The organism is Acinetobacter sp. CE-15 (assembly GCF_051059255.1).
In the GTDB taxonomy this organism is placed as follows: Bacteria; Pseudomonadota; Gammaproteobacteria; order Pseudomonadales; family Moraxellaceae; genus Acinetobacter; species Acinetobacter guillouiae.
In genome coordinates, this window is the sequence record NZ_CP192737.1 from 3,228,985 (window position 1) to 3,459,670 (window position 230,686).

General features: G+C 38.2%; 207 protein-coding genes, 3 tRNA genes, 1 other RNA gene and 4 pseudogenes (2 of these 215 running past the window's edge). 63 read left to right on the forward strand and 152 right to left on the reverse strand.

Going from position 1 to position 230,686, the window contains the following annotated elements; genetic code table 11:
- Positions 1-484 carry the 5' portion of a hypothetical protein gene (locus tag ACQ7EO_RS14810; protein WP_004721894.1) on the reverse strand. Its footprint begins 149 nt before the window's first position, so the window shows 484 of its 633 coding nt (coding positions 1-484); its start codon is at positions 482-484; the stop codon falls past the left edge of the window.
- 88 nt (positions 485-572) lie between these two features.
- Between ACQ7EO_RS14810 and ACQ7EO_RS14815 the strand changes: the two genes are divergently transcribed.
- The 3 genes from ACQ7EO_RS14815 (at position 573) to ACQ7EO_RS14825 (ending at position 2,682) form a co-directional block, all read left to right on the forward strand.
- On the forward strand, positions 573-944 hold the full coding sequence (locus ACQ7EO_RS14815) for a DUF3144 domain-containing protein (protein WP_004820143.1): 372 nt from the start codon (positions 573-575) through the stop codon (positions 942-944).
- Positions 945-997: 53 nt separating this feature from the next.
- Complete coding sequence (locus tag ACQ7EO_RS14820; RefSeq protein WP_004820141.1) at positions 998-1,402, forward strand: DUF3144 domain-containing protein; 405 nt, start codon at positions 998-1,000, stop codon at positions 1,400-1,402.
- A gap of 215 nt (positions 1,403-1,617) precedes the next feature.
- A complete protein-coding gene (locus tag ACQ7EO_RS14825; RefSeq protein ID WP_434277843.1) occupies positions 1,618-2,682 on the forward strand; it encodes an amidohydrolase family protein in 1,065 nt (354 codons plus the stop codon).
- Between the two features lie 91 nt (positions 2,683-2,773).
- On the opposite strand, the gene ACQ7EO_RS14830 is transcribed toward ACQ7EO_RS14825, so the two are convergent.
- The 4 genes from ACQ7EO_RS14830 to ACQ7EO_RS14845 all read right to left on the reverse strand — a co-directional run bounded on the left by ACQ7EO_RS14830 (position 2,774) and on the right by ACQ7EO_RS14845 (position 5,830).
- Positions 2,774-3,190, reverse strand: coding sequence for a GlcG/HbpS family heme-binding protein (locus ACQ7EO_RS14830; RefSeq protein WP_034612206.1), 417 nt, complete (start codon positions 3,188-3,190; stop codon positions 2,774-2,776).
- Positions 3,191-3,336: 146 nt separating this feature from the next.
- Positions 3,337-4,632, reverse strand: a complete 1,296-nt coding sequence (hemL, locus tag ACQ7EO_RS14835; RefSeq protein WP_004721899.1) for a glutamate-1-semialdehyde 2,1-aminomutase — start codon at positions 4,630-4,632, stop codon at positions 3,337-3,339.
- A 62-nt stretch (positions 4,633-4,694) separates the two neighbouring features.
- Positions 4,695-5,321, reverse strand: coding sequence for a thiamine phosphate synthase (gene thiE, locus ACQ7EO_RS14840; protein ID WP_239046077.1), 627 nt, complete (start codon positions 5,319-5,321; stop codon positions 4,695-4,697).
- A gap of 125 nt (positions 5,322-5,446) precedes the next feature.
- A complete protein-coding gene (locus ACQ7EO_RS14845) occupies positions 5,447-5,830 on the reverse strand; it encodes an Mpo1-like protein (protein ID WP_434277844.1) in 384 nt (127 codons plus the stop codon).
- Positions 5,831-6,140: 310 nt separating this feature from the next.
- On the opposite strand from ACQ7EO_RS14845, the gene ACQ7EO_RS14850 reads away from it, so the two are divergent.
- Both ACQ7EO_RS14850 and ACQ7EO_RS14855 read left to right on the forward strand, forming a co-directional pair.
- The gene (locus tag ACQ7EO_RS14850; protein ID WP_336954492.1) at positions 6,141-7,601 is read left to right on the forward strand and encodes a CYTH domain-containing protein; all 1,461 of its coding nucleotides are present in this window, start codon (positions 6,141-6,143) and stop codon (positions 7,599-7,601) included.
- Positions 7,602-7,790: 189 nt separating this feature from the next.
- The gene (locus ACQ7EO_RS14855) at positions 7,791-9,260 is read left to right on the forward strand and encodes a CHAD domain-containing protein (protein WP_434277845.1); all 1,470 of its coding nucleotides are present in this window, start codon (positions 7,791-7,793) and stop codon (positions 9,258-9,260) included.
- A 92-nt stretch (positions 9,261-9,352) separates the two neighbouring features.
- On the opposite strand, the gene tsaA is transcribed toward ACQ7EO_RS14855, so the two are convergent.
- The gene (gene tsaA / locus ACQ7EO_RS14860; RefSeq protein WP_244015523.1) at positions 9,353-10,081 is read right to left on the reverse strand and encodes a tRNA (N6-threonylcarbamoyladenosine(37)-N6)-methyltransferase TrmO; all 729 of its coding nucleotides are present in this window, start codon (positions 10,079-10,081) and stop codon (positions 9,353-9,355) included.
- Between the two features lie 99 nt (positions 10,082-10,180).
- Here tsaA and ACQ7EO_RS14865 point away from each other — a divergent pair, with 99 nt between their 5' ends.
- Entirely contained in the window at positions 10,181-10,960 is a 780-nt protein-coding gene (locus ACQ7EO_RS14865; protein WP_004721908.1) for a ferredoxin--NADP reductase, read from the forward strand.
- A 177-nt stretch (positions 10,961-11,137) separates the two neighbouring features.
- On the opposite strand, the gene ACQ7EO_RS14870 is transcribed toward ACQ7EO_RS14865, so the two are convergent.
- The gene (locus ACQ7EO_RS14870; protein ID WP_419258397.1) at positions 11,138-13,912 is read right to left on the reverse strand and encodes a M16 family metallopeptidase; all 2,775 of its coding nucleotides are present in this window, start codon (positions 13,910-13,912) and stop codon (positions 11,138-11,140) included.
- Between the two features lie 150 nt (positions 13,913-14,062).
- The gene (locus tag ACQ7EO_RS14875) at positions 14,063-14,893 is read right to left on the reverse strand and encodes a PhzF family phenazine biosynthesis protein (protein ID WP_434277846.1); all 831 of its coding nucleotides are present in this window, start codon (positions 14,891-14,893) and stop codon (positions 14,063-14,065) included.
- 187 nt (positions 14,894-15,080) lie between these two features.
- Here ACQ7EO_RS14875 and ACQ7EO_RS14880 point away from each other — a divergent pair, with 187 nt between their 5' ends.
- The gene (locus ACQ7EO_RS14880) at positions 15,081-15,410 is read left to right on the forward strand and encodes a hypothetical protein (RefSeq protein ID WP_004820122.1); all 330 of its coding nucleotides are present in this window, start codon (positions 15,081-15,083) and stop codon (positions 15,408-15,410) included.
- Between the two features lie 204 nt (positions 15,411-15,614).
- Here the strand turns inward: ACQ7EO_RS14880 and ACQ7EO_RS14885 are convergent, their stop codons facing one another.
- Positions 15,615-17,006 carry an L-cystine transporter gene (locus ACQ7EO_RS14885; protein ID WP_434277847.1) on the reverse strand — a complete coding sequence of 464 codons (1,392 nt, stop codon included), beginning with the start codon at positions 17,004-17,006 and terminating at the stop codon, positions 15,615-15,617.
- 196 nt (positions 17,007-17,202) lie between these two features.
- Between ACQ7EO_RS14885 and ACQ7EO_RS14890 the strand changes: the two genes are divergently transcribed.
- The 3 genes from ACQ7EO_RS14890 to ACQ7EO_RS14900 all read left to right on the forward strand — a co-directional run bounded on the left by ACQ7EO_RS14890 (position 17,203) and on the right by ACQ7EO_RS14900 (position 20,919).
- The gene (locus ACQ7EO_RS14890; RefSeq protein ID WP_434277848.1) at positions 17,203-17,778 is read left to right on the forward strand and encodes a flavin reductase family protein; all 576 of its coding nucleotides are present in this window, start codon (positions 17,203-17,205) and stop codon (positions 17,776-17,778) included.
- A gap of 262 nt (positions 17,779-18,040) precedes the next feature.
- Positions 18,041-19,225, forward strand: coding sequence for a YbfB/YjiJ family MFS transporter (locus ACQ7EO_RS14895; RefSeq protein WP_434277849.1), 1,185 nt, complete (start codon positions 18,041-18,043; stop codon positions 19,223-19,225).
- A gap of 335 nt (positions 19,226-19,560) precedes the next feature.
- Positions 19,561-20,919, forward strand: a complete 1,359-nt coding sequence (locus tag ACQ7EO_RS14900) for a nucleobase:cation symporter-2 family protein (RefSeq protein ID WP_434277851.1) — start codon at positions 19,561-19,563, stop codon at positions 20,917-20,919.
- 94 nt (positions 20,920-21,013) lie between these two features.
- Here the strand turns inward: ACQ7EO_RS14900 and ACQ7EO_RS14905 are convergent, their stop codons facing one another.
- The 4 genes from ACQ7EO_RS14905 to ACQ7EO_RS14920 form a co-directional block, all read right to left on the reverse strand.
- Positions 21,014-22,258, reverse strand: a complete 1,245-nt coding sequence (locus ACQ7EO_RS14905) for an alpha/beta hydrolase family protein (RefSeq protein ID WP_434277853.1) — start codon at positions 22,256-22,258, stop codon at positions 21,014-21,016.
- A 463-nt stretch (positions 22,259-22,721) separates the two neighbouring features.
- Positions 22,722-23,963 (reverse strand): alpha/beta hydrolase family protein, encoded by a 1,242-nt coding sequence (locus ACQ7EO_RS14910; protein ID WP_434277854.1) that lies wholly within the window; start codon positions 23,961-23,963, stop codon positions 22,722-22,724.
- A gap of 219 nt (positions 23,964-24,182) precedes the next feature.
- The gene (gene ubiA / locus ACQ7EO_RS14915) at positions 24,183-25,061 is read right to left on the reverse strand and encodes a 4-hydroxybenzoate octaprenyltransferase (protein WP_434277855.1); all 879 of its coding nucleotides are present in this window, start codon (positions 25,059-25,061) and stop codon (positions 24,183-24,185) included.
- Between the two features lie 17 nt (positions 25,062-25,078).
- Entirely contained in the window at positions 25,079-25,576 is a 498-nt protein-coding gene (locus ACQ7EO_RS14920; protein ID WP_004820096.1) for a chorismate--pyruvate lyase family protein, read from the reverse strand.
- Positions 25,577-25,842: 266 nt separating this feature from the next.
- On the opposite strand from ACQ7EO_RS14920, the gene ACQ7EO_RS14925 reads away from it, so the two are divergent.
- A complete protein-coding gene (locus ACQ7EO_RS14925) occupies positions 25,843-27,384 on the forward strand; it encodes a DUF4139 domain-containing protein (protein ID WP_096733608.1) in 1,542 nt (513 codons plus the stop codon).
- An 83-nt stretch (positions 27,385-27,467) separates the two neighbouring features.
- Here the strand turns inward: ACQ7EO_RS14925 and rnk are convergent, their stop codons facing one another.
- From rnk to ACQ7EO_RS14985, 12 genes are all read right to left on the reverse strand, one after another.
- Complete coding sequence (gene rnk, locus ACQ7EO_RS14930; RefSeq protein ID WP_004820092.1) at positions 27,468-27,875, reverse strand: nucleoside diphosphate kinase regulator; 408 nt, start codon at positions 27,873-27,875, stop codon at positions 27,468-27,470.
- Between the two features lie 265 nt (positions 27,876-28,140).
- Complete coding sequence (gene glyA / locus ACQ7EO_RS14935) at positions 28,141-29,394, reverse strand: serine hydroxymethyltransferase (RefSeq protein WP_004820090.1); 1,254 nt, start codon at positions 29,392-29,394, stop codon at positions 28,141-28,143.
- A 160-nt stretch (positions 29,395-29,554) separates the two neighbouring features.
- Positions 29,555-30,781: an alpha/beta hydrolase gene (locus ACQ7EO_RS14940; protein WP_434277857.1), complete on the reverse strand. Its 1,227-nt coding sequence runs from the start codon at positions 30,779-30,781 to the stop codon at positions 29,555-29,557.
- A 404-nt stretch (positions 30,782-31,185) separates the two neighbouring features.
- On the reverse strand, positions 31,186-31,392 hold the full coding sequence (locus ACQ7EO_RS14945) for a hypothetical protein (protein ID WP_434277858.1): 207 nt from the start codon (positions 31,390-31,392) through the stop codon (positions 31,186-31,188).
- 144 nt (positions 31,393-31,536) lie between these two features.
- Entirely contained in the window at positions 31,537-31,866 is a 330-nt protein-coding gene (locus tag ACQ7EO_RS14950) for a hypothetical protein (RefSeq protein WP_434277860.1), read from the reverse strand.
- Positions 31,867-32,488: 622 nt separating this feature from the next.
- Positions 32,489-33,778: an alpha/beta fold hydrolase gene (locus tag ACQ7EO_RS14955; RefSeq protein ID WP_434277861.1), complete on the reverse strand. Its 1,290-nt coding sequence runs from the start codon at positions 33,776-33,778 to the stop codon at positions 32,489-32,491.
- Between the two features lie 668 nt (positions 33,779-34,446).
- The gene (locus ACQ7EO_RS14960; RefSeq protein ID WP_434277862.1) at positions 34,447-35,769 is read right to left on the reverse strand and encodes an alpha/beta hydrolase family protein; all 1,323 of its coding nucleotides are present in this window, start codon (positions 35,767-35,769) and stop codon (positions 34,447-34,449) included.
- 681 nt (positions 35,770-36,450) lie between these two features.
- Positions 36,451-37,890, reverse strand: a complete 1,440-nt coding sequence (locus ACQ7EO_RS14965) for a serine aminopeptidase domain-containing protein (RefSeq protein WP_434277863.1) — start codon at positions 37,888-37,890, stop codon at positions 36,451-36,453.
- A gap of 771 nt (positions 37,891-38,661) precedes the next feature.
- Positions 38,662-39,942 carry an alpha/beta hydrolase family protein gene (locus tag ACQ7EO_RS14970; RefSeq protein ID WP_434277864.1) on the reverse strand — a complete coding sequence of 427 codons (1,281 nt, stop codon included), beginning with the start codon at positions 39,940-39,942 and terminating at the stop codon, positions 38,662-38,664.
- Between the two features lie 779 nt (positions 39,943-40,721).
- On the reverse strand, positions 40,722-41,987 hold the full coding sequence (locus ACQ7EO_RS14975; RefSeq protein WP_434277866.1) for an alpha/beta hydrolase family protein: 1,266 nt from the start codon (positions 41,985-41,987) through the stop codon (positions 40,722-40,724).
- 774 nt (positions 41,988-42,761) lie between these two features.
- A complete protein-coding gene (locus tag ACQ7EO_RS14980; protein ID WP_434277868.1) occupies positions 42,762-44,069 on the reverse strand; it encodes a serine aminopeptidase domain-containing protein in 1,308 nt (435 codons plus the stop codon).
- A gap of 811 nt (positions 44,070-44,880) precedes the next feature.
- The gene (locus tag ACQ7EO_RS14985) at positions 44,881-46,134 is read right to left on the reverse strand and encodes a serine aminopeptidase domain-containing protein (RefSeq protein WP_434277869.1); all 1,254 of its coding nucleotides are present in this window, start codon (positions 46,132-46,134) and stop codon (positions 44,881-44,883) included.
- A gap of 562 nt (positions 46,135-46,696) precedes the next feature.
- On the opposite strand from ACQ7EO_RS14985, the gene ACQ7EO_RS14990 reads away from it, so the two are divergent.
- From ACQ7EO_RS14990 to ACQ7EO_RS15000, 3 genes are all read left to right on the forward strand, one after another.
- A complete protein-coding gene (locus ACQ7EO_RS14990; protein WP_270387524.1) occupies positions 46,697-47,398 on the forward strand; it encodes an exonuclease domain-containing protein in 702 nt (233 codons plus the stop codon).
- An 85-nt stretch (positions 47,399-47,483) separates the two neighbouring features.
- Complete coding sequence (locus ACQ7EO_RS14995; protein WP_434277870.1) at positions 47,484-48,179, forward strand: hypothetical protein; 696 nt, start codon at positions 47,484-47,486, stop codon at positions 48,177-48,179.
- A gap of 353 nt (positions 48,180-48,532) precedes the next feature.
- Complete coding sequence (locus ACQ7EO_RS15000) at positions 48,533-48,823, forward strand: hypothetical protein (protein ID WP_004721964.1); 291 nt, start codon at positions 48,533-48,535, stop codon at positions 48,821-48,823.
- Positions 48,824-48,903: 80 nt separating this feature from the next.
- On the opposite strand, the gene ACQ7EO_RS15005 is transcribed toward ACQ7EO_RS15000, so the two are convergent.
- The 4 genes from ACQ7EO_RS15005 to ACQ7EO_RS15020 form a co-directional block, all read right to left on the reverse strand.
- Entirely contained in the window at positions 48,904-49,131 is a 228-nt protein-coding gene (locus tag ACQ7EO_RS15005) for a hypothetical protein (protein WP_004721965.1), read from the reverse strand.
- Between the two features lie 1,315 nt (positions 49,132-50,446).
- Positions 50,447-50,629, reverse strand: coding sequence for a ribbon-helix-helix protein, CopG family (locus ACQ7EO_RS15010; RefSeq protein WP_096733597.1), 183 nt, complete (start codon positions 50,627-50,629; stop codon positions 50,447-50,449).
- 241 nt (positions 50,630-50,870) lie between these two features.
- Positions 50,871-51,227, reverse strand: coding sequence for a hypothetical protein (locus ACQ7EO_RS15015; protein ID WP_096733596.1), 357 nt, complete (start codon positions 51,225-51,227; stop codon positions 50,871-50,873).
- Between the two features lie 591 nt (positions 51,228-51,818).
- On the reverse strand, positions 51,819-52,013 hold the full coding sequence (locus ACQ7EO_RS15020; protein ID WP_004721972.1) for a hypothetical protein: 195 nt from the start codon (positions 52,011-52,013) through the stop codon (positions 51,819-51,821).
- A 398-nt stretch (positions 52,014-52,411) separates the two neighbouring features.
- Here ACQ7EO_RS15020 and ACQ7EO_RS15025 point away from each other — a divergent pair, with 398 nt between their 5' ends.
- Positions 52,412-52,849: an SRPBCC family protein gene (locus ACQ7EO_RS15025; RefSeq protein WP_434277872.1), complete on the forward strand. Its 438-nt coding sequence runs from the start codon at positions 52,412-52,414 to the stop codon at positions 52,847-52,849.
- 477 nt (positions 52,850-53,326) lie between these two features.
- Here ACQ7EO_RS15025 and ACQ7EO_RS15030 read toward each other — a convergent pair whose 3' ends face one another.
- The 3 genes from ACQ7EO_RS15030 to ACQ7EO_RS15040 all read right to left on the reverse strand — a co-directional run bounded on the left by ACQ7EO_RS15030 (position 53,327) and on the right by ACQ7EO_RS15040 (position 54,596).
- On the reverse strand, positions 53,327-53,593 hold the full coding sequence (locus ACQ7EO_RS15030; protein ID WP_004820051.1) for a DUF2164 domain-containing protein: 267 nt from the start codon (positions 53,591-53,593) through the stop codon (positions 53,327-53,329).
- A 512-nt stretch (positions 53,594-54,105) separates the two neighbouring features.
- Entirely contained in the window at positions 54,106-54,333 is a 228-nt protein-coding gene (locus ACQ7EO_RS15035; protein WP_434277873.1) for a hypothetical protein, read from the reverse strand.
- A 71-nt stretch (positions 54,334-54,404) separates the two neighbouring features.
- Positions 54,405-54,596, reverse strand: coding sequence for a hypothetical protein (locus tag ACQ7EO_RS15040; protein ID WP_434277874.1), 192 nt, complete (start codon positions 54,594-54,596; stop codon positions 54,405-54,407).
- Positions 54,597-55,102: 506 nt separating this feature from the next.
- Between ACQ7EO_RS15040 and ACQ7EO_RS15045 the strand changes: the two genes are divergently transcribed.
- Entirely contained in the window at positions 55,103-55,315 is a 213-nt protein-coding gene (locus ACQ7EO_RS15045) for a hypothetical protein (RefSeq protein ID WP_004820046.1), read from the forward strand.
- Between the two features lie 12 nt (positions 55,316-55,327).
- A complete protein-coding gene (locus ACQ7EO_RS15050) occupies positions 55,328-56,377 on the forward strand; it encodes a linear amide C-N hydrolase (protein ID WP_434277875.1) in 1,050 nt (349 codons plus the stop codon).
- Between the two features lie 273 nt (positions 56,378-56,650).
- Here ACQ7EO_RS15050 and ACQ7EO_RS15055 read toward each other — a convergent pair whose 3' ends face one another.
- The 13 genes from ACQ7EO_RS15055 to ACQ7EO_RS15115 all read right to left on the reverse strand — a co-directional run bounded on the left by ACQ7EO_RS15055 (position 56,651) and on the right by ACQ7EO_RS15115 (position 65,903).
- Positions 56,651-56,899 (reverse strand): helix-turn-helix transcriptional regulator, encoded by a 249-nt coding sequence (locus ACQ7EO_RS15055; protein ID WP_434277876.1) that lies wholly within the window; start codon positions 56,897-56,899, stop codon positions 56,651-56,653.
- Positions 56,896-57,273: a hypothetical protein gene (locus ACQ7EO_RS15060; RefSeq protein ID WP_434277878.1), complete on the reverse strand. Its 378-nt coding sequence runs from the start codon at positions 57,271-57,273 to the stop codon at positions 56,896-56,898. The genes ACQ7EO_RS15055 and ACQ7EO_RS15060 overlap by 4 nt, the downstream gene beginning before the upstream one ends.
- A 247-nt stretch (positions 57,274-57,520) precedes the next feature.
- A tRNA-Met gene (locus ACQ7EO_RS15065) sits at positions 57,521-57,597 on the reverse strand.
- 511 nt (positions 57,598-58,108) lie between these two features.
- Entirely contained in the window at positions 58,109-58,321 is a 213-nt protein-coding gene (locus ACQ7EO_RS15070) for a hypothetical protein (RefSeq protein ID WP_004721987.1), read from the reverse strand.
- Positions 58,322-58,502: 181 nt separating this feature from the next.
- Entirely contained in the window at positions 58,503-58,781 is a 279-nt protein-coding gene (locus ACQ7EO_RS15075) for a hypothetical protein (RefSeq protein ID WP_096733589.1), read from the reverse strand.
- A gap of 1,211 nt (positions 58,782-59,992) precedes the next feature.
- Positions 59,993-60,208 (reverse strand): cold-shock protein, encoded by a 216-nt coding sequence (locus ACQ7EO_RS15080; RefSeq protein WP_004721990.1) that lies wholly within the window; start codon positions 60,206-60,208, stop codon positions 59,993-59,995.
- A gap of 384 nt (positions 60,209-60,592) precedes the next feature.
- Entirely contained in the window at positions 60,593-61,432 is an 840-nt protein-coding gene (locus ACQ7EO_RS15085; RefSeq protein WP_434277881.1) for a sterol desaturase family protein, read from the reverse strand.
- A gap of 90 nt (positions 61,433-61,522) precedes the next feature.
- Entirely contained in the window at positions 61,523-62,326 is an 804-nt protein-coding gene (locus ACQ7EO_RS15090; protein ID WP_434277883.1) for a helix-turn-helix domain-containing protein, read from the reverse strand.
- Between the two features lie 208 nt (positions 62,327-62,534).
- Positions 62,535-62,611, reverse strand: a tRNA-Met gene (locus ACQ7EO_RS15095).
- Positions 62,612-63,349: 738 nt separating this feature from the next.
- The gene (locus tag ACQ7EO_RS15100; protein ID WP_244015488.1) at positions 63,350-63,571 is read right to left on the reverse strand and encodes a hypothetical protein; all 222 of its coding nucleotides are present in this window, start codon (positions 63,569-63,571) and stop codon (positions 63,350-63,352) included.
- 181 nt (positions 63,572-63,752) lie between these two features.
- The gene (locus ACQ7EO_RS15105) at positions 63,753-64,031 is read right to left on the reverse strand and encodes a hypothetical protein (protein ID WP_004820038.1); all 279 of its coding nucleotides are present in this window, start codon (positions 64,029-64,031) and stop codon (positions 63,753-63,755) included.
- A gap of 508 nt (positions 64,032-64,539) precedes the next feature.
- The gene (locus tag ACQ7EO_RS15110) at positions 64,540-64,785 is read right to left on the reverse strand and encodes a hypothetical protein (RefSeq protein WP_434277885.1); all 246 of its coding nucleotides are present in this window, start codon (positions 64,783-64,785) and stop codon (positions 64,540-64,542) included.
- A 422-nt stretch (positions 64,786-65,207) separates the two neighbouring features.
- Positions 65,208-65,903 carry a metallophosphoesterase gene (locus tag ACQ7EO_RS15115; RefSeq protein WP_434277886.1) on the reverse strand — a complete coding sequence of 232 codons (696 nt, stop codon included), beginning with the start codon at positions 65,901-65,903 and terminating at the stop codon, positions 65,208-65,210.
- Positions 65,904-66,559: 656 nt separating this feature from the next.
- On the opposite strand from ACQ7EO_RS15115, the gene ACQ7EO_RS15120 reads away from it, so the two are divergent.
- Entirely contained in the window at positions 66,560-67,696 is a 1,137-nt protein-coding gene (locus tag ACQ7EO_RS15120; protein ID WP_434277887.1) for an NAD(P)/FAD-dependent oxidoreductase, read from the forward strand.
- A 57-nt stretch (positions 67,697-67,753) separates the two neighbouring features.
- Here the strand turns inward: ACQ7EO_RS15120 and ACQ7EO_RS15125 are convergent.
- Positions 67,754-67,829 (reverse strand) — tRNA-Arg (locus ACQ7EO_RS15125).
- Between the two features lie 187 nt (positions 67,830-68,016).
- Between ACQ7EO_RS15125 and ACQ7EO_RS15130 the strand changes: the two genes are divergently transcribed.
- From ACQ7EO_RS15130 to ACQ7EO_RS15180, 11 genes and pseudogenes are all read left to right on the forward strand, one after another.
- A complete protein-coding gene (locus tag ACQ7EO_RS15130) occupies positions 68,017-68,952 on the forward strand; it encodes an ABC transporter ATP-binding protein (protein ID WP_004722000.1) in 936 nt (311 codons plus the stop codon).
- Complete coding sequence (locus ACQ7EO_RS15135) at positions 68,949-69,722, forward strand: ABC transporter permease (RefSeq protein WP_004820027.1); 774 nt, start codon at positions 68,949-68,951, stop codon at positions 69,720-69,722. Before ACQ7EO_RS15130 ends, ACQ7EO_RS15135 begins: the two co-directional genes overlap by 4 nt.
- Complete coding sequence (gene queF, locus ACQ7EO_RS15140; RefSeq protein ID WP_434277889.1) at positions 69,722-70,546, forward strand: NADPH-dependent 7-cyano-7-deazaguanine reductase QueF; 825 nt, start codon at positions 69,722-69,724, stop codon at positions 70,544-70,546. The genes ACQ7EO_RS15135 and queF overlap by 1 nt, the downstream gene beginning before the upstream one ends.
- A gap of 17 nt (positions 70,547-70,563) precedes the next feature.
- A complete protein-coding gene (locus ACQ7EO_RS15145; protein ID WP_004820022.1) occupies positions 70,564-71,214 on the forward strand; it encodes a hypothetical protein in 651 nt (216 codons plus the stop codon).
- Positions 71,215-71,558: 344 nt separating this feature from the next.
- A complete protein-coding gene (rodA, locus tag ACQ7EO_RS15150; RefSeq protein ID WP_004722007.1) occupies positions 71,559-72,701 on the forward strand; it encodes a rod shape-determining protein RodA in 1,143 nt (380 codons plus the stop codon).
- Positions 72,702-72,735: 34 nt separating this feature from the next.
- Complete coding sequence (mltB, locus tag ACQ7EO_RS15155; RefSeq protein ID WP_004820018.1) at positions 72,736-73,737, forward strand: lytic murein transglycosylase B; 1,002 nt, start codon at positions 72,736-72,738, stop codon at positions 73,735-73,737.
- Positions 73,738-74,022: 285 nt separating this feature from the next.
- Positions 74,023-74,634, forward strand: a complete 612-nt coding sequence (locus ACQ7EO_RS15160; protein WP_004722011.1) for a septal ring lytic transglycosylase RlpA family protein — start codon at positions 74,023-74,025, stop codon at positions 74,632-74,634.
- Positions 74,635-74,852: 218 nt separating this feature from the next.
- The gene (locus tag ACQ7EO_RS15165) at positions 74,853-76,016 is read left to right on the forward strand and encodes an MFS transporter (protein ID WP_434277890.1); all 1,164 of its coding nucleotides are present in this window, start codon (positions 74,853-74,855) and stop codon (positions 76,014-76,016) included.
- Between the two features lie 163 nt (positions 76,017-76,179).
- The gene (locus tag ACQ7EO_RS15170) at positions 76,180-77,967 is read left to right on the forward strand and encodes an amidohydrolase (protein ID WP_434277891.1); all 1,788 of its coding nucleotides are present in this window, start codon (positions 76,180-76,182) and stop codon (positions 77,965-77,967) included.
- A 29-nt stretch (positions 77,968-77,996) separates the two neighbouring features.
- A complete protein-coding gene (locus tag ACQ7EO_RS15175; protein WP_434277892.1) occupies positions 77,997-78,767 on the forward strand; it encodes a DUF4850 domain-containing protein in 771 nt (256 codons plus the stop codon).
- A gap of 117 nt (positions 78,768-78,884) precedes the next feature.
- Positions 78,885-79,330: pseudogene (locus ACQ7EO_RS15180) on the forward strand (DUF962 domain-containing protein).
- Positions 79,331-79,380: 50 nt separating this feature from the next.
- On the opposite strand, the gene ACQ7EO_RS15185 reads toward ACQ7EO_RS15180, so the two are convergent.
- From ACQ7EO_RS15185 to rpsB, 6 genes are all read right to left on the reverse strand, one after another.
- Positions 79,381-79,695 (reverse strand): AzlD domain-containing protein, encoded by a 315-nt coding sequence (locus ACQ7EO_RS15185; RefSeq protein ID WP_239046120.1) that lies wholly within the window; start codon positions 79,693-79,695, stop codon positions 79,381-79,383.
- Complete coding sequence (locus tag ACQ7EO_RS15190; protein ID WP_434277894.1) at positions 79,692-80,438, reverse strand: AzlC family ABC transporter permease; 747 nt, start codon at positions 80,436-80,438, stop codon at positions 79,692-79,694. The genes ACQ7EO_RS15185 and ACQ7EO_RS15190 overlap by 4 nt, the downstream gene beginning before the upstream one ends.
- Before the next feature lie 122 nt (positions 80,439-80,560).
- Complete coding sequence (locus tag ACQ7EO_RS15195; RefSeq protein WP_004722023.1) at positions 80,561-81,382, reverse strand: AraC family transcriptional regulator; 822 nt, start codon at positions 81,380-81,382, stop codon at positions 80,561-80,563.
- A gap of 136 nt (positions 81,383-81,518) precedes the next feature.
- On the reverse strand, positions 81,519-82,079 hold the full coding sequence (locus ACQ7EO_RS15200; RefSeq protein ID WP_244015431.1) for a DUF3465 domain-containing protein: 561 nt from the start codon (positions 82,077-82,079) through the stop codon (positions 81,519-81,521).
- Positions 82,080-82,236: 157 nt separating this feature from the next.
- Positions 82,237-83,112 (reverse strand): translation elongation factor Ts, encoded by an 876-nt coding sequence (gene tsf / locus ACQ7EO_RS15205; protein ID WP_004722025.1) that lies wholly within the window; start codon positions 83,110-83,112, stop codon positions 82,237-82,239.
- A 139-nt stretch (positions 83,113-83,251) separates the two neighbouring features.
- A complete protein-coding gene (gene rpsB / locus ACQ7EO_RS15210; RefSeq protein ID WP_004722027.1) occupies positions 83,252-84,004 on the reverse strand; it encodes a 30S ribosomal protein S2 in 753 nt (250 codons plus the stop codon).
- A 219-nt stretch (positions 84,005-84,223) separates the two neighbouring features.
- Between rpsB and map the strand changes: the two genes are divergently transcribed.
- The 3 genes from map to ACQ7EO_RS15225 all read left to right on the forward strand — a co-directional run bounded on the left by map (position 84,224) and on the right by ACQ7EO_RS15225 (position 87,873).
- Entirely contained in the window at positions 84,224-85,051 is an 828-nt protein-coding gene (gene map / locus ACQ7EO_RS15215; RefSeq protein WP_004722029.1) for a type I methionyl aminopeptidase, read from the forward strand.
- A gap of 329 nt (positions 85,052-85,380) precedes the next feature.
- On the forward strand, positions 85,381-86,517 hold the full coding sequence (locus tag ACQ7EO_RS15220; protein ID WP_004820002.1) for an OmpW family outer membrane protein: 1,137 nt from the start codon (positions 85,381-85,383) through the stop codon (positions 86,515-86,517).
- A 129-nt stretch (positions 86,518-86,646) separates the two neighbouring features.
- Positions 86,647-87,873 carry an MFS transporter gene (locus tag ACQ7EO_RS15225; protein WP_434277895.1) on the forward strand — a complete coding sequence of 409 codons (1,227 nt, stop codon included), beginning with the start codon at positions 86,647-86,649 and terminating at the stop codon, positions 87,871-87,873.
- Positions 87,874-88,206: 333 nt separating this feature from the next.
- Here the strand turns inward: ACQ7EO_RS15225 and ACQ7EO_RS15230 are convergent, their stop codons facing one another.
- The 6 genes from ACQ7EO_RS15230 to ACQ7EO_RS15255 form a co-directional block, all read right to left on the reverse strand.
- Positions 88,207-89,451: an NADH:flavin oxidoreductase/NADH oxidase family protein gene (locus ACQ7EO_RS15230; RefSeq protein WP_434277896.1), complete on the reverse strand. Its 1,245-nt coding sequence runs from the start codon at positions 89,449-89,451 to the stop codon at positions 88,207-88,209.
- A 132-nt stretch (positions 89,452-89,583) separates the two neighbouring features.
- Positions 89,584-91,179, reverse strand: a complete 1,596-nt coding sequence (locus ACQ7EO_RS15235; RefSeq protein ID WP_434277898.1) for a dipeptide ABC transporter ATP-binding protein — start codon at positions 91,177-91,179, stop codon at positions 89,584-89,586.
- Positions 91,151-92,167, reverse strand: coding sequence for an ABC transporter permease (locus ACQ7EO_RS15240; RefSeq protein WP_434277899.1), 1,017 nt, complete (start codon positions 92,165-92,167; stop codon positions 91,151-91,153). The genes ACQ7EO_RS15235 and ACQ7EO_RS15240 overlap by 29 nt, the downstream gene beginning before the upstream one ends.
- Positions 92,167-93,237, reverse strand: a complete 1,071-nt coding sequence (locus ACQ7EO_RS15245) for a microcin C ABC transporter permease YejB (RefSeq protein WP_105714539.1) — start codon at positions 93,235-93,237, stop codon at positions 92,167-92,169. The genes ACQ7EO_RS15240 and ACQ7EO_RS15245 overlap by 1 nt, the downstream gene beginning before the upstream one ends.
- Before the next feature lie 104 nt (positions 93,238-93,341).
- The gene (locus tag ACQ7EO_RS15250; RefSeq protein ID WP_239046128.1) at positions 93,342-95,192 is read right to left on the reverse strand and encodes an extracellular solute-binding protein; all 1,851 of its coding nucleotides are present in this window, start codon (positions 95,190-95,192) and stop codon (positions 93,342-93,344) included.
- Between the two features lie 72 nt (positions 95,193-95,264).
- Positions 95,265-98,543, reverse strand: coding sequence for a LysM peptidoglycan-binding domain-containing protein (locus tag ACQ7EO_RS15255; protein WP_419311603.1), 3,279 nt, complete (start codon positions 98,541-98,543; stop codon positions 95,265-95,267).
- Between the two features lie 215 nt (positions 98,544-98,758).
- Between ACQ7EO_RS15255 and dnaQ the strand changes: the two genes are divergently transcribed.
- The 3 genes from dnaQ (at position 98,759) to nudC (ending at position 102,709) form a co-directional block, all read left to right on the forward strand.
- Positions 98,759-100,180, forward strand: a complete 1,422-nt coding sequence (gene dnaQ, locus ACQ7EO_RS15260) for a DNA polymerase III subunit epsilon (RefSeq protein ID WP_434277900.1) — start codon at positions 98,759-98,761, stop codon at positions 100,178-100,180.
- Between the two features lie 127 nt (positions 100,181-100,307).
- Complete coding sequence (locus ACQ7EO_RS15265) at positions 100,308-101,951, forward strand: chemotaxis protein (protein WP_434277901.1); 1,644 nt, start codon at positions 100,308-100,310, stop codon at positions 101,949-101,951.
- On the forward strand, positions 101,951-102,709 hold the full coding sequence (gene nudC / locus ACQ7EO_RS15270; protein ID WP_434277902.1) for an NAD(+) diphosphatase: 759 nt from the start codon (positions 101,951-101,953) through the stop codon (positions 102,707-102,709). The genes ACQ7EO_RS15265 and nudC overlap by 1 nt, the downstream gene beginning before the upstream one ends.
- A gap of 42 nt (positions 102,710-102,751) precedes the next feature.
- Here the strand turns inward: nudC and ACQ7EO_RS15275 are convergent, their stop codons facing one another.
- The 4 genes from ACQ7EO_RS15275 to ACQ7EO_RS15290 all read right to left on the reverse strand — a co-directional run bounded on the left by ACQ7EO_RS15275 (position 102,752) and on the right by ACQ7EO_RS15290 (position 105,831).
- The gene (locus ACQ7EO_RS15275; RefSeq protein ID WP_034614258.1) at positions 102,752-103,654 is read right to left on the reverse strand and encodes an alpha/beta hydrolase; all 903 of its coding nucleotides are present in this window, start codon (positions 103,652-103,654) and stop codon (positions 102,752-102,754) included.
- Complete coding sequence (locus ACQ7EO_RS15280; protein WP_004819975.1) at positions 103,638-104,345, reverse strand: BON domain-containing protein; 708 nt, start codon at positions 104,343-104,345, stop codon at positions 103,638-103,640. Before ACQ7EO_RS15280 ends, ACQ7EO_RS15275 begins: the two co-directional genes overlap by 17 nt.
- 105 nt (positions 104,346-104,450) lie before the next feature.
- Positions 104,451-104,867: a YraN family protein gene (locus ACQ7EO_RS15285; RefSeq protein ID WP_034614252.1), complete on the reverse strand. Its 417-nt coding sequence runs from the start codon at positions 104,865-104,867 to the stop codon at positions 104,451-104,453.
- 13 nt (positions 104,868-104,880) lie between these two features.
- Positions 104,881-105,831, reverse strand: a complete 951-nt coding sequence (locus ACQ7EO_RS15290; RefSeq protein WP_096733564.1) for a penicillin-binding protein activator — start codon at positions 105,829-105,831, stop codon at positions 104,881-104,883.
- A gap of 10 nt (positions 105,832-105,841) precedes the next feature.
- Here ACQ7EO_RS15290 and rsmI point away from each other — a divergent pair, with 10 nt between their 5' ends.
- The gene (gene rsmI / locus ACQ7EO_RS15295; protein WP_004819970.1) at positions 105,842-106,687 is read left to right on the forward strand and encodes a 16S rRNA (cytidine(1402)-2'-O)-methyltransferase; all 846 of its coding nucleotides are present in this window, start codon (positions 105,842-105,844) and stop codon (positions 106,685-106,687) included.
- A gap of 380 nt (positions 106,688-107,067) precedes the next feature.
- Here rsmI and ACQ7EO_RS15300 read toward each other — a convergent pair whose 3' ends face one another.
- From ACQ7EO_RS15300 to ACQ7EO_RS15340, 9 genes are all read right to left on the reverse strand, one after another.
- On the reverse strand, positions 107,068-107,319 hold the full coding sequence (locus ACQ7EO_RS15300; RefSeq protein ID WP_004722066.1) for a hypothetical protein: 252 nt from the start codon (positions 107,317-107,319) through the stop codon (positions 107,068-107,070).
- A 175-nt stretch (positions 107,320-107,494) separates the two neighbouring features.
- On the reverse strand, positions 107,495-108,733 hold the full coding sequence (locus ACQ7EO_RS15305; protein WP_434277904.1) for an FAD-dependent monooxygenase: 1,239 nt from the start codon (positions 108,731-108,733) through the stop codon (positions 107,495-107,497).
- Entirely contained in the window at positions 108,730-109,941 is a 1,212-nt protein-coding gene (gene ubiH, locus ACQ7EO_RS15310) for a 2-octaprenyl-6-methoxyphenyl hydroxylase (protein WP_034614245.1), read from the reverse strand. Before ubiH ends, ACQ7EO_RS15305 begins: the two co-directional genes overlap by 4 nt.
- A 309-nt stretch (positions 109,942-110,250) precedes the next feature.
- Positions 110,251-110,595 (reverse strand): winged helix-turn-helix transcriptional regulator, encoded by a 345-nt coding sequence (locus ACQ7EO_RS15315; RefSeq protein ID WP_419311671.1) that lies wholly within the window; start codon positions 110,593-110,595, stop codon positions 110,251-110,253.
- A gap of 26 nt (positions 110,596-110,621) precedes the next feature.
- Complete coding sequence (locus ACQ7EO_RS15320; RefSeq protein WP_434277906.1) at positions 110,622-111,068, reverse strand: hypothetical protein; 447 nt, start codon at positions 111,066-111,068, stop codon at positions 110,622-110,624.
- Positions 111,032-111,472 (reverse strand): hypothetical protein, encoded by a 441-nt coding sequence (locus ACQ7EO_RS15325; RefSeq protein WP_434277907.1) that lies wholly within the window; start codon positions 111,470-111,472, stop codon positions 111,032-111,034. Before ACQ7EO_RS15325 ends, ACQ7EO_RS15320 begins: the two co-directional genes overlap by 37 nt.
- A 67-nt stretch (positions 111,473-111,539) precedes the next feature.
- The gene (locus ACQ7EO_RS15330; RefSeq protein ID WP_434277909.1) at positions 111,540-112,103 is read right to left on the reverse strand and encodes a GNAT family N-acetyltransferase; all 564 of its coding nucleotides are present in this window, start codon (positions 112,101-112,103) and stop codon (positions 111,540-111,542) included.
- Between the two features lie 26 nt (positions 112,104-112,129).
- Positions 112,130-113,452, reverse strand: a complete 1,323-nt coding sequence (gene pepP / locus ACQ7EO_RS15335; protein WP_434277910.1) for a Xaa-Pro aminopeptidase — start codon at positions 113,450-113,452, stop codon at positions 112,130-112,132.
- Positions 113,453-113,781: 329 nt separating this feature from the next.
- Positions 113,782-114,414: a UPF0149 family protein gene (locus ACQ7EO_RS15340; protein WP_004819950.1), complete on the reverse strand. Its 633-nt coding sequence runs from the start codon at positions 114,412-114,414 to the stop codon at positions 113,782-113,784.
- A 64-nt stretch (positions 114,415-114,478) separates the two neighbouring features.
- Between ACQ7EO_RS15340 and ACQ7EO_RS15345 the strand changes: the two genes are divergently transcribed.
- From ACQ7EO_RS15345 to ssrS, 3 genes are all read left to right on the forward strand, one after another.
- A complete protein-coding gene (locus ACQ7EO_RS15345; RefSeq protein WP_434277912.1) occupies positions 114,479-115,030 on the forward strand; it encodes a hypothetical protein in 552 nt (183 codons plus the stop codon).
- A 2-nt stretch (positions 115,031-115,032) separates the two neighbouring features.
- Positions 115,033-115,317: a cell division protein ZapA gene (locus tag ACQ7EO_RS15350; RefSeq protein WP_004819948.1), complete on the forward strand. Its 285-nt coding sequence runs from the start codon at positions 115,033-115,035 to the stop codon at positions 115,315-115,317.
- Between the two features lie 100 nt (positions 115,318-115,417).
- Positions 115,418-115,599: non-coding RNA, 6S RNA (gene ssrS / locus ACQ7EO_RS15355), on the forward strand.
- 138 nt (positions 115,600-115,737) lie between these two features.
- On the opposite strand, the gene ACQ7EO_RS15360 is transcribed toward ssrS, so the two are convergent.
- The 4 genes from ACQ7EO_RS15360 to ACQ7EO_RS15375 all read right to left on the reverse strand — a co-directional run bounded on the left by ACQ7EO_RS15360 (position 115,738) and on the right by ACQ7EO_RS15375 (position 119,161).
- Entirely contained in the window at positions 115,738-116,064 is a 327-nt protein-coding gene (locus ACQ7EO_RS15360; protein ID WP_434277913.1) for a hypothetical protein, read from the reverse strand.
- A gap of 539 nt (positions 116,065-116,603) precedes the next feature.
- Positions 116,604-117,068 (reverse strand): hypothetical protein, encoded by a 465-nt coding sequence (locus tag ACQ7EO_RS15365; protein WP_434277915.1) that lies wholly within the window; start codon positions 117,066-117,068, stop codon positions 116,604-116,606.
- A 230-nt stretch (positions 117,069-117,298) separates the two neighbouring features.
- Positions 117,299-117,514, reverse strand: a complete 216-nt coding sequence (locus ACQ7EO_RS15370; RefSeq protein WP_419308907.1) for a hypothetical protein — start codon at positions 117,512-117,514, stop codon at positions 117,299-117,301.
- 456 nt (positions 117,515-117,970) lie between these two features.
- Positions 117,971-119,161 carry an MFS transporter gene (locus tag ACQ7EO_RS15375; protein WP_434279622.1) on the reverse strand — a complete coding sequence of 397 codons (1,191 nt, stop codon included), beginning with the start codon at positions 119,159-119,161 and terminating at the stop codon, positions 117,971-117,973.
- A 138-nt stretch (positions 119,162-119,299) separates the two neighbouring features.
- On the opposite strand from ACQ7EO_RS15375, the gene ACQ7EO_RS15380 reads away from it, so the two are divergent.
- The gene (locus ACQ7EO_RS15380) at positions 119,300-120,070 is read left to right on the forward strand and encodes an AraC family transcriptional regulator (protein WP_413772484.1); all 771 of its coding nucleotides are present in this window, start codon (positions 119,300-119,302) and stop codon (positions 120,068-120,070) included.
- A gap of 59 nt (positions 120,071-120,129) precedes the next feature.
- On the opposite strand, the gene ACQ7EO_RS15385 is transcribed toward ACQ7EO_RS15380, so the two are convergent.
- Both ACQ7EO_RS15385 and ACQ7EO_RS15390 read right to left on the reverse strand, forming a co-directional pair.
- Positions 120,130-120,282, reverse strand: coding sequence for a hypothetical protein (locus ACQ7EO_RS15385; RefSeq protein WP_004819938.1), 153 nt, complete (start codon positions 120,280-120,282; stop codon positions 120,130-120,132).
- Between the two features lie 378 nt (positions 120,283-120,660).
- Complete coding sequence (locus tag ACQ7EO_RS15390) at positions 120,661-120,882, reverse strand: hypothetical protein (RefSeq protein WP_004722098.1); 222 nt, start codon at positions 120,880-120,882, stop codon at positions 120,661-120,663.
- A 505-nt stretch (positions 120,883-121,387) separates the two neighbouring features.
- On the opposite strand from ACQ7EO_RS15390, the gene ACQ7EO_RS15395 reads away from it, so the two are divergent.
- Positions 121,388-121,558 (forward strand): hypothetical protein, encoded by a 171-nt coding sequence (locus ACQ7EO_RS15395; protein WP_171077820.1) that lies wholly within the window; start codon positions 121,388-121,390, stop codon positions 121,556-121,558.
- A gap of 915 nt (positions 121,559-122,473) precedes the next feature.
- Here the strand turns inward: ACQ7EO_RS15395 and ACQ7EO_RS15400 are convergent.
- The 5 genes from ACQ7EO_RS15400 to kdpA all read right to left on the reverse strand — a co-directional run bounded on the left by ACQ7EO_RS15400 (position 122,474) and on the right by kdpA (position 130,490).
- Positions 122,474-123,181, reverse strand: a complete 708-nt coding sequence (locus ACQ7EO_RS15400; RefSeq protein WP_034618127.1) for a response regulator — start codon at positions 123,179-123,181, stop codon at positions 122,474-122,476.
- A gap of 27 nt (positions 123,182-123,208) precedes the next feature.
- Positions 123,209-125,863 carry an ATP-binding protein gene (locus ACQ7EO_RS15405; RefSeq protein WP_434277917.1) on the reverse strand — a complete coding sequence of 885 codons (2,655 nt, stop codon included), beginning with the start codon at positions 125,861-125,863 and terminating at the stop codon, positions 123,209-123,211.
- A gap of 235 nt (positions 125,864-126,098) precedes the next feature.
- The gene (gene kdpC, locus ACQ7EO_RS15410; protein ID WP_034618123.1) at positions 126,099-126,704 is read right to left on the reverse strand and encodes a potassium-transporting ATPase subunit KdpC; all 606 of its coding nucleotides are present in this window, start codon (positions 126,702-126,704) and stop codon (positions 126,099-126,101) included.
- Between the two features lie 20 nt (positions 126,705-126,724).
- On the reverse strand, positions 126,725-128,755 hold the full coding sequence (gene kdpB / locus ACQ7EO_RS15415; RefSeq protein ID WP_434277919.1) for a potassium-transporting ATPase subunit KdpB: 2,031 nt from the start codon (positions 128,753-128,755) through the stop codon (positions 126,725-126,727).
- 10 nt (positions 128,756-128,765) lie between these two features.
- Positions 128,766-130,490, reverse strand: a complete 1,725-nt coding sequence (gene kdpA / locus ACQ7EO_RS15420; RefSeq protein WP_434277920.1) for a potassium-transporting ATPase subunit KdpA — start codon at positions 130,488-130,490, stop codon at positions 128,766-128,768.
- Positions 130,491-130,796: 306 nt separating this feature from the next.
- Between kdpA and ACQ7EO_RS15425 the strand changes: the two genes are divergently transcribed.
- Positions 130,797-131,597, forward strand: coding sequence for an undecaprenyl-diphosphate phosphatase (locus tag ACQ7EO_RS15425; RefSeq protein ID WP_056516247.1), 801 nt, complete (start codon positions 130,797-130,799; stop codon positions 131,595-131,597).
- Between the two features lie 390 nt (positions 131,598-131,987).
- On the opposite strand, the gene hfq is transcribed toward ACQ7EO_RS15425, so the two are convergent.
- Both hfq and ACQ7EO_RS15435 read right to left on the reverse strand, forming a co-directional pair.
- Positions 131,988-132,365 (reverse strand): RNA chaperone Hfq, encoded by a 378-nt coding sequence (gene hfq, locus ACQ7EO_RS15430; RefSeq protein WP_004819926.1) that lies wholly within the window; start codon positions 132,363-132,365, stop codon positions 131,988-131,990.
- 161 nt (positions 132,366-132,526) lie between these two features.
- Positions 132,527-132,859, reverse strand: coding sequence for a hypothetical protein (locus tag ACQ7EO_RS15435; protein ID WP_434277921.1), 333 nt, complete (start codon positions 132,857-132,859; stop codon positions 132,527-132,529).
- Positions 132,860-133,010: 151 nt separating this feature from the next.
- Here ACQ7EO_RS15435 and ACQ7EO_RS15440 point away from each other — a divergent pair, with 151 nt between their 5' ends.
- The 6 genes from ACQ7EO_RS15440 (at position 133,011) to cueR (ending at position 140,115) form a co-directional block, all read left to right on the forward strand.
- On the forward strand, positions 133,011-133,694 hold the full coding sequence (locus tag ACQ7EO_RS15440) for a heavy metal response regulator transcription factor (RefSeq protein ID WP_004722117.1): 684 nt from the start codon (positions 133,011-133,013) through the stop codon (positions 133,692-133,694).
- Entirely contained in the window at positions 133,684-135,075 is a 1,392-nt protein-coding gene (locus ACQ7EO_RS15445) for a heavy metal sensor histidine kinase (protein ID WP_434277922.1), read from the forward strand. The genes ACQ7EO_RS15440 and ACQ7EO_RS15445 overlap by 11 nt, the downstream gene beginning before the upstream one ends.
- A 263-nt stretch (positions 135,076-135,338) precedes the next feature.
- A complete protein-coding gene (locus ACQ7EO_RS15450) occupies positions 135,339-135,710 on the forward strand; it encodes a copper resistance CopC family protein (RefSeq protein WP_004819923.1) in 372 nt (123 codons plus the stop codon).
- A gap of 137 nt (positions 135,711-135,847) precedes the next feature.
- The gene (locus ACQ7EO_RS15455) at positions 135,848-136,729 is read left to right on the forward strand and encodes a copper resistance D family protein (protein ID WP_239046782.1); all 882 of its coding nucleotides are present in this window, start codon (positions 135,848-135,850) and stop codon (positions 136,727-136,729) included.
- Between the two features lie 416 nt (positions 136,730-137,145).
- Positions 137,146-139,629, forward strand: coding sequence for a heavy metal translocating P-type ATPase (locus tag ACQ7EO_RS15460; protein ID WP_434277924.1), 2,484 nt, complete (start codon positions 137,146-137,148; stop codon positions 139,627-139,629).
- Between the two features lie 21 nt (positions 139,630-139,650).
- A complete protein-coding gene (gene cueR, locus ACQ7EO_RS15465) occupies positions 139,651-140,115 on the forward strand; it encodes a Cu(I)-responsive transcriptional regulator (RefSeq protein ID WP_034618209.1) in 465 nt (154 codons plus the stop codon).
- A gap of 866 nt (positions 140,116-140,981) precedes the next feature.
- On the opposite strand, the gene ACQ7EO_RS15470 is transcribed toward cueR, so the two are convergent.
- The 13 genes from ACQ7EO_RS15470 to ACQ7EO_RS15530 form a co-directional block, all read right to left on the reverse strand.
- Entirely contained in the window at positions 140,982-143,405 is a 2,424-nt protein-coding gene (locus tag ACQ7EO_RS15470; RefSeq protein WP_434277926.1) for a glucose/quinate/shikimate family membrane-bound PQQ-dependent dehydrogenase, read from the reverse strand.
- Positions 143,406-143,421: 16 nt separating this feature from the next.
- A complete protein-coding gene (locus ACQ7EO_RS15475) occupies positions 143,422-144,747 on the reverse strand; it encodes a carbohydrate porin (RefSeq protein WP_434277927.1) in 1,326 nt (441 codons plus the stop codon).
- Between the two features lie 19 nt (positions 144,748-144,766).
- On the reverse strand, positions 144,767-146,227 hold the full coding sequence (locus ACQ7EO_RS15480) for a right-handed parallel beta-helix repeat-containing protein (RefSeq protein WP_434277929.1): 1,461 nt from the start codon (positions 146,225-146,227) through the stop codon (positions 144,767-144,769).
- Between the two features lie 20 nt (positions 146,228-146,247).
- Complete coding sequence (gene aroD, locus ACQ7EO_RS15485; RefSeq protein ID WP_434277931.1) at positions 146,248-147,087, reverse strand: type I 3-dehydroquinate dehydratase; 840 nt, start codon at positions 147,085-147,087, stop codon at positions 146,248-146,250.
- 276 nt (positions 147,088-147,363) lie between these two features.
- A complete protein-coding gene (gene pcaG, locus ACQ7EO_RS15490) occupies positions 147,364-147,993 on the reverse strand; it encodes a protocatechuate 3,4-dioxygenase subunit alpha (RefSeq protein WP_034617756.1) in 630 nt (209 codons plus the stop codon).
- Between the two features lie 12 nt (positions 147,994-148,005).
- Positions 148,006-148,731, reverse strand: a complete 726-nt coding sequence (gene pcaH, locus ACQ7EO_RS15495; RefSeq protein WP_004722139.1) for a protocatechuate 3,4-dioxygenase subunit beta — start codon at positions 148,729-148,731, stop codon at positions 148,006-148,008.
- Positions 148,732-148,741: 10 nt separating this feature from the next.
- Positions 148,742-149,155: a 4-carboxymuconolactone decarboxylase gene (gene pcaC / locus ACQ7EO_RS15500; protein ID WP_004722141.1), complete on the reverse strand. Its 414-nt coding sequence runs from the start codon at positions 149,153-149,155 to the stop codon at positions 148,742-148,744.
- 44 nt (positions 149,156-149,199) lie between these two features.
- Positions 149,200-150,552, reverse strand: a complete 1,353-nt coding sequence (locus tag ACQ7EO_RS15505; RefSeq protein WP_004819915.1) for an MFS transporter — start codon at positions 150,550-150,552, stop codon at positions 149,200-149,202.
- Between the two features lie 42 nt (positions 150,553-150,594).
- A complete protein-coding gene (pcaD, locus tag ACQ7EO_RS15510; RefSeq protein ID WP_034617775.1) occupies positions 150,595-151,374 on the reverse strand; it encodes a 3-oxoadipate enol-lactonase in 780 nt (259 codons plus the stop codon).
- A gap of 8 nt (positions 151,375-151,382) precedes the next feature.
- Positions 151,383-152,741, reverse strand: coding sequence for a 3-carboxy-cis,cis-muconate cycloisomerase (gene pcaB, locus ACQ7EO_RS15515; protein ID WP_434277932.1), 1,359 nt, complete (start codon positions 152,739-152,741; stop codon positions 151,383-151,385).
- 8 nt (positions 152,742-152,749) lie between these two features.
- A complete protein-coding gene (gene pcaF, locus ACQ7EO_RS15520; protein WP_327858353.1) occupies positions 152,750-153,958 on the reverse strand; it encodes a 3-oxoadipyl-CoA thiolase in 1,209 nt (402 codons plus the stop codon).
- A gap of 132 nt (positions 153,959-154,090) precedes the next feature.
- The gene (locus tag ACQ7EO_RS15525; protein ID WP_154131082.1) at positions 154,091-154,744 is read right to left on the reverse strand and encodes a 3-oxoacid CoA-transferase subunit B; all 654 of its coding nucleotides are present in this window, start codon (positions 154,742-154,744) and stop codon (positions 154,091-154,093) included.
- A 2-nt stretch (positions 154,745-154,746) separates the two neighbouring features.
- Positions 154,747-155,430, reverse strand: coding sequence for a 3-oxoacid CoA-transferase subunit A (locus tag ACQ7EO_RS15530; RefSeq protein ID WP_434277934.1), 684 nt, complete (start codon positions 155,428-155,430; stop codon positions 154,747-154,749).
- 250 nt (positions 155,431-155,680) lie between these two features.
- On the opposite strand from ACQ7EO_RS15530, the gene pcaU reads away from it, so the two are divergent.
- A complete protein-coding gene (gene pcaU, locus ACQ7EO_RS15535; RefSeq protein ID WP_004819909.1) occupies positions 155,681-156,505 on the forward strand; it encodes an IclR family transcriptional regulator PcaU in 825 nt (274 codons plus the stop codon).
- A gap of 385 nt (positions 156,506-156,890) precedes the next feature.
- Here pcaU and ACQ7EO_RS15540 read toward each other — a convergent pair.
- The 9 genes and pseudogenes from ACQ7EO_RS15540 to ACQ7EO_RS15580 form a co-directional block, all read right to left on the reverse strand.
- Positions 156,891-157,344: pseudogene (locus ACQ7EO_RS15540) on the reverse strand (molybdenum cofactor biosynthesis protein MoaE); the annotation flags it as partial.
- 1 nt (position 157,345) lies between these two features.
- Positions 157,346-157,588, reverse strand: a complete 243-nt coding sequence (locus ACQ7EO_RS15545; protein WP_434279623.1) for a MoaD/ThiS family protein — start codon at positions 157,586-157,588, stop codon at positions 157,346-157,348.
- A 79-nt stretch (positions 157,589-157,667) separates the two neighbouring features.
- The gene (moaA, locus tag ACQ7EO_RS15550; RefSeq protein WP_434277935.1) at positions 157,668-158,777 is read right to left on the reverse strand and encodes a GTP 3',8-cyclase MoaA; all 1,110 of its coding nucleotides are present in this window, start codon (positions 158,775-158,777) and stop codon (positions 157,668-157,670) included.
- A gap of 184 nt (positions 158,778-158,961) precedes the next feature.
- Positions 158,962-159,456 (reverse strand): annotated as a pseudogene (gene mobA, locus ACQ7EO_RS15555) (molybdenum cofactor guanylyltransferase); the annotation flags it as partial.
- Positions 159,457-159,759: 303 nt separating this feature from the next.
- Positions 159,760-159,906, reverse strand: coding sequence for a hypothetical protein (locus ACQ7EO_RS15560; RefSeq protein WP_434277936.1), 147 nt, complete (start codon positions 159,904-159,906; stop codon positions 159,760-159,762).
- Positions 159,903-162,698, reverse strand: a complete 2,796-nt coding sequence (locus tag ACQ7EO_RS15565) for a molybdopterin-dependent oxidoreductase (RefSeq protein ID WP_434277938.1) — start codon at positions 162,696-162,698, stop codon at positions 159,903-159,905. The genes ACQ7EO_RS15560 and ACQ7EO_RS15565 overlap by 4 nt, the downstream gene beginning before the upstream one ends.
- Positions 162,699-162,795: 97 nt before the next feature.
- The gene (gene nirD / locus ACQ7EO_RS15570) at positions 162,796-164,421 is read right to left on the reverse strand and encodes a nitrite reductase small subunit NirD (RefSeq protein WP_434277940.1); all 1,626 of its coding nucleotides are present in this window, start codon (positions 164,419-164,421) and stop codon (positions 162,796-162,798) included.
- A gap of 92 nt (positions 164,422-164,513) precedes the next feature.
- On the reverse strand, positions 164,514-167,060 hold the full coding sequence (gene nirB, locus ACQ7EO_RS15575) for a nitrite reductase large subunit NirB (RefSeq protein WP_434277942.1): 2,547 nt from the start codon (positions 167,058-167,060) through the stop codon (positions 164,514-164,516).
- 38 nt (positions 167,061-167,098) lie between these two features.
- Positions 167,099-168,475 (reverse strand): MFS transporter, encoded by a 1,377-nt coding sequence (locus ACQ7EO_RS15580; protein ID WP_434277943.1) that lies wholly within the window; start codon positions 168,473-168,475, stop codon positions 167,099-167,101.
- A gap of 430 nt (positions 168,476-168,905) precedes the next feature.
- On the opposite strand from ACQ7EO_RS15580, the gene ACQ7EO_RS15585 reads away from it, so the two are divergent.
- Together ACQ7EO_RS15585 and ACQ7EO_RS15590 are read left to right on the forward strand one after the other, a co-directional pair.
- Positions 168,906-169,493 carry an ANTAR domain-containing response regulator gene (locus tag ACQ7EO_RS15585; RefSeq protein WP_151802799.1) on the forward strand — a complete coding sequence of 196 codons (588 nt, stop codon included), beginning with the start codon at positions 168,906-168,908 and terminating at the stop codon, positions 169,491-169,493.
- 3 nt (positions 169,494-169,496) lie between these two features.
- Entirely contained in the window at positions 169,497-170,489 is a 993-nt protein-coding gene (locus ACQ7EO_RS15590; protein ID WP_004819887.1) for an ABC transporter substrate-binding protein, read from the forward strand.
- Positions 170,490-170,601: 112 nt separating this feature from the next.
- On the opposite strand, the gene ACQ7EO_RS15595 is transcribed toward ACQ7EO_RS15590, so the two are convergent.
- The 22 genes from ACQ7EO_RS15595 to ACQ7EO_RS15700 all read right to left on the reverse strand — a co-directional run bounded on the left by ACQ7EO_RS15595 (position 170,602) and on the right by ACQ7EO_RS15700 (position 189,796).
- Positions 170,602-171,036, reverse strand: a complete 435-nt coding sequence (locus ACQ7EO_RS15595; RefSeq protein WP_004722173.1) for a hypothetical protein — start codon at positions 171,034-171,036, stop codon at positions 170,602-170,604.
- A gap of 15 nt (positions 171,037-171,051) precedes the next feature.
- Entirely contained in the window at positions 171,052-172,272 is a 1,221-nt protein-coding gene (locus ACQ7EO_RS15600; RefSeq protein WP_434277945.1) for a beta-ketoacyl-ACP synthase, read from the reverse strand.
- Positions 172,272-172,997, reverse strand: coding sequence for a 3-ketoacyl-ACP reductase FabG2 (locus tag ACQ7EO_RS15605; RefSeq protein WP_004722179.1), 726 nt, complete (start codon positions 172,995-172,997; stop codon positions 172,272-172,274). The genes ACQ7EO_RS15600 and ACQ7EO_RS15605 overlap by 1 nt, the downstream gene beginning before the upstream one ends.
- A 13-nt stretch (positions 172,998-173,010) precedes the next feature.
- Positions 173,011-173,436, reverse strand: a complete 426-nt coding sequence (locus ACQ7EO_RS15610) for an ApeP family dehydratase (RefSeq protein ID WP_034613969.1) — start codon at positions 173,434-173,436, stop codon at positions 173,011-173,013.
- On the reverse strand, positions 173,433-174,647 hold the full coding sequence (locus ACQ7EO_RS15615) for a beta-ketoacyl-[acyl-carrier-protein] synthase family protein (RefSeq protein WP_434277948.1): 1,215 nt from the start codon (positions 174,645-174,647) through the stop codon (positions 173,433-173,435). Before ACQ7EO_RS15615 ends, ACQ7EO_RS15610 begins: the two co-directional genes overlap by 4 nt.
- Positions 174,631-175,227 (reverse strand): DUF3261 domain-containing protein, encoded by a 597-nt coding sequence (locus ACQ7EO_RS15620; RefSeq protein ID WP_244015394.1) that lies wholly within the window; start codon positions 175,225-175,227, stop codon positions 174,631-174,633. Before ACQ7EO_RS15620 ends, ACQ7EO_RS15615 begins: the two co-directional genes overlap by 17 nt.
- Positions 175,227-176,531, reverse strand: a complete 1,305-nt coding sequence (locus ACQ7EO_RS15625; RefSeq protein ID WP_434277949.1) for an NAD(P)/FAD-dependent oxidoreductase — start codon at positions 176,529-176,531, stop codon at positions 175,227-175,229. The genes ACQ7EO_RS15620 and ACQ7EO_RS15625 overlap by 1 nt, the downstream gene beginning before the upstream one ends.
- 9 nt (positions 176,532-176,540) lie before the next feature.
- The gene (locus ACQ7EO_RS15630) at positions 176,541-178,871 is read right to left on the reverse strand and encodes an MMPL family transporter (protein WP_434277950.1); all 2,331 of its coding nucleotides are present in this window, start codon (positions 178,869-178,871) and stop codon (positions 176,541-176,543) included.
- Positions 178,846-179,448, reverse strand: coding sequence for a LolA family protein (locus ACQ7EO_RS15635; protein ID WP_434279624.1), 603 nt, complete (start codon positions 179,446-179,448; stop codon positions 178,846-178,848). The genes ACQ7EO_RS15630 and ACQ7EO_RS15635 overlap by 26 nt, the downstream gene beginning before the upstream one ends.
- Positions 179,449-179,503: 55 nt before the next feature.
- Positions 179,504-179,923 carry an acyl-CoA thioesterase gene (locus tag ACQ7EO_RS15640; RefSeq protein WP_434277952.1) on the reverse strand — a complete coding sequence of 140 codons (420 nt, stop codon included), beginning with the start codon at positions 179,921-179,923 and terminating at the stop codon, positions 179,504-179,506.
- Complete coding sequence (locus ACQ7EO_RS15645; protein ID WP_434277953.1) at positions 179,913-181,472, reverse strand: HAL/PAL/TAL family ammonia-lyase; 1,560 nt, start codon at positions 181,470-181,472, stop codon at positions 179,913-179,915. Before ACQ7EO_RS15645 ends, ACQ7EO_RS15640 begins: the two co-directional genes overlap by 11 nt.
- Positions 181,473-181,474: 2 nt before the next feature.
- The gene (locus ACQ7EO_RS15650; RefSeq protein WP_434277954.1) at positions 181,475-182,401 is read right to left on the reverse strand and encodes an acyltransferase; all 927 of its coding nucleotides are present in this window, start codon (positions 182,399-182,401) and stop codon (positions 181,475-181,477) included.
- Positions 182,394-183,149, reverse strand: a complete 756-nt coding sequence (locus tag ACQ7EO_RS15655) for a glycosyltransferase family 2 protein (RefSeq protein ID WP_434277955.1) — start codon at positions 183,147-183,149, stop codon at positions 182,394-182,396. Before ACQ7EO_RS15655 ends, ACQ7EO_RS15650 begins: the two co-directional genes overlap by 8 nt.
- 10 nt (positions 183,150-183,159) lie before the next feature.
- Complete coding sequence (locus tag ACQ7EO_RS15660; RefSeq protein ID WP_434277956.1) at positions 183,160-184,848, reverse strand: AMP-binding protein; 1,689 nt, start codon at positions 184,846-184,848, stop codon at positions 183,160-183,162.
- 11 nt (positions 184,849-184,859) lie between these two features.
- On the reverse strand, positions 184,860-185,411 hold the full coding sequence (locus tag ACQ7EO_RS15665; protein ID WP_434277957.1) for a septation protein IspZ: 552 nt from the start codon (positions 185,409-185,411) through the stop codon (positions 184,860-184,862).
- Entirely contained in the window at positions 185,408-185,656 is a 249-nt protein-coding gene (locus ACQ7EO_RS15670; protein ID WP_004819854.1) for an acyl carrier protein, read from the reverse strand. Before ACQ7EO_RS15670 ends, ACQ7EO_RS15665 begins: the two co-directional genes overlap by 4 nt.
- A gap of 9 nt (positions 185,657-185,665) precedes the next feature.
- Positions 185,666-185,926, reverse strand: a complete 261-nt coding sequence (locus tag ACQ7EO_RS15675) for a phosphopantetheine-binding protein (RefSeq protein ID WP_004819853.1) — start codon at positions 185,924-185,926, stop codon at positions 185,666-185,668.
- A complete protein-coding gene (locus tag ACQ7EO_RS15680) occupies positions 185,910-186,737 on the reverse strand; it encodes a lysophospholipid acyltransferase family protein (protein WP_056516375.1) in 828 nt (275 codons plus the stop codon). Before ACQ7EO_RS15680 ends, ACQ7EO_RS15675 begins: the two co-directional genes overlap by 17 nt.
- Positions 186,731-187,354 carry a beta-ketoacyl synthase chain length factor gene (locus ACQ7EO_RS15685; RefSeq protein WP_419311543.1) on the reverse strand — a complete coding sequence of 208 codons (624 nt, stop codon included), beginning with the start codon at positions 187,352-187,354 and terminating at the stop codon, positions 186,731-186,733. The genes ACQ7EO_RS15680 and ACQ7EO_RS15685 overlap by 7 nt, the downstream gene beginning before the upstream one ends.
- Before the next feature lie 687 nt (positions 187,355-188,041).
- Positions 188,042-188,575, reverse strand: a complete 534-nt coding sequence (locus ACQ7EO_RS15690) for a hypothetical protein (protein ID WP_004722210.1) — start codon at positions 188,573-188,575, stop codon at positions 188,042-188,044.
- A 60-nt stretch (positions 188,576-188,635) separates the two neighbouring features.
- Positions 188,636-189,088: a hypothetical protein gene (locus tag ACQ7EO_RS15695; protein ID WP_227515164.1), complete on the reverse strand. Its 453-nt coding sequence runs from the start codon at positions 189,086-189,088 to the stop codon at positions 188,636-188,638.
- A gap of 111 nt (positions 189,089-189,199) precedes the next feature.
- A complete protein-coding gene (locus ACQ7EO_RS15700; protein ID WP_004819845.1) occupies positions 189,200-189,796 on the reverse strand; it encodes a DUF4189 domain-containing protein in 597 nt (198 codons plus the stop codon).
- Positions 189,797-190,261: 465 nt separating this feature from the next.
- Here ACQ7EO_RS15700 and ACQ7EO_RS15705 point away from each other — a divergent pair, with 465 nt between their 5' ends.
- The 8 genes from ACQ7EO_RS15705 (at position 190,262) to ACQ7EO_RS15740 (ending at position 198,642) form a co-directional block, all read left to right on the forward strand.
- Complete coding sequence (locus ACQ7EO_RS15705) at positions 190,262-190,723, forward strand: hypothetical protein (RefSeq protein ID WP_004819843.1); 462 nt, start codon at positions 190,262-190,264, stop codon at positions 190,721-190,723.
- A 559-nt stretch (positions 190,724-191,282) separates the two neighbouring features.
- Positions 191,283-191,834: a type 1 fimbrial major subunit FimA gene (gene fimA / locus ACQ7EO_RS15710; RefSeq protein ID WP_016539504.1), complete on the forward strand. Its 552-nt coding sequence runs from the start codon at positions 191,283-191,285 to the stop codon at positions 191,832-191,834.
- A gap of 52 nt (positions 191,835-191,886) precedes the next feature.
- A complete protein-coding gene (locus tag ACQ7EO_RS15715; protein WP_004819841.1) occupies positions 191,887-192,372 on the forward strand; it encodes a hypothetical protein in 486 nt (161 codons plus the stop codon).
- 19 nt (positions 192,373-192,391) lie between these two features.
- Positions 192,392-193,093: a fimbria/pilus periplasmic chaperone gene (locus tag ACQ7EO_RS15720; RefSeq protein WP_434277959.1), complete on the forward strand. Its 702-nt coding sequence runs from the start codon at positions 192,392-192,394 to the stop codon at positions 193,091-193,093.
- Positions 193,094-193,098: 5 nt separating this feature from the next.
- Entirely contained in the window at positions 193,099-195,717 is a 2,619-nt protein-coding gene (gene fimD, locus ACQ7EO_RS15725; protein ID WP_004819839.1) for an outer membrane usher protein FimD, read from the forward strand.
- A gap of 11 nt (positions 195,718-195,728) precedes the next feature.
- Entirely contained in the window at positions 195,729-196,739 is a 1,011-nt protein-coding gene (locus ACQ7EO_RS15730) for a fimbrial protein (RefSeq protein ID WP_434277961.1), read from the forward strand.
- Positions 196,740-196,748: 9 nt separating this feature from the next.
- The gene (locus ACQ7EO_RS15735) at positions 196,749-197,297 is read left to right on the forward strand and encodes a fimbrial protein (RefSeq protein WP_419311539.1); all 549 of its coding nucleotides are present in this window, start codon (positions 196,749-196,751) and stop codon (positions 197,295-197,297) included.
- Between the two features lie 250 nt (positions 197,298-197,547).
- Entirely contained in the window at positions 197,548-198,642 is a 1,095-nt protein-coding gene (locus ACQ7EO_RS15740; protein WP_419311666.1) for a helix-turn-helix domain-containing protein, read from the forward strand.
- A 174-nt stretch (positions 198,643-198,816) separates the two neighbouring features.
- Here the strand turns inward: ACQ7EO_RS15740 and ACQ7EO_RS15745 are convergent, their stop codons facing one another.
- The 3 genes from ACQ7EO_RS15745 to ACQ7EO_RS15755 all read right to left on the reverse strand — a co-directional run bounded on the left by ACQ7EO_RS15745 (position 198,817) and on the right by ACQ7EO_RS15755 (position 203,310).
- A complete protein-coding gene (locus ACQ7EO_RS15745; protein ID WP_004819829.1) occupies positions 198,817-200,208 on the reverse strand; it encodes an amino acid permease in 1,392 nt (463 codons plus the stop codon).
- Positions 200,209-200,307: 99 nt separating this feature from the next.
- The gene (locus ACQ7EO_RS15750) at positions 200,308-201,873 is read right to left on the reverse strand and encodes a CoA-acylating methylmalonate-semialdehyde dehydrogenase (protein WP_434277963.1); all 1,566 of its coding nucleotides are present in this window, start codon (positions 201,871-201,873) and stop codon (positions 200,308-200,310) included.
- Between the two features lie 60 nt (positions 201,874-201,933).
- Entirely contained in the window at positions 201,934-203,310 is a 1,377-nt protein-coding gene (locus ACQ7EO_RS15755) for an aspartate aminotransferase family protein (RefSeq protein WP_434277965.1), read from the reverse strand.
- Positions 203,311-203,412: 102 nt separating this feature from the next.
- On the opposite strand from ACQ7EO_RS15755, the gene ACQ7EO_RS15760 reads away from it, so the two are divergent.
- Entirely contained in the window at positions 203,413-204,333 is a 921-nt protein-coding gene (locus tag ACQ7EO_RS15760) for a LysR family transcriptional regulator (RefSeq protein WP_034614012.1), read from the forward strand.
- 145 nt (positions 204,334-204,478) lie between these two features.
- Here ACQ7EO_RS15760 and ACQ7EO_RS15765 read toward each other — a convergent pair whose 3' ends face one another.
- The 15 genes and pseudogenes from ACQ7EO_RS15765 to ACQ7EO_RS15835 form a co-directional block, all read right to left on the reverse strand.
- Entirely contained in the window at positions 204,479-204,787 is a 309-nt protein-coding gene (locus ACQ7EO_RS15765) for a hypothetical protein (protein WP_434277966.1), read from the reverse strand.
- Positions 204,788-204,902: 115 nt separating this feature from the next.
- Positions 204,903-205,913 carry a fimbrial protein gene (locus tag ACQ7EO_RS15770; protein WP_035370891.1) on the reverse strand — a complete coding sequence of 337 codons (1,011 nt, stop codon included), beginning with the start codon at positions 205,911-205,913 and terminating at the stop codon, positions 204,903-204,905.
- Entirely contained in the window at positions 205,910-208,483 is a 2,574-nt protein-coding gene (locus tag ACQ7EO_RS15775; RefSeq protein WP_034614016.1) for a fimbria/pilus outer membrane usher protein, read from the reverse strand. The genes ACQ7EO_RS15770 and ACQ7EO_RS15775 overlap by 4 nt, the downstream gene beginning before the upstream one ends.
- 135 nt (positions 208,484-208,618) lie before the next feature.
- Positions 208,619-209,347 carry a fimbrial biogenesis chaperone gene (locus ACQ7EO_RS15780; protein ID WP_034614018.1) on the reverse strand — a complete coding sequence of 243 codons (729 nt, stop codon included), beginning with the start codon at positions 209,345-209,347 and terminating at the stop codon, positions 208,619-208,621.
- Positions 209,348-209,426: 79 nt separating this feature from the next.
- Positions 209,427-209,960: a fimbrial protein gene (locus tag ACQ7EO_RS15785; protein ID WP_004819818.1), complete on the reverse strand. Its 534-nt coding sequence runs from the start codon at positions 209,958-209,960 to the stop codon at positions 209,427-209,429.
- A 784-nt stretch (positions 209,961-210,744) separates the two neighbouring features.
- Positions 210,745-211,644 (reverse strand): type I-F CRISPR-associated endonuclease Cas1f, encoded by a 900-nt coding sequence (cas1f, locus tag ACQ7EO_RS15790; protein WP_434279625.1) that lies wholly within the window; start codon positions 211,642-211,644, stop codon positions 210,745-210,747.
- A 639-nt stretch (positions 211,645-212,283) separates the two neighbouring features.
- Entirely contained in the window at positions 212,284-212,544 is a 261-nt protein-coding gene (locus tag ACQ7EO_RS15795; protein ID WP_228128933.1) for a hypothetical protein, read from the reverse strand.
- 6 nt (positions 212,545-212,550) lie between these two features.
- Positions 212,551-213,135 carry a recombinase family protein gene (locus ACQ7EO_RS15800; RefSeq protein ID WP_004819814.1) on the reverse strand — a complete coding sequence of 195 codons (585 nt, stop codon included), beginning with the start codon at positions 213,133-213,135 and terminating at the stop codon, positions 212,551-212,553.
- Positions 213,136-213,609: 474 nt separating this feature from the next.
- On the reverse strand, positions 213,610-214,629 hold the full coding sequence (locus ACQ7EO_RS15805; RefSeq protein WP_434277968.1) for a Csu type fimbrial protein: 1,020 nt from the start codon (positions 214,627-214,629) through the stop codon (positions 213,610-213,612).
- Positions 214,626-217,124, reverse strand: a pseudogene (locus tag ACQ7EO_RS15810) (fimbria/pilus outer membrane usher protein). Before ACQ7EO_RS15810 ends, ACQ7EO_RS15805 begins: the two are co-directional and overlap by 4 nt.
- Positions 217,125-217,925 carry a fimbrial biogenesis chaperone gene (locus ACQ7EO_RS15815; RefSeq protein ID WP_434279626.1) on the reverse strand — a complete coding sequence of 267 codons (801 nt, stop codon included), beginning with the start codon at positions 217,923-217,925 and terminating at the stop codon, positions 217,125-217,127.
- 19 nt (positions 217,926-217,944) lie between these two features.
- On the reverse strand, positions 217,945-218,451 hold the full coding sequence (locus ACQ7EO_RS15820; protein ID WP_434277969.1) for a Csu type fimbrial protein: 507 nt from the start codon (positions 218,449-218,451) through the stop codon (positions 217,945-217,947).
- An 11-nt stretch (positions 218,452-218,462) separates the two neighbouring features.
- Complete coding sequence (locus ACQ7EO_RS15825; protein WP_434277971.1) at positions 218,463-219,017, reverse strand: spore coat protein U domain-containing protein; 555 nt, start codon at positions 219,015-219,017, stop codon at positions 218,463-218,465.
- A gap of 60 nt (positions 219,018-219,077) precedes the next feature.
- Positions 219,078-219,614, reverse strand: coding sequence for a Csu type fimbrial protein (locus ACQ7EO_RS15830; protein WP_434277973.1), 537 nt, complete (start codon positions 219,612-219,614; stop codon positions 219,078-219,080).
- 412 nt (positions 219,615-220,026) lie between these two features.
- Positions 220,027-220,347, reverse strand: a complete 321-nt coding sequence (locus ACQ7EO_RS15835) for a hypothetical protein (protein ID WP_434277974.1) — start codon at positions 220,345-220,347, stop codon at positions 220,027-220,029.
- 758 nt (positions 220,348-221,105) lie between these two features.
- Here ACQ7EO_RS15835 and ACQ7EO_RS15840 point away from each other — a divergent pair.
- Positions 221,106-221,414, forward strand: a complete 309-nt coding sequence (locus ACQ7EO_RS15840) for a hypothetical protein (RefSeq protein WP_434277975.1) — start codon at positions 221,106-221,108, stop codon at positions 221,412-221,414.
- A 502-nt stretch (positions 221,415-221,916) separates the two neighbouring features.
- Here the strand turns inward: ACQ7EO_RS15840 and ACQ7EO_RS15845 are convergent.
- The 5 genes from ACQ7EO_RS15845 to ACQ7EO_RS15865 all read right to left on the reverse strand — a co-directional run bounded on the left by ACQ7EO_RS15845 (position 221,917) and on the right by ACQ7EO_RS15865 (position 227,188).
- Positions 221,917-222,273 carry a DUF1304 domain-containing protein gene (locus ACQ7EO_RS15845; protein ID WP_434277977.1) on the reverse strand — a complete coding sequence of 119 codons (357 nt, stop codon included), beginning with the start codon at positions 222,271-222,273 and terminating at the stop codon, positions 221,917-221,919.
- Positions 222,274-222,338: 65 nt separating this feature from the next.
- Entirely contained in the window at positions 222,339-223,316 is a 978-nt protein-coding gene (locus tag ACQ7EO_RS15850) for a zinc-binding dehydrogenase (RefSeq protein ID WP_434277978.1), read from the reverse strand.
- Between the two features lie 9 nt (positions 223,317-223,325).
- Positions 223,326-223,928 carry a TetR/AcrR family transcriptional regulator gene (locus tag ACQ7EO_RS15855; protein WP_434277979.1) on the reverse strand — a complete coding sequence of 201 codons (603 nt, stop codon included), beginning with the start codon at positions 223,926-223,928 and terminating at the stop codon, positions 223,326-223,328.
- Between the two features lie 154 nt (positions 223,929-224,082).
- Positions 224,083-226,287 carry a TonB-dependent siderophore receptor gene (locus ACQ7EO_RS15860; RefSeq protein WP_434277980.1) on the reverse strand — a complete coding sequence of 735 codons (2,205 nt, stop codon included), beginning with the start codon at positions 226,285-226,287 and terminating at the stop codon, positions 224,083-224,085.
- 286 nt (positions 226,288-226,573) lie between these two features.
- Positions 226,574-227,188, reverse strand: a complete 615-nt coding sequence (locus ACQ7EO_RS15865) for a MarC family protein (RefSeq protein WP_434277981.1) — start codon at positions 227,186-227,188, stop codon at positions 226,574-226,576.
- A 207-nt stretch (positions 227,189-227,395) separates the two neighbouring features.
- On the opposite strand from ACQ7EO_RS15865, the gene ACQ7EO_RS15870 reads away from it, so the two are divergent.
- Together ACQ7EO_RS15870 and proP are read left to right on the forward strand one after the other, a co-directional pair.
- Positions 227,396-227,830: a hypothetical protein gene (locus tag ACQ7EO_RS15870; protein ID WP_244015363.1), complete on the forward strand. Its 435-nt coding sequence runs from the start codon at positions 227,396-227,398 to the stop codon at positions 227,828-227,830.
- Between the two features lie 462 nt (positions 227,831-228,292).
- Positions 228,293-229,774, forward strand: a complete 1,482-nt coding sequence (proP, locus tag ACQ7EO_RS15875; protein WP_056516445.1) for a glycine betaine/L-proline transporter ProP — start codon at positions 228,293-228,295, stop codon at positions 229,772-229,774.
- A gap of 211 nt (positions 229,775-229,985) precedes the next feature.
- Here the strand turns inward: proP and ACQ7EO_RS15880 are convergent, their stop codons facing one another.
- Positions 229,986-230,686, reverse strand: partial view of a hypothetical protein gene (locus ACQ7EO_RS15880; protein ID WP_034615966.1) — the 3' portion only. The gene runs 4 nt beyond the window's last position; only the last 701 of its 705 coding nucleotides appear in the window; its start codon lies beyond the right edge, outside the window; its stop codon occupies positions 229,986-229,988.

Genomic DNA, 230,686 nt, shown 5'->3' on the forward strand with positions numbered 1-230,686 from the left:
GTGTTCTTGTATATTCACTTTGTCCAAACTGAAAAATATAGGTTCGTAAATCAATAAATTCACGATGCGCAACCAAGGCTGCGGTATCATCACTGTTTAACCACTGCGACATATTTTTAATTTGGCTGGGTTCAAATTGCCCACATTTCTCAACCAGTGAAGCAATCCCACGAAAAGTTTTTGATTCTTTGGCACGGGTTTTATTAATTCGAATCCGATCTACATGAAAAAAGAACAAAGGTAAATTTAAATGGCTGGGTAATTGAGCCACATCTAAAGCCTCATCCTGCATAAAAGGTTGATACAAGGTTTGTGCCCTTTCAAGCAATCCAAGCCACTGTTTATAGTAGGCCTCTACTGCAGATTGGGTTCCATAATAAATTGGCAAACCTTCAACATTGCTCAAGTCTACAGGCGGCCAAATATTTTGGCGTAATAATGCAATATCACTTTTCAAGCTTTGTATGGCAATCGCATCTTGCATTATCTACTCCTTGAGTATTTATTAAGCTTAGGCTATTTGAGTATGCTATAGTTATATCAATGAAACAAGTCTATGAAAAGGAATGATAATGTCCGAAAATAATGATTTTTTTGAAGAAACTGAAGAAGTTGAATCTGACGAATACTTTTATGAGCGTGCTGATGAATTTATTGCTCTCGCCAATCAATTTGCAGATCAAAATCATCAAGTTTCGCATTTGACAGCACATCCTGGAAAGATCAGTGCTTCATTTATGTATGCCAATGCTCGTTATAGTATTTGGCATGCAGCTTGTGCCTACAATCAAGCACCAGATTTTAAAGCGGATCGCCAAGTCATCTTAGACTATTATGTAGAACAATTTAAACTCATGCTTGAAGATCATCTTGATGAATATCAAGAAAATTTTGACAGCTATTTTGCAAATTCAGATACAGAAGAAGTAAAGCGTTTCGTTTAACCCTTGGATTGCCTATAATAGCCCACCAATGAAATACGCTATGTGGAAAAGTCATGTCTCAAAAAATCGATGCTACTGATGTCACCGAAGAAGAAGCTTTAAATGCTGTTTTTTTTGAGCGTGCGGATGAGTTTATCAAACAAGCCAATGAGTTTTGCCGCCCAGCGAAAGGACAGCAACCTAAGCCAGAAGAACTTCGTGGACAAGTCAGCTCAGCAATGCTCTTCGCTACTGCACGTTTTAATACCTGGGTTGCTGCAAACACCTTTAAAGATGGTGATGAAATGCGTGACGCCAAAGAACAAGTCATGTCTTATATATTGCAACAATTCCAAATGATGCTAGAAGACAATTATGATGAGTATTGTGAGCAGTTTGAAAATTATCTCCGTTTCCGTAAAAACGAAGATTTTCATACCCACAAACATGATCATGATGGCCATGATCATCAACACTGATTGAATTAATTCATCTTAGATCAATCAAAGCATTGATAAAATAGCCTCTTCAATGAGGCTATTTTTTTATAACAATTTATGGCAGTCATCCCAAAATAATAAAATCAACTGATTCCTCCAATGGCTTTACCGCTTAAATTTTACCAAGTGACATATTCACCTTTTATAAAATTCATGTATTGTATTTTGATAATAAATAACAATTTGGACGTTATATGCAAGATTTGAATTTTCCAATCATTGACCCACATATTCACCAATGGGATCCCTATAACACCCCACATGCAGCAGCATTTGCGGTAAAGCTTTTGGGCAAGCGCCCATTTCTACTCGATAAAATGGTGCGTTTAGTCAAAGCTAAAGATTTGATTGAAACGGTTGGACTAACTGAGCACATCACCCGCCCCTATTTACCACAAGACTATAAACATGATCTTGGATCATATACAGTCGAACAAGTGGTGCATATTGAAGCCAGTTGGGCCAAACAGAAAGGCAAAGCTGTCGTGGGTGAAACAGAATTTATTGAATCCTTACCCTTTAATGAAAACACCGTAAAACTTGGTGGCATCGTGGCTACCGCCGACCCGTGCGATCCTAATTTCAAAAAGATTTTAAAGTTACATCAAAAAGCATCTAAACGTTTGCGCGGTATACGCCGCATGGCTGCCTTTCATGAAGATAAAGGCGTGCATAATTGGACAGATCTCCCGCACCTGTATACCGAGAAAAAGTTCTTAAAAGGCTTTGAACAACTCGCGCAACATAATCTGAGTTTTGATGCTTGGGTGTATTCTCATCAAATTCCCGATGTAATTGAGCTGGCAAAAAAGTTCCCAGAAACCTCAATTGTTTTAGACCACTTTGGTACACCAGCAGGCTTGTTTGGTAAAATTGGACAAAATACAGGCTTGTCTAAAACAGCACGTGAAAATATTTTTTATCAATGGCAAGATGCTATTGCTGAATTATCCGCTTATCCAAATGTATATACCAAAATGTCTGGTCTATTTATGCCAGTGCTTGGTCATCAATTTTATAAGAAAAAACAACTGGCCTCTAAACAGCAAATCATTGATCTAGTTGCACCACTGATTCTGCATGCTTTGGAAAGTTTTGGCACCTACCGGGTGATGTTTGCTTCTAATTTCCCAATGGATCGGGTCAATACCAGTCTGGTGAATATCATTGATGCGTTTAGTGATATCGTGATGCAATATGATGGAAATGCACTGGAAAACATCTTCCACCATAATGCCAAACAATTTTATCGTTTGTAATTTTACAAGATAAAAGAGGTGTTTACTTAAACACCTCTTCAAACTTATTTACTGACTTTACCTATACGCATAATTTTTTAAGTATAGACGTTTAATTAAACTGCGAAAGAAAGGCTTGAATTGCATGTCGTGCAATTTCAGCATCTTCAAATGATTTCACTCCTGAAATACCCACTGCACCAACCAACTGACCTTGATACAAAATAGGCTCACCACCTTCCAACATCCCTGAGCCGCTCTGCATGGTTAAAAATCCCATTTGACCATTTTTGATAAGGGTCTCATATGATCCTGACGGTCTACGACTTAATGCAGAGCATCTGGCTTTGTCCAAACAGAATTTCGACGTCAATGCAGAAGCGCCGTCCATACGCTTCATTGCCAATAAATTGCCCGTTTCATCAACGATGGCAATACTGACATTAAAAGCATGATCAATTGCATATTGATGTGCTTTATTCAATAAAAACTCTGCATCAGATAAGGTTAAATAGTGTTTGGTTTGCATATTTTCTTCCTGAATTATAATGTCTAAAATCACAAAAAAGCCTGTAGTCCTTTAGACTACAGGCTTTTATTCTAAATCAAACTTGATTCAAAAAGACTGTCCATTCTGCTCATTTATTCAAGCAATCGAAGCGGCCTTAAATCCCCTTAAGCTTGCATTTCAGCAAAGACTTGTTTAGCCATATCAATGGTAAACTGAATATCTTCATCACTGTGTGCAGCTGAAATAAAGCCTGCCTCAAATGCAGATGGAGCAAGGTTTACACCACGATTTAACATCCCGTGGAAGAATTTACGGAATGCTTCAATGTCGCATTTTAAAATATGGTCAAAACTACTAATTTCGGTTTGATCAGTAAAGTAAAGGCCGAACAAACCACCAGCTTGTTGAGTAAAGAATGGGATTCCAGCTTCATCCGCAGCCGCTTGTAGACCCTGTAATAATTGATCTAATTTTGCAGACAAATCAGTGTAGAAGTTAGGTTGGCGAAGGGTTTCAAACATTTTGATCCCTGCTCGCATAGCCAATGGATTACCCGACAAAGTTCCTGCTTGGTAAACCCCACCTAAAGGCGCGATACATTCCATGATTTCACGTTTTCCACCAAATGCACCGACTGGTAATCCAGCACCAATGATTTTACCCAAAGTCGTTAAATCAGGTTTTACATTATAATATGCTTGCGCACCACCGAGTGCTACACGGAAACCTGTCATCACTTCATCAATAATAAATACTGATTTGTATTGATCACATTGCTCACGAATCGTTTCTAAGAAACCTTTGATTGGCTTAACCAGATTCATATTTCCAGCAACAGGTTCAACAATCACCCCTGCAATCTCTTGACCATATTTCGCAAAACAAGCTTTAACAGCTTCAATATCATTATATGGCAAGGTCACCGTATGCTTGGCAAAATCAGCAGGTACACCCTTTGATGTTGGCTCACCCATGGTCAACATGCCTGAACCCGCTTTAACCAATAAAGAATCTGAATGTCCGTGATAGCAACCTTCAAATTTCACAATCATGTCACGACCTGTATAACCACGCGCCAAACGAATAGCCGTCATGGTTGCTTCAGTACCTGAGTTGGTCATACGGACCAATTCAATTGATGGCATGATTTCACAGATCAAATCAGCCAGTGTGGTTTCATGTACCGTCGGTGCACCAAAGCTTAAACCATCAACTGCTGCTTCTTGTACTGCTTGGATAATATCGGGATGCGCATGACCTAAAATCATCGGCCCCCAAGAACCCACATAGTCCACATAGCGCTTGCCGTCGACATCGTATAAATAAGCACCTTTGGCTTTTTCGATAAATACTGGCGTACCACCCACCCCATTAAACGCTCGTACTGGAGAATTCACTCCACCTGGAATATGTTTACTGGCTTGTTTAAACAATTGCTCTTGTTTTGGAGATAGGCTCATAAATCGACTCAATCCTGTAGAATACTAAAATTTCAAAATGATATAAAAAATCACGATACAAATTAAGATTTTGCAGTTTCTGCAAATAACTGTGCCCAAGCTGCGACACGGGCAGGAATATTTTCAACTGATAGAGCTAATATATCACTAATCACTGCGCAAAGGTCAGCACCAGCCTCAATCACAGCTTGAGAATTTTCAACCGTTAAGCCGCCAATGGCACAAATAGGTAAATCAAACTTTTTAGATGCCTGCTGTAATGCTGCTAGACCAATATTACCTGCTTCTGGTTTGGTCGATGTTGCATAAATTGCGCCAAAAGCCACATAGCTTGCTCCTTCAGCGATTGCTTTTTCAGCCAACTCAATTGAGTTTAAGCAAGTTCGCCCAATGATGACACCTTGTGGTAAACGTTGCACTGCATCTGAAATTTCACCATCAGACTGCCCAAGATGCACACCTAAACTAAATTGTTCAGCTAAATCTAAATCATCATTAATCAAAAATGGTGTCTGATACTTTTCACACAGTTGTTTGATCTGCTTCACTTCATTGGCTTGGTCAGATTGAGCGACTTTTTTACGGCGATACTGAAGAATAGCGACTTGCTTAGTGCTTAAAGCAGCTTCGAGTTTTTCTAATAATAATTGGATTGGATCGTCGTTGGTAATCAGGTAAAGACCGCGCATTCAATATTCTCAAACAATCAAATAAATGGATTATAAGCAAGTTTTCTCAGCGAAGACGTGACAAAAACAAAAAAGCTTAGAAATCTCTAAGCTTTTTTGTTGAATTTATTACGATACTGGCAAGATTAGCTCTCAATTTTATCTAGACTACGGTCTTTTAAACTTAAATTGCCACGTACAATATCGGAAAGCATACGCCAGTCAGAAATAAAACTATAAAGTGGTTGCTTAAAGCTTGCTGGCTTATTTTTCTCAAATACAAAATGCCCCACCCAAGCACATGCATAGCCAGAAAGTAGTCCATAGGCCACGTATTTTGCTTTACGTTGACGAATTGCTTTGCTAAAGAAATAAATACCGATACTACTTCCAGCTGCATGCAAACGGCGACTCATCATGCTACGGTGTTCAGTTAAATAAAAACGATAAAATTCTGAATAGTTTTTAATTGGTAATTCAAACTTCGGGTTTTGCTCTAATTCCGATTTAGGCTCAACATACGCGTTCATGATCAATCATCCTGTTTTATTTTTAATCAGCTTAGTTTATTTTATGCTGCAATAACAGCCAAATTCAATATCAAGTCTGTTGACAATTCATCTATATTTGCGACTTCAAGTATTGCCCAGACTATACAAGTCACGAAATAGGAAATTTTGCCATTCTAAATATTTAATTAGTAACGATATAGCGGTAAAAAATACTCAAATGGCATGCTATACAAGTCTTCTGATGACACATTTTAAGTTACAATGCCAGATTAAACATTCAAGAATGTTTAACTCTCTAATAACCATGATTAACACTTAGGACCCTCACATGCTTGAAGTTGAATTAAAGTTTCAAATTCCGGAAGCCCGCCGCAATGCACTCCTCAAAGCATTAGATCCTAAAAAATCCCAAATTATTCAATTACAAGCAAAATACTACGACACACCTGATCGTCAGATGTCCCAACACGGCGCTGCACTACGTCAACGCTTAGAAGGAACGCGTTGGGTACAAACACTAAAAGCCGCCACCAAAAGCCATTTACAACGCTTTGAAGACAATATTGATTTAGGTGAGCTTGCTGAAGCCCCACATTTAGATATTGATATTTACCAGAATAAACCCGAAGCACTTGCTGTGTTAAAAAATGCATTGGGGGATAAATTTGATGAACTCCAATTACAATTTGAAACTGACATCCAACGTACCATCCGTGTGATTCAGTTTGAAGATGCTGAAATTGAAATCAGCCTCGATATTGGTGAAGTCAGAACTGAAACCTCCAAACAAGAAATTCATGAAGTAGAATTTGAATTAAAAAGTGGCTCAATTCAATCACTTTTAGCCTTTAGTTTTGAATGGGTTAAAAAGTATCATTTGTGGCTCGATGTACGTAGCAAAGCTGAATTTGGACACTTATTGACTGTGGATCAAAAAGTCAGTCCAGCACAGCTCAGCAAAGAAACCATTTTAAATAAAAAAGATACTGCAGATAAAAACTTACGGGTGCTTATTGCCAGTCAATTACAGCATTTATTGCCCAATATTGCTGCGATTTCTGCACAGGTTGCCCAGCCTGAACATATTATTCAAGCACAGACTGCCCTACACCATTTACATTTAAGTCTTTCTCTATTTAAAGATTGGACAGATACCAAAACGGATAAATGGTCACATCAACTTTCAGCGTTTGAGAGTCACTTTAAAAACTTACAGCATTTTGAACATATGCAACGCACATTAGGTGCTTTACTGCAAAATCCGAAAACGGCGCAAAGTTTAGATCGGGATATTTTGTATGCCAATGAAAAACTTATCAATTTGGTCAAATCAACTCAAAATGTGCAGCACTATTTAGAATTACTCATGTTCAGTTTAGGACAGTCTGCGAAAGCGCCAACCCATGACTTAAAATGGTTTGCGCAAAATACATTGCAAAATCAGTATCGACAGTTACAAGAAAGTTTAAATGAAGCCGATCTATCTGACCTTGAAAGTCTAGAAGCGCTGGCTCAGCATTTAAATGAATTAAAATTTAGCTTTCCGATCCTAACCAATATCTATGATGTTAAAAACTTGCAGAAATATGCGAAATCTTTAAATGATGCTCAACAAGCATGTGAGCAATATCAAGTGCTTGCTTCATCATCATCTTACCTACAACAAACTGACTTAGAAGCCAGTGATTGGTTTGCCTTAGGCTGGCTTACCGCAAAACAAGAAGCTTATGCAGAAAAACTGCTTGAAGCGACGGAACAGTTCTTGGTTAGCCGTAAGTTTTTAAAATAAATCAGCAGCGAGAAGAGATGGTTTTATTGATTAAATTATTGAATAAAATCATCTCTTTAAATACTGCATAAAATTGAATATTTGTAGTCGCGTGAGTATTCACGTTGCGAATTTGTAATCATTCATTAAAAACTAAAAAAAAACAATTTATCGGATTAAAATCGAGAAAATAAGAATGGAACGATAAGCATGTTTGAAATTGAATTGAAATTCCAAATACCTGAAGAAAAGCAAGAAATGCTCATTAAAGCGTTTCAAAGAAAAGATACCAATATTCAGCACTTACAAGCCAAATACTATGATACGGCACAATTTATTTTGTCTGAACATTCCATTTCGCTTCGTCAACGCCTTGAAGATGATCAAGAAAAGCAGCAATGGGTACAAACCCTCAAACTTCCAACAGAACAAAGGCTTAAACGTGCTGAATTTGAGGAAAATATCGAAAGCGCGGAAACAGAATTAGATCTAAAAAATTATCTCAGCAATAAGCATATTGCTAAAAATATTAAACACTTATTAGAGCAACATAAAGACGGATTAGAAGTTCAGTTTCAAACAGACATCGAAAGAAAGCTCAGCTTATTTAAATTTCAAAATAGTGAAATTGAAGTCAGTTATGATCATGGTCATATCATCGCCCATCAACAGCGTCTCGCATTACGTGAATTAGAATTTGAACTGAAACAAGGCACTGTTCAAGATCTCATTTCTTTTATCTTACCTCGGATGAAACGCTATAACTTATGGCTTGATACCCGTAGCAAAGCACAGCAAGGTTTTCAGCTTGCACAAAACTCTCCAGACAATCCCGTACAGTTGCAAACGCCACTTGTTCTTGATTCAAAGGATCACCCTGAGAATGCATTAAAAAAGATCGTGAATAATTGCTTATCGCATCTACTCCCCAACACTACAGCAATTGCATCTGGAAACTTTAATTCCAAACATATTCATCAGGCACGTGTGGCAATTCGTCGCTTAAGAAGTGCTTTAAAAACCTTTTCAAATTGGTCTTTGCATATCGATCCCACTTGGCAAATACAGTTAACCGAATTGTTTAGGCAACTCGGTTCGGCTCGTGATTTAGATATGATTCGAGAGGAGTTATTACCTCAGCTTGAGGCTGCTGGTGCACCTAAGTTTAAACTTCCAGAACCACAAGATGTCGATTCGCAAAAATTAACCAAACTGTTTAGATCTTTTAATTTTAATTATTTGGTCCTATCCCTCATTCAATTTATTGCCCAAGAATCAAGTGAAAAATCTCAAATAGCTGTACATAAAGCAGCATTTAAAAAAGTTAGACAATTACATCGCAAAATTCAAATTGATGCAGAAAACTATTTAAATTTAGACATTGAAGCACGGCACCGTACTCGTAAAAACTTAAAGCGTTTGCGTTATAGTATAGAGTTTGTTGCATCATTATCAGATAAAAGCCAAATCAAAAAATATTTAAAAGCCATAAAGCCTGCTCAAGAAAGTTTAGGGCTCTACAATGACCTGATTGTTGCTGAAGAAGTGTTAAAAAAAATGGTCAAAGCAGAACCTCAGGTCTGGTTTGCTTTGGGCTGGATTGCCGCAGAACAGCAACGGCTTTTGTTGAAATCACAACAAGATTTGCTGCAGTTTGCCAAGACAGCCGTTTTAGACTAATTGTAGCTACTATCCTGCTCTTTAAACCGAGATGCTCCGATCACAGCGGACAAAAGCGCATAAGTTTTTAAGCAGGATATGGAATCACGTTTTCAATGACTGAACGACTCAATGCCCTGAATCAGGATCGCTTCTTCAGCACAGCTAAATTTAATATTAAATTGCCCAAAACGCATCCCATAAATACGTGCATCATCATGCTGATAAGCTGGTCGAGGATCTAAAGCCAGTACCGACTCAAGTTCAGCGATATATTTTGGGTCTATATCAGCTGTTTGAAGAAATTTACTTTTTAATTGCTGTGCATGCTCAGACCAAATAACCTGCTTACGAACAGGTTCATACTGGGCATAACCACTTTGCGCTGCATCCACAGCATCAGAATAATGAATATAAGGTTTAATATCGACAATCGGCGTACCATCTAAAAGGTCACTGCCTGTCACATATACACGAACAGCATTCCCCTCTTTTTTGACGGCTTTAAGTTGTACTACAGATAAACCAATCGGTGCTGGGCGATACATACTGCGTGTTGCAAATACACCGATTTTTTTATTCCCACCTAAACGTGGAGGTCTCACTTGAGGACGGAATTTATCTTTATCTTGTTGATTTTTATTGTCATGAAACTGCCAGATCAGCCATAAATGACTAAATTCCTCGATTCCCTCAAATGCTTCTAAGACATTGTAGGGTGCATGCATTTCGATAAAAGACTCCACCTGAACCAGATTTGGTTGTCGAGGAATACCAAATTTTTCAACATAAGGAGAACGCATAATCCCAATAATCGGGAGACTTAACTCAGTCATAATCATTTTTTCTGATAAGTTCAATTAAATATATTCAGTTTATCGAGAATGATTTTAGATTAGAATAGCAGGCTGTTCTAATTTGATAATTTATTGAGACCTTTAATGGCTGCTTTCAACGTCGAAAAGATTACTCACGTACACCACTGGAATGACACTCTATTCAGTTTTAAGACCACACGTGATACTGCATTACGTTTTAAAAATGGTCAATTTGTGATGATTGGTCTTGAAGTCAATGGTAAGCCTTTAATGCGAGCATATTCTATTGCAAGCGCTAACTACGAAGAAGAATTAGAATTTTTCTCAATTAAAGTGCCTGATGGTCCTTTAACTTCTATTTTGCAAAAAGTAAAAGTTGGTGATGAAATTCTAATTTCTAAAAAACCTACAGGTACTTTAGTGCTTGATGATTTGAATCCGGGTAAAAACTTATACCTTCTTTCATCGGGTACAGGGCTAGCACCATTCTTATCAACGATTCGTGATCCAGAAACCTATGAGCGTTTTGAGAAAGTCATCGTGGTACATGGTACACGCTTTATTTCTGAATTGGCTTACCAAGACCTGATTCTCAATGAACTTCCAAACAATGAGTTTTTTGAAGAGCTGGGTATTAAAGACAAATTGGTTTACTACCCTACTGTGACCCGTGAAGATTTCCATACCCAAGGTCGTGTAACCACTGCAATTGAATCTGGTGCCTTATTTGAAAAAATTGGCTTACCACGTTTTAATCCTGAAACTGACCGCGCAATGCTTTGTGGTAGCCCAGCATTCCTTGACGATGTTGTCGAGCTCCTTGACCAACACGGCCTGAAAGAATCCCCTAAAATGGGCGTTTTAGGCGACTACGTGATTGAACGCGCTTTTGTTGAAAAATAATTTATTTTTCAAGCAGTGTTAAATTGAAAGCCGAGGTTGAATACCTCGGTTTTTTTGAATTTAATCAATATAAATCAATACAGCTTGATGGCTCATTTTTATTGATCTTGTATCGTTATAAAACAAAAAGCCATACACATGTATGGCTTTCCTTGCGTCAATGAGTCATTTAAATCATCAATTTAGATTTTTCTGAGCTTGACCATATTGATCAGCCATTACTTCAACCAATTGATCAGGTTTAATATACTTCTTAATCACAGCATCCACATCTGCTTTGGTCAGTTGAGCAAACTCTTGATCTCTTAAAGCACGACTATCCATTTTCTTATTGCGTTCAAGCTGGCTATTTAACATACGATGAATCACACGTTCATCTTCTAAAGACGTCACACGTTGCTTCATGATATTGGCTTTAGCCGCTTCCAACTCCTGACTGGTTACTCCAGTCGCTAATAAATCATTCAGCACTTTACGCACCACTTGCGATACTTCAGCAGATTTCCCTGCTGTGTAATTGGCTTCGATCGACAATGCACCTGCTTCATTAAAAGAGTCCAAGTTTAATTGACTACCAAAACCATAGACCAACGCATTTTTTTCACGAAGCTCTTGTCCTAAACGTGAAGACAATTGCGAGTCACCCAAAATATAGCTAAAGACAATCAATGCTGCGGCATCTTTATTGTCTACACCTACAGGCAAGGTCTGCAAAGCTTGATAACTACCAAACTCACGTTGTTCTGAAAGGGCATGCACTTTCTGCGCTTTATAAGTGGTAAATTCTGTTGATAGGCGCTGATAAGGTTGTTTAGCTGACCAATTGCCAAATTGTTGCTCAAGTAATTTCTTGATCGGTTTTGCATCATACTGCCCAGTGATAGAAATAAAGGCATGGTCCATTGCAAAGTATGTTTTATATAAATCGACAACTTGTTGGTTGGTTGCTGCTTGAATCTGTTGTTTCGCCAGTTCTGGTTCAAAATGATAACGTAAATCACCCGGCTGATAGGTTTCAAGTAAGCGTGCAATGGTTAAAGAGGATACTGTTTCAGGCTCAGTATATGGTCGATCCAAACTAGATAAGCTTTGTAATTTAATTAAATCAAATTGTGATTGTTCAAATTTAGGGCTCTTCATCACCGACACGATATATTTAAAGAACTCTTCAAATTTTTCTTTTTTCGCTGAAATTTGAATAGTAATCCCGTTATCCGATGCCGTTGCCGTTGCTCCACCACTTGCTTCAATGGTTTTATCTGCAATGTTCTGTAAGCTATATTGCTCAGAAGCACGTAATAATAAATAAGCCGTAAAATCGAGGATTTGTGCCTTATTCATTAAAGATTCAGCTGTACCAAAGTTGACTTCAATGGTTGCATAGGTTTTATCATCACGTGTCGAGGTTGGGAATAAAGCATACTTCATCCCATTTTTTAAAGTGCCACGTTGAATCTTTTTCTCTGTTGCAGTTAAATATTGTTTCGATTTTTCAACATATTGAGCAACTTCGGCTTGATAAACACTGACATCTTTTAACGGTTCTACTGCAGCAGCTTGTTGATCTAAAGTTTTTGGTTTTTCAGCAGCTTGCTTTTGCTCCAAGGCCTTTTTCTGATCTTCAGGTGTCGGTTGAATATCACCATTAAAACGGTGCTGCTCAGTTAAAAATGCTTTTAAAGTTGCATTAGTTTCAGCTACGCTTAACTTTTGAATGGCTTGTTGATCTTTAAAATATTGTGCCCAATTGCCATGCGATGACACCACATAATCACTCAACATACCACCAACAGCAGCAGCACTGGTCAATAAACTTTCATTGGCATTCTGGATCAGATTTTTAACCCGTTTTAATTCAACATCATCAAAACTTTTATTTTTTTCTACACCCGCAATCAACGCACTGTCAATTTTTTGAGCATCATGGTTTGGTGCATATATTGCCCCCATAAATACCAAGTTAAAATCATCATCTAACCATGTTGTAGACTGGACATTGGTCGCGACACCAGTTTCTACCATGCTGGAATATAGATGACCACTCGGTTGTAAGGTATATAAATATGGCGCAAGTGCTAATACTGGCTGAATTTTTTCATTCTTACCATTCATATAAATATTGAATTTGGCAAGATCACTGCCCTTTTTCACCACAAAATTACGATTTTTTATGGTTGAAGAATCAAGTAAAGGTACTGTTGCTTGTTGAGGAATCTTACGTGCAGCTATCGCACTAAAGTTTTTATCAATGGCTTTTAAAACTTCTGCTTTATCAAATTTACCAGCAATCACCATCACCGCATTATTCGGTGCATACCAGTCTTTATAGAATTTGTTCAATTCATTCATTTTAATTGACTGTAGTTCAGCAAGATCACCAATCGGTAAACGACCTAATGACTTGTTGCCATAGGCTGCTTTCCACATTTGATCCATCAGCACAGCAAAAGGCTGATCCATACGCACTTCGCGTTCGCGCATCACAATATTGATTTCTGAAGGAACGAATTGTTCTTGAAGCACCAATTTGTCCATACGTTGTGACTCTAAATAAATCACTTCATTTAGGGTGTTTTGGTCTGGGCGTACAATATTGGTATATTTAGTCGAATAATAATCGGTACTGGCATTGGTCATTAACGTATATTGATCTAAACGGCGTTGAAATTCTTCACCTTTTACATCTTGTGTGCCTTTAAAGGCTAAATGTTCAAGTAAATGTGCAAGACCACCTTTGCCTTGTGGATCATTTAATGAACCGGTCAAATAAACCGTATTCATAAAGACTTTACTTTCTTTGTCATTCGGTGCAAGTAAAACTCTAAAGCCATTCTCTAGCTTATATTCTTCGATATTATGTTCAGATTTAACCAGGATGGCTTGAGCAAAACTAGACGCACTAAAACCAAGAATACAAAGCGACAAGGTGAGTTTTTTCAACTGCATGAGCATAGGAGAATCCAGAATTTTTTAAATTTTAAACAGTTATAAGCTAAACATCTTAAGAAATTCTGAACAAAATTTATAGTAAAGTTTTGAAAAAAGAGCCGTTTATTTCAACGTCTTTTGTAATGATTTGAACATCTTTATCTTAAAATCAATTTAAATAAAAATCTCAGCTTGCATAAATAACTGTGCATAGCCTGAAATTTCGATACGTTGACCATCCTGAATATCACAAAACAATTTTCCACCGCGCGCTGATGCCTGATAACCGATAAGTTGTTTTTTACCCAGCTTCTCAGCCCATAAAGGCGCTAAACCAGTATGCATAGAACCTGTTACAGGATCTTCATCTATCCCTTTATGCGGGGCAAAATAGCGAGCCACATAATCATAATCGTTTGAAGCTGCGGTAATGGTCACATCATAGCCTGCAGACTCCGCAGTTAATGCGGTACTCACATGATATTGTTCTGCAATTTTTCGGATATTGGCTAAGTTTGGCGTTGCATTTATCACGTCTTGTACAGATTCACAAACTAAAATATACGCTTGCGCATTGAGATAGACTTCTTTAAAAGGCTGATCAATGACATGATTCAATAATTCTGGATAATCGATTACTTTTTGTGGCTGGCGAATCGGGAAATTCATCTGGATCTTTCCATCCTCAGCTTGCTGGATGATAAAAATACCCAAATCTTTAACATGAAAATGAATCGTCTTCGCTTGGCTATAGTCTTTAAATAAAACAAAAGCTGAAGCTAAAGTTGCATGCCCACAAAAATCGACTTCAACTTGTGGTGTGAACCAGCGAATTTGATAATTTTCATCATCAATGCGTTTTACAAAAGCAGTTTCTGCCAAATTATTTTCTAAGGCAATATTTTGCATCAAAGCATCATCCAGCCAGTCATCTAAGACCAATACAGCAGCAGGGTTGCCCTTAAATAATTGTTGTGTAAAAGCATCAACTTGGTACATTTTCATTGTCAAAACTCCTCATTTTAATCTATTCTAAGTGATACTAAAAATGATTACAGATACAGTCTATGTTTTAAAATGGTTACAGTTAAAACTTGAGCTTGATCGTATAGACCATTTAAAATACAACTGTTTTATAGATTCATTTGAAGTTTATAACCTTTCCTAGATCAATAATTATGGAATAAGCACGATGAAAATAAGCATAAAACTCCAAAGCGTCGTTATAAGCAGCCTAATCCTATGTTCTCCACTGACTTTTGCAGCCGATACCATTTGGATTGCTGGAACCACACATAAAGGGACAGTGACCGTACCAATAGAGAATGGCCCTAATGTGGTTTGGAAATGCGACGGTACTGTATGTCGAATGTCTGGTCCTTGGGGCAATCAACTTTCAATAGACTCATGTCAAAGTTTGGTCTCCCGAATTGGGAAAATCACCTTCTATAAAAATTCTGCTGGAAAAATTTGGACAAAAAATTCCAAAGAATTGGCTGAGTGTAATCAAGCAGCAAAATAGAACCTTTTAGCGCCAGCAGGTCATGATATTTATCAGCAATATGATCGTGATAAACTGCTATTTATAGTCGAGAATACTTTGACTTGTTTTAATGAATCAGCGCTTAATGAATCAGAGTATGTTTGATAAACTTGAGTTGAAAAAAAACACCTAAATTTAATTTAGGTGTTTTTTTATGGCATTTAAATAATATAGAAAAATAAGTTAACTATGTTTTAACTCTTCTCTCTCATCTGAAAGTAAAATGCTTTGATCTGTCTGTCCCATCAATTGACTGGTCACAACACCTGCAGTCATCGAACCATCAACATTTAACGCGGTACGCCCCATATCAATCAAAGGCTCAATGGAAATCAGCAAAGCCACCAAAGTCACTGGTAAACCCATAATCGGTAAAACAATCAGTGCAGCAAAAGTTGCGCCACCACCGACACCTGCAACGCCAATTGAACTTAAAGTCACCACGCAAGCTAAAGTTAAAATCCAGATCGGATCAAGTGGATTAATCCCCACTGTTGGGGCAACCATCACCGCAAGCATTGCTGGATATAAACCCGCACAACCATTTTGCCCAATCGTTGTACCAAATGAAGCAGAAAAGCTGGCAATAGACTCAGGCACACCCAAACGGCGAGTTTGTGCTTCAATATTTAATGGAATACTTGCCGCACTCGAACGGCTGGTAAAAGCAAAGGTTAATACAGGTAAAACCTTTTTAAAGAATCGGATTGGGTTAACGCCTGTCAGCAGCAATACAATTGCATGTACTGCAAACATGATAGCTAGACCCAGATAAGAGGCAACCAAGAAACCACCAAGATTAACAATATCAGCGGCTTTAGAACTTGCCACGACTTTCGTAATCAAGGCAAATACACCATAAGGTGTAAGCGTCATCACCAATCGAACTAACTTCATCACCCATGCTTGTAAAGTATCAATTGCAGTGACGATACGTTGGCCTTTTTCAGCATCATCTCTGATCAGGTTAAGCCCGGCCAAACCAAGCATCGTAGCAAAGATCACCACACTAATGATTGAGGTTGGATGTGCCCCTGTGAGTTCAGCAAATGGATTTGTTGGCAAAAAAGATAAAATAAAATCAGGTACATTTAAGTCAGTGACTTTACCAATATATTCAGATTGAATTGCTTCAAGACGTGCTGTTTCCTGCGTCCCTTGTACAAGACCAGCCGCACTTAATCCAAATAGATTGACCACAAACACGCCAACCAAAGCGGCAATAAATGTGGTGATTAATAATGTACCAATACTAAAAATACTAATCATGCCTAATGAGGATGCATTATGTAACTTAATCACAGCACTCAGGATCGAAACCAGCACTAATGGCATCACCACCATTTGCAAAAGCTTAACATAACCATTTCCAACGATATTAAACCATTGAATAGATTCAGTTAAAATTTCAGAATTTGTACCATAAACCCAATGTAATCCTAGCCCAAATACCACACCTAAACATAAACCGGCAAACACTTTTTTAGCCAGACTCCAATCTGTCTTTCTGGTTTGCATCAGCAATATGATCAAGGCAATGAATATGACAATATTCAAAATGAGCGTATAGTTCATTCGAGTTCCAATAGTTTTGATCGTTTTATTATAAGCTTATTGTGAAATATCCAATAGTCTTTAGCATTTTTTGATATTTAAGTGTTGTTTTCTCAACATGCACTATTAATAATAAAAACATCACTTTAGCGCACTCATGAATTTTTTGTATAAGCTTATACAAATAAAGACTAACACCCAGAATATAGGCCATCTCATGAATTCACACATCCAAACTGTTGAACTTTCTAAGGCTTATCGCCTGTTAAATCACGGTCCAACCGTGCTTGTCTCAGCCCAGTATGAAAACCAAAAAAATGTTATGGCAGCAGCTTGGGCTTGTGCATTAGAACTTGTGCCTGCCAAAGTGAGTGTGGTTTTAGACAAAAGTACAAAAACTCGTGAATTAGTTGAAAAGTCAGGGCATTTCATCCTACAGGTACCGACACTCAAACAACTTAAACTGGTACAACAATTAGGCTCAATCAGTCAGTTTAATGACCCTGAAAAACTCTCACACTGCCATACGCCACTTTTCCAATTTGAGGGATTTCATCTCCCTGCGGTTGAAGGCTGCGCTGCATGGTTGATCTGTGAACTGATTCCTGAACCGCATAATCAACAAAGCCATGATTTATTTATAGGCAAAGTCGTCGCTGCTTATGCGGATGATCGCGTATTTCGCAATGGCCACTGGTATTACCATGAAGTTGGCGCTGAATGGAAAAGCCTACATCATGTTGCAGGTGGACATTACTATACGATCGGAGATCCTGTAGATGCCAATCTCTAATCTATAGGCTTAATCCTTACGAAATTTGCTTGTCGATGGGCCAACCTGTTTTAAATCATGTTTAATTCATAATTGTTCAATAATCTAAACAGACTGAGCCCTTGATATTAATCATACATATCCTGTAATAAGCTGCGATTTTACCAACTGGTTAAGTTGTGTGAATAAGCCCTGATTATTCCCAAACTAAATACTGATTATTTATTGTCATTTTTTTAAATTCACCTTAAGGTAAATTAACGGAAAATGGATAATCTGCACAATGACCAAGATCGGATCGAATAAAATTCAGCTGAGTATCTTTCTATGCTTGTGTATGTGTTTAGGTATTGGCATTCTCCGATTTTCCTATACTGCATTATTGCCCTCTACCCGTCTTGCTTATCATTGGGACTCCAGTTTTGCCAGCATATTAAGCAGTGCAAATTTGCTGGGGTATTTAATTGGTGCATTTTGGGCAATGAAACTGCCTCAAAACTTTACCATGCCTCGATATATCATTTTGGCGGCATTTTCTGGAACGGTGAGTCTACTCAGTTGTGCTTTTTCAGGTCTTCCCGAAAGCTGGTATGTCTTTTGGCGTGTCATTTCAGGCATCAGTGGTGGCTTATTGATGATTCTAGCACCGAGTATTGTTGCACATTGCAGCAAAGCTGAAGAACGTTTAACCATCAACTTTATTGGTTTTAGTGGTATTGGCATCGGAGTATTATTGGCAACCCTATTTTTGCCTTATCTCGACAGAATCAACACACAATCTGCATGGATGATTTTATTTGCATTCTCTGCTGTCATTTGTTTGATCATTGTTTATTTACTCAATCTGTTTAAAAATCATCTAGATCATATCAGCGTAGCAAACAATCAAACGGGGACAGTCAATGGTATGTATTTTAGTTTGCTGATTGTCTATGCATCTAGTGCTTTTGCCTATGTTCCCCACTCATTGTTTTGGATTGATTATCTTAAAAACACCCTGCATCTTAATCTATATCTAATTAACTTGAATTGGATTTTGTATGGTTCAGGCAGTGCCTTAGGTGCAATCAGTGCTTACTTACTGGCACGAAAATTTGGCAATTTTATCGCATTAAAAATATTATATAGCCTATATGTTTTAGCGATCTTTATTGCGATTTTTTCAACCCATCCAATCCTTACCTATACCTCATCCTTTTTTACAGGCTTGCTTAATCCTGCTGTGGTTTTCCTTACTTCATATACCATTTTACACCTTTATCATGTGGCCTATAAAAAACTATGGAGCATAGCAACATTAGCTTTTGCTGTGACTCAATTGGTTGGTGGAATCTGTTTTAGTAGCTTGCAACATTGGAGTGTTTCCTATCATCAGCAATTTATACTTGCCTCATGTGTACTCGCTGTAGGTACAGCACAATTTTTCATCTATTCTCTAACCCATCAAACACAACTGCATAAAAGCTAAAATAAATGATCATGTTCTGTGAATCATATTGCTATTAAAAGCTTCTCCTCCCCTTTGAAGAAGATGAGGATGAGGGTGCTTTATCTTAATCTATGCTTTAAAAAAGGACAGATGAAAGAAGCCTAGTGCTTCGTTTTAGAATCGCGCCAATCTAAACACGCTAAGCCTTATCCACCGTAAAATAATCGGCTTTGCACAAAGAAATAATTTAAATATCAATCTCAAACACATAAGTTTTAGCTTTCACTTAAAGCACTTTGCTCACAGTTATTGACCATTTGGCATATAAATTGCTCTTTGTAATGCAGGGACGGCAAAGTCATAAAGGTTTTAAGATGAATACTGAAATTAAAAAAATTCAACCTGAAGATGAAGTTTTAAGTGCGGGAAAGAACCTGACATTTGGTTTACAGCATGTACTCACCATGTATGGTGGTCTGATTGCAGCACCTTTGGTCGTAGGTACGGCGATTGGTCTAAATGCAGCTGAAATTGCCTTATTAATTACGGCATCTATTCTTGTGGGTGGTTTGGCAACATTACTACAAACGCTTGGAGTAAAGTGGTTTGGTGCAAAACTTCCAATTGTACAAGGCACTTCATTTGCTGCTGTCGCAAGCATGATCGCGATTGGTACAACTGGGGGAAATATTCAAACGATTTTCGGTGCTGTGATTGTCAGTTCTATTTTCGGGATATTGATTACCCCCTTTTTCTCAAAAATAGTGCGTTTCTTTCCACCGATTGTGACGGGTTCAATTATTACTATTATTGGGATTTCACTTTTACCTGTTGCAATACGCTGGATTATGGGTGGTACCCCTAAAGCACCCGAATGGGGCTCACTAGAAAATATAGGGATTGCAGCCTTTACCCTCGGTGTATTACTTGTGGTGAGTCGCTTTGGTTCAGCCACAATGGCGCGACTAGGCGTACTCATTTCAATTATTTTTGGTGCAATTTTTACCATCCTGCTTGGTGTTGCCGACTTTTCAAAAGTGGGCAATGGTGATTTATTTGCTTTCCCACATCTATTTGCTTTTGGTCTACCCAGCTTTGAAATGTCCGCGATCTTAACCATGTGTATCGTGACCATCGTGATCCTTACTGAAACAACAGCCAGCCTATTAGCGATTGGTGAAATTGTTGATACAAAAATGGATAGTCATCGTTTGGCAGATGGTTTAAGAGCTGACATGCTATCTTCTGCGATTGCGCCATTATTTGGTTCATTTATGCAATGTGCTTTTGTTCAAAACGTAGGACTGGTTGCCATTTCAGGTGTTAAAAGTCGTTTTGTGGTAGCAACAGGTGGAGCTATTTTAGTTGTACTGGGTTTATTACCGATTTTCGGACGTTTAATTGCTGCGATTCCGATGCCTGTTTTAGGTGGCGCGGGTATTGTTTTATTTGGTAGTGTTGCAGCAAGCGGTATTCGTACATTATCAAAAGTGGATTACCAAACCCAATCCAATCTTATCATTGTTGCTGTGTCGATCTGTGTTGGTTTAATTCCTTTAATCAGCCCTGCTTTCTTTCATGCCTTTCCCAAAGTATTCCAAACTTTATTTCATTCAGGAATAAGTGCGACGTGTATAGCAGCAGTATTACTCAATATTTTCTTTAATCACCTTTCATTTGGTAAAAAACCTGTTCGATCTTCAGTCAAAAATGTACAAACGGCCATACATTAAGATAAAAAAAGCAGAGTTTTAATAAAAACTCTGCTTTTTTCTTTCTATTTAACCGTTAAGAACAGCAAATGATTGGATGCTTTTCTTAAAACCATTATTTTGTGGTTGGCATATGCTTTTTAATAAAAGCAACCAATTCAGGATTCTTTTCAACAATCGCTTGAGTATGACTCGCATCTTTCACAGGTAAGAATGTTACATCAGTACCCATATCTTTTAAGCGTTGTTGTAATGCTTCTGTGACAGGATAAGGTACAGCCATATCAGCAGTTCCCTGAATAATCATCACAGGACTATTAATTTTCTTGGTTGCAGGTTGGTTCTCAGCTAAGAATTTTTTTACCGTCGGATTTTCTTGGAAATTATCGACTAATCCAGGATAGTCTAAAACAGTTTTTCCGCCATTCTTAACAATATAATCACGGATATCATCGGCAAATTTATTATGCAATTCATCTAGACATAAGCCATTTTCACCCGTTGAACCTTCCGCAAATTCTGCAATATTTTTTGAACGATCTTTGAAAACTTCTCGATAATTAAACTTAGGTTCATAGGCAGTCACACCAACTGTGGTATAAGCAGCATATGCCAATAATTCAGCATAAACTTCAACAGCAGTACCTACTGGGGCTGTTCCAGCTTGTTCTTTTTGAAGGATATCTCGAATTGCTTGTGGCGCAACGACAGAAATAATATAACCCAAACTTGAGGCAGGTGCGCCTGCGACAGCACCTTTGTAGTTGGAGTCGGTATTGGAAAATTCAGCAGTTCCTAAAGAACCATGCCCACCCTGCGATTGGCCAACAGACATCCATTGGCCATTGATCTGATTACCATAGCGCTCTTTATATGCTTTCACTGCATAAATCGCTGAATTTGCTTCACTCTTTAAATTTAAATACGGATGCATACCCGGTGTGCCCAAGCCTTCATAGTCTGGGGCAATAATCACATAACCCTCATTTAACAGGCTTTGCGCCATATTTTTAAATCGCGGATTAAATTTATTTCGACTTGGGGCACAACTATCACCCACACCCACTGTACCATGCTCCCAAACCACAACTTTCCAACCATCAGTAGGTCGTGTTGTTTTGGGAATGAAAACCATTGCTGTGGCTTTTTTGGTTTCACCGAGTACATTCGGCATATTATAAGTCATGACTTTGACTGATGTAGCCTCATTAATTACATCTGAATTATATGTATTTTCAGATACATAATTCTTATTTGAACCCCAGTTATTCCAGTTATTATCGTCATCATTACATGCAGTTAAAAATAATACTGAACCGCAAGTCATTGCCAATAATGTTCGTTTAAATAATGTTTTCATTCAAATTCCTCAGTTTTTATTGTTTGAACAACTCCGTGTTCAAGCTACTAATTAAACATAAAAAAATGTATCTTGCTAGGATACTTTTAACCAAAGAGTAAAATAATATATAGATACAAATGCTTATCTTTAATTTAAATTCGATTAAACCAAATTCATGCAATAGAAACACCAGCATCAGTCATTAAACCATCCCACGGATCACGCAGAAATACATCATTATGGATCATAGAAATAGCTTAAAAAAAATGTGCTCTCGAATGCCAGTTGAGAGAAATAGTGATCATGCTTCGTAAATAGCCTTGATCAAAAGCCAATCAAATCTTCTTTAAAAGCGTATAAATGAGCATATATAAATATAAAAAAAGCAGAGTTTCGATGGAAACCCTACTTTTTCTATAAATTGCTAATCCCTATTTAACTACCAAGAAAACCCAATAATTTGATAATTTTCTAAAAATAATTATTTCGTAGTCGGCATATGTTTTTTAATAAAATCAACCAGTTCAGCATTCTTCTCCATAATTGCTCCAGTATGTGTTGCATCTTTCACAGCTAAGAATGTGACATCTGTTCCCATTGCTTTTAGGCCCTGTTGTAATTTATCTGTAACCGTATAAGGCACAGATGTATCAGCAGTTCCCTGAATAATCATCACAGGTGTATTAATTCTTTTCGTTGCAGGTTGATTATCTACCAAGAATTTTTTCAAGGTCGGATTCTCTTGGAAATTATCAATTAAGCCTGGATAATCTAAAACGGTTTTACCTGCATTTTTAGCGGTATAGTCATTAATATCATCGACAAATTTTTTCTGCAAATCAACAAAACATAAACCGTTCTCCCCCGTTGAACCTTCTGCTAATGCGACAATACTTTTTGAACGCTCTTTAAACACATCTCGATAATTAAACTTAGGCTCATAAGCAGTCACGCCAACAACAGCAAAAGATGTATAGGTCAATAACGTAGCATAAACTCCAGCTGCAGTACCTACTGGTTTTTTCCCTGTTTGCTCATCTTGAAGAATACCTTGAATCGCTTTCGGTGCAACATCAGCAATAATTTCCCCCAAACTTGAGGCTGGTGCGCCTGCCACAGCACCTTTATAGTTGGCATCATTATTGGAAAACTCTGCTGTACCTAAAGACGCTTGTCCGCCCTGAGATTGCCCGACCGACATCCATTGACCATTGATTTTATTACCATAACGCTCTTTATATGCTTTCACTGCATAAATTGCTGAGTTTGCTTCGCTCTTTAAATTTAAATATGGATGCATACCTGGCGTGCCCAAGCCTTCATAATCAGGTGCGAGAATCACATAGCCTTCTTTTAATAAGCTCTGTGCCATCGGTATAAATCGATCATTAATTTCATTTCTACTCGGTGCGCAACCATCACCCACACCTACAGTACCATGCTCCCAAACCACTACCTTCCAACCATCAGTAGGTCTCTTGGTTTTTGGAACAAAAACCATAGCTGTAGCTTTCTTAGTTCCTCCAAGTACATAGGGCATATTATAGGTCATGACTTTGATTGATTCAGCTTCAGGCATGCGACCTAAATTATAAGTACTTTCAGACACATAATCTTTATTTGAACCCCAGTTATCCTTGTTATCATCATCATTACATGCAGTTAAGAATAATGCTGAACCGCAAGTTATTGCCAATAGGGTTTGTTTAAATATTGCTTTCATTACCAATTCCTCAATTTTTTTATTGTTTGAACAGCTCCGTGTTCACCCTTAATTAAGCATAAATAAATGCGTCTTGCTACAATATTTTTTAATAAAACAGAGGAATATCTCACATTTATAAATTATTATTTTTCTTTATCTCGTGAAATTTCATCAATATTTCGTATTATTATAAATACAGATGAAATTTCAAAAGTGGTTTATTTTAATAATTTAAAATCAAAATAATGCAATAAAAATACCAACAAAAATGATTAAACCAACCCAACGGTTATGTCTAAATGCCCAAAAGCATAGTTGTGGATCGCGCGCTTTGGTTTTTGTCCATTGATAAATAAAATCCGCAACAACCAATAACAATGCAATCAAGCCAAATGGAATCAATATATTTTCTAAATACAATGCTGTACCAACCAACAATACACTGGTCAATTGCAATAAAGAGATGATCTGAATATCGTATTTTCCAAAAAGAATGGCAGTTGATTTCACACCAATTTTTAAATCATATTCACGATCTGTAATTGCATACTGGGTATCATACGCCACGGTCCATGCTAAATTGCCAAAATAAAGCAACCAACAGGTCCAGTCTAAAGGTTTTCCCATTGCGGTAAACGACATAGGGATTCCCCAAGAAAATGCCATCCCTAAGACCACTTGTGGTAAATGGGTATAACGCTTCATAAAGGGATAAATAAAGGCGAGGACTAATCCTGCAAGCGCGCAATAAAAAGTTGCGATCGGTAAGAAAAACAAAGTACACGCACTGGCTGCTACCAAACCAATAAACACCCAAATCGCTTCTTTGGCTGAGATCACCCCAGTAGCCAGTGGACGATTTTTAGTTCGTTCCACATGTGCATCTACTTTACGATCAGCAAAATCATTGATCGCACAACCGGCTGCGCGCATAAAAATTGTCCCCAAGACCATTGCAACCAGTGTCACAATATCGGGGATACCTTCTGCAGCAATCCATAATGCCCACATGGTCGGCCATAAAACCAATTCTGTCCCAACTGGTTTATCAAAACGACACAGATAATAATAAGCTTCTAAGCGTTGTTGCCAAGTGGTGTGTTGCGCGATCGACATGACAGTCCTTCAATACTCTATTTTGAAATATGCTGTTGTTGCAAAAATTGCTCAAAAGCAGGTAAAAAAGTTTCTTGAACAATAAATTTACAACCATGCCAAGTATAACAACTTTGACGTGTCCAACCTTCTGCTAATTTTAAAACACGCCGTTCACACAACGGATTGGTACGTTGAAATAAAAATTTTCCGATCGGCTTGGTTCGAATATGCTTAAACAAACGTGCTTTGCCATGGATACTGAGAATGGGAAAAATACTTTTTGCTTTTACCCATGGCTGTGCATCGCAACCAAATAAGTAACTTTCACGTACCCATGAGGTATGTTGCTGTGGCATCAGCATCCATTGACTATCCAGCACACTCATTCTTTGATAATGCTCTTGAATCGGTTGAACTTTAAAAACACCACCCGCGACATCAGTCAACTGCTGAGTCAATGAACCTTGTGCATACAACCATGTTTTTAATTCAGGAGGAAACGTCTTATCCCGTATTGTGCATGATTGTTTCAATGTTCAGCCCTTCAAATTTTGGATGACTTAGTGTAACTGAAATTTTTTGTTTTGTTTAAATTGATCTGCTAAATACTAAATTTGCATGAATAATCCATCAAAAATAAAAACAGAGAAACGCGAGATTCAAGTGAAAATTAAGATAACTTTATTTCATCAACTTCGCACCAACTGGTTTTCTCTTTTAATCACTATTTTGATTTGTATCACTTTCTGCTACATTTTAAATATTAACACTGATCTCAGGTATTTTAGGGCCTCGCATAATGAATATAAAAACAGCACTACAACTCAGCATTTTATGCATTCCTTCAACATATAGCTTTGCACTTAACTTATCCAATTCACCGATTCAACAAGTCACACTGTATCCTACACTGGCAAAAATTGAACGAACCATTCCAGTACAAGCAGGAGAACAACTCGTTACCTTGAATGGTCTTGCGGCAAACTTCAATATCGATCAACTGCAATATCAAAGTAGCAATATTGAAGTCAATGCGGTTTCACATACAGATAGCGCACTGGATAAACCCGCTGGAAATGAGTCGTCTCAATTGCGCAATAATATAGAGGATATTAAAAAGAAAATTTCTGAACAAAACTCAATTATTCAAGCGGCTGAATTACAAAATAAGTTTTTAGAAAATGTCATTAAAGGCTCTGCGCCAAAAGTACGTAAACAAGCCTATGAGGCCTTTATTGCCATTGATCAAGCCAAGGCAGAAAAAGAAAAGTTACAACAACGCTTACAAGAACTTGAACAAGACTTAAATGCGATTGGCGACAGCGAGTTTAACCAGCGCACACTTAAGTTTTATGTCAATGCCCCGCAACGTGGTGAAATTAAAATTAGCTATATGGTGCCTTATGCACGTTGGCAACCGATATATAAAGCCGAATTAAATACCCAAACCAAGCAAATTAAACTCACCCGTATGGCAATGATTGCACAAAAAACTGGGGAAGACTGGAACAATGTTAAATTGGCATTGTCCACAGCAACACCGCAAAACTACGTTCAACAAGTGCAGCCACAACAATGGTGGGTCAACTATTATGAACCAGAACCTGTACGACCAATTTATCCCGTTGCACCAGCGCCTATGGCTTTAGCTGAAATGAGTTATGATGAAAAGTCGACAGCTAAGGCCAAAAAAGCCCCGCCTCAATTTCCACAATTTCAAGCGGCTGATTTAAATTTTAGCACTGAATTCCGTTCAGAAACCAAAGCCTCCATTCCCAGCAGCCAACAGCAAATCTTTTTACCTTTAAGTACTGAACAATATGCCGCAAAACTTTCAGTTTGGGCAATTCCTAAGCAAAGTACTCAAGCGACAATTAATGCTGAAATTTCAAAACTTGATCAAAATTGGCCTTCTGGAACAGTAAAACTTTATCGTGATGGCGACTATATTGGACAAAGAGCTTGGAGCAATAGCGCAGATGAAGCACTTCAAATGAGCTTTGGTACAGATGATCAAATTCAAGTTAAAGTGACTGATTTAACCGACAAGAAAAATCCAGTCAAAGGTACTCAATCTGAAACCATCCGAAAACAGCAATATTCAGTGCAAAACTTACATAGCTACCCAATTCAAGTCACAATTTTTGAAGCTGAACCACAAAGCCAGAACGGTAAACTCAGCACACAATCAACCTATAATATCCCACCGACCGCAACACAATGGAATGGGCAACCCAATATCAACCAATGGCAAATTGATTTAAATCCGAAGCAGATTTATAAATTAGATATTCAGCATCAATTTAAATATCCAAGCAAAGGAAGAACTTCAGGGTTTTAACTTGAAGTTTTTATACAAAATTTAGCCCAGTCATGACTGGGCTTTTATTTTAATCAACTAAATGCCGTTAATTTTGATAAGTATTAGAGATAATCGCCTTCTCTTTCAGGCTGATATAATATTTTTTCAATTTTAACTTTCATCAAGTGACCATCAGGCTGCGGCCATTCGATTTCCTGTCCTTCAGCCAAGCCAAGAATTGCGGTACCTACAGGTGCAACCACATTGACCTGCCCTGCCTCTCCACGAAAATCATGCGGATAGACCAAGGTAATTTCGGTTGCTTCCGTAGAAGGTGCAATGGTGATTAAAACCTTTGCATTCATCGTCACGACATTGGGAGGCATATCTTGAGGTGCAACCACATCTGCTCGTGCCAATTCCTCTTCTAAATGCTGCATTGTCACAGTCAACTTCGACTGATGTTCCAACATCGTTTCTAAGCGATGTAAATCTTGTTCTGAAATAATAATATTTGGTTTACTAGCCATGTGCCTAATTCCTTCGATCTTTCACATCATTTGGGTATAGCAGCGATGTTTATAATGGGTCTGTTGACATTTCATAAATGAATTAAGCCACAAGCCGTAAATTTCAGCATGCAACCTGTATGTCGGAAACGTGAAACGAAGTATCAATAAACTCCAATAATCTACTTCTTTTATAACAGATATTTTCTGCAATGTTTAAGCTTTTCAACTTATGGAACAACCATAAAAAAAGCCCCCTTGAGAGGAGGCCTTCTCAAGTTAATGCTTATTTAGCATAAACGGGGAATTTTGCACAGACTGTTTCAACTTTCGCTTTAACCGCATTGATAACAGCTTCATCACCTTTTGCATCAAGGATATCCGCAATCCAACCTGCCAAGTCACGAACTTCAGCTTCACCAAAACCACGTGTTGTGACTGCTGGCGTACCGATACGGATACCAGAAGTGACAAACGGAGAACGTGGATCATTTGGTACCGCATTTTTGTTGACCGTAATATGAGCAGCGCCTAACCAAGCATCAGCATCTTTACCTGTCACATCTTGCTTAATTAAAGACAACAAGAATAAATGGTTTTCTGTACCACCAGATACAACATCATAACCACGTGAAATCAATACTTCAGCCATTGCTTTAGCATTTACCACCACTTGTTTTTGATATTCTTTGTATTCAGGCATCATTGCTTCTTTAAAGCAAATTGCTTTTGCTGCGATCGCATGAACCAATGGACCACCTTGGTTACCCGGGAATACAGCAGATTGAAGTTTTTTCTCAATTTCTTCGTTTGCTTTTGCAAGGATTAAACCAGAACGTGGGCCACGCAAAGTTTTATGCGTAGTTGTGGTTGTTACATCAGCAATTTGCACTGGACTTGGGTATACACCAGCAGCAACTAAACCAGCAACGTGAGCCATATCTACAAATAAGTAAGCGCCAACTTTATCCGCAATTTCACGGAAACGTTGCCAATCTACAATTTGGCTATATGCAGAGAAACCCGCAACGATCATACGTGGTTTATGCTCTACTGCTAAACGCTCAACTTCTTCGTAATCAATTTCACCAGTTTCTACGTTTAAACCATATTGAACAGCATTATATGATTTACCAGAGAAGTTGACTTTAGCACCATGAGTCAAATGACCACCATGCGCCAAGCTCATGCCTAAAACAGTATCACCTGGGTTAAGTAAAGCAAGATAAACTGCTGAGTTTGCTTGAGAACCTGCATGTGGCTGAACATTTGCATAGTCAGCACCAAATAATGCTTTAGCACGATCGATCGCCAATTGTTCGATCACATCAACATATTCACAACCGCCATAATAGCGCTTGCCAGGGTAACCTTCCGCATATTTGTTAGTGAGTTTTGACCCTTGTGCTTCCATAACAGCTGGTGAGCAATAGTTTTCAGATGCGATTAACTCAATATGAGCTTCTTGACGGGCATCTTCTTGAGTGATTGCTTGAGCAATTTCTGGATCAAATTCAGAAATAGAGATATTGGCGAACATTAGCGAGGTCCTATGAATTAGGGCTTTTAAGCCGTGCTAAGATTGCGCGTATTGTAGCATGAAGTTTGTAATTAAACAGAATGAAGTTTGCTCCGTTTTAAATAAAAATGGCTCATGTTGAAAACATAAGCCATTTGCTCAAATCTACAATTTAAAATGTTTATTGTGCTGCAAACATTCCTTTTACATCAGCCACAATATTGTCGATATTCAAGGCATAAGCCGTACTATGATCCCAAGTAGGATTGGTAATGTAATTCACCTGCGTCGTCAGTGCTTTCGCCGTACCGTATAAAGTATCTGTTGCCACTTTCGGTACAGTGGTATCTGCGCCACCCTGATAGATAATCACTGGTGTTTTAACGAGCACTTGCAACGGTTGCGAATCTTTCTCTAAGAAAGTTTTAACGGCTGGCAAAGACATAAAGGTATCGGTTGTTCTTGGATAATTTTTCAATGAGCCATTCACAGCCGCATATTGCCCCATTGCCACGCCAAACTGTTGACCAAGTGTATCATAACAAACGGATTCAGCATTTTTTGCGATTGCATCAGTTGGTACTTTGAATACTTGGCTATAGTCTAAAGTTGGGTTTGAATTACGTAAACCCGCTGCAATCAACGCTGTAAATGTATCCAATGATGCATAGACTGGAATTTGTTGTGCTGCTGGTGCATCTGCAACTGATAATTGCCCCGCATTTAAAATTAAACTCAATTGTGAAGCAGGCGCGACTGCAACTGTACCTTTATAATCTAAATTGGCACGATCAGCATATTGTGCAGCACCTAAAGCTGCTTGACCGCCTTGAGAATGCCCAACAGTCACCCATTTTTTCGATACTTTATTGCCTAACCAGTTACGTGTTGCAACCACAGCATCTGTAATTGAGTAACCTTCACTTTTTACATTTAAGAATGGATGGAGTTCAGTTCCACTTGGCTCGCCTAAACCTTCATAATCGGGTGCAACAACCACATAGCCTTCTGCAAGGAATTTAGAAATCATTCCTTTAATATAAACATTCATTGCGTTACGGCTTGGTGCACATATGTCAGCGACACCAGTTGTACCATGTGCCCAAACTACGATAGGCCAACCTGAAGCTGGTGGTGCAGTTTTAGGAGTAAATACCAATGAGGTTGCTTGTACTTCAGTTCCCTTCACCCCTTTCATTTTATAGGTCATCACTACACTATCTGCCGCCACAGCAGAAAAATCTGTCTTGGTATATGCTACAGGTGTGCCAACAACAGGGTTTGCGATAGTGTTTAGATCCGTATTCGAAGGTGATTCATACGAATTTCCCCCACTACCACCGTTATTACACGCGGATAAAACCAAACCTGAACTTAGAATTAAAATTGATAATGCATTTTTTTTCATGTGACTTATTCCTTAAAGCACAATTTTTTTAAAGTTATATATACGGCTGAGCACGTATAATTCTTTCATAAATACGTCAAAAAAATCTGTTATACAAGTTTTTTTCTTATTATTTTTTAAACATTATTCAATAGATTAAAATGTGAGTCTTCCTTCAAAATAGAAAGCAAAGCAACAGCTTTTTTTAGCCTTTGATGCCAATATCAAAATTTAAATTTTTCAAAAAATTAAAGTTTTTTATATTTAAAATCAGTCATATAATAATTAATAAAATCTTTTTTCAGCCTATTTCTTATCTTTATTTTCGTCTTATTTCTAGCTTATACCTTATCGCAACGATAACGGTCATCCTCTATAGAAAACATTGAAGAATCATGCGAAGTATAAATAGTAAGATCAAATAATCATTTTTCTAGCAATTGCCTGTTAGTATCCACTCCCCCTTGATAAATAATAATCGGGGTTTTTACTTGCGTTTGTAGTGGTTGTGAATCCTTTGCCAGAAATTGCTTTACGATTGGATTATTTTTAAAGCCTTCTTGTTTACGCGAAGAATAACCTTTTAAGCTCAGTTCATTTGCAGCCGAATATTGTGATATCGATCCCAACATAAATTGAAAACCCAAATCAAAAAGACAAAGCTTTTCTGCTTACTCAGCAGTTTTATTTGTTGGTGACTTAAATATTGTACTGTTTACAGGCTCATTCGGATAACCGAAGTCGTAACTAACTCCTCTGTACTCGGCGCACAATCATCAACAATCTTCACGACACCATGCACCTAAACCTATCGGCCAATCTTCAGTTGACGGTGCACTTTCGGAGTTCAATAACATTATTGCTTGCCTTTCTTTTCTAGTGACGTCTTTCATTTTAGACGTTATTACTACTGTCTCAACTACATTCAGTGGAAAAGTATTATCTTTAATATCATATGGTATTGGTGTAATCACCACTGGATTTTGGATCTGGTTTATATCTGTATTTGAATTCATGGATAAATTATCGCCATGGTCATCGCCACCACAGGCAGTTAAAAATAGAGGGGATCCAACCAACATTATTGAGAGTAAATTTAATTTCATTTGATTCATCCTTGCATATAATAATTTTTATGACGTCAGTATCAACAAATTCAATTTGCCAACTCTAATTAATGGAGCGCCAGCCACAGGCATAATGAATGTTTATTTTTACACTTACATCACATTGTGCAATTTTGAAGCTATGCTTCATTATAATTATGCGAAAAATTATATTTAGCAAGTGGAACTTAATATTAAAAATTTTAAATTATTTAAAAAAATCAGAACATTATTTTTAGATTCACTAAAATACTCTTGTATTTATAGAATCTTATATTTATTTATTATTTACCCCAAGTGTTATATAACGCATATATTATGCAAATACTGTGAACTAGGGATGTGACGCAAATATACTTTTTATTGTTTTATTTTAAATATTTTTTTATCAACAACCATCTCATGGTTTAAGTTTCAATCAATTCAAGATGCTTAATATTTAAACTTCTTAGGCATAATATACTAAAAACCAGTCCAAATAATAGAAATAATCAATAACCAAAACAAAGTTTCTTAAGCCATCTTTTTTCTAAGATTAAAATATAGAGTTAAATGCTATAAAAAATACCCTTATCACTGATAATAAGGGCATTTTCACATTGTTATGGTCAACACTGAACAATTAATTGGCAAGCAGCATCTTTATATCTTCTAATAATTTCCCATTCTCAACATTAACCCTGAATACGCTAAAGTGATCCCAAGTCGGATCAGTTCTGTAATCAATTTTGGTGGTTAATGCACGTGCTTGTGCCACCAAAGTATTTGTTGCCTGAGGTAATACGATATTGTCACTGCCCCCCTGATAAATAATAATCGGGGTTTTAACCACAGTTTGCAGTGGCTGAGAATCCTTTGCCAGAAATTGCTTTATGATTGGATCATTTTTAAAGCCTTCCTGTTTCCGTGAAGAATAACCTTTTAGACTATTTCTATCATTTGCAAGTGCATATTCTGTTACTGGTCCTTCCATAAATGCAGAACCCAGCTCAAAAAGACAAAGCTTTTCTGCATTTTCAGCAGCAAATTTATCAGTCGGTGACTTAAATATTTTACTGTATACAGGCTCGGTCGGATAAAGACTTTTCATCCCCGCAGCCATATAAGTCGTTAGCGTATCCAAGATGCTATAGCCGAGTGCTTGAGTGAATGACATATCCTCCATTTCCGTTATAGCCATTTCTGACAGCTCTTCAATCAATCTTAAATTGTTTGCAGGTGCGGTGGCGACTGCCCCCCTATAATCCATATTGGCACGCGCTGCATACTGTGCCGTAGCTAATGCTGCATGACCACCTTGCGAGTGCCCCAAAACAGCCCATTTATTGGAGGCTTTATTGCCTAACCAACTTTTGGTTGCAACTACAGCATCTGTAACCGAATAGGCTGCACTCTTTACATGCAAAAATGGATGCATCTCGTTACCACTGGGCTCACCCAAACCTTCATAATCGGGGGCAACCACCACATAACCTGCTTTAACCAAGCTCTCTATCATATTATAAGTAGACTTATCTACACCCAAAATCGATGTCGTAATTAATAGATTTTTACTTGGTGCACAATTGTCAGCAACACCCGCTGTGCCATGTGCCCAAGCCACAATTGGCCAACCGCCAACAGGCGGTGCAGCTTTGGGAGTAAACACTAACGCAGTTGCTTGAGTTTCTTTCCCCGTGATGCCCTTCATTTTATAAGTCATCACCACACTCTCAGCTGCATTCGGTGGAAGAGTATTATCTTTAATAACATAGGGTTTCGGAGTATTTACCACTGGATTTTGAATCTTGTTTACATCTGCATTTACATTAGAAGTTGTGGATGGATTATCCCCCTTATCGTCACTACCACCACAGGCAGTTAGAAATAGACTAGATCCAACCAACATTACTAAGAGTAAATTTAATTTCATTTGATTTATCCTTGCATATTAATAATTTTTATGACTTCAGTGCCAACAAATTCAGTTTGCCAACGCTGATCAATTGATTGCCTTATGTGCAATGGATGTCTATTTTACAAGCACACCACACCGCACGATCCTTAAGAAAATCTGCATTATATTTATACTGAAAATATAAATTTGCAAATGAAATTTAACATTTAAAAGATTGTAATTACGTCTTACTTATTCAGCTTAAAAAATATCTAATTCACAAAAATATTATAGCAATTATATAAGCTTATATTTACCAATTTTTTATTTTAAGATGTTATTCTGCTCACAAAACTCTAAAATAGTGTGAATTAAAATTATTTTAGAAATCTATTTTTGTTCATTTTACTTTAAATAAATTCTTATCAATGTGTATTTTTATTATTTAATTTTCAACCAATTTTAGATGATTCATATCTAGTATTTTTAGTTAATACATATCTAAAACCAATCCTGATGATTGGCTAAATCAAAAGCCAATGCTGATTTCGATAGGAATAATCAATAACTCAATCAAAAGAATTTCTTAATTCATCTTTTTTCTAAGCTTAAAATATAGGGCTAAACGATTTAAAAAATGCCCTTATTATCAGTAATAAGGGCATTTTTACATTGCTACAATTAAGTATTGAACACTCACAAAATTAATCAGCAAGTAGGGCTTTTATATCTTTTAACAAGTTCCCATTTTGAACATGGGTCGCATGTATATTGACGTGCCTCCAAGTCGGATCAGTTCGGTAATCAATTTTGGTGTTTAAAGCACGTGCCTTCTCCACTAAAACATCGGTTGCCTGTTGGTATACGATAGTATCCGCTCCCCCTTGATAAATAATAATCGGGGTTTTTACTTGCGTTTGCAGTGGTTGTGAATCCTTATCTAGAAATTGCCTTACAATCGGATTATCTTTATATTCCGCTTTTTTACGCCGTGAAAAGTTGACTATAGGAGCTCCTAATGGCCTTTCAGTCCTATTTGTCCGGTCAGTAAAAGCCACAACTAACCCTGCAAGACAACGTTCTTCTGCTCGTGCAGCAGGGGTATCATACGGTGTGTTGAATAAGTTAGTATAAACAGGCTCATTTGGATAAAGACTTTTCATCCCCGCAGCCATAAAGGAAGTTAAGGCATCTAGCACCGGATAGCCAAGCATTTGCTCACCTCTAGTCTTATCCGCCAAATTCGTTTCTGTTAGGTTTTCAAGCATTTCTAAATTATTTGCTGGCGCCAAAGCAACAGCACCCTTATAGTCCATATTAGCACGCGCCGCATATTCTGCTGCACCTAATGCGGCATGCCCCCCTTGCGAGACACCAGCAACAGCCCATTTGTTGGATACTTTATTGCCTAACCAGCTTTTGGTTGCCACCACAGCATCGGTAATTGAATAGGCTGCACTTTTTAAATGCAAATACGGATGCATTTCCTGACCGCCCGGCTCTCCCAAACCTTCATAATCGGGGGCGACCACAACATAGCCTTCTTGAACCAAGCTATCGATCATATCATGAGTAGATCGATCTTGACCTAGAATGGTAGTGGTGATTAATTTCATTCGACTCGGTGCACATTGGTCAATAACACCTGTTGTGCCATGTCCCCAAGCCACGATTGGCCAGCCGCCAGCTGGCGGTGCAGTTTTAGGTGTAAATACCAATGCAGTTGCCTGAGTTTCTGTTCCTTTGATGCCCTTCATTTTATAAGTCATCACTACACTGTCTGCAGCATTTGGTGGATTTTCTGCTGCGCTCTGATATGCGCTTGGTGTACCCACCACTGGGTCTTGAATATTGTTGACATCTACATTTGGCTTATCTTCAGGTGGGATGACTTCACCAGGCTTTTCTACATTGGGTTTTCCATCATTTGAACCTGTGGATGAATTATTACTGTTTCTATTGCTATCACAGGCACTCAGCAATGGACCAGATCCAACCAACATGATTGAGAGTAAATTTAATTTCATTTGATTCATCCTTGCATATAATAATTTTTATGACTTCAGTGCCAACAAATACAATTTGCCAACTCTAATTAATGAAGCGCCAGCCACAGGCACAATGAATGTTTATTTTTTTGCTTACATCACATTGTGCAATTTTTAAGCTGTACTTCATTATAATTATGCGAGAAATTATATTTAAGCAAGTGGAATTTAATATTCAAAAAAAATTAAATTATTTTAAAAATCAGGATATTATATTTAAATTCACTAAAATACTGTTGTATTTATAGAATCCTATATTTATTTATTATTTACTTCAAGCGTTATATAACGCATATATTCTGCAAATACTGTGAATTAGGAATGTGACGCAGATATACTTTTTATTATTTTATTTTAAATAAACTCTTATCAACAACCATCGCATGGTTTAAGTTTCAATCAATTCAAGATGATTAATATTTAAAATTTTTAGTCATAATATACTAAAAACCAGTCCAGATAATAGCTAAAAGATAGAAATAATCAATGACTCAATCAAAACAAAGATGCTCAAATATTGTTTTCTAAAATTTCAACATGCTGCAAAGCAATATAAAAAATCCCCCTATTTTTCATAATAGGGGGATTTTTTATTGATCCATGGTTTTAAAAGAACCGATGAAACAAACCTATTGTTAGAACTAAAACACACTTCAAAAATTAATCAGCAAGCACGGCTTTTATATCTTTTAACAAGTTGCCATTTTGAACATTGGTTGCATGTACATTAATGTGAGTCCAAACTGGGTCAGTTCGATAATCAATTTTGGTGTTTAAAGCACGTGCCTGCTCTACCAAGGCATTGGTTGCCTGAGGCAATACGAGAGTATCTGCTCCCCCTTGATAAATAATAATTGGGGTTTTCACTTGCGTTTGCAGTGGTTGTGAATCCTTATCCAGAAATTGCCTTACAATCGGATTATCTTTATAGCCCGCTTTTTTACGCCGTGAAAAGTTGACTAGACGACCAAACAGCCCTTCTGCCCTATTTATTCGGTCACCAAAAGCCAACACTAACGCTGCAAGACAAATTTCTTCTGCACGTGCAGCAGGGGTATCATAAGGTACGTTGAATGTATTGGTGTAAACAGGCTCGTTCGGATAAAGACTTTTCATCCCCGCAGCCATTAAGGAAGTTAAGCCATCTAGCACCGGATAACCGATATTTTGCCCAATTCTAGTCTTACCTGCCAAATCCGTTTCTTTCAGATTTTCAAGCATTTCTAAATTATTTGCTGGGGCAAAAGCAACGGCACCCTTATAGTCCATATTGGCACGTGCTGCATACTGTGCCGCACCTAATGCGGCATGACCGCCTTGTGAGACGCCAGTAACCGCCCATTTGTTAGACGCTTTATTGCCTAACCAGTTTTTGGTTGCCACCACAGCATCGGTAATTGAATAGGCTGCGCTTTTTAAATGCAAATACGGATGTATTTCCTGACCGCCCGGTTCACCCAAACCTTCATAATCAGGTGCAACCACAATATAGCCTTCTTGAGCAAAGCTATCGATCATATTAAAAGCACCTGTATCTAAACGTAACATTGCTTTACTTCTACTCGGCGCACATTGGTCGGCAACACCTGTTGTGCCATGTCCCCAAGCCACAATTGGCCAGCCTCCAACTGGCGGTGCAGTTTTAGGGGTAAATACCAATGCGGTTGCCTGTGTTTCTGTTCCTTTGATGCCTTTCATTTTATAAGTCATCACCACACTCTCAGCTACATTTGGCGGATTTTCTGCTATGGTCATATATTCTACTGGTGTACCCACCACAGGATTTTCAATGTTGTTGACATCTACATTTGGCTTTTCTTCTACAGGTTTTTCGTCACCGGGCTTGCCTTCATCAGGTGGGATGACTTCACCGGGTTTACCTTCATCAGGTGGGATGACTTCACCGGGCTTACCTTCATCAGGTGGGATGACTTCACCTGGCTTACTTTTATCAGGTGAGATGACTTCACCTGGTTTTTCTACATTGGGTTTTCCATCATTTGAACCTGTGGATGAATTATTACTGTTTCCATTGCCACTACAAGCACTTAGTAATAGACCAGATCCAACCAACATGATTGAGAGTAAATTTAATTTCATTTGATTCATCCTTGTATATAATAATTTTTAGTATTTTGAATGAATATTTGATAACAAAATTGAATGAACTTAAATCGTCCAAAAGAACTAATTTATTCAAAAATTTTAATAATAATATATAGCTATGAGTAATAATTTTGCTACACAGTAAAAAATACACAAAAACTTTTCGTACCTAAACCCTATTCTAATAATCTCTGCCAACAAACCCTATATAAAAGCCCAGAATAAATCTAAAATCTGTACCATCTTTAACATTGCAAGATCGACCCAAATTGATTGAATTCAACTTGAAAATCTCAAAGAAAATACCAAGCGACCGTATTCTGAAAAGCAGATCGACCTTATAAAATTAAAGACGTGCAAGTATTTAAAACGCTTTGTAGAAATGACGCCCTTTATTTAAGTTAAAGTTCTTGAGCCACTTTTTGAGCAGAATTTTGGCTATTCCACCTCTTATCCAAACATCTTGTATGCTTTAAAAAAATTACGCTGGTCACATAAAGTAGAAGCGGTCGCAAGTAAATATCAAGTCAGGTTGGCGTATTTACCTACCTATAATCCTGAGCTAAATCCGAATTTATTTTTATTATTTAATTTTCAATCAATTTAAAAATAAAAAATGATCTTGTTAAATAAATCATATTGGTATTGAAAGTCCCTTCTCCCTTTGCGGGAGAAGGTTAGGATGAGGGGGAATTTGTTGTTGATCTATACTTTTAAAAAGAACTGATAAAAGAAGCCTATTATTCGAACTAAAACACACAAAAATTAATTGGCAAGCAGCATCTTTATATCTTCTAATAATTTCCCATTCTCAACATTCACCCTGTATACACTAAAGTGATCCCAAGTCGGATCAGTTCTATAATCAATTCTAGTGGTTAAAGCACGCGCTTGTGCCACTAAGGCATCCGTTGCCTGAGGTATTACAACATTGTCGCTACCGCCCTGATAAATAATAATCGGGGTTTTAATCAGACTTTGTAGCGGTTGGGAATCCTCTTCCAGAAATTGCTTTACGATTGGATCATTTTTAAAGCCTTCCTGTTTACGCGAAGAATACCCCTTAAGACTCCCCTCAGTCTTAGTCATATAAGCACCTACCTCCCCCAAAAATTGCATTCCTAATGGCACAAGACAAAGCTTTTCTGCTTGTTCGGCAATTTTATCAGTCGGTGACTTAAATATTTTACTGTATACAGGTTCATTCGGATAAAAGCTTTTCATCCCCGCAGCCATAAAAGAGGTTAAGGTATCTAAAAAGATATAACCGAGTGTTTTAGGCAGTGCCGAATCCTCCATGTTCGCCAAAGCCATTTCTGACAGTTCCTCAATCAATTTTAGATTATTTGCTGGCGCAAAAGTGACAGCACCTTTATAGTCCATATTGGCACGTGCTGCATATTGTGCTGCACCTAATGCTGCATGACCACCTTGTGAGTGCCCCGCAATAGCCCATGTATTGGACGCTTTATTGCCTAACCAGCTTTTGGTTGCCACCACAGCATCTGTAATCGAATAAGCTTCACTTTTTAAATTCAGAAACGGATGCATCTCCTTCTCACTAGGTTCACCCAGACCTTCGTAATCTGGCGCAACCACCACATAGCCTTCTTTAACAAAGCTATCGATCATGCTATAGGTAGATTTATCCTCACCAGTTAAAATCGAATTCGTAATTAATAGATTTTTACTTGGTGCACAATTGTCGGCAACACCCACAGCGCCATGTGCCCAAGCTACAATTGGCCAACCTCCAGCAGGTGGTGTAGTTTTAGGGGTAAAGACTAATGCGGTTGCCTGAGTTTCTGTTCCTTTGATGCCTTGCATTTTATAGGTCATCACCACACTCTCTGCTGCATTCGGCGGATAGTTTTCTGTAAACTTATAGGGTACAGGTGTGCTTACCACTGGATTTTGAATCTTGTTTATATCTGCGTTTACATTCGAACTTGTAGATGGGTTATCACTCTTATCATCACTACCATTACAGGCACTCAGCAATAGGCCTGATCCAAGCAACATTATTGAGAGTAAATTTAATTTCATTTGATTCATCCTTGCATATCGTATTTTTTAGTATTTTGAATGAATATTTGATAACAAATTGAATGAACTTAAATCGTCCAAAAGAACTAATTTATTCAAAAATTTTAATGATGATATATAACTGAGGGTAAAAAATTTGCTACACAGTAAAAAATACGTAGCAACTCTCCATACCTAAACCTTATTCTAATAATCTCTGCCAAAAAAGCTCTAGATGACTATAAAAATGCCAGAATAAGTCTAAAACCTGTACCATCTTTAACATCTCAAGAACGACCTGAAATGATTAGATTCAATTTGAAAATCTCAAAAAATAAGAAACGAACGCACTCTGAAAAGCAGGTCGACCTTATAAAATTAAAGACGTGCAAGCATTTAAAATGCTTTGTAGAAATTCCGCTCTTTATTCAAGCGAAAGATCTTGTGCCACTTTTTGAGCAGAATTTTGGCTATTCCGCCTCTTATCCAAATATCTTGTATGCTTTAAAAAAATTACGCTGGTCGCATAAAGTAGAAGCGGTCGCTAGGAAATATCAAGTTAGATTGACGTATTTACCCTAGCTATAGTTTTGAGCTAAATCCGAATTTATTTTTATTATTTAATTTTCAATCAATTTAAAACTCAAAAAATGATCTTGTTAAATAAATCATATTGGTATTGAAGGCACCTTCTCCCTTTCGGGGAGAAGGCTAGGATGAGCGGAATTTATAGTTGATCTATGTTTTTAAAAAATCCTTATAAAAGAAGCCTCTTATTCGAACTAAAACCCACACAAAAATTAATTAGCAAGCAAAGTCTTAATATCCTCTATCAGTTGCCCATTATCAACGTTCGCAGTGAATGCACCAACATGATCCCAATCAGGACCTTTTCTATAATCAATTTCGGTGGTTAAAGCACGTGCCTGTGCCACCAAAGCATCTGTTGCCAGTGGTAATACAACCCGGTCTAGATCTCCCTGATAAATAATAATAGGGGTTTTAACCACAGTTTGCAGTGGTGGGAAGTCTTTATCCAGAAATTGCCTTACAATCGGATGCTGGGTATAACCTGCATTTTTACGTGGATAATTTTCTAAATTCTCGTTTTCACGCAAATGTGCAAACATTGCATTCGACAAACTATTAGCCATGCCCAGAATACATTCTGATTCCGCTTTCTCAGCAACTTTATCCGTCGGTGATTTAAATACGATACTATAGACAGGCTCAGTTGGATAAGCACTTTTCATACTTGCCGCCATATAGGCAGTTAAAGTATCTAGTACAGAATAGCCTAAAATCTGCCCCAATAAAGTTCTACCTGTTAAATTCATATCTGATATGCTTTCAATCATTTCCAGATTATTTGCGGGCGATATTGCGACAGCCCCCTTATAGTCCATATTGGCACGTGCTGCATACTGTGCTGCACCTAATGCTGCATGACCACCTTGTGAGAGCCCAGCAACCGCCCATTTATTAGATGCCTTATTGCCTAACCAACTTTTGGTTGCGACTACAGCATCTGTAATTGAATAGGCTTCGCTTTTTAAATTTAAAAATGGATGTGGCTCGTTCTCACTCGGTTCACCCAGGCCTTCATAATCGGGTGCAACCACAACATAGCCTGCTTGAACAAAACTATCGATCATTTTCTGAGTATGCACATCTGGGAGGAAGCCCCCCTCCACAATTAATCGATTTCTACTTGGTGCACAATCGTCTCCCACCCCCACCGTACCATGTGCCCACGCCAGAATCGGCCAACCTCCAGCAGGTGGTTCTGTTTTAGGGGTAAACACCAACGCGGTTGCTTGAGTTTCCTGCCCTTTGATACCTTTCATTTTATAGGTCATCACTACACTTTCTGCTGCATTCGGTGGATAATCTTGTTTGTGCTTATATGGTACTGGTGTATTTACTACTGGGTTTGGTATGTTGTTGACATCTGCATTTACATTTGTACTTGTTGATGAATTCCCCCCCTTGTCATCACTACCACCACAAGCTGTTAAAAATAAACCAGATCCAAGCAACATTACGGTGAGTAAATTTAATTTCATATCATTCATCCTTGTTTATCATTTTTTCTATCACTTTAGTGTTAACAAATCATTTGTTAACACGATCCCCTTAGACCGCTGATCTTTTGCTTGATGACTTTTTAAATTACCTCACAACTGCTCAATATTTAAGCTCAGCTTTATTATAATTTAGCCATAAAAAAAAATATGGCAAGTGAAATTTAGTCTTTAAGTATTTTAAAATATTTAAAAAAATTAGGTAATTAGCTCAACATTCACTAGAATGATACTGTATTTATATAGGTTCACACTTGCTTTTATATTGATTAATAAACGATTACAATTCACATATTATCTAAATTTTGTGAATTATGGCGTTAAGAAAATATGCTTTTGATTGTTTTAATTTAAAAAAATTTAACAATAACCACAAAACATGTTTAAATTTCAACCAATTTAAGTTGGTTAATCTTTAGATTTATCAGGGGAAATACATAAAAAACTTCGACTAAATACAATTAAATTTAAAGTTAAACCTATCTCGATTTGATCTTTCTGCAATAAAGCATTCCCCTTCCTCAAAGCCTAAACCAGAAAACGCCTTGCTTTAAAAAAGATAAGCAGTATTCACTTTGCAAAGGAGAGGATTTAAAACTCAAAAAATGATCCTGTTAAATGAATCATATCGGTATTGAAAGTGCCTTCTCCCTTTTCGGGGAGAAGGCTTGGATGAGGAGGATTTATTGTTGATCAATCGTTTTAAAAAAGATTGATCAAAGAAGTTTATTGTTAGAACTAAAACCCACTCAAAAATTAATTGGCAAGCAAAGTCTTAATATCCTCTAGTAGTTGTCCATTATCGACATTAGCCTTGAATCCACCAGCATGATCCCAATCAGGATTGGTTCTATAATCAATTTTAGTGGTTAAAGCACGTGCCTGCGCCACCATAGCATCTGTTGCTTGTGGTAATACAATCAGATCTTTACCACCCTGATAAATAATAATTGGGGTTTTAATAAGCGTTTGCAGCGGTTGAGAATCTTTATCTAGAAATTGTCTTACAATTGGATGCTGGCCATAACCCTCATTTTTACGTGGATAGCCAACTAAACTGCCTTTATTTTTGTTACGATACATTGTCATTCGTATAATATTTTCAAGAACCATATCTGCAAGACATCTCTTTTCGGCTTGCGCAGCGACTTTATCCGTAGGTGGCTTAAATACAATACTATAGACTGATTCTGTTGGATAAAGGCTTTTCATACTTGCTGCCATATAAGCTGTTAAAGTATCAACTGCGGCATAGCCATTCATTTGAGCGTTCACATTCGTATAATTCGCCAACGCCATATCTGACAGTTTTTCAATCATTTCTAAATTATTTGCGGGTGCAAAAGCGACAGCACCTTTATAGTTCATATTGGCACGTGCTGCATACTGTGCCGCACCTAATGCTGCATGACCGCCTTGTGAGACCCCAGTAACCGCCCATTTATTAGATGCCTTATTGCCTAACCAGTTTTTGGTTGCCACCACCGCATCGGTAATTGAATACGCTTCACTTTTTAAATTTAATAACGGATGCACCTCCTTATCCTCAGTTTCCCCCGGCGCACTAGGTTCACCCAGACCTTCATAATCGGGTGCAACCACTACATAGCCTGCTTGAACAAAATTATCGATCATTTTAATAGTATGCAGATCTTCAAGCAGTCCCCCTCTCACAATTAATGGATTTCTACTTGGTGCGCATTTGTTGGCAACCCCCACCGTACCATGTGCCCAAGCCACAATCGGCCAACCTCCAGCAGGTGGTTCTGTTTTAGGGGTAAAGACCAATGCGGTTGCTTGAGTTTCTTGCCCTTTGATACCTTGCATTTTATAAGTCATTACCACACCTTCTGCTGCATTCGGTACGGTATAATCTTCCTTATCATAATAATCTTCAAGGACATACGGTACTGGTGCATTTACCACTGGGTTTTGAATGTTGTTGACATCTGCATTTACATTTGTACTTGTGGATGAATTATCCCCCTTGTCATCACTACCACCACAGGCGGTGAGAAATAGACCAGATCCCAGCAACATTACGGTGATTAAATTTAATTTCATTTGATTCATCCTTGTTTATCATTTTTTCTATCACTTTATTGCTAACAAATCATTTGTTAACATGATCCCCTTAGATCGCTGATCTTTTGCTTGATGACTTTTTAAATTACATCACAACTGCACAATATTTAAGCTCAGCTTTATTATAATTTAGCCATAAAAAATAATTTGGCAAGTGAAATTTGATCTTTAAGTATTTTAAAATATTTAAAAAAATTAGGTAATTAGCGCCAAATTCACTAGAATAATGCTGTATTTATACAATTTTATACTTGCTTTTATATTGATTCATAAGCGCTTTACAATTCACATATTATCTAATTTTTGTGAATTGTAGCTTTAAGAAAATATGCTTTCGATTGTTTTAATTTAAAAAATCTTAACAATAGCCATAAAACATGTTTAAATTTCAATCAATTCAAGATCATTAATCTGTAGATTTATCAGGGAAAATGCATAAAAAAATTGCGACCAAATACAATTAAGTTCAAAACCATAACCTATTTTGATTGGATATTTCGGTAATAAAGCCCTCCTTCCTCAAAGTCTAAACCAGAAAAATGCCACTTTTACCAGACTCAATTCAGATTAACCTTAGAAAACGCCTTGCTTTATAAAAAAGCAGTATTCACTTTGCAAAGCAGAGGATTTAAAACTCAAAAAATGATCCTGTTAAATGAATCATATTGGTATTGAAAGTGCCTTCTCCCTTTCAGAGAGAAGGCGAGGATAAGGAGGATTTATTGTTGATCTATGCTTTTAAAAAGGACTGATAAAAGCAGCCTATTATTCAAATTAAAACACATAAAAGTTAATTGGCAAGCAAGCTCTTAATATCCTCTAGCAGTTGTCCATTATCAACATTGGCGGTAAATGAACCCGTATGATCCCAACTCGAATTGGTTCTATAATCAATTTTGGTGGTTAAAGCACGCGCCTGAGTCACCAAAGCATCCGTTGCTTGAGGTAATACAACAGTATCTTTCCCCCCCTGATAAATAATAATTGGGGTTTTAACGAGCGTTTGTAACGGCTGTGAATCTTTAGTCAAAAATTGTCTTACGATTGGATCATTCTTATAGCCTTCTTTTTTACGTGGATAACCTTTGAGACTTCCGTTCTTAATATTATAAGCAGTCATTGGCAATATAAAAGCTGTTCCCATTGCTGCAATACAATCTCTTTCTGCTTTTTCCGCAATTTTATCAGTGGGTGTTTTAAATATAATACTGTATACAGCCTCGCTTGGATTGACTGCCTTTATCCCCGCAGCCATATAAGCCGTTAAAGTATCCAGTGCAGCATAACCGCCGATCTGAATTAACCCATCCGCATCCACTAAAGCCATTTCTGACAGGTTTTCGATCAATTCCAGATTATTTGCCGGTGCCATTGCAACTGCACCCTTATAGTCCATATTGGCACGGGCTGCATACTGCGCTGCTCCTAATGCCGCATGACCACCTTGCGAGATCCCAGCAACTGCCCATTTGTTGGACGCTTTATTGCCTAACCAACTTTTGGTTGCCACCACAGCATCGGTAATTGAATAGGCTTCACTTTTTAAGTTTAAAAACGGATGGATCTCCTTCTCGCTCGGTTCACCCATACCCTCATAATCTGGCGCAACCACCACATAACCTGCTTTAACAAAGTCATCGACCATTTTTTGAGTATGCACATCGGCTATAGGCACAAATAATTTATTTTTACTCGGTGCACACTTGTCAGCAACACCAGTCGTTCCATGTGCCCAAGCTACAATTGGCCAGCCTCCTGCAGGCGGTGCAGTTTTAGGGGTAAAGACCAATGCGGTTGCCTGAGTTTCTTGTCCCGTGACGCCTTTCATTTTATAGGTCATCACCACACTTTCATCCGCATTGGGCGGAAGAACATCATTTTTAATATTATAAGGTACTGGCGTATTGACCACTGGATTTTGAATATTGTTTACATCTACATCTGAACCTGCCGATGAATGATTACTTTTGTCGTCATCACCACCACATGCAGTTAGAAATAGCGTAGATCCAGTCAATAACACTGAAAGTAATTTTAATTTCATATAATTCTTCCTTTTTATCTTTTTTTCTATCACGTCAGCAGGGTCAACCCATCGTTTGCCAGCGCCGATCCAATAGATCACTCATCTTAGTTTAATGTTTATGTTGTTATTACTTCATAATACCTGGCAATCTTTAAGCTAGGCTTTATTACAATTAAGTCATAAATATAAATATAGCAAATGAGATTTAATCTTTAAAACATATTAAATTATCTCATCAATCCAGTTTTTTATTTATTAATCAACTGAATTTAATGTATTTTTTACACACCAACCAGTATAAATTAATTTCAAAACACTCAATTTTTAATATATTTTTCACGGTTTTAACAATGAATAGATTCTTATCACTGATGAATCTTATGATTTAAATTTCAATTAATTTTTAAGTAATGGTTTTAAGTATTTTGAAAATAAATCACACTAAAAAAAGATTTTGCGTGTGATTTAAGCAAAAGCCAGCACTTATCTTGATTTTAGATGGGTTTCATTTGTATTTAGCGTCTAAAAAAGCTAGTTTATGAAGGCGCTCTTTCTTATCTATTTGTTGAGGAACAAAGGTATGCAAGCAATCATTCTAGATACTGAAACTCATACACTCAATGGATTGCCCATTGAAATTGCTTATGCACCGATTCAAATTCAAGAAGGGAAATTAAGCTTAGATCGGGAACAAATGTTCGATCAACTTTATAGTATTGGCAATGAAAAAATTTCTTTTGGCTCAATGGCCGTTCACCATATCCTAGAATCTGATCTTGTCGGGCAGCCTAATTTTTCCAGCTTTGAACTTCCTCAGCACACCCAGTATATCATTGGGCATAATATTGATTACGATATTCAGGCTATACAACGGTGTGGCGTAGATACTGCTCATATCAAAGCCATTTGTACGCTAGCACTTGCTCGTCTTGTTTGGCCTGATGCTGAAGCACACAATATATCAGCACTGATTTATATGATCAGTAAAGGCAGTGAGAAAGCACGTGAAATGTTAAAAGGTGCACATCGTGCAGATGCCGACATTATTTTAACTGCAAATATTCTCATGCATATTGTTTATCAACTCAAAATTCAAAGCATTGAAGAATTATATGAAGCCTCAGAAGATGCGCGTATCCCACGCAGCATTAACTTTGGTAAGCATCGTGGGACAGCAATTGCAGAATTACCCAAAGACTATGTGCAATGGTTACTTCGTCAAGATGAACTTGACCCTTATTTACGCAAAGCTTTAGAGAATGCAAACATCGTCACACTTTAAGCTGATGATTTGTAACAATAAAGTCATATTAGTGTAATTTTCATTCTTTACTCTAGGGTCAATTTATTGGGGAATAATTTGACTCATGGATCACTACTTTAAAACTGACTTGGGAATTCAGACTTTAAAACATCGCTCAATTCAACTCACTGCTCGCCAAAGACAATTATTGCTGCTTATTGGCACAGATGATTTTAAAATTTTGAATAGTGCACTAAAGCAACGGCTTGCAACACCAGAACTTATTCAACAATTAGAGGAGCTTGGTCTAATTTTTCAGAATCAAATGAATGGTGCGCCTCAAGTTAAGTCAAAAATAACATCAGAATCGTCCAAGATTGAACAATCAAATCAGCGCACCCCTTCAAATCTGACAACTGAAATTGGCTTTAAACCGTCGCCTAAAGCAGTTGAAAATCCAATAATTATTAGCGATACCCAGCTCAGTCAAGATAAAAAATCAGCAGATCCATACCCTATCCAGCAAAGCGTTAGCACTGTCACACCTACACACGTAGCGCATGCCGAAACGACGCCTGAACTGAATTATATAAATTTTGATGACATCAAACACAAAATGTCTACCCTGCTACAGACGCATTGCGGCTTGATGACTAAACAATTGGTCATGCAAATACAGCAGGCAAAATCAATTCGAGATATTAAATTTTGCCAAATGCAGTGGATTACCGCACTTCAAGAAAGTCGAATCTCTCCCCAAGAATTAAATCAAACCATGCAACAAATTAATTATTCACTCCAACATCTACAATCATCTTAAATCGATCCTAAATATTTATTTCAATTTACCCACTTAGAATGACAAATGAAGTGCTTTAAAGTCATTCTAAGTCTTTTTATTTAAGGGTATTTTTGATTTAGTTCCGAATATCAAAATCTTAAAGCCAAATAAGCTACCGCCAATAAATCAAAGTTTTATGTATATTGAGATGATTTATTGGGACAATATTATCCCGACTTTGGAATTTTAAATGGGAGTAATACCGATTAATTTTTAAACCGACTTAAGCGTATTCCCATACATTCATATCTCTTTACAAAATCACATTGTCTGTTTTACATGCATTCGGTAGAATTATGGGCACGCCAATGATTTAAAACAATTAGACAATTATGACTCAATACCTTACAAAATCGACCAATCAAACAGCTTTAGAACTTTCAAATTTTTACCCAACGTTTGAACAATGTTTAAATGCTGTATCCAATATTAAATATCAAAAAGATTTACGTATCAAAAGCGATCCTATTTCATCTCAACATATTTTGGTTGAAAGCTATTCTCGAGGGACACTTCAAGATAAGTTTAAAATTGAAAAAAATGCAATTGAGCATGCAAACAAAAACCGTTTGGCCTTATATCATCTTGTTGCCGTTACACTCGATCATTTTAAAGCTGCTTAATATTCACGCAGCTTAAACTGATTAAAAATAAAACGTGTTGGGCTTTTTCACCCAACACGTTTTTTAATTGATGATAAAAATTAGCTAACTTGTTCAATCACACGATAAATACTGTCACTTTCTTTGCTTTCAAAAAGCAACTCAATACTTGGTAAGATTTTCTCACCATCCACAACGATATGATCAATTTTTTGGAACAATGATAAATTATCTGTGTCTTCATGCTCTTGCAGCTTATTTAACCAAGCCATCGCATTCAGCTCATTACTATATTGATCCTTGACCCTTACTGTAATCATTTCAGTCATTTTTCTGTCCTCTTTTTTATATACTGTTTTCTTATAGCATGCGCCAAACTAAAAATTAGCTTAAAGTTGTTAGATTTTATGGCAATGTTAAAAATTAGCTACATTACTATTTTTTCTATTTATAAAATAAATAGTTACTTTGAATACTTTATGTAAATACAGCTTGACTCAATTATTTCATGACGTTTCAGAAAATCAGAAAAAGAAAAGCCCGCATTTCTGCGAGCTTTTTATGTTGGAAAGCTAGTGCTTATTTTTTATTTGAACTGGAGTCACAAATTCAACAAGCCGTCATTGATCTGTCCAACTACTTCGTAGCGTCTTAGCGACCTACTGTAGTTTTAATATAGTCAGATGCGCTTTGATCTGCAAGATGCAGTAACATTATTGAACGATATCACAGCAATTTTGAAATTGAATATTTTTTTAATTGGTAGATAATAGATAAGTTTGATTGACTATAATTTAATATTGATCAACCTTAAAAAATCTAAATAACACCACATTAAAACGAGCCCGTAAAAATTATTTTATAAAAATAACCTATAAACCTGCCACACGAGATCACCCATAGCATTGATCATCATTAAAATTTATATATCATCGACATCATTAAATCTCTTTTTCATAAATCAAAAAGCAATCATGTTGAGTGAATCATATTGGTATTGATAGCCCCCTTCTCCCTCTATTTATCTAAACACATTTTCTCGATTTTACTTTTATCGCTGTAATTCAAGCGGCTTTTAAAACACCTACAATATTGTCTAGACTGCGTGTACTTTAAATTTTCAGGAATATGTATACCGAAACATTCCGTTTCAATATGTCCTTTTTGTGATAAAGGGAGCTCTGCTTTACTGAGCAAAATACCAAGACCAAATGCAATAAGCATGGCAAAAAAGATTAAACCTTTATAATGGATGATTTGCTTGACCGTGAGTGGCTAAATTTACAGAACATGATGAAGCTAATCCTAGCTTAAACTTTCCTGTTTTTTATTTTTATTTTTAAAAATAATTTGATAACAAATAAGGGCGTTAACATGCGCTGATCTTTTAAAGCAAAATAAATATACAGGTCTGTCAGCTAAAATTTTTCAACAGCTTATGCCACTTTTGAGCGTGACTCATTTTATTCTATATGATTGCTTAAAAATTTTAATCATCAAAAAAATATAGCGCATCCAATAATCATAAAAAAAGAGCAATGATCATTTTCGTTTTAATGCATTATTTTTATGCGCTAAAAATAACTAGAAATATCAAACAAACCTTACAGCTCGATAAAATATTTATAAACAGAGAAAATTGCTCTATTTATTTTTTGCTATGGGTAATTTAGTTGAATATTCAACATCATGCTTGTCTAAATATTCACGGATCAATTGACGAACAACTTGAGATGGTTTTAAATCTTGACGATTACATAAGGCCTCGAAAGCTTCTTTTTTATTAGGATCAATCAAAATTGTTAATCTTGCCGTTTTATTTTCCATAGCTTATTCCCTTAAATTTATTAGAAATAGAATTGTAATAACATTTAAAATATTTTCAATGTTAATTTTTATCTCACAATACTCACATTTTAATATACACCATTGAATTTAAATTATTTATTTTCTGATTTTAGCTAAAAATCCAGTATAAATTATTGTGAATGTTATTGAATATTTTGATTTTAAAGCGAAAAATTACCAAAAGGCTATCACAACAGCGCGATGCAATAGCCAATGCTGCTTAAGAAAAATCTAATTCTTTTTCAAAAATTCTGAGTTCATGTCGTGCCATTGCCAAATTAGATTTTTGGCGATCTAATACTAAATATAAAAATAAGTTACTGTTCTTATCTAGAGGTCTCAATAAGTGATACTGCTTTCCAAGGGTAATTAAAATATCATCAATCGTATCGCGTAAATTTAAAGCTTCTGCTGTTTTCATTTTTGCTTTTAAAACCTCCGTATTTCCAGCAGCCGCAAGTTCCAAATCAATTCCTGCTCCATATGAAGCCAATGATAGCCCACTTGTACTATCGACAAGTGCTGTTGCAGTGAATCCATCAATTTCTGTTAAAGGTGTTAAGTCAATTTTAGCCATTTATATATGCCTTTTATTAAGTAGAGATAATATGAGTCGCTTTTAAAGCACCCTCATGTTTAAAAAGTATCATGAAATTATAATATAATATTATTTTATTATAATAATTTGTAACTTTTTTTTAATTTAAACAAAGGATTAGGTCAATATTAGGCTACAATTAAAATGTTTTATTTGGCATAAAAAGCACTGATTGAATTTTAATTTTTTATAAAAAAGCATGAATATAAATATGAATAAACGACTTATTTTTTGATAAATTCAAACACGAAAAATTAAAAATATGCAATAAAAAAATTTAAATACAAATATTTATTCTAAAACTCTAATTTACAGGGAAATTAACTAGGAAATATTTTAAATCTTTATTATTTAAGATATATACAATATTTATTAAGGTATTTATTATATTTCTTTTCATTCATATATTTAGCATGGCCTCAGATCAACATTATTATCATATTAAAAAATATGATGCTTAAAATATAGACGATGTGCGCTATGTCATTGTAAAACCCAACCTAGAAGAACAAGCTCTATACTTTTCTGACAAGCTAGTTTTTTAGAACTCCCTTAGTAGGATGTTATGCATTAAGCCATCAACCAAATTTTATAAAATTCCTGAATGTCTGACTCTAAAAACTCGTCACAGTCACTATCGTATACAAATGTTTTTTGTTCTAATAAATATTCAGCTTGATGTTCCATCAAGTATTTCTTTAAAAAGTTTTTAAATTCGTTGGCACGCTCTGGGAAAATATGTTCTCCATCATAAAAAATCATCATAATTACCTCTATAAAACCACTAAATCACCTCTCTAGTTTACACAAAAACCAGTCGCGATTCAAACTAAGATAAATTATAGTGAAATACATCACAATAATTCAAAAGTCTTTTATGAGCAGAATCATATAAGGTGCTCAACAATTTATAGTTTTTAAACGAAGCTACTTTTTATTGATTAAAATATTGAATTTATTCTTTATGCTGATTGCTTTTTAAGTATAAAAATGAATCATATCAAGACGCAGCTTAGAACAATGCAGAAAAAACCAACAATTATAATTTTATTCAATAACTTAATATAACCAACCTCTTAACAAAGTAAGGTTAATTTTAGCGATATTCAAAAGTTGAAATAAGTGTATATTGGATAAAATACAAGCAAGTCAAAAGAGCGAATATGAAATTTGAAATAACCACAGAAATTTTGATCAATACACCGATTGATATTGTTTGGAAAACCCTAACAAATTTTGAAGATTATAAAAATTGGAATCCATTTATCATCAATGTTTCAGGAGAAACCCATCAAGGTGGCAAGATCAATGTCACTATACAAAATGATGCGACAAGTAAAATGTCTTTTAAAGCGCTTGTGCTTGAAAATCAGGAAAATAAACAATTTAGCTGGCGCGGAAAATTATTGGTGAAGGGAATATTTGATGGAGAACATAAATTTAGATTAGAACAAATATCCAATAATCAAACCAGATTGATCCATAGTGAAGCGTTTAGTGGCATTTTAGTCAAACCATTTCTTAAGAACTTACAGACCAAAACCAAGCCCGGTTTTGAACGAATGAATCATGCGCTTAAAGTAAAATTAGAGAGTCAATAGAAGTCTTCACTGAGCACATCGGCTAGAACCAAAAGCAACATCACTTGCTCGCTATACTTGCGATCCAGCAAGCTGGGGAGGATTACAGAATGAAGATGCCGACTTAGCTTTAATGTTAGCCTCGATATTGAGGAATGGATAAACAAATTTTTAATAAAATTATAAATCAGACCTTTAACGAGATGGGCTTTGAGTCGATCATGATTTTATTACCGCCAACACGGAAAAAGTGAGCAGAGATCTATTCACTCGGATTTAAATTGGATGATGAAATCACTATAGGCAATCAGCTTTTTTTCAGATATCAACTCAATAAATCTTCTATCCAAAGAACAGAGTAAGCACTATCCTAAAATACTTAGGTGGGGCTTTCTAAAAGCGTCTCAGCATGAATGATCATAAATCAGTGTAACCTTACTGCTGACCTTATAACATCAAGTACTGAAATCATGCTGGATACGATTTCCAAGATGCTGTTTATTTTGCTTTGTTTACTTTTTCTTTAGACAAAATAAATAAATCTTCATTTAAATGAGCGAATCTTTCTGCCAACCATTCATGGGTATCATTGAGCGCTTGATTGTAAAAATGATGGCCAAACTCGTCTACAATAAAATCAAATAAAAACTGTGCTGGAAAGTTGCCTAGATCCAAGTCTAGTTCCTTTAAGGCATATTTTTTCAATGAAAAAATTAACTGTTCACGCGTAAACTCATCAAATGTAATTATTTGCTTTTTAGCCATAGTCTTTATTCTGAAAATAACGAGAGCCCATTACAATACTTATTCAGTGCTTTTTCAATCTTAGAGCGACTTATCATGTCGTACATTTTAATTTTTCTATCGACTTGAACACTCGCAGAACCAAGTATAAAAATCACTCAAATAGCTACAAATAAATAATTTAAAGATAAACATACTTTTTAGGTTTTGATAGTAGCCAATAAATCAAAAACCATGGCATTCTCAGTACAGTAACAATAGATCAAAAAATCACCTTAAATAAATTTCTTAATATAAAATTATAATTTTTAAAAAACCAATTTAATAAATTTAAAGTTTACAAACAGGCTTCTTTTATAAGCCATTTTAAAATTATAAATCAATGTAAAAGCCCCATATCCTACCCATCTTCCAAAGAAAGAAGGCATTTTAATAACCATTTACTCACTCAACATGATTTTTTATTTATAAAAGAAATTCAATACATATATTGTTTTATAAAAATGATTAAAATTTTGGGTAATTTATTTTCTTTAGATGGTTCTTTCTTGAAAGTCCGAATCTTCCTCTACAAAAAACACCTCATCAGTACCAATTAAGACCCATTGATATGTTCCAAATATTCTGCTTAATTCCTGATTAAGTGGATTAAATAGTTTAATTAAATTAAATGACTCATCATATTCTCCCACATATTGTATGACTGGAAACTGCTGAAATTCTTCATACATTTTATGCACAGTTACATTTTTAATCATCATTTAAACTCCTAAGTAAATTGAAAAAAGTTCCCTTCTTTCAATTTACCCTTAACTCAATAAAAACCTAGATGCTATTTTTTTTGCTCTTGGGTTTCTTCAACTTTCTTTGGCTGTGCTTGAGATGGATTGCTTTGATTGCTATCAGGTTGTTTATTCTGATCTTTATTTGCTTGTTGCTGCTGCGGTGCTTGTGATTGATTGCCTTGATTAGCATCAGGTTGGTTATTCTGAGTGCTACTTGCTTGCTTGTTAAAATTTGACATAGTGATATCTCTTTTTTTTGTCATTCATATTAATGACTCACTCAAGATGCGCCTTTATTAAATGAATAGATAGTATTAACACGTATCAAGATATATTTATAACAACAATAGCATTGGTTTATATCAGTTATTTATTTTATTTAAATTCTATAATTTAATATATATATAAATATTTTATCATCCTCATATTAAAAAACAATTTAAAGCAAAAAAATTAATCCACCTTACTTATTTACTCATTAAAATTAATATTTATAACATATTAAAATCTCCATATATCAATATTTATTAGACTCATATTGATATGGTCTACACATATTTTATTAAAAATAACTGTACAGAATAGCATAGATATTGTGAATATTTAATAAAATTAATAAATAAATGTAGAAAATATTAAATAACAGGCGTTTTATCAGCAACAATTTTTTAAAATATTTCTATCTAAAATATAAAAATCAGTGCTAGTATAATAATTAGACACATAGCAAAAAATGTGAAATTTTATGAACTTTAATAAATATTTATATATAACGATTGGTATTATTTTAAATCAGCCTGCTTTTGCAAAATGCTTCAGCAATTCTTTTGATGTTGCGGCAAATTTAAATATTAATTTACCTGCCTTTGCTTTTGAAAAAAATTATAAATCCAATAACTTTCATTGGAATATTTCACAACAAGGCCCTGTTCTGGGCATTAATTTACCAATTTTTTGAGAGGGAATGATGATGAATAATGCTTTGAAAAAAATATTACTTGCTGCGGGCGTTCTAGTCGCTGCAGAAGTCAGCACTGCATGTACACGTGTAGTATATCTAGGTGACAATAATGAAGTGATTACTGCACGCTCTATGGACTGGAAACAAGACGTAGGGACAGATTTATGGATTTTACCCAGTAATGTCAAACGTACAGGCTTAGCTGGTCCAAATTCTATTCAGTGGGCATCCAAATATGGGAGCGTTGTGGCAACAGGTTATGGCGTATCCACAACAGATGGGGTAAATGAAAAAGGGTTAGTGGCTAACTTACTCTGGTTAGTCGAATCTGATTATCCAGATCCTAAAAAGGATAACAAACCACCACTGAGCATTTCACTGTGGGCACAATATGTTTTAGACAACTATGCAACTGTAGATGAAGCTGTACGTGCTTTAGAAAAACAGCCTTTTATTGTTGTTACAGATACTGTTCCAGGTGATACACGACTTACTACCCTGCACCTCTCTATTTCTGATGCATCTGGTGATAGTGCAATTATTGAGTATATTGACGGTAAGCAAGTGATTCATCATAACCGCAAATATCAGGTGATGACCAATTCCCCAATCTTTGATCAACAGTTAGCGCTGAACAGTTATTGGCAACAAATCGGCGGAACCGTCATGCTACCGGGAACCAATCGTGCCTCAGATCGCTTTGCAAGAGCATCATTTTATATCAATGCAATACCTAAAAATGCTTCACCTGAGCATTCTATCGCCAGTGTTTTTGGTGTAATCAGAAATGTCTCTGTACCCTTTGGATTAAATACAGCGGAAGAACCAAATATTTCTTCTACACGTTGGCGTACTGTGGTTGACCATAAGAGAAGCCTTTACTTTTTTGAATCTGCGGTATCACCCAATGTATTCTGGGTGGATTTAAAAGATATTAATTTCAAAGATGGACAAACCAAAAAATTGACCTTAGGTAAAGACCAAGCAATCACCTATTCTGGGAAATCAAATGCTTATTTTAAAGCATCAAAGCCATTTCAGTTTTTAGGAATACATTGATTTTAAGCCATAGCTCACTGATTTTTTTATAAAGTGTAACTATAGATACACATATCAAACTCATGTACTTCAAATAAAAGTCTGCTCAAAAGCAAGCCTCCTGAAGTGGAGGCTTACTTAAAAATTTATGCTCCAGCAAAGCTTTTACCAGTTTATCTGCAGCTGGACCGCTTATGATCATTTCACTCACTAAACCCTATAAGAAAAATTGGTCATTTCTTAGTAAAACTTGCTCAAATCGATAGAATAATATTTTAAAAATATTCAAATACACTATTTTTTAGCGGCAGAATTTTCTGCTTTTATAACGTCATTTTCATTGTCAAAACTTTCTTCATCTTTAAAAATTGCTTCAATTGATTGGTTAAATAATTTCGCAATTTTAAATGCCAAAGGTAAGCTAGGATCATAGCGCTGTTTTTCAATCGCATTGATTGTCTGGCGAGAGACTCCCAAATATTCTGCTAATTGTTGCTGAGACCAACCTTGCTGCGCTCTCAATTCAGATAAGATATTTTTCATCGATAACGCCAGCTCCCAATTGCAATACCAACACCCCACAACATTGCCATTAAAGGCCATACAAAAAACATAGAAAGATGTGGAAAGCCAATATTTTCAAGAAATCCATAGCTAAATGTAATCAGTGCGGTACCTACGAATGCGAGCGCAAAAGCTTGTAATTGGATGTGTTGTTGCATTTCATCTAAGCGTGCTAATTGTCTGAGTACACTCCACCCCACCAAAATACAGGGAATTATCGGCAATAATGTCACAAAAATTTGTGTTGAATAAAGGATATCGTCATTCTTTAAATAATTTAATGAACAAATAAGCACAACAACATAAAGCAGTATTGATGCACTAAACTCAATCAGAGATCTATATTTTTTCATACGGCAACCATGTAAAGTAAGCTTTACATAAATTTAGATCAAATAGCGCACCATGTAAAGTACACTTTACATATTATTTTTATTTTAACTTAGACAACAAACTTGAAATGCGCCTTCAATTGTCATTTTTTCACGGCATTTATCCGCGCTTTGATTATAAATTTCTAAAGCTAACTAATTTAAAAGCATAAAAAAAACCTAGTAAGCATGAAGCAAACTAGGCTATAAACTTTGAATCTTTTTTCGTTGGTAGCGGGAGCTGGATTTGAACCAACGACCTTCGGGTTATGAGCCCGACGAGCTACCAGACTGCTCCATCCCGCATCAACGAAGCACCTTTATACGCCTTAAAGACAAGGAATACAACCTTTATTCTATATATGTTTAAAAGAATTATTGATGGGCATCCAGAACACTCTAAAAGCATTCATTGTTGACTGATTATCGTATGCTCTTTTAACTGCAAAAACACAACGGCTTAACCTTTTACTTAAGATTAAAAACCTAATATTTCGATAGCGACTATTATACTTTTACCCTCATCAAGGCATCTTTAGCTCTTATTCAAATAACAGTTTAATTCAACCAGTCATTGATATAGCATTAGAAAGCCCACTAAAAAGTGGGCTTATTTTTTGGAGGCGCATGAATGATGTGTGAGTCGCACAACAATTCAATAAAAAGTATATCAGCCTTTATTTATTAATTAAATTAAACTATGTAACAAAAATTAGCCAAAGCGTGCTGCAATACAATGTTCAAATAAACAGCGAAGATTTGCCTTAGTCGCTATATAAATTTAAGCAATTAAAAAACCACCCGTAGGTGGCTCGATTTAAATCATAGGTTCCAAAATCTTATAAATTTTACCATTCTTGCTGCTTTCAAAAAGCATTTCGAAGTTAGGACGTAAAAGTTCATTTTCAACAATAATATATTTGATACGTTCATGAGTTTTATTTGGATTTATCACAACATCATCTAATGTTGCCTCAACTGCGTAACACTTTCCAAATTGATCCTTTACATTTATGTCGAGTTTATTCATAAAAAACACCTTAAAAAATTAAATAAAAACAGCTAAAACTGTTAACCAAAACATTCAATGATTATTAAATTTATGCTTGTACATCAAACGCAATTCAATATACTGCAAAAACAGTAAATTATTATAAAAATTTTTATTTACTTACATTTTAAGTGCTTATCAAAAAGATTGCTTCTTGATGCTACTCAGGTTTTTTAGGATCTATTGCTTTTATCTCCTTTAAATCATCAAGATGAAGATCAAAAATACTTTCAATCATTTTTACTTTGGATTCACTGGTATCCTCAGACGTTTCAATCAAGTATTTTTTTGTTTGTTGGGTAAATTGAAAATAGTCTTCATAATTCACTGTTCCATTTTTTATCAGAAAACCGACTAAATTTCCGATGAGTAATCGTGTGACATGGTCACCCTCTAAGGTTGCCTCAACCAGCTTCCCAGCTAAAATTAATTTTTTCATCGCATTACCATCCTTTGTATCGTTCACTTAATTTAACAAATTCATTTTTACTTGTCATATCAATAAAATATTCATTACTTAAGTTGGTTCAGATGTACGCTAGCTTTTGGCTTCAATTACTGCAAATGCATCACTATTGATACTTCAACAATAATACTCAGTTACTTGAATACAATTAAACAATCCCCTCCTTCTATACTTGTAAAGCTTTTTTAAAGACCAATGTCCACTCTAGTATGTAAACCAATCATCAGCCTCAAAAACGGATTTATTCTAAACTTGCGCTGAGCTGATAAAAAAAGCCCTACATTTCTGTAAGGCTTTACCTTAATTTTGCGCTGACTAAGGATTTTTGTTATTTATTATTAGTAAAATAACAATTTAAATTTACTTTAAAATTAAATTATCGTCAACCCTTTCATTGCCGATATAAAAAAATACCCACCGATAGAGTAAGTGGGTATATAAACTTGTGATATATGTTTAGCTAAACTTAATTTACATAACAAGAGTCTCACTTTCAATACCATTCATCGGCTATTTAATTTTACAACAATACAAATATCAGAATTTATTCACTCAATGATCGAGACTTCGTATGCTCACAGATACAGCCTCTATAAAACAATGAAAAACACCAGCCAATGCTGCTTGTAAAGAAGGACAAAAATTAAACTTTATACAACTGATTTTAAATATTTTTTAATTAAATCGTTTTAAAATATAGCATCAAAGAAAAGTCTACTAGATTCTATTCACTTATCTAAATTATTATGGTTTATCAATCATATTCAACTAGAAAGACGCTATACATTTATCTCGACTATTTTACTGCGTTTTTATTATTAAAGAACAGATGTATAGTATCCGTGACCATTGGAGAGAGTGGTCTATAGACAATAAAGAAAGGCCATACTAACCTGCATGATGCGGGTTTCTTTTTGTTTATTGATCTAGAAATAGCACAGCAGCCACACAGTCCCCCGAATAGAAAAGACAAGCTTTACACAGCAATTGATTAGATGTGCTTAAATTTTTGCCGATAGGCGAATGATGGATTTTTTAAACAGGTCCAGTGTTTCAGTATAAATATAGCTTTGACACTAGGATAAAAAGTTATAGAAATAATTGAAATGTATAAATATGAATTAAAATAAAATTTAGAGTTAAAAAAAGCACGATATCGTGCTTTTTTTACAACTTACTCTGAATTATAGCGGAGTAATGTTTACAGCGTTAGGACCTTTAGGACCTTGAGTGATACTGAATTCAACTTGTTGACCTTCAGCAAGAGTTTTGAAGCCAGAGTTAGCGATTTCGCTGAAATGAGCAAAAACGTCTGGACCTGATTCTTGTTGAATGAAACCGAAACCTTTAGTTTCGTTGAACCATTTAACTGTACCTTTAACAACATTTGAGTTTGACATAATCAATCCTACTGAGATTTAAAAATTTTAAGCCATTTTATGACTAGTGATAACGTCGAAAATAATAAAGAATTGAACTTAAAATCTGAATAAAACGAAGGATTATGACTAAAACTGCGATACTTAGAGAAGATTTACCAAAACATGACTTTTTTCTAGTTGGCTTTACTTTACAGGAAAAAAATAAATAATCAAGCCTTCTTATACATATTTAACTTTATTATGGATAAAGAATGACTTATCTATTTAGAACAGCCCTTTTGCAAGAGCTTGCTCAAATAAATTACTTTTCTCGATCATTGATAGAAAGCCAATTGGCTTTCTATTTCAGAACATAATACACCAATGTTACATACATCAATTTTTCTTATGCTTACTTTATGGTTACTTTTTAAATGGCCAGCGGAGTTGAGCCAAATATTGGTTGGGTATTTGACTACGCACACCAACTTGATCAGCTTTAATTTTTTGATCTTCATAGTGAAAACTTCCAAACAAGATGTCCCAAAATATGAACACTTCTCCGAAATTCTTACGACCAAATCCATGTTTATGATGGATGCGATGTACTTCAGCTACAGCAAAAATATATTTGAAAGGACCAACACGATAATCAATATTTGCATGTTGAAAAAACAAATGCACGGCCATAAATATCATCCAACACCCGATCAGCAAACTTGGAGCACCCAAAAGCGCGAGGATGATCAAACTAGGTCCAGCAAGTACGATTGCACTCAGGGGATGCCGCTTTTCAGCATTTAACCAATATAAACGGCGTGATTGATGGTGAATCGCATGCAATTTCCATAAAAACCGATACTTATGGCTCATGTAGTGCATGAACCATAGACCAAAATCAATCACCACAGCAACAATCAATATCTGCCAAAATACCGAAATATGGTCGGGCCATAATCGTGGAATAAATCGGAAAAGATCAAACCATTCAATAATTTTTGAGACAGAAACGATCAAAAATAAATTAAAAATTGCATGGATGATATCTGTAACAAAATCTTGATGTGTATCCAACCATTTTGCTTGATAAGGCAAAGAATGCTCAACCCATGCAATCACTACGCCACTTAGCAATATAAACAATATTGAACTTGCCCAATATGGAACTTGCCCTGAGACGATGAACATCATCATCCATACGGTTAACAGCATACAAAGCGGATAAAATAAATATCGCAGAGATATTTTAACAAAAGCGCTCATTTATAACTCCAATCAACAGAATACGTTTTAGGAGTATGCTGACTGGCTGGATAGAAAAATTGAACGAAACCGCTATATCACTTATAGCTTTTAATCAGACAAAAGTAATATTGGCATTTGCTCAATGGATGGAATAAATTTTAATAGTGAAGGTTGAATGCCAAACATTTGTTTGCAGGTTCGACTAAAATGCGCCTGATCAGAAAAATGAGCGTGATGAGCGATGCTGGTTAAATTAATATCCTGATCTATGGCTTGAAAGCTTTGTAATAAGCGTAACCATTTCCGATAACTACGATAAGAAATACCAAAATTGTCACTAAACCAATGACTAAAACGACTTTCTGAAAGATTGAATTGTGTGGCGATTTGTTTCACTGTCAAATTCTGTTGATGGTTGAGAATAAGAAATTTTGCAAGACGCTCTTCTCTAACTGACTGAGCTTTGAAATTAGATTCACTGCAATAACTTAAAAGCTTTTGGAAAGATTCAAATGTTTGATTTTGTTCTATAAAACATGCTCTAAGAATAGCGACCAAACTTTCAGGCAATATCGTAATCGACGAGTCTGGTTGTAGGTAAGCTTGTAAATAATGCTGAATGACATCAGCAAGAAAATGTGTTTGATCAATATAGATCGAACAGTAAGTTCCTGGTTGCAAATGATGTAAAGTATTTGCTGCGATATAGACCCCACTACTCCATATACAATAATCATCAGCAATAACTTGAATCCGCTCTCCCTGTTGTTTTGCAAAGCTTAACTGATGTGCGTGATGATGATGTGGAGAGTTATCACCCACAGCTCCCTCAAAATAGCCAATGCCATATCCAATTGCTATTCGGCCCATCCAATATTTAGCAGGTAATTTATATAGATTAGATTGAGCCATAGAATACTTAAGCTAAAAGTGAAAACTTATTAAATAACACTATTCTACTTATCTTCAAATACCCAGCATAAATAAGCAGATTGATTGAGTGCGCTTTTTATATCTTTGCTATTCTAAAGTGCTTAAATTCAATGCAATAAATTTTAAGCATAAAAAAACCTAGTAAGCATGAAGCAAACTAGGCTATAAACTTTGAATCTTTTTTCGTTGGTAGCGGGAGCTGGATTTGAACCAACGACCTTCGGGTTATGAGCCCGACGAGCTACCAGACTGCTCCATCCCGCATCAACGAAGTGACTTTATACGCCTTAAAGGCAAGTAATACAACCTTTATTCAATATATATCTCAAAAAGCCCTATTTAAGTATTCTATTCACACAATATTTATACTTTTATGCATTGTTTTAGTGTGTGCATAGAAAAATATAAGAACAGAGAATTTTGGAGTGATTAGATTGAATCTCTTTTGCCAGATCCACAACATCATATTTAACACCAGACATCGTTAATCTCTATGCCATGATATAAGTTGCTAAATCGCAAAGTTGTTTTAAGCACCTATCAACATATTAAAATTCATAAAAGCCCACCTTTTGATGAGCTTTTAGGTCCATTTGTATTTACTTATACACCCATATCCCTAAAGGGATATTACCAAATAAATGGATAAGCAAAGTAAGAACAATAAACATAGAAAAGAAGAATGCGATGTTTATAGATTTAGATATCATGTAATCACCCTTATTTTATTGTTGTTGATTTTTTATACACTAATAACGTGAAATTTTCAATCATTAATATGGATAAATAAATCACATTAAAATCTATCGCTTAGTAAGCTGCTTAAATAGTAAAACATTTTGCAATAATTACTCCCTTCTTTCCTTTTCTTATCGATACTTCCCTGTCTATAAATACCTGTTAAGTATCTATAATAATTTTTGCTATAAAAAAAGACGCTTTAAGCGCCTCACCACAAACTTCATTATTTACCACTCATTTCAACTTATATTGCTTATTCAGCTACTCAATCTCAAAAAAATGCTTTTCTGTGACTATTTTTATCTTTATTTCTTTATAATATCTAATCATTGGGTCATTTGCATCTTTGCTAACTTTATCTAAAAACTTATTCTCTTTCATTAATTTAGAATAAGTTTTATAACCAATAATTAATCTTTGTGGATCCTTACTTTCTTTAAAATCATCAATTTGCTTATTGAGTTCTTTTAGATCGATACCCATGTTGGCTCCCCTCAATTGTTTTAAGCAATATAACACTCATTTATGACATTTTTTTGGCGAGTTAAGAAAAATTAAGCGATTAAAAATACCTCACATTTCTGTAAGGCATTCTTCAATATTTTGCTCTATCTTTCATCAATATTTAAAATAGCGCTGACTTCACTCTAGTGACTACATCAACTTATGATTCAGTGATAAATAAGGGATGATTCGCTTTATAAATCGCTAATTTTTTTATTTCATTTTCTAGATAGTCTTGTGGTTCTTCTTTCCATGTCACTTTTCCACTATCAAAATCAGAGTTACTTAAGGCCCAAGAAGAAATTAAACTGTAAATAAATGTGTTATCAGCAAAAATTAATTTTGTTCTATTGCTCTTATCGCTGGTAAATACTTTGTGTGTAGGTAAGGACCCAAATATACCCACGTGGGTATACAAATATGTAAAGGTTTCATTCATCGTAATGATTACTCTTGTCGTTAATCACTATACTACCGCATTCAGCTCTATTTTATGAACTTTGAGCAAAATTCAAAATCCTTAACCGCTTAAGGATTTTATGAAAAAAACAGCCTACTAAGGCTATGCTATGAATAATTGAAGCATTAAGGCAAAAAAAACCTGCATCTTTGGGGAAAGAATGCAGGCAAAAACCGATTATTCGGTAATAGGAGGAATACCGACTATTTTACTAGGGTTTCATTTTATTTGTCAGTGGCAATATATAACAAGTGCTATAGCTTGCTTTTAATTGGTGAAAAATACTCAATATGAAGGTGAATAAGAGACTTAAAATCTATGGATATTTAGCTTAATCACAGTATTACAAATGATTTGATAGATACGAGTTTTACTTAAGTACTTTGTATTCTTCTACTAATTTATGCTTATGTAAAAACTTCTTTGCTGATGAGATTTTAATAAAATGTCGTTACTAGACATGGGCTATTTAGCCTTACAATGTGATTTAGGATATTGAACAGAACTTTTCCCAATCTTTTTTCAAATTTATAAGGTCCATGTCCTCTAATCTATCTTTTGAATAAATCACAAAAGTTGTTTCAGGATAATTATTAATTTTTAATACTTTTTTAAAGTGCCCACCAGGCCATTTATCATATTCAGAAGGAGTACATCCACCAAGCATATCCTCCTCTTCAAATTCAAAACGATCATTTTTTTTTGAAGCTATAAAGCATTTGATATTTTTCATAAAGTTTAAAATTAATTAAAGCTATCTAATTTAAATACCGAGTCTAACCTAGAACAATAAAAGATAATACCTGTACAAAATTATCCATATTTCCCTCCCACGCTCTTTCTTTGTGGAATAACCTGAATGTTCAAAAAGTGTCTGTAAGATGTTCTGCTGATTTAGAACATCTGATTCTACTTAAGATTTTTCCTGTGACGATATGCTTAGTAAACTGGTGCTTTCTTTCTCTGTACTAAAAACGCAAAAATGTAATTTTGATTTACTATTTTTCCCACAATTCAATTGTTTTACTTGTAACTAACTCAGTATCCGAAACATTTTTACAATTTTTCAATCTTAAAATTTCGAGTAGCCATCCATCTATCAATTGCACATTTCGACCCATCCATAATTTTCATGGTGATGTCGATCCTCATCCCTTAAATCTTACTCAAGTCTAGAATTGTCAGACTTCCGCAATACACTGCACCAGTATCAATGTAGTAGCAATTATCTCGCTTGATGGGCGTTGTTGTGACGGTATGCCCCATGATGACCAGATCCACACCTTGAACTTTAGTATATTTTGGATTCTTTAAATCAAAGCGTTCTCTGCCCCACATTGCAGCGTCCGTAGGTAATCGCTTAGCTTCAATTGCATATCTGACAGCATCAAAATGATTAAGATTATGCTTAAACAACTCCCAGTCATTTTGCTCAATATGCCCATGTACAAAACCAAACTTACGACCTTGATGTGTGATTTCAAGTGCAATCGGTAACTGATTAAATTTGTTTATAATTTTATGTTGAGTTTGAGCATCCAAATCATAAAACCACTCTCCTCCATTGGCAATATGACAACGGCCAAAGGACTCATTAAACAAACCTTTAATACATAAGTCTTCATGATTCCCTCGAATTGAAGTAAACCAGGGTTGATCGATTAAATTCACACACTCAATATTTTGAATGCCACGATCAACCAAGTCACCAACAGCAACCAATAAATCGTTTTCAAAGTTAAAACCTATTTCAATCAAACGATTCATTAGTAAGTCGTAACAACCATGAATATCACCAACTACATAGAGCTTACCTTTGATTGCTTTATTCCAAATTTTGACTAAGTTCATGTCTTTGCCCTCTTAAGCGGATTTCCAATCCATCTACAACAATGTCCTATCCGTAAAAATTGTTTTGTTGTACACCACATTGATGTATAAATACTTTTGTTTACATAGCTTTGGCTAATTGATATGAGCTATACGTCTCAGGATATTCATCACTTGATTTTTAAGTAAGTGTTCAAATAAAGCTTGGGGAAATACGAATACTTAGAATGGTGTGTTATTTTGATAAGTCTTATATAGTCAAAATGGCAATATCTTCATCTTCTAATGCAGCCATCTATAAAGGTATAAGCCATCGCCATTATTTTTAGCTTTCTCGATTTTTTTATAAGACGAGATTTATATTCTTATCGTTGTATCTACTTAACAATGCAATTTTATTTTACGGTACATTAAAGATCTTTCATAAATCAAAAAATGATCATGTAGAGTGAATCATATTGGTATTGAAAGTTCCTTCTCCCACTGGGAGAAGGCTAGGATGAGGGGGATTTTATCTCGATCTATGTTTTAAAATGAGCTTATGAAAGAAGTCTATTAATAAAAAAATAACTATTTAATAATTCATAAAAATACTTGTAATGCAGCCTGTAAAGCAATAATTAAAATTATCCATTTTAAATTCTTTGATAGAATCATTTTATCATATTCAAAATAATATGAAATTTGATTTATTAATGCCACAGAAGCTCAAAATGAAAGAAAAAAAGATTGTTATTGTTGGTGCTGGTATTGTTGGCGTTACCCTAGCATGGTATTTCGCCACTTATTCCGATGCAGAAGTGACATTATTGGATCAAAAGCAGGCAGGAAGCGGAGTTTCTCAACATTCTTTTGCATGGCTTAATGTTTCATATGGGCGTCCTGATGCCTACCAAAAACTACGATCAAAATCCTTGAATGAATGGCGAAGATTAGATGCAGAGATGCGTGGCGCATTGAAAATTCATTGGCGAGGTGCCATTAGTTGGCAGGAAACGAATGCAGAGACATTACAATTTATCCAATCCCACAGTGAGCAGTCTTTTAATGTCGAATCTTTAACAAAAGAGAATCTTGCAAAAAAAGAACCTTTGCTTGATAAAGCGCCGAATGTGGTTGCATTTGCTGGCGAAGAAGGTGCGATAGATCCTATCTGGGTGATTCAAACGCTGCTTCAGGATGCCATTAAAAAAGGTGTAAGTTATTGTCAAGAAACTAAAGTTTCTAAAATATTACAAAATGAATCGGGTCAAACGATCGGTGTACGTAGTCAAGATAAGGATTATTTTGCAGATAAAGTTGTTTTAACAGCAGGAGTGGTCAATAAGGATTTGCTGCAAACCATCAATATCGAATTACCTTTAGCATCTTTGCCAGCTATTATTATTCGCTTTAAGCATGAAAAATCAGATCAATTCGTACAGCATATTATCTCGACACCAGAGATGGAGATTCGCTCGATTGATTCAGAACATTTTTTAGCGGCAGAAGATTATATCGATGACACAGCGGTCAATACGCCAGAACTGATCGCTCTGAATGCTTTAAAAACTATTCAGGCACATTTTAATACGATAGCACCAGCATTAGCCTCATCTATAACTGTTGATCACGTGGCTGTAGGAATGCGCCCTATCCCATTCGATGATATGCCCATTGTTGGTACGATGAATGATGACTCTGGACTTTATCTCATTTCAATGCATGCAGCAGTCACTCTCGCGCCTTTAATTAGTCGCTTGGCTATGCAAGAAATTTTATATGAGCAAGAAAGTCCTGAATTATTTTCTTATCGTATCACGAGATTTCAGTGATTATGTGCTGATTTTACGTCAAAATAACCACTAAACTATTGATTTTATTAATAAATTTGGTACGCCCAGCGGGACTCGAACCCACTCCACAGGCTTCGGAAACCTGCACTCTATCCAGTTAAGCTATGGGCGCTTAAATTGAGAAGGCACATCATAACAAAAAAAACCGCGAGGTAAAGCATTTATAAAACAACTCTTTTGATTGATGCTCATGCTTTAAGCAATGTTGCATATTTGCAATGCAGAATTCCTCCTAACTTACTTGGTTTATTTAAAAAGATCGCTCACAATACACACTCCATAAACCAAGTGAGAATTTCATGACTGATGCTCTGACGTTAAGAGATTTATCTAAAACCTATAGAAATGGATTCCAAGCACTCAAAGGAATCAATTTGACTGTTCCAGAAGGAGAGTTTTATGCACTTTTAGGACCAAATGGCGCTGGTAAATCGACAACAATCAGTATTATCAGTTCCTTGGCGCGGAAAACCTCGGGTACTGTGGAAATTTTTGGTCATGATTTAGATACCCATCCTTCACATGCAAAGCAATGTCTAGGTGTTGTTCCTCAAGAATTTAACTTCGGTCAATTTGAAAAGATCTTTGACATCTTAGTCACTCAAGCAGGTTATTACGGCATTCCACCTAAAATTGCACAACAACGTGCTGAAGAATATTTAGAAAAATTAGGTTTATGGGATAAGCGTAATACTCAAGGTCGTATGTTGTCTGGTGGTATGAAGCGCCGTTTAATGATTGCGCGTGCCATGATGCATGAACCTAAACTTTTGATTTTAGATGAACCCACTGCAGGTGTAGACATCGAGTTACGCCGTTCAATGTGGGATTTCCTTACAGAAATGAATGAAAAAGGCACTTCGATCATTTTAACCACGCATTATTTAGAAGAAGCAGAAATGCTTTGTCGTCAGATTGCGATTATTGACCGTGGTGTTATAAAAGAAGATACCTCGATGAAAGCGTTCTTAAACCAATTGAGTGAAGAATCTTTTATTTTCGATTTAGAAAATCCGATTGAACCGATCATGATTGATATCATTGGTGTGAAATTTAATCTGATTGACCCCATGACCTTAGAAGTCACGATGGATAAAGCGCATTCTTTAAATGATTTATTCCAGCTTTTAGAAGCGCAAGGTATTCGTGTTCGCAGTATGCGTAATAAATCAAATCGTCTTGAAGAGTTATTTGTGAAACTGGTTGAGAAAAATCTTGAAGGAGTTGCAGAATGAATTTTACTCAACTACGTATTGCACTCTATACATTAGTTCAAAAAGAAATCCGCCGTTTTATGCGCATTTGGCCGCAGACCTTATTACCGCCTGCGATCACCATGAGCTTGTACTTTGTGATTTTTGGTAATTTGGTCGGTTCTCGTATTGGGCAAATGGGTGGATTTAGCTATATGCAATTCATCGTGCCGGGTCTCATCATGATGGCGGTGATTACAAACAGTTATGCCAATGTATCTTCAAGTTTCTTTAGTGCTAAATTCCAAAAAAGCATCGAAGAACTGATCATGAGCCCAGTTCCATTACATATGGTCTTGTGTGGTTATGTGATTGGTGGTGTTGCTCGTGGTGTTCTTGTTGGGGCAATTGTCACTGCAATGAGTTTGTTCTTTACTGACCTTTATATCCATAATATTTTCGTCACGATATATACCGTTATTATTACCTCACTCTTGTTCTCTTTAGGTGGTTTTATCAATGCTGTATATGCAAAATCGTTTGATGATATTTCGATTATCCCAACCTTTGTATTAACACCCCTCACCTACTTAGGCGGTGTGTTTTACTCAATTAGTGCTTTAAGTCCATTTTGGCAAAATCTGTCTTTAATTAACCCGATTGTATATATGGTCAATGCTTTCCGTTTCGGAATTTTAGGTCATAGTGATGTCAATGTTTCATTGTCTTTACTTATTGTGACTCTATTCTGTGGCGTACTGTATGCGATTGCTTACTATTTACTTTCTCGTGGTTCAGGAATGCGTGAATAATGTCTGTTGAAAAATCTTTATTGGGTAAAGAAACCGATTACCCAACTACCTATCAACCCGAAGTTCTTTTCCCGATCGCGCGTGCACAAGCGCGTGAGCAATATGCGGATGTATCGGGTATATATAAAGGTCAAGATTGGTGGCATGTATTCGAAATTTCTTGGCTGAATAGCAAAGGGATCCCGCAAGTTGCCATTGGGCGTATTGCACTCCCAGCAACATCAGCAAATTTGATTGAATCAAAGTCGTTAAAGCTCTACTTTAATAGTATGAACTTTACCCAGTTTGACTCCCATCAAGCTTTTATCAATACCGTTGAAAAAGACTTATCTGCTGCTGCACAAGCCCCAGTGACGCTAACTTTATTTCAAGTTGATGATTTAGAGATTAGCAAACCAACGGGTATTTGTATTGATGATCAAGAACCTGACCAGCTGGTCAATCATCCAGATGCAAGCCTTTTGGCCTTTGATCAAGAAAATACACAACACGGAGAAAGCGTTGAAATTCAACTGTATTCACACTTATTAAGAAGCAATTGCCCAGTGACTGGACAACCCGATTGGGGCACTGTTTTTATCCGATACCAAGGCGAAAAACCTTGTTATCGTAGTATTTTAGCTTATATTATCTCGTATCGTCAGCATAACGGTTTTCACGAACAATGCGTGGAACAAATCTTTGCCGATATTTGGCAAAATTTAAAACCTGAAAAGCTGATGGTGTATGCAACATATACACGTCGTGGTGGTTTAGATATTAACCCATGTCGTGTATCTGATGAATCATGGATGCCAAGCCCAATTCGATTGGCGCGACAATAAACATTGAGGTTGAAAACATGCCTTTTTTTGGTTTTGTACCTTCTGAAGAACTATTAAAGAACATTCAGACCGGTATTGAGAAAAAAAACTCTAACGAACCACTTTATCCTTTACGTGATCAAACTGCCTTACTCATTAATGAAGAAATTATTGATACGCTTTTGATTGAACTTGTTCGTCGCTTCCCTGCAAGTGACAAACGAGATACTGCTGAAAAATTAGCAGGCTATGTCAAATCGACTGTTGCTGTGTTACTTAAACAATTGTTAAGTAAGGCAGACAATGATGTGGTTCGTCAGTCTGTAGAGTTTTCAGAACGTAGTCTATTTAAAGATCCACAAGGCCAATTCCGTGTCGGTGTGAATTTAGACGCAAGTTTAGTCACAAATCTCAAAAATAGTTTTGCTGAAGTTCAAGCAAATGGGGATGTAAATCGCGCTGTATTGTCTGAACAATTCAAACAATTCTCAGATGCGACGATTAACCATTTTATGCGTGATTTTAATAAAACGCTGGATTTGGGTATGATCAAACGTAAAGCTGCGGATATTGGTGCGTCTGCTGTAGGCAAAGCAGTGCATATGGCAATTGATAAGTTGATTCCAAATTTAAATAAAGATGAAATCACAGCTGTAGCAGAATATTACGATACTTTATTTTTTAATTGATCGTTAAAATTCAATTGGATTTTTAAATATAAAAAATGCCCTTCTTGGTAAGGGCATTTTTTTACATTTATCGAGTTATACTTTTTAGCTGTAGTAATTAACCATTAAATTCATAAACTTAAAATCAATATAAAATACTATCCCTAGATCCATCTAAGACCTTTTCAAATTCAAAACCATTTAATTCAATCTATTTAACCCACTATTTTCTAATTTAAATATTTCATCCTCAAAATAATCACAAAATTCAGCTCATAATTTTGTTGCAAAGTATTGATATTCATTGCCTTCGGGGGGGATTGTGATAGCATGCGCAAAACACATTTCCCGCACAAAATAGACCAATGGCACCAAGCTCTCAATATAAATTTTTACGTCAATCTCCTCGTGATGGTCTGAGTACTGCCATGATCCCCTCACGCTGGCAAAAGCTCCATATTGACCCTTGGTTGAGCTTATTCCTAATTTTAAACGCGATGCTCGGTTTAACCGTCCTTTATAGTGCGTCTGCACAAGATATGGGGCTGGTTTCCAAACAAGCCATGAGCTTTGGTATCGGTTTTCTCGTCATGTGTGGTTTAGCCCAAATTCCCCCTAAAGTTTATCAAGCTTTTGCACCTTACTTTTATCTGTTTGGACTGGTCTGCTTAGTCGCAGTTAAAGTGTTTGGTGAGGTTCGCATGGGTGCTCAACGCTGGATTGGGATTCCGGGTTTTGGCAGCGTGCAACCCAGTGAGTTTTTAAAAATTGGTATGCCATTGATGATTGCATGGTTTTTATCTCGTAATCCTCTACCGCCTAGTTTTAAAAATGTGTTTTTATCACTGATCATGATTGGCATTCCTTTTATCCTGATTGCAGAACAACCCGATTTAGGTACATCACTGCTCATCTTAGCCAGTGGGATTTTTGTGCTATTTCTGAGTGGTCTTTCTTGGAAAATGATTTTAGGTGCAGTGAGTGCTGTTGCTGTAGTGATTCCAGTCGCTTGGGAATTTCTACTACATGACTATCAACGACAACGTGTTTTAACTTTATTTAATCCAGAAGCCGATGCCTTAGGCACAGGCTGGAACATCATTCAGTCTAAAACAGCGATTGGTTCGGGTGGCTTTATGGGTAAAGGTTATTTAGAAGGTACTCAATCGCACTTACATTTTTTACCTGAAGGTCATACTGACTTTATTATTGCCGCATTTTCTGAAGAATTCGGTCTGATTGGTATCCTACTTCTGATCATCATTTACTTTTGTATTATCTTTAGAACCTTTCAAATGAGTCTACAATGCTTCCATAATTTTGGGCGCTTGGTTGCTGGTACTTTTGCTTTGTCATTTTTTGTTTATGTATTTGTAAATGCGGGCATGGTCAGTGGTATTTTACCTGTAGTCGGTGTGCCATTACCTTTTATGAGTTATGGTGGTACTGCAATTATTACTTTAATGGCCACTTTTGGCATTGTGATGTCTATACATACACATCGTTAATTTTTTTATCATAAATAATTAGGAAATATAACCTATGTTTACTTTTGGGCTTTTACAGAAGGTTAAAAACATCACTTTTTGTGCAGCTGCATTTTCACTGACCAGTTTCTGCCAAGCCAATGATTTTGCCAGCAACCCTGAATACAATAATTTTAAAGCCAAAACCATGCAAACCTATGGTTTAAGTAGCGAACAAATTGATTGGGCAATGAACGGCTCACGCAATTTACCCAATATCATCAGCATTATGGAACGACCAGGTGAAAGTAAGCCTTGGTATCAATACAAAACTAATTTTTTAGCTGAAGGCACCATCCAACGTGGTGTGCGTTTTAAACAACAATATGCAGATACGCTAAATCGCGCAGAACAGCAGTTTGGGGTGCCTCAAGCAATCATCCTAGGCATTCTAGGGGTCGAAACAGGTTATGGCTCAAATAAGGGCTCCTTTATCACCCGTGATGCACTTGCAACCCTCGGTTTTGGTTATCCTCGCCGTGCGCAATATTTCCAAGATGAGTTGGGTGCTTTAATTGCATGGTCATATAAAGATGGCGTTCCAACCAATTCGATTGTTGGCTCTTATGCAGGTGCAGTAGGTTATCCGCAATTTATGCCAAGTAATGTGTCTAAATTTGGCGTGGATTACGACGGAAATGGTCATGTTGACTTACGTAACTCTGCGGTCGATGCGATTGGTTCAATTGCCAACTATCTGGCTCAACATGGCTGGCAGCGTGATCGCCCTATTGCATTTTTAGCGCGTTATACAGGGAACAATCCTGAAGCGGTTATTGCAAAAGATTTAACTCAGCCTGTTCCCTATGGATCACTTAAAAATTTAGGGATTTCTCCATTAAATCCAATCGTCAAAATTGATGACTTAGATTTGGTCAATGTGATTCAATTACAGGACAGCAATGGCCCTATTTATTATATTACTTATCCTAATTTTCAAGTGATTACGACATATAATAGAAGCCGTATGTATGCCACCGCTTTATGGCTTTTAGGCACCGAAATTGTAAGTCGTTAAGACTTGCAATTTCCTAAACAATAAATAAGTCAAGATTTTTTTATGTTAATTTGATCACATTTAATACTTTTTTCATACCTTGTTACAATATTGGTTATTTTTTAATCAAAACCTGTAAGAATTTGTCCTTTTTGTAACTGTTTCTTAAATAATGCTAGACACATTTATTCCAGCTTGAATATTATCCTTTCCGTTAAATGCAGTTGCACAAGTGAATTTACAGACCTCTATGGTTAATTTTCAGCGACTTAGAAAGTTAAAATTGGGGTTCCAAGGAGTTAAACGATGCATGCTTCACTAAAATATATGATGGCCCTGACCATGGGTCTGAGTATGACGCAGGTCAACTCAGAAATGGTTCAGTCATCATACTTAAACAATGATTCGGATAGTTCGAGTCTAGCTTCTCGTGTGATTAGCAAAGATTCAACAAATTTCAACTCTCATTTTTCAAACCTAAACAGTTTGTCAATTACTGAACGTTCTGGCGATCAAGTCCGTCGTCAAACTATTGCAGCAAAGATTCAAGTTCCTGAAGATGAGCCTTCAGTAATTGATAAACTTAATGAAGTTGCTTCAAACACAGTTCGCAAATTTAGCCAAACTGGTGTTGCATCTTGGTACGGTCGTCAGTTCCACGGCCGTAAAACCGCAAGCGGTGATACATTCGATATGAATGATTTGACTGCTGCACACCGTAGCTTGCCATTAAACTGCTTTATTCGTGTAACCAATAAAGACAATGGTAAAAGCGTAGTAGTTAAAGTCAACGATCGTGGTCCTTTCCATGGTAACCGTGTACTTGACCTCTCTTACGGCGCTGCTAAGCGTTTAGGTATTACAAATTCAGGAACAGCACGCGTTAATATTGAACGCGTAGATGGTCCAAACTCGTAAATCACTGCATGCATTTAACAAAAGCCACTTTCCAGTGGCTTTTTTATTATAAAAATAAAAATACAGATGTCCGAATTGCCCCCTTAACTTTCCAGTTATACCCCTTTTCTTTCAATGCATTCCAGATAAAATAAAATGCGAGTCGATACAGGATGTATCACTAAACAGAAAACGAAAACCGAAGTTTAAATTCTAAAAGTAAAAAAAGTGAGCCATGCATGGACGTGAACAGCAAAACGCCAAACTTCGCGCATACATCCCTCAGCAAAACCCAAAAAGTAATCGCACTTGGTTTTGCCACGCAAGGCTTGGGTTATGCCAGCGTCATGACCGCGCTTCCCACAATCAAAAGCCGATTCTGGCTTTCAGATGATCAACTGTCGATTATTATCCTTGGCGTCTGTATTGCCGCAGCACTGGGTTCTATTTTGGCAGATCGACTCGCTGTGAAACTAGGTTCAAGGCTGGCTATTGTTATCGGCTTGCTATTTGAAGCCATCGGTATTGCAATTGCAGCATTTAGTCCCAGTGTCATGATCATGGTCGCTAGTTTTTTACTTTATGGGCTTGGACTCGGATGTTTAGATGCGGCATTGAATATGCAAGCTGTCATGATGGAGCAAAAACTTGGAAAAAGCGCCTTGGGCGGTTTCTTTGCCTGTTATACCGCTGCTGCTTTCCTTGGCGCGTTAATCATGTCCGCAACGGTCTCAACCACACTTGGGGCAACAGCGGCATTGTGCATTGCTGTCACGATGTGTTTGATTACATCGCAAGTGTCAAAACGTTGGTTATTTCAACAAAAAGAAAATGCTGCCCTACATCCTCAACAACGATCACCAATTCCGCATAAACAATTGCTTATTTTTGGTGTGATCATTCTCATCGCCTTTACTGTCGACTCAGCAATCAGCACGTGGAGTTCAATTTATCTTAAAGATATTTTAGCAAGCTCAGCCACAGTCGCCCCATTGGGTTATGCCGCATACCAAATGGGTATTTTACTCACCCGTTTAAGTCTGGATTATCTTTTAAAATTTAAAAGCGCTGCATGGGTTGCCTTGATCACAACGCTGATTGGTGCAACAGGCTGTGCCATAGCTGGCTTTGGGCATTCATTGGCGATTGTCATTGCTGGTTTTGCACTGGCTGGTGTTGCGGTAGGCGCATTAGTCCCGCTGACATTTTCAGCAGCAGGTCGTTTAGATGAAAATCGACGCGATGAAATTATCGCCCGGGTGAATATTTTTAATTATGGCGGGGCTGTAGCAGGAGCTGTAATTGTTGGCTTACTTGCTGCTCCTATCGGTTATGGTCCCTCATTTATTGGTTTAGCACTGGCGCTGTTATCTGTGATTTATTTTAGAAAAAGATTTATTTAGGCTGTATATAAATAAAAAATCGTTTAGGATAAATCAAGATCATTGCTCAAATACAAAACACTTATCATTTTTTAAACACATATCAAACCTATACGCAGATCAAAATCTTTGCTAGTTTGAATAAAATAAACAATATTTAATAAAACAAATTTGGGGATTATTCATGTTTCAAATCAGTAGCCCATCAAAACTTGTCCGTGCAATTGCACCCATCATCTGCGTAATTGGCCTTGGCTCGCTTAGCGCATGTACCACAGTATCTCCAACAAACACGAATACAACCGCTGATCTTGCAACATTGACGCAAACAAACACGCTATTTTACGGTGGCTCAATTTTAACTATGCAAGGCATGTCACCCCATTATGTCGAAGCGTTGCTGGTCAAGGATGGAAGAATTGTCTTTGCAGGTGATTTAAAACAAGCGCAAAAGTTAAAACAAAAAAATACCCAAGAGGTTAACTTAAACAGTCATACCCTGCTGCCTGGTTTTATTGATGTACATAGCCATTTAAATAGTGTTGGTCTACAGCAAACTGTGGCAAATCTCTACCCTACGCCCGATGGTAACGTTTCAGATATTGCATCATTGATTCATGAACTTTCATTATGGCAACAAAACAATCCTGACTTTATCAAAGCAACCTCAGGTTGGATTATTGGAAATGGTTATGATGATGCCCAAATTAAAGAAAAACGGCATCCTACAGCAGATGATTTAGATTTGGTTTCCACCAATCACCCGATTATTGTTTTACATCAGTCTGGACACTTAGCCTCTGTCAATCATAAGGCTCTTGAACTTTTAAACATCAATAAAAATACCCCAAATCCAACTGGCGGGATTATTCGTCGTAAAGCAAATTCTCAAGAACCCAATGGTGTACTTGAAGAAGCTGCTGTTTTTTCAGCAATGGCAACTGCATTTAGTAAAGTTCCACCTGAAATCATGCAAAATATGGCAAAAACAGCACTGAATACCTATATCAAAAATGGCTATACCACTGTACAAGAAGGTCGTGCTGATCATGGTACCGCTGAATTATGGCGAAGTTTTGCGACCATCAATCAATTGAATATTGATGTCGTGGTTTATCCAGATATCATCAATGAAAAAGAATACATGCTGAAAAATGGCAGTAGTCTCAATTATCAAAATCATTTTAGAATTGGTGGCGTTAAAATCAGTCTAGATGGGTCCCCACAAGGCAAAACTGCATGGCTAACGCAGCCTTACTTCATCCCACCAGAGGGAAAACCTAAAGACTATCGCGGTTATCCAGCCTATCCAGATACAAAAATGGTTCAAGATGCAATTAATCTGGCTTATAAGAACCATTGGCAAATTCTTGCACATGCCAATGGTGATGCTGCAATTGACCAATATCTCGCAACTATTGAAACAGCCAACGCACAATATGGCCAAGCAGATCGCCGCAATGTAATTATTCATGCACAAACCATGCGTGAGGATCAATTAGATCAAGCCAAGAAATTAGGGCTTATTCCTTCGTTCTTCTCATTACATACTTACTACTGGGGCGATTGGCATAAACACGAAACACTCGGTGCAGAACGTGCCAACCGAATTTCCCCTACAGGTTCTGCATTAAGAAAAAATATGATTTTTACTGAGCACCATGATGCTCCAGTCATCCCTCCTAAAAATATGATGGTGATTGATGCAACCGTCAATCGTACCACTCGTTCTGGAGATGTATTAGGTGAGGATCAAAAAGTCAGTCCTTATATTGCATTAAAATCAGTCACAGATTGGGCTGCATACCAATACTTTGAAGAAAAAGACAAAGGTACCTTAGAAAAAGGCAAATTGGCGGATCTTGTGGTGATAGATCAAGACCCATTAAAAGTGCCCACTCAAAAGATTAAAGACATCAAAATATTGGCAACCTATAAAGAAGGTCAATTGATTTATCAAAGTCCCCAATAAGGATCAGTAAGGACTAGTCGGGATAGGACATGCTTAATTCGAAATTTTTAATCATACTATTGGGCCTAAGTGGTTTTGCTTATGGAGATATCGCTATTTTCAAAGCCACTTTTCCTGATCTAAAAACCAACCAAGCACCTTACCCACAACACCAACTTGAACAACTTCCCGCAGCCACACTCAGCAATAATGTAACCGTGGATACCTATATTGCAGCAATTCCTAATCCTTTTAACGATACAGGATTCTACAAAGATGATGCCGTCTGTAAGATCAGCAATACCCAACAAGTGAAATGTCAGTTCAGTTATACATTATCTACGACTCAAGCAAAAAACTTTAAAATCATCTTACTGCCGGGTATTGGTCCTGTACTTATCCCCTTATCATGGCAAGTGATCAGCACGGATATGGGACCTTCTGGCGTTGCGTATGCTGTGCTGGCAAGCCAAAAAAAAGATGAAGTCATCACCATTTATAATTCATCCGCGTGTGCTGGCTGTGCCATGCATAGCGCAAGTTTGTATTTCCCCAATGTCAAAAAGCTCAGTTTAGACAATGAATTTGGTGCCATTGAAGATAAAAATCACCTGTTAAACATCGTCAAAGCCAATAAAAATAAAGTCTATTTTAGCTATCAAATTCCCAACTATCCCAACAAAACACATGGGATCGCCTATTATGCCGATGAAAGTGATGGCAACGATGTCACCAATTTTCAGGAAATCAAAGTCACACTTAAACCAGAACATCAAACATGGGCACGAGATATTTTAAACTTCTATCAGGCCACACATTGAAATACCCCTAACCAGCACTTGGTTTTATTTAAAGCCGCTATTTTGACCAAAACATTATTCTGATTTATATTGTTTTCAGCAAAATAAATATAGCCAACCACATGCATGGAGCGCCAAATGAAAACAATCACCGAATGGTTCGATGAATATAGCGAAAGTCATCAAAACAAAACCAATAAAGCCATCCATTGGGCTTGTGTCCCCGCGATTTTATTTGCCATCATTGGAATTCTTGCACATTTTAGTGCCTTGCTTACCGCACTACTTCTGGTTCTAACCCTCGTTTTCTATGCCCGTTTGGATATTGTTCTTGCTGTAGCAATGACCGCATTAATTGCAGTCATGGCATGGATCATTTACTTACTTCCTGTTGGTGTTGGTTTCTATATTGGGGTGTTTATTTTGGCTTGGATTGGTCAATTTTATGGTCACAAAGTCGAAGGTAAAAAGCCTTCTTTCTTTAAAGACCTTCAATTCCTCCTCATTGGCCCTGTATGGTGTATGGATGCCTATCTTGGTAAAGTATAACCAAATGGAAAACACGCCAGAAACTGGCTTTTTAGCGCAAATAAACCAGAGGGAAAATCCAACTCGGCTTTTCCCTCCATTTTTTTCAATTTAACAGATAAAATAAGCCGTAAAAGCACAATAAACTTAAAGCTAAATTGACTAGAATTTTCTTAGAAATAAGCGCTAAAACAACACAGATCATTGCTGTTAAAAAATAGGCATCCAAAGGCAATGCACGGAATTGATCTCCATTAAAAAATACAATTGGTGCACAAATTGCAGTCAGCAGACATGGCGCTGAATACTGCAACATATTTCCAATCACACGAGGTAATTTCAGAGCAATTTTAGGTTCCAAGAAAAAGTAGCGGTTAATCAATACAATGGCTGCCAACGTTAACAATAAAGTCCATGTCATTTTGCTACGCCTATATTTTTTACTCCGACGATCTTTGCCATACACATCGCACTAAACATCCCCAAAATCCCTGATAGCACAATGCCCCCTTCAAATTGAAAATATTTAAAAATACAGGCAGATAGCAAGGTACACATAACACCTACCAAAGTTGCGCTATTTTTCACCATAGGCACAATAATCAAAATAAATACCGCAACAATTGAAAAATCTAAATGTAAGCTTTCTAAATTTGGAATTGATTTAGCCAGTACAATGCCCAACACACTAAATAGGCACCAAGCCAAATAAAAACACAGCCCAGCACCAAACAAATAAGCAAAGCTGCGTTGTTTATCTTTGCCAATGCCGACAGCAAACAGTTCATCTGTCAGCAAGAAGCCAATTAATATGCGTTGCTTAAACGGAAAACGACTGACATCTTGACGAAAATTAAGCGCATAAATTAAATGCTGACTGGTTAAGAAAAACACGGTAATCATAATCGTCAAGGCAGATGCCTGTGACATGACTAAACCTAAACTCACTAACTGCGCTGCACCTGCAAATACAACAGCGGACATTGAGAATGCTTGTGCAAAGCTTAATCCAGCATTGATTGCCATTGAGCCAGCCAGAATACCCCAAGGCAGTACGGCAATAGATAAAGGTAAAATATCGACCACACCTTGGAAAAAAGCCTTTTTATTTTGCTTAGACTTCGGCTCAATCTCGGCAGTATAAGATTCAAATTGATCACTCATTTGCAAAATCCAAATCTAAGAATTTAAGCAGTATCTTATAAATGATCAGTGATCGCTTGGATAAAATTGCTATTTGGTGAGGGACTGTGGAACGTTTAAATGGCTATTCCCAAATACATTTATTAAATATTTAATGTACTTAAATATTGAGAAGGCGTAACCCCAACTGCTTTTTTAAAATGTCGATTAAAATGACTTTGATCTGAAAAACCACTATTTTGGGCAGTCATTGCAATACTCTGACCTTGTTTTAATAATTGGCGCGCTTTCTGTAAACGGACCTGAACCAACCAGCTATGCGGTGGTAAGCCCGTATATTTTTTAAATTCACGTAAAAAATGCCAAGGGCTTAATCCTACATAGGTCGCCAAATCAGTGAGCGAATAATCATGCTCAGGAAAACTGCTTAATAAATCTTTAACTATTTCAACTTTCCGTTGTGCTTCTGGTAATTCAGCAGGTGTTAATTTGGCACGACCATAGCGACTGATTAAGCGGGCTAAAGTGGATAAATACATACTCTCTTTCAGTAAAGTATTTTCTTTTTGTTCTAATAAATCAAAAAGTAAACAGAGTTGTTGTGCCAATCCAACATCTTGCACAACAGCTTGTGGGAACCACGGTACGCTATTTTTAACACTAAAAAAATCTTGCCCTGCATCTAATAACATTTCTGGCGTTGGATAAATTGCACGATATTTCCAGCCTGACTCGACAGCAGATGAACCTGTATGAATTTCATCAGCATTGACTAAAATAATGTCACCCTTCGGTGCTGTATGTAACTGCCCAGTCCGATAAAAACTCTGTGCACCATCTTCAATCACACCAATACAATAACCTTCATGCACATGCTTTGAAAATTGCTTATGGTGATACTGTGCTTTTAACAACTCTAATCCACCCAATTCTTTTAGGTGAAAGTAGCTTGCCCACTCCTGCATTTTTTCTATTCAGACTTTTGATAATAATTTAAAAATAGCATGTTTATAAAAAGCGTATAGAACAAAATTGCTATCTATACGATTAGACATGGAAAATACAAAGATCTTTTGTGCACATAAGAAAATAACCAATAGATTACTGATAGGTTTTTCCATTATGTTTTAGCCAACCATCTTGATGACGACGCTTTGGATCATGGTGTGTCCAGTGCATTACGCCACCTTGATTGCTATATTCATATTCGCCAAAAAATTCGACAGTATCGCCTTTGCGTAAATTATCGATACGGGGTGCTAAATCAATATTATGTGCAACCAATACAGTTAAGCCATTATCCAGTGCAAGAATAAATTTTTGATGGCGTGAACCTTCATTATCATCACGCAACACGGCTTTTACTCGACCGATGGATTGTACTTGAACATTACTGAGTTTTGCATCATAGGCTTTTCGAATAACCTCAAGACCATTTTGATTTTGACTATTGGCAGACGGCTTATCTTTAAATTGGTTATCTTTACCCTGCTCATCCACATGCTGTGTATTGTCTTGTGAATGATTGTTTTGCTGATCGATCGATTCAACTTTAGAGGGTTCAGTTGTTTGATTTTTTTGTTGATTGAGATCAACACCCAGATAAGCTGCGACGATCACTGCAATTACAGCAGCAATACCAAGTTGTGTTTTATTTGCCATAAAGTTTGAGTCTAATCAATGTTCATGGTGGAATTATAAAAGAATAATCTTTTAGATATGTATGAATTAATTCTTCTGAATCTACTTCAATTAAATTACAGATAAAAAAAACCCCTCAAAAGAGGGGTTTTCAATAATTATACTCAGTGAGTAAAAATTATTTAGCAGCCGCTTGAGCAGCAGCAACTTCTTCTGCAAAGCTCATTTCAGCTTTCTTCTCAATACCTTCACCCACTTCGAAGCGAACGAATTGAGCTACAGTTGTTGCAGTCGCTTTCAATACTTCAGCAACTTTTTTGTCGTTGTCGATTACGTATTGTTGACGCTCAAGAACAACTTCGTTCAAGTATTTTTCAACTGAACCAGTCACCATTTTTTCAACGATGTTCGCTGGCTTACCAGATTCAATCGCTTTAGCTTCTGCAATTTCTTTCTCTTTCGCGATAAGATCAGCAGAAACATCTTCAGCAGTTACAGCAACTGGGTTGAACGCAGCAACGTGCATTGCAATACCTTTACCAGTTTCAGCAGAACCTGTGTAAGAAACAACAACACCGATTTTTAAACCGTGTTTGTAAACTGCAAGGTTTTCACCTTCAACAATTGCAGCACGACGAACTTGAATGTTTTCACCGATTTTTTGAACAAGCGCAATACGAGCTTCTTCAACAGTTGAACCATCTTCAAGTTTCAATTCAGCAATTTGAGCAGCATCAGTTACACCAGCAGCAAGTGCAGCAGCAGCAACTTTCGCAGAGAAACCAGCAAAGTTTTCGTCTTTAGCAACGAAGTCAGTTTGACAGTTTACTTCTAAAAGAATTGCTTTATTACCTTCTTGAGCAATTGTGATCGCGCCATCAGCAGCAATGTTACCAGCTTTTTTAGCTGCTTTTGCTTGACCTGATTTACGAAGATTATCAATCGCTAATTCGATGTCACCGTCTGCTTCTGTTAATGCTTTTTTGCATTCCATCATTGCAAGACCAGTACGGTCACGTAATTCTTTTACCATGCTCGCAGTAACTGCAGTCATGTTGTTCTCCTAAATACGGTAGAATATGAATCTGTTCAACAAAAACGGCCCAAAGGTTCCTCTGGGCCGTTTTGCTTTCTCGACGCTCAATTTGTCATCATTTTAAATCACAAAAATGACAAGCTTGCGTCAAAACGCATTAAGCCTCAGGAGCTTCTTTCGCAGCTTCTTCGCCTTTAGCTTGAGCATTCGCTTGAGTTTGAGCGTATTCTTTACCAGCAAGAATTGCATCAGCCATTGCAGAAGCATAAAGTGTAACAGCACGGATCGCATCGTCATTACCAGGAATAACGAAATCTACGTTATCTGGGTTAGAGTTTGTATCAACGATACCGATTACTGGAATACCAAGGTTTTTAGCTTCTTTAATCGCGATTGCTTCGTGATCAACGTCGATGATGAACAATGCGTCAGGTAAACCACCCATGTTCTTAACACCGCCTAAAGAGCGTTCAAGTTTTTCCATTTCACGAGCGCGTTCTAATGCTTCACGTTTAGTAAGTTTAGCAAAAGTACCATCTTGTGATTGAGTTTGAAGATCTTTCAAACGGTTGATTGACTGACGAAGAGTTTTCCAGTTAGTCAACATACCACCCAACCAACGGTGATCAACATAAGGCTGACCAGCGCGTTGAGCTTGTTCACGAATGATGTTAGAAGCAGCACGTTTTGTACCAACGAACAATACTTTGTTCTTTTTGCTTGCTAGATTGTTAACAAAATTCAAAGCATCATTTAACGCAGGAACAGTATGTTCAAGGTTGATGATGTGAATACGGTTACGCGCACCAAAAATGTATTGACGCATTTTTGGGTTCCAGAAGCGAGTTTGGTGACCAAAGTGCGCGCCAGCTTGAAGAAGGTCGCGCATGCTTACGTTGTAATCTGCCATTTTCTTTACCTTAAAAGTTTGGGTTAGGCCTCCATATGTCCGCATTCTCCACCCTTTCAGGCACCCAGAGTAATGTGACGACATATGTGCGGATTTTTAAATTACCCTTATCAATATTTCCATAAACCATTCACAAAGAAAGTCACAGAAAGCATTTGATAAATTGGGCGGCTATTTATACCATAGTCACATACAAATTTCCAAAAGTTTTTAAAGATCATGAACAGTACTTACGAAGCACCACGTCGATTAATCAAAACCGCAGATGAAATTGAAAAGATGCGTGTTGCAGGTCGATTGGCTGCAGAAGTTTTGGATATGATCAAACCGCATATCAAACCAGGTGTCAGTACACTTGAATTGGATACGATTTGTCATGACTATATTGTCAACAAACAAGACGCTATACCTGCATGTTTAGGCTATGGCGCTGCACCTGGTCGCCCTGCATTCCAACATGTGATTTGTACCTCTGTAAATCATGTGGTATGTCACGGTATTCCATCTGCAAGTAAAATTTTAAAGAAAGGCGATATTCTCAATATTGACGTGACTGTGATTAAAGATGGTTATCACGGCGACACCAATATGATGTATGTGGTTGGTGGTGAAACATCGATTATTGCTGAACGTTTATGTAAAGTTGCTCAAGAAGCAATGTACCGTGGTATGGAAACGGTGAAACCGGGATCAACCATTGGTGATATCGGCGCAGCGATTCAAAAATATGTTGAATCAGAACGCTTTAGTGTGGTGCGTGAATATTGTGGTCATGGTATTGGTACAGTATTCCATGATGAGCCACAAGTCCTTCACTATGGTCAACCTAATTCAGGTATGGTTTTGGAAGAAGGTATGACCTTTACCATTGAACCAATGGTCAATGCGGGTGTTTGGCAAACACGTTTAATGGGTGATAAATGGACGGTGGTAACCAAAGACCATAGTCTTTCAGCTCAATACGAACATACCCTGCTGGTGACCAAAGACGGTGTAGAAGTTTTAACCGCGCGCCCTGAAGAAGATCTATCTCGTTTTCAAAAATAACGAAAGTCATTGACTAAAATGACTTATGCTGCTTAACAAAAGGTCATATTCATATGGCCTTTTTTTATGGCTTAAGTTTTTCCTTGTCGGCCAAGTCAATGTTTTAAGGTTACTTTTAACCGAGATCATGGCCTATTTTTAGCATGTAATATCATGACAACACGATTACAGTTGTATTACATTTATAAACTTATGATAAATAAAACATTAAAAAAAGAACATTCACTTAAAAAAAGCCTTTGTAAAGACTACATTAATTAACAGCAAAAACTTCTAATAATAAAAACGCATAAAAATTAGTATCAATTACGGACATGGAGTCCAAACCTATGAAAAAATCATTACTTTGCATCATGACCTCATGCATGACTTTACCGATGATGGCCCATGCAGATTCACCCTATTTTAGTCTGAAAGATGGTGATGGATTTAAACGCTTTTCTGTTTCAGCAGGTTGGCTACATGCAATGCCGCAAGGTAATCCCAATGGTGTAAACATCAATACCAGTGTTAAGAAAGGCGATTATGCGGTTGGTGATGTGCAACTTGACACTGTGACCAATGCAATTGCCAATACCGAAGAAGGTGCCGCCAAAAAAGAAAAGTTATTGGGTGTGGCAAAACTTGGTGAAACTTTAGGCTTAATTAAAAATGGAACATTAACCTCAAACATGAGTGGTAAAGCCAATATTACCAGTTTAGAAAGCTGGAATAATGCAGATGCAGGACTGAAAGCAGATAATGTTGATACCTTAGGGATCATGGCAAATTACTTCTTTACCGATAATATTTCATTAGAATTTAAAGCAGGTATTCCACCCAAAGTTGATATTAAAGGACAAGGCCAGATTAATGCCCCTGTACTTGGTATTGCGACACCTGAAGGTAAACTGGATACACCGATCATTGGTGGAATTGCCAATGGCTTAATTAATGGCATTGGTGGTATTCCCTTAGATACACAAATCCCGATTACCAATTTAGAGCAATCGAAAAAAGCAGCATCTGCAACAGCTTGGTTACCTGCCGCAGAAATACATTATCAATTTGGTAAATCTGGTGTAAATAAACTTAGACCCTATGTTGGCGTCGGTGTCATGTATGCGCATTTTACCAATGTAAAAATTGACTCTGGTATCAACAAAGATTTAATTGCTGCAGGCCATATGGTTCAAAATGTTCTTGATGGTCAGGCAGGTGCAGCATTAGAAGGAAAAACATCATCAGCTGATCCTCGCGTTAAAGTAAAAGCCGACGATGCCATAGCACCTATGGCTACATTGGGTGCAACCTATGATTTTAATGATCGTTGGTTTGGAGTAGGCTCTGTCACTTATGCACCAATGAGTGGTGATGTCAAAATCACTGTCGTTGACAACAATACAGGGAAATCGCTCATCGGCGCTAAAACCAAAATTGATATTGATCCTCTGATTACTTATGTCGGTGTGGGTTATCGTTTCTAAAAGCTAAATTTATTTTCATTAAAATGTGTTGATTGATCACTAAAATTTATCGATTGATAAATTTTTATTCTATCGCTAAGTCCCATTGAATCATCTACAATTCTCATATGATGATTCAATGGATAGCTTATGTCAGTACAACAGGACGACACGCGTTTCTCTAAACCGCTCATTTATATGCTTATTGGAAGTGCTTTTATCTTGGCACTCTCTTTAGGTGTACGTCACGGTTTTGGGCTTTATCTTGTGCCCATGAGCCATGAGTTTGGTTGGAATCATCAGGTTTTTAGTTTAGCCATTGCCATACAAAATCTATTCTGGGGTGCAGTACAACCTTTTACTGGTGCGCTTGCAGACAGATATGGGAGTAAGAAGATTGTTGCAATAGGCGGGGTGCTCTACACCATTGGTCTATTGTTAATGTCCATCAGTTCAAATGTACTGTTACTGGATATCAGTGTCGGCTTAATTATCGGCTTAGCCCTCTCTGCAACCTCATTCTCGGTATTACTTTCAGCCGTAGGACGAGCAGCGCATCCAAGCAAGCGCAGTATGGCAATGGGTATTGCCAGTGCAGCAGGTTCATTTGGGCAATTCATTATGTTGCCAACCACCCTGCTTCTCATTAAAAACTTCGGCTGGTCATCTGCGCTGGTCATTACAGCAATGCTGATCGTGTTGATTGTTCCATTGGCATGGATGCTTAAAGCACCCATGTATGTACCACCAAACGCAATTAAACAAGCGATAAAACCCAATCTAAGCTTTAAACAGATTCTTAAAATTGCCTTTCAGCATAAACCCTTTTTATGGTTGGCCTTTGGTTTTTCAGTATGTGGGTTCCAAGTGGTTTTTTTAGGCATTCACCTGCCAGGTTATTTGATTGATCATGGTTTTGATGCCTCTACTGGAACGATTTTTCTCGCATTGGTTGGTCTATTTAATATTATCGGAACCTATACCGCAGGTTGGCTTGGTGGCAAGTATTCCAAACCACATCTGCTTATGGGTTTATATGGTTTACGTGGCGTTGCGATTGTTGCATTTCTGATGCTGCCATTGAGTATTTGGACTGTTTACGCCTTTGGTATCGTTATGGGAATCTTATGGCTTTCGACTGTACCTCTAACCAACGGCATTGTGGCCAATATGTTTGGTGTGAAATACTTAACCATGCTAAGCGGTCTGGTGTTTTTCACTCACCAAATCGGTTCATTTTTTGGTGGATGGCTAGGCGGTTTAAATCATGATATAACGGGTAACTACAACATCATTTGGGGATGCTCAATTGCCTTGTGTGTAGTCGGCGTTATTGTGCATTTCTTTGTCAATGAAGAGGCTGTGGTTAATGACTAATTCATTCTCGTGGCTCAAGCTCAGTATCTGGTTGGTTATTGTTGTTCTATTCGGGCTGTCAAGTATGCTGTGGTTGAACACGCCTGAATTATTTGAATATTTTAATATGGCTTTTTGTGCGCATTAATTTGAACTGAATTTCACGCCCTAAACGTTTGAGCTGAATCTCAGTGCTATTGATTCAAAAACGGTCAATAAAAGCTGCCAGACAATCGTGCTTATGGCAACTTTTTTAAAATTCACTATTCAGTCTTTATCTTTTTAAATAAAAAAGTTCACACATTAAAAAGACCATTTCACAATGGTCTTTTTAATGATCAATACTCGATGACCTTAAGCTGATTTTCGCGAGTTTACTCGTCCTTGAATCACCGCTTTGATATTATTTTTTGCATAATTAAAGAAAACCTTGAGTGGAGAAAGCTTAGGGTTTGGCTTCTTCCCTTCTCCAATCGCTTTAAACTGCGCGGCATACCACAGGATTTCCATGATCGCCATTTTATCAACAAAAGGAATACCTGTTTTGATCTGTTCTACTGCATATCGAACGTCCTGACCTGCAATCAAGTTGTTGCTGACTTCAGGTTCTACCGCAAGAGGACGTGCAATCCCAATAAATTCACACGCACCACTGTCTAAAGCCGCATTCATACCTTGTGCTGTACGGAAACCACCTGTCACCATAAGATGACATTTGACTTCTTTACGAATTTTTTCTGCAAAATCTAAGAAATATGCTTCACGTGCAATCGTACTTTGCTTACGTTTATCCGCTTTTGCGCCTGCCATTGCTGGTGCTTCATAGGTACCACCAGAAATTTCGATCAAATCGATCCCTGCTGTATCAATGGCTTTAAATACTTGAACCACTTCTTCTTCTGTAATTCCACCACGCTGGAAATCTGCAGAGTTCAGTTTGACTGAGATAATAAAGTTTTCTGAGGTTTTAGCACGCACTGCAGCATAAATTTCTAACAAGAAACGCATGCGGTTTTCAATCGAACCGCCCCATTGATCTTGACGTTTATTGGTCAATGGTGAAAGAAATTGACTGATTAAATAACCATGTGCACCATGTAATTGTACACCTTCAAAACCTGCTTTTTCACAGATCCGCGCAGCTTCAGCAAATCGTTGAATGATATCAAAAATTTCTGCTTCATTGAGTGCACGTGGTGTACCAAATGTCGTTGCCAACATTGGACTAAAAGGCACTGCTGAAGGTGCAACTGTTTCTTTATTGAGTCCTTTTGGACACTGGCGACCTGGATGTGATAACTGAATCAGTTGTACCATGCCATGCTTTTTACCCACATTTGCCCATTCAGTCAATTTGGCAAGATCACGTTCCGTTTCAACGACAACAACACCCGGCTCATTCTTCGCACGGAAATCCACCATTACATTCCCCGTAATGGCACAACCCAAGCCGCCTTTCCCCCAAGCATCATATAAACCTAAATGCAATTGGTTCGGTTGCCCTGCATGATTGGCCAATGCTTCACTCATTGCACCTTTAATGATTCGGTTTTTAAATCGCGTGTTTTTTATTTCTAATGCTTGTGCAAGATGGCTCATGGTCAAATCTCTTTAGTGATTAGAGCTTTTACTCTAATTTAAATTTATAATAGTTCAAGCGTAAATCTGACAATGCATTTTGTCAACTTTGTTAATGTGAATATTTTTTGAACCACAACCATCTATACAGCGTTAATACTGACTCGCTGCAATTAATCGCTTGGTATAGTCATTTAAAGGTTTATCAAATAAGGCTTGAGTGTCTTGAAACTCGATAACTTTAGCATCTTTTAATACCAAAACTTTCTGACAAAGTGCTTTTACAACCTGTAAATCATGACTAATAAACAAATAACTCATTTGATAATCCTGTTGCAACTGGCGCAGTAATTTTACAATCGCACGTTGTGTGGTTCGATCAAGAGCTGAGGTTGGTTCATCGAGAATCAGTAATTTAGGGCGTAATACCACTGCACGGGCTAAAGCCACACGTTGCCGTTGACCGCCAGACAATTCATGCGGATAACGCTGTTTAACTGTTATCGGGAGCTCTACTTTGTCTAAAATTTCATTGATACGAATCAACATTTCAGCTTCTTTTAGATGTTGTAGTGCCAAGCCCTCTCGAATAATCTGGTCGACAGTCATCCGTGGATTTAAACTGCTTAACGGATCTTGGAATACAATTTGAAAATTGGATCGCAGCGGACGTAATTTACGCTGACTCAATCTGTTCAAGTCTTGATTGAGTAGAAAAACATTGCCCGAGCACTGTATCAGTCGTGCAATTGCCAGCGCCAAAGAGGTTTTACCAGAACCGCTTTCTCCGACAATACCGATGGACTCAGCACGATCTAAACGTAAATTGAGCGGTTGAACGGCAACAAAATAATCTTTAACTCGATTGAATATGCCCTTTCTTATTGGAAATTTCACCCCAACACGATGTAGAGATAAAACTAAATTACGTTTATGCGGTAAAGCATTGGCTTCACCAAAATCATGATCCAATAAATATTGGGTATAGCTGGCTTTAGGGTTTTGAAAAATATTTCGAACTGTGCCTTTTTCTTCAACCTGCCCCTGATTCATCACAATCACTTGATTGGCATATTTACGCACCAAATTCAAATCATGACTAACCAAAATCATGGCCATTTTATGGTTTAGAATAAGCAGTTGTAATAAGTTTAAAACTTGCGATTGTAATGTGACATCTAAAGCTGTTGTCGGCTCATCCGCGATAATAATTTCAGGCTTTTGTGCCAAAACCGATGCAATCAAAACACGTTGTCGTTGACCACCTGATAACTCATGTGGATAACGATTCAACTTATCCTCAGGTTCGTCCATTCCGACATCACACAATAAGTCATAGACACGTTTTCTGACTTTTTCCTTGGACATCCCGTCTAAAAGTAAAGTCTCACCAATAATCCGCTCAACCTTGTGTAGCGGGTTGAGTGCAGTCATCGGTTCTTGAAAAATCATGGCAATTTTTTTACCACGGATCGCCAACTGCGCATTTTGATTAAGAGACAATAGATTTTGCTCATCATATAACGCTTGCCCAGTCACAGTTAAATTTTCAGGAAGTAAGCCAAGTAACGCCAAACCACTGATTGATTTGCCTGAACCACTTTCCCCGACAATCGCAACAGTTTCCCCAACATGTAGATCAAAGTTAAGGTTATTGACCAGCACCTCTTTACACTGATTTTCAATATGCATATGTTGGACAGACAACAACAAAGATGGATCATTTTTGACGTCTTGGATCGAATGCATCGCGTGTCGCCTCCCCAATATAAATCAATAAAGATAGCACCAAGGCCAAAGTAAAAAATCCGGATAAAGCCAGCCACGGCGCATTTAAATTATTTTTACCTTGTAGTAATAATTCGCCAAGAGAGGCTGCATCTGGTGGTAGCCCATAACCTAAAAAATCCAATGCAGTAAGTGCGGTAATATTTGCAGTCAGCATAAATGGAAGTTGAGATAAACTTGAACTGATCACATTGGGTAAGATATGTCGGAACATAATCACCAAATCACTCACCCCTAAGGCACGTGCTGCTTGAACATAATCTAAATGACGGGCGCGAAGAAATTCAGCACGCACTATACCGACCAACTCTGTCCAGCCAAAAATCAACATAATCAGAAATAGCCAATAAACACTCGGGGTAAATATACTGACCAAGATGATCACCATAAATAAAGTCGGCAAACCACCCCAAACTTCAAGCAGACGTTGCCCAATTAAATCTACCCATCCGCCATAATAGCCCTGTATCGCCCCAACAATAATTCCAATAAATGCAGCAAATAGTGTCAATGCCAAACCAAACAACAGTGATATGCGTAGACCATAAAGAATACGGGTAAATACATCACGCCCTTGATCATCTGTACCTAACCAGTTTTGTGCGGTGGGTGGTGATGGAACAGGAACGGCTAAATCCAAATTGGGAGTTTGGTAGGAATAACGAACCAGTGGCCAAATCGACCAGCCTTTTTCCTCAATCAACTGTTGAACCACAGGATCACGATAATCAGCTTCTGTTTCAAAGACCCCACCAAAATGTGTTTCAGGATAAGCCTTTAAAACTGGCATGTAATAATGCTGATCGTATTTGACCAATAAGGGCTTATCATTGGCAATAAATTCGGCAGAAATTGAAAGGATAAATAAAACGATAAATACGATGAAACAGACAAAACCCAAGCGATTTTTCTTAAATTTCTGTATTCGCGCTTGCATGATCAGTGACATTATTTTGCACCTCTCGATTCAAAATCAATTCGCGGATCAATCACACGATAAACCACATCACAGATTAAACGTAAAATCAGCCCAAATAAGGTCAGAAAGAACAAAGCACCAAAAATCACTGGATAATCACGTTGTTGCACGGCTTCAAAACCCAGCAAGCCTAAGCCATCCAAGTTAAAAATAATTTCAATCAGTAGATTTCCAACAAAGAACACCCCAACCAATACTTCAGGCAAGCCAGCAACAATCACCAACAATGCATTGCGAAACACGTGTTTATATAACACATCATTTTCAGTTAAGCCTTTTGCTCGTGCCGCAAGCACATACTGCTTATTGAGCTCTTCCATAAATGAATATTTTGTCAAATAGGTTAAACTTGCAAATCCGCCCAACACCATGGCCAGCAAAGGTAAAGCCATGTGCCAAAAATAATCTGCTATTTTTTCAAATAAATTGAGACTGTGAAAGTTGTCTGAAACAAAGCCTTGTAATGGAAACCATTGTAAATAAGAACCGCCAGCAAAAAATACGATCAACAATATTGCAAATACAAAAGCGGGAACGGCATAGCCCACAGCCAAAAGTAATGAGGTTGATTTATCAAAAAATAAGCCATGTTGTTTGGCTTTTTTAATCCCTAAAGGAATTGAGATTAAATAAATTAAAAAAGTGCTCCACGCACCCAAGGAAATGGTAACTGGCATTTTTTCCCATAACAGCTCAGTCACTGGCTTATCTTTAAAAAAACTTGTGCCAAAATCTAAAGCTAAATAGTTTTTTAACATCAACCAGAATCGTTCATGTGCAGGTCGATCAAAGCCATATTGCTGTTTGATTTTATTGACCATATCTTCGCTTAAGCCCTGTGCACCACGATACTCATGGTTATTTACCGAAGATGATAGCCCCCCAGCAGTCATATTGACCCCTTGGAAGTTTTCCGCTTGTTGAATCGCTTGTTCAACAGGCCCACCAGGTGCAATTTGAACCACAACAAAATTGATCAAGAGAACAAAGAACAATGTCGGGATGATCAGTAACAGCCTTTTGAGTATATATGTGCCCATTGAAACGATGTTCCTTATGACCTCATGAGGGTAGATATGTCAATTTAAACATCACTCACGTTGAGCCACTGATGTTTTAACCATGAAGATTTAAAATTATGCTTTTAAAATGCTCGATTTTTTAAATATTGCTCTACTTTTTTCGCTTGATCTGCATCTGCCCACCAATATTCTAAACCGAGGGATAATTTTGGTTTAACTTTGGGTTGCTGATACATATTCCAATAAGCATACCAGTTTTTATCATTGCCATAAGTCAGAATTTGATAATAGCCTGCACGTAATACCCGATCCAGTGCTCGGGTACGAAGCACCAATTGTTCACGGTTCGGTGCGTAAATAATCTGTTGAATCAGCTGATCGACCACTGGGCTTTTGACACCCGCATAATTGTAATTGCCCACTTCATCGGCAGCTTTACTGCCCCACATCTGTGCCTGTTCAGCACCCGGTGTTAAGGATTGCGGCATATCGATAGCGGTCATCTGAAAATCTAAACGGCGCATACGTTCTGTATATTGCGGTAAATCGACTTGACGAATATTTGCCTGAATCCCAAGTTTTTTTAAATTACGAATATAAGGCAACAAAGTCCGTAGTGCACCATCTTGATGAATCAGAAATTCAATTTGAATGGGGCGACCTTGTCTATCCACCAATAGTCCATTGTGAAAACGATAACCCGCCTTTAATAGCATCGAACGTGCAATCAATAAATTCTGTCGGTTAAAACCACTGGCATCTGAAACTGGGTATTTCCAATCTGCCAATACACCTTGCCGTTGTAATGCGGGCAATTGCTTTAAATAAGGCGTTAAAATTGCAAGTTCTTTCGCGCTTGGTTTTCCAGTCGCAGCAAGCTCACTGTTTTGAAAGTGGCTTTGCAAGCGAATATTTTGACCATATAACAATGCTTTGTTGATCCATTCAAAATCATAAGCATAGGTTAATGCTTGGCGAAAATTGAGATCACTGAATGGCGCCTTTCGGGTATTAAAAACCAAACTTTGCGTGAGCGCTGGTGTTTCAATCTTAGAAATATATTTTTTCACCAAACCTTGTTTTACCGCAGGAAAATTATATTCAGTGACCCAGTTACGGGCATTTTTTTCTTGATAAAAGCGATATTGTCCAGATTTAAACCCTTCAAAAGCGATTTCAGGGCTTCGATAATAAACATATTTCATGTGATCAAAGTTATAACGACCACGATTGATGGCTAAGTCCTTTGCCCAATAATTTGGATTGCGCTTATAGCTAATACTGCGCCCAGAATCAATATGCTCAATCAGATAAGGCCCCGATCCTAAAATCGGCTGCAAGGTCACTTTGCTATAGTCTTTATTTTTCCAATCTGCTTTTGAATAAATCGCAATTTTTGCCAAAATAAAGGGCATATCTGCATTGTGGTCTGATTTAAATGTCATTTTCACTTGGTATTTAGACAATACCTCAGTCTTGGCTAAATCAGACAAATACATTTGAAAGCCCAGATTGGCTTTGCTTTGAATGGTATCAAAACTAAATTTAACATCCTCAGCCGTGACAGGTGAACCATCACTAAAACGGGCTTTAGGGTTTAAATGGAAAATAACAAATTTGGTTTTAACAGGATCATAAGTGACTTTTTCAGCGAGAAGCGGATATAACACACCCGGCTCATCCAGTGAGCTATCCATTAAGCTATCAAACAGATAATTAATCCCTTCAGTTGAACTGCCTTTGCCATTCATACTGTTGAGATTATCAAAGGTGCCTATACTCGCTGTACTGATATAGCCGCCTTTGGGTGCATTGCTATTGGCATAAGGCATTGCCTGAGCTTTGTCATACTGTGGAGCATTATGTACAGCAATATATGCTGTTGTCTGTAGAGCAGCATCAACATTTAAGCTTGCAACACATAATCCCAATGCCAGCCCGATCGGGCTGACACATGCAAAACTTAGGCGCATTCCCCTATTTTCCTTTATTCAAAAAAGTTTTTGAAATGTTAAGCTTTAAACGTCACTCCAATAAAATGGCGCTTAAAGATTCGGAACTTTAATAATGCTGCCAATGCGTAATGATGCGTTTGGTTTTAATTCATTCATCTCAGCAAGTGCACTGGTATCAATCCCAAATTTACTGGCTAAACGAATCAATGAATCACCGCTTTTCACTTTGTATTCAGTCACTGTTTTAGGAATACGAATAGATTGTCCACGTTGTAAACCCGCACGTGGACTCAGATCATTCAATTCAGCCAGTTCTTGAACTGACATGCCAACACGATTTGCAATCGCATTTAACGACTCACCTGACTTCACCGCATAGCTTTCAGTATTCTTACTCGAAGCTTTAGCTGTTGCTTTCGCAGTCGCCTTTAGGTCTTCTTTTTCTTTAGATAGCGTGGATTTACTGGGTAATTCCCCATCAAGCTTTAAGCGTTGTCCAATATCCAAAGCCTGATTACGCGACAAACCATTTAATTCACTTAAATAAGACAATTGCAGTTTATATTTTTTTGCAACGCTTGCCAGTGTTTCACCTGATTTGACCACATGAATATCTTTGCTAGCGCCTTCTGATCTCGACTCATTTCTCGCTTGTGCTTTCTCTTTGCTGCTGGTTTCAGGCGTGCCAGTCAATTTCAATTTCTGCCCAACAAACAAACCAGATGTGCTCTTTAAACCATTTAAATCGGCTATTTGGTTAACTTGCAAATTATATTTATTTGCCAGCGCAATCAGGCTATCACCAGATTGCACAGTATAGGTTTCTGGTGTTGTTGTTCCAGCAGGGATCTTAATGATTTGACCCACAAGCAAGTTTTTAGATGTCGAAATTTTGTTTAACTCGGCTAATTCTGCCAAGCTTAATTTAGACTGAACTGCAATACTGGATAAACTGTCGCCACTTTGAACTTTATAGTTCTCAGTTTTATAGTTTGTTTCAGCTTTCACATTCTTAAACTTACTTTGATCAATCACTTTAGAGTCAAGTTTAGCTTCTGGCTCATTGACTTCATTGAGTGGTACATTGATCTTTTGCCCCACAAATAAGCTACCTGAAGTATCTAGCCCTGGAGTCAAATCAGCGAGTTCATGTACAGATAAAGCATAACGATCGGCAATCACTTTAAGATATTCGCCGCGTTTAACTGCATAAGCCTTGGTCTTGATTTTAGCAACAGGCTTAGAGGTATCTGCACGAACCACTGCTTTATTGATTTCAGATAATTTATCATCTGAAGCATCTTTAAGCTTTAATTTCTGACCGACAAATAAATTACTGTTGGTATTCAGATTATTATAATTTGCCAATTGTGAAACAGATAAATCAAACTGATTTGCCACACTGGTTAAACTGTCATTTGGTTTAACCACATAGTTGGCTGGAGCTGAATCCGTGCTTTTGCGAGAAACCACAGGGGTATCAATTTGTGGTTTGGCATCATATAAATACAAAGTCGCCCCAACAAATAAAGTTCCGTTTGGATCAACTTGGTTCCATTTGGCAATATCGCGCCAATTTACGCCATTCTTTAAAGCGATCGTTGCTAAAGTATCCCCTGCCAAAACGGTATAAGTACTGCGTTTACCTCTTGGTGGTTCAACCACAACTTCAGTTTCAGTTTTCTTAAAGTTCTTATCTTGATTCAGTTTGGCTTCTTCCGAGTTTGCAGGTGTGGTATCTGCTAAACCTTTAGGATATGAGAATCCAACCGTATTTTCTTTACCTTGAACCTCTGCAACCGATTGACTGGTTTGAATTGCAGTCAGCTTAATTTTACCATCATACGGATCCAGCACTTCTGTCCCTTGTGGTGCAATCGCCTTAATCTCTTTAACCACTTCTTCTTTTTCAGCTTGGGTGGCTTGAGGTTCTAAAACTTGTTTAACCGTTTCTTTTTCACCTTCAGCTTTTACTGCGGCAAGAATTTGTGCTTTTTCACGTGCAGAAATTGGCGGCTCTGCGGCAACAGGTTTCACATTGGCTGCATTGGTCACAGCAACAGGAATACGTGGCGCACTTGGAATATCAGCATTGGCAGCAAATTGCGCTAATGCATCCGAGCCTTGTGGTGTATTTTTGAGCGTGCTCAATGAACCTGTGGTTGTCGTGGTGGTTTTTGCTGTTGTTAAAGCAGGTGGCGTCGCTTTACTTGGTGTAATTGATTGAGTCACTGTCGAGGTGACCGCTGTAGGCGTTAAAGTTCGTGTAGCTGTGGTTGGCGCAGTATTGCTTGCCCATAAACCGCTATCAGAACCCGGTTTTAACGCTCTTAGTTTTGCATCGACGGTTGGACTAAGATCCGCAGGAATCAAAATACGTAAGGTACTCGAAGGGTCAACAAATTCACCACGATGACCAGGGTTTAAAGCATATAATTCAGCACGACTTAAATTGGTAATTGAAGCAATTTGATTGAGTTGTACGCCCGGTGGAACTGCAACTTCTCTAAAGTGCGGACGATTGGCAATCGGCGGTAAGCTCACCCCATATTTAGATGGGCTTTTAATAATCTGCGCCACGGCTAAAAAGCGTGGTACATAGTTCATGGTTTCTTGCGGTAAACGCAATGACCAATAGTCTGTTGGTAAGCCCGCAGCTTGGTTACGGTTAATTGCTTGCTGGATACGCCCTGGGCCTGCGTTATAGGCAGCCAAAGCCAACTCCCAAGAACCGAATTGATTATATAAACTGCCTAAAAATTCATAAGCGGCACGTGTTGATTCAACCACATCACGACGCCCGTCGTATAAACTGGTTTGTCTTAAACCATAGATTTTCCCTGTACTTGGGATAAATTGCCACATCCCTGCTGCTGCTGCACTACTGGTTGCTGCTGGGTCATAAGAACTTTCAATAATCGGCAACAGTGCTAATTCAGTAGGTAAACCACGACGTTCAGCTTCTTTCACGGTATGGTAAAGATAGCGTGATGCACGGGCACTGAGACGGTCAATATAGGGTTGGCGTGAAACAAACCAGCTCCGTTGCGCATCGATACGAGGATCCCAATGGTTTTCATCCATTTTAAAACCGACTGACATCCGCTTCCATACGTCACCATGTTTTAAAATCAATAGGCGATCGCCCTCTACCGCGCGTATATCAGTTGCAGAAAGTAGATCTTCTAGAGAATCCAGACTGCTGGCATCCAACATACCTGCTGACTTTGATGTTTGAACTTTTGATGTTGTCGACGTCGAAGAACACCCTGCAGTCAACCCTAATGCTGCGAATGCAGATGTTAATAAGGATAATTTAAAGAAAACAGTCGCAGTAGGTTGCCACACCATTGTGGTAGGTTTAAACATAAGAGTTCCGAACAACATTTAGTAAATTATTTTATCATTGCCATTTTAGTAGAGCTAAACGCGCTTACAAGGCAAATTTTGAATGCGAATTGCATACAAATGTTACAAGAAATTAAAAAAATCTCAGTTCATGCGTAGAAAACGCCGATTTGCGTATACAATAAATTCTTAAACCACGATGTTCAACTCTTAATTCACTTTCATTGGTTATTACTATGTCACAAACAATCACACTTTATGTCGATGGTGCTTGTAAAGGCAACCCGGGTCCTGGTGGCTGGGGCGCTTATATCATCACTGAAACAGAAGAACATAAGTTGTGTGGTGGTGAACTGGATACAACCAATAACCGCATGGAACTTACCGCAGCCATTGAAGGGATCGCATTTTGCCCAACCGAAGCAAAATTAGTGCTTTGGACCGATTCCAACTATGTAAAACGTGGCATTACCGAATGGATTGAAGGGTGGAAAAAGAAAAACTGGAAAGATGTAAAAAACCCAGATCTTTGGAAAAAACTCGATCAAACCTGCCAAGGTCGCGAAATTGAATGGAACTGGATTAAAGGCCATGCTGGACATGCAGGCAATGAAATGGCAGATCAATTGGCGAATTTAGGTACACAGCAAATACTCGACGCAAAAAAAAACACCACTGCGCCAACCAAACTGACTGAACCTATGGCAGTGGCTGATGATAAAAAAAAACATGAAAAAGACTGGCTACTCGACGATCCCTTTGGATTTGACCTGATTGAATCAGACGAAATGATAGAATCAGAAATTAGCGCTCAGCAGGATGTTATGCCAGCTCATGAAATTGTGATGGAAGAACCATCTAACCAAGATACCAATGAAAATGATGAGCCAGCAATGAGCCAACCCGCAATGCGAGATATTCATCCACAAATTGTGATTACACCTGCGACGGTCCAGTTACATGGTCCTAAACAGTTTATTCTGGATACCGAGACCACCGGTTTCTATTATCAGGACAGTGACCGAATTGTTGAAGTTGGCGCAATTGAAATGGTCAATCGTAAACTGACTGGCAGTTCGATTCATATCTATATTAATCCAGAAAAACCAGTTGGCGATTCAGAAGCCATTCATGGTATTACCGATGAGTTTTTAAAAGATAAGCCAAAATATAGCGAAATTGCGCAAGTTTTATTTGACTACTTAAAAGGCAGTGAAATTATTGCGCATAATGCAAGCTTCGATATGAACTTCTTAGATATGGAGTTCAAGCGCAGTGGTCTACAGGCACTCTCAGAAGTATGTGAAGTGACTGATACCTTGGCAATGGCGAAAAGCAAACATCCCGGACAAAAGAACTCTTTGGATGCCTTAGTTCGCCGTTATGAAATTCCGCAACGAGATCGTACTTTCCATGGTGCCTTACTCGATGCTGAAATTTTATCTGACGTTTATCTTGCCATGACAGGCGGCCAAGTATCCTTTGACATGGATGCTCTTTCTGCACATACTGATCAGGCGCAAAGAAATACAACTCGGAAAAAAATTGAAATCAATGCCCCAATCATTTTGCCTTCAGATGAAGAATTAGAAGCACATGAGAACTGGGTCAAACAATTTCAAGAAAAACATGGGGAAGCCTGCATTTTTGCAAAATAAAATTTGAAATTGATGGCTATTTTTTCTGTAAAGATGGTCTTCTTCGGCTATATTAAAACTTAGAAAATTAGCCTCATTTTGAGGCTATGAAATAAAACATTCAGATACCCAGGATAGGTGCAGATCAATGTCTTACCAAACCTCTATACATTTTGATCCGACAGCATTACTTATTATTAAAAAAGAAGTCGATAATTCAATTTTACAGGTAGAATCTGCTGTCAGTAGTTTAGTTGAAGACCAAACTTTACCCTTCGGTATTGATGATGCTTTGCTTCAATTTGAACAATGTGTAAATGTGCTGATGCTCATCGATATGCCGCATGTTGCTAAAATTGCGCAACTCTCAGCAGCGGTGATGCGTAAAGTGATGCAAAACCCACATGAGATCAATACTCAAGAAGTCATCGCTTTGAGTGAAGGCACCACCATGCTCAAACGCTATATTGAGTTTATTTGCCTTCGTGAAGTCAGAGCGCCACAATTTTTGCATGACACCTTAAATCGCTTAGAACTTTCTTTAGGTCTAGATCTAACACCTGAAGGTCAAGCAATTATTCCACTGCTCGACTGTGTAACACCGAATTTTAACTTGCCGCAATCACCTGAGTTAGAGCATTCAGTATATGTACATAAGCTGTATAAATTATGCTTACACAAGCTGCTCAAACAGCAAGAAACAGATTTAGATTTACAGGGCATCAAGCTGGTTGGGACTGATTTGGCAAATGCAGCCAAAGGCCAAGCAAGTGCACAATACTGGGCTTTGGTTTCAGTTGCTTTAAATCACATCGAAAACATCATTCTCAATGACACACGCCTCAGAACGCTAATCAGTATTGAAACCAATATGTCTTTATTCTTTAAAGATCTAAGCGGATTCAATCCATCTTTATTAGATACAGCCAATATTTTGAGTATTTGTATCAGCCAAGAAGATGAAATATCACAACACATCCGCGAACAGATTAATGTTGGCGAAGATATTCTGACTGACACTCAACTACAAATATTTAGTCGCCATTTATATGGCCCTGACTTTGAAACCATTCATAGTGTGAGCCAACTGATTACGGACGAAATGTCGCAAATCCGTAATGATATTGAGTTTAACTACAAAAATATGAGTGATGAAAAAACGCAAGAATTGAAAAGCAAACTGACCGATCTTGCACATGTATTTAAAGTCTTGAATCTCAATGAAGCCTATAGCGGACTGAAACAACAGGCTGACCTACTGTCTCAAGACAACATGCTCAAAGATGAAAATTATGCGCAACAGTTGATGAACAGTATTTTATCAGCGATGAATTCGATTGGTATCTTAGAGCGTAATTACACATCGAGTCGTTTACAGTTAAAAGTGAATAACTTGCAGATTTCATTAGATCGTCTAGATGAAGCACATGCAGCATTATTGACTGAGACCAAAGCGCTGGTTGATTTAAGCTCACAAACATTGGTGCAATATTTACAAGATCCTCAAAGCACAAGCCTAGACCAACTTCCATCACAATTAAGTGAAATTGGTGGGGCTCTGTTGTTCCTTGCGGCAAAAGATGGTCAAAAAGCATTGCTGCTCTCTGCGGAGTTTATTCAAACGGGTCTTAACAAAGAACACGTGTTTAACCTTGCGCAAGTCAATAAACTGCTGGATGTTTTAGCCAGTGCAGACATGATGATTGAAAATCTACAAAATAAACAACCTGTTTTACAAGCCATGTTTGATGTAGCATTAACAAGTAGTCAAAATTTAAAATCGGTAGCCTAATGTCAGAATTATCACTTGCATATATCTTTCACCATCAACAACTTTTAGTGGATGAAAATTTACAACTGCCTAAAGTTGAAAAGTTAGCAAGTGATATCAGCTTTAACTCGGGTGATCAGATTATTGCCCGAGATCTATTTATCGAAGATCAAATTCCAGCGGGATATCAACTGATCCCGATTCGTCAATTGATTTCACAATGGACCAAATCTGAGTTTGAACAAGCCAGTCGTGCAGTACAGTTGCTAGAGTGGCGAAGAAACCATAAGTTTTGTAGCCACTGTGGTCACGAAACCGAGGTTCATCCCACTGAATATGCCATGGTCTGCCCTCGCTGTCGTTATCATCAATACCCGCGTGTACAACCGTGTATTATCACCGTGATTACTCGTGGCGATAACGAAATTCTATTGGCAAAAAATGCTAAGAATAAAAGCAAGATGTATGGTCTTATTGCGGGTTTTGTTGAGGTCGGTGAAACACTGGAAGAAGCGGTTAAAAGAGAAACGTTGGAAGAAGTTGGCCTACATGTCAAAAATGTCCAATATTTATCCAGCCAACCTTGGCCTTTTCCAAGTAATCTTATGCTGGCCTTTAAGGCTGAATATGAATCTGGTGAAATCGTCTTACAAGAAGAAGAAATTAGTGAGGCTCAGTTCTTTAAGTTTGATCAGCTACCCGAAACGCCTTTTAGTGGCAGTATCGCCCATGCCATGATTGAACATGTAATTCACAATAGACCAATGCATAAAGACTGATCTTGATTGAGACATGTTCAAATCAAAAATGCCTAGCAATTGCTAGGCATTTTTCATTGCTTCATTTAAAACCTTAATAATTTCAGGTCGGGTTTTATAGAATCGACTAAACAGACTTGAAACACTGCCCATAATTGAAATATGACCAGTTTTAGGAATCGTGTAAATTTCACAATGATTGCCTTGTTCAAGTAATTGCTGTTTAAAATCTAAAGAGTTTTTAGCTTTAACGATCTGATCATTTTCCGCCAAGAACAAATAATGCTTTACCTCATTTTTTTCAACAAAATAATACGGCATTACTTGTTGATAAGGGATACTTTGATCAAACGCATTCTCGGCTAAAGCATCGCCTTTATAATCAAAATGATAAGGTCCAGCGATTCCAATCAAAGCTTTAATATTTTGTTTGATGGCCAGTTGGTAGTGCTTAGGATGATAAAGCAAAGACGCAATATTAAATGCGCCTGCTGAATGCCCCATCAAGGCAATTTTATCCATTGAAATACCAAAACGTGCTTGTTGTTGCTCCAAATAATTCAATGCAACAGCAAGATCATCAATATAGCTTGGAAATTTATGCTCAGGTGCCAAATGATAGTTCAGCACTGCCACGTTATAACCAAAACGGCTAAACGCCTCGCCTACAAATTTATAAGCACTTTTATCGCCATGACTCCATGCCCCACCATGAACAAAAAGAATCAGCGCATTTTGTTGCTTTTTATTAGAAATATATAAATCTAAACGTTGTCTCGCCTTTAAGCCATAGGCAATATTATGCTGAATGGAATAGCCCTTTTTAGGGGTCAAGCCATTAATGGTAATACTGCCTAAATCGTATAAACGAAAATCTTGATAGTGCGATTTAAATTGAGATTTTAGGTGTTCAAACTGCTTTCCAAATCTAACTTTTAAAACTTTTAACCTATTGTTGAATAACATTATTATTTGGCTCTGTAGCATTAGGATCAATCGCAACAGGTGTCTGTACATCAGGTTGTTGCTGTACATTATTTACCACAGGTGCTGTGAAAGATGAAGTTTGGACTGAATTATTCGCTTGTTCGATGTTATCAATCAAGGTCACAATTTTAGTCACATTTCCAACTTTTTGTAAAACATCATTTAAATCTGCAATTTCAGCATTGTTTAAACGACCTAAAACATACAACACGCCGTCTTCTGTATGGATCAAGACTTTATTGTCTGAAACCACAGGCGCTTTCATCACTAAACCACGAGTATTCACAGTAACTGATGCATCTTGCATGATGGTGCTATAACCGATTTGATTGCCTACAGTCAGGTAATTATGGACTGCTTTTACATCGCTCATTGCTCGTAGATTATCTTCTGCCAACTGTTTTAAATGTGCATCTGGCACTTGCCCTGTCAGTAACACATTGCTGTGAAAACTATTAATATTGACACGAGATTGCTTAAATCGAGCATCCAACTTATACAAGTTGATTTTCGCAGTTCGCTCAATAGAAGAATCAATAAACACTTGTCCTAAAGATCGAACACCACTATCTGTTCCCACTGGTGAAGAACCAGTACCACCTGAGATAAAACTCGCGCAACCAGACAAACTTGCTACACACATCATGGTGATGACAATACGTTTTAACACTCAGCAAGACTCCTATTAATTTCAGCCTGCTAAACAACCCATTTAAACGTCGTTAACATGCTGGAAAATATATTTATTTTTGAAATAACCGTACATAAATTTCAGTCACAGATTAATCAAGTCTGCATCTAAAGTAAATGCATTTTCAATCCAAGATTGATCATAAGAGATTTTACTGAGGTCTTGCTGTACGTTTTTTGCAATTTTATGATGTAAATCAAAACCAATCACATCGAAACGGCAATAATATTGTTCATATTGTGGATGTTCTTGTAAAAACTTAAACGCCGTTTTAATCATTTTTTGTTGTTTTGATTGATTTACCGTTTCAAAAGCATGCCCCATCTGTGTTGGAGTTCTTGCTTTCACTTCAACAAAAATTAACTCTTGTTTAGACTGCGCAATAATATCTATTTCACCAAAGCGCGAGAAATAATTCAATTTTACGATCTCGTAGCCATGTTGAAGCAGTAATTTCACTGCTTCTTGCTCCGCCCATTGTCCTAAATTATTTTTTGCCATGAGAAACCTGTCATCACAAAGGCACTAAATTATTTTTTGAGCGTTCAAAACATTGCGGAATACGTTCAACACGATTGCCATCAATTTTAATTTTTCCAGTGCGCCCATTAAAGGTTAAGCTTTTTACATTCGGATCCAAAACAAATTGTTCAGCAATATGCCAAGCATCTCCACCAAAGGCATATAAACGCTGATACGGTAACGAGGTCGGTTTATCTTTATAAGCTTTGACCACATCATCCCATTCGGCGATGTATAAGGCTGGAACATCACAGAATTTCATCCCTTTAGGCAAGGCCTTTTTTTCATCAACGGCAATGGCTTGGGTATAAATTTTTTTCTTCTGTAATTTGGGAAAACTGGTCAACCATTGGTTTGAACCTAACAGTAAAATACCCTCTCGATCCGAAATCGACTTCGGCATATGCTCTACAGGATCAACTTCACCCATATAATTGGCAAATAATGCATTTAAAAAGTTAATAGATTCTGCTTCTGTGCCTTTTTCACGCACCACATAGAGTTTGCTGACTTTATCATGCTGGATATAGTCAAGTAGCGCCAAAGCATCGTCATTTTTAGAAAGACTATATTGCCAAACACTTTTATAGCTTGGATAAACTTCATTGAGTGCCAATACAGGTACTTTAGGCTTTAAATTAATTAAAGCCTCAACATCAGGACGAGCCAAAGGCCCAATAATCATTTTAGTCTTTTTATTGACATGCTGCTTTAACAGCGCTTTGATGGTCTTTTGATCTGAATCGACAAATTTTAAGGGTATTTCATTCTTTGAGGCCTGCGCGGCACTTAATATTCCTTGTTTAATACTCAAACCCGCTCGCGACATAGGGCCTGTTTCAGGTAATATAACCAGAATTTCTGCGTGAACTTGGATTGTAAATCCAACCATTCCCAACACAACCACTCTTTTAATACTGTTCAACACTAACTTATTCTTCATGGAGACCTTTATGAGTGCTCAATTATTCGTCGTAGCGACCCCAATTGGGCACTTAGATGATATGACTTTTCGTTCTATTGAAGTTTTAAAGTCTGTTTCTGTTATTGCGGCAGAAGATACACGTCAATCTGCTCAATTATTAAAGCACTATAATATCTCAACTCCGCTCACAGCGTGTCATGATCACAATGAAAGTAACAAAATTGATATACTTATCGAAAAATTAAAAAGTGGTCAGAATATTGCACTGGTCAGTGATGCTGGTACACCATTGATTAGTGACCCGGGTTTTAAATTGGTCCGTGCTGCTCAGGAGAATGGTATTCGCGTCATTCCTGTGCCGGGTGCATGTGCTGCTATTGCTGCGCTAAGTGCGGTGGGTTTACCCAGTGATCGTTTTAGCTTTGAAGGCTTTTTATCGTCAAAACAATCACAACGATTGATTCAATTAGAAAAATTAAAACATGAATCACAAACCATGATTATCTATGAAGCGCCTCATCGTATTTTAGACAGTGTCAAAGATATGGCTGATGTTTTTGGTGCAGATCGCCCTGTGGGTTTTGCACGTGAAATTACCAAAACATTTGAAACGATTAAAAAGATGACTTTGGGCGAGTTGGTGACATTTATTGAAAATGATCGCAACCAGCAAAAAGGTGAAATTGTTTTAGTTATTGGTGGTGCACCAGATGCCAAAGATCAAGATGTGGAACAAGAGAAGTTAGATCAACTTTTAAATCGCTTATTACAAGATTTATCAGTCAAAGCGGCATCACAACTTGCTGCGGATCTAACCGGCATCAAAAAGAAAATCGCCTATCAACGTGCTTTAGAGCTGACTAATCAACAATAATTTTATTACTTGAGTTGAGAAATGCATATATAAGCATTTCTCAATCTGCTTTTCTACAAGCAACTGATTGCTCTGATTACTTTTTCCCCTGCCTTAATCTATTAAAACACAATAAGTTTTAATCACGCTCTGATCAATCTGACACGTATAAAAGCTGACACAGAAAAATAAATAATCAAAAGTACAACATTACTGAACTGATGATTTAATCAGTCATACACTTAAAGCAAGCAGCAAGGATCCATAAAAATAAAATAGCTCATTAAAAGTTCAAGTAAAAAGTCACAAACACTAAAACTTTTTAAGATTGAGATTTAAACATCTAAAAATAGACAGCATTCCAACCAAATTTAAAAAAGCACCTTTCGGTGCTTTTAAAATCAATCTTTAGCAGATTCATCTGGTGGAACTTCGGTAATTCTCCCACCACGCGCTAAAAATGCAGCGACTTCATCTTCCAACGCTTCACGCTGTCTTTTTTTCGCTGTCACAGTGAGTGTTTCAGCTTCAGCCAAATCTGTATCTGAAACTGTAGAATCACTTGCCGCAGCGCCTTTTTCAGCCGCTTTAGCTTCATCATCGTCTACTGCATGATCTTCTGAATTATCATCATAATCATTTGTATCTGTCATCTTTAACTCCCCATCAATGACGTCAATGTACCATCCGAAAAATGGTGATGTTTTACAGAGAAATGTATCAAGCTCTTCGCGATTCGACTAGTATCTAGATACACAAAATCGTGTTTTTTTTCATCAAATTCGTAATGTTGTTTAAATGATTGGTTAAAAAATATCAGAAATCCAATTAAATGGCATATTGCGTGCTTTTTAAAGTTGCCAGCCCATTGGCTTGTGCCATAAATTGATCTTTTAAAAATGGCATATTTTCAACTTGTTTTAAGCCAAAGTTACGCGCCCAAACCAATGGAAATATTTTCGCAGTTTCTACAAAACCAATCATCGACATGCTATGCATCATGGCATCATTTTGCCCTTTACGTTGGTGTTCATAACGCTTTAAGGTTTGTTCATGTGCCCATACGCCACGCTGTTTATCTTTAAGTAATACATCACACAGAATAGCAGCATCTAAACACCCGATATTTACGCCTTGCCCAGCTAAAGGATGAATTACATGCGCTGCATCACCAATCAAGGCCAGCCCATCTTTTACATAACGTTGTGCCGCACGCGCCTTAAGTGGAAATTGAGCCCGTGGTGTCGCTTCAACGATCTTGCCCAACATATGATGACTTTCACGTGTCAGTAACGCACAAAAATCAACATCATCTAAGCGTGCATATTCTTCTGCATAATCATCAGGTAAGGTCCAAACGATTGAAATCCAGTGTTCAGCTTGTTCTGGCTTTAAACTCGCCATCGGTAAAAATGCCAATGGGCCTGTCGGATGGAAAATCTGACGAGCCACATATTGGTGTGGTTGTGTGGTACGAATCGCACAGGTCAAACCTGCCTGTTGATAATCTAAAACATCAAGATCGATAAATGCTTGATCACGAACAAATGAATTTGCACCATCTGCACCAATCACTAACTTGGTCTTTAGCTCAGTCCCATCTGCAAGTTTAATGATCCAGCAGCCTACACCCTGCTCTACTCGCACAACTTTAACTTGAGTACGATAATCTTGCAGTTGCTCCAACATTTCCTGTTGGATGGCAAGGTTTAATAAACTTGGTTCAACCATTGAACCTAAGCTTTGCTCAGCTGTGGGAAAGTTTTCTGAGGCTTGCCCAAAGTTAATTTCACCATAACCATTTTTATTCCAGACTTGCATGCCTGTATAGGGCATTTGGCGAGCGATTTTTTCCCATACATTCACCGTTTTTAACAAGTGAATCGTGGCTTGGCTCAGCGCTAAAACCCGTGGATTAGCAACAGCTAACGTCTTTTCAGCATCTAAAATAGGGGCTGCATCTAAAACTGTGGCTTGCACACCGCCCTGTGCTAAAAGTAATGCGGTTAAGCCACCCACCAGACCACCACCCACAATCACCACATCTAACATATCTTGCTGTGTCATGCTTTTAATCCCATCGCATAATTGGCAACCAAAGGCTTAATCCCAGGAATCACATCAAAAGCCACCAAGCCAGTATTACGCAATAATTTTAACACTGGATTTTGATTACTAAATCCACGCACTACAGAATCACAGAATTTAATCACACGTTGCTGATCAGTTAAGCGAGATTGTTCATAGGCCTTTAACATCTCAGGTTGACCAATATCATCAGATTGCGCAATTTGCGTTGTGATATAACGCATCAGCACATCTGCATCACGCATACACAAGTTAAAACCTTGTCCAGCGACAGGATGAATCGTATGTGCAGCATTACCCATCAAAATTACCCGACCCACCGCTTGTTTTTCAGCAAGCACTTGTGCCAATGGGAAGCTAAAACGTTTACCTGTTTTTTGGAATTTACCTGCACGATCACCATAAGTTTGCTGTAAAGCATCAAGGAAATGTTGGTCATTTTCATCACCCAACCATTCATCTTCTGTGCCTTTTTTCACTGGCCAAACCACTGAACGACGACATTCCCCCGGCAATGGAAGCAATGCCAATGGACCTAAATGGCTAAAGCGTTCAAAGCCCACTTGATGATGTGGTTTAGAGGTTTGTACTGTTGTGACAATTGCCACCTGATCATAATCATGCACATCCACACCAACACCTAAAGCTTGGCGACAGAAAGAATCACGACCATCCGCAGCAATCAACAATTTGGCTTTAAGTGAATGGGTATATTCTTCACCTCGATTGGCTTCAACATATACATAGTCACCCTCTTGTTTTAGTGAGGTGACTTGTACACCGTCGATCAATTCAATTAAAGCTTGCTGGCGAACTTGAGTCAGTAGTACACGGCCTAGCCATGCATTTTCAATCACTTGCCCAAAACTTTCGACTTTTTCTTGATCTGCAACTAAACGTGCTTTACCAAAACTGCCTTGTTCAGTGATATGTACTTCGAGAATAGGAGTCGCATGTTCTTGCAAAGCATCCCAAAGACCGAGTTTTTGATAAATTTGCACGGTACGACGTGATAGCGCGGTATTTCGTGCATCAAAACTGGAATGATAGGGTGCAAGATTGGCATCATCATAATTTGGATATTTCACAGCCTCTAAAAGCTTTACCGCAATATTGGCTTTTGCCAACATCAGAGCCAAGCTCAGCCCAACCATTCCACCGCCGACGATGATGACTTCTTGTTGCATGCTTTTATCCTTTCTATATGTGATTCAGCGTACTGAATACTTATAATCTTGATTGATTTCATATTACATCAAGCAAAGTTATTTTTATATTGAAATAGGAAATTGTTGGCTGTATTTGTACTGAATCAATACGCTATTTTTAACATAAGTATGAAAATTAAAAATTCTAGCCAAGAATTAAGCATGTTATTTAGCTCGGCCAATATGGCACCTTAAAGGTATTGTTTAAATATCAAACACGAAGAATAGAAAAATGTCGTTGATAACTTTACGATATGCCCATAATCAATTTAAAAAAAATGTAACATTTCATAAACAGTGATTAAAACTGTCTCGCATCATTTCTCTTTCTCTTATCCACTCACCATACTCTCTACACATGAGTATAAATCGATCGAGATACTGACCTTCTTCTGTCAGTGAGTATTCAACTTTTACAGGTTTTCCCTCATAGACATTCCTTTCTATAAACCCTTTATTTTCAAGAAAATTTAATTCTAAAATAAGCATTCGTTGCGAGATATTCGGAATATTATTTTTAATCTCACTAAATCGTCGGGGTTTCTCTAGTAAAAAGGACAAAATCATCATTTTCCAACGACCACCTAATTGCACAAATACCTCTTCAACGGGGCAACCTGAGCGATATTGTATGAATTTGAAATAATCTTTACATACATTTATTGAACATATTGCCAAATATCAGGATCTTTATAAGTTTCGTCAATCTGATAACCTGCTATCTTTGCTCTACTTTCTTTCACTCTTCGATCATTCTTATTTTCATCTAGCTCTCTTAAAAAAGCTTGTTGTAGTTGCTCAGGACTCATTGTATCTGAATCAGAAATAGCATTTCGTCCTGCATATCTAAAATGCTCAAAACTATATCTCACCATATATTGTTCTTTTTTATCATCTTTATAAGTTCTATTAATCACAATATCTACTCGGACATCATTATTGTATAAATTAAAAACTAACCTATTAGTCTTTGATAAAATTTCTTGTAATTCCTTAGGGCTTAATTTAACTGTAGGATCAACTACGTCTCCCATATTTTGATCCATATATTTGAGATTTTCTTTTTTATCTATGCGAGCTGCATAAGGTAAAAATACTGCTTCCATTGCTGAGTATCCATTTGATCAATAATCTTTGTATACGCAGTATATGCTTCTTGGCTATTGGTATATTCATTCTGATGTAGACTGGCATTGATATCCATAATCTGAATACCATCATTACTGCGTCTCGCAATTTGTGTTCCCATAACACTTATGACATTGTCAATTTCAAAGTTACTCTTCCCAGTTACAACTTTTACTTTACCGAGTTGTGGTGGAGTCCAATCAAGTGATAAAAAATTCATTCCAGCAGGTTGGCGATCTATAGGAATATGGCTATATTGAATAAAATCTTTTAGGCCTTGTTCACCAAAATGTAGGTCGATAACTTCCAATTGTTGACTCGTGACTTGAGTATTCTTATTTGTGATGTTACTTGGCTGACATGCCAATAAAGAACAGGACATTACTGTCAAAAAAGTTGAAATAAAACTGAATCTCATATCTATCACTATGATTTACCCTTATTTCTATTTAAATATTTTTATTTATTTCAATCATAAAACCCACACAATCTCTCTTATTATCTCCCAAAGCTGGAAATATAGCCCAATGCTTTAACAAGGTTGTTTCAATAAATCCTGTTTCAATCAGAACGTTTCGTGATTTCACATTTTCTGCATCACAAAAAGTCTCTATTCTTTTAAGCCTACTGCTATTTTTTAAATAAGCAATGACAGCAGTGATTGCTTCCCTCATAAAGCCCTGCCCTTGAAATTTACCTCCAAGCCCAAAATGAATTTCACCGTGATCTCCCTTGTGAATAAACATCACAAGCCCCATAGCTAAATTGGTTTTGCGCTCGACAATAATCCAAGCAAAATCTTTATCATTATTTTCCCATTTTGTACCACTCCAATTTTCAAACATACACTTGGTTTGCTCAATATTGGCATGTGGTCGCCTTTGTAAATATTTCGAAGACTCCCTGTCTCCGCAATACTCATGAAAAAGTGAGATTTCATCACCGTGAACAAACTTGCGTAGAATCAAACGATTTGTTTCTACTGGCTTAGCTAAAACGGTGTAAGTATCCATACATACTCACCTTTCAAATTAAAAACTTATACTGACTTTGCCATCAATGCTTCAATATCTTCAATCGACTTCACCACATTTTTGGTCAAGACCAATGGCCCCTGTTCAGTTGCAACCACATCATCTTCAATCCGAATACCGATACCACGCCATTTTGCCTCCACTGTTTCATCATCAGGTGCGATATATAAACCTGGTTCAACAGTAACAACCATACCCTGCTCATAGCTACGCCATTGACCATTTTCATCTTTATATGCGCCAACATCATGCACATCCATACCGAGCCAATGCCCTGTACCATGCATATAAAACTGACGATAGCCTTCAGATTCAATAATTTGATCAACATCACCTTGCATAATACCAAGCTTGACCAAACCTTCTACCATGATCCGTACTGCAACATTATGCGGTTCTTTATAAGAATGACCGATTTGAATTGCATCTATCGCAGCAATTTGTGCATCTAAAATAATTTGATATAGCGCTTTTTGTTCAGGGCTAAACTTACCATTTACTGGAAAAGTACGGGTGATGTCTGAGGCATAGCATTCATACTCAGCGGCCGCATCAATCAACACCAAATCACCATCTTTTAAGGGTTGGTTGTTCTCAACATAATGTAAAATACAGCCATTTCTCCCGCCACCCACAATGCTGTTATAGGCAGGAACACAACCACTCTGACCAAAGATATAATTCAACTCAGCTTCTAAAGCATATTCCATCATCTCAGGATGAACTTTTTGCATGGCACGCGTATGCGCATCTGCACTGATATTTGAGGCGATTTGCATCAATTCAATTTCTTGATCGGACTTATGCAAACGCATTTCATCTAAAATTTGATCAAGTTGAATCAACTGCGTTGGAACGCCAAAACCACGTCCAGATTCATTGGCTTTGGTGATCCAAGTACTGACCTTGGCATCAAAATCTGCACGTTGACCAATACGATAGAATAATTTTTCTTTATTTAAAATTTTAGCAATAATTTCTTCGTCAAGCAGATCAATCGCATAAGCTTCATCTGCTTCATAATCATCAACCGCACCATCGATTCCAGCGCGATAACCATTCCAAATTTCCATCTCACGATTACGTTCACGACAGAACAAGCTATAGATATATTTCTCACCAGTTTCATCTGTCTCTATGACTGCAACTGCTTGTGGCTCTGCGAAACCAGTTAAATAGAAAAAGCTACTGTCTGCACGAAACTTATAATCAGCATCTCGGTTACGCATGACTTCTGGACTGGTTGAGATAATTGCAATGCTATTGGGACCCATTTGTTCAGCGAGGCGGTCACGACGTTCCTGAAAATCTGCTTGAGTTAATTTCATTCTCTATTCAGCTTGTATTTCAGATGATTAATTTGGAAGAAGCTTTAACTTACAATTACGCTTAGATGAATGCAAATACTGATGACTCAATATTTGCATATTTTAAAATAATTTTATTACTTCTCTCGTTTCTCGTTCTGCGCTAAATCGCGATAATAGAACAAGCAAATCATTCCAAACTAAAAAATTTAAACCTTTACATCACGACTTTATTCAACTTCGATGTTTTTAAAGCGAATAAAAAAGCACTGTAAAGGGAGCTGTAAAACTGGCTGCTCATCAAACATAGATGTTCTCAAAGTTTAAGTTTCTTAGCTTTTTTCTTAGTTTTAGCTTGGGCGATGTGGAGTAAACATCTCTACAACATTGTTACTTTCAGAAGCATCAATTGCCTGTTTCATTTTGCTATGAAAATTTTGCAATAAAGGGCTTTCTGACACTGGAACTTTTTTTCGTCCCATTGATAATGATACAGGGATCAAGCGTACAAATTCATACAACTCAAGATAGCTTGCTTCGCCCTCATCATCGTCATCTGATTCATCAAACTCAACAGATGCAACATCTTGTAAACTTTCAATGAGCTCTTGTTCATCTGCGCGAATATGACCAGAAGCCAATCCAAAGCCAAGCACAACCCCTGCACACCAATCTGCCAGTGATTGCACACGCTCAGCCAATGTATGCTCATCATCTGGAAGCATTGGAAGATAGTCTAAATCATCGTCTGAAAGTGCGTGTGATACGTCCTCAGCTTCATCAGACAATAGTGCAAGCGCTTCATCGTCTAATTTTGGCACATCAAGCGTAGATAAAATTTGTAACCATTCATCTCGAGTCGGAACTTCAGTAACACAAACTATACCTGTCAGTAAGCCATGTAACTCACTCGGGCTTGAAATTTCCTCAATCCCCTCAAAATTTTGATTCCAATCTGACCAACCTGAAATATCGTCTTGCATTCGTTTATCCAATCTCTATACTTCTGTATATATTACCTTTGATTGCAAATCTGTGCGACCCGTTATGTTAGAACAATTACAGCGTCTACAGACGCATATTGGTGTTTTAAAAACACGAATTGAAACTGTTGAGAAAGAAAATGCATCGCTGTTAAAAGAAAAGGATAACAGCGAAGAGCAATCTCATGCTCAAATTAGCCATAAAAATAGCATTATCACCCAAAAACAAGATGAAATTGATACGCTCACTGAGCAACTCTCTCAGTTACAAAATCAGTTTCAACAGCTCAATACAGATGCCACGTCTTTAGCTGAGCGTTATGGGCGTTTGGAAAAAAGCTGTACCGATTTAAAAAATCGTTTTCAGGAAATTTTGGCTGAACGTAATGAATTGCGTGTGGTTAAAGAAAAAATGGTAAATGAACAGCGCCATCACTTACAAGACATCAAAGGTCTTCAAGATGAGCGTGAACGTTTAATTCAAAAAAATGAACATGCCAAAACAAAAGTGGAAGCCATTATTCAACGCCTTTCGATTTTAGGGACTGAACAAGATCATCATGCGCAAGAAATCCAACAGCTTGCTCACCCATCAGAGTCTAATGAGGAAGTATGAGTATGACTGAACATGTGACTGTAGAATTACGCTTAATCGAGCAAAGTTTCCGTTTAGGCACCACAACAGATAAGCAACCAGAACTCGAACGTGCTGGTCGACTTTTAAATGAAAAGTTTCAAGAATTCCGCCGTAAAGCCCCTAATGTTGAACACAATAAATTGGTGATCATGGTGGCTTTAGAACTGATGCAAGAAGTTTTAGGCATGAATAAATCGTTACAAGAATATGCACAATGCGAACGTTTATTAGCGACCATGTTAGAAGATGTTGAAAAAGCGGGATAAACCGCTTTTTTTTCGTGCAATTGATTGGTTTTTTTATGCTGTATTTATAAATTATGAGCGTTGGTGATTTGCCACAATCTCCAAATTATGTATACTTAATACAACTCTAGGGTGTTCGCCAGTACGTCTATTCCCCTGCCGATACTTAAACTTATGGATGTGTTCTGTATATTTTGAGTGTATGCCCACCTTGAGTGGGAAACCCATTAAGTGTACGTCGCGTCCACCTTGAACTCATCGGGTTCAGGGTAACGACCATGCAGCGGCATCTCTGGAGTGTTTTATTTTCAAATCCTTATAAAATAAAAATTATAAATATATGTTGAATATGCCTTTAATTTCATTTCCAAAAATATAGTCCCTACTTATAGGTCATAGCGAAACAACTATCTATTCTCTTTGATCCACGCGATAAACTGATTAAGTTGGATTTGCACTATCATTCAAAAACTCAACTGATTCCAAACACAATTTTTTCCATTCAGCTGCAAATTCGTCTTCCGCTTTTTGTTTACCTAAATTTGTAGCATATACAGGTTTTGATTCTGCATCAGCAATGATGACTTCTAAATTTTTTGCATTATTGCTTAGTTCGCCTTTTAAATTAAATGCTGTATTTAAATCAACACCAAACTGTCTTAACTGCATGATCATTCCAGCACTTTCTGCAATAATTTTGCAGTGATCTATTTGATTTGCATAAATTTCCAGGCTAAATGATAAAAGCAATAAAATTTTCAATTTCATTTTTATAGTCCTTAGAATTTTTCTAATTACATTGATTATATGCATAGAGATCATCTAGCGCCATGCTTCCAAACGATCTACTAAAATCTCAAACATCATCGTTTATGCACGATATGCATTAGATATTTATTTTTATTGAAGAGCATAATTTATTTTCATTATTCTAATAAAACCCATAAACCTACATCATCCAACTTCCCATCCACTAGAGCTAAAATATAGCTATGCCCTATACAAGCTCGATACTTCAAACTTAGTTACTACCTCTGAATTGCTATAAATCACCTAAATTTAAGAAAAATATAGAAACAACACCAATCCAAGAGCAATCAAAGATACGATTAGCCATACATTTATACAATTAAAGCTTTTGATGAAATTCCACATTTTGCTATCCCTTAGAAATGGCTAAGGAATTCTACTTTTTTGGGTTTAATTTAAAAATTATAAATTAGTCTGAGCTACAAAAAATTCGACTGTACAATAAGTATTTAAATATATAGTAATTATCCCAAAGTATTCATTTAAACACCTAATATCTATAGACATTCTTTATAGCTCATTGTAAAACTTTTCAAAAACTCACCTTTAGCGTTATTTAATTGATAAACAATATTGCCTCGTGTTGTTTTTTTAAATACCTCTGACTCAAATAAATCACTTTTACTACAGATGTTATTTTTGGTCAGATTTTTATACTTGTTTTCATCAAATTTCTCTCTTAGATCTTCTGTAGACTCAATCCCCTTTAAATCAGATACAAGCAACAATCCATTGCTGGTCAATCTAATTCTAGAAATGTTTGTTAAGTCATCTGATTGATTCGGCTTAATGTTCGAAAAGTTGTGATTAATCACTTTGACTAAGCCATTGTACAATTCGAGATTAATGATATTGAATTGATCATCAACCGCACCAACTTGCAAAAAAGGTTCGTCTAATGGGCTCTGCGCTTTCAATTCAGCACATAGAAAAAAACTGAGTATAAACAATAAATATCGCAACTTGGATCTCCTCATCAACGATACAGCTGTTGAAACAAAACACTGCAAATACAAGTTTAAGCGAGTGCATAACGATAACTAGACTCGCTATATAACCACAAATTTGTCGGTACTTACTGCCTATATCCCTCCTTTATCCATTAAAAGAAAAAGTGAAATAATGACATAGGTTCAAAATTAATTCTTTCATATACTAAAAAGCCCATCTTTCGATGAGCTTAGATTTAAAGTTATGAGTTGTTCCACTCACCAGATTGAACACCTAACTCATCATCACCAGTGATCAAAACTGCTGTTAAAATTGGAACCGCTAAAATCACTGGGAAAAACACAATCCATAGATCAATGGATAGCTTATTGGAAAAAACAAAATGAATCACGATCGCGATTAAAGCCAATATTCCAAACAAAATACTTGCGAATCGAGTGGCAAATTTTAAAAGCATTTTTTATTCCCCTTGTAATTAAAAATTTTTACTCTATTTACTCTCATAGTTATGTCCTATTTTTAGAAATTAAGCAAAGCACTTTGAGGTAAAACAGCCTCTATTTTGAGGTATATTTACAAAAACCTTAAAAAAAATATGGATTTCTATAAAAGCTGACATTTTTATTTAATTTTTTAACTTTTTTCTTATGCCTAAAACCCAATAAAGCCATATCTAGAATGTGAGACAGATCAAACATATTTCACATTTGCTCATCTCCGCGCTTTATCCATCATTTAAAACCAAAGTCGGTGAGATTTACGCAATCCACAGATTCACCAACTTCATCCACCGTCACTTTGGTTTAAAAATTTAGACGACACACTCAGTTCACTAAAATCAGTTGTGAGCATGAAATTTAATATCGAACGTATATTTTAAACATTTGATATTCTTAAAAAACATAATTACTTTTTAGCTTGATTGATGTTTAACTTGAGTATTTGGTAGGAACAAGGTCACAAAACCTAAAAGTGGTAAAAATGAACATAATTGAAATACCCAATCTATGCTATTTTTATCTGCGAGATAGCCTAACCCCGCTGCTGCTATACCACTTACTCCAAACATGAGACCAAACATCAGTCCCGCAATCATCCCTACACGACCAGGCACAGCTTCTTGTGCATAAACAACCATCGCAGAAAATGCTGACGACATAATTAATCCAGCTATCATTGCGAAAGTACAAGTCCAGAATAAATTTACATAAGGTAAAGCCAGTGCAAACGGTATCATTCCCAAGAAAGATATCCAAATCACTGCTCTACGCCCAATTCGATCGCCAATAGGCCCACCAAAATAAGTTCCTATTGCAACAGTAGCTAAAAAAGCAAAGAGATATAACTGAGCACTTTGAATGGAAAGATGGAACTTTTCAATTAAGTAAAAAGTATAATAATTACTTATACTTGCAATATAAGTAAACTTAGCAAACATCAATATAGCAATAATACTAAGTGCACGAAATAAAGTACGCCCATGTAATTTAAAACTTGGTAAAGATATACTTTTGCTGAGTTGTTTTTGTGCATTATTTATTGTCCATTTACTGACTTTAAATAAAATCCAAATTGCGATTAAGGCAAATAGCATCAGCCATGCTGTTGAAGCCTGACCATTTGGAACAATAATGATTGCAGCAAGTAAAGGACCTATCGCTGATCCTGTATTTCCACCCACTTGAAAAGCTGACTGAGCTGTACCAAACTTTCCTCCAGAGGCCATTCTCGCAACACGTGAGGCTTCAGGATGAAATGTTGAAGATCCAACTCCAATTAAAGATGCTGATAACAGCAACATATAGAAACTATTAGAAAAAGCCAGCATGAATATGCCAATCAGTGTAATTACCATCCCCAATGGCAAAAGATAAGGTTTAGGATATTTATCGGTATGCAATCCAATCCATGGTTGTAATAATGAAGCGGTAACTTGATAAACCAGTGAAATTATTCCGATTTGAGTGAAATTTAATGAAAAACTATTTTTAAGTAATGGGTAAATTGCGGGAAGTGACGCTTGAATTAAATCATTTAATAAATGAGCGAAAGCAACTGCGAAAATAATGTGATGTACCATCTTAGGGTCGTTTGGAGCATCCATCCGATGATCTTGATGTGTTGGTGAAGTAGATTGCATAAACAAACCTTTATTACATGAAACTTTATGGTTTAGTATAAATTGTCATATTGACTTGTATATTCCAAAAATTATCGCCTAAGTGACAAATTTTAAGCGTGTATATCGATGCCAGTAAACTCAGACTCGGTAACCACATTGGTTATTTCTAAAGGCTCCAAGCATAAATATGGAAGTGTTATCGCACCACATATGCATAGCCGTGCGCAGTTGCTCTATGCGTCTCAAGGTGCAATACGTGTTCAAACGGCTGATCATATCTGGCTTATCCCTCCGCAATGTGCGCTGTGGATCCCTGCATTTGTTGAACACAGTGTGATTTCATTAAGCGAGGTCAGATTAAGTACGGCTTTAGTTGAAAAAAATGCTGCAGATATTTTAGGAGAAAAATGTTTTTTAGTGAGAATGAGCAGCCTTTTACGTGAATTAGTTCTTAGGCTTAATCAACTAGATACAATGAAAGATCACGAAACGCCATACAGCGAAGATTTAGAGAGATCCTTACAACTGCTAATTTTTGATGAAATAAAAAAGGCACCTACATATCCAATAGAAATTCCCAAACCTAAAGATAAACGTCTTATCTTAATTTGTGACTATTTAATTAATAATCCGAACAACGCTAAGGAATTAAATATCTGGGCTGATGAAATTGGTACAAGCCCAAGAACCTTAATTCGATTATTTAAAAAAGAAACAGGTTTGTCCTATCGTGGGTGGATTCAACAAATGCACATTGTCTTGGCCTTAAGCCAACTGGCTCAAGGCAAAAGTATATCTCATATATCCGCTTCATTAGGTTATACCAGCCAGAGTGCATTTAGTGCGATGTTTAAACGGCACTTAGGGCATCCACCTCAAAGTTTTAAATAATTTTTTTATTGTTCTATTCATATTAAAAAACCACCGAATCGGTGGTTTTTCATTAAAATTTAATGTACTGCTTCTGCTGAGGACTCTTTATGATCATCATCTTTGGTCTTGGCTAAATTTTTACCCTTGGTTTTTTGAGGATTATTTTTATGTGACTGATAGTAGCAAGCAATTGCGATTCCAGTCCCTAATAATGCTACGGTCTTTAACATGATATACCTCATACTGAATTGAATAACGTCTATTAGGAATAACATCAAATTTCTAATAAAGTATTTCGATATGTGAGTTATGCAAGTTTATGTGAAACTTTATTACATTTGATTTCAAAGATTGAGATAAATCATCGAAATTTCAGTGTTATGGCTGATTTAATCTATTTCGGTATTTAACCAAACAGTCACATGGTAAGTTTTTATTATGAGATTTTAATTCCATTTAATCATTTTAAAATTATCGAGTATTGATCAATCAACACAGATCAGAAATCATTCTTTAACTTTCGATACCTTTTATATTACCTTTTATTTTCGTTCACACATATAAAAAGCCCATCTTACGATGAGCTTTTCTAAAACATTGATTACGAATTATATCGCAATACGATAAAGTTGATTTTGATTAAGATAGAAAGATGAGCCATCAATATTAAATTGACGATCGTCACCAGATTCTAATTCAATCTTTTTCCCTACTTCGACCCAACTCATACCAGTACGGTTGCTTTGTTGTCTTTTTAAAGGAACGATCTTTACGCGAATTTCATCGCCATTTACTGCAGAGGCTATTGTCCAGCCATTTAAAATATTCATTTTTTCACTCAATTGTTTTGAGCTTTTGCAAACAGAGAAGTATTTAACTATTAAGACCAACAGATATATTTTTGGAACTAACGATAAGAAGGCATCTAACCTTAATTTAAACTTTTGATATTTACATCAGCTTGATATTGCAGAAGTCAGAGTTGAAGCCAACCTTCAAGTCTTGCTTATATATTAAGCACATCTGCTTTAGTATTTTTCATAATACGCTCATTCAGCAGATTATGCAACTTAAATAACATTTGATTATTTTAAATTAAAAGTTCTTCTTTATATAATGGCTTTGTGATGTTTATGTACAGGCCTAGATTTAAAGATTTTCTATATCACCATTTAAAACAACACCATACAAATATTTGATATTTTTATAAATATATTTTGTCGATATAAACTCAGTTTAGCCAACATATCTCCACATATGGCTCTCATAACTACCTTAGTGTAAGTGAATTAAAAGGCTATTATCCAGACTCACTTCACAGTTAAGAAGATTATAATGTCATTTAAAAGTTTTTCGCAAAATTCAACTCAAGCAAATTCTGATACTAAAAATGCTGAGCAAACTCCTGCTAAAGATGCGCCACAAGCAACTCCCGGTGTGACACCGCCGAATCCAAATCAGGACAATAATCAAGTTAAACCAGCTGAAGAAAATAAACCTAAATAATATTAAAGTTTAATTTATACAGCTTTATCTAAAAAACTTACCGATACTTGGTAAGTTTTTTTTATTGTGTGTCATATAAATTTAGACGTTGACTACTAAAATATTCAGCTTTTTTATGATGTAAAAAAGCCCACAATAGTGCGGGCTTTTTAGATCGGCATGCTGCGATCTCATGCTCAGCGTTAACTGCTTAGGTTTTAAATCTATTTAGAGGGAATACGCAATTCCTGTAACAACCTAAACACTTCCGTTTCGCTTACGGATTCGATCAAAGCTAAGTTAACACAGATCAGCAGATGAAAGCGGATAAAATATATTTGATTACGCTTTATTTATTCAATCCTCATAATTCTAAATTCAAATCACAAAGTCTTATCAATATAAGGCCAAAATTTTCAGTAAAAATTAAAACACAGGTACTCGTTCAAATCTGAATAAATCACTTAATTGTTTGATTTAATAAATAAACTATATTTATTGTCAGTATTTCGTTTTTTGTGCTTTTGAATCATAGATGGGTATCCTACCGTGGGGCGACATGGATGTCGCCGTTGGGCGGGGGTATATGAGCAAAAATAAAGCACTGCTTTGTTTGCAGCGCAAGAGCCCTGTTAAACGAAAGATTTTTGTTACTTTTGATCTTTCAAAAGTAAGGTATCGCCTACGCAAAGGTATTTAAACTTTAAATGTAAAGTGTGGCATTGCTAACTTTTTAATCAAATAACTTTTACATACTATTGATTTAATTAAAAATATTAATTAAGGATAATTATATTATTGTGTCTGAGTTTTTTGACAGGTTGACTATAAAAAGCCCCTTACTCTGCACTTTACAAAGAATCGTTTAGTTTAATTTTAACCATCTACTGTAAATACGGTAAGAGACCAATGATCTCAAAAAAGATTTAACCATGCTTAGCCTACAAAGCGTAAGCCCACACCTGGTTCAGTCACAATATATTTGGGTTGTACCGCATTATCATTCAGTTTTCCACGCAATTTGGCCACTAAAATTCTTAAATAGTGGGTATCTTCCTGATGAGTAGGTCCCCATAAATCACTGAGAATTTGTGGTTGAGTAATCAGCTGCCCTTTATGTTGCGCCAATAAAGTCAGCAATTGATATTCCTTACGTGTCAGTGAAATCAGTTGTTGGTTAAGAAATACCTGTCTTTGGGCAAAATCAATTTTTAAAAATCCATCATCAAAAAAAGCGGACTCTACAGCAATATTTTGAAATTGTCTGAGTAATACACGAATTCGCGCCATCAGCTCCTGAACACTAAAAGGTTTCGTCACATAATCATTGGCGCCAGCATCCAGTAATTTAACTTTTTCCTCCTCATTAGAACGAACCGACAAAACAATCACAGGGACATGTGACCACGCTCGCAATTCAGACAAAACTTCTAAACCATCTAAATCAGGTAGCCCTAAATCTAAAATAATTAAATCAGCGCCTTGCAAAGCCAAAAGCTCTAAGCCCTTTTGACCATTTTCAGCCAGTAGGGTTTTATACCCTTGTGCCCTAAGTGCAATATCGAGAAACTTACGAATTTGAGTTTCGTCATCAATAATCAATACATTGGTCATGGAACTTGTCGATACATTATGTTCTGGCATGCTATTTCCTAAAATCAATATGTGCACTTATCCAATCTGCTGAATCGGCAATTGCATACGGATGCAGGTGCCTTGATTATTCTTGGCTGAAGATGCCGAAATTTTACCCATATGCGCACCAATAATGGCTTTAACAATGGTTAAGCCCAACCCCGTACCATACTGCCCGCGATCACCACGTTCCATAGTATAGAACATATCAAAAATACGCTCTCGTTCATCTTCTGGGATACCTAAACCTTGATCACTAATTGAGATTTCAATTTCGTTTTCATTGAGTTGTAAAACTTTAATCGTTACCGCTTTATTTTCTGGAGAAAACTTGGCTGCATTTTCCAATACATTAAAAATCGCTTGTTCGATCAAAGCTGCATGCACAAATAGGCTCAAGGTTTGCTCAGGTAAATCAACATCAACAAGACTTTGCGGCATATAACGTTTTAAACGGCGTACCGCTGAACCAATCAACTCATCGACACCAATCCAATCTCGTTTAAGACTTAAACCTTCATGGCCTAAGCGTGTCATATCCAATAAATTCTGAATATAACGATCCAGCCGTTCGCCTTCTAAATGAATCGCCTCCAACAAACTATCTTGATCTTGTTCATCCATCGAATGCCGATAATTGCTCAAAGTATCAGCTGCTCCAATCATAGAAGCTAAAGGTGAACGTAAATCATGAGAAACGGAGGATAACAAGGCCGAACGTAATCTCTCGGTTTCTGAACTGACATTGGCGATTTCCAAGGCTTTAGTGAGTTGGGTTCGAGAAATCGCTTGAGCAATATATTCAACCATGGTTTCAGTCAATTGCTTCTGTTCTGTATTTAAAACCGATACATTTTTAAGAAACTTAACCCCGACTACACCAAAACACTGTTTAGACGCCAATAATGGTAAAAACCACCAATCATTTTCAGTTAAGGTTTGGGTAAACCGCCCCGATGGTTGATGGTTTTTAAATGTCCAATCCGCTGAAATTTTTTCTTTATTGTTAATCACCTCAAGTGATGACATTGACGATTCTGGGAAATAAAACCAGATTTCGGCATTTAAGTTTTTACTTAAACTGTTTTCTGCAATCTCCTGCACTTGCTTTAAATCAATTGCGATAGACAGCTTTTGACCTAAATCCTGCATAATACTGTTATAGCTATTGGCAGCCTTTAAAGCAGTCACTTGTTCTCTCAGTCTTGATGCCAAACGGCTTGAAATCAACGCTGCGCCTAAAAAGGCAACCACGGTTATCACGCCCTGATGTGCAGAAATTTGCAAAGTGAATTTGGGTGAAATAAAGAAAAAGTTATAAGCCAAAAAGAACAACAGTGCCGAAAATACCGCAGCCAGCATCCGTGTCTTAGATGCCACAAAAACTACAGCAGTGATAAATATCACCGAAAGCTCTTCGATTCCTAAATACTTTTCACCTAAGCTGGCAATCACAATACTGACCACTGTGGTTGATATAACGAATAATATTTCTCTAAGATTTAGAAATGAATGCGTATCCTGAAAAAATGATTGCTGGCGATGTTCTGCAAGAATCGGGACGATACTCAATTCAAAACTTGGCTGGTACTTAAGTAATTGATCAACAAAATTTACACCCCATACATTTACACCCCATACAAAGGCTTTACGATGCGATTGTGCCAACACCAAGGTTGAAATTCCTCGATCCATCACATAATCAAACAACATTTTTGCATGTTGTTGACCATAAAGGATTTCTGTCATTCCGCCCAATTGACGGGTGAGGTTTAAAGCACGTTCAATTTCTCGACTGGATAAATTGTCTTGTTTTTCGGTTATTTTTGAATCTTTAGAAAAGACCACCACCGTCCAATTTGCCTGCCGATTTTCGGCAATACGACAACCTGCACGAACCAACGCCTCTGCCTGCCCATTGCCCTCAATCATAATTAAAATATGATTTTTTAAAGGAATGGGGGCAAGCCCTTGTATAGCAAAATTTTCTCGAACATCGGTATCGACATGACTGGCAACCGTTTGCATTGCCAATTCACGCAATGCGGTCAGATTTGAACTGTTGAAAAAGCGTTGTAATGCCTGTTCAGCTTGCTCAGGTACATAGACTTTGCCCTGATTTAAACGCTCAAGTAATTCATTGACAGGTAAATCAATTAATCGAATATCACGGATCCGCTCAAAGACTCGATCAGGTACGGTTTCAGTCACCCGAATACCCGTAATTTGATAGACCACATCATTTAAACTTTCGAGATGCTGAATATTCATTGTGGTAAATACATCAATACCCGCATCCAGTAATTCATTGATGTCTTGCCAACGTTTTTCATGACGACTATTTGGCATATTGCTATGCGCAAATTCATCCACTAAAACAATACTGGGTTTGCTTGCCAGCACAGCATCAAGATCCATTTCTTCAAGAGCATGCCCTTGATACTCAATCGTCTTTCTTGGAATAATCACCAAACCTGAGATGAGGTTTTCAGTTTCAATGCGACCATGGGTTTCAACATAGCCAATCACAATATTGATCCCTTGCAAGGCCAGTTCGTGCGCACGCACTAACATTGCAAAAGTCTTCCCCACACCAGGTGCAGCACCTAAAAATATAGTGAGGCGCCCAGATTGATAACGCTGAGTGTGTTGCAGTAAAACATCTGCTTTATTATTTCTATAATCGCTCATCGCCGTCTGCTTGTTTAAAAATTACATCACTGTGGTGTTTCTTTGCGACCATTCAATACTGCAAAGAAACACAGAAAAACCGTCGTTTGATTTAGCTTGAATCATCTACACTTGAAAAGAGGGAATATTGTAAATTTATACCAAAATAAAATCCCAATAATGCCCGCTTTTCAACAATCAGAGAGAATCAATTACATCAACACTGATTCATTTTGCGTTGATGATTGCAACCCATTTATTGAGTTCCAATTTGATCCAAAGCCAAATTTAATTCAAGTACATTGACTCTGGCTTGCCCTAAAATTCCAAATGTCGGTTGTATACTATTTTCTTGCAGCAACCTTAGCACATCCTGTTCTGGCAAATGTCTTGCTTTGGCAATGCGTTTTACTTGAATCATTGCAGATTGCACACTGATTTCAGGATCAATTCCGCTGCCTGAAGCCGTGACCAAATCCGCAGGAATCGCGCTTTTTTCAATGTGATCCTGTATCGCAATTTTGTTTAAACGCTCCTCTACTGCTTTATGTAAATCAGGATTGGTTCGTGCCATATTACTTCCCGCCATGGCCATTGGATCATAATTGGCAGCAGAAGGTCGTGGATGGAAATATTGCGCTTGTACAAAAGGCTGTGCAACCAGTTTAGAACCGACAACTCGGTCATTTTCAACGATCAAACTGCCATTGGCTTGTTGATCAAAAAAAACTTGTCCTAGCCCTGTTGCCGCAGTACTGTAGACAAAGCCACAGAGACCCAATGCGACAATGGTTAAGCCCAGCGATGCCCGTGTTAGTCCAGCGAATGATGACTCAACCAATCGATTATTTTCAGTATTCATTTTAATCAACCTCAAAATTTCTAAAGCGCCAATAAAGGACTGATCATCAGATCAATCAGCTTAATCGCGATAAACGGCAACACCACACCACCCACACCGTAAATCAGCATATTTCGACGTAACAATTGCGTTGATGTTGAAGGCTTAAACTTCACTCCACGTAAAGCAATTGGAATCAATAATGGAATAATGATGGCGTTGAAAATCAGTGCTGAGAGAATTGCACTTTCTGAACTTCCCAAGCGCATTACATTTAAGGCTTGCATTTGAGGAATGGCTGCAACAAATAAAGCAGGTAAAATGGCAAAGTATTTGGAAACGTCATTGGCCAATGAAAAGGTGGTCAATGCACCACGGGTAATTAACTGCTGTTTACCAATCTCAACGACAGATAATAATTTGGTTGGATCTGAATCCAAGTCCACCATATTGCCCGCTTCTTTTGCCGCTTGGGTCCCTGAGTTCATTGCCAAACCAATATCCGCTTGTGCCAATGCAGGTGCATCATTGGTTCCATCGCCAACCATGGCAACCAAATGACCTTTATTCTGTTCAAGACGAATACAATTTAACTTATCTTCAGGTTTCGCTTCAGCGATGTAGTCATCGACACCAGCTTCAGCCGCAATGGCAGCAGCAGTCAGCGGGTTATCCCCTGTGACCATGACCGTTTTTATACCCATTTCACGTAAGCGAGCAAATTTTTCCTTGATGCCTTGTTTAATCACATCTGAAAGTTCAATCACCCCCAGAATATTTTGATCTTTTGCCACCACTAACGGCGTTGCACCTTTTGAAGCAACCTGTTCTACCCGCGTTTTAAGCTCACTATGATGTTCAATATTCTGTGAAGCGAATTTAACAATCGCATCTACTGCCCCTTTACGGATTTGCTGACCACTGAGTAAATTTACACCTGAAATTCGCGTTGCGGCATTAAAGGCTATAAACTCGGCCTGTTCAGGTTCAACAATATGTTCACCTTGCTCTTTTGCCAAAACCACAATGGATTTACCCTCTGGTGTTGGATCTGCAAGTGAAGTCAATATCGCAGCTTGACGCAGTTCCGACTCAGTCACACCTGTCAGTGGGAAAAATGCTGTTGCCTGACGATCACCATAGGTGATGGTTCCTGTTTTATCGAGTAACAATACATCCACATCACCCGCGACTTCGACAGCTTTACCTGATTTGGCAATCACATTGGCTTTTAATGCCCGATTCATCCCCGCAATACCAATTGCAGGCAACAAGCCACCAATGGTGGTTGGAATCAAACACACCAACAATGCCACCAATAAAATCGGGTTAATTGCAATTTTTAAGAAATGCCCAATAAAAGGTAAACTCACTACTACCGCGATAAAGGTCACGGTCATCACAGTCAGTAAAATCCCCAGTGCAATTTCGTTTGGTGTTTTTTGACGATTGGAGCCCTCAACCAAAGCAATCATTCGGTCAAGAAAGCTATTACCCGCTTCAGCAGTCACCTGTACCACGATACGATCCGTTAAAACCTTAGTTCCCCCAATCACACCCGATTTATCGGTACCTGCTTCACGTAAAACTGGCGCTGACTCACCGGTTACCGCAGCTTCATTAATAGTCGCAAAACCATAAATAATCTCACCATCCGCAGGAACAAGTTCCCCTGCACGGACTTCAATCAGATCATTCATTTTTAATAAAGTTGCAGCGACTTGCACACCCTCTAAGTCATCCTTAGCTCTGAGTCGGCGTGCGGTTAAGTTTTGACGTGCTTGTCTTAAAGAAGAGGCTTGACCTCGACCTTTGGCTTCGGCAATCGCTTCAGCATAATTGGCAAATAATACAGTGATAAATAAGATCAAGGTCACCGCTAAACCAAATACAGTATCGGCTTGACCCGTTAAAGTACTGACCAATGTGATGAGGGTACCCAGCCATACGATCGCCATCACTGGATTTTTAATCGCATGTTGCGGTAACAATTTAATCAAGGCATTTTTCCAAGCTTCACCTTGGAATAAAGTTGATGATTTATTTTGAGTAGATTGTTTTGAATGATTCATGTTATTCACCCTAGCCTTGTACCAATAACAGCTGATCAGCGATCGGTCCTAAAGCAAGGACTGGCATAAATTGTAATAAGGTCAACATCACCACAATGGCAATCAGGGTGAAAGCAAAGGTTGGTGTTTCCACTTTTAAACTACCACTGCTTTCAGGGGCTTGACGCTTTGCAGCTAAACGCGCAGCAATCATTAAAGGAATGATCAATGTTGGAAAGCGTCCAAGCAGTAAAGCAATCACACAGCTCACGTTCCACCACACGGTATTGTCCGCTAAACCTTCAAAACCAGAACCATTATTGGCAAAGGCTGAAACATACTCATACAACACTTGCGAAATGGCATGGTATTGCGGATTGCTATTGCCTGTAAGTTCTGGGAAAAACAAAGCAATTGAGCTTAAACCGAGAATCGTAATGGGCTGAATCAAAATCACCACAGCAAGTAATTTGATTTCTCCTGCTTCAATTTTGCGGCCAAATAATTCAGGTGTACGCCCTGTCATCAGACCCGCAATAAATACAGCCAAAAACAAATAGATCATAAATTGTTGTAAGCCACAGCCAATCCCGCCCCAAATCGCATTAATCAGCATATTCGCCAGCGCCACCAAGCCTGTTAATGGCGATGCAGAATCATGCATCATATTGACTGAACCATTATTAACCTGTGTGGTTATGGCGGCCCAAAGTGCAGAAGATGCCTCGCCAAAACGCACTTCCTTCCCTTCCATGGCATAAATTTGCATCGCGGTAGATGACAGGCTTTCAGACCAAATTGCCGCCGTGGCTGAAACAACCGACATCAGCAACATTGAGCCAAAAACAAAGCCAGCAAATTTTGCGCGTTTGGTTAAAAAACCCAACATAAAAATCACGGCGACAGGAATAAGTAGAATCGCAATCATTTCTAAGAAATTTGAAAATGGTGTTGGATTTTCCAATGGCACACTACTGTTAGGCCCATACCAACCACCACCATTACTGCCCAATTGCTTAATCGCAACCATGGGTGCAACAGGACCAAGTGGAATTTTTTGAGTTTTTAATTCAGTGGTTTGGTCAATCACTTGAACTTCTGGACCACCTTGAAAGGTTGATGGCACACCTTGGCTATTAAGTAATAATGACCAAATCATGCATAGAGGAATTAAAAACCGAAAGGTTGGACGAATCACATCGGCCCAATAATTACCGACATTGATTTTTTCAACTTTATTTTGAAAGCTTAGGTTTTGATCTGCTTCTGACAAAGCATTCGACTGCGGATAAAACAAGGCACGGACGGTTGCGACCACCATTGCCAAGCCCATCATTGGCGTAATGATTTGCAATCCAACAATACCAACCATCTGTGATAAATATGACAGTTGCGCTTGACCTGAATAATGCTGTTGGTTGGTATTGGTCAGAAATGAAATCATAGTATGCAGGGCTAAATCCCATGACATATTCGGCGCATTATTTGGATTGAGTGGCAAACTTGCTTGGCACATAAACAACAGCCAAGTGACCAATCCGATGACGATACAACTCGCGACAAAGCTGAGTGAATAGGTTTTTGCATTCATCCCTTGATCAGGATGTGTACCCAAAACACGATAAATCGGTTTTTCAATCCAGTTAAAAATTGGATCAATTTTCATCTCTCGGTTTTGCATAATACAGGCAAGATATTTCCCTAAAGGAAAAGCCAAAAGCATCACAATCACCAAGACTAAGATAAACTCTAACATGACATTCCCCCCCAACTTGATTGGCTCAAATTAAAAATGTCGATATTGCAATGATTTATATGTTTTTGAAGTACGCATAATTTTGGACGCTGTACTTGTTGATGCGCTATATATTTAGCACTCATCTTTTTCATCCTAAACGCTGGGATATTCCACAACTCAGTATCCGAAAATACCCCGTAAACTCTCTATTTACAGTCAGATCAGCCGCGTAAAAATTTCGTAAAATTTTGTCTTTTTTGATTTATAAACAGCGTTAAATACATTACAAAGGTTCAAATTTTAGAACGCTTGTTTATTTTATTTATGGAAAATTTTGAACTGCTTAAAGCATTGTTTTTGGGGTTAATCGAAGGTTTAACTGAATTTTTACCGATTTCAAGTACAGGACATCTGATCTTATTTGGCCATCTCATTGATTTTCACTCAGATTCGGGACGTGTATTTGAGGTGGTAATCCAATTGGGTGCTATCTTGGCCGTATGTTGGCTGTATCGACAAAAAATCATCGAATTAATTCGCGGCTTTTTCTCAGGCGATGTTGCAGCCAGACGTTTTGCGATTAATGTTTTAGTTGCATTTATTCCTGCGGTGGTGATTGGGGTCTTAGCAGTAGATTTTATTAAACAAGTGCTATTTAGTCCTTTGGTTGTGGCTTTTGCTTTAATCATCGGGGGCTTCATTATTTTTGCTGTAGAAGCCAGAAAGTTTGAACCTAAAACCATTGAAGCCACTGACATTACCTTAAAACAGGCAATTTTGGTTGGATTTGCCCAATGTCTTGCCATGATTCCGGGAACATCACGTTCAGGCGCCACCATTATTGGCGGGATGTTGTCTGGTTTATCACGTAAAGCGGCAACCGAATTCTCTTTTTTCCTTGCAATGCCAACCATGTTAGGCGCAGCAACCTACGATTTAATTCGAAATGCAGATGTTTTAACCTCAGATAACCTGATTAATATTTCAGTGGGGTTTGTGGCTGCATTTATTGCTGCGCTTTTGGTGGTCAAAGCTTTGGTAAAATTTGTTGAAAAACATACGTTGAGAGTGTTTGCTTGGTACCGTGTGGTATTGGGTATTATTTTACTGTTTGTGTTTTTATAATCATGTGAATTGATGGCAGATAAATTTTAAGTTTGTTCTTTGTTATTTTTATTGTACTGACCCACTTATCTTGTGGGTCTTTTTTTGCTTAGATACTTTAACTGTGATGGTTATTTAACAAACTTCTTTTATCAACCATTTTTAAAAGCATCAATCAACATCAAAGCACCCTCATCCTAGCCTTCTCCCAGCAGGAGAAGGAACTTTCAATACAGATATGATCACTCCACACGATCATTTTTTGATTGATGAAAGCTCTTTAAGAGTAAATATTAAAAGACTGAAAAACTCAGACTAAAATTCTCATACTGTCTATATAGACAAATTATCAACTTAGATAAAGCCACTCAATTGTTTATATATTTGATCGGGCCTTTAATGATCTAATTCTCAAGTATTTTCATCTTCAGAAATATCTTCAAAGTGTTTTTCATCATTAAAACCATTTTCATAACCAAAGTCATTTTGGCTATTAAATGAATATTCACGATCATTTTCAAAGGTATTGTAACTGTGTTGATGATCAAATTTTGCAAGAGAGGCTTTGATATTTGAACGAGGATGGCGTGTCGGCAGAACAGTAGAAATTGAATGTTTATAGATAATTTGCATTTGCCCTACACTGTTCCTTAGTAACACGACATATGAATCAAAAGATTCAATATGCCCCTGTAACTTAATCCCATTGGTCAGAAAAATAAAAACTGGAATATGTTTTTTTCGGAGAGAATTTAACAGCGGATCTTGTAAGGTTTGAATCTTAGACATATTACGCTCCCAAAACTTCTAAATACTTAAAAAATATCGTTTTTAAATAAAATTTATAATTAAACGCATCCTGCGAATTTTACTTTCTTTCAAAAAATAGATGAACCAACCTTTGCCATCTATCCCCTAAGCTTTGAATTTCAACATGAATCTTTTTGGTGTTACTTACTTGCTGTCGTAGAGGTAGTAGGCATCGTCATATTTGAATGATCCATCTTCATCATCACATGCGCCATATCGACCCCACTCGATTGAGTTGTTTGTGCCATTTCAGTTGAATGTACATGCTGTTGCTCTGCATGTTCATTGTTAGACTTTTTGGCTTTATGCTGTGCATTACAAGGCTTTATAGAGCATTGTATTGGCGTTTTTTCTACGGTTTGAGGATCCGTTTTATTCAGCATTTTAGAGGCATCTGCCCAAGATTGAGTCGTTATCATTAGCGTACCCAGACAGATCACGCTCATTAAACTGCGCTGTAAAATTGCTCGCATTTATACCTCTCCAAGCTTGAGATTCTTAAGTGGTACAATAAATCGGACTATTGAACATTAAGATGACTTGAAAGTGACATTTATGTAATCTATACCTTTCTTTAGTTTTATCACGCTATTATATTTTTAAAGAGTATTCTAGGAAGCAAACATGAGAATATTATTAGTCGAAGATGAGCAAAAAACTGGGGACTACCTTAAACAAGGTTTATCTGAAGCAGGTTATATTACTGACTGGGTTACAGATGGGCTCACAGGTAAACAGTATGCACTTTCTGAAGATTACGATGTCATCATATTAGATGTGATGCTACCTGGGGTAGATGGCTGGCATATTATAGAAGCTGTCCGTAAAAATGGAAAAACCATGCCGATTTTATTCTTAACAGCGCGAGATCAAATTGAAGACCGCGTAAAAGGATTAGAGTTGGGTGCGGATGATTATTTGGTAAAACCTTTCGCGTTTGCTGAACTTCTCGCAAGAATAAAAAGCTTACTTCGTCGCGGACAGCAAAGAGAAGACAGTAACTTAATTAGTATTGCCAATCTTGAACTTGATATCAGAAAACGTCGTGTAACACGTGAGGGGCAACGTATTGACCTGACCGCGAAAGAGTTTGCATTGATGGAATTATTTATGCGTAGACGTGGTGAAATTTTGCCACGAGCGCTGATTGCTTCACAAGTTTGGGATATGAATTTTGACAGTGACACCAATGTTGTCGAAGTTGCAATTAAACGTTTAAGAAATAAAATTGACAGTAACTTTACACCTAAACTGATTCAGAATATTCGAGGAATGGGCTACGTTCTAGAGGTAGAAGATGAGGCGTAAGCTGTTCAATGCGATTAGTTTCCGAATCGCCATCATTTTTTCCCTCTCCACTGTAACGATTTTAATTATTATGGGCTTCGTGATACACCTTGGAGTCACACAACACTTTGAAAGTGAAGATCGAGTACTCCTTGAGGGAAAAATTCAGCTGATACAAAATCTATTAAAACAACATCCAACCAACTCGAAAGAACTCAATGTTGCATTAACAGATTCTCTCATTGGGCATAATAATCTGATTGTGCAAGTTGAACGGCCTGTGAATCAAATTGTATTTAATTCCGCACAAATGGCGATCGCACCACAAGTCATTGCCAACCCAGATCTGGATCAATGGATTAGATGGGACGTTCAAGATAAAAATTATCGTGGACTGGTCTATCAAAATATTTTTGAAGACGATGAAGAGGCTCAATCTACCCAAATTATTGTTGCGATTGATACTTCAGAACACATGCTTTTTTTAAATGAATTTAAACATCAACTCTTTTATATTTGTTTAATTGCCGCACTGTGTTTAATGTTTTTAGGATGGTTTGCTGTTTGGCGAGGATTGCGTCCAATCAAAAGAATAGCCGCAGTTGTAGAAGGCATTTCAGCGCAAAATTTATCTGAGCGTTTAGAAGTTGAGCATACCCCAACAGAATTAAAATCACTGACCATCGCCTTTAATGAAATGCTGGACCGTTTAGAGTCGGCTTTAGAAAAGCTTTCAGACTTTTCATCGGATCTTGCGCATGAAATTCGTACACCGATCAACAACCTAATGACACAAACACAAGTATGTTTGTCGCGCAGTCGAGATATCGATGCCTATAAAGAAGTCTTATTTTCAAATTTAGAAGAGTTTGAACATCTGGCAAGAATCGTTTCAGATATGTTGTTTTTGGCGAAAGCAGAAAATGGGCTTAACCTTAAAAACGTACAAACCATTCATTTATACGAAGAATTCAACACTTTGTTTGAGTTTTATGATGCTTTAGCCGCAGAAAAACATATGACTTTTCATCTGGTTGGTACAGGAAAAGTCAATGCAAATATTGCGATGCTACGCCGTGCACTGAGTAACTTAATCTCCAATGCAATTAAATATGGCAAGTCAAACTCTGTTATTCAGATTAAATGTCAACAAACAGCAGATCACACCAGTTTTTCAGTTGAAAATGAAGGCCCTACCTTATCCCCTGAACAATTATCACGGCTGTTTGACCGTTTCTATCGAACAGATGCCTCTCGTCAACGTGTTGAAGATGGTACAGGTTTAGGACTTGCCATTACCAAGTCTATATTGGCCTTACATGGTGCAAGCATCCAAGCAGAATCACGAGATGGTTTAGTGATCTTCACAGTTGTTTTTAAAAATGAATATCTTCCAACATGATATACAGCGCAAAAGTATCTTAAATAAAATTACACCTTCAAGCAGCTGTTGAAAATACAGCTGTAAAAACTGAAGCACAAACTCATTATTAAAAAAAATTAAACTTTTCTGATTAGTATGTATTTAATTTGCCTTAAAAATCTTTTAACATCACTAATTGTTTAGTTTTTATAAATAACAAAAGTGTAATTTTAAAGTCATTCTGATGTATATCACCCTCTTTAATAATCAAGGTCTAAACACACCAGTAAAAGGAACATTCAATGAAATCCTCGCAAAATAACATGACCAAACTACGTAATGCCTTATTAGGTACAGTGATACTCATTAGCACAACCAATGCTATGGCTCATGTTGATTTAACCAGCAGTACCCCTGCAATGAATGCATCCATTACCACTGCGCCGAAAAGTTTAGTGCTTAATTTTAGTGGAGAAGTCATGTTAATGAATATTAAGGTACTGGATGCACAAAGAACCAATATTCCACTTAACTATAAAGTGAATCATGATCTAAAAAAAATATTTAATGTTCCTGTTCCCGCACTTAAAAAAGGCAAATATTTTGTTGTTTGGACAACAATGGGCAAAGATGGGCATAACATGAACAATGAATATAGCTTCACAATTAAATAAAACCAAAGAAATTGAAGATTGATAAACAACATTCAGCAAGCGACTGAACTGTTGTTAGGGTGTGTTGGCATTTCATCAATGGTCTGAGTTGTCGCAAACTGAGACGAATTGTCAACAGACTCGAATAAAGGAAAAAAATAATGTTCGAATTCTGGATCTGGTCAACTTGGCTAACAAAAATTACCTTATATCTCAGTACTGCTTTCATGATTGGCGGTGCTTTTTGTTATTTTTTACTTTGGCGTTATACCAGCATAAAAGTAACACTACTCAAGTATATGCACTTAGGTGCGACATTAGGTCTGGTTGGAAGCACTTTAGGCTTTTTTATTTTGGTAGGTAGCTTTGCCAACGCAGGGCTTTCCGGTATTTTTGATCAAACCTATCTCAATATCCTTTTAAATACAGACACTGGGCAAATACACATTGTAAGAATCATCAGTTTTGCCTTAATTTTTCTGCTTTTAACCATCAAATTGGGCAAAAAAACCACCCATATTACTACTTTTGAAAAAATACTATTTGCGGTATTGCTGATTCCGATTCTTTATAGCTATTCCCAAATCGGGCATGTCACCAACTTAGCATTTTTTGCTCAAATTCTACTCAGCATTCATGTTTTTTTCATGTCGTTATGGATGGGGTCGCTCTACCCTTTATGGAAAATGAGCCATAAAATCAGTGGGCGATCATTAAGAAAACTCATGGAGGCATTTGGGCGAATTGCAGCCTTTGTTGTCGGAATCTTAATCCTCTGTGGTATCACGATTGCACTGTTATTATTTAAAGATTTGAATACTTTAATCTATACCTCGTATGGTCATGGTTTTGTTCTTAAACTGGCATTTGTGGGGAGTATTTTATTACTTGCTGCTTTCAATAAATGGTTTCTTACCCCACGACTTGAGGAACCTTTATTTGCGCAATATTTAAGTTGTGCCATTTTATTTGAAATGTATTTGGGTTTATTGATTCTACTCACCACTAGCTACATCACCACAGTGGTTGGGATTGATTAAAAATACGGATATAAATCATTGAATTGAGAGCATTATCTTGCACTATAAACAAAACAATGCATCGTTCTTGCCCAGATAAAAAATGATCACGTTGAATGAATGATATGGGTAATGATATCGGTATTGAAAGTCCCTTCTCCCTCCGGGAGAAGGCTAGGATGAGGCCGCTTTTATGTTGATTGATGCTTTAAAATGATTGATAAAAGAAGCCTTATATATAAGTAATAATGAACTAGGATTAAAAATAAAGGAGATGCGTAAACCATAAGTCAAAAAATATTTTATTGGTCTATGTTCATAAACTAAATTTCTATCTACAACAAGCTGTTATAAAAACTTGAATTGTTTTACTTGACCTTACCATTATGTCAAAGTTTAGGATTTAGATCATGGAATAAGACTTATAGGTATGACTTATGGAAAATAGATCACATGATCGTGTTTCTGATTTGAAAAGTAGTTTTCAAATCAAGGGTATGAGTTGTGCAAGTTGTGTCAGTCGAATAGAAACAGCACTTAAAAAAGTCGATGGTGTCACCCAAGCATCTGTGAATTTAGCCACTGAACGTGCTGACATTACATCGAATATCAGCATTGATCGCCAAGCACTGATCAATGCGATTGAACATGCTGGATATGATGTCGTTGACGAAACCACAGAATTATCAATTGATGGAATGACTTGTGCCTCATGTGTCAGCCGTGTTGAAAAAGCACTAAAAGCTGTTCCCGGTGTTAAAGAGGCAAATGTAAATCTTGCAACTGAACGTGCAACAATTACAGGTATAGCCAATGTCACGGCTTTAATCGCAGCAATAGACAAGGCTGGCTATGATGCCAAACAAATTCAAAGCGCTATTCCAGATCAAGCAGAACACCTCGAAAAAAAAGATCAAGAACGCGCTGAGCTAAAACGAGACCTTATACTTGCCACTATTTTTGCCCTGCCTGTTTTTATATTAGAAATGGGTTCGCACCTAATTCCGGGCATGCACCATCTGATCGCTCAGACCATCGGGATACAAAATAGCTGGTATTTACAGTTTATTCTGACCACACTGGTTTTGGTGATTCCGGGCCGAAGATTCTATATCCACGGCTTACCTGCTTTATTGCGTTTAGCGCCAGATATGAACTCGCTGGTTGCTGTAGGTACCTTGGCGGCTTATCTATTTTCCATCGTTGCAACATTTATGCCCAGCATCTTACCGGCTGGAACAGTCAATGTTTACTATGAAGCCGCTGCTGTTATTGTCGCTTTAATTTTACTCGGTCGTTTTCTTGAAGCGAAAGCCAAGGGACGTACTTCTGAAGCTATTCAGCGTTTAGTCAGTCTGCAAGCCAAAGTGGCCCATGTTTCTCGTGATAATCAAATCGTCGATATTCCAATCGATCAAGTTGTTGTAGGTGATTTTATCATTGTCAAACCAGGTGAACGAGTTCCTGTAGATGGAAAAGTCATTGAAGGCAAAAGCTTTGTTGATGAATCGATGATTACCGGTGAACCCATCCCTGTCGAGAAAAAAGTAGACAGCGATGTGGTCGGTGGTACCATCAACCAAAATGGCACCTTAAGCTTTAAAGCTGTTGCTGTAGGTGGCGAAACCATGCTTGCGCAAATCATTCGTTTGGTTGAGCAAGCACAAGGCGCGAAAATGCCGATTCAAGCTGTGGTTGATAAAATCACTTTATGGTTTGTACCTGCTGTCATGGCTGCGGCTGTACTGACGTTCTTGATCTGGTTGATTTTCGGCCCTTCCCCTGCTTTAACTTTCGCTTTGGTCAATGCTGTTGCTGTGCTGATTATTGCCTGCCCTTGTGCGATGGGTTTAGCAACGCCAACCTCAATTATGGTCGGCACAGGACGTGGTGCTGAACTTGGGGTATTATTCCGTAAAGGTGAAGCATTACAACTACTAAAAGATGCCAACGTTGTTGCTGTAGATAAAACAGGGACATTAACCGAAGGTCATCCTGTACTGACAGATTTTGAAGTCACTGAATTTTTTCAACGTGATCATGTTTTGAGTATGGTGGCAGCAGTTGAATCCCGTTCTGAGCATCCGATTGCCAAAGCCATCGTAGATGCAGCCATCAAAGAAAACCTGACCTTACCCAAAGTGAATCAATTTGATTCTGTGACAGGTATGGGCGTCTATGCAGATATCGATGAAAATGGAGAGATTCATATTGGAGCAGATCGCTATATGCTCCAGCTCAATATTGATATTTCACCTTTTGCAAGCGCGGCGCAACGTTTAGGTGATGAAGGTAAATCACCGCTTTATGTGGCAATTCAGGGCAAGTTGGCAGGGATAATTGCAGTCGCAGATCCAATTAAATCAACCACGCCAAGTGCCATTAAAGCCTTACATCAACTCGGTCTTAAAGTTGCGATGGTGACGGGTGACAACGCCCGTACAGCACAAGCGATTGCTCGCCAGCTCGGTATTGACGAAGTGATTGCGGAAGTTCTCCCTGAAGGAAAAGTCAAAGCGGTACAAAGTCTTAAAGCAAAATATGGCAATATTGCATTTGTTGGTGATGGGATCAACGATGCACCTGCTTTGGCTGAAGCCGATGTCGGTCTTGCCATTGGTACAGGTACGGATGTTGCAATTGAGTCTGCGGATGTTGTATTGATGTCTGGTAACTTGCAAGGTGTTGCTAATGCCATTGCTTTATCAAAAGCCACTATCGGCAATATTCATCAGAATTTGTTCTGGGCATTTGCGTACAATACCATGTTGATTCCAGTTGCGGCTGGGCTACTCTACCCGGCTTATGGCATCCTGCTTTCGCCAATCTTTGCAGCAGGTGCAATGGCTTTATCTAGTGTATTCGTCTTGGCCAATGCCTTACGTTTACGTCGTTTTCAACCCGCTTCTACTTTCGAGTAGAAGCTTGTAGAGAGAATCACCATGAATATTGGAAAACTGTCTCAAACTGTTGGAATCTCTGCCAAAATGATTCGTTATTATGAGCAAATTGGTCTGATTCCAGCCGTGGGTCGAAGTAATGCAGGCTATCGTTCTTATTCCGATCAAGATGCTGAACGGCTCAAGTTTATTCGAAGCTCAAGATCGCTCGGCTTTTCGGTTGCAGAAATCGCAGATCTTCTGGATTTATGGAACAATAAAAATCGACACAGTGCCGATGTAAAGCAACTCGCGCTCTCGCATATCGAAAAATTGGAAATCCGTATTACTGAGTTGCAGAAGATGACCAATACTTTGCAAAACCTCATCAATTGTTGTGCGGGTGATCATCGACCGAATTGTCCAATTCTTGAGGGTTTGCAAAAGCAGGATATTGAGCTTCAAGAAAGCTACCATCAAAATGATTCTCTCTCTGTTTCTCCACTTGCGCAGCAAAAAGTTAAATAGGATTTAAATCCTCCCCCTTGCGAAGTAATACTTCTCACTTTTGAAAAAGGAGGGAGCTTTTCATTACTTAAATGAATTGACTTTCATGCAGTTCTCTTCTTTTTCAGTGCAAAGGGGCTTGCACTGCCTCATATTACAGTGATAGGTTTAATTTAACTTGCGTAGGCGATACCTTACTTTTGAAAGATCAAAAGTAACAAAAATCTTTCGTCTGGCGAGGGGTACATCCTTATACCCCCGCCAAACGGCGACATCCTTGTCGCCATGCGGTAGAAACACCGTGTAGAATTCAATGACGAAAAGGTACTTGCACAGCTTTAACTTAAATTGAGAAGTTTTAATTATTTTATGTAAATTCTAGATCTTACATAAATCAAAAAATGATCTTAAAGCGTAAATTATATTGATATTGGAAGTTCCTTCTCCCGCTGGGAGAAGGTTAGGATGAGGGGCTTTTATATTGAATTTTGGGTTAGTACTGCCCCATCTTACGGTGAAAAGTTTATATTTAATTTGCGTAGGCAATACCTTAGATAAAAACCCTTCCCCTTGCGAAGATAATCCTCCCCCACCCTCCTTTGTCAAAGGAGGGAGATCTCCATTACTCAAATAGTTGAGTACTGTAATTAATTGGAATTTCTTTGACCGCTCTTAATTTAAGATCTTGCATAAAATGCATACATCATCCAATTAAATCAGATTATCTTGTCATTTTTTACAACATACCAAAAAGTAGAACAGCAGCATGTGTTATCAGAAAAAATTTAACCTACACCCAGCCAATTCAATTTTAAACCCATAAAAAAACTGCAATCGCTTTACGATTGCAGTTCCATTTTTTAAACAATTTTAACTTACTTTAAAGCTCACTTCAGGCTATAGGCAATCACATAGTCACCATGATCAGGAGATTGTCGAGCACCGCCCGCAGTCACCATCACATATTGTTTACCTGTTTTCGGTGAAACATAGCTGATTGGTGTTCCTTGGCTACCGACAGGTAAGCGTGATTTCCACAACTCTTTACCTGAAGAAGAATCCAAGGCACGTAAGTAGTAATCTTGCGTTGCAGCAAAGAATACTAAGCCACCTTGTGTTGCCATTGGACCACCAATGGTTGGCATACCAATCGGTGCTTTTAATCCCATTTTTATGCCCATAGGTCCAGTGTCTTCGACTGTTCCCATTGGTACTTGCCAAGCAATCTGGCGAGTTTTCATATCAATGGCAGTCATGGTGCCATAAGGCGGTTTTTGACATGGGATATTCAACTTCGACCAGAAGCGATCTTTATTGACTTTATATGGTGTGCCTTTCATCGGTACAGCACCCATACCTGTATTGACCTTTTCACCACCATTTGCCTGAATTGCCAAATCTTCTGGTGTTTGTTCGATCAGCTGAATCCATAAACCTAAACGCATGTCGTTGACAAACATATATTGATGGCTTGGATCAAAGGCAATACTGCCCCAGTTCATGCCACCCAAAGAGCCAGGGAAACTTAACGATTTATCTGTACCCGGTGCAGTATATAAGCCTTCATAACGCATAGATTTAAAGCCGATACGACACATCAACTGGTCAAACGGTGTTGCACCCCACATATCCGATTCAGTCAAGGTTTGATTACCAATTTGTGGCATTTCAACTGAACGTGGTTGGGTTAAACTATATTGTTCACCCGGAATATCGGCAGGTTTAACAGGCTGTTCAATCACTTGGGTTAATGGTTTACCTGTTAAGCGATCCAATACAAAGAATTGTCCAGATTTGGTTCCTATCACCACAGCAGGTTGATTCTTACCACCTTTCATTGGGAAATCAACCAAGCTTGGTTGCATCGGTAAATCAAAATCCCATAGGTCATTATGGACAGTTTGATAGACCCATTTTTCTTTACCTGTGCTTGCATCTAATGCCAAGACAGATGAATTATATTTATGATCCAAAGGTTGACGGTTGCCTCCCCACACATCTACAGATGAGCTCCCCATTGGCATAAATACCGTGTTCATTTTTGGGTCATACGACATCGCAGCCCATGAGTTAGCTGAACTGCGTTTATAGGTTTCGCCTTCTTTTAACACATGGTTTGGATCAGGATTTCGTGGATCAAATGCCCAGCGTAATTGACCTGTGATCACATCATAAGCACGAATCACCCCACCCGGCATATCTGCGGCAAGGTTATCGGCAATACGGCTACCCACCACAATCACTGTGCCCGCAATGGTTGGTGCAGAGGTCACTTCAAAACGTGGTGCGGTGGTTCCCTCACCCAAGCCTTTAAGTAAGTCAACCGTTCCATCTACACCAAAATCTTTACAACGCTCACCGGTGTCAGCATTGACCGCAATTAAACGGCCATCTGGTGTGTTGGTATACACACGGCGTAAACAAGCGGTATTGTTTGCAACAGCTTGAACAGGTGTTGCACCTGCCAACGTCGGTTGGGTTAAAGGTTCAGTTGAATCGAAGTAAGCCACACCACGACAACGTTCCCATGCATCCGACTTAGAATTTACTTCGGCTTTCCAAAGCTGTTTACCTGAGTCAGCCTCTAAAGCAAAAATATTGTTATGTGGCGTACATAAGTAAATCTTGTTGCCCACCTGTAAAGGGGTCATTTGATCTTCTGCACCGTTGCCTGAACCTGTAGTGAAATCACCTGTACGAAAACGCCATGCCTCTTTGAGTTGATGAACATTATCACGAGTAATTTGATCAAGTGCAGCAAAGCGACTGCCGCCAGAATCCTGCCCATAATGTTGCCAATTGCTTTGTTGCTGGTCTGCTTGAACAGGAACCAATGGCAATGCCTGACCAGATGCTGCAACCGTTGGATGCGGTTGGAACATTTGATAAAGCCCAATCAACATACCTAAAACCGTGAGTGCACCCAAGCCATAAGCTGGCAAGCTCGCACTCGGTTGAAACTGGTAACGGCGAATCGCGGGCAAAGTAAACATCAATGCAGCGAATAAACCTGCTGGAAACATCAGTCTTGAAAATAAAGGCCAAAATTCCCAACCTGCATCCAGCAATGACCAGATGATGGTACCCACAAAAACCAAACTAAACAGCCAGACACCGAGTGCTTTTTTCTTAAAGATAAAAATTGCTGATGCCAATGTGATTACACCCGAAATCACGAAATACCATGATCCTCCCAGTGTCGCCAACTTAACTCCGCCTACAGTAAAGAATGCTCCTGTTACAAGCAAAGCCAAACCTAAAATAAAACACCATATTTTTAATACGGTATGTGTCCTTGTAGATTCAGTCATACGTCATACTCCTAAATTAGAAATTCACACGCATGCTTAAACCAGCAACCCATGCATCATCCACTTCTTTTACACCCGCAGGCTGATGGATATATTGTAGGTTTGGTCGTAGCATGATTGCAGGTGACCATTGATAGGTATAGTTCAATTCAACATTGAGCTCATCACGTTGCACAGGTACATAATCTGTTGCAAACCTATCGTACTGGTCATAACCACGGCTGTTATTGATGGCAATCTGACGATCTTTATAACGATCATTGACCATATAATTTGCAAGCCCAAATCCGATTGAATCATTAGGGCGACTGTCAAAAGGTCCTTTGTACCAGAGTGCAAGTTGTTGGGTACTTTGTACTGCCGTGGTGGCTTTATCATTGACAACTGCATTAAAGCTCACGAACAAACCACGTTTAGGGTCCTGCCCTTTTTGGCTCAGTTGTTGTTGTGCATTGAGCCAAAAACTATGTTTGCTATCATGTACCTTTCCTGCGATCGCAATATCATTGGCTTCAGCGGTCGAGTACAGCGCACCGACTTTATACTCGCCTGCTAAACCATCAAATGCTGCTAGTTTTGGACGCCATGCCAGTTCTACTGGAATGGTGGCACCTTTAACATTGCGCATATCCAAGTTAAAACCATCATTTTTGCCAGTTTTAATGTTGTCAGGATTGACTTCATAAACACCGACACCGAGTGTCCACTCAGGTGCAAATTGGTACTTCACATTGGCTCCCCATAAACCTACGGGTAAGTTGTACCAAATCGAACCAATGGATTTGCCCAGTTGTCCACCACAAAGTAATAGGTTTTGAAACTCACATTGTGAACCATTAAAGTCATCTGACATGCCCATACGACCAATCTTGAATTGAACCGTATTGTCAGCAAAGCCTTTTTTGACCCATGCTTGGGTCAGGCGCCAGATTTTGCCTCGTCCATAAATTTCTTGTGAATTGCCTAAAGCACCAGAACGTGGGTCTTTAATGCTTTCTAAAGTTAAAGCATTACCATCACGCTTGGTGATTAAGATATTGGCTGTAGTGTCTTTCCAGCCCGCGATTTTATTTAAATCAAAGTTTGCACCCAATGCCAATTGCGCTGCATTTTCAAAGCTGTTGTTGTCGTGATAGCCCCCGTCTAAATTGGTTGCAGCTTGGCTCATAATAGAGGCCGTAAATTTATAACCGTCTTTTTCCAGTTGTTGGCGTTGTCCATTCCAATCGCCCAATAACCATTGACGATCTTGTGACCAAGCTTGCTCAGCAAAACTACTCTGAGCCATACACAGCGCAACGGCTAAACAGCTCAGTTTGATCGATAATCCATTTAAACTCATATTACTTCCTTATTATTTGTTATTTCAGTTTTACCGCTGAGCTAAGTTCAGATGTTGCACCTAAACGATCTGTGATATTGGCTGTGATCGATGCAACTTTCATTGTCGGTTTCCAAGTCACGCTTGCTGTGCCTTGTGCATTGGTTGCAACAGTACTTGAGCCTAAATAAAACTCGGCTTCATTTGCGCTTGCTTGTGAGTTGCCAAAAAATTCAACTTGATAACGTTGATTCGGTTGTCCTTTTACCTCTACCGCAATTTGACCTTTTGCTAAGGTCAATTTAGGTGCTTGAATATTTTGATTTGGTTGTGGATTACAGCCTTGTTCATTGGGTTGCTGACAGGTCTTTTGTAAGTTTGCTGGATCAATTTTTACGCCATGACCACGTGAACCAACAAAGTGCGCATGTTCTAATCCCGGAATATCAAAAATAATTGCGCCTAATCGTTGATTTGGTACACAGCTTCCACCCGCTTCACAGCGCTTAATGTCTTTGCCATTATTCCAAATTTGATTTTTGGTTAATGTGATATGCGCATTGGCATCTTTTTCTGAACGAATCGCAACACCGACTCGGTTACCATGGACTTTATTACTGTCAAAAATATTGCCATCACCGGTCAGGTTAAAACCGTTGGAGTTATTGGTCAGTTCGTTATAGGCAATATAATTGCGTTTACCCCAGTTGATCTGTAAGCCATCTGAATAGTTTTCAAACTTGTTACCAATCACCGCATTGTCATTGCCCCATAAAATTTCAATACCTTGCGATGGTTCTGGATTTGCAGCAGTGGAAATAAAGTGGTTATTGGCAACCAAGTTAAATGCAGCACCACGTGTTAACTCAAGTCCATCACCATTGTCTTGGAAATAGTTATTCAGCACTTTGTTGTTATTGGTCGTTGTCGCAGTTGGATTACCTTTGCCATCATCCCCTGTCAACATCACCCCTGCACCACCATAGTTGTGCATAATACGGTTATTTTGGATCAGGTTATTGCTGGCACGGTTCATCAAGATTCCAATACAAAAACGACGGATCTCTAGCCCTTGAATACTGACGCCATTGATGTCACGTAACACAATTCCCGGCAAAGTTGTGGTACGAACATTGGTTCCGAACTGCCCTTCAACAGCCCCCGGACAAGCTTCAACCCCTGTACCTTTAATATAATTTGAGCCATCAATTGCGATAAACTCACCTGTTTTTGCCCACTGTGTACCGATGATTTTTACTGGTGCTTTAATTTCTGGCAGTGGGCTGTTGACCTTAATGGCATAAGGCGCTTGCCCAACCGCTTGAATCAAAATCTCACTGGCTTCACTTGGCTTACTATTGGCTTGCTCAATCGCCCAACGCAATGAACCTTTTTCATGATCATCTTGATAACGGTCTACCACATAGCTTTCCGCCATTGCCAAACCAGAAACCGCTAAGCCAAGTGCCAATGTCGTTAAACGTAATGAAATCATTTTCATGTCTAAAAATTCCTTTTAATTTATGGTGTAGGTTGAACGGTTTTTAATAACTGTTTGAGTTGGGTCACATCAATTTGACCGGGCGCAGAAGGCTCACCGATCATGCCGAAACTAAAGCTGCCGCCCATATTGGCTGTGGCAATTCGAGAAATCGTGCCGAGTTTGCCCATCGACATGGTGAGCAATGGTTTTTTTGATTGCTGACTGACTTTTAAAGTGGCATTCATCAAGGTAAATACATCTTGTTTGCTTTGTGGCATCACTGCGATTTTAAGAATATCTGCGCCAAGCTGATCTTGTTTAAGCAAGCGTTGAACGATTTCTGCTTCATCAGGGGTCTTTTTAAAATCGTGATTGGACATCACAATCAACACTTTTTGTTCATGTGCCAATTTAATGGTGTTTTTCACCACTTGCTGATCTCGGAACATTTCCACATCCAGCATGTCCATAAAGGGTTGGCGTAAATAGGCTTGATAAGTTTTGCCATAATCCGCATCGCTGATGGTCAATTGCCCGCCTTCGTTATGGGTACGAATGGTCGCGATCATGGGTTTAACCCCTAAAATCTGTTTAAGCTCATGTCCTAAAGCAATCACTTGCTTAGTGTCACTGGCAAAGTTGAGCAGATCTATGCGGAACTCAGCCAAATCCGCATCTGGATTATTGGCAATGATTTTTGCTTGTGCTAAAGCTTGTTCTTTGGTTTTTGCTGTAATCGGGACTATGGTTTTTACGGGGAGTTTTGCCAATTCTGCAAGTTCAACTGGGCTTGGTGAAACAGGTTGTGCCTGTGTCATTTGAAAGGTAAATATGGAGCTAAGTGCAAGCGTCAATGCTGCAAGTTTTTGTAGTTTCATTTTCATCTTCCTGAATAAATTGTCCGTTTGTATATCGCGTTTTCGCTTGATTACGATTTAATTTAGGTGCTTTTCGTCTATCTAAACCCCTCCTCATCCCTCCCTTGCGGAACTTCAATCGTTCCTCACCCTTTTTAAAAGGGAGGGGTATAGCGAATCTCAAGACTTCAATAACTTCATATCATGTCCACCTTTTAAAAAAGGAGGCATATCACAAATCTCAAGGCTTCAATAAGTTCGTGACAAGCCCCCTTTAAAAAGAGATTTAGGCGATTCCTAGATATCAAAAAACACGGTTTCGTCTTCACCTTGAATGCGAATATCAAAGCGATAGACGATTTCACCGTCGACTTCACTGCGTTTAGCAATCAGGGTTTGGCGGCGGACTGCCCATTCAATACTGTTCAATACAGGGTCATTGGCATTTGCTTCCACTTCATCGTCAAAATAAATACGGGTATGCAAACCAATGTTAATTCCACGAGCAAAGAGTGCGACTGCAATATGCGGTGCTTGAGTTGAGCCTTTACGCCCTGCGACAGCCCCCGGTTTAATGGTGTCAAAACTCCAAAAACCTGTTTCAAAATTTGCGCCTGTACGACCCCAGCCCTGAAAATGAGCATCGGCTGTTTTGCCTTGGGTATCAGCCTGACTTGGATAAACCCCATTGGCATCGGCTTGCCAGATTTCCAGCAATACATCTCTTAATGGTAAACCCAGTCCATCAAACACTTGACCTTCAATACGGATACGTTGACCTTGGGTGTGTTGTTTCACCAACTGGTTATCGAAGCTATGTTCAAATACTTCAATATTGGCTTGTTGTGGCAATAAACCGATATGCACATAAGGACCACCTGTTTGTGATGGGGTTTCCTTAATTTCCTGAAAATTCCATGCATTCATTGTCTGAGTTCCTTAAGTCAAATCATTTTCAAAATAAGTCGCACGACGACCACGCAGATGAATATCAAAGCGGTAACAACGACTATCTGATTCAATGAAATTGTTTTTATCTTCTAATGCGATCAAGGCACGACGCTGATCTTCAGATGGAATGGTTTTTAAAATCGGGCAAGTATCTATTAGGGTATCGCCCTCAAAATAGAATTGCGAAATCAAACGTTGTGCCCAACCATCGGCAATCAATGAAAAATGGATATGCGCTGGACGCCATTCATTGATTCGGTTACGCCAAGGATATGGCCCCGGTTTAATGGTACGGAAAATATAAAAACCATTTTCATCGGTTAAGGTACGACCACAGCCACCAAAGTTAGGATCCATTGCGCCAATAAATTTGTCATTTGGATGGCGATAACGACCTGATGCGTTGGCTTGCCAAACTTCCAATAAGGCGTTTTTTACAGGGCGACCAAACTGGTCACGCACATAACCATGTACAATAATTCGCTCGCCGACTGGGAGCCCTTCTTTGGCATAGTTCAAAATCAAATCATTGTCTTTTGCACCAAAAATTTCAGGTGAAAAATGCGGTGAAGTGACTTCAGTTAATGTTTCATTAATCGAGATCAATGCATTTTTGGGCGAGCGTAATACACTGGTTTTATAGCCTGGTGTATATGCTGGCGGGTGATCTTCTGTATTCCGTTGCGGATATGCACCCAATGTATGACTTAACATGCCTATCTCCTTAATCCTGTTGTTGTGCAGCGACAGGTTGCACTTCTATTCCGAGTTCTTTAAAAACATCTTCAGCCATGTGCATTGCAGCATTTGCGGCTGGCAGTCCCGCATACAATGAGCTGTGTAAAATCAGTTCTTTGAGTTCGTCCTTGGTAACACCATTGTTAAAGCAAGCACGTAGATGCATTCTGAGTTCATCTTCTCGTCCCAATGCCAATAAGATGGCAATGGTGACTAAACTGCGGGTATGCCGTGGTAAACCTTCACGTGACCACACCTCACCCCAAGCAAAGCGGCTTATAAAATTTTGAAAATCTTGGTTAAAGTCATTCAAGTTTTCTAAAGATCGACCGACATGTTTTTCACCCAATACTTCGGTGCGGACCTGTAGTCCTTGTTGGTAACGTTGTTCATCATTCATGGAAATTGTCCCTCTTTATGATCTTATTTCTGATCTTGAGAAAGTTAGCTTGCATCGGTATGCGCCACTAAGGATTTAACAAAAATTGCCACAGCCGCAGCGGTTGCAGGAATCATCAATAAGCTTAAAATTGCGGTAAAAGACCAATCATTGCCGAGTAAAACAGCACCAATCCAAGCCCCAAACACTGCGCCAAAACGACCGATCCCTGTCATCCATGCCACACCAGTTGCACGACATTGAGTTGGGTAAAAACGGGCACTTAATGCTGGCATTGCAGATTGCGCACCGTTGATTGCAACCCCTGCACATAACACTAAAATGGCCAATAATGTTGGGTTGCTGAGGCTTTGACCTACGGCAACAGCAAATAAGCCTGCGATAAAATAGAATGCTGAGATAATGCGGTTCGGGTTAAAACGATCCATTGCCCAACCAATAAATAACGCACTCAACACACCACCAAACTGGAATAGACCGCCAATAAATGCTGCGCGTTCCATGGTTGCGCCGGTTTCACGCATCAAAGTTGGTAACCAGCTGGTCAGTAGATAAATCACCACCAAGCCCATAAAGTAGGTTGACCATAACAACACTGTGCCTTTGGCAAATTTTTGCGAAAACAACATGCCAAATACATTTTTCTTTTGTGCCACAGCAGACTGTTCTTCTGGGATATAAAAGCTGTCAGCAAGCTGTACTTTTTCAGGTGCAATATGGCTTAGGATTTTGCGAACTTTTGCAGCATCTCGACCTTTAACAATCAAGAAGCGATATGACTCAGGTAACAGTACAATTACCAACAGCATCAGGATCAACGGTGAAATACCACCGAGCAAAAATAAGCTGTGCCATCCAAAGGTAGGAATCAGCCAACTACTGACAAAACCACCCGTTGCCATACCCAAGTTATAGCCACAAAACATACAGGTCACGAGCAGTGAACGAACACGATTTGGGCAGTATTCTGAAAACAATGTGGTGGCATTTGGCATTGCTGCGCCTAGGCCAATACCGGTTAAAAAGCGCAGTACAACCAAACTGTCTAAGTTTGGCGCATAAGCTGATGCCAAGGTAAAACCACCAAAGATCAACATTGAGATAGTTAATACAATCTTGCGTCCAAAACGATCCGCAGTAGGTCCTGAAACCAATGCACCAATGATCATTCCACCCAGTGCTGCACTCATCACAGGTCCAAGTTGAGAGCGATCAATCCCCCAATCCTGTGCCAGAGCTGGTGCAATAAAGCCCATTGCAGCCGTATCGATTCCATCAACAAATACAATCAGAAAACAAATGATTGCAATCATCCATTGATACTTGCTGATCGGTGCATCATTAATGAGTGCCTGAGCATCCATACTGTTTTTTGGGGCAGCAAATTCCTGTGCCATAGTTGCCTCCTTGTAGGCGAATTCCTTTCTAACCCTAGACGGTTATATGTTCTGAATAAACTTGGACAATGCCTGACTGAACACTTGTGGTTGTTCAATATTGGACAAATGAGACGCTGCCAAGATTTCAAGTTGACTGGTTGGAATGGATTGATGCATAAATTCTGCATCTTGAACCGTCGTTACAGGGTCATATTGACCTGCGATAATTAAAGTTGGGATTTGAATTTGATTGAGCTGATCTCGAACATCTGCATCTGCCAAAGCTCGACAGGCATTGGCATAGCCTTGTGCAGGTGTCACCGCTAAACTTTGTATGGTTTTTTGAGCAAGCACATCATGTGCATAATCAAAATGCCCACTAAACCAACGGGTATGTGTGGTTTTAACAATTTCAGCCAGCCCATCTTGCTCTACGCTATCAGCACGGCTATTCCATGCTTCAGCAGTACCAATTTTCGCGGCTGAGTTTGCCACAGTGATGCTATAAAAGCGTTCAGGGTATTGAATAGCCAGTGTGAGTGCAGTGATGCCACCCATTGAAATTCCACAAAAATGCGCTTTTTCAATATGCCATGTATCTAAGATATCAATCACATCGTCGGCAAAGTTTTGCAGCGTACTGTTGGCAATCACATCACTTGCACCATGCCCACGGGTATCATAAGTAATGATCTGATAGTGTTGTGCCAAAGCATCTACTTGCGCTTGCCACATCCCATGATCTGTTCCAAGTGAGTTAGAAAATATAATCACGGGTGCATTTTTTACGCCTTGGATTTGAACGGCAAGTTGCTGTCCTTGACGATTTTTAATTTTCATACTGACTTTCATGATTTAGACACTCCTTGTGCTGCTTGTAGTACGGCATCAATTTGTGCCTGAATATTGCCCAAGTAAGCGGCTGGTTTAAAAATCTCTGCTAATTCCTGTGCACTTAGATGAACATTCACCTCAGCCATTGCTGACAACACTGTTTTTAAATGCTGCTGTTGCGCAATAGCCTGCTGACAAGCTTGCTCAACCAAATGATGCGCATTTAAGCGTCCAATTTTGGGTGCCAGTGCCATCATTGCAGCTTCTGCCATGATTAAGCCCTGAGTACACTCAAGGTTGCGCTGCATCGCTTCTGCATCGACTTGCATATGTTCAAGTACATCTGTCGTGCGTTCTAAAGCACCTGCGCATAACTGGAAAATTTCAGGAATCACCAACCATTCTGCATGCCAAGTACCTAAAGCACGTTCATGTTCTTGCAGCATGTTTTGGTAGACACTTGCCATTAATGCAGGCACACGGTTGGCTGCTGCAAGTACGCAAGCGGCTGCAACTGGATTACGTTTATGTGGCATGGTGGATGAGCCACCACGACCTTTTGCAGTGGGTTCAAAGACTTCAGCAATTTCAGTTTGCATCAGCAAAGACCAGTCTTTTGCCATCTTGCCAACATTACCGACGATCAGGGCAAGTACACTGGCAATTTCAACGATACGGTCACGCTCACCGTGCCATGTACACTCAGGTGAGGTTAAATTCAACGCCGCAGCATAGGCTTTAACCACCGCGGAACCTTGGTCTTGTAATGATGCCAATGAACCCACAGCCCCACCGAGTTGAGCAGTAAGCACGCGACTTTTCATCTCACTTAGACGATCAAGATCACGTTTAAATGTCGCAGCCCAACGTGCAAACTTATGCCCTAAAGTAATTGGTAAGGCTTGTTGCAACCAAGTGCGACCAATCATGACTTGGGCACGATACTGTTGTGCTTGGTCTAATGAAACTTGATAAGCCTGTTGTACTTGTTTTTCGATCAGCCCCAAAGCATCACGGCATTGCAGAATCGTGGCTGTATCAATAATGTCTTGGCTGGTTGCGCCCCAATGTACATAACGCGCTGCGTCTTCATCCTGTTGTTTTACTATCGCAGTAAATTGCTTAACCAAAGGAATCGCAATATTTCCCGCAAGAGCTGTCGCGGTTGCCAATGCTTCAAAATCAATTTTTGCTAAGGCCTGTTGTCCAACTTGTTCAATGATGCTGGCTGCGGATGGTGGAATCACCCCCACTTGCGCCTGTGCTTTTGCCAAAGCCACTTCGGCTTGGATCATATAAGCCAATAAGGCATGATCGCTAAAGATTGCTGTGACATCAGGCTGATAAAATAAGCTGGCGTATAACTGGCTCATCAGATACCTCACTCAACACGTTGAATAATTAATGCAATACCCTGACCTACCCCAATACACATTGAACATAAGGCATATTCACCCTTGATCTGTTCAAGTTGATTTAAGGCAGTCGTCACCAGTCTGGCACCTGATGCACCCAAAGGATGACCTAAAGCAATCGCACCACCATTGGGATTTACACGTGCATCATCATCTGCCAAACCTAAATCACGGGTTACCGCCAAAGCTTGGGCAGCAAAGGCTTCATTCAGTTCAATCACATCCATTTGCGCTAAACTAAGATCAGCTTGTTTAAGCAGTTTCTTAATCGCAGGCGCAGGTGCAAAGCCCATAATTCGTGGCTCAACACCTACAGTGGTTGCTGCAATAATTTTGCCACGTGGTTTTAATTGGTATTTTTCTACAGCTTCGTCTGAAGCAATCAATAACGCCGCAGCACCATCATTAATCCCAGATGCATTACCCGCCGTGACCGTACCATCAGCTTTGACCACACCTTTAAGTTTTGTCAGTGCTGCTAAAGTGGTTGATGCACGTGGATGTTCATCGGTATCCACAAGCACAGCATCACCTTTACGCTGTGGAATAGTGACAGGTACAATCTCATTTTTGAAAAAGCCTTGAGCTTGTGCTGCCGCAGTACGTTGTTGGCTGTTTAGCGCAAACTGATCTTGATCCGCACGGTTAATATTGAATTGTTCTGCTACGTTTTCAGCGGTTTGTGGCATGCTGTCCACACCATACAATTCTTTAAGTTTTGGGTTGATAAAGCGCCAGCCCATAGTGGTGTCTTCGATCTTTTGACTACGTCCAAAAGCACTGTCCGACTTACCCATCACATAGGGCGCACGGCTCATGCTTTCTACGCCACCCGCAATAATTAAATCTGCTTCATTGGCTTTAATGGCGCGAGCTGCCATGGCAATCGCATCCAGTGATGAACCACATAAACGATTGACAGTGGTTGCTGGCACTTGATAGGGCACACCTGCCAATAATGCTGACATACGCCCGACATTACGATTGTCTTCACCGGCCTGATTGGCACAGCCATAAATCACATCATCAACTTGCTGCCAATCTACCGTTGGATTACGTTGTATCAATGCTTGAATTGGAATAGCACCGAGGTCATCTGCACGGACTGGCGCAAGACCACCGGCATAACGACCAAATGGGGTACGGATGGCATCTATGATGTAAGCGTTTTTCATGTTGTTTATATCCTTAAATAATCTCCCTTGCGCTGCTACTACAGCAGCTCACCTCTTTGTAAAAGAAGAAGTTCCCCTCTTTCATAAAGAGGGGTTAGGGGAGATTTAATCATTCCGCAAGGGAGGGATTTATTATCCCTGTGTCGCATCAATCAATTGAGCACCCGTCAAAGCCTGTAACTCTTCAAAGCTCAGACCTGCAACTTTTTCAAGCACTTTTAAGCCATCTGCGGTCACATCAATCACACATAGGTCGGTATAAATACGATCAACACAATGTTTGCCTGTTACTGGATAAGTCAGTTCTTCAACAATCTTAGGTTCACCTTGCTTGGTCACATGATCTGTGGTGATAAACACTTTCTTAGCTCCTACAGCCAAATCCATTGCACCACCCACCGCAGGAATTGCATCAGGCGCACCAGTATGCCAATTGGCAAGATCACCATTAGCCGCTACTTGGAATGCACCCAATACCGCAATATCCAGATGTCCACCACGCATCATGGCAAAAGAATCACCATGATGGAAAAACGAGCCACCCGTTAGCATGGTCACATATTCTTTGCCAGCATTAATCAGCTCAGGATCTTCTTCACCTTTGGCGGGTGGAGGACCAAAAGCCAATAAACCATTTTCAGAATGTAGAAATACATCTTTGTCTGTTGGTAGATATTTTGAAATCTTGGTCGGTAAACCAATGCCTAAATTGACATAAGCACCATCGGGAATATCTTGGGCAACACGTTCAGCAATTTGGTCACGGCTTAGTTTTTGGTAGCTCATTGTTATTCTCCATTACCATTGGTTGCATCAACTGCAACCACATGCTGAACAAAAATCCCTGGGGTAATAATATGCTCAGGATCAAGTTGACCCAATTCAACCACCTCTGAAACCTGTGCAATGGTGACATCTGCAGCCATCGCCATGATTGGACCAAAGTTACGTGCTGATTTGTTATAAACCAAGTTGCCCCAACGGTCGCCTTGATGTGCTTTAATCAGTGCAAAGTCTGCTTTAATTGGATATTCAAGCACGTAGTCTTTGCCATCGATATGACGGGTTTCTTTACCATCTGCCAATAATGTGCCAAAGCCTGTTGGGGTAAATACTGCACCTAAACCCATTCCAGCGGCTTGAATACGACACGCGAGATTACCTTGTGGAACCAGTTCCAGTTCGATCTTGCCTGCATGGTAGAGTTCATCAAATACCCAAGAGTCAGACTGACGAGGGAAAGAACAAATGATTTTACGGACTGCACCTGATTTAAGCAGTTTAGCCAGACCGTAATCGCCATTGCCTGCATTGTTATTGACAATCACCAGATCTTTAACGCCAAGTTCAATCAGCCCATCGATCAGCTCTGCGGGCTGTCCTGCTGTTCCAAAGCCACCAATCATAATGGTTGCACCATCTTTGATGTGGGACAGAACCTCGCTCAATGAGGTGGCGCTTTTATCAATCATCTGACTACTTCCTGTACTATGAATCACTCATTTGTTTCATCCTAGAAACCGATGAAACATAAGTTGAGTGTTTTGTTCGGATTTCTTATCTTCATTCTTGATAAATTTTGTATTTACTTCTAGGCTTGAAGGGAGGTTTTGTTCGATCATTATTTTTTATGTTCGATGATCGAACTTTATCCCACTAAAACAGTCTACTTTCGGTTTAAAATAATTTTACGGAATCTGATTTAAAATAAGGATCTGCGTTATGGACAATGACCAAAAAAAAACCACCCGATTTATCCATCATACTGAAAATAAAAAGATCATTCGCCATGAGGATTTTATTGCGGGGATTGCAAAAGGTTTGGCGATTTTGGAATGTTTTGGACCTGAACGGCATCGTTTTAACATCAGCACGGCAGCTGAGAAAACCGGAATGACCCGTGCAGCAGCGCGTCGCCATTTACTCACATTAGAATACTTAGGCTATTTAGACTTTGACGGACATTATTATTATTTAACCCCGAAAATTCTCAAGTTCTCTGGCGCTTATTTAGATGGCTCCCCTTTACCTAAAATTTGCCAACCCTTATTAAATTTATTGACCAACCAAACCTCGCTGATTTATTCCGTGATGGTGCTAGATGGTTATGAAGCAATTACCATTGCACGTAGTGCTGCGCACCAACAAACAGACCGAGTTAATCCCTATGGCTTACATTTAGGCAATCGTCTGGCTGCGCATGCAACCTCTGCCGGGAAAATTTTATTGGCGCATTTAAATGTCGAAGAACAAAAGCAGTGGCTGACCCAATATCCATTAAAGCGTTTCACTAAATACACCCATACAGAAAGTGCTGCCTTTATAGAACTACTGCATGAGATTAAAGAACAAGACTGGTGTTATTCCTGTGAAGAGCACGAATTGGGGGTGCATGCTGTGGCAGTTCCGATTTATGACTCAAATGCGGTTGTTGTTGCCGCACTCAATATTGTCTCCCCCACCATACGCACCACCAAAGATTATTTAATTACGCATATCTTGCCGTTACTGCAAGAAACAGCGCGGGATTTACGCCAAGTGATTTAGCATCTGTTCAGATAACAACATCTTTTACATGACAAAACATACTTTGTGAAGAACACACTTTGTGAAGTTTGCTCGATATGTTTTTACATATGCCATTGATAAATTGTCTGTTCACACTGTTTGCTTAACAACACTTGCTGTTCAGCTTCATGATCCTTTTGTTGACTACTGTATTCTGAATGCGTGTGCCCTAAATGTGTAGATTTGGAATGATGTGCAAAAGAATGATTGTGCTCAGAATGTCGATGCGCTGATTGCTGCGCTTGAGAATGATGATGCTGAGGTTGATTGTGCTGAGATAAATGGTCATCAGAAGCGCCATGATCATGCTCACAGTCATGGTGGTGAAATGAATCTTTTTGTACTGAATGATCTTGTTCCACATCATCTTTTCGAATACAACAACCCGCAACATATTGGCTCGTGCCATCCAGATAAAATTCTTCTTTCCATACGGGAACCTCATGTTTTACCCGTTCTACTGCTTCTTCACAGGCTGCAAATGCTTCACGGCGATGCGCTGCATAAGCAATGGCAATAATGGCTTTTTCACCGATGTTTAAAGCACCAATACGATGAATGACTCGTACATAAGCCACCGCAAATTTTTGTTGAATCTCTTGCTCAATTTGACGAATCATTTTTTCTGAAACAGGCGCATAGGCGGTATATTTCAGCGCTTTGACCGCTTTGCCTTCATGATGATTGCGTACTGTTCCAATAAAGATGCCAATGCCACCGCATTCAGGAAAGTCTTGAATCGGGTCAAAACTGTCTTGGGTTAAAGGGGTATCCTGAATTCTGTTGAATTGTTTAAGCGTTTGTTCAAATGTATGCATATCAACCTCCCGCAACAGGTGACAGTAAAACCACAGTACTATCCGCTGTTAATAAGGTCTGATGTGGGATAATCTCTTCGCCTATTGCACATGCACAACGCTCAAGCATGTTTCCTGCATGTGGATAAGCGCGTACCACATAATCCAAAACATCCGAAATCCTCATTTCAGACTCACATTGCAGAGTTAAATCGGTCGGCAGTAAACGTTCAATTGCACCAAAGCATTCAATTTTTACAGTCATGTGCTGCTGGATATCTTTGAATTGATTGGCAATGTTTGCCGAGTCTGGTGTATTTGGAATAGTAAATTGATCTGACATATTAACCTCCAATCATATACATACTGATTTTTCGAGATGATGAATGTTTTGATTTTGGCTGTTGATAAATCTCATCAAAGCCTTGTTTTTTCTGCCAAATATAATCAGACAAAGTATCTTGTAATTGCCTATGCTGTGGCGAATCTAATGTTATTGGCGAATATACAGCTGCATTTGGTGAACTGGTTTGCGCTAATCGGAGAGGCTCTAAAACAGGTGAATCTTGATTCAGTGCCTTAATTTGTGCTTTTAGGCTGATCCCCTTTGGCGCAAATAGACAATTATAAAAATCACCTTGTGCGGTTAAACGCACACGGTCACATGTGCCACAAAATGAATTGGTAATGGTCGAAATGATGCCAATCGGATAACCATCAATAAAATACTGCCGTGCAGGCTCGGAAGACTGTCCTTGCTGTAAAGTGACAACAAAGTCCTGCTGTAATTGAGCTAAAATTTCTTGCTCAGTGACAATATCGGCTTGCGTCCAAAGTCCCTCTCCATCTAAAGGCATAAATTCAATAAAACGCACTGTTAAATGCTGCTGAATTGACCAATGTGCTAAGGGTAAAACCTGATTCTCATTGACCCCTTTAATCAATACAGCATTGATCTTGATTTTAAAACCTGCCTGCTGTGCAGCAGCAATGCCCGCTAATACAGGTTTTAATTCTTTTTGAGTCAGTGCTTTAAATTGTGCTTGATCTAAACTGTCCAGACTAATATTCAAGTCATCTAAACCAGCTTGTTTTAACTGACTTGCGTATTGTTTAAGATAGTGTGCATTGCTGGTCATTGAAATCCGCTTTAGCCCGAGCTTTTTTAATTTTTGCAGTTGACCAATAAAGTGCACCACACCTTGACGCATTAACGGTTCACCACCTGTGATCCGAATCTGTTCAATGCCATGGCGCACCATAAATTCGCAAAATATATACAGTTCTTCAAAACTGAGTAAATCATGTTTTTTGATCCATTCTGGATGTTCAGGCATACAATAAACACACTTAAAATTACAGCGATCTGTCACTGAAATTCGGAGTTTTCGCTTGTTACGACCATATTGATCGACAAAAGCCGTACCCTCTTCGTATTGTGTCATTGCATTCATTTACACATCCCAAGCACGATTTAAATTCAAGATTGTTTAAAACTTAAAATCTGCGCTATTTTATTGATCTTGAAATTGCAAAAAGTGTTCCAACTTTGATCATTCACCAATGTGTTTAAGCTAAAACCTGCTCGAATTCTCTCAAAAATAGAGATTTGCAAAAAACGAGTCCAAACCAAGCCAATCAATGTAAAAACTTGAGCTGTTGATATTGCTGTAATTCATCCAAAGAATTGATGCTGTGAAAAAACAGTGCATGATTTTCAAATAACGCTTCCTGAGCGTGCAAATCAGAAAAACATGCCTTTAAACTGCGTTGTCCTTGTTCAAGATGAGTGCAGATTTGATTTAAAGCACTGCACTTTAACAAACAAAATGGATATAAGGCTTTGCCATTGATATTGACATAAGCCACTTGTGCTAAGGGATGACCCGCTAAAGCCATATGTAATCTTTCAATAACCTCAGGTGGAATAAATGTCACATCACAGGGCACAAAAAGTACATAGTCAGATGTCACATAAGACCATGCACTTTTTATTCCCATCAGCGGACCATAAAAGCCTTTTTCATCATCCTGATAGCAATACAAACTGGGAATAAGTTTTTGATAAATTGAATAATCACGGTGGCTATTGACCCAAATCTGCGCGACTCGATTTTTTAATTGTTGATGGATCTAAGGGGCTGTTGACAATTCGTCTATGTTTGCGACTACGTGTGTTTTTTAGGCGATACTAGGCAGGAAATACGAAATTTAGTCATTCTAAATGAGTAGTTCGTAACGACGTAGCGGCAAAAAACACGCTAGTCCCCCGCTGCGCCTTGCGCTGCAAACAAAGCAGTGCTTTGTTCTTGCTCAGGGTTGTGGCTAAAATTATCTCAGCCTTCGTTATGAAACTTGAAAATAGTCTCGCTATTCTCTTCGTTTCATGCCTTGCCTGCTCAATTTTAGCTTACAACGCAAGCCATTTATGAAATGTCAACAGCCCCCCAATTGAATTTGATCATCAAATTTCTGTAACAGTTTATTGATTCCATTCATACGCCTTGCCTGACCGCCCGCAAGAATGACAAGATCAGTTTGTGGATATTGCTTGGCTTTCTTGGGTTTTATAATTCTTTTCATTGTGTAAGCTCCGCTTGACAGGCTTTAATCAATCCGCGAATTTCAGGTAGACATGAACCACAATTACCGCCTGCTTTTAGACATGCAGTCACTTGTTTTTCATGATTGATATTGTTTTCTTTAATGGTTTGAATAATTCGATTTTTGCCTACCTTAAAGCAACTACATACCAATGGCCCTTCACTATTGCCCATCGACATGGCTTGTCCAGCAAGTAAGGCTTTACGATGCATCGCACTTAAACGATCACGTTTAAATAAACTGGCAACCCAATCACGATCAGGCAACAAGGCTTTGGGTGCAATATATAAACTTGCAATAAGGCGACCTTCTTTTAACACCACACTATGGCTAATGTGTGCAGTTTGATCTTCCAAGTTCAACCACTCAAAACTCTCATCTTCAAAGGGTAAGAGTTGTTTGAGATGTTGGGTAGTTTGGGTAAAACGACGACGATCCGCCAATTCATAGCGTACTGCTTTGGCGGTCTGAATTTTTGTCCACCACACCGTATTTTCGATGCTATTTTTAACAATGTGTTCATACCCTTCGCGGACATAAAATACCCCTTGCCACTGAGTATAAAATGGCTGAATCATCACAGGGGTATATTTGAATTCTGGCTCGCCTGAAATTGCATCTACCACTGGATTGACCACTTTGCCAATACGGGCATCCGAAGCAAATTGATCATTCCAATGAATCGGGGCGAAAATTTGTCCACGGCGGATATTGTCACTGAGCACAGTACGCAAGACACAATTGCCCCAAGCCGATTTGATTTCGACCAATTCGCCTTCTTTCAAGCCATATTTCAATGCATCATTGGGATGAATTTCACAAAAGGGTTCTGCTTTATGGGTGCTTAAATTGGCAGATAGACCTGTGCGGGTCATGGTATGCCACTGATCTCGAATCCGTCCTGTATTGAGAATTAAAGGATATTCAGTATTGCTTTGATGGACTGGGTCTATCGCCATCGTGGCAATAAATTTAGCTTTGCCATCTGCATGGCTAAACTGCCCCTGTGAAAACAATTGTGCGAATGCATGCTCAGCCTGATTGCGCATGATCACAGGCCATTGAATGGGCGCCAATTGATCATATTCATCCAATGAAAGATCAGTTAAACCTTGTAAATTGAAGTAACGAAAGCTTTGTGCATTTGATCGCGCATTAATCTCTGCATTTTGATAGGCAGATAACAATGCATGTTCTTTAAAAATCTCGTGGCTATTTGCAAAATCAAAGCCAGTAAATCCAAGCTTTTTAGCCACTTGTGCCACAGCCCACCAATCCGCTTTGGCCTGCTCAGGTGGGTCTAAAAAAGCACGTTGTCGTGAAATACGGCGTTCTGAATTGGTGACCGTACCATCCTTTTCCCCCCACCCCAATGCGGGTAACAGCACATCGGCAAACTGAGTGGTGTCGGTATCTTTGCAAATATCAGAGACCACAACAAACTCACAACTGTTTAAAGCACGTTTGACCTGATCGGCATTGGGTAGGCTGACCACCGGATTGGTCGCCATAATCCAAATGGCTTTAATCCTGCCACTTTCCACTGCTTCAAAAAGATCAACGGCTTTTAATCCAACGTGTTTGGCAATGCTTGGACTGTTCCAAAAACTTTGCACAAGCTGTTGATGTTGTTGATTATCTAAGTCCATGTGTGCTGCCAGCATATTGGCAAGTCCACCCACTTCACGCCCGCCCATTGCATTGGGTTGTCCTGTCATTGAGAACGGTGCTGCGCCCAACTTTCCAATTTTACCCGTCAACAAATGACAATTAATGATGCTATTGGCTTTGACCACACCACGTGAAGACTGGTTTACCCCCATTGAAAATAGGGTCATGACTTTTTCAGTTTGGGCAAACTTTTCAAAAAAGAGCTGGAGTTTTTCTAGCGAAATTCCTGTTTTCACTGCAACATCTTGGATATCTGTTTCAGCTTGCGAACTTTTTAGTGCCGTATCTAGCTCTTGTGTATGTGCCTCAACAAATGCGCTATCCGCATAACCCTGTTGATGTAAATATTGTAATAACCCATTAAACAAGCAAACATCTTGACCAATCAAAATAGGCAAATGCAAATCAGCTGCTTCACATGTGGCAGTAAAGCGTGGATCTATCACCACCACAAATAAATCACTTTGCTTTTGTTGTCTTAATTCTTTGGCTTTCATGATGCGTTGATACATCACGGGATGACACCATGCTGTATTTGAACCGACCAAAATCACCATGTCAGTATGTTCAAAATCATCATAACTTGCAGGTACCAAATCCTCACCAAAAGCACGCTTATGTGCGGCAACCGCCGAAGACATACACAATCTTGAATTGGTATCGATATTGGCTGTGCCCAAATAGCCTTTAACGAATTTATTTACCACATAATAGTCTTCCGTCAACAACTGACCCGAAACATAAAATGCGACACTGTCACGACCATATTGCTCGATATAGTGTTGGAATTTATTGGCGATTAAATCTGTTGCGCTATCCCAATCTGTGACTTGCTGATGCGGATGACGCCCAAGCATCGGATGTAAAACACGTGTGCCCAACCCCAGCGTATCGGCTAAATTACTGCCTTTAATACACAGTTTTCCGTAATTCGAGGGATGATTGACATCGCCAACCACAGACACTTTTGGTCCTAGCGTAGTGTCATGCACTGTTGCTGTGACACCACAGCCTACACCACAGTAAGGACAAGTGGTTTGTGTGCTTGTGATCTTATGTTCTGTGGAGCTAGGCAGTTCCATTACAGGGATACTATTCATTGCTGCTGTGCTCCTCAATGCTATACATTCACTTAAATATGGCTTTCATTTTTAATCGCCCCCTCCTGTTAAGATGAAGGGGGTTAAGCGATATAAATCAGCCTGCTTTTTTTAATGCAAAATCCCGACCAAATAACAATTTATTGCGAATCGAAGAAATTGGGGTTTGATCAGCAATCAATTCAGCGTACCAAGTGCCATCCTCTGTATCACCAAACAGTACCGCACCAACGACTTTATCCTTTTGAATAATAATGCGTTTGTAGATTTGACGTTTTTCATCATTCAGAATAATGTCTTCGAAATCTTCTAGAGGTTGACTGTTTTCTAAATCAATGCGGCCTGCTGAAAAAACATCACAACCACTGACTTTTAACTGGGTTGGAACAGTCGGTGCTTTAAAGGTCAAACTGCCGTGTTCGGCCAAATGTGATGCACAAATAAAGGCTTGACCCCATAAAGGTTCTACCAAACCAAAAGTTTGGTTACGATGCTCAATACATTCACCCACTGCATAAATACTTGGATCATAGGTTTGCATGGTGTCATTGACCAACACACCGCGATTACAGCGTAAACCCGCACTTTGTGCCAAAGCCATATTTGGGCGAATACCCACGGCAAAAACCACCAGATCTGCATCTAAAAGCGTGCCATCTTTTAACCGAACCTGGGTGACATGACCATTTTCACCGAGTAATTCTTCTGTATTGGCTTCTGTGATGATCGGAATGCCCTTTTGCTCAATTGCTGTTTTCAACATTTGACTGGCTTTAGCATCAAGTTGGCGATCCATAATGCGATCCATCAAATGCAAAACCGTCACATTCATACCACGTTGTTTTAAACCATATGCGGCTTCTAGCCCCAATAGACCGCCACCAATCACCACGGCATTGTTTTTAGATTTGCAGTAGTCGAGCATATTATTGACATCATAAATATCACGAAAGCTCAACACGCCATCCAAATCTGAGCCTTTGACTGGTGGAATAAATGGTTTTGAACCCGTTGCTAAAATCAAACGGTCATAACTCACCACCACACCTTTTTCGGTATAGACTTGCTTACGGGGACGGTCAATACGTACCGCAGCATCACCCGCAATAAAGCGAATATTTTTCTCGGCATACCATGAATGGGGATGTAGCATAATGTCGTCAATGGTTTTATCCCCTGATAAGACAGGCGACAGCATAATCCGGTTATAGTTACCCCAAGGCTCCTCACCAATCACCGTCACCTCATAACGATCAGGTGCCATATCCAGCAAATCTTCCAAGCAACGCATGCCTGCCAATCCGTTCCCCACCAGAACTAAATTGATTTTTTCCTGAGCCGTACCATTATTGGTGATATAAGTTTTTTGTGGCGTTGGACTGACCCAAACCCGGCCATTTTCAATTTTGCTTGGAAAAACCAATAATTTTTGATCTTTGTCTTCTAAACAACGGCCTGTTGCTAAACTAAAATGTTGCTTATAAATCGGTGATGCAACTACACGTTCACCTTGTAAATCACCAATAATTCCACGTGACATGACAAAGGCTTTGCTAAATGGGTCTTGGTTGCTCAGCGCATATACACGCTTTTCACTGCCTACCCGAAAAATAGCCACTTGTTGTTGCCCGAGTAATGCGCCTACACCTGTATTGGGCGTAATCTCCTGCAATGCACAAATATCGAGCCAATCGAGTTCATTCATATCTTTTAAAATGGTCATTGTATTTATCCTTTTAACAACGTTGATCAGATCTTCCACCAGACTTGTTTTTAAGCTGTGGAATAAGGCCAATAAAGCAAGTGTTCATATGCTTATGCTTCAACTACAGGAATACGGCTCTGATCACGTTCTGATTCAGTTTTTGGGCGAATTTGCCCACGGACTTTGGCAAACTGAATATGTGGATCTTGCTGTTGCTCAGCTTTGGCATTAATAAAGGTCACAAAACGTTTACGTACTTCAGGATCTTCCACCGCAGTGCGCCATTCGTCTTGATAAGTGCCCACCACATGGCTCATTTGACGTTCAAGTTCAGCAGCAACCCCTAAGGAATCATGTACAACAACATCTTTAAGATAATCCAAACCACCTTCCATATTGTCACGCCATACTGAAGTCCGTTGTAAACGATCCGCTGTTTGGATATAGAACATAAAAAAGCGGTCGATATATTGAATTAAAGTTTGCGTATCTAGGTCAGAAGCTAAAAGTTCTGCATGGCGAGGTTTCATTCCCCCATTGCCACAGACATATAAGTTCCAGCCTTTTTCAGTGGCAATCACCCCAACATCTTTGCTTTGTGCTTCGGCACACTCACGGGTACAACCCGAAACTGCCATTTTTAATTTATGTGGGGAACGCAAACCTTTGTAGCGATTTTCAAGGAAGATGGCTAAACCGACAGAGTCATCGACACCATAACGACACCATGTGCTCCCAACACAAGATTTAACGGTACGTAATGACTTGCCATAGGCATGACCAGACTCAAAACCAGCATTGATCAGCTTTTCCCAAATTTCTGGCAATTGATGGACTTGTGCTCCAAATAAGTCTACCCGTTGCCCACCGGTTAGCTTGGTATATAAACCATATTCTTTGGCAATCTGACCGACTGCAATCAAACCATCTGGCGTCACTTCACCGCCTGCCATACGTGGTACAACAGAATACGAACCATCTTTTTGAATATTGCCTAGATAGTAGTCATTACTGTCTTGCAACCCAGCATGATTTGAGGTGAGAACAAAGTCATTCCAGCAAGATGCCAAGATATTGGCCACTGTCGGTTTGCAAATATCACAACCTAAACCATGCCCATGTTGTTGAATCAAATCATCAAAGCTTTTAATTTCATTGACCCGTACCAAGTGATACAACTCTTGGCGTGAGTAAGCAAAGTGTTCACAAAGATGATTATTGACCGTTACCCCTTGACGTTGTAATTCAGATTTTAAAACTTGGGTCACTAAGGGTGCACATCCACCACATGCGGTTGCGGCTTTGGTACATTTTTTTAACGCACCTAATGAGGTCGAACCCTCTGCAATTGCACTACAAATATCTGCTTTAGAAACGTTATTACATGAACAAATCGTGGCACTGTCTGGCAATAAATCTACACCACTACCTCCCACTTTTGCTGAAGATTGTGCATAGCCTGGCATGATTAAACTTTCTGGATTTTCAGGTACAGCCAATCCATTGAGCATCATTTGCAATAAGTCGTTATATTCTTTGGCGCAACCGACCAGTACCGCACCTAGTAATTGGGTTTTCTCTGCATTGACCACGATCTTTTTATAGACCATTGCATCCTCATCGGCATAGAAATAGCTCAATGCATTTGCAGTCATGGCATGAGCATCGCCTACCGATGCCACATCGACACCCATCAGTTTTAGCTTGGTGCTCATGTCTGCGCCAGCAAATGTAGGGCAACTTTGTTGCATCACATGTTTTGCCGCAATCCGTGCCATGTCATAACCGGGCGCCACTAAACCATAAATTTTATTGTTCCATAATGCACATTCACCAATTGCATAAATGTCTGCATCTGAAGTTTGGCAGTAATCGTTGATCACAATACCGCCACGCTCACCTAAAGCTAAACCACTTTGGCGCGCCAATTCATCACGTGGGCGAATCCCCGCTGAAAATAGAATAATATCTGTTTCAAGTTCTGAACCATCTGCAAACTTCATCACATGGGTGCTATTCACACCCTCTTCTATAGACGAAGTGGCCTTTTGGGTATGGACCTTTACGCCTAAATTTTCAATTTTGGCGCGTAAAACTTTTCCGCCCAAATCATCAATTTGTACTGCCATTAAACGAGGTGCAAATTCAACAACATGGGTTTCCAAGTCTAAATCACGAAGTGCTTTGGCAGCTTCCAAACCCAACAAACCACCGCCAATGACCACACCCGATTTTGCCGATAAACTCGCTGCCCGAATCGCATCCAAGTCATCAATGGTACGGTAAACAAAACAGTTGTTACGGTCGTGACCTGAAATTGGTGGAACAAAAGCATAGGAACCCGTCGCAAGCACCAATTTGTCATAGCTAATCACATCGCCATGATTGGTGGTGATGCATTTATTGCAGGTATCTATATCAGTAGCTTTGGTGTTTAAGCGCAGGTCGATACCATAAGCATCGGCAAAGTCAGCACGACAGAGGGTTAAATCTTTTGCAGACTTCCCTGTAAAATATTCAGTCAAATGTACACGGTCATAAGCTAAACGGGGTTCTTCTGCCAAAATCGTGATTTCAACTTCATCACCTGCATGTTCCAGCACAGATTCAATAAATTTGTGCCCAACCATTCCATGACCAATCATCACTAATTTCATATCGATTCTCCTCGATTGTTTTTGCTCTTGTTATTCAATTAAGTCGCACTGTTTTGTTTAAGACTTACAGCATTTTGTTCCATGCTATTTCGCTCAAGTACCGCAGCTTCAAATAACTTTTGCTCTTTCTCTTTATGTTCAACCGAAAAACGGATCATCAATACACAACTTGCAGCAATCACCACCAAACCACCTAAAACCATCAGCGTCGTTTGAATATCCAACATGCCTTTTAATAAGAAACCAGCAGCAACAGCACCGACATTACCGCCTGCACCGATAATGCCAGCCACACCACCCAAAGCATCACGATCAATAAATGGAACCAGTGCATAGGTCGCACCGCAAGCCATATGGGTAAATAAAGCAAATACGGTCATGACCAAAATCGCCAGAATTGCGGTATTCATTTGAGAAAAGACAATCAGAAATACGCCTTCTAACAGGATCATGGCAAACAATACTTTAGTACGGCCATCGAGACCTTTTTTAGTCGCCATCTTGTCTGAAACAATACCGCCAAGTGCACGGGCAAACAGCGCCAGTAAGCCAAAAATCCCTGCGGCCATACCCGCTTCTTTTAAACCAAATTTGAAATGATCTACGTAGTACATTGCGACAATGTTGTGAATAAAAATTTCGATACCAAAACAAGCTGCATAAGCACCGAACAGAATCCAAACACGATAGTTTTTTGCAGCATGCAGTAAAATCGCCATACCACCTTTTTTATCACTGCCCACATGCAGACCTTGTGCACGAAGTTCTTTAAAATCACCTTGTGGGCAATCTTGCGTAAACTTCCAATACATTGCACCGACGATTAACATCAGCACACCAGGTACAATCAGTGCAATTCTCCAGCCCATGGCTTGTTCAACCCCAAACATCACCAATGCGGCAAGCATCAATGGCATCAAGGCTTGAGTTGCGCCACCGCCCGCATTGCCCCAACCAGCGGTGGTTGCATTTGCAGTTCCCACCACATTTGGCGCAAACATAATACTGGTGTGATATTGCGTGATGACAAAGCTGGCACCAATTGCACCTATCAATAGACGGAAAAATAGAAAGGATTCATAACTATTGGCAGATGCCACACCAAATACAGGGATACTGCCGATAATCAGTAATGCGGTATAGGTTTTACGCGGACCGTATTTGTCGCATAAGGGACCCACGATCAGACGGACTAAAATCGTGATGGCCACCGCGGCAATATTGATATTGGCAATTTGATCTTTAGTCAGATGGAATTCACCTGCAATCACAGGCATTAACGGCGCACAAGCAAACCATGCAAAGAAACAGACAAAAAAGGCGAGCCAACTCATATGGAAGGCCCGCATTGCTGCGCTGCTAAAATTGAAAAGATGAATCTTTGTTGCTTTTTTCGCATCTAAATTTGAAGACATAGCTTCGATCTCCTGAACTGAACGTATATAAGTTGCTGTTATGCACGAGGCATATCAGTAACGATCAGAACGGACGTCGTTGGCCGTCTTACAAATTTTGAAAGTCTTCTTTGACTTGATTAAATATATGCATGGTTCATGCCAACTTTATATTTTTGACTGTTTATGGTTTTATTTTGCTTGAATACTCAGTACTTATGATTAAATGATCGTACCTAGATTGCATAATAAAACGTCACACTGTTGATCAGTGCATCTAAAATGTAAGCCATAAAACTGCATGTTTAGGAAGCAAATTGCGTCAATAAAGTGCATCACTTTTCTTTAACATCCTGCGTCTATGCTTTAAACAGCAATTTTAACCTGAGATATTGGCATCTAAATTGCTTATATGCTGAAAGTTCATGTCAGGACATACTTGAGTAGCGACATGCCAAAATTAAGAATTGCCCTGATCGATGATGATATAGAGCGGGCATCTTTTATCAAATCCTCTTTAATCGAACATGGTTTCGAGGTGGTCGCATGTCTGATGATTGACCATTTAAACAGTACCGATCTTCAACAATTACATGCCGATGTAATTTTGCTGGATATGGACCATCCACAACGAGATATTATTGAAAGCTGTGTCAGTCAGTTTGATTTGCCCACTGTGCTTTTCACTAAAAACTCGCAAAAAGACACCATCAAAAGTGCCATTGAAGCGGGTGTAACCGCCTATATTGTCGATGGGATTGATCCAGAAAAACTGGAAAGTATTTTAGAAATTTCAATTGAACAATTTAAAAAACATAAAAAACTATTAAAAGATCTCAATGAAACCAAATGCAAACTGGCAGACCGAAAAGATATTGAAAAAGCCAAAGTGATGCTGATGCAGATGCATCAAATTGAAGAAGAACAAGCCTTCAGTTTGTTACGAAAAAATGCCATGAGTCACCGTATCACCATGGGGGAAATGGCAAGAAAGTTAATCGACGCCCAAGCCTTGCTCCAAGCTAATTTCAAGGAATAAACAATGCATACACTTGAAACCACAGACATTCAATTAGGCTATATTCCTTTACTGGATTGCACTGCAATACTTTGGGCACACCATCAAGGCTATTTTACCGAGCAAGGTCTGAATGTTACGTTGGTAAAAGAGCCTTCATGGGCCAGCCTACGTGACCGTTTAGCTTTTGGTATTTTAGATGCCGCACATTGTCTTTCTGCCATGCTTCCCGCTGCTGCGACAGGCAATGATCAACTGGGTATTCCCTTACAAACCGCATTGGTGTTGAGTACCAATCGTGCATTTATCAGCTTGAGTCAAAAATTGTGTTATGAGTTAAAAATTCACACACAAGATACTGCGCAAGCGTCAGCAGTGAAAGTGGTTCAAGCCTTAAAACAAGGCGATAAAATACAACTGGCTCATGTGTTTAAACAGTCCATCCACCATTATTGTTTAAGAGAATGGTTGGCTTTGGCAGACCCAGATTTGGCAAAAAAATATCAACCCTCCACACTGCCCCCTTCCTATATGGTGGATGCGATTTCATCACAACTGATTGATGGATTCTGTGTCGGTGAACCTTGGAATATCCAAGCGCAGATTGAAGGTTATAGTTATGTGATTGCTGAGAGTAAACAGATTATTCCTGAAGTCGCGGATAAAGTTTTGGCGACCACCCATGAATGGGCAAACAAACATCCGAATACCTTAAATGCATTGCAGACGGCGATTCAGCAAGCACAGCATGATTTAAGCACCTTGCAATCACTGCAACCTATATGGCACATGTTAGAAGACAGCGAGATTATCCGCTTTAACTGTTCACATTTGGTGCATACCTATGCGTTTCATAAAATACAAAATATTATTCGTTCTTTTGGGACACAGGACCGACCTAAACCAGATGATTTTGAATGGATTATTCAACAAATGTGCAAATGGGATAACTTAGAACTGGATACGGCACAAATCAAAAACATTTCGGCACAATGCACGGGACATTTAAATGAATAGGCTAATGAAATTTTTAATCGTTAAATATTATTTTTTTAATAGATTCAAAAGTATGAGCCAATGTCCATATCTTATTCTAAAAGATTACTAGACATTGGCACATGTTTACAGCTTAGAATTTAACGATATCGCCTTTTAAAGCCACACTCGCAAGTGCTGTACCTTTATAACATTGATATGTGGTGGTGTTTTTTGATTCATTTGCTTTGAAATAGCTCACAATATTGGTCACTGCGTTAGCACCTTTGTCTTTTGCTGCGCTTTGCAATTGGATCAATGCTGAACGTAATACATGATCACAAGCCTTTTCCGCAGACTTTCCAAAACCATTGGTTTTTTTATTGCTGACAACCGCCTTTTCTAAAACTTGACCACCAGATTTAGTCCCAGCAAGATAAAATTTTACCGATCCATCTAAAAATCCATCAGCCACAGCTTGATCTACAGCTGCTTTAAAATTGAGATTATGAACAGTGTCCGCAGCCTGTGCAGAGACGATTCCACCAAAGCATAAAGTTGAAGCAACAACCAAGTGTTTAAATGACATCGTTTTTTTCCTCTTTTAAGTATGTTTTAAAATAATGGAGGTGTTGATCCCTCCAAATGCAAAATTATTGGTCATAATGATTTTTGCATTCATCTCTCGTGGCTCTTGCACGATATAATCCAAATCACCACATAATGGGTCAATTTCATCCAAATTTAAAGTATGGATAAACTGTTGGCGTTGCAGCATTTCTATACTCAGCCAAGCTTCGATTGCTCCACATGCACCAAGGGTATGTCCAAAATAACTTTTTAATGAGCTGATCGGTTTTTTACCAAATATACGTGCAGTAGCTTGAGTTTCGGCAACATCGCCTTGATCTGTCGAAGTCCCATGCGCATTGATATAATCAATCTCTTGCGCAGAAATTGCGGCATCTTTGAGTGCCATGCGCATGCATCTTTCCATCATTTCTGAATTTGGGCGAGTGACATGCTCACCATCGGTATTACTGGCATAACCGATGACTTCTGCATAGATCGTTGCACCACGTGCCAGCGCATGTTCATACTCTTCTAGCACTAAACAGCCAGCACCTTCACCAATCACCAAACCATCACGATTTTTATCAAATGGGCGTGGTGTTTTTTCAGGGGTATCATTCATCCCGCTGGTGGCTAATAACACATCGAATACGGCTGAACCTGTCGCACTGAGCTCCTCAGCACCACCCGCAAGCATTAGCGTTTGTTTACCTAGTTTAATTGCTTCAAACGCCTGTCCGATGGCCATTGAACCTGAAGTACAGGCACTTGATGTGGGTAAGGTTAAACCTTTTAAACCAAAATAAACCGTCATATTCACAGCGCTGGTATGTGACATCATGCGAATATACGTGGTCGCATTTAAACGGCTCATGTCGTTGTCTATGAGCATTTTCCCAAACTCTTTGACCGCATCGACACTCCCCGCAGAGGAGCCAAAAGCAACGCCAGCATCACCACTTTTCAAAATAGGATGATCGATCAAGCCTGCATCTGCCAATGCTTTTTCAGCACAAATCACCGACATCAATGCAACTCGTCCCATACCTCGTGTCACTTTACGATTAAAATGTTTGGGTACCTCAAAGTGTTCTACTGGGCCTGCAATTTTACAACGTAAATCGGTATAAATTTCCCAATCAGGCATCGCACGAATGCCATTTTTTGATGCTTGGAATTGGGCAAAAATTTCATCTGCCGTTTCACCCAGTGAGGTGATTCCCGACATTCCCGTCACAACAACACGTTTCATTAAATCAGTCCCCCATTCACCGAAATCACTTGCCGAGTAATATAGCTTGCGTGATCAGAACAGAGAAAGTTCACCGTATGCGCCACTTCATCGACCTGTCCCATACGTTGTAATGGAATCATTTTTAAAGCATGTTCTTTTACTTCTTCTGTGACCATTTCCGTTTCAATTAACCCCGGAGCAACGCAATTCACGGTTATTTTTCTTTTTGCCAATTCTAAAGCCAAAGCTTTGGTCGCACCAATCAATCCCGCTTTTGCCGCACTATAATTGACTTGACCACGATTCCCCATAATGCCGGAAACAGAAGAAAGCGTCACAATACGCCCGCCTTGTTTTAGGCGAATCATCGGCATCACTAAAGGTTTTAATACATTATAAAAACCATCCAATGAGGTCGAAATTACTTCATCCCAGTCATTGTCGGTTAAAGCTGGAAATGCGCCATCATGGGTTAAACCTGCATTTAGCACCACACCATAAAATGCACCATAAAGCTCGATATCTTGTTCCAGTATCTGCCGGGTGTTTTCACGTTGTGTGACATCAAAAAGTAGCGCATAACTGTTTTGCCCCAAAGCTTGGATTTCAGCGACCACTTGCTCAGCATCAGCACGTCTAGAACGTGCATGCACAACCACATCAAAACCAGATTTTGCTAAAGCTAAAGCAATTGCTTTGCCAATCCCTCGACTAGATCCTGTCACTAATATTCTTCTCGACACACTTAATTCCTACTTATTGCTCAGCTTTCACAGGTGGTTCATAAACACTTAAAACTGCGCTAATTTTATGTTCTTCATAGCTTATTTCACAAGAGAATTGTGCCAAGCCTTCATGTAAATATTGTTGTTCAGCCCGAATGGTCAATGTTTTACCAAATTCAAAATAAGCCAAAGGTAAATTTAATTTGCGTGTTCCGAGCAAATAACCAATTTGTGGCGTTTGCCCCATTTTTTGTCCTTTTGCACCGGCAAAGGCACTAATCGTTTGTGCCATGAGTTCAATACTACTCCAAGTCGGCAAACCTTGTTCATCACTAAACATCAATTCAGGAGTAATGGTTAGATTGGCAAGTGCAAAATTTTCCCCTAGCTCAAGCAGTTGATCAACAAAAACCATCGGTTTTTCATGCGGAATAAATTGAATAGCATCTAAACTCATTTGATTTCAGTTCCAAAAATAAGGCTGGCATTACTACCGCCAAAGGCAAATGAATTACTCATCACAAAACGCACAGGATCAGATTGAGCAGTTTGATTTAAATCATCCTGTTCAACGTAATGCTGATCATCCAATTCAGGATCAATCACACCATTTTGATGAAGGGGTAACCAGTTTTTATCTTTAAGCACTTGTGTACAAATATAGGCTTCCAATGCACCCGCAGCACCTAAACAGTGTCCAGTTTTATGCTTAGTACTACTCAATGGAACGGCATAGTCCTGAAAGACCTGTCGGACTGCTTTAATTTCCATATCATCATTGTGCGTGGTTGCGGTGCCATGCAAATTAAGATAATGAATATCTGAAGCTTTTAATTGCGCCTGATCCAGTGCTTTTTGCATTGCAGTTGCTGCGCCTTTGCCCTCTGGATGCGGTGCAGAAATATGCCATGCGTCCATAGATTCACCCGCAGAAATCAACATGATCGGCGCTGGTTCTTTACTGAGTAAAAATAAGCTTGCGGCCTCACCAATATTGATCCCATCCCGCTGATATCCACATGGGCTACAGATACCTGCACTCAAATTTTCCAGACTGTTAAAGCCGTTCAAGGTCAGTTTAGCGAGGGTATCTACGCCACCCACCAATACAGCATCGGCAAGCCCTGCATTAATCAAACGTTGCCCACTGGCAAAAGCTTTAGCACTTGAAGAACAAGCCGTAGAAATCGTATACGCAAGACCGTCCCAGCCCAAATAAATTTGCAAAGCTTTGGCGAGATTACCCATTTCCTGCTTTTGCTGTTGAATCACGGTTTCAGTTTGGCCTTGAAAGTAAGCTTTTAATAAAGGTTCATTGTCCGAAATACCCGAAGTTGAAGTCCCAACAATGATCGCAAGTCGTTTTTTATCAAACTTAGCCACATAGTCACGTAACTCAGATTCACATTGTGCAAGCGCAGTTAAAGCAAAACGTAAATTACGCGAGTCATAGTTTTGTAGCGCCACGGAAATATCGCTACATAACGGATGTGGATAAGCACCCACCCAGACAGGCTGATCAAAAATCAAAGATTTATTCAGGGTTAAACTGTTTTCCAATGAGGTCAATTGTGCCTTGACCTGCTCAGGATGATCACCTAAAGCTGATAAACTGGCTGAACAATGAATGCCTACAGCGGGATGGTTTAAATCAATCTTTTTTGTCATTTTTTTGCAGATCTTCCACTTCATTTTGCTCTAATGAATTGTCTTTTAAAGTATTTTCCACAGGGCTAAAGATCATTTGATAAGGAACTTGCAGGTTATCCAGCTCAATATGATCAGCACGCGTTTTTATCGTTAAAACATTTTTTTGATCGATCTCAATTTCCGTCTGATCAATGCCCTGTTTCACTTTAACATTTTCTAAATGATTTTTTGCAAAATCAGGATAAGTTGCAAATAGAATATCGCGAACCACAAAATCAAAGGGTAACAAACGCATCGGTTTTATCCTTTCATGCACCTGCACTTTTTGACCATCGAAATCCAGTCTAAACAGTTGCTGTCCAGTTAAGCTTAAAGCAAACATTTGCAAGTTTTTCGCCTGCTGTTCTTGGTAGAGTAAAAAGCTAAAACTTTGATTTTTCCAGACAACTTCAACTTGATCTTGACGCTGATAATGCGCCAAGGCTGGATCGGCAGACCAAACCACAGGAACCAGACCTTGTGGCTGTGGATACATACTTTGACAGGCACCCAGTGCTAACAACAGACTGATGCTCATTGTTTTTAACCAAATTTGCATTATTCGCTCTCAAGTATTTTGCTCTGTTCAAGATCATGACGACAATATTCAGCCAAGGTATTTAATCGTTGTCGTGCATTGCGATAGATTGGATTAGCCTCATCCCAAGCATAACCCGCCAATAATGACGCAATCATACGACGGATTTTTTCATTTTGATTTTTTGAAAATACCACATCTTGAAACTCACCGTCGTACCATGCTTCTACATAAGCGCGAAATACTTTGATTCCTTTACGCAAAGGTTTTTCATATTCTTGCATCCAGTCTACTTGCCCACCTTGTAAGACTTGATCGACTAAAGGTACCACCAAACTTGAAGACTTGAGTGCAATGGTCACCCCAGATGAAAACACAGGATCTAAAAATTCACCCGCATTGCCCAGCAAAGCAAAATTGCGCTGTGCCAAGGTTTTAACATTTGCTGAATAGCCCACCAAAGTACGAATTGGCGTATCAAACTTCATATTGCGCAGTACCTGCAACAAACTCGGTTCATCTGCAAGAATATCTTTAAATAAAGCCAATAAGGCTTCAGGGTCATCAGAGATATAACCATAATGATCAAAGAAATCCTGTTCAGCCACAATCCCAAATGAACAGCGACCATCTGCAAACGGAATTAACCAATACCAGCCACGGTGATCTTTTTCATGTACCGTAATCAGGATTTTATTTCGGTCAAATTCAGGATCATCCAAGATCCCATCTTCAATATGACTAAACACCGCACGGCGTACTGGAAAATTTGAAGGACTTTCCAGATCAAGAAGTTTCGGCAAAATACGACCAAAGCCACTGGCATCCAGTAAAAATTTAGCCTGAATTTGATAGATATTTTGCTGCTCATCTTTAACCGTTAATAGAGGATGATCAAGCTCAACATCAACTGCAACAACCTCATGCCCAAAACGAATTTCAGCCCCATATTGTTCAGCTTGCTGTGCTAAAAGATGGTCGAAATTGGCACGTCTAATCTGCCATGTCGTTCCAGGACCTTCACTAAATTTTTGAGTAAAATCGTAGTAGCTCCGTTGATGACCACGTAAGAATGCTGCTCCATTTTTAAATTGAAATGCATATTCTTCAACATGTTCACGAACTGTGTCTAATAAACCAGCCTCTTCTAAAAACACCATACATTGTGGCAAAAGTGATTCACCGATCGAAAAGCGAGGAAAATGCTGCTTTTCAATGATCACCACTTGATAACCTTTGTGTCGAAGCAGTGCTGCTGCGGAACTTCCCGATGGTCCTGCCCCGATGATCACCACATCTGTTTGTTGTAAATCCAAACCCTTCATGTACTCACCTTAATGTTCAGTTCTTTGACTGATTAATTGATTTTGATTTAATTTTGAGTCTGCCGGCGTAAACAGCGTGGCATAAATAAACGAAAAAATTACCCCAAAAAGGACCGTTAACCCAAAACAATGTATTGCATAGGTATGGCTTAACGCCAATAGACCAAATCCCAACAAAGTCGACATCATACAGAGAAATAATGCCATCCCGACCACATGCGGATGATCGTGCCCTTGACGGTAGAAAATAGCGTAATCCACACCAATCCCCAAGATGAGAAAAACCCCCATTACACTAAATAGATTAATCTCAACGCCCATCCATGCCTGTAATGCAAAGGTGCTCATCAATGCCAAAGTCACTGGCACCATAAAAGCAAATACCGATTTAATCCCATAGATCAGCATTAAACCGATCGCTAAGGCAATTAATGCATAAACAAAAAGATATTCAGCTTGGATCCGATGGTCTTGGAATAAGCGCGATAAATTATGTACAGGGCGAACCAGCTTATTCTGCTGATCTTGCAAAGCCTCTACAGCTGTTACATCTTTTATGCCTTGAATCAAAATCAATCTTTGCTGCGAATTAACCTGTAAAAATGCCAAAGGATGGGCAGCAAACTGATCTAAATTTAACAATGATTGTTGAGACAATCTTGCTTGCCAACTCAGGACATCTTTCGGATCAAGTTGCATCGCGCTTGCATATTCCACGAGTACTGATTTTGGAATTTTCTGTAGCGCTTTAACATTCTGCTGTTGCTGTTCCAGCGAAGGAATTGTTTGTCCTATTGCTTGAAATCCGTCAATTTTGCCCTGTTGTTTTAACTGAGAAAGCGCATGGATCAAGTGCTGTTCTTGCCTTGCAAGGTCCTTTGCTGAATTTGCATAAATTGCAAAATAATCACTGCCCTGCGCTTGCCCAAAACGAGAACGAATATATTGATCTTCCTGCTTTAAATGTTGATCCATGCTTTGTAAATTACGCACATCATCATTACTTTTGATCAGCAGCAAACTTGATCCTGAAACCACAAAGATCACAAAAATCAGCAGATAACGCTTTGTTGCGTGCGCTAAAAAATAATTACGCCATGTACCAATAAAGCTTAATCTGCGTATTGCAGGTTCAGCATTTAAGGCAGGTAAACGCGGCAGTAATAATAGACTGGTGATTCCAGCAGCAGTTAATCCCACCATTGAAAATACGGCAATCTGCTTAAAGCCGGGAAAAGGGGTAAAACTTAAAAATAAATAAGCCAGCAATGTGGTTGAAAGCCCGATCAACAAACTGGGTAAAATCGGCTTTAATACGGCAAATCCATTGAGATGTCGTTGCTGCGATTGCATCGCCATAAAGTAAAAGGAAAAATCGACACATACCCCAATCAGACTTGCACCAAAAACCAAAGTCATCAGATGTATTTCGGAAAATATCCAGTGGGTTACCGCAAAAGCCACCATTGACCCAGTGGCAACCGCAATAAACTCAGTCAACATCGGGCGAATGGAACGGAAGCCAAACCAGACCAAAAGCAAGACACCGATACTCGAACCCACGCCGATTGTAGAAATTTCATTCTTTGCAGATTGGGTACCAAAATGCGAAAAAACAATTGTTCCAGTCCAGTGCGGTTTCACCCCGATCTTGCTCAATTGCTGATTAACATTAGTCATCCATTGGGTAGTTTGTTCTTGATACTCAATATCATAAGGACTTTTTAAAAGTTCTAAATTAAATAGTCGGGAATAGCCTTGCTCATCAGAAATTGTGGCAAAACCATCATGTATTTCGATATTTGAATGCTGTTGCAGGCTTGCAAGCCCCATGGCATAACGTGGAAATAATAACAATGGATCTTGTTGAAGTAAGCCCTCAGTGATTGGCATACCCGGGCTCATGATTTGCATCAAACTTTGTTCAGTCAGTGCCGCATAATCCTGTTGTTTTAAGATTGCTTGATCTTGCGAACTGATTAAGCCTGCATGATGTGCATATAAAGTCTTGGCAAAATCTTCAGTATCAACTTGCGCTTTTAATGGCTTAAACAAATTCGACTGTTGGACACCAGCCCTTAATATCTGTGTTGCTTGCTCAATTTGTTCCGATGATTTTGCATCAATCACCAAGAACACTTTATTGTTCAATTGCTCACTAACATAGTGTTCAGTTTGCTCAAGCTGTTTGTCCTGCTTTACTTTTGGTAGTAAAGCAAAAATATTGGTCTGGATATGAATGCCTTTTTGCATCCATGTAAATCCCAGTCCGATCGCAATGATGACTAAAAATATCAACCAAATTGCAGTGAGTTTATTTTGCCAATTGGAAAAGTGCATTCTCAGACGCCGATAAAGTTTGAGGTTGAGCCGTCTGCTGACTAAAATTGATAATCGTCATATTATTGGCTTGTTCAGTAATCACAATACGATTGACATAACGTCCACCTTGCGCACTCACTTTGACAAACAATTTTTTAAACAACGCGCTTTTCGGGGTCAATGTGACATCCCAAGCTGATGTTGTGTAATTGGCTGCAACCACATTAAAATTTTTGGCTAAGGCTGTTTCATCACCTGCCATTAACTGTAAAAACATGGTCGCCACTGAACCATATTGACTATTATCAATCTCAAGTTGACTCATGGTTCGCTGGGTTTTTTGTAGCAATTTTTTTGGGGTAACAATCAAATCTGCTTGAACAGGCTTTTGAATCTGCCAAATCACCCCTTGGCTTTTGGAAAATAAAACCTGTCCATTTGAGCTAAAAGTTTTATTTAACGAGGTGAGCTTTTTTTGCTGCTCAAAATGGGCACGAACAACAGGTGTTTGAGAAAGCTGTTGAAAAATTTGCCCAACTTTAGAGCTTTCTGCATAACTTGCCAATGGAAGTGTCGTCATAACCATAAACATCATACTGGTGATGATCAGTTTGATTTTATTTTTAAAATTCAACATTTTTCACGCCCCCCTATTTGGTCTTAAATTCAGACCATGCATATAGGCGGTCTAAAAATATTTTTGGTGACTGAAAGCACATTTCTCGAGTTTCTATCTCGACTGCCACCTGACTGGTAAAACCTTTGGTGAGGCGTTTACCCGATTCTGCATCAAAAATCTGATACTCGATTTTTAAACGGTTTTCCCATTCTTTTAAAGTCGCACGTACTCGAATATGTTGCCCAAAAATAATACCCTGCGCATAACGGACATAACTTTCAATCACTGGCCATGCATAACCAGAATCTTTCATTTGATTATAGTTATAGTCAAATTGATCCAATAATTTGCAACGGGCAATTTCAAAATATTTGAGATAATGCCCATGCCAAACCACATTCATGGTATCTACATCATGAAATGGCACATCTATAATGACATCAGCATACATCAGCGTTCTCCTGCTTGTGCTGCAACAGATTGCAGTTTAACAGATTGAGATTTTCAAGATGATCCACTATCGCTTGTAGCTCTTTTTGTAATGGACGATCTTCTTCAACAAAATGAAATTCTTTCAGTACCCATTGTCTAAACAAACCCAACACTGGACTTAATTGTTGTGCCAATCCTCTCAGTTCAATTGCTTGAACCGCAGCACAGCTCAATGCAGCAATCACTTGTTCGGTCAATAAAATCACCCGACTGGCATCACGTGCGGCAATCGTACCCATACTGACTTTATCTTGATTATGGCACTCGGTTGAACGTGAAAAAATTGAAGCGGCAAGCGTCTGTTTAAGCGCTTCGGCAGTCCAAGCTGACACTCCAATCTGTACGGCTTTAAAACCATGATTGAGCGGTAAGCGATCAGTTTTAGCACCAGTCAAATTACGCGGTAAACCATGATTCATTTTATGATCGACCAACTGTGCAAGCTGACGATCCATCAAATCAGCAATATTGGCAATCATAATTTTTAGGCTATCCATAGCCTGTGCGATATGTCCACCATAGAAATGCCCACCATGTAACACGCGTAAATTGATCGGATCAATTAACGGATTGTCATTGCTTGAGTTCAATTCATTTTCAATAAATTGTCTAAGCCAAGTTTTAGAATCTTCAAAGATTCCAATAATATGTGGTGCACAACGCAGCGAATAACGATCTTGCAAACGTGGACTTTGATGCTCTGTTTGTACTTTATCGTTTAACCATTCACGTAGTTGCTTGGCAATCTCTTGCTGACCTGCATGTGGTTTCTGGGCAAATAACACTTCATCAAAATGACTTGGATTGCCCTCTAATGCCAACACATTTAATGCTGTGATTAAAGTACTTGCCAAACTAATCTGCTCAGCTTTTTTATAATTTAAACAGGCCATTGCGGTCATCACCGCAGTACCATTCATAATGGCAAGCCCTTCTTTGGGTCTGAGTGCCAAAGGCTGTATCGCATATTCAGCATAAACATCTGCGACTGCCACGATATTGCCTTGATAGTAAACATCCCGTTCACCGACCAATGCCCCTGCAATATAGGACAATGGAGTTAAATCACCACTGGCGCCGACTGAACCTTCTGAAGGAATCACTGGAATAATATTTTCATTAAGCATCCAAACCAAACGCTCAAGTAAAGCATGTGATACCCCAGAATAGCCACGTGCCAAAGAGCATAATCGAGTCACCATCACAGCACGTGCAGTGATCAAGTCCAGATTTTGCCCTAAACCACAACCGTGAAAACGAGATAAATGCAAAGGCAATTCATTGACCTGATGTGCAGGCACTTCAACCAAACAAGAATCGCCATAACCTGTGGTTACACCATAGATGACGCCTTCTTCTTGTAATAATTGATCGAGAAAATCAGCACCTCGTTGAATCAATGCCTGCCAACTTTCAGACTTAGGCAGCGCCACTTTGAGCTGTTGATTAGCGACAGCAACAATCTCTTCAATTGAAAGTGGTTTTTCTCCGATGACAAGTGACTGCATTTTTATTTGTTCCAAAAATTATAAAAATTAAACCATTGATAAGGTGCATCTACGCAATGCTGTTCGACCAGTTGAGCATAGCGTTGCATGACTTCAGCTATGGCTTGGTTGCGGGTTTGCCGCGGAAAATTAAGTTTTTGAGCGATTGAGTGGATATGCACATGAAACTTGTCTTGCTTGCGATAACAGAAAACCGCCAATATCGGAACTTTGAATAAACTCGCTAAAATCCAAGGTCCTTGCGGCCAAGCGGACTCATCAGCTAAAAATTTAAGATTTTCGACACGTTGCGATTGAACCGGCACTCGATCTGCTGCCACGATGATCCACTCACCCTGATCCAGTTTCTCCTGCAAAAGAATCGCAGTATCAACGCCAAGTTCATCGACCGAAATCAGATGCACATCGGCTTTTTGATTGAGCTTTTTAAGAAATTCATTAAATTTACTGGCATGTTTTTGATAAACCAATACATTGATTTTTTGTTGGTGATCAGATTTGATCGCACGTAGCAATTCGATATTGCCAAAATGTGATACCACAATGATCGCACCTTTTTTATAATTTTCCCGAAAATGCGCATGCCCATGCAAGATCAGCTTTTCTTCTGCGACTTTTCCCAACCAGCCTTCAATTTTATCCAAAATACACTCACCAAATGTCATCAAATGAATATACGAATGACTCATATTTGGTTGATGTGAAAATGGTGACTTTTCTTGAGCAAAATGATGCAACTTTTGTAAATAAAGTAATGAAGCCTGACGCGCTGTGCGAGAAAAGATCCAATACCACATGATAATGAAATACAGCACCAGCTTACATAAAAAACGCCCACCAAAACGGTAGAAGCACAGCATTAACATCAAAGGCAACATTCCACCCTTTTCTTTAAGCTCACTCCATCGTTTTGTATGTGATTCAGTCATGTGCTGAACCTTTGGTTTTTTGTGCCAACAGTTTAGGTAAGCGAATCAACATGCCTGCAAAAAGTCGCGCATGTGCTTTACTGAGTCCTAAATTATCTTTCCACACATTAAAATGTGAAATACCTTGTTCTGGATAAATCACCGCAGTGGGTACATTGATAAACTGAACTTGTTCCCACTTTAGGCGCACTAGAATTTCACTGTCAAAACCCATGCGTGGTTGAAATTTTGCTCGATTGAGGACTTGAATGGTTTGATCAAGTGGATAAATACGAAAACCGCACATACTGTCTTTGATCTCAAGTGACAGACTATTAATCCAAACCCAGACATGGGTGACATAACGACCATACAAACGCTTTTTAGGCACCGTTTCATCAAAGATCGGCTGTCCCAAAATCATTGCTTGAGGATGTTGTGTTGAGATGGTGATAAATTTTTCGATATCCTGCCAATCGTGCTGTCCATCTGCATCAATTTGTAAAGCATGTGTCCAGCCAAGATCTTGTGCCTGATATAAACCTGTCATCACGGCCTGACCTTTGCCCTGATTGGTCGCGTGCTCGACCAGATATACATTTTTATGCTGCTGCGCCAATTCTTGCAACAAGGTCGAACATTCAATATCGCTACCATCATTGACTAAAACCACTGGTAAACCATAAGGGTGAATATAGTCCAGTAATGCTTTGATATAATGTGGATGGTTATACACAGGAATCACAAAACCCAATTGATATTGCTGCATCTTCTGTCTCCTAAGCTTTAACCGTAGTAGCAAAAACCAAACGTCCTGATGCTAAAGATTGTTCAGCCTGCTGCAACTGGAAACTGATTTTATCTGCCTTACGCTCAAGTTTAAGCAAAACCACGGCATGCGGTTGGATCAATTCCTGAAACTTAATTTGTTCTAATCCTGTACACCAATCTAGATCAGCCCAGATCTCTTTAGCGAACTTTTGAATAAAAGCAATTTGCCCAACACCAGGATAAATCGGGTGATCAGGGAAATGCCCATTAAAAGCAGCCAGTTCAGGAATAAATTCTAATTTAAATTCTGCGCTATTGGCATCAATATGCGATGCTAAAACCACGGGTAAATTTAAGTTTTCAAATAATGATTTCATATAATTTTTATTGAGCTTTGATTGGGCGTTTTTCGGTAATTGGCTTAAAAAACGCCACTGCCTCGGTATCGCAATATATTCCAATTTATCTGCAAGTTGTTGTTTTATTTTTGCGACAAATGCACGCTTATGACTGTGTTTAAGTTCTAATTGAGCTTGTTCAGACAATACCGCCACACATGCCAAAATTTGTCGATGATCCTTTTCAAAGATCAATGTATGACATTCACTAACTTCTGGCAATTCGACAATACCACTTTCAATAGAATCAAGACTTAAACGCTTTTCTTCAAGCTTAACAATACGGTCTAAGCGACCTTGAAGCTGAAACTGACTTTTTCGATCATTAGGCACAGACACTTCGACTTTATCTGCGGTATAGATCCAATCATTGATATAGGCATGTTGAGTCAAGACACCCAGTTCACCTGCATCCGTAACACTAATTTCGACATCTGCAAACGGGGTCCAAAGCGCCTCATCTTGTGTGCGATAAGCAATACCGCCCGTTTCGGAACTACCAAAAATTTCGGTGATACTGGCATTGAGCAGCGGACGCACTCCAGCATCCAGTTTACCACCTGAAGAATAAACCACTGAATACTGTTCAAGTAATACATCAGAGGTCCAACGTTTTAAAAGTGCTGGGCTGGAAACCACATAATGATTTGAACCAAAGTGATCGTGGCTTAAATGCTGTAACTTTTTTTGTGCTTCAACCACATCTTCAGGAAATGCCAATTGTGGATTATAAAAAGCTCTGCCACTGGCAAGTGGCCAAAGTAATTTAAACAATAGACCATAAATATGTTGATGACTGACTGTAGCAAGCGCTAGTGCATTTTCTGCTAGATCAAAACTTTGATCTAAACCCTGTACTTCATTAAGCAGCTGTTTTAGGGTACGCGGAATCTTTTTAGGTTGCCCTGTAGAACCCGAAGTATAAAAAAACACTGCTGCACGATTTAAAAAATAATCATTTAGATCAATGTGTTGAGTATCTTCAACCACAGGATTAATCTGTTTATTTTGTCGTTCAATGAAATAAATATTCTGAGCTGCTAAGCTTTTTTCCAAATCACGCACACGATTTGGCGGGAGAATCACCTGTTTATCTGCCAGTAAAACTGCAAAAAATAACACTAAAAAATCATAACTGTCATTTTGCCACAAGGCCCATGCACTTTCAGCGGATTGTTCAATGTGTGTTTTTTCACTCAACACCTCCTGCCAAAATTGGGAGAATGTTTTGACACTAAAATCAGAGGTGATACACACACATTTTTCAGCATGAATGTGGCTTTGAAAATGACACAACATAAGCGTTTATTTTAACTCGTATGATTTTTAGCTTGATGAATTTTTCGCAGTACAAATTCACCTGCAAATAACAAACCCATCAAAAGATAAGAAATAAAACCATTATAAAGTACCCACATTTGAGTACTGCTAAATAACACTGTATAAAGCGCAATACAGGCATTTAAAATAAAAAAGCCACACCAAACAATCGTAACATTTTTGGTCCAGATCACTCCAGACGCGGGTAAATCAGGTTCAACCAAACGTGCAAAACGCTCAATCATTGAGGGTGGTTTGATTAAGGTGGTCGCAAAAATTATCAACGCGCCCACACTCATCAATACTGGATACAGCTTTAACCAAGCATGATCTTTTAAAATCAAACTCAGCCCACCACAAATAATGGCAAACCAAGTCAATGGCCACATAAGATCGCTTTTTTTTAAAAATAAGCGTAATCCACCAAGCAGAACCAACAAAGCACTCACCCAAATAAAATGACCATGCGCTAGGCTGTAGCCCACGATAAATGGGTAAAGTAAAAATAAGATGGTGACTCCACTGCGGATCAAATGCTTCATTCTGCAGACATATTTTGAATCACAACCACAACATCTTGCACTGTTCTGACATTTTTAAAATCTTCAGGTTTAACTTGCTTACCGGTTAATTCTTTAATTTTAACAACTAAATCAATAGCGTCGATGCTATCAACATCCAGATCAGAATACAGGTTTGACTCAAGCTGAATATCAGCAGGTTCAATTTCAAATAGTTCTTCCATCCACTCACGTAGATTTGTTAAGACGATTTCTTCAGATAACATAACGACCTCTTAAGCAGCGCGTTGCGCTTCAACCAAGTCCACTAAACTTTGCACAGAGGCGAAATGTTGCTTGGTTTCCTGTGATTCAGCATTTAAATGAATGTTATAGCGTTTTTTCAAAGCCAAACCTAATTCTAGGGCATCAATAGAATCCAGCCCTAATCCATCACCAAAGAGTGGTGCATTGGTATCAATATCTTCAATTGAAATATCTTCCAAAGCCAGCACATCAATGATCATTTCTTTTAACTCATCAGCAAGATTGCTCATTTGTAGATAACTCTTGTTTAATTAACGCTTGATTAAATAAGTTGTGCAAAAAATGATTGAGCTGTTTCACCTGTTTTGAGTTCACAGCAGCATCATCCAATATATCGTGTACATGTACCGCATCTAACACTGTAATCTGAATGTGAAATGGTTCATTTGGAATGTGATACCACTTTTCATTTTTGGTCAGTGTCGAGGGCGTGCATTCTATCAAAATCGGACGAATTGGAACATTCGCTCGAATCGCAATATTTGACGCACCACGTTGGAATTCATTCAGTGATGCGCCCTTTTCTGTTCGTGTCCCTTCTGGAAATATCAATAATGAGGCTGCATCTTTTTCTTGGAGTTTTTTAACGCAGTCCAAAATGAATTGCTCAGATCCCTCATTTAAAATATAACCTGCACTACGCACTGGCCCCAATGTAAATGGATTACGCCAAAGTGCTTTTTTTACAATACAGTTGGCCTTTTCCATTAAGCCAATCAAAATCACCACATCAATCAAGGTTGGATGATTTGCAATGACTAACTCTTGACGGCTATGGGCCAGCTTTTCCAAGCCTTCGACTTCATAGGTCATGATGCCCAATTTAACCATCATTTCAGTAAAGCCTTTAAAGCTATATTTAATGGCTTTTTGCGCACGGTCTTGTCTTTTTCTTGTATCAAATGTGCTGACTTTCACCAATGGTGCAACCACACCCCCAATCACAATTCCGCCCAAGCCAAAACTTGCAAAACTAAAACCTGTAGCACCAACACGCCAAGCGTAATTTAACTTTTTCTTTACTTTATTGATATTTAGCATTTGACCCAAGCACCCTTTTCTATCAGGTTTTGATTGTGCCAAAACGCATTAAAATCTTGAGCCTCTAAATATTTGCTCTGTTGCAGTTGCAGATTTTCTACAGTGATTTTTAAATTGGGATTTTCTAAACTGACCACTCCAGCCAATGAAAAAGCTTTAAAATTCTGATACTCATCATATATTTCTGGCAAGGCTTGGTCATAATAAATCACCAAGGCATTTTTGGCATTGTGGTGGTTTTTTAAATAAGCATAAGCTTCGACTAAAGCTTCAGACCATGACGCTGCCAAACTGGTCGCGAGCGTATCATCTTGACAAAATATAGAATACAAACCTGAAACTGCATTATGTACAGAGGTTGAAAAAAGTGTCGGAGATGGGGTTTGGTCTGACAAGACATCTTGTAAAATTTTAAGTGTTTTTTCTTCATCGCCATATTGTGAGCTCCAAACAATATAGTCGACCTGAATCCCCTGCAAACTTTGAATTGCACTATTTAGTGCAATTTTAGCAATACTTGATAACCGTCTACGTTGCATCGCAGGAATTTTTTCAAGTGCTAAAAATGTATCACCATCTTCGCTCAAGGTGAGCCTAGAAATATTTAATTGAAGCATGTTTTATTCATCAACATCAGCTAATTTAATTGGCTTAAAAAGCCTTCTTTAGACAAATTATAACATTTGAATAACAATAAATACAAAAAATACAATTGAACTTTGTCTAATAATTAGTTTCTTAATTAAAAGATCCTCTTGCAACACTATTTTTTACTGCAACAGTTTATTCAATCCCATTTCATCAAGTGGCGTATTATACTTATAAAACTTATTTTAAAAGCTTGTTTACTGTTAATTATCGCTAAGTAATGCTATTTTTTATATGAATGTGTTGATGACAGACTCAGGGTTTTATACAAAATATTAATTCGAAATAACACAGTATTTTGAACAGTCGATTACTCTCTAAACAACATATCTTTGCTACAACAAACCTAAGCCTTGAGCACAGCTATTTATACAACACTAGATTGTAATTTTACTGTAATTGCTAATTTTAAATCACAATGGATATTTTAAGCTGAACATTAAAGATCTTTCATAAATCAAAAAAATGATCATGTGGAGTAAAGCATTTTGGTATTGAAAATTCCTTCTCCCTCAGGAGAAGGCTAGGATGAGGGGGATTTTATGTTGATCTATGGTTTTAAAAAGGACTTATGGAACAAATTTATTGTTGGCATCCCTTTGCCATGGCTGATTGATTGCTACACGTCATGATCAGCCAAACATACATCTAACAAATCAGCCTGCTGCACTTTCCGCAACCCATTGTGAAAATTTACTTGGAACACCTTTGGTATTTTCATCAAAGCCAAAGAATTTAACACCATCTTCAGTATCTGAATAAGCCGCCATGACTTTTCCTGTTTTAGTATTGATCGCAATGACAGCCTTACTCGAACCCGCCCCACGTGGGTCATAACCACTGCCTACCAGCCAATCACCCTGACGCTGCATTGCACTGGATACCACTAAAGCTGAAGTGAGATTTGCATATGATTTGCCAACTAATTGCTGAAAACGAGCTTTCCAAGGTGCTGCCTGTATAACGTCATGTGGGTGTTTACCATCTGGTTTCGCCATACCCGTTGTTGGAACAGGACGTGTACCGCACTTGCTTTTGATTTCTGACTCATAGCCGATATTACCAACTTCTTGCACATCGATAGTACGCCCAACCTTATCGGCACAGTCAGCCCATTGTTGTGGTGTTTTTGCCTGTGCAACAATTGGCGTAATCAGCATGCCCGCCAGTAAAAAACTAACAATTTTCATGATTTATTTCCTTTAAACTTTAAATATGTATTTAATTTAACATCGCGATAACAATGCGCTTTAATAACCTGAGCTTTTAACCAGTTTAGGAGTATCGGCTTTTTGAACTGATACCAATTTTGCCAGATCAGTACCATCACTTTCGCCCTTATAAACCGCATATTCTCCAACCGTTACAGTTGCATGTCCCGTATAGCCAATATAGCCTTCCTTGGGTCTTTTATTGAGTTTTAATGCCTGAGCTGCCTGTTGAGTATCATTGAAACAAAACCAGCGTGAACGGCGATCATCCGGCTTACGCGGTATCAACTGATCTGAAGGCGCACTGGGATGAAAACAGATAACATCACCTGCCACTTCATCATCAAAATAATATGAATATTCTCCATTTACTGTAATTTGACCACGATATTGATCAAATTCCTGTGTGCTTTTTTGCAGTTTCAAGGCATCTGCATGTGCAAACAAGGGCAAAGCTAAAATACTGCCCAGTAAAAAATTAACCGCTTTCATCATTTTTATCCTTTAAAAAGATCCGATCTTTTATTTAAATATATTTTACTTCAAATACTTATCTCGGGTTTATCACAATAGGCGATGTGACTTAAAGCAGAACCCTATGTATTACCACCAATAAAATATACTGGCGCCCGGCTCGTAATAAGTACTACATGCTGAGTAAACCACTTTACACTCTTGCTTGTTTTTACTTTGACATTCATAAGCAGCTAATGCTTTGGCGCCTGCGGGCGTACGATCAATTCTAATCACAGACTCTTGACCACCTTGAGTCGGATCAGCCAAGGCAACACATTTATTGTTATAGGTAAAGATGACTTCACAATTTTTACCTCCCTTTTTTTGGCAATTTTCCAAGGCTACTTTTTTAGCCCCACGTTCGGTTCGTGTCGCTTGGGCATAACCTGTAGGTCGAGAAGGTGCTGCCTTATCTTCAGCAATCGCGCCCCAACGTTTTTCCCAAAGTGAGGGTTCCCATTTATATGTGCCACCACCGCCACCACCATTACTACCGCCACTTGGAATCGGTGCACACCCTTGCAGGCCTTGCCCACCAATTGGATAATAACCAGGAGGACAATTGCCCTCTGCGGCCACATGGCCTGACCACATCAAAACAACAAACGCCAGCACAAGCGTGTTTGCAATCCCCATGAATTGTTTAAAATAATGTTGCTCTGCGATCGTGAATGTTTTAAGCATAATAAAAGCCCTCATGGCCAATAACCACCAATAAATTGAATGATTTTTACTTAGAAAAACAAACAATATATGATCAATTTTATGATTGATGGAATGTTAATATTTTATCTAACGTTCAAACTTAGATTAAAACTTCTACAACTTTTTTCTGCAAGCCCTTTTTTATTCATTAAATTTTCTCTAAGCATTCTCATTAAGATTAAATGCAGAGCAGCTAAACACAAACAATTAAATCATGTGAAAAATCAATACAAAAACATGTTTTAAAACAGCAAAATACAGATAAACTTAACCACATCATCCTTAATTAAATCGCCAGTAAACATGCAACACGATATGATGACCAGTCGAAGTTGTGAAAACAATTCAACTGAAGCATTCCATGTATTGGCTAAAAGCAGACTGACCGATTTGAATAAAGCGATAAAACAAAAATCGTAATGTATTTACATAGCAAGGAATAAAATGAAACTGACAAGGATATACACTTTACTGATATTGCCCATCGTATTAACAGCATGCCAATCCAGCACGGTAAATAAGTTGATAAGAGATCTGCCCTCTCCTGATGGCCGTTTTCATGTGGAAGTTCTTCAGTGCCGAGCCAATGATGTAATGTTTGGTGGCGCAACCCAAGTTCAGATTTCAGTTCTGAAAAAAGGTGAAACTGAAAAATGTCGTTCATTTATTCATGCTTTGGCGCAATTTGATGTAAGAACCATCGACTTTGGCGCAAAGGATAATGCTTTACACATAGTGTGGCTGTCAGACACTGAACTTAGTGTGTGGCATCTTAGTTTTGCAACATCTCAAGGCAAGAATTATATAGGGCCTGATGTACAGCAAAGTCAGGCTAACTCTCCAATTAAAGTGATTTTCTCGCCTTTGGCTGCGCAAATTGGAATACCATCTCAGATTAAAAAATAAAGCGCTATACACAATCAACCGTTGTATAAATCGTCTAGTTTTGATTGCTGTTGTGATAGCGCAAGGTTTGGCATCCCCTATAAGAAAAGTGAGGCATTGCCTACGCAAAGGTATTTAAACTTTGAATGTAAGCTGTGGCATCGCAAGCTTTTTATAATCAAACAATTTATTTCCCCTTGTGATTGATATTAAATAAGAAAAATAATTCTAACTCAAAAGTGTATCTACAAATGCAATGAGCGTTTTTGATCAAAAAACCGTACCAACGTATATCAATAATAAGCAACAACACTGTACACAGCACAGCTAAAAACAAGCACCCAACTAATCACATTAATTCATATACTTTTCATAAAAAATGATAAGGGCGTCAAATACAAATTAATTATGCACAAAATACAAAGTTATCTATTGTGATGTAAGTCACTATAACCCTGCATTTATTTAAGTACATTACTATTTTATTAAACAGTGCGACTAAGTGTAATTTATTGAAATCATAAAAAATGATTTTAAATAAATATTAAAAATCAACCTTCTAAAATGAATGGGTTTTACTATGAAATTAGCTCTATTAAGTACTGCAACTTTATCTGCTTTAACACTTTCTGTTTCAGCTTTCGCTGCTGATCCTGTAACTGTTAACGGTGGAACAGTACATTTTACTGGTGAAATCGTAAATGCAGCATGTGCTGTAAGTACAGAATCTTCAAATCAAACTGTTGATTTAGGTCAATACCGTACTGCACGTTTAGCTGTTGCTGGCGATAAAACAACTCCAGTACCGTTCCAAATCAAACTTGTTGACTGTGATCCAACAGTTCAAGCAACTGCTGCTGTTGCATTTTATGGTCAGTCTGTAACGTCTAATGCAAACTTACTTTCAGTTGCTGCTGGTGGTACAAACTCTACTGCTGCAACAAATGTAGGGATTGAGATTGCTGATGACACTTCAAAAATCCTAGGTGTTACTGGTGCTAGTTTCTCTACACCTAAAACATTGATCACTGGTGATAACACACTTCAATTCAGCGCTCGTTATGTAGCGACTGGTGCATCTACACCTGGTCAAGCAAATGCTGATGCAACTTTTGTAGTGAAATATGAATAATTTATCTGCCTAAGATAATTATTAACTATTTGATTACATGAGCTTATTTACCATGAAAAAGTATATAACCCTGATTGCTGGAATATTAGTAAGTACTCATATTTACGCAGAGAGTTATGTATTTGGTGGAAGAGCTCATTTTCAGGGAGTTTTGATAAATCAAAGCTGCTCAATCTTGATTGAGAATAATGCTGCTGTATCTATTAAAACTCCCAATTCTCCAATTCAAATCAATTTTTCATTATGCCCTGTGAGCATTTACGACAATCTTGCCATTGGTCTATCTGAACAAAATAAGCCAACCCATGAGATGTTTTATACAGATCCAAAAGCAAGAAATGATTTTGATATTCATCAAGAATTAAACATTCAAGGTCTTGAACAGGCCCGTCTGAATCAGAAATTTATTCGACAAATTGATCGACCTGAACGTTATGACAGTTTCGCTAAAAATAGGATTGGTATTCTCCTCAACCAAACTTCAGAACAGTCATCCGCTCAAGCATCGAATATTTTAATTTCTGTTTTTTATCCATAAATGAATTCTAAGGACTTATATGAAACTGAACTTATTTAAAAATGGTGTTCTTAGTATAACCTTAGCCTGCTTAGCATCTACCAGCTTGGCCAATAACAATATAATTGGCGGTATATCACTTGGGGCAACTCGTGTTATTTACCCAACCGATGCCAAGCAAGTTTCATTAGCTATTGTCAACAGCAACAATAAAGAACGCTTTTTAATTAACTCATGGATTGAAAATAATTTAGATGAAAAATCAAAAGATATTCTGATTACTCCGCCCTTATTTGTCGCAGAAGCAAATAGCGAAAATACTTTAAGAATTGTCAATGTTGCCACCAACTTACCCCAAGATAGAGAGTCGGTATTTTGGGTCAATGTCAAGGCAATTCCTTCGATTGATAAATCGACTTTGATTGACAAAAATATTTTGCAACTTGCTGTTTTATCTCGAATCAAACTGTTTGTTCGTCCAATAAATCTAAAAACCAAACCTGAAGCCGCATTAGAAACACTTAAGTTTTCAAAATCAGCAGAAGGAATCATGGTGAATAATCCATCTCCTTATCACGTTTCTTTTGTGAACGTTTTTGTTGATAACCAAAAAGTGCCAAATGTGATGGCGAGTCCTTTTGCTCAAACAAAAATTTCAGCAACTTCAGGCAATAAGCTGAGTTATCAAACGGTCAATGATTACGGTGGTTTAACGGCTAAAGTTGATTTAGAACTGAAGTAATAATTATGAATAGTCTATTTTCAATGCCATACAATGTTGTATGCGTAAGGAGAAATATCAAGCGATATCCAGTGGGTATCGCAGTGACTATGCTGATTTCAATCGTAGTCCCAAGAACCAGTCATGCAGAACAGGTGTTTAACCCTGCATTTTTAACAGATAACTTATCCAATTCACAAATTTCTGATTTGAGCAGATTTGAGAAATCGACCCATCAATTGCCGGGCGTGTACCGGGTTGATGTGTATGTCAACGATCAATATGCGTTTACCCGCGACATCAATTTTATTGAAAAATCAGGCATTCAAGATACAACAGGGTTATTTCCGTGTTTAGACAGCAAAACATTGCAGGGATTTGGGGTCAATATTGCCCAATACGAGCAATTGTCTAGCTCAAACCCACAATGTGTAGATTTTATTTCAATCATTGACGGTGCAAATAGCCACTTTCAATTTGATAAACAAAAATTATTGATCAGCTTGCCGCAAGCGTCTTTACGCAACCAAATTCGCGGCTATATTCCACCCGATCAATGGGATGAAGGGATCAACGGCTTTTATACCAACTATAATATTTCGGGTTATGACAACTCTAAAACAGATACCAACAGTTTCTTTTTACGTCTGGATAATGGACTCAATATTGGCTCATGGCAGTTCCGACATTCAGGCAGTTTTAACGCCAATTCGCACAACGGTAAAACCACAAATCAATGGAATAATTTAAACACCTATGTACAAAAAACCATTATTCCTTTAAAAAGCCAACTGGTGATTGGTGATGGTTCAACAAGTAGCGAAATTTTTGATAGCTTTGGTTTCCGTGGCGCACATTTGTCGACCTCTGAGGCAATGTATCCTGACAGTCAGCAAGGCTATGCCCCTACTGTTCGTGGGGTTGCAAAAACCAATGCAAAAGTGGTGATTAAACAAAATGGTTTTGTGATCCATCAGGTAAATGTCGCACCTGGACCATTCCTTATCCAAGATTTAAATCCAACCTCAATCAGTGGTGACCTTTTGGTTACGATTGAAGAAAATGACGGTTCTATTCAAAGCTTTCAAGTGCCCTATTCAAGCCTTCCGGTGCTACAACGTGAAGGACGTACAAAATATAGTGTGGTGGTGGGTGAGTACCGTAGCGGATTGGATTCTCAAGATAATCCGTCATTGCTACAGGCAACAGCAATTCACGGTTTAAAAAATGGTATATCCGTTTATGCGGGGACGCAATTATCAGAAAAATATAAGAGTGCATTGGTGGGTTTAGGTGCCAACCTCGGCGATTATGGTGCTCTGTCTTTTGACCTTACTCATGCGGACAGTGAGTTGGCGGATCGATCCACGAGCAGTGGGCAGTCTCTGCGCTTTTTATATTCAAAATCATTATTAAGCTCTGGAACCACCTTCCAGTTATTGGGCTATCGTTATTCCACCAAAGGTTTCTATACCTTAAATGATGTTGCTTATAATCGTATGAGTGGCTATCACGTTTCCGAAACTCAAGACGGAAATCAAGCCAATACCCCGATCATTACGGATTACTACAATTTATATAATTCTAAAAAAGGTCGCTTTGAAATCAATATCTCGCATTCACTTGGCAACTATGGTTCTTTATTTGTCTCCGGAAATCAGCAAACCTATTGGGACACCAACAAAAAAAATGAATGGGTTCAAGCGGGTTATGCAAACTCATGGAAAGCACTGAATTATTCATTCTCAGTCAGCCGTAACAAATATTCTGAGATTAATCAAAGTGACACCATGTATGCCATGAATATCTCCTTCCCATTGGACAAGCTATGGCCGAAAGCGAATTTCCGTAATCATCCAATCCAAAATGCATATAGCACTTTTTCGACCACACAAAATTCAAATGGTAATGAGTCCTATATGGCAGGTTTAAGTGGCACTTTACTGAAAGATCGTAATTTAAGTTATAGCATCAATCAGGGACAAGTCAGTAAGCAAGGCGATATTGGTTCAGTCAGCCTGAATTACAATGGTAGTTACGGTACGGTAGGTGCAGGTTATAGCTACGAAAAGAACTCAAATCAGTTTACCTATAACGCATCTGGTGGCATTTTAGCGCACCGTGATGGGATTACCTTTGGTCAGCCTTTAGGCAGCACCTCAATTTTGGTTAAAGCACCCGGAGCTAAAGGTGTAAATATCGAAAATTATACTGGCGTTAAAACCGATTGGCGTGGTTATGCCATCGTTCCTTATGCCACTGAATATCGTGCCAATCGCGTTGCACTCAACTCAAATACTTTCAGTAATAATCTCGAAATCAGCAATAACGTTGAAAATGTCGTCCCAATCAAAGGGGCAATTGCCAGAGCGACGTTTAATACCAGTCTAGGTGTAAGAGCACTTATCACTTTATCCCATAACGGCAAGTTTATACCGTATGCAAGTAGTGTGATCGAAAAGGAAAGTTCAGCCACCAGTATCGTTGCAGATGATGGTCGAGTTTATTTAACTGGACTTCCGCTCAAAGGCACACTGGAAGTCAATTGGGGCGAATCTGCTGAAGGAAAATGTTTGGCAAACTACGATATTTCAGACATGGACCTCAGCAAACCCGTTATTCAATTTGATCTTGAATGTCAATAAGGAGAGATCATATGAAATTTAAACTTTTAATTTCCAGTATGTTGTTACTTGCGTCTGCCCCATCTTTTGCAGTTGTCTGTTGGAACAGTAAAGGGAACGGTGTGGTGGATGAAGTTTTTTATGATCTGTCCAATAGTTTTAGCAGCTCGAATAACGCTGTAGGTAAAATTGTAGAGCTTAAAAAGAATTTTTCCTCGCAAGTTTATGGAACCTGCCCTGTTCATAATTCCAATATTAGTCGAAATAGAACCATGCGTAGTTATGTTTCCGACCTCTCTGTGGTAGAAACCATCGATCGCTATAAATACTTACCGATCAACGACTATCTGGTCGGTGCCATGAAAATTACCGATAGCTTTGCGGGAGATTTTTATCCTCCTGCAAATTATGTACAGATGGGTACAGATCCCAATGTAAGTAGAGGGCAACCCTTTGGTATTTGGGATTCAAACTTTACCTTCCGCCTCAAAGTGATTAAACCCTTTATTGATTTTGTGCCTATCCCGAAAAAAACCATGTTTACTGTGTATGTCACAACGGGCTCAGCCGATCCATTAAGTATCCCTGTTTATAAGATCAGTTACAGCGGTTCTATTACGGTTCCACAAAGTTGCAAAATTGGCACAGGTGACTTTTTAGAAATTAAGTTTGGGGAAATTCCAGCCTATGCCTTTAGTCAGGCGGGTCCTGGCAATAAACCCAACAATGTCAATAAACAGAGTCATACCTTAGCGATTCAATGCACCAATATTGATGCCCAAGCAATGCTGACACTTCGGCTTGAGACTGAAAAAGCCACTGGAGATATGATGATCTCAGATAATCCAGATATTGGCTTTAAGATGTCAGATCAAAATGACAATGTGTTATTGCCCAATAATATCAATAGTGTGATTCCGTTTAATCTCAATCAACAACCAGCAAATGTGACCATCAAAGCTTGGCCCGTCAGTATCACTGGGAATAAACCAGTCATTGGTCCGTTTAAATCTAGAGGATATCTCAGAGTGGATTTTGATTAGGAGACGATAATGCAAAATAGAGCAAGATATATGGCCGCTGCCACACTGCTATGTTGTTTAAATATTCATCAGATTGCTCATGCTCAAAATAGTAATGTAGAGCTGGGGCGAGTGAATATTGAGCTTTCAGGGATTGTGACGACAGCAACCTGTGGCGTGTTAAGTTCTGAACAAGATAAATATATTCAGCTTGGCAGCGTTGCAAGCAAAGACTTACCGAATGTAGGTAGTCAATCAAAACCAACCCCGATTCATTTTGAGATGAGTAACTGTCCGCCGAATGGATCTGTGACCATCACTTTTGAGGGGCCACGAAATACTGAAAATGCGGAACTTTTAGCGCTCGATGCCTTAGCCAATAAAGCTGAAAATATTGCCATAGAAATCCGAGATCAAGATAAAAAAAGATTGCCTTTAGGCAAGAAAAGCGAAGCCTTTAGCACAGACATCAATGGCAATGTTTCGGCACTCTTTTATGCAAATTATATTGTGACCAAAGCACAAGCCCTCGCAGGGATTGCAAATGCAAATGCTCAGTTTTCTATTCAATATGATTAAGCACATAACGCGATTTATTATTGACGGTTAATACGATTGAGTATTCAAACTTTTTAAAGCACAGGGTTAGGAACTCATCCTTCTCATTTGAATGGCATAAAAAATAGCAGAGAACTTTATCTATTTTCATCATTCAAATCCCAGCCTCGCTTTAAAGAAAAATGAAGAACTCACACATAACGACAAATCTTTGATTACTTTAAATAAAAAATAAATACACAGAAACATCGAATGAATATTGGGAGAATTCATGAAAACTTTTTTTAAAATAAAAAGTGTGAATAAAGGAATGGCACTTTTATTAGACGATTTCTGTAAAAAAAAAGGCTTAGATGTTTCAAGCGATGCTGAATATCCACTCAATGATCACCTACCGTTTGGCGAATGGCTCAAGAGAATAAAACAAATCAATAAACAATATCCCCAAGTGGGTATTGGATTAGATATCGGTGCTTTGGTTCAGCCCAAACATATCGGCATTGTGGCTTATATGGCTCAGTCGAGTGATACATTATTTGACTATATCGAAATATTGGCTCAATACGAAAAGCTTTGGTTTAATTATATTCCCAAAAAAGTGCTTATTGAGGAAAACCACTTTTCAATCTCATGGGATAAACCTGCATATTTACAAGTGGGTTTATATCTAGAAGAAACCACCATCGTTGAAGAAATACAAGTGTCTAGCCTGTTTCACCACTTACAACAACTGACCGATTCAGATGCAAGTATTTTTCATTGTCTAGAACTTGCCATTCCCAAACCCATTGACACAAAAAAATACCAACAACTGTTTAATTGCCCGATTAAATTTAATACAAAGCAAACTCGTATCGTCATACCGAATTCTTTATTGCAAACCAAATTAAAATATTATGACCCTATTCTTTTAGAAATATTATTGAATCATGCCAACATATTACTCAGTAAAATGCCTCAGGAGGATTCTTTCTTGGAATTGGTTAATCTGAGTATGCTACAAGCACTTGAAAATAATAATGTCCAAATTCACTCTATTGCAAAATCATTAAATATCTCTGCGAGAGCACTGCAAAAATATTTAAAAAATAGAGACCTTTCCTTTAAAGAAATTCTCAGTAATATTCGTCAAAATTTAGCCAAGAAATATCTGCAAAATCAAAACTTATCCATCACAAAAGTTGCCTTTTTACTTGCCTATAAAGACCAAACCTCATTTAATCGTGCGTTTAAAGCATGGAATGGGGTTTCTCCTTCTATGTGGAGAAAGCAAAATATCAATAAAACATTAGGTGTAAATGAAAAACATCATGTCAATGAAAGCTTTGAAACAGAGCTCAATAGACATGATGTTCAACTCAGCTAAAATAAGCTAAATCTCGCTAAAATGACCTAGAACATCCAACCTAAGTGATTGATTTCTTTTTATAGACTGGCGTGATAAAAGCAAAAGCCTAAACATAAAAAACAAACTTTGTCGTGCTGGCTTTACCCTTAACCGACAAAGTTTGCTGGTTGTTATGCGCTGTTTAATGCTGATTTAATCCAAATGGACCGCCATACGCTTCGCGGTTTTATTCTTACGTGTCACCATCAGACCACAAATCACCACGATGGAGGTTACTCCTAAGGACAAAGTCGTTTCATAACTATATTGAGGCGATAAAAACATATAGCCCAATACACTCATAATCACCACAATGACAAACCATGTCAGCCAAGGAAATAACCACATTTTAAAGGTTACTTGAGCGCCTATTTTTTCCAGTTTAGCTCTTGAGCGTAGTTGTGACACAGCAATGACTAAATAAACCACTAAGGCAATTGAACCCGTTGTTGAAAGTAAAAATCCAAAAACTTGCCCAGGAAACATATAATTCACGGCGCAACAAATCAGTCCAACCAAGGTTGAAGCAAACACTGCGATTGTTGGTACACCTGCATCATTAATTTTAGTCACAACTTTCGGGGCTTCTTGACGTGCACCCAATGCAAACAGCATCCGTGAAGAAGTATATACAGCCGCATTCATACAACTTGCCACCGCAATAAACACCACCATGTCCATAATCAATTTGGTTTGCGGCACATTGAGGCTGACCAAGACATACTGAAAGGTCCCCAATTTTTGTAAATCAGGCGAGCGCCAATCGACTAAAGCCACTGCTAGAAAAATCGAAACGACAAAGAATAAAATGATGCGATACAGCACCAGATTGGTGGCACGTTTAATTTTCTCTTGTGGATTTTTAGACTCTGCCGCAGCAATCGACAGAATTTCAACACCAAAAAATGAAAATGCTGAAATTAAAATCGCCGAGAGAACACCACCCATGCCATGCGGCATAAAACCGCCATTTGAAAATAAATGCCCCACACCACTGACATCACGAGCCAAAGGCCAAAGACCGAATACAGCCGATGCACCAATCACAATAAACAGCAGTATCGCAACCACTTTAATTAAAGCAAACCAAAACTCAAACTCACCAAAACTTTTAGTACTAAAGAAATTGGCTAAACTGAGTAAAATAATAAAAGCAAAAGCATAAATAGCACTGGAAACTTGAGGAAACCATGCATGTAAAATTTCCGCACCAGCAATTGCTTCAATAGGGATTACCAAAACCCAAAACCACCAATATAACCAACCCACGGTAAAGCCAGCCCAAGGGCCAATTGCTTTACGCGCATAAGTGGAAAATGAACCTGTATCTGGTTGAGCAACGGCCATTTCACCGAGCATACGCATCACCAAAAAAACGATAATACTGGTAATAATATAAGCCAGTACAGCAGCAGGCCCTGCTTTGGCAATTGCAGCTGAAGAGCCGACAAATAAACCTGCACCAATAACGCCACCGATACTAATCATCGTGATATGCCGGTTGGAAAGTCCTTCACCTAATTTTGTTGTTTTAACACCATTCATATTTTATTCCTTAAAAATACTTTTAAAATCGTGATTTACATTATTAAATCCTTATTCAAAAGAGAGAAAATCGATGATCTTCCCTCTACACAGCAAAAATTAATTTAAAGTTGGCATTGAAAACTGCTTGGCTTCACGAACGTGTGTAGCTGGCCAGCGCTGGGTAATGGTTTTACGACGCGTATAGAAACGCACCCCATCTGGCCCATAAGCATACAAGTCACCAAATAACGAACGCTTCCAGCCACCAAAACTATGATATGCAACAGGTACAGGCAATGGCACATTTACCCCGACCATTCCCACTTGGATATGATGGGTAAAATAGCGCGCAGCTTCCCCATCACGGGTATAAATACAGGTACCATTTCCATACTCATGATCATTAATTAACTGCATCGCCTGTTGCATGGTTTCTACGCGAATCACCTGTAAAACAGGGCCAAAAATTTCTTGCTGATAACTGGTCATGTCTGATGAAACTTGATCAATCAGCGTCGGGCCAACAAAAAATCCAGTTTCATAACCAACAGGTTTGGCATCACGACCATCAACAACGATTTTAGCACCTTGCTGTTCAGCACTTTGGATAAAAGCTTGAACTTTATCTTTATGTGCTTGCGAAATGAGCGGTCCAAAGTCATTTTGTTGATCTGCATAATGACCAAACTTGAGTTGTTGCATTTCGTGGCTAAGTTTTTCAATCACCAGATCAGCAATTTCATCGCCAATTGCCACTGCTACAGACAATGCCATACAGCGTTCACCAGATGAGCCAAAAGCTGCACCTAATAATGAGTTCACCACATTATCGATATCTGCATCAGGCATGATAATGGCATGATTTTTTGCACCACCTAAGGCCTGACAGCGTTTGCCTGCCGAGGTTGCTGTACGATAAATATATTCAGCAATCGGGGTTGAACCAACAAAACTGATCGCTTGAATATTTGGATGATGTAATAAGGCATCCACTGCTTGTTTATCACCATTGATGACGTTAAACACACCATCGGGTAAACCTGCCTGTTTAAGTAATTCCGCCAAATATAATGCTGCGGATGGGGTTTTTTCAGAGGGTTTTAAAATAAAGCAATTTCCGCAAACAATCGCCATTGGGAACATCCACAATGGCACCATTGCTGGAAAATTAAATGGTGTAATCCCAGCAACCACACCTAAAGGTTGAAATTCACTCCATGAATCAATATCTGGGCCAACATTTTTTGAGTATTCACCTTTTAAAAACTCAGGTGCACCACATGCATATTCAACATTTTCAATTCCACGTTGTAACTCGCCCTGTGCATCATGGCAAATTTTTCCATGTTCTTGCCCAATCAACTTACAGAGTTTTTCAGCATTGTCTTCTAGCAGTTGTTTAAACTTAAACATCACTCGTGCACGTTTAATCACAGGGGTATCACGCCATGTTGGAAAAGCCTGTTGTGCAATGTGAACCACCTGATTGACTAAGTCGCTATCTGCAAGCGCAACTTCTTTGCTGATCTTGCCTGTGGCTGGATGATATACAGCTTGTGTTCTTGAGGTCTTGCTTACCAGTCCCCCTTGAATAAAATGCCCAACCAGCGTGATCGGTTGTACTGCTTCAACTGTTTCGGTATTAGACAGCTCGCCACCACTAAAATTTTCTAAATTGTTCATTACTTTTCCTTGTCTATTGCCCAGCTGTTCCGTATTGATTTACTTAGAGGCACACGCTATTTATTTCACCTGATAAAGTGCCTCACCTACGGCATTCATCAAGCTGCTTAATTGCGCTTCTGTGCTGTTAAACATTGGGCCAAACTGAAGGGTATCCCCACCAAAACGCACATAGAAACCTGCTTTCCACAGTTTCATTCCAATTTCAAAACCACGAATCGTGGCATCACCATCACGTGGAGCCAATTGCAAGGCACCAATCAATCCACAGTTACGGATGTCAACAATATGGGGGGAACCTTTTAATTCATGAACAAGCTTTTCAAAGCTTGGTGCCAAGCCAGCAGATTGGGAAATTAAATTTTCATTTTCGAGTACATTTAAGGTGGCGAGAGCAGCGGCACAGGCAACAGGATGGGCCGAATAGGTATAACCATGGGTAAATTCAATGGCATGTTCAGGCAGGTCTTGCTGCATAAATGCATTGTAAATTTCACGGCTTGCCACCACCCCACCTAATGGAATTGCGCCATTGGTAATCTGTTTAGCAAAGGTCAAAAGGTCTGGTGTAACTCCAAAATGTTCAGCCGCAGTCCATTTGCCGATACGCCCAAAGCCAGTGATCACCTCATCGAAAATCAGTAAAATATCGTGTTGGTCACAAATTTCTCGTAGACGTTGTAAATAACCAACTGGTGGCACGATACAGCCTGCTGAACCTGAAACAGGTTCTATTATTACTGCTGCAATATTAGAAGCATCATGTAATTCAATCAGCTTGAGCATTTCATCTGCCAGCTCAACCCCACCCGTTTCAGCACAGCCTTTGCTAAAACTTAAATGTGCCTGTAAGGTATGAGGCAAATGATCCACATCCATCAATTGACCAAACATTTTACGATTTCCACCAATGCCGCCGAGACTGGTCCCTGCCACGTTTACACCGTGATAGCCACGCGCTCGTCCAATCAATTTGGTTTTGCTTGGTTTGCCTTGAATGCGCCAATAGGCACGTGCCATCTTGATCGCAGTATCCACAGACTCTGAACCAGAGTCGGTAAAAAAGACATGTTGCAGTTTTTCCGGCATCAGCTGAACAATTTTTTCAGCCAATTGAAAAGATAAAGGATGTCCAAATTGGAATGCAGGTGAATAATCCAATTTTGCCAATTGCTTACTTACAGCCTGTTGGATTTCAGGCCGTGTATGCCCTGCACCACACGTCCATAGCCCTGACAATGAGTCATAAATCTCACGTCCAGTACTGTCAATTAAATACGATCCTTTTGCACCCACGATCATGCGCGGATCTTTATGGAAATAACGATTTGCAGAAAATGGCATCCAATGGGCTTGATAATTTAAATTCATCTGCTCATTTGACTGACTGGCTTCCAATGCGTCATCGCGGTCATTTGATGTATCGATATCAAACATAAGTACTCTTCTTGTTTTGTGGTTATCTCTTGAGTGTACAAAGCGAGATAGTTTTGATAAATTCAAAATATCTTGAGTTTAGATATAAAAAAGCAAAACTAAATGAAACCTAAAAAATTAAATCAAGTTACTGATTTTGATATAAAATTACTTAAAATATTTAAAACAGTCTGTGACTGTCACAGCTTCACTGCTGCTGAAAGTATCCTTGGGATTAGCCGTTCTGCGATTAGTTTGCATATGAGTGATCTGGAAAATCGCTTAGGGATTCGCCTCTGTCAACGTGGTCGAGCAGGCTTTTCCATCACCGATGAAGGTCGGGAAGTTTTAGAATATATTGAGGTACTAACGGCTTCGATTGAGGACTTCCGTGCCAAAATCAATCAAATGCATAATCAGCTCAAAGGTGAATTTAATATTGGAATTATTAATAACTTAGTCACGATGCCCAGTGCTTATATCACCAATACATTGGCACAGCTTGCGGAAGAAAATACTGAGGTGGTTATTAATATTAGTATGAGCACACTGTCAGATATTGAGTGTCGTGTTTTGGACAATCGCTTACACGCTGGTGCGATTCCTTTGGTGAGCCCATTGTCAGGCCTCGATTATTTTCATTTATATAACGAAGAGTCTTCACTCTATTGTGGACAAAATCACCCGCTTTTTCAGCATTTAGGAGAAATAAGTTTAGATGACTTAAAACGATGCAATACGGTTCTTCCAAATTACGCCATTACCCCCGATGCAATGAAGTTGCATCAACGATTGAACTGTTCCGCCACAGCCAGTGACCGAGAAGGTATCGCCTTTCTGATTCTTTCAGGAAAATTTATGGGGTTTTTACCCGATCATTATGCGAAAAAATGGGTTCAAGATGGTTTGATGCAACCGATTTTACAAGAGAGAATGCATTACAGTACGCCGATCTGTCTAATTACCCACAAAGGAAAAAATTACAATATTATCTTAAAAACCTTTATGGATATATTAAATAAAACCATTCAACCGATAAAATAAGATACAAAGATTTAAAACAGTTTAAAAATTCGATTATTTTTAATACAAATTAAAATATAATCCAACTAAAATAATCAGATTATATTTTAACTTATCACACAGCATAATTTTTAATTTATGTTATTTATATCACAAATTAATAGGCTTAATAATAATCTACCACCAGTATTTTATGCTGCTCACTTTCTAAATCTTGAATTTTTAAATGCGCCACACCATTGGCCTTCTTATCAACTAAGTTATTGAAATTAAAGCTATCTATTGTGGTGGTTTTTCTCAGCACATCAATCGTATTATCAATCACTTTGCAATTAGAATTATTAGAATCCTTTTCACATGTAAATTCTACAATCTGCCCTTGAAAATGAATCTCCTCTGCATAAGTAGCTAAACTTAAACTCGATATCGTTGTAAATGTTATTAATAAAAAGGATAGTTTTTTATTTAACTCCATCTCATTCCCCTCTAAAGAAATGGTGTAGTTAATTAATTACATAACCTTATTATTAATACAAGATTTTCCAATCAATAAATAAAAAAATAATTTTAAAAAATATGATTCACGTCAATTAATCATATTCAATTGTGACGGTTGCCATAGCTCGGACTTTTCCGGGCATCACTTTGGTTGCAGTCTGATAGTAACGCGCAGTCATTGGCACATTGTATTGAATATTATCATTTGACTTTAACGTGCCTAATTCTAGCTTGTCATTTTTAGCAATCACTTTATTCGAATTTTTATATTGTGAAAGCAATTGTACGCCAACACCTGATGCACTGCTTCCTGCGGTATTTGTATTCGCAAGTACATTTTGAGTGCTACTACTCACCGCATCATAATCAAAGCTTAGGCTGATTTTATTGCTTTCTTCATAACCACTCGGGTTTTTACCACCATTACACAAAATGTTGAGATCAAAGGCTTGCTCACCTTGCGTTGAACCGACACCTTTAAAATCAACCTTGTTTACCGTTGGCAGTGTCACAGTTTTATTAATATTTCCCAATATTTCACATGAAGAAGACGCAATAGTAATCGCATTCCCATATACCGTACTGGTTAACCAAGGTGGGCTTTGGCGTTCACCAGAACGATAACTACTATATGTGCCTGGAACTAGTGCGCCAGATCCTGTTGATGTCGCCGTTTTAACAATTTCAACAATAAAAAACCCTTCTGCCAAAACACGTCTGCCACTCGCACTTCGTGTATAAGGATAATAATCGGCAAAACCAGGAGCTGTTGGCGCTTCACGGTATAAGCGAATACCAATTCCATCAATATTGGTGTTATAAACCGAATTACCGATAGGGCTAAGTGAATAGTTTTGAGTTAAAACAGCACCAAGTGTGCCATAACTACCACAACTATACGTCGAACCATTGGGTCTAATTGGAAAAGAGGCTTTGCGTAAAACCTTTCCGACAGGGTCACTTGGTCTCACCACAACACGTCCTACTGCCATGCTCACATCAACAGTAGAGAAACCACGATCTGGTATACATGCAGCATATGTCCCTGAACTCACAGTCCCAGCAATGAGCAAGAGAATACGATTTAAAACTTTACCGTTCATTGACATACACCTTCCGCCATAATCATATTTTGCTTTTTGTCTGCTGCTTGCGCAGAAACATCATATTGGATGTGGCATTGCTCGTTGGCATTTTCGCCCCATTTCACTGTAACCGAGTCTGCAGTAGTATTGGTTCTTAAGTAAACCATACTTCCTTGCGCAACCATTCCAATATTTTCACCTTTTGTATCAAATACTTCTGCTGCAAAAGGTAAAGTTTCACCATTTTGTTTTTTGCTGCGAATATAAATTGCTTTACCAGTTTTCGTCGCAAAACTCACTTGTGAAATTGAACCTGCATAAGGTGCGATACGCTGACTTGTACCATCTAACTCTACATCTGTCGACATTCCTTGAGGATCAAGGCTAATGTCATTTAAACGATATGGAGTTACATATGGAATCACCGCATAACCAGATTTATTGATACTTAAACCTGTCGCATTATTCACTTTTGCACCAGCAGCTTCAGGTGCATATACCAACACCATGGTTTGCCCCTGATCTGGTCCAAACAAGACACCTTCAGGATGAGCAACAATATTACCACGTGCAGTCAACATGGCTTGTTGATAACCGTCAGCAGCACTGAATGAACCACCAACAGTCGCGTAGTTAGTACGATACTGAGCATTTAAATTGGCACTCGGATTATCACCATAGCGCGTCGATACAGATGTACCATAGTTAAAACGATCGCCAACCACACCACTCACACCAACAGTCGCATTATCTTGCGTCATAATCGAGTTAAGGTTCGCTGAGCTTTTCTTAAATGAAAGTGGTAAGGACATGGTCAACATATACTCAGTATCACTATTGCTGATACTTGTAGCATTGTTTTCAACAATACGTTTAATTGCTGACAACCCATAAGTCAAACCACGGTAGTTGTTGCTATAACCGACTTGATACTGACGGGTTGTTTCCTGACGATTCCAGTAATCTACCCACGAACCTGTTGCATAAATGTTGCCAAAATCACGTGGTAAACCCTGATTCAGGGTGATCTGAAATTCACTGCGCTGTTTACCTACATGAGCTGAACTAATGCCTTTATTGTCAAGGTCTTGTACCAATATTGCATCACGTAACTTATAAAAGTTTTCTGTAGAATAACGATATGCAGCCAAGGTCAAATTGGTATCTGTTGGGGTAATTAATTTACTATAACTGATACGGAAACTTTGCCCACTTTCACTTTTGCGACGTTCAAAATCTGCTTGTGAATGCGTCACATCAAGTGCAATTGCGCCAATCGGTGTTGCAAAAGCACTACCTAATGTTACTGCTGAATAGTCTTCTGAGAACTGTACACCACCATAAGCCGTGATCGAGTTATTGATACCGCGTTGATATTTCCCTTGCACAATAAAAGGGTCTAGATCGATATCTTTATCACGGAATTGACCCATTGACACAGAATAACGGCTCATTCCTGGACGGAGCATTTGTACAACAGATGCATAAGGAATTGAATAGCGTTGAATCTCACCATTGGCTTCTAAAATAGAAACTTCGAGTTCACCACCAAATCCTGTTGGATAGAGGTCATTGATTTCAAAACTACCCGGTGCAACAGTCGTTTGATAAATCAACTGACCTTGCTGACGTACTTCAACCTTGGCATTGGTTTTTGCATTACCGCGAATACGAGGTGCATAACCAATCATACTGTTGGGTAACATACGGTCATCACTGGAAAAATCGAAACCACGATAACCAAATGAATCAAAGATTTCACCATCGGTAAAGCTTTCACCTAAAGTCAATACACCACGGTATTGCGGGAATGCGCGTTGCACATAGGTGTTAATCGCGTCATAGCTTGATTTAGATTGATTATCTGTGGTGGTGCGGTCTTGCCATTGCCATTGACCATTATGGCGCAATTGCCAGCCAGCTAAATTTGCACCAGCCGTTATCGAAGTAAATGCGTTGGTGGTTTCTTGGCCACCTTGGGTTTTATTAAATGTTTTATATGCGCTAGCATTATAAGAAAGAAATGCAGCATTGATCCCTCGATCCCAAACACTAGGGTCGACATAGCCTTGCGCATTTTTTTGCATCGCAACTTGTGGAATCGAAATATCGACACGTAAACGTGAAGTATCAAATTCATAAAACGAATCTTCAACCCACTGTTCAATTTTCTGACAACCTGTCAAAGCAAAGCTTTCGCCTTTTTTTAACACATCTGCTTTAACGCCATATTCTAATAATTGGTTTGAGCTAAAGCAGGTAAACGCATTTTGATTATTTTCAGTCGCTTTAAACACCATACGATGTTTACCAAACCAGTTACCATTGACATAAATATCCACATTATAGTCACCTGGTAACACAGGATTGCCATATTTAAAGCGATTTACATCTATCTTTTTGGCATCGCCAATTAAAAAAGCCGAATCAAATTCTGCTTCTGCAGCAGTCGGAGACTTTTCAGCCTCTTTTAAGTCAGTTTCAGATGCATTAACTAAAGCAGGAATGCTGAGCGTAATAACCCCACAAGCCACATAGTAACTGATATGTCGCTTGATCCACTTGTAGCTTTGTTCATTTTTTTGCATAAAGAAGTCTGCCTATCAACAAATGAATAGGTTTTTTTACTCGCTTACTCTCAGATAAATGAAATGATTAAATCATCATTGCGAAGGTGCTTTAAATTTCTTGCATTGAAGAAATTTAAAGACTTGTTCAATCTATTAAAATTTAATATTTCGCTCTACACGACCACCATAATCATTGATTGTGGTAAAGGTCATCTTAGCGACATTGGAATTTTTTAAACTCACCGTTCCATCAGAAAATGGTTTCAACATTAAACCTTGTGAAATCAAATCAACGCGTTTGCCTGATTGATCTTGCATAATAGAAGTCAAGGTAATGTGAAATGGTGTTGGGTTTTTTACGGTTAACTGAGTACCGTTATTGCTCCACTGTAGTTTTTCAGGTGCCAAAGCGACATCTTCTTTAAGTCCAGCTGGGCGATAAAAAAACTTAATACGCGATCGAATCGCAAGTTGTAAAAAGTTATCTGGTACAACATTCTGATCTTTCACAGAAGGTTTTGGTGGGATATCGAGAATATTTAACCAAAAAAGCGTTTCTTGAGTTTTACTTAACTCATTTGCATTTGGCAAACTGGTAATACGTAAAGACTGCCCTTTTTTAGCTTCCACACGCGATATAGGCGGTGTAATCATAAAAGGCGCTTTCGATTGATCTGGCGTAGATTTCGCATCTCCCTCATCAATCCATGCTTGAACCAATGCAGGATTATTTCCGTTATTACTTACCTGTAAAGTAATTTCACGTGCATCAGATGGATAGATAACACGAGTACCATGAATGATGATTTCAGCATTCGCTGCACCAAACGGAATTAAAAATGCGAGTAAACCTTTTTTAAGAAAGGAATGATTCAAGAACATAACGATTATCTCTATATCTAAAATAAAGTAAAAGAGCTAGGTTGCTAGACAACCTAGCTCCGTACCATTCAATAAAAAATTATTGATAGATAATAGTATATTGAACAGACGTTGTTACTTTACCAGCAGCAGATGCATCAGTTGCATAATATTCAGCATAGTAATTAAGATCAGCTGCACCTTTGTCCGCAACATCTACCCATTGAGAGTTAGTTTGTGCGCCAGAAGCACCCGCAGCAAGTACAGGAATGAATTGGTTATTTGAACCTAACAATTGAACTTGAACGTTTTTCGCGCCAGTTGCATCTGTGTTATTTAAACGACCAGTACCAAAATCAACTGTTGAACCTGGTTCAAAATAAGTTGCAACTTTGCCTTCAGAGCAGTTAGCCAAGTTGATTGTGAATGGCGTACGGCCCGCGATATCACCAGTTTTAGCAAGAGTTTGCTTAGATACTGTAGGAAGCGTTACTGTGAAATCTTTACCTTGTGGAGTTACGATATCACAAGTTTTGTCAGTTACTAGACCATTGATTGTGATTGTGCCGTCTGCTGCAAAAGCACTAGACATTGCTAAAATTGAAACTGATGCTGCTAAAAAAGTATTTTTCATACCAAGTATCCTATACAGACAAAAAAATGATTCGTTTAGATCGATGGGTATTATGCACACTGAGATGAAAATGTAAACAAAGTCACACTTTGTGTATAAAATAGATACAAGTGTATATAAATTTGTATTTTTTGAGAAAAATATTTTTATTATAAATTTCAATATATTAAATATTTATTACATTCATCTTTCAGTTTTATTTAAAGTATTTTTTTTTGTAAATTTTTTACATAAAAACAAAATTCACGTTATTTCAACGTAAATTTTGAATTAGTCACATGAGTATAAATCATCGTTTTATGTCATTTGGTTAAGAAAATTTGCTTTGAAATTCGATGTGTGTGCTTCGAAATTCAGGCAAAAAACAGCGATATCACAACTCACCTTCGCCCCCTTACAAAGCCAAAAGACCAAGGATTAGCAATGCTTTAACGACTATATTACTGATTGATATTTCGCTTAAATTTAGAATTCCCACTGACCAATGTTTGACAAATCGCCCAGTTAAGATGTCCAATGATGATGTTTATATAAGTTTAAGGAATGAATATTTTTATTTTTCTATACAATATTCAACTTTTTTAATGTTAAAAATCATATAAATATTTTTTCCAATTAAAATGTGAAATAGTTAACATATTAATATGTGTTGTGTTGGCTTCTTTTAAGCTGCCTATATGGCAGTGGACTAGCACGACTGTGGTGGTAGAAACCGTCTACATTTCTAAGCTGCCTGCTCGGCAGTGAACATTGTAGTCATACAACGCTATTGGATGAGTATTTTCTAAGCTGCTTTATGCTCGGTAAATTTCTGTAATAATAAGGCTCTAAAGTCTTGTTCCTTAAAACCTTCTTTGGCACAAATAAATGCCCATGGCAGTACCACTGCATCTTTGATTAAATCGGCAATATCAAAAACCAAAGCACCTCGCCGAGTTTTACCATGCATGACTGCAAATGAATGACTAATGCCTAAGACCCAAAGTGTAGTTGCAGCTAAACCATAGGCCAAATAATTACCATGATTGAGGAAGTCATTGGCTAAATCACCATATTCAGCATTTCGTTCAAATTTGAGTTTACAACGTGTTGCAGCGATTTTATAAAGCTGCTTGGTGGTCTGCGCTTCTGCAAGAAGTAAATCGCCAACTTTGGTCATATTGGGAATCTTCTTTTCAAAACCACTTAAAGCCTGCTGAATATCCTGATCATCTAAATAAAATCCTTCTGCTTGTAAGTCCCGATCTTTTGCCCAAACTTTACGCATATATTCAACCCGCGCAAGCTGAAACTGTTTGGCCACATCTAAACGCTTTTTTTCATCAAACCAAAAGCTCATCCAGCCTTGCATATACTCAGTTGGGCGATATTCACTTTGTGGCGTTAACCACTCCACTTCGCTGCCTGAAAATAAAGGTGTACCCCCACCGCCACAAAAACCGACCAAAACACCTGCACTACAGAGCATCCGCATTGCAGCCTGAGTGATCGACGTTCCAGTTCCCAACAAAATTACTGTCGTATTGGCAATGGGAATATTCCAATACTGGTTTTCAGTTTTGGCTTCGGTTAGATATAAAACACGGCCATCTTTTTGCATCACCCGTGCATGTTCTAAATAATAGAGATTGGCTCTTTTTGAATGAAGAATAGCTTTTAAGTCTGATGGGTTAAGTTGTTCCATATTATTAGTGGTCATTAAGTTTTTATAAAAACGATTTAATTGAAAGTCTCGATTTTTCCAACCTATTTTTTATTTTAAACGACATTTTGTGTCGTTTTTTAATAAACACCATTCTATTTACTCACACTTCTATCCCAACCACTTTAAACAAATTAAGTGTTATTTTAATAACACCTAAATGGTTTAATACCAATATTTTTAAAATGATTTTTATCCCTTTTCAACAAAACACAGCATAAACAAAAAAATTGCATCATAATTTAAATTTAAGCACTTTTAATATTCTGATGTTTAAAATACCATTCAGGTATAAACCCCATCTATTTTAAAAATAAATTCCCAATCAGAATTAATTACATTAAATCAAACCAATTTAAAATTTAAAGTAAAACTTAAACAACCCTTTTATAAAAGTAATAGATTCTCACCTTAAATAACACTATATTTTAAGCTAAAAAGGCTTTATCTAAAATAAAATCGCTCTAAATTAAAACTTAAAAACCCAAAATATTTATTAGCAAGTATTTTAAATTTTATTATTTTACTTTTATAAAAAATCAGAATAAATTTAAAAAGATTAACTATAACATCAAACTTAAAAGTACTTAACTTTTCATATTCAAAAGATTAATTAAAAAATTAATTTTTTAAATCTATAACATATGGACTAGAACCATATAGAAAAATGATTTTCTTTTCCTCATGCTCGATTTTGTGAATTTCATAATCAATCAATCCATTTACAGAGCTAATTTCAATTTCATTGGCGTCATCAATAACTCTCGACTTATTATTGAGATAATATTTGAGTTGAACAACGAATATCTTATCCAGATTGCTCATTTGTTTTGCCACAACCAATCTACTTGTTTTAGCCTTGTTATTCATTTTAACGTTCATATTCATTTAATCCTCACGAATAACATTGTCTGATGATTTTGAAAGTAGTCTTTGAATGACTGTTCTTGTAACCGAATACTGCTTAGCTAAAGAATAGACACTCTGGCCATTTTTAAATTTTTCTAAAACCTCATCTTTCTGGGTTTTATTCAAAATTTCTGGTCGACCTACTTTGTTTATATTTTTATTACCAATCTTTCTGTTCGATTGAAGCTTCCCATCGAAATCAGAACAGATTTTTAGAAAATGAAAAAAAATCTTTTTTATATCTCCTTTAATCTCCTTCTTTGAAAATTCCAAACAAACTAAACGTATTCCTTTTTTAAAAATAAAATTGACACTCGAATATATCTCTTTGAAATCACTTCCCAAAGAATCTATTCCATCTATTAATAAAAGATCTCCGCTTTCCAGTGTATAGTTAATCAAATTTATAAGTTTATGCCTAAAATCTAGGGGTATGCCTATTTTCACCTGTTCAAATACAAGCCTATTTTTCGGTATTTCATAACCATATCCAAGAATATAGTCAGCATAATTAAATTCATCCATTGAGAATTCATCAATTCTGAAGTATGCATAAGTCCGCACAATAAGCCCTCTTCAAATAATAACAGTTATATTCAGTATTTTTTAGAAAAACAAATATGTATAAAACATATAAATGATTTAAAACATAGAGAAATAATCATCTACCCTTATAATAAATGATTATTAAAATCCACATTTTAATTAAAAATTAAAACACAAATTAAGACAATAAAAGAATGATCAAAACACAAAAAAAAACAAATATTATGCCAATAGCTGTGTTTTAAATAGCACCTTTAAATTATTTTAATCTTGAGATATTTCACATAAAAAATGTATAATAAAAAATAAAATACACTTGTATATGTATAATAATGAATTTCAATAAATGGTTTAAATAAAGCAAACGGTTCGCACATTTTTATAAAAAAACATAATTAAAGAGAGTTTTTATTTATTATCAATAAAAAAATAAACAGTAAAATTCCCATTTAATAAAGCCATGATAAAAATGATTATCATGGCTTTATATCGTTAAAACTCAACATTTACCGTTATCGTGTCTGAATAATTACCAGCCGGCAGACTTGGTGAATTCGTGTCCAGAACTTTTGCAGTAAAGGAAAATCCCTGCTGGTTGGTATTATGTTGACCCGGGTTCGTTGTCGCCTCGAGACTTGACCAGCGTTCATTGCCACTACTGCCCCAACGTTCTGTGGTCGCATTTTTATATATTTCATAGCGTAAAAAATTATTGCTATTGTTTTCCTTCATCGCACGTTGATTACTACCTTGTGGATTTAAACCATTATTTAAACCGACATGATAAGGCGTATATACTGAACAACGTACGCCTAGAGAAGTTTGCACTGGAGTAAAAACATCAGCAAAAGGAGCAGTTCCAAAGTTCACAGCATTGGTGGAGATACGGCAATCTGGTAAAACATCAATATATAAGTTCAATGTTGCATCACTACCAGTGCCCCAGTTAAACCCAATTCCCAAAACACCTCGATTAAAACCAGGGCTTTCAAAAAAGACTCCAATCCCGAGCGCTGCGACGGAAGGTACAGAGTGATACCATTTGACTTTAAAGGATTTGTCCGCTGTGTATCTCCCAGGAGAGACATTTTGCCCTGCATTAATTTTGGCATAAAATGGTAATGCACCATTAGGTCCTGTAAAGAAATTAAGAAGTGAAAAACTACTCATATCAACTTCTTTACCAAGACCAATTGCTTTATTATTGGTGTCCAGATAATCCACTGTAAGAACCTCACCAGTCCCAGCATTTTTATAGCTTACAGGCATTTGATCGACCCGATATTTCAGGTAAGTCATATTCGCTAAAGCCAAACTAAACCCTTCACATCTTAAACCCGCACTAAACTGATTAGATTGCGTGCCTTGCTCCGCCAATGTCATAGACGAAATTGCACCCATCGTCACATTACCACTTGAAGTGATAACACAAACCGCTTGACTCTGAGCAGTAATCAATATTAATCCAGAGAATAATAGACCTGCCGGTATTAAATTTTTTAAAGTAATCATGGTTGAGCCACCTCACGACAAACAACCGACTTAACCACTGCAATCTGTTGTTGCGCTTGTTTTAAATCCAACGAAAAGTTTGCTTCACATATGCGCTGATCTGATAGTTGCACCCGAATGCTATTTTCTGCACCGAGATCTTCAAGATAAGCAATCCCGTCCATCCCCACATAACTCGATTCTTGATCCGCACGATGTACCACCGCACCCACTGGAACCGCTTGCCCATGGCTTTGTAGCAAGTACACATTTGCCGCATAAGACTGTTTGATTGGGAAGCCAATCACCACACCTGAACCTCGTTTTGCTGCGATCCGATTTTCAACTTGGGTTGCATTAAAGTTAGACGGTAAATCGATCGGGTTGATGCTGTATTTAGCCGCGTAATAAGGCGTCACTGACGGTACAAAAACATAGCCCTTGGCGTTACTCCGCCCCACTAGACTGTTTTCATAATGCACGGGGACATCTGCAACTTTGTTGGTATCAATCAAAGCAAAAGACTCGCCCAGTCGATTGGCAACAAAAACATTGCCTGACATCAACACCACTGAACCGGAAAGTCCAAACCAATAGTTGTAATCATTGCTACCCGACATACCGACATCGGTATTAAAATATTGGTTACGGTAGCTCACGCGTGCTTGATTGTAGTCATCGCTGTTTTCATTAAAACGTCGGCTTAAATCAACACCAACACCGCCTGCCAACGGTGCACTACGGTTATAATTGACATAACCATAATCACCACTGGATTGTTGGCTATAACCTAGACTGGCCGTGGATCTGCTCTTGGAAAATGGAACCGATAACTGAAATACTGCACTCCAATCTTTTTCCACAAAATCCCGATTGGCACTTAACGACACTGTCGCACCACGCAGATAAGACGGTAATACCGGTGCCCAAGACAGATTCATCAGTTTATTTTTAATGTCGCGGTTCTTGGTCTGGATATATGCCATCCCAAAAGTACCTGACTTATCTGTGGCAAAATAAGTATTGGCAACCAAACTCTTATGACTGTTGGCTGAGATCAAATTGCTATATTGCAAGCGCGAAAGGTCATAATAATCCTGATCGCGCTGAGTATGATTGAGACTAAATCCAAAACGCTGCTGGTTATAGCTATAGCCTAAAGTATATTGATTTCCCTTAAGATTTTGACTATTGATCCGGTTAAACTCTCGATCTGCCCGACTTTGAGTTGCCGAACCACTTAATACCCCAAACTGATTCAGCTTAAGCACTGAACCCAATCCAGCCAACTGAATTGAATCGGAGAGTTCAACTCGCCCTTCAGTCGTGAGCCAATCATTAATCCCATAACGTGCATCTGCTGAACTGGCAAATTTGCCATATGCAAAGTTCTTAATCCCATAGTCTTCTCGGATCTGCCCCATAGACACGGAATAATCCAATAAGCCCGGTTTAAGCAAAGTATTCGAAATATAAAACGGCACTGAGGTTGCCACCTGACGGCCAACACTATCTGTGGTGACAATCACCGCCTCGCCTTTACCATTAACAAACGGAACATTATTCAAAATAAAAGGACCAGATTGCACATCTGTTGAATTGGCCTTCTGCCCATTAATCAACAAATCTACAGTACTCGGTAAGGCCGCTTGTCCTTTAAACTGGGGTAAAGGATAGGTAATCAAATCTGGACGGGTACCAAAATTACGTTGTAACTGTAATCCACCTAAACGCACTGAACTTCCCCATGCGTTTTTACTTCCAGTAATTACATCACCTGCTAAAAATGAAATCACACTGACCGGATCATCATATTGCCAAGTGGTATCATAGCGACGATAACCATCACTGTTCTGATTGGATGACTCAAAATCAGTTTTGCTGTAAATTCCTGAGTTTCTCAGTACACCATAAGGGGAGAAAAAGCGTTGTTCTGTAAAGAGTGTACTGCTATAGCCACCATTCTCTGGGCGGTAGGTATAAAAGTCATAGTTATTTAATAGACCAATACCCGACTGCGCTGTTTCAGGTTGATACCAAGAATCCAAACCGCGTATCTGCACCGGCATCCAGCTGGCAGGAAGATCTAGACTAAAATACTGTTGCGCTGAATTGTACTCATACTTCAATTCGGGAATCTGATTGAGGCTGACCCAATCCAAGGCCTTGCCCGAAAAGCCTAAAGTAAATACATCTAGATCCGTCAGGTTTTTTTCTGACTGTTGCTGCAGTGCATCCGCAGGCAGCTTAATCTGTAACTCATCCAGTTTTGATTGCTGAATAAAGTAATGATCGCCTTTGACAATGAAGGGGATCACTTGTCAGGTCGAATATTGATTGATCACCAAGTCCAGATAGAGCTTAAATAAGCTATTCACTTCTGAAACATCTCGTGGTGGCGGGGGTAAACCATTTGCATACACGTTACAGCTCAACAATGGAATATTCGCGACCAATATCAATGTCAGGCTTTTACATAAAAAAGAAGGGGTGTGTAACCCTGATAAATAACCCATTTACCCCCCTCCTTCTTTCTTAATCTCAAGCAACTCCTGTTTCACCCCTGAACTGTCAACCCCATACAAACTGATTTGACCACTTAGGCTGTTGAGTAACTTGTTGTCCAGATCAAACTTCATGGTGCTGTTTGCCAGCACATAACCAAAGGCAGTTTTGCCAAAAGCCATTTGCTCTGAAGTCGGGGTTAATTTAATCCCAGCAAGCCGTGAAAATTTTGAACCGGTATTTTTAATATAAAGTTCGGGTTTGCCCTGTTCATTCTTCTTGACCCACCAACTTAATATCGGTTTTGCCAAGGGGTTTTTCGTATTGGCTTTTTGTGAAACTTCAGTTAAACCACTGCCAAGTCCTTTACCATAGCTAAATAAGGGAATGGAATAACGCATCTGAAAGCTGACCGTCGATGTTTCTTTATCCGTTTCTGGATTGAGCTTAATCGGTAATTCATCGACAATAATTCGATAGGCAAGTTCTTTGGCATCAGGTACAGCAGCCGAGCGGGTTAAACGCAACATATGCTTTTCACCCGCTTTAATCTTTGCCACGGGTGGACTCGGAATAACCTCGGTTTGTTCCACATAAGCATCTTGCTGATTATTCTGATCCCATTTAAATACCCGAATCTGCACCATGGCATCAGAGTTACCAGTATTTTGTAGCCATACCGCAGTGGCTTTTTCGTTTTCTTCAATTTTTGGATAGATTGGCCAGATTAAAAAAGTGGCCTGTGCGAATACCGGTGAAGTGACCATCAATATCGCGGCCGCAGAGAAAGTCCTGCCCGACCATATTTTCATTTTATTTAAGCTCATAGAATCACCATGTAATCGTAATTGCGACCGTATCTTTATAAAGGCCTGCTGATCGTGGTTGATTGTTATTATTCAAGTCTGCAACAGCATAAACTGCAAAACCCAGTACGGTGTCCAAAGCAGTTGTTGCCGTGAGTGGATAAGTGTCTCCACTGGTATATTCACGCTGAGAATTACTTTCTTGATAAAGCTGATAAGACACAAACTCATTCTGCTGTTCATGTTTCATCCGTCGAAAGTTATTTGAAAAGTGATCACCACCATTTAACATCACCTGTACCGGTAGCCGTGCAGTACATTGAATATTCCAACTTTGTGTCGTATTGATCACTGATCCACTCAACTTTCCCTGCGTCACAACAGGATGACGACCAAAATCAAGTTGTTGTTCAACATTACTTAACCCGCACCCATTAGCAATGGTTGCTTGGACTGTAAAAGTTGCATCTGTTTCAGCATATACCCACTGCACAGCCAACATCAGCAGAACACTTAAACCTATTTTTTTCATGATTTCGTTCTTTAAAATTCGATGGTAATTGGAATAGTGTCGGTATATTGCCCAAGCGAGACTGACCGACCATTATTAACAGTTTGACCCATGAGATTAAGCGTTTGTGACTGACCATTATTGGTCAAGGTGATCGATTGATTGGGTTTGAGTGCTTCGCGAGCAGTTCCATATAAGATGTTGTAGGCAAGGAAATCTGTGCCATTACTGATTGCACGAAAATAATTTGCACCAAAAGGTGCTGGAACCTTGCTGTCATTTTGCCCCGCACCAAAGGTAACTTTTATTGGGGCATTGCCAGGGCATTGAATGGTCAAACCTGATGTAGAACCCTGACTTAAGCTGGTCTCAATCACTTGATTAAATGCAGCTGTGGTTTCTCCGAAATCCAGCTGACCAAAATTCAGACCATTTGTTCCATTACTGACAGACTGATTATTAATTTCACATGAGGGTTCTAATTCAATCTGCAAATTTAATTTGGCTGCTAACTGTGCAGCACTGGTAAATGACGAAATAAGACCACAAACCAACAATCCCACGCATTTTTTAAGCAATAGATGCATACGTTCCTCCTTAAAACAGGTTTGTTCAACAACAAACCTGTTCACTGTTACGTATACCAATTAGAAATTAACTGTCACCAATAAAGTGTCTGTATAATCACCCTGTGCTTTTGCAGTGCCGCTATTTGCAGCAACAGCACCGAAGATTGGAACTTCTTGAGCTACACCTGACGCTGCAGTGAAAGTCTGAGGCGTATTGATTGCATAAAGATTGGTACGAGCAGCATCACGATAAACGTTATAGCTAACTACATCTGCAGCAGTTGCATGTTTAAGACTACGATCAGCGCGTTGACCACCATCAATGGCAACAGTAAAGTTAACATCTGTTGTACCATCACATTTCACATTGAGATGGCTGCCCGTACCAGATGAAGCAACTTGTGCAGTAAGGGTATTGGTCCAAGTGCCAGAAGTTTTACCAAAATCTAATGTACCAAATTTGTTGATATTGCCATTCACTGTAGAACCTTCAACAGTACACCCTGTTGAAACATTCAGTTTTACATCAACCTGACCCGTCACTGCTGCTTGTGTAGTCGCGATATACCCTGTACCCAATAAAATAGTAAGGGTTAGTTTTGTAAAAATATTCATATTAAATCCCATGATATGTATTATTTATTAACTTTTACACAAGAAGTGTGAAAGCATCTACATAATTACATGTGATAAATATGCGTTCAATAAATAAACTAAAAAACACCATCGATTAAATATAAGTTTTTATATTTTAAAATAAATTTTCAAATCAATATGAATTAAATTACACCAAATATTTAAACATATAAAAACACTAAAATAATTAAGATTATTATAGATATATGCTTCTATCTAATTAGCTACAAAACCAAGATTTACAAACATACTGAGCAAAAAAAACCCATTCAATTTTTAGGGGGAGAATGGGCGACGATATGGCATTATAAAATGCTGATCGAAAACTTTTAATTGACAAAAAGATAAAAATCGTCAATTTAAATTTCAATAATTCAGCTTAAAAATAATTCTATAAAAAATCATCTCCTTCTTGTGCTTCCAATACATTTTGTTCTTCCACTCTCAGCGAAATATGCAAACCTAATGCAGCAACAGCATTATAAATAAAATCATTTTCCATAATATCTAAGTAAAAATGACTTTCCCTGCTCACTTCCTCATAAAGCCATGTAAGGTCATGTCGATTATCTTTCATACAACTCTGTTTAAAATCACTCAACTCACAATCAATCTCTTTTCTCAGCATTCGAATAAAATGCTGACGAGATGCCTGATTATTTACTGCATAAAAAAAATGAGAGTTTTCACCCATTCCTTTATGAAAAATCATTTCATAGATCTTTATCATACACACCCACTATTTATGAGTAGCGTTGTTTATCGCTCAATAGGTTGATGAAAAATTTTCCATTTCAAATTCGTGGGTATTATTTATCACCAAACTTACAATATTTCAAAGTTAAGCATTTAATTTCACTGAATTAAATACACAATAAACATAAAGCAAGTGTATAATTATTATGAAATTATTTACTACCAACAATCTATTGATCGTCGGTATTTTGAGTTAATATTTATCCTATTTCATCAAAATAAAAATATGTTATTCTATGAAAAAAAATAAGACCAATTGTAAATTAAATAAAAGAAACCTTTATTTATCTATATTCCAGATAAACCAAAATAAAAATACAAAGCAATAGATTAAATTTATATTTTTTGAGAACCTAATCATATAAAATAAAACACCAATAGCCCAAAAAAATAAATCACTATTAAAAGCAAAAATTTAATATTAACAATAAAAAATATAATAATTATTATGTGATGATTATTTTTTAAAAACACTTAACAACAAAAAATCAAGATAAAATTATTCAAAAAAAAACATCATAAAAAAATAAAATAAATATTCACCAGAATAATCCTATTATTTAAAGCACCAAATACTCACATAGAATAACCAAAAAACACAAAGCAAGCCTTAATTTTATCTTTAAAGATTAAATATCAATATCAACTAGAGTTTTATTTTAATAAAAAATTTGATAAAATCAGGTTTTAAGCCACCCTCTTAAATATTTAACGATGAAATATGAGATTGAAGAATGGAACAGTCGTACTGTTTTTATATTTAAAAATCACATAAAAACATTTCAAGAGTTCACTGAAATTATTGATAAATTAATACAACCAGATCATAAGTCTGAAGTTGAGATAACAAGTTGGACAGAAGCTTTTATTTTCAAAAAAGATGAAATCGAAATTTATTTTCAAAATTTTTATACTGATGATTCTTGGTTTTCATTTGAATTATATCCATTTGAGAAGCAAAATAAATCTGATTTAAAGAAATTAAAAAACTTAATGGATCAGTTAAGCGCATATTCTTTTTAAACCCAATGATGAGTCTGGAATATTTTTAAACAAAATTTCAGAGCTATAAAAGATCAAATCATTTTACGAAGATTGTTAATCCGTCATTTGTAAGCTGAGTGTAAATTATCCATCAATTTGATTTCCAAACGTTCTCATCAGGACATACCCTCGCCCAACATGAGCAAGAATAAAGCATCGCCTATGCAAAGGTACTTAAACTTTGAATGTAAGGTATGGCATTGCAAGCATTTTTATCATCAAACAATTTATTTTTCTATATAATTGATTTAATTAAAAATATTAATTAAGCAAAATTATATTGGTGTATCTGAGTTTTTTAACAGCTTGACGATAGTACATTGATTACCATCAATTGAAATTCACCAACAGCAGAGATATCAATCAAGATCATCTTCTGAACGATTCAGATGAAGCGAGAGAGCTTATTGATCTCTCTGATACTGCTATATAATTAAATTTTTTGAAGAAATTTAAAACAAGGGCTAAGTTAGCCCTCGCTTTAGTAATTCAAATTCACGACAAGTAACGCCAACGCTGCTGGAATCGCTTGTATATAAATAATTTTCTTACTTGCAGTTAGGCCACCATAAATCCCGGCAACCAATACACAGCCCAGAAAGAAATTCGCTAGTGGCAAGGCATAGATTGCAGGTGCAGATAAAGCCCAAAATAAGCCCGCTGCTAAAAAGCCATTATATAAGCCTTGATTTTGTGCCATGACTTTGGTGAGCTGTGCTTTTTCAGGCGTATTGCCAAATGCTTTTAAACCGTATGGTTTGTCCCATAAGAACATCTCTAAAACTAAAATATACACATGTAGCAGTGCAATTAAGGTAATTAAAATTTGTCCAATCATCGTTTTTTTCCTTATTTTAAAAACGCTGATAGATCAGTCTTACAACTGATCTATGTCAAATACATTTATGGTTTTAATAACACTTTGCCTTGGCGTGCACCTTGGGTTGCTTTGGCAGCGGCTTGTTGAATTTGATCAAAACTAAATACGCCTTCAACTGGCAATATTAATTTTTTCTGAGCAGCTAAAGTCACCAATTCTACTATTAACTCTTTTTTGCGTTCCGCAGACAATTGCTTATTGACCACACTTGCCCAGAAGCCTTTGACTGTCGCTTGTTTAAAAATAAGATCACCTGATGAAATTTGCATCAGTTCACCCGTCATACTACCAAATGAAACCAATACACTATTTTCACTGAGTAAGGCCAACATTTCACCACTGGCTTTACCGCCAATCGAATCTACCCCAGCGATTAAAGGTTGATCTGCATGTATCGCTTTTACTTGATCTTTCCAATCCGCTTGATCAGTCGCCACTACATTTTGAATACCTAAACCATTCATTTCTGCAATCGCATCACTACGGCGAACCAAATGAATGACTTTTTGACCACGGGCGTTTGCAATCATCGCAACAGTTTTACCCACAGCGCCATTGGCTGTGTTTTGGATAAGCCACTGATCTTGTTTTAAATCAATAAAATCTAACAGCATCAGGGCACTAATCGGCATACCAATCAATTGTGCAGCAGTTTCATCATCTATTGCATCAATTAAAGGCACAACACCATGCGCAGGTGCAATAAAATATTCAGCCCAACTGCCGTGAACTGCCGCAACTGCAACACGTTGCCCGACAGATACCGCATCGACACCTTCACCAACAGCATCAATCACACCAACGGCTTCACTTCCTCCAATCGCAGGAAGTGACGGTTTATAACCATAATTGCCTCTCACCGTCCAAATGTCATGGTTATGCATCGGAGATAAAATCATTTTAATACGAACTTCGCCTGCTTTAGGCTCAGGCTTTGGCATTTCTGCTGCTGCTAATACGTCGACAGGTTCGCCAAAAACTTGATGAATAATACTTTTCATTTGTTGTTCCTATATAGGTTTTAGTAATTGCTGTGTGGTTTCTAAAGCCAGATAAAGTGGCTGTTTGTTCTGTGCTAGTTTCGCCAATAAAGCTGCGCCTAACCAGAGTTGATACATGGTTTGTGCCATTTTCTCAGGCTCAATATGTTGTGGAATTGAGCCATCCTGTTGCCCGTCACTGAGTAAATTTGCAATGCGTTCTGTCAGCTTGCTTACACCAAAATTTAAAATCTGACGCATATCTTCCGATAAGTCAGAAACCTCTGCTGCAAGTTTTACAATCAGACAATTCTCAGCCCAGCCACCATCGTTATGGCATGGATCATCAATCCATGCTTGCCAAAGCGCAACTAAGCGCGCATAAGCACTCCGCTCTTCTTGTAGAATCAATTGATCGATTTTCACTTTATAATCAGCAAGATATTGCTGTAAAAGTGCACAACCAAATGCTTCTTTTGAAGAGAAGTAATAATAGAACGAACCTTTGGGTACACCACAAGTCGTTAAAATTTCCTGTAAGCCGACTCCAACAAAACCTTTATGTAATACCAGCTTAAAACTGGTATTTAAGATATGCTGGCGAGTCGCTTCACTTTTATCTGATCGTTTCATGTACACACTATAAATCAATAATAGACCAGTCGTCTATAAATTTATAAAAAATTTAATTAAGTAAAATAGTCGAAGGGTTTAAGTGCTTTTTAGAGAGTAAATTAGATTATTATTTGAGCGAATGGCTGAAAATATCAGCCATCCTTCGATTGATTTAAAATTTTGCACGTAAGGTGAGCGTCGCATTTCGAGGATTACCAAAACGAATAGTTCCATCGCTATAAATTTGTGAATAATATTCTTTGTCAAAAATATTATTGATATTCAATGCAATATTCACTTTATCACTTAGTGGATAGCTTGCCACCAAGTTAGCAATCGTATATCCGGGCTGACTATAAGGATGTTCGCTATAACGGCCAACCTTCCAAGTGCTTTGATAATTTGCACCACCACCTAGGATTAAATTATTTGCAAACTTATAGGTCGCAAATAACCGTGCAATATGTTCAGGCGTATCCTCATTAAAAACCAAACCTTGATTTGTAGGATCGTTCGCATATTCCGTAGTATTGTATGTGTAGCCAAAACTCAAATTAAGATTGGGTCTAATTTCACCACGAATCTCAGTTTCAATCCCTTTACTGATCACCTCACCCGATGCAACATTACAATAAGCCTCGCCACCGTTAAATGGGCATTGCCCTTTGGTGCTTTCATCTCGTATTGAGCGATTAATTTGATTGGTTTTAAACCCAGCAACTGATGCAATTAAACGATCATCCCAAAGCCCTGCTTTTAACCCAATTTCATAAACATTCCCCTGTACTGGATCAAGTAATGTCTCATTACGATCTTTGACATTTTGCACAACAAAAGTATCGGTATAACTCGCATATGCAGTCAATGCATCATTGATAGCGTAAGTAAGCCCAAAGTATGGTGTTAAAATATTTGATTTCTTATATTCATTGACACTTTCATAATTGCTTTGACGCACACCTGCAATAACTTTCAGCGGATCAATAATATTTAAACGAGTGGTGAGGTAGTATCCTGTCTGGCGTACCTGATCAGCGCTGGTATTTTGATAACGTGGTGCGATATAAGGTAGCTGATAAGGACTGTAATTTTTAATATTGACGTATAAATAGTCACGCGTCGGTGTTTCCCCTCCGCCAACTAAACTATAATCTTCAAGCACTTGATCCCAACTTGTCCAAGCACCTGTAATATTACTTTTACTGTGATTTGCACCAAATACCAAGTCATGCTCACGGCCGAATAATTGATATGTCCCTTTTGCAAAAAAATCATAAATATCTAATTTTTGCTCATAGTTATATCCGTACTTATAAACAGTTGCTAAAGCATCATCAGCACTTGTGGTTTTTGGAGCAACGCTCAATGAAGTAAATGCCATATCCATGGCATAGTTTGCCTTCATATAGCTGGCTTTTACTTCCCATCCATTATTAAATTTATGGCTTATATCTAAGAAAGCTTGCGTATTGGTTTTATCCCAAAAATCTCTGTAATCGCAACCACAATTAGAATTATCGATACCTATTTTACGACCATTGAAATAGTTAGGAATTGTATTGACGGGAACAGCATGTTCACCTTGGCGTGAATATCCAATATTCAATAGCGTATTTTCAGTTAAATCACTGCTCACGATTCCATACAAAACATTAGAATCACGAGTAACAGATTTCATAAATGAATCACCATCTTGACCTGCCACCACTAAACGACCACGCACGCCTCCAGATTGATTCAACGGACCAGAAACATCCATTTCTCCACGTACAGTATTCCATGAACCATAACTGACAGCGCCACTTGCCTGAAAAACTTCTGTTGGTTTTTTACGAATAAGATTAATTGCACCAGACGGGTCTCCTGAACCTTGCATTAACCCTGCTGCCCCTCGTAATACTTCAATACTTTCAATGGTTGCCATATCTGGTTTAGAGGAGGTGACATTACTTGCATTTACAGCAACACCATCATATTGCAATATATTGGAATTCCAACCATCTCCAACATTAAAGCCTCGGATAGAAAAGTTGGTCCTCTCCGTATTATCCCCTGTAAGCAAAATCCCTGTTGTATTTAAAAGTGCATCACCCAAATTTGTCGCACCCATATCTTCAATTTGTTTGCGGGTAATCACTGAAACCGATTGTGGGGTTTCTTTTATACTCAAATCGAGTTTAGTCGATGTACTGGCATTCTTTTTAGTGTAGTTGTTTTCTGTATTGTTTTCTGCTGTGACAACGATCATGGGTAAAGCATTTGTTTGTTCTGTTGTTGCTTCTGTAGCAGCATAAGCTGTCCCAATCCAACAACTATAAAGTGCAAGATAAATTGCACTTTTAGCAAAGATTCGATTTTGAGAAATCCATTTATTCACGAAATAAAACTCTTAATCTAAATAAAAATCATTATCGTTATATTTCACATAAAAACAACATATATCTCTACATTCCTCCATTATTTTCTACTTCAAATTCGTTTTGTTAGACAAAGCTATAAAAGGAACAGCCTCTCAATCTGAGAGGCTAAAAAGATGGTTTCTCGATGATATTACTGAATAAACTTTGACATGGCCTGATGTGTATCCCTCACCTTAGCGTAAATCATGTCATCGCATTTATTTGATAATTAACCTAAAAAACATGAATATAAACAAATTATTATTAATACTTTTCAAGCAAACCAATAACCCCAGTTGCGATCATATCAATCGCAATTGTGCCGATTAACAAGGCAGATAGACGTCCAACAATATCAAAATAGCGATCAATATATTTTGCATGGCTATAACGTAAGTGGTCATGCCCATACTTCATGATCATTAAAATGCCACAGCTAATAAATAAGGTAAAAGCAATCAACACAGCGGATTCGAATAAAGACATACTCGCTCCTGTTACGACAGCCGCACTGATTGTGCCAGGACCAATCATAAATGGCATCGCCATGGTACTGGCCAAATGTGCAGGTGTTCCTCTCATTTCTCCAATGGTATCTGCGCCTTGAAATACAAAGCGATAGCCAATCACTAAGAAAATTAATCCGCCAAAAATCTGAAATGACTCAAAACGAACATTTAAATAAGTACTAAAAATTGCTTCACCACCCCATGCAAAAAGCATAAAAACCACATAAGCAATCAAGGCACCTTGGGCTAAACCTTTATTGAATACATGGGTTTCAGTATGACGAATCATCCCGATCATATAGATACTCATTAAAAACGGATTGAGTAATGAGAAAAACAAAACAAATGGATGGATATAATTTGAAAACATAATGGCTTTCCATAAAACAAAATCAGGAAACAAAATCAAAAAAAAAGAGCTTACTTTGCTAAAATTGTACTTCTCAACAAGGGGATACTTTGTCTAACTAATCATTAAAATTGTAAATTTTATTAAGATTCAGTCACTTATTTTTACAAAAAATATAATCAGGACTTACACAAACTGGGTTCAGCAACGAGTCAAGGACTTGCATATATGAAACGAACAGAGATATTCAATAATTTTCAATGTCCATTTATAAATGGAATTTTTCTGCACAATGGAGAAATATTTGTTCTCGATTATAGAAACAAAGATAACGCAACTGTGGATATCGTAAGGAAATTAAATTTCTTTGATGACGAAGTGAAGAAAGCGGATCTTATTGATTTTGATTATATGGGGCAGATTAGTTATGCGGACTATCAGATAAGATATGGTGAGGGTAGTTTTGGTGGGGATGGTGTGGTCGGTCTGTTTTTAAAAAATGAGTTACAGTGGTTTTTGTTTTTGGAGAATAGTAACCCTTTTTGTAAGGCGATTATTAAAGATCATATTGCTTTTGTTCAAAGTACCAATGGAGTAATATTCTCAATTCCAATCGATAATCCTCAGCTGTTGCAGATTGTCAAAAATCCAGATTTTTTATAATTCGACTTTATAAGCAGAGGTTTTATATGAAATAATTTTTTGGTGTTTTTTGCTGAATTGTGAGGATCAATGCCTATCCATTGCTTTAGTCACCATCCCAACACTTCTTCTTTAGTCTCAAATTTTTTTAATCATTCAATTTATTTTTAAGCATGGTCAAAACAAATTTAGCTAAAGGAAACACAACTGTTATTCTCAAGCCTTTTGATTGATTTATATACGTTAAACTTATTACATAATTGCATCAGATCTCATACATTTTGTTCATGATTACCCAACACATAAAATTCACAAAAAAACTAAAATTATAATCAATTGATATTTATTAAAATTCTATGACATTGAAATCTTAAATGTAACCTAGCGTTATATTTTTTAATCATTTCTGCTCATGATGAATTTTTTTTGATTGTGTTTTAAAGAGGTTTTTTAACACTGTCATTCATTAGGATTAAGCCATTTATGTATAAAAGAAAAATCAAACCACTTGAAATCGATGATGTCGAAATTATTGATTATGATAAGACTAAAAAAGCCATTAAAGCCGCAGCTTTAGGGAATGCCATCGAATGGTTTGATTTTGGTGTGTATGGCTATGTCGCTTATGTATTGGGTAAAGTCTTTTTCCCCAATTCATCACCCAGTATACAAATGATTGCGGCCCTTGCCACCTTTTCTATACCCTTTATATTTCGACCTTTAGGTGGATTATTTTTCGGGCATTTAGGCGATAAATATGGTCGTCAAAAAATTCTGGCAATCACCATTATTATCATGTCGGTCAGTACCTTTGGTATTGGTTTGATTCCATCTTATGAAAGTATAGGGATTTGGGCCCCTATTTTGCTGCTCATTGTAAAAATTGCTCAAGGCTTTTCGGTCGGAGGTGAATATGCTGGAGCAGCAATATTTGTAGCGGAATATTCTCCAGATCGAAAGCGTGGTTTCATGGGAAGCTGGCTGGATTTTGGTTCTATTTTAGGTTTTGTTGTTGGAGCGGGCGTCGTTTCAATGATCAGCTTTTCCATGGGCGAAGCTGCCTTTGTCGATTGGGGCTGGCGTATTCCTTTTTATTTAGCACTACCGCTGGGACTGATTGGCTTATATTTACGTCACTCTTTAGATGAGACACCAACCTTTCAGGCACATGCCGAAGAACAGTCACAATCAAAAAAACCGCAAAAAGTCGGTTTTAAACAAATTTTCCGTGAACATAAACGCAGTCTACTGGTCTGTGTTGGACTCGTACTATGTACCAATGTCACCTACTACATGCTACTCACCTATTTACCAAGTTATTTTTCACATAACTTAGGCTATTCAGAAAATCACGGCGTTCTAATTATTATTGCCGTAATGGTCGGAATGCTCTTTGTACAGCCGTTTGTAGGCATGCTTAGTGACAAAATTGGTCGTCGCCCATTTGTCTTTGCAGGCAGCATTGCGCTGATTGTCTTGTCATACCCTGCCTTTATATTGCTTGCCACCAATAATGTTTATTTAATTTTCTTGGGTCTGTTGATGTTGGCACTTTCACTGAATATGTTGATTGGAATAATGGCTTCTACCCTACCCGCATTGTTTCCAACTGAAATTCGTTATAGTGCACTTGCAATCGCGTTTAATATTTCTGTAGTGATTGCAGGTTTAACCCCGACCATCACAGCAACATTGGTTGAAACCACTCAAAATATTATGGTGCCTGCCTATTATTTGGTGATTTGTGGTTGCTTTGGGGTGATTACTGCAATTTATCTTAAAGAAACAGCCAACTTACCGCTTAAAGGTGCAAAACCGATGGCTGTTGACACTGAAGAAGCTGAAGAACTTCTCGAACAATATCATGGAAATATTGAGCAAAAAATCGAAAAAATTGATCAAAAAATTGAAGAGCTGCAAGAAAAGCGTGATCATCTCGCCAAGCAGCATCCTGATATTGATTAATGATTTTAAATGGGCTTATTCAGCATGATTGTGTTGGATAAGCCTCTAGCTTAGATTGATTATTCTTTGTAGCAAATAAAACATAAGGATGCTGGAGTGGATGATATAGACGCCACGAGAAGATTAAAGTGCCCAATGAAATTGATTGAGCGTTTTATGACATAAGTGTCGTACTATTACATGATAAGACAATATGGCAGAATTAAAGAAATCATCTTCTTTTCTTACGCTTTTTTGTTTTGCTGTTTCTTTTGGATGACATAATTTTCCCAGTTCCCAGCCCACGGAAAAAGTAATTGCCGAGATAAATGAATAAAAGAAAGAAATAAAAAATAGGAGAGATACTGAACAAGCTTATGACCAATTCCCAGAACAATACGCCTATTCTATAGTTGTAACTCCATTCTATGAGTGCACCTTTACGGCTGCCACTTTGGAATGAAATTTCATCATGAACAAAGTGCCAAATACTGCCAAGAAAACATAAAATAAAAATGATCGAAACTAATGTTTTTTTGATTATTGGTTTTTCTAACCAAGGATATTTATATGAAGAAGAGAATTCGAATTGTACGAATAAACTGTAAATCTTTTTTTGGAAGTTTTCTTGAATGCCATACTTTTTTAAGAATAACCAGCAGACATAACAACTTAAGAAAAACATAATCATTGTAATGTATATACTAGAAAGAATAGTAAAAAATGGTAGTGGTCCTTTTGTACCCACGGTAATCAACAAATTTTCTGTGATGTACTTATAAATGGAATATTGCCAATCATGTCTTGGATACGCTGGAAATAGCAATAAAGGCGGGATAAATAGAAGAATTGAAAGTTGCAAAAGTAATTTATTTTGTCTTTTTTGCTTTGCTTGATATTCTTGCATTTCTGGTGATTGATAAGGCTTTTTAG

What these genes read in the sequence shown, in the direction of transcription:
- ACQ7EO_RS14815 (WP_004820143.1), top strand. Translation starts at nt 573, where the DNA reads ATGTCCGAAAATAATGATTTTTTTGAAGAAACTGAAGAAGTTGAATCT.
- ACQ7EO_RS14820 (WP_004820141.1), top strand. Translation starts at nt 998, where the DNA reads ATGTCTCAAAAAATCGATGCTACTGATGTCACCGAAGAAGAAGCTTTA.
- ACQ7EO_RS14825 (WP_434277843.1), top strand. Translation starts at nt 1,618, where the DNA reads ATGCAAGATTTGAATTTTCCAATCATTGACCCACATATTCACCAATGG.
- ACQ7EO_RS14830 (WP_034612206.1), bottom strand. Translation starts at nt 3,190, where the DNA reads ATGCAAACCAAACACTATTTAACCTTATCTGATGCAGAGTTTTTATTG.
- hemL (WP_004721899.1), bottom strand. Translation starts at nt 4,632, where the DNA reads ATGAGCCTATCTCCAAAACAAGAGCAATTGTTTAAACAAGCCAGTAAA.
- thiE (WP_239046077.1), bottom strand. Translation starts at nt 5,321, where the DNA reads ATGCGCGGTCTTTACCTGATTACCAACGACGATCCAATCCAATTATTA.
- ACQ7EO_RS14845 (WP_434277844.1), bottom strand. Translation starts at nt 5,830, where the DNA reads ATGAACGCGTATGTTGAGCCTAAATCGGAATTAGAGCAAAACCCGAAG.
- ACQ7EO_RS14850 (WP_336954492.1), top strand. Translation starts at nt 6,141, where the DNA reads ATGCTTGAAGTTGAATTAAAGTTTCAAATTCCGGAAGCCCGCCGCAAT.
- ACQ7EO_RS14855 (WP_434277845.1), top strand. Translation starts at nt 7,791, where the DNA reads ATGTTTGAAATTGAATTGAAATTCCAAATACCTGAAGAAAAGCAAGAA.
- tsaA (WP_244015523.1), bottom strand. Translation starts at nt 10,081, where the DNA reads ATGATTATGACTGAGTTAAGTCTCCCGATTATTGGGATTATGCGTTCT.
- ACQ7EO_RS14865 (WP_004721908.1), top strand. Translation starts at nt 10,181, where the DNA reads ATGGCTGCTTTCAACGTCGAAAAGATTACTCACGTACACCACTGGAAT.
- ACQ7EO_RS14870 (WP_419258397.1), bottom strand. Translation starts at nt 13,912, where the DNA reads ATGCTCATGCAGTTGAAAAAACTCACCTTGTCGCTTTGTATTCTTGGT.
- ACQ7EO_RS14875 (WP_434277846.1), bottom strand. Translation starts at nt 14,893, where the DNA reads ATGAAAATGTACCAAGTTGATGCTTTTACACAACAATTATTTAAGGGC.
- ACQ7EO_RS14880 (WP_004820122.1), top strand. Translation starts at nt 15,081, where the DNA reads ATGAAAATAAGCATAAAACTCCAAAGCGTCGTTATAAGCAGCCTAATC.
- ACQ7EO_RS14885 (WP_434277847.1), bottom strand. Translation starts at nt 17,006, where the DNA reads ATGAACTATACGCTCATTTTGAATATTGTCATATTCATTGCCTTGATC.
- ACQ7EO_RS14890 (WP_434277848.1), top strand. Translation starts at nt 17,203, where the DNA reads ATGAATTCACACATCCAAACTGTTGAACTTTCTAAGGCTTATCGCCTG.
- ACQ7EO_RS14895 (WP_434277849.1), top strand. Translation starts at nt 18,041, where the DNA reads ATGACCAAGATCGGATCGAATAAAATTCAGCTGAGTATCTTTCTATGC.
- ACQ7EO_RS14900 (WP_434277851.1), top strand. Translation starts at nt 19,561, where the DNA reads ATGAATACTGAAATTAAAAAAATTCAACCTGAAGATGAAGTTTTAAGT.
- ACQ7EO_RS14905 (WP_434277853.1), bottom strand. Translation starts at nt 22,258, where the DNA reads ATGAAAACATTATTTAAACGAACATTATTGGCAATGACTTGCGGTTCA.
- ACQ7EO_RS14910 (WP_434277854.1), bottom strand. Translation starts at nt 23,963, where the DNA reads ATGAAAGCAATATTTAAACAAACCCTATTGGCAATAACTTGCGGTTCA.
- ubiA (WP_434277855.1), bottom strand. Translation starts at nt 25,061, where the DNA reads ATGTCGATCGCGCAACACACCACTTGGCAACAACGCTTAGAAGCTTAT.
- ACQ7EO_RS14925 (WP_096733608.1), top strand. Translation starts at nt 25,843, where the DNA reads ATGAATATAAAAACAGCACTACAACTCAGCATTTTATGCATTCCTTCA.
- rnk (WP_004820092.1), bottom strand. Translation starts at nt 27,875, where the DNA reads ATGGCTAGTAAACCAAATATTATTATTTCAGAACAAGATTTACATCGC.
- glyA (WP_004820090.1), bottom strand. Translation starts at nt 29,394, where the DNA reads ATGTTCGCCAATATCTCTATTTCTGAATTTGATCCAGAAATTGCTCAA.
- ACQ7EO_RS14940 (WP_434277857.1), bottom strand. Translation starts at nt 30,781, where the DNA reads ATGAAAAAAAATGCATTATCAATTTTAATTCTAAGTTCAGGTTTGGTT.
- ACQ7EO_RS14945 (WP_434277858.1), bottom strand. Translation starts at nt 31,392, where the DNA reads ATGTTGGGATCGATATCACAATATTCGGCTGCAAATGAACTGAGCTTA.
- ACQ7EO_RS14950 (WP_434277860.1), bottom strand. Translation starts at nt 31,866, where the DNA reads ATGAAATTAAATTTACTCTCAATAATGTTGGTTGGATCCCCTCTATTT.
- ACQ7EO_RS14955 (WP_434277861.1), bottom strand. Translation starts at nt 33,778, where the DNA reads ATGAAATTAAATTTACTCTTAGTAATGTTGGTTGGATCTAGTCTATTT.
- ACQ7EO_RS14960 (WP_434277862.1), bottom strand. Translation starts at nt 35,769, where the DNA reads ATGAAATTAAATTTACTCTCAATCATGTTGGTTGGATCTGGTCCATTG.
- ACQ7EO_RS14965 (WP_434277863.1), bottom strand. Translation starts at nt 37,890, where the DNA reads ATGAAATTAAATTTACTCTCAATCATGTTGGTTGGATCTGGTCTATTA.
- ACQ7EO_RS14970 (WP_434277864.1), bottom strand. Translation starts at nt 39,942, where the DNA reads ATGAAATTAAATTTACTCTCAATAATGTTGCTTGGATCAGGCCTATTG.
- ACQ7EO_RS14975 (WP_434277866.1), bottom strand. Translation starts at nt 41,987, where the DNA reads ATGAAATTAAATTTACTCACCGTAATGTTGCTTGGATCTGGTTTATTT.
- ACQ7EO_RS14980 (WP_434277868.1), bottom strand. Translation starts at nt 44,069, where the DNA reads ATGAAATTAAATTTAATCACCGTAATGTTGCTGGGATCTGGTCTATTT.
- ACQ7EO_RS14985 (WP_434277869.1), bottom strand. Translation starts at nt 46,134, where the DNA reads ATGAAATTAAAATTACTTTCAGTGTTATTGACTGGATCTACGCTATTT.
- ACQ7EO_RS14990 (WP_270387524.1), top strand. Translation starts at nt 46,697, where the DNA reads ATGCAAGCAATCATTCTAGATACTGAAACTCATACACTCAATGGATTG.
- ACQ7EO_RS14995 (WP_434277870.1), top strand. Translation starts at nt 47,484, where the DNA reads ATGGATCACTACTTTAAAACTGACTTGGGAATTCAGACTTTAAAACAT.
- ACQ7EO_RS15000 (WP_004721964.1), top strand. Translation starts at nt 48,533, where the DNA reads ATGACTCAATACCTTACAAAATCGACCAATCAAACAGCTTTAGAACTT.
- ACQ7EO_RS15005 (WP_004721965.1), bottom strand. Translation starts at nt 49,131, where the DNA reads ATGACTGAAATGATTACAGTAAGGGTCAAGGATCAATATAGTAATGAG.
- ACQ7EO_RS15010 (WP_096733597.1), bottom strand. Translation starts at nt 50,629, where the DNA reads ATGGAAAATAAAACGGCAAGATTAACAATTTTGATTGATCCTAATAAA.
- ACQ7EO_RS15015 (WP_096733596.1), bottom strand. Translation starts at nt 51,227, where the DNA reads ATGGCTAAAATTGACTTAACACCTTTAACAGAAATTGATGGATTCACT.
- ACQ7EO_RS15020 (WP_004721972.1), bottom strand. Translation starts at nt 52,013, where the DNA reads ATGATGATTTTTTATGATGGAGAACATATTTTCCCAGAGCGTGCCAAC.
- ACQ7EO_RS15025 (WP_434277872.1), top strand. Translation starts at nt 52,412, where the DNA reads ATGAAATTTGAAATAACCACAGAAATTTTGATCAATACACCGATTGAT.
- ACQ7EO_RS15030 (WP_004820051.1), bottom strand. Translation starts at nt 53,593, where the DNA reads ATGGCTAAAAAGCAAATAATTACATTTGATGAGTTTACGCGTGAACAG.
- ACQ7EO_RS15035 (WP_434277873.1), bottom strand. Translation starts at nt 54,333, where the DNA reads ATGATGATTAAAAATGTAACTGTGCATAAAATGTATGAAGAATTTCAG.
- ACQ7EO_RS15040 (WP_434277874.1), bottom strand. Translation starts at nt 54,596, where the DNA reads ATGTCAAATTTTAACAAGCAAGCAAGTAGCACTCAGAATAACCAACCT.
- ACQ7EO_RS15045 (WP_004820046.1), top strand. Translation starts at nt 55,103, where the DNA reads ATGAACTTTAATAAATATTTATATATAACGATTGGTATTATTTTAAAT.
- ACQ7EO_RS15050 (WP_434277875.1), top strand. Translation starts at nt 55,328, where the DNA reads ATGAATAATGCTTTGAAAAAAATATTACTTGCTGCGGGCGTTCTAGTC.
- ACQ7EO_RS15055 (WP_434277876.1), bottom strand. Translation starts at nt 56,899, where the DNA reads ATGAAAAATATCTTATCTGAATTGAGAGCGCAGCAAGGTTGGTCTCAG.
- ACQ7EO_RS15060 (WP_434277878.1), bottom strand. Translation starts at nt 57,273, where the DNA reads ATGAAAAAATATAGATCTCTGATTGAGTTTAGTGCATCAATACTGCTT.
- ACQ7EO_RS15070 (WP_004721987.1), bottom strand. Translation starts at nt 58,321, where the DNA reads ATGAATAAACTCGACATAAATGTAAAGGATCAATTTGGAAAGTGTTAC.
- ACQ7EO_RS15075 (WP_096733589.1), bottom strand. Translation starts at nt 58,781, where the DNA reads ATGAAAAAATTAATTTTAGCTGGGAAGCTGGTTGAGGCAACCTTAGAG.
- ACQ7EO_RS15080 (WP_004721990.1), bottom strand. Translation starts at nt 60,208, where the DNA reads ATGTCAAACTCAAATGTTGTTAAAGGTACAGTTAAATGGTTCAACGAA.
- ACQ7EO_RS15085 (WP_434277881.1), bottom strand. Translation starts at nt 61,432, where the DNA reads ATGAGCGCTTTTGTTAAAATATCTCTGCGATATTTATTTTATCCGCTT.
- ACQ7EO_RS15090 (WP_434277883.1), bottom strand. Translation starts at nt 62,326, where the DNA reads ATGGCTCAATCTAATCTATATAAATTACCTGCTAAATATTGGATGGGC.
- ACQ7EO_RS15100 (WP_244015488.1), bottom strand. Translation starts at nt 63,571, where the DNA reads ATGGGTATCGATCTAAAAGAACTCAATAAGCAAATTGATGATTTTAAA.
- ACQ7EO_RS15105 (WP_004820038.1), bottom strand. Translation starts at nt 64,031, where the DNA reads ATGAATGAAACCTTTACATATTTGTATACCCACGTGGGTATATTTGGG.
- ACQ7EO_RS15110 (WP_434277885.1), bottom strand. Translation starts at nt 64,785, where the DNA reads ATGAAAAATATCAAATGCTTTATAGCTTCAAAAAAAAATGATCGTTTT.
- ACQ7EO_RS15115 (WP_434277886.1), bottom strand. Translation starts at nt 65,903, where the DNA reads ATGAACTTAGTCAAAATTTGGAATAAAGCAATCAAAGGTAAGCTCTAT.
- ACQ7EO_RS15120 (WP_434277887.1), top strand. Translation starts at nt 66,560, where the DNA reads ATGAAATTTGATTTATTAATGCCACAGAAGCTCAAAATGAAAGAAAAA.
- ACQ7EO_RS15130 (WP_004722000.1), top strand. Translation starts at nt 68,017, where the DNA reads ATGACTGATGCTCTGACGTTAAGAGATTTATCTAAAACCTATAGAAAT.
- ACQ7EO_RS15135 (WP_004820027.1), top strand. Translation starts at nt 68,949, where the DNA reads ATGAATTTTACTCAACTACGTATTGCACTCTATACATTAGTTCAAAAA.
- queF (WP_434277889.1), top strand. Translation starts at nt 69,722, where the DNA reads ATGTCTGTTGAAAAATCTTTATTGGGTAAAGAAACCGATTACCCAACT.
- ACQ7EO_RS15145 (WP_004820022.1), top strand. Translation starts at nt 70,564, where the DNA reads ATGCCTTTTTTTGGTTTTGTACCTTCTGAAGAACTATTAAAGAACATT.
- rodA (WP_004722007.1), top strand. Translation starts at nt 71,559, where the DNA reads ATGGCACCAAGCTCTCAATATAAATTTTTACGTCAATCTCCTCGTGAT.
- mltB (WP_004820018.1), top strand. Translation starts at nt 72,736, where the DNA reads ATGTTTACTTTTGGGCTTTTACAGAAGGTTAAAAACATCACTTTTTGT.
- ACQ7EO_RS15160 (WP_004722011.1), top strand. Translation starts at nt 74,023, where the DNA reads ATGCATGCTTCACTAAAATATATGATGGCCCTGACCATGGGTCTGAGT.
- ACQ7EO_RS15165 (WP_434277890.1), top strand. Translation starts at nt 74,853, where the DNA reads ATGGACGTGAACAGCAAAACGCCAAACTTCGCGCATACATCCCTCAGC.
- ACQ7EO_RS15170 (WP_434277891.1), top strand. Translation starts at nt 76,180, where the DNA reads ATGTTTCAAATCAGTAGCCCATCAAAACTTGTCCGTGCAATTGCACCC.
- ACQ7EO_RS15175 (WP_434277892.1), top strand. Translation starts at nt 77,997, where the DNA reads ATGCTTAATTCGAAATTTTTAATCATACTATTGGGCCTAAGTGGTTTT.
- ACQ7EO_RS15185 (WP_239046120.1), bottom strand. Translation starts at nt 79,695, where the DNA reads ATGACATGGACTTTATTGTTAACGTTGGCAGCCATTGTATTGATTAAC.
- ACQ7EO_RS15190 (WP_434277894.1), bottom strand. Translation starts at nt 80,438, where the DNA reads ATGAGTGATCAATTTGAATCTTATACTGCCGAGATTGAGCCGAAGTCT.
- ACQ7EO_RS15195 (WP_004722023.1), bottom strand. Translation starts at nt 81,382, where the DNA reads ATGCAGGAGTGGGCAAGCTACTTTCACCTAAAAGAATTGGGTGGATTA.
- ACQ7EO_RS15200 (WP_244015431.1), bottom strand. Translation starts at nt 82,079, where the DNA reads ATGGCAAATAAAACACAACTTGGTATTGCTGCTGTAATTGCAGTGATC.
- tsf (WP_004722025.1), bottom strand. Translation starts at nt 83,112, where the DNA reads ATGACTGCAGTTACTGCGAGCATGGTAAAAGAATTACGTGACCGTACT.
- rpsB (WP_004722027.1), bottom strand. Translation starts at nt 84,004, where the DNA reads ATGGCAGATTACAACGTAAGCATGCGCGACCTTCTTCAAGCTGGCGCG.
- map (WP_004722029.1), top strand. Translation starts at nt 84,224, where the DNA reads ATGAACAGTACTTACGAAGCACCACGTCGATTAATCAAAACCGCAGAT.
- ACQ7EO_RS15220 (WP_004820002.1), top strand. Translation starts at nt 85,381, where the DNA reads ATGAAAAAATCATTACTTTGCATCATGACCTCATGCATGACTTTACCG.
- ACQ7EO_RS15225 (WP_434277895.1), top strand. Translation starts at nt 86,647, where the DNA reads ATGTCAGTACAACAGGACGACACGCGTTTCTCTAAACCGCTCATTTAT.
- ACQ7EO_RS15230 (WP_434277896.1), bottom strand. Translation starts at nt 89,451, where the DNA reads ATGAGCCATCTTGCACAAGCATTAGAAATAAAAAACACGCGATTTAAA.
- ACQ7EO_RS15235 (WP_434277898.1), bottom strand. Translation starts at nt 91,179, where the DNA reads ATGCATTCGATCCAAGACGTCAAAAATGATCCATCTTTGTTGTTGTCT.
- ACQ7EO_RS15240 (WP_434277899.1), bottom strand. Translation starts at nt 92,167, where the DNA reads ATGTCACTGATCATGCAAGCGCGAATACAGAAATTTAAGAAAAATCGC.
- ACQ7EO_RS15245 (WP_105714539.1), bottom strand. Translation starts at nt 93,237, where the DNA reads ATGGGCACATATATACTCAAAAGGCTGTTACTGATCATCCCGACATTG.
- ACQ7EO_RS15250 (WP_239046128.1), bottom strand. Translation starts at nt 95,192, where the DNA reads ATGCGCCTAAGTTTTGCATGTGTCAGCCCGATCGGGCTGGCATTGGGA.
- ACQ7EO_RS15255 (WP_419311603.1), bottom strand. Translation starts at nt 98,543, where the DNA reads ATGTTTAAACCTACCACAATGGTGTGGCAACCTACTGCGACTGTTTTC.
- dnaQ (WP_434277900.1), top strand. Translation starts at nt 98,759, where the DNA reads ATGTCACAAACAATCACACTTTATGTCGATGGTGCTTGTAAAGGCAAC.
- ACQ7EO_RS15265 (WP_434277901.1), top strand. Translation starts at nt 100,308, where the DNA reads ATGTCTTACCAAACCTCTATACATTTTGATCCGACAGCATTACTTATT.
- nudC (WP_434277902.1), top strand. Translation starts at nt 101,951, where the DNA reads ATGTCAGAATTATCACTTGCATATATCTTTCACCATCAACAACTTTTA.
- ACQ7EO_RS15275 (WP_034614258.1), bottom strand. Translation starts at nt 103,654, where the DNA reads ATGTTATTCAACAATAGGTTAAAAGTTTTAAAAGTTAGATTTGGAAAG.
- ACQ7EO_RS15285 (WP_034614252.1), bottom strand. Translation starts at nt 104,867, where the DNA reads ATGGCAAAAAATAATTTAGGACAATGGGCGGAGCAAGAAGCAGTGAAA.
- ACQ7EO_RS15290 (WP_096733564.1), bottom strand. Translation starts at nt 105,831, where the DNA reads ATGAAGAATAAGTTAGTGTTGAACAGTATTAAAAGAGTGGTTGTGTTG.
- rsmI (WP_004819970.1), top strand. Translation starts at nt 105,842, where the DNA reads ATGAGTGCTCAATTATTCGTCGTAGCGACCCCAATTGGGCACTTAGAT.
- ACQ7EO_RS15300 (WP_004722066.1), bottom strand. Translation starts at nt 107,319, where the DNA reads ATGACAGATACAAATGATTATGATGATAATTCAGAAGATCATGCAGTA.
- ACQ7EO_RS15305 (WP_434277904.1), bottom strand. Translation starts at nt 108,733, where the DNA reads ATGACACAGCAAGATATGTTAGATGTGGTGATTGTGGGTGGTGGTCTG.
- ubiH (WP_034614245.1), bottom strand. Translation starts at nt 109,941, where the DNA reads ATGCAACAAGAAGTCATCATCGTCGGCGGTGGAATGGTTGGGCTGAGC.
- ACQ7EO_RS15320 (WP_434277906.1), bottom strand. Translation starts at nt 111,068, where the DNA reads ATGGAAGCAGTATTTTTACCTTATGCAGCTCGCATAGATAAAAAAGAA.
- ACQ7EO_RS15325 (WP_434277907.1), bottom strand. Translation starts at nt 111,472, where the DNA reads ATGTCCTGTTCTTTATTGGCATGTCAGCCAAGTAACATCACAAATAAG.
- ACQ7EO_RS15330 (WP_434277909.1), bottom strand. Translation starts at nt 112,103, where the DNA reads ATGGATACTTACACCGTTTTAGCTAAGCCAGTAGAAACAAATCGTTTG.
- pepP (WP_434277910.1), bottom strand. Translation starts at nt 113,452, where the DNA reads ATGAAATTAACTCAAGCAGATTTTCAGGAACGTCGTGACCGCCTCGCT.
- ACQ7EO_RS15340 (WP_004819950.1), bottom strand. Translation starts at nt 114,414, where the DNA reads ATGCAAGACGATATTTCAGGTTGGTCAGATTGGAATCAAAATTTTGAG.
- ACQ7EO_RS15345 (WP_434277912.1), top strand. Translation starts at nt 114,479, where the DNA reads ATGTTAGAACAATTACAGCGTCTACAGACGCATATTGGTGTTTTAAAA.
- ACQ7EO_RS15350 (WP_004819948.1), top strand. Translation starts at nt 115,033, where the DNA reads ATGACTGAACATGTGACTGTAGAATTACGCTTAATCGAGCAAAGTTTC.
- ACQ7EO_RS15360 (WP_434277913.1), bottom strand. Translation starts at nt 116,064, where the DNA reads ATGAAATTGAAAATTTTATTGCTTTTATCATTTAGCCTGGAAATTTAT.
- ACQ7EO_RS15370 (WP_419308907.1), bottom strand. Translation starts at nt 117,514, where the DNA reads ATGCTTTTAAAATTTGCCACTCGATTCGCAAGTATTTTGTTTGGAATA.
- ACQ7EO_RS15375 (WP_434279622.1), bottom strand. Translation starts at nt 119,161, where the DNA reads ATGGATGCTCCAAACGACCCTAAGATGGTACATCACATTATTTTCGCA.
- ACQ7EO_RS15385 (WP_004819938.1), bottom strand. Translation starts at nt 120,282, where the DNA reads ATGTTAAAGACCGTAGCATTATTAGGGACTGGAATCGCAATTGCTTGC.
- ACQ7EO_RS15390 (WP_004722098.1), bottom strand. Translation starts at nt 120,882, where the DNA reads ATGAATATTTTAAATGGCTGGACAATAGCCTCTGCAGTAAATGGCGAT.
- ACQ7EO_RS15395 (WP_171077820.1), top strand. Translation starts at nt 121,388, where the DNA reads ATGTCATTTAAAAGTTTTTCGCAAAATTCAACTCAAGCAAATTCTGAT.
- ACQ7EO_RS15400 (WP_034618127.1), bottom strand. Translation starts at nt 123,181, where the DNA reads ATGCCAGAACATAATGTATCGACAAGTTCCATGACCAATGTATTGATT.
- ACQ7EO_RS15405 (WP_434277917.1), bottom strand. Translation starts at nt 125,863, where the DNA reads ATGAGCGATTATAGAAATAATAAAGCAGATGTTTTACTGCAACACACT.
- kdpC (WP_034618123.1), bottom strand. Translation starts at nt 126,704, where the DNA reads ATGAATACTGAAAATAATCGATTGGTTGAGTCATCATTCGCTGGACTA.
- kdpB (WP_434277919.1), bottom strand. Translation starts at nt 128,755, where the DNA reads ATGAATCATTCAAAACAATCTACTCAAAATAAATCATCAACTTTATTC.
- kdpA (WP_434277920.1), bottom strand. Translation starts at nt 130,490, where the DNA reads ATGTTAGAGTTTATCTTAGTCTTGGTGATTGTGATGCTTTTGGCTTTT.
- ACQ7EO_RS15425 (WP_056516247.1), top strand. Translation starts at nt 130,797, where the DNA reads ATGGAAAATTTTGAACTGCTTAAAGCATTGTTTTTGGGGTTAATCGAA.
- hfq (WP_004819926.1), bottom strand. Translation starts at nt 132,365, where the DNA reads ATGTCTAAGATTCAAACCTTACAAGATCCGCTGTTAAATTCTCTCCGA.
- ACQ7EO_RS15435 (WP_434277921.1), bottom strand. Translation starts at nt 132,859, where the DNA reads ATGCGAGCAATTTTACAGCGCAGTTTAATGAGCGTGATCTGTCTGGGT.
- ACQ7EO_RS15440 (WP_004722117.1), top strand. Translation starts at nt 133,011, where the DNA reads ATGAGAATATTATTAGTCGAAGATGAGCAAAAAACTGGGGACTACCTT.
- ACQ7EO_RS15445 (WP_434277922.1), top strand. Translation starts at nt 133,684, where the DNA reads ATGAGGCGTAAGCTGTTCAATGCGATTAGTTTCCGAATCGCCATCATT.
- ACQ7EO_RS15450 (WP_004819923.1), top strand. Translation starts at nt 135,339, where the DNA reads ATGAAATCCTCGCAAAATAACATGACCAAACTACGTAATGCCTTATTA.
- ACQ7EO_RS15460 (WP_434277924.1), top strand. Translation starts at nt 137,146, where the DNA reads ATGGAAAATAGATCACATGATCGTGTTTCTGATTTGAAAAGTAGTTTT.
- cueR (WP_034618209.1), top strand. Translation starts at nt 139,651, where the DNA reads ATGAATATTGGAAAACTGTCTCAAACTGTTGGAATCTCTGCCAAAATG.
- ACQ7EO_RS15470 (WP_434277926.1), bottom strand. Translation starts at nt 143,405, where the DNA reads ATGACTGAATCTACAAGGACACATACCGTATTAAAAATATGGTGTTTT.
- ACQ7EO_RS15475 (WP_434277927.1), bottom strand. Translation starts at nt 144,747, where the DNA reads ATGAGTTTAAATGGATTATCGATCAAACTGAGCTGTTTAGCCGTTGCG.
- ACQ7EO_RS15480 (WP_434277929.1), bottom strand. Translation starts at nt 146,227, where the DNA reads ATGAAAATGATTTCATTACGTTTAACGACATTGGCACTTGGCTTAGCG.
- aroD (WP_434277931.1), bottom strand. Translation starts at nt 147,087, where the DNA reads ATGAAACTACAAAAACTTGCAGCATTGACGCTTGCACTTAGCTCCATA.
- pcaG (WP_034617756.1), bottom strand. Translation starts at nt 147,993, where the DNA reads ATGAATGCATGGAATTTTCAGGAAATTAAGGAAACCCCATCACAAACA.
- pcaH (WP_004722139.1), bottom strand. Translation starts at nt 148,731, where the DNA reads ATGTTAAGTCATACATTGGGTGCATATCCGCAACGGAATACAGAAGAT.
- pcaC (WP_004722141.1), bottom strand. Translation starts at nt 149,155, where the DNA reads ATGAATGATGAACAACGTTACCAACAAGGACTACAGGTCCGCACCGAA.
- ACQ7EO_RS15505 (WP_004819915.1), bottom strand. Translation starts at nt 150,552, where the DNA reads ATGGCACAGGAATTTGCTGCCCCAAAAAACAGTATGGATGCTCAGGCA.
- pcaD (WP_034617775.1), bottom strand. Translation starts at nt 151,374, where the DNA reads ATGAAAATTAAAAATCGTCAAGGACAGCAACTTGCCGTTCAAATCCAA.
- pcaB (WP_434277932.1), bottom strand. Translation starts at nt 152,741, where the DNA reads ATGAGCCAGTTATACGCCAGCTTATTTTATCAGCCTGATGTCACAGCA.
- pcaF (WP_327858353.1), bottom strand. Translation starts at nt 153,958, where the DNA reads ATGAAAAACGCTTACATCATAGATGCCATCCGTACCCCATTTGGTCGT.
- ACQ7EO_RS15525 (WP_154131082.1), bottom strand. Translation starts at nt 154,744, where the DNA reads ATGAGCTACCAAAAACTAAGCCGTGACCAAATTGCTGAACGTGTTGCC.
- ACQ7EO_RS15530 (WP_434277934.1), bottom strand. Translation starts at nt 155,430, where the DNA reads ATGATTGATAAAAGCGCCACCTCATTGAGCGAGGTTCTGTCCCACATC.
- pcaU (WP_004819909.1), top strand. Translation starts at nt 155,681, where the DNA reads ATGGACAATGACCAAAAAAAAACCACCCGATTTATCCATCATACTGAA.
- ACQ7EO_RS15545 (WP_434279623.1), bottom strand. Translation starts at nt 157,588, where the DNA reads ATGACTGTAAAAATTGAATGCTTTGGTGCAATTGAACGTTTACTGCCG.
- moaA (WP_434277935.1), bottom strand. Translation starts at nt 158,777, where the DNA reads ATGAATGCAATGACACAATACGAAGAGGGTACGGCTTTTGTCGATCAA.
- ACQ7EO_RS15560 (WP_434277936.1), bottom strand. Translation starts at nt 159,906, where the DNA reads ATGAAAAGAATTATAAAACCCAAGAAAGCCAAGCAATATCCACAAACT.
- ACQ7EO_RS15565 (WP_434277938.1), bottom strand. Translation starts at nt 162,698, where the DNA reads ATGAATAGTATCCCTGTAATGGAACTGCCTAGCTCCACAGAACATAAG.
- nirD (WP_434277940.1), bottom strand. Translation starts at nt 164,421, where the DNA reads ATGACCATTTTAAAAGATATGAATGAACTCGATTGGCTCGATATTTGT.
- nirB (WP_434277942.1), bottom strand. Translation starts at nt 167,060, where the DNA reads ATGAAATTAGTGATGATTGGTCATGGAATGGTTGGGCACAAATTTATT.
- ACQ7EO_RS15580 (WP_434277943.1), bottom strand. Translation starts at nt 168,475, where the DNA reads ATGTCTTCAAATTTAGATGCGAAAAAAGCAACAAAGATTCATCTTTTC.
- ACQ7EO_RS15585 (WP_151802799.1), top strand. Translation starts at nt 168,906, where the DNA reads ATGCCAAAATTAAGAATTGCCCTGATCGATGATGATATAGAGCGGGCA.
- ACQ7EO_RS15590 (WP_004819887.1), top strand. Translation starts at nt 169,497, where the DNA reads ATGCATACACTTGAAACCACAGACATTCAATTAGGCTATATTCCTTTA.
- ACQ7EO_RS15595 (WP_004722173.1), bottom strand. Translation starts at nt 171,036, where the DNA reads ATGTCATTTAAACACTTGGTTGTTGCTTCAACTTTATGCTTTGGTGGA.
- ACQ7EO_RS15600 (WP_434277945.1), bottom strand. Translation starts at nt 172,272, where the DNA reads ATGAAACGTGTTGTTGTGACGGGAATGTCGGGAATCACCTCACTGGGT.
- ACQ7EO_RS15610 (WP_034613969.1), bottom strand. Translation starts at nt 173,436, where the DNA reads ATGAGTTTAGATGCTATTCAATTTATTCCGCATGAAAAACCGATGGTT.
- ACQ7EO_RS15615 (WP_434277948.1), bottom strand. Translation starts at nt 174,647, where the DNA reads ATGACAAAAAAGATTGATTTAAACCATCCCGCTGTAGGCATTCATTGT.
- ACQ7EO_RS15620 (WP_244015394.1), bottom strand. Translation starts at nt 175,227, where the DNA reads ATGCAAATTTGGTTAAAAACAATGAGCATCAGTCTGTTGTTAGCACTG.
- ACQ7EO_RS15625 (WP_434277949.1), bottom strand. Translation starts at nt 176,531, where the DNA reads ATGAAGGGTTTGGATTTACAACAAACAGATGTGGTGATCATCGGGGCA.
- ACQ7EO_RS15630 (WP_434277950.1), bottom strand. Translation starts at nt 178,871, where the DNA reads ATGCACTTTTCCAATTGGCAAAATAAACTCACTGCAATTTGGTTGATA.
- ACQ7EO_RS15635 (WP_434279624.1), bottom strand. Translation starts at nt 179,448, where the DNA reads ATGATGTTTATGGTTATGACGACACTTCCATTGGCAAGTTATGCAGAA.
- ACQ7EO_RS15640 (WP_434277952.1), bottom strand. Translation starts at nt 179,923, where the DNA reads ATGTATGCTGATGTCATTATAGATGTGCCATTTCATGATGTAGATACC.
- ACQ7EO_RS15645 (WP_434277953.1), bottom strand. Translation starts at nt 181,472, where the DNA reads ATGCAGTCACTTGTCATCGGAGAAAAACCACTTTCAATTGAAGAGATT.
- ACQ7EO_RS15650 (WP_434277954.1), bottom strand. Translation starts at nt 182,401, where the DNA reads ATGACTGAATCACATACAAAACGATGGAGTGAGCTTAAAGAAAAGGGT.
- ACQ7EO_RS15655 (WP_434277955.1), bottom strand. Translation starts at nt 183,149, where the DNA reads ATGCAGCAATATCAATTGGGTTTTGTGATTCCTGTGTATAACCATCCA.
- ACQ7EO_RS15660 (WP_434277956.1), bottom strand. Translation starts at nt 184,848, where the DNA reads ATGTTGTGTCATTTTCAAAGCCACATTCATGCTGAAAAATGTGTGTGT.
- ACQ7EO_RS15665 (WP_434277957.1), bottom strand. Translation starts at nt 185,411, where the DNA reads ATGAAGCATTTGATCCGCAGTGGAGTCACCATCTTATTTTTACTTTAC.
- ACQ7EO_RS15670 (WP_004819854.1), bottom strand. Translation starts at nt 185,656, where the DNA reads ATGTTATCTGAAGAAATCGTCTTAACAAATCTACGTGAGTGGATGGAA.
- ACQ7EO_RS15675 (WP_004819853.1), bottom strand. Translation starts at nt 185,926, where the DNA reads ATGAGCAATCTTGCTGATGAGTTAAAAGAAATGATCATTGATGTGCTG.
- ACQ7EO_RS15680 (WP_056516375.1), bottom strand. Translation starts at nt 186,737, where the DNA reads ATGCTAAATATCAATAAAGTAAAGAAAAAGTTAAATTACGCTTGGCGT.
- ACQ7EO_RS15685 (WP_419311543.1), bottom strand. Translation starts at nt 187,354, where the DNA reads ATGCTTCAATTAAATATTTCTAGGCTCACCTTGAGCGAAGATGGTGAT.
- ACQ7EO_RS15690 (WP_004722210.1), bottom strand. Translation starts at nt 188,575, where the DNA reads ATGAAAATTGTTAGTTTTTTACTGGCGGGCATGCTGATTACGCCAATT.
- ACQ7EO_RS15695 (WP_227515164.1), bottom strand. Translation starts at nt 189,088, where the DNA reads ATGAAAGCGGTTAATTTTTTACTGGGCAGTATTTTAGCTTTGCCCTTG.
- ACQ7EO_RS15700 (WP_004819845.1), bottom strand. Translation starts at nt 189,796, where the DNA reads ATGCTTAAAACATTCACGATCGCAGAGCAACATTATTTTAAACAATTC.
- ACQ7EO_RS15705 (WP_004819843.1), top strand. Translation starts at nt 190,262, where the DNA reads ATGAAACTGACAAGGATATACACTTTACTGATATTGCCCATCGTATTA.
- fimA (WP_016539504.1), top strand. Translation starts at nt 191,283, where the DNA reads ATGAAATTAGCTCTATTAAGTACTGCAACTTTATCTGCTTTAACACTT.
- ACQ7EO_RS15715 (WP_004819841.1), top strand. Translation starts at nt 191,887, where the DNA reads ATGAAAAAGTATATAACCCTGATTGCTGGAATATTAGTAAGTACTCAT.
- ACQ7EO_RS15720 (WP_434277959.1), top strand. Translation starts at nt 192,392, where the DNA reads ATGAAACTGAACTTATTTAAAAATGGTGTTCTTAGTATAACCTTAGCC.
- fimD (WP_004819839.1), top strand. Translation starts at nt 193,099, where the DNA reads ATGAATAGTCTATTTTCAATGCCATACAATGTTGTATGCGTAAGGAGA.
- ACQ7EO_RS15730 (WP_434277961.1), top strand. Translation starts at nt 195,729, where the DNA reads ATGAAATTTAAACTTTTAATTTCCAGTATGTTGTTACTTGCGTCTGCC.
- ACQ7EO_RS15735 (WP_419311539.1), top strand. Translation starts at nt 196,749, where the DNA reads ATGCAAAATAGAGCAAGATATATGGCCGCTGCCACACTGCTATGTTGT.
- ACQ7EO_RS15740 (WP_419311666.1), top strand. Translation starts at nt 197,548, where the DNA reads ATGAAAACTTTTTTTAAAATAAAAAGTGTGAATAAAGGAATGGCACTT.
- ACQ7EO_RS15745 (WP_004819829.1), bottom strand. Translation starts at nt 200,208, where the DNA reads ATGAATGGTGTTAAAACAACAAAATTAGGTGAAGGACTTTCCAACCGG.
- ACQ7EO_RS15750 (WP_434277963.1), bottom strand. Translation starts at nt 201,873, where the DNA reads ATGAACAATTTAGAAAATTTTAGTGGTGGCGAGCTGTCTAATACCGAA.
- ACQ7EO_RS15755 (WP_434277965.1), bottom strand. Translation starts at nt 203,310, where the DNA reads ATGTTTGATATCGATACATCAAATGACCGCGATGACGCATTGGAAGCC.
- ACQ7EO_RS15760 (WP_034614012.1), top strand. Translation starts at nt 203,413, where the DNA reads ATGAAACCTAAAAAATTAAATCAAGTTACTGATTTTGATATAAAATTA.
- ACQ7EO_RS15765 (WP_434277966.1), bottom strand. Translation starts at nt 204,787, where the DNA reads ATGGAGTTAAATAAAAAACTATCCTTTTTATTAATAACATTTACAACG.
- ACQ7EO_RS15770 (WP_035370891.1), bottom strand. Translation starts at nt 205,913, where the DNA reads ATGAACGGTAAAGTTTTAAATCGTATTCTCTTGCTCATTGCTGGGACT.
- ACQ7EO_RS15775 (WP_034614016.1), bottom strand. Translation starts at nt 208,483, where the DNA reads ATGCAAAAAAATGAACAAAGCTACAAGTGGATCAAGCGACATATCAGT.
- ACQ7EO_RS15780 (WP_034614018.1), bottom strand. Translation starts at nt 209,347, where the DNA reads ATGTTCTTGAATCATTCCTTTCTTAAAAAAGGTTTACTCGCATTTTTA.
- ACQ7EO_RS15785 (WP_004819818.1), bottom strand. Translation starts at nt 209,960, where the DNA reads ATGAAAAATACTTTTTTAGCAGCATCAGTTTCAATTTTAGCAATGTCT.
- cas1f (WP_434279625.1), bottom strand. Translation starts at nt 211,644, where the DNA reads ATGGAACAACTTAACCCATCAGACTTAAAAGCTATTCTTCATTCAAAA.
- ACQ7EO_RS15795 (WP_228128933.1), bottom strand. Translation starts at nt 212,544, where the DNA reads ATGAACGTTAAAATGAATAACAAGGCTAAAACAAGTAGATTGGTTGTG.
- ACQ7EO_RS15805 (WP_434277968.1), bottom strand. Translation starts at nt 214,629, where the DNA reads ATGATTACTTTAAAAAATTTAATACCGGCAGGTCTATTATTCTCTGGA.
- ACQ7EO_RS15815 (WP_434279626.1), bottom strand. Translation starts at nt 217,925, where the DNA reads ATGAAAATATGGTCGGGCAGGACTTTCTCTGCGGCCGCGATATTGATG.
- ACQ7EO_RS15820 (WP_434277969.1), bottom strand. Translation starts at nt 218,451, where the DNA reads ATGAAAAAAATAGGTTTAAGTGTTCTGCTGATGTTGGCTGTGCAGTGG.
- ACQ7EO_RS15825 (WP_434277971.1), bottom strand. Translation starts at nt 219,017, where the DNA reads ATGCATCTATTGCTTAAAAAATGCGTGGGATTGTTGGTTTGTGGTCTT.
- ACQ7EO_RS15830 (WP_434277973.1), bottom strand. Translation starts at nt 219,614, where the DNA reads ATGAATATTTTTACAAAACTAACCCTTACTATTTTATTGGGTACAGGG.
- ACQ7EO_RS15835 (WP_434277974.1), bottom strand. Translation starts at nt 220,347, where the DNA reads ATGATTTTTCATAAAGGAATGGGTGAAAACTCTCATTTTTTTTATGCA.
- ACQ7EO_RS15840 (WP_434277975.1), top strand. Translation starts at nt 221,106, where the DNA reads ATGAAATATGAGATTGAAGAATGGAACAGTCGTACTGTTTTTATATTT.
- ACQ7EO_RS15845 (WP_434277977.1), bottom strand. Translation starts at nt 222,273, where the DNA reads ATGATTGGACAAATTTTAATTACCTTAATTGCACTGCTACATGTGTAT.
- ACQ7EO_RS15850 (WP_434277978.1), bottom strand. Translation starts at nt 223,316, where the DNA reads ATGAAAAGTATTATTCATCAAGTTTTTGGCGAACCTGTCGACGTATTA.
- ACQ7EO_RS15855 (WP_434277979.1), bottom strand. Translation starts at nt 223,928, where the DNA reads ATGAAACGATCAGATAAAAGTGAAGCGACTCGCCAGCATATCTTAAAT.
- ACQ7EO_RS15865 (WP_434277981.1), bottom strand. Translation starts at nt 227,188, where the DNA reads ATGTTTTCAAATTATATCCATCCATTTGTTTTGTTTTTCTCATTACTC.
- ACQ7EO_RS15870 (WP_244015363.1), top strand. Translation starts at nt 227,396, where the DNA reads ATGAAACGAACAGAGATATTCAATAATTTTCAATGTCCATTTATAAAT.
- proP (WP_056516445.1), top strand. Translation starts at nt 228,293, where the DNA reads ATGTATAAAAGAAAAATCAAACCACTTGAAATCGATGATGTCGAAATT.